This window comes from Aliivibrio salmonicida LFI1238, from assembly GCF_000196495.1.
In the GTDB taxonomy this organism is placed as follows: domain Bacteria; phylum Pseudomonadota; class Gammaproteobacteria; order Enterobacterales; family Vibrionaceae; genus Aliivibrio; species Aliivibrio salmonicida.
In genome coordinates this window covers 288,358-519,043 of record NC_011313.1, presented here as the reverse complement: position 1 = coordinate 519,043, position 230,686 = coordinate 288,358, and the positions used below count along the sequence as shown (strand labels likewise).

Sequence of the window (230,686 nt, the reverse complement as noted above, 5' to 3'; positions counted from 1 at the left end):
TAGCCCGTGCAAATGTTGAAGATCCTTTAGGTAATTACGTCTCTTTAAATTACCCATCGAAAGGGGCGTTAATACGACCGCCTTATACGTCTTATGCTCATTATTTAGAAATCCAAGACGCTTTTTCACATTGTGATTCTATTGAAATTTATATGCCTCAAGAGCCTATGCTTCGATCGGCAGCAATGTCTGTTTTTCTTGAACGCATTAAAAACAACAATATTGATTTACTGTACGTCACTCAAGACGATGCTTTTCCTATTGAGCAAAGCGGCGAGAAAGTAGATATTCATCTTGTGGGTTGGTGGCGAGATCGCTGGGCTTTTACCGAAGTCTCAGGGCTACATAAAGGGATTTGCCATCTTAATGGCGCAGAGAACAATGAACAATATTGGTTAAAGCGTGCTTCTGCCACTTCAGCCGCTGATTATCAGCAACGTTTTTATAATCAATTTACAAGTTTAGTGAATGAACCGAGACGAAAACTTCGTCCGGCTAGCCTACTTCCTTTATTAGATATCTTTAGAGCATGGCATAATCTGTGTCATCAAGATAAACTAGGTACAACACCAGCACAAAAGTTAGGGTTAATTTCAAAACCCATTACACTTGCTGAATTATTAAGTTAGGAATAACAATGAGCTCGTCACCTTCTCAAGATCACACTGAAAACACCGATATGTTGACAGAAATCGCCATCCTTTATTATCAAGAAGGAGCGACTCAAGAAGAGATCTCGAAAAAATTTGGCTTATCTCGCGCTAAAGTCGGACGCATGCTTAGAAAAGCACGAGAAGAAGGTATTGTCGAAATTACCGTAAAATTTCATCCCGTTTATAGCGCACAGCTAGAACAAAAGTTGGTTGAAAAATTCAACTTAAAACGCGCATTGATTTCATTAGATCAACCCAATACCAGTGAACAACGCAAGCAAGTTGCCGCTCTCGTTAGCTCTTATTTAAACAATAACTTGCAAGATGATATGGCGGTTGCCGTTGGTCAAGGTCAAAATGTTGCTGCTGTCGCTGATCACGCTGGGATTGTCTCCCATCGTAATGCTCGATTCGTATCCGCTATCGGTGGTACACACCGCAGTGGTGATATTATTAACGCTGACCATATTTGTCGACGTTTAGCAAAAAAATACGGCGGAAGCAGTGAAACGCTTTACGCACCTGCGTATGTGAATGACCCGAGCCTTCGTTCTGCTTTTATGGAGCACGCAACAATTAAGGAAACACTGAACCAAGCCAGAAAAGCAGAGTTTGCATTGGTTGGGATCGGTGATATGGATGAAAACAGCCACATGGTTAAACTTGGCTTTTTTACGCCTAAAGAATTTGTAGAAGCGCGTTTAAATGATGGCATAGTGGGTGATATTGGCGGATTTGATTTCTTTAAATTAGATGGCAGTGATGCGGATACGTTAATGCGAGGAAGAGTTATTGGCTTAGAAATGGAAGATCTTCGTCAAATTCCAAACGTAGTCGCAATGGCAAGTGAAAGTCGCAAAGCATTATCAATCATGGGTGCATTAAGAACAGGTGTTATTGATGTTCTTGCCACAAGCGTTAGTTGCGCGATGGCCCTGCTTAATCTCGCAGAAAATGAACGCTAACTTATACAATATTCTATATGACAAGAGCACCTTAACAACAGTTTATACTTGACTCGCATATCCTTAATATACTTCGTGACATCAATGTAACGAGAGCATTATATTGGTACTACCAATAAGTAAGGATATTTGTGATTAACTCTAAAGATAAGATAATTACACGGCTTACTGCATTAGAGTTGACCGTAGAAAATGAATCAGAAGCGGCAAAATCAGAAGCTGAACAATTACTAACACTTTGCGAAGACATCAACTTCAAGTACGGCATCGCCTATTCTAAACTCATAATTTCAAATACTTACTGGCATTTAGTCCTTTATTCACAAGGACTAAAAATTGCTAAAGAAGTCCTACAGCTTCATCAAGAATTAGAAGATGATGACCTATTGCCCTCAATATTACACACACTCGCTTTGCATTCTTGGGGAGAAGCCAAACTCTATACAGCTCAGAACTATTGGATTCAAGCGTTAGAGCAAGCCTCTTTATTAGGAAACTATCAAATTGAAATTGAGGCATTAATTGGTCTTGGCAACGTTTGGCGTATGACAAACAATTTAGCACAAGCAAACTCTACCCATTATATTGCTGCTCAACGGGCTAATTTTTATCGTATTCCTCATCTAGAGGCAAAAGCTTATATATTACAGGCATGGGATAACTACTTACTTCACCACCATAAAGAAATGCTGCCCATTCTTCTAAAAGCGGAAGAATTATTAAAAGACAATACGAATCTAACATGGAAAGCGGAAATCTATGACTTTAGAGGACTGGCATTTTTAGGCCTCAATGATCTAACCTCAGCTCAGCAATGCTGTCTCTATTCAAACCAACTGGCTAAGCAACATAATTTAATATGGATGAAGGCACATTCAGCAATCTGTTTAGCTCGGATAGAAACGGCAAAAGGTAACTTTACGACGGCGTATGAATTATTAACCAAAGCCGAAATATTATCAGAACAATTCGATAAAGGTGAGTTACGCTCGCAAATATGCCTTGAGCAGTCACGCGTTGCTGAGTTAACCAATGACGATGAGCAAGCACTCTATTCTTATAAACGCTATCGCCAATATGAAATAACACTTTTACAAGAACAATCCAATAATCTCGGACGTGATAAATCCAATACCTCTAAAAAACAGTTAGACATCCGAGCCATAAGATTAATCAATCGAATTAAAGACCAACTTGAATATAACAGTCTTTCTTCACTCACCTACCTAATTCCCGTAGATAAATGGCAGCAGAGGCTTCATGACATTAATTCATCACTAATGAGCACTCAATATCATGTTGTTGTGATTACTGATCCATCAAAAGAAAAAATAAGGAATATCACGTTATTAAGTCATCATTATTGTAAATATGGCGATGTTCTAACACGTTTAAATGACACCGAAATTGGGTTATTACTTGCTAGATCGTAACAATAACCGACACACTCTTACCGTTTAAAAACTCGCTCGGACTCAGAAAATTTAATGTCTTTCTAGGTCGAGAATTAATCAAAAACTCTGCCTGTTTAATCTCTTTTGCAGTAAGTTCTCCAATGGCCATTCCCTTTGGGAAAAAACGTCTTAGTAAACCATTGGTATTTTCATTCAAACCTCGTTGCCAAGAATGGTAAGGTTTAGCAAAATAAATGTCACAGTTCAGATGCTTAGCTATCTTAGCATGACCTGCGAACTCTCCGCCATTATCAAATGTGATTGTTTTGCAAAGCTCTTTAAAGGGCTTCATCATGCGATTTATCCCGCGAGTAACGGCCTTTTTGGATTTATTGCGTACTTTGCACGTAACTAATAGCTTAGACACTCGTTCTACCATCGTTACTAAATACCCGTCTTGACCATAAACAGTGTCACCTTCCCAGTGACCAACCTCAGATTTATCATCGACAATAGCAGGGCGTTGAGATATATCAATGCGGTTAGGAATGAGTCTTGCTCCTGCTTCTACACCTTTGCGTTGTTTGTATTTTTTGCCTTTTCGAGCAAGCATCCTTTGCCACTGCTCTCTTTTAATTGCGTTGTAAATAGTACTGCAACATATTGTATTTTCTATTTTTTCTCTACGCATTCGTCCAGATATTTGCTCTGGGCTCCAACCAAGCTGAAGATATAGGTGAATTATTTTTTTATTCTTTTGGCTGCATTTTGTGTGCTTAATCGAAAGTGTTCTTTTTTGGAAAGCGTGTTTATGCGCTTGCTCGGCAGAATAGCTTCCAGCAGGACAACGTCGTAGTTCCTTTGAAATGGAGCCATTGCTCCGTTTTAATTTTTGTCCTATTTCACGAGCAGAAATACTATGTGTATTCCACGCTTCAATCTGGTATCTTTCACCTAGTGTCAGTTGCTTATATTGGTATCCCATGGGGTTACCTTAGTTGATTGTGTGAGAGCTTGAAGCTTATAGGCAACTGACTCTCAAATCTATACCAAAGTGTGTCGGTTATTCTTGGAACCTAGGCTTCACGCAGAAACCAACGTGTGTTTAGAAATAATCCATTCTTTATCTATCAGTTTATCAACTTATCCATGGCATCGATATTCAAACAGTACTTCGGTCCCCGAAGTGAGCTATTTTAACATTATCGAATATTTATCAGAATCGATGGTACAAGAAGTATTATAATTAAGGGTTCGTATGGATACATTCTTAGATCGTATACAAGAGCAAGGAATTGATCTTTCTGTCCTCTCCCATTCTCAATCATTGGTTCTTTGGTATCACATACTAGAACACATGGCAGAGAGCAATGAAGAAAAAGCCTACGCATTATTTATGTGTTCAGAATATGAAGTAAAAGCGGATCTTACAGAAAAAAGTATCTGCCATTTACAACGAGCATTAACATTATTAGTTCTACCTACTCATATTGATCTTATTTTACAAATTTACTCTTCATTGAGCTATCGTCACATTGATTTTGGTAACTATCAAAACGCCTTATCGACTTTAGATAACCTCTCTAAAATTGCTGTTGAGCATGGGAAAAGCGAATTTTACATCCAATCAATTCTGGGTATTGGTAATCTTTGCTCCATTTACGGCGACCACTTAAAAGCGCTCCGTTACTACCAAAAACTAGAATCTCTCAGTCATATAATAGAAAGCCATAATTTGGCTTTGCGTTATCGCTTATACATGATTGCTTGTCTCCTTGATCTCAATAGACTCTCCAAAGCGAATAAACTGCTTAAAGAGTGCCTCGTCATACAATACCTCGTTGATGATCCTCAATTAGCCCCTCAAGTGGCTTTATATTCAGCAAAATTATTGCGCCTAAAAAATAAGCCTCAACTCGCTTTAGATCAACTAATCTCTTTTAAAAAAGAATGCAAGTACGCCAAAATCTCTTTTCCTTGGCTAAATAAATTGTTTGCTATCGAAGCCGCTAACTGCCTTATCCAGCTGCAACGAGGGGAAATGGCAGAAGTGATTATCAATCATCAAATTCGAAGAACATCAAAATATTCTAATGGTTATTACATTCGCCAATTGTTAGATATAAAAAGTAACGCCTTGGCTTCATACGGCAATTTTTCTGATGCACTCACGTGTGAAAAAAAAGCGCAAAAATTAGCCGTCGATATTATTCACTCTTTTCCGATCAATAAACTTGGTGGGCATGCTCTCAGACGTTTATTTCATTTAGAATTGCAGTTACGCCTTAGTATTTCAGAATCAGAAAACATTGAATTGAAAAAAGTGTCTGTTCAGCAAAAAAATAAGGTCAAAAAATTACAAAAAGACGTACAGCACGATAGCCTCACAAAGCTCTATAATCGTCGCTGGTTTGAATCTGCGTTTATAAAAAAAATCCTTCCGACGATCAAACATTATCAACTGCTTATTATTGATATTGATGACTTTAAATCCATCAATGATGAATACTCACACCTAACCGGGGATGTCGTATTAAAAAGACTTGGGCGGATTTTACAGAAAAACTTAGATAATTCACATTATGCTCTTCGATACGGTGGTGAAGAGTTTCTATTGATTATCCCATCAAACGACCTAGAGGTAGGGCGACGCATTGCAGAGCAGTGTAGAGAGCTTATCGCCAACGTTAGTTGGAAACATATTCTCAATGATAGAAGTATTACGGTAAGTATTGGCCTTGCTATAAATACAAATAGCGAACCTTGTAAATCTACGTTTCTGCGTGCAGATAAAGCATTGTACAAAGCAAAACGCTCAGGTAAAAACAAGGTATGTATTTACTAAAGTAACGATACTCTTTTGCAGATGTAAAAAAACCAGCTCATGGCTGGTTTTTTCTAATAGAGCATTTATTAAAAAGAAACTAACGGCGTAAACCCATGTCTCTCTGTAAATGCTCAGATAATTCTGATGTATAGTGCACGGATGTTACTTGGCCTTTACCAAATAATACATCAATACAATGAGCAATCAGTCCTTTGAAACTTACTGAATAGGCCTTCTTTTCCAAAGAAGAAGTAGCGATGTTATTAACGTTCATTGCTGCTTGTGCCATGATTGCCTCACTTAAAAATAAAAGTCATTTAAATTTTGATGCCGCAATAATAGAACTATATTCTTTACTCAAAAAATGACATTTTCTTCAAAGTAATATTAGTTTTACTAATGCAAACGTTACATCGATACCTATTCATAATAAATGCTTAAAATAAGAACTAAAATCAAATAAAGTGAATAAAAATCAAAATAAAAGCCAATTTAAGACTCCGTTTATTCAAAAATTAATTTACCAACATAGTTTGGTTTAAAAGAGTTAAATAAGTAAAATTAATGTTAATAAAAAGCCTTCTACAGAATAGAAGGCTTTTTTATTATTACTTACCAACCAGAAAATGGCACAAAGTAAACCAGTACTGACCACGCAACAACCCAACCGACTGCTAGTAATCTATCAGACCAATTACTATCCATAATATTCCTTTGCTTAAATCTATGAATTAATTCCATATTTATAAAAGCAAATTTTATGCCATTACATCATCGCTTTGTCATTTCTATGGTATTTATTTAAATATTCTTTTGGTTTAGTCAGACTTGAGTAATGCTGCAAATAATCAATAAAGCAATCAGCCATAGAATGTTCGGTAATATGCACACCCTTTTCTTTATTTAATAAAGGTTCATACCCCTCTTTACCCTTTATGGTGTAAGCGGTTGATGTGCCAAAATAAATTTGTTCATCCAATACTGGTTGCCATCCATTCACTTCATGATAAATACTCAATTCAGTAATACGCTTTCCACTGGGCTTACTTGCGTTATAACTGTACTTTAGCTGTGAAACGTAAGGATAACTCCCAGAGCCAGTACCAATAACCCCGTTATCCGTAGCATTATCAATTGCGCCCTCAATTGCCGCTTTCAAGTACTTTCCTTTCACACTGTAAATGGCAATGGGTATGGCAAAAGGCAATACATTTCCGGCGATATCCGCGTAAGTAATTGCCCCTTGGTTAAGACCGGCACGAACTCCACCTGCGTTATGCATTGCGAATTGAACGCGGTGATCCACTTGATGCGCTTTAGAGTAGAAAGATTCGACCACCCATGGTGCTATATCACTTTGACCTAGTTCATTAGGTACACGGCGGTGAGTTAAATCGTCTAGACACTGCCCTATCACTTGGCTAGAAAGACGCTCAACTTCTCCACGATATTTTTCAATTAACAGTGATTCAATATTTTCATCTTTTTGACAAAATTGTGCATGTGAGAAATCTGACAGTGATTGCTTTACATCAGTTAACGCTCTTAACGGTAAGGGGGTCTCGCACGCTTTATCTTGATAGGCGACATCATCTAATAACAGTAGATTATTACCATTGAAATGGATCAGCTCCCCACCGTTAGAATACTCAAGGTCACAATAGCCCAACGCTAACGCATGACACCCAGCTTGGACAATATACGTACCATTCACTTTCTCACCATACTGATCTCGAGTTTCGAGCCCAATACTTTCATAGTCACCTTGTAATACATGACTGTGTCCACCAATAATAAGATCAATGCCGGATATTATCTCCGCCAACGCTTTATCGGCTTCATATCCTAAATGACTCACAATCACCACGTTAGTTATGTTCTTACTTGCCAAATAATCAATCGTATTTTTAGCGACTTCCACAGCATTAACAAACGGAGTATCTGGATCTGGACTAGCAAGCAGAGACATACGATCTATCGTTAAACCAAAGATGGCAATTGACGTTAAACCGACATGTTTAATCATGTATTCTGCGATTTTTAATTCCGGATTATATTTTAATATACGCTCACAAAATTTTACGCCATGCCCTTTGGTCTCATCTTCTTGGCTAAGATCCCAATTCCCCATCAAAATAGGGAAATCAGTGTTCGCAATAAATTCACTGACGGGTTGGTTGCCAAGATCAAACTCGTGATTACCTAAAACCATTCCATCAAGCGGTAATTGATTTAATAAATCGGCATTGGCTACCCCTTTATATAAAGAGAAATATAAAGTGCCTTGGAAGCAATCACCAGCGTGAAAGAAAGCCGTAGCAGCGCCACATTCTGTTGCTTCTTTTATCAAATGCGATGCTTGATATGATATCCGAGAGAAACCACCACATTTAATATAATACTTCCCATGGTCGGCTGAATTTAATGCAATAACAGACTCATCAAAATAGGAGTGAGTATCATTAATATGCAGTATTCTGATTGTTTGATTATTTATTGCGCACATTAACTTGGTTCCCTAATAATAACGATGTGTTTCAAAAGCATGATACCCCTTAGGCTCTAAACAATTCAATAAGTGTGACTGTCATAGTGCTTTGTTTTTATTACTTGCTATATAGTTATTTATGACAACTCTCTTTAATGAGGAAGGTTATATGCTTTTAGAACGTATTGAAGTTTCAGGATTTCGTGGCATAAAACGCCTATCTCTTTCTTTTGAACAACTCACCACTCTGATAGGTGAAAATACATGGGGCAAATCATCATTACTTGATGCCCTATCTATCGCTCTGCCTATTTCAGGGGAGCTGCATCAATTTTCGTTAACTGACTTCCATCAAGACCATTCCATCTCTTACACTCAAGATCAGCACATTCAAATCATCATTACTTTTCAGACCACAGAAAAAAATGAATACAGAGCTGGCCGCTATAGAAAACTCGCTTCATTATGGCAACCAGATGAAAACAGCCACGCACAACGTATTTATTACCGTATTAGTGCAACAAATAATGACGGAAAAATAACGGCATCCCATTCTTTTTTAGATAATAAAGGCCGTATTCTTCGTTATCATAAAATTCATATGCTTGTGTATGAGCTTATTCGCTTACACCCTGTCATTCGTATACGCGACGCCAGACGGCTTCACCCAGATGGAGACACGGCGCCTTTACCTGATGATCGCATTGAGCGACGTATAAATAATACCTGCCGCCGTCTACTTACCTCTCCTGGTCAAGTTAGCAGTGGTGAAATAAAAAGTGCTCTCCATTCAATGCAAGCGTTAGTCGAGCACTACTTTGCATTTAAAAATCATAATCGACATACACAACATCGAATTCATGATGATCTCTTCTTTGGCCAAAAAACCGAAGGTATCTCATTAACCCAATTTATTAATCAAAACAAAAGCAAACAAACCAAACTATTATTGCTTGGTTTACTTAATACGTATTTAAGAGCAAAAGGACCGAATGTCCTCAAACCATCAGCTCGACCTCTAATGATTGTGGAAGATCCCGAGGGGCGATTACACCCAACCCAACTAATACAAGCATGGACATTGCTTAATCATATTCCCATGCAAAAAATATTAACAACAAACAGCAGCGAGCTACTGAGTACCGTTCCCCTTTGCTCTATACGTCGTTTGGTTCGAGAATCTGACTCTACCTCTTGCTATTCAGTCTCTCCGACCTGCCTTTCTAAAGACGATTTACGCCGAATTACTTTCCATGTCCGATTCCAACGATCAAATGCCTTATTCGCTCGTTGTTGGTTATTGGTTGAAGGGGAAACTGAGGTTTGGTTGTTTAATGAAATGGCACGAATTTTAGGTTATAACTTAGCAGCAGAAGGCATTCAAATCATCGAATTTGCACAATCAGGATTAAAGTCACTCATAAAAATCGCGAAAACCTTACACATTGAATGGCATGTAGTGACCGATGGTGATCCCGCAGGGAAAAAATACGCTTTTGCGGTAAAAAGTCAGTTAGATAATGAACACCAACGCCACCGTTTAACTGAGCTTCCACACAAAGATATTGAGCATTATTTATATCACCATGGTTTTGAGCCCTTATTTCGAGAGCTTTCAAATACATCAGTAGATCAACCTGTGCCGCCCAAAAAAATCATTATAAAAACACTAAAAAAATACGCTAAGCCTGATTTAGCCTTGGCGATAGTGCAATACTGTGAAGATAATGGACCCGAAAGTATTCCACTCCTTCTACGTTGGACACTAAAACGAACATTAACCATGGCAAAAGGCCAAGGCTAATGTTCGTTTTATAAGAAACAAAAAAAACGCCAACAACTTCTCAGTTATTGGCGTTTATTTATTGATAAGATGTCGTGTTATTTATTACGACGAGCAGTGACTGCATTCGCAAGTTGATGAAGTACTGTTTCCGTATCATCCCAACCAATACAAGCATCAGTAATAGATTGGCCGTAAGTTTCAACTTTGCCATTAACAAGATCTTGACGACCTTCCACTAGGTGACTTTCAATCATCACACCAAAAACAGCGTCTTCACCGCCAGAGATTTGGCCACAAACATCATCCGAAACAATCATCTGACGCTTAAAGTCTTTTGAGCTATTAGCATGACTGAAATCAATCATCACTTTCTCAGGTAAACCAGATGCCGCAAGTTGCTCTTTAACTGGTTTTACATGTGCAGCGCTGTAATTTGGCTCTTTACCACCACGTAAGATGATATGGCAATCAGGGTTACCCGCGGTTTCAATAATCGCAGAATGACCGTATTTAGTTACTGATAAGAAATGGTGAGAAGACCCAGCAGAGCGAATCGCATCTGTTGCTATCTTGATATTACCATCAGTACCATTTTTAAAACCAACAGGACAAGACAGGCCAGAAGACAATTCACGGTGAACTTGTGATTCTGTTGTACGAGCACCAATCGCACCCCAACTGATTAAATCAGCCATGTACTGTGGTGTGATCATATCAAGAAACTCACCCGCGGTTGGCAGTCCCATATCAGTAAGATCAAGCAAGAGCTTACGTCCCATACGAAGGCCATCATTCAGTTTAAATGAATCATCCATGTATGGGTCGTTAATTAGACCTTTCCAACCAACGGTTGTACGAGGTTTTTCAAAATAAACACGCATAACAATTTCAAGGCGATCGCCTAATTCATCACGCAATGTTTTTAACTTAGCGCCATATTCTAGTGCGGCTTCAGTATCATGAATTGAACACGGACCAATAATAACAAGTAGACGGTCATCGTCACCTTGTAGAATATTATGAATTGATTGACGAGATTCAAACACCGTCTTAGCAGCAGTATCTGTCGCAGGAAATTTTTCTAAAATCGCAACAGGGGGTAAAAGTTCTTTTACTTTGTTAATTCGTACATCATCAGTTTGATACATTATTATGCTTCCGTCTATTTATGCAGCATATACTCTGTATACTGCATGTTTATTCTCCATCCTGTTAACGTAACGTGTCTTCTTCTGTTGTGCAATGGTTAATTTAATATAAATAAGTCTCTCAGTTAAGATTTAACCTCAAGTGTACATAACACCCAATATTGTTTAAAATTCATCCACCAAAAAAGATTCACTTCTTTAGCCTTATGAATATGTTAGAGTAAGTTTAAGAACTAAGAAAAAGGATGTATTGTGAGCCGTCAAAATACACAGACTAACTCCGTGATTACTTTTAAACACGTAGAAAAGTATTATGATCAATTCCATGCTTTAAAAAACATTAACCTCTCTATCGCTCAAGGCGAAAAAGTGGTTATATGCGGCCCTTCTGGTTCTGGTAAATCCACTCTGATCCGCTGTATTAATACGCTAGAATCCATTGAATCTGGAGAGTTATCTGTTTTTGGTCAAACCGTGTCAACAAAGCAGCAGTCTAAAGGTCAAATTGGCATGGTGTTTCAACATTTCAATTTATTCCCACATTTAACGATATTAGAAAACCTGACACTAGCACCCATCAAAACCTTAAAACTCTCTAAAGCTGAAGCCAATAAACGTGCCTTGCATTATTTAGAGCGCGTTAACATTGCAGAGCAGGCGAATAAATTCCCCTCTCAGCTCTCGGGTGGTCAGCAGCAACGTGTCGCCATTGCTCGCTCATTGTGCATGGAACCGAAAATTCTGTTATTTGATGAACCAACTTCCGCGTTAGATCCTGAAATGATCAGTGAAGTCTTAGATGTTATGTCAAATCTGGCAAAAGACGGCATGACCATGGTCTGCGTTACTCATGAAATGGGATTTGCTAAAAAAGTGGCTGACCGTGTTGTTTTTATGGATGAAGGTGAGATTATTGAAATCGCCGAACCAAATGAATTTTTTGAACACCCAAAACATCATCGTACTCAAACGTTTTTAAACCAAATCTTGAGCTACTAATATGCGCAACTTTATCAACATATTGCAGCCCGTATTTTCCGCTTTACTCCAAATCGCCTTTATTACTCTTGGATTATTCTGGGTATTAAATAGCGGAGCTGAAGCCATGAATTATCAGTGGCAATGGGACCGAGTACCTGATTTCCTCTTTTTTTACGAAGACGGTGAATGGTTTCCAGCTGAATTAATCGAAGGCTTATTGGTTACGTTACAAATCTCAGGGTTAAGCGCAATAGCAACCTTCCTGATTGCCCTTATTACGGCCTTACTACGCTTATCTGATTCTGTCGTTGGCCGTTCATTGGCCAAAGGTTATATTGAGTTAATTCGAAATACGCCCTTATTGGTGCAAATCTATTTACTTTATTTTGTATTTGGCCCTTATTTAGGATTAGAACGATTCTCTACGGCTATCCTTGCTTTGGCTCTATTTCAAGGGGCTTATACCGCAGAGATTTTACGCTCTGGTTTGGTCAATTTACCTAAAGGGCAATTTGAAGCCTGCCGCTCACTTGGTTTATCTTCTTTTAATAGCTATCGATACATTATTCTTCCTCAAGTGATTCAAAAAACCTTACCTTCACTCACTAATGAATTAGTTTCTTTAGTAAAAAACTCTTCTATAGTCAGTGTGATGGCAATTTTTGATTTAACAACGGAAGGACGAAACATTGTCGCAGATACCGCAATGCCATTCGAAATTTGGTTCAGTGTCGCCGCTATCTATTTATTAGTTACACTCAGTCTCTCTGGGCTATCGGCCTGGTTAGAGCATAAAATGCATAATTCACATTAATGGAGAACACACAGCATGAAGCGAATATTATTATCTTTTGTTAGCCTATGCCTACTTTTTAGTAGCTCGGCCTTTTCAGAATCAATGACACCCAATGTAGATAAGATAAAAGAACGTGGCACACTTAAAGTAGGTCTCAGTACTTTTGTCCCTTGGGCTATGCGTGATACGCAGGGTAATTTGATCGGTTTTGAAGTTGATGTTGCGAAACGCCTTGCTAAAGACTCTGGCTTAGACATTGTTTTCATACCTACAGCATGGGATGGCATTATTCCTTCTCTGATCTCAGGAAAATTCGATGTGATCATTGGTGGATTAACCATTACTGATGAACGAGCAAAAAGTGTTTTATTTACGACCCCTTATTCACACTCTGGTGTACAAGTTGCTGCAAATAAAAAATTAACGGAAGGCTTTACTCGTGAGCAATTCAATTCTCGCCGTGTAAAAATTGCCGTTCGTCGTGGTGCCGTTACCGTTGCCGCCGTTAGAGAAAGCTTCCCTAAAGCAAAAGTCCTTCAATTTGATGATGATGCCCAAGCGTTTCAAGAAGTATTAAATGGCAATGCTCATGCGGTTGCTGCTTCAACACCAAAACCAGAGTTTGATGCTATCAAATATTCTGATGTGCTTTACCTTCCTTTCAAAGAGCGCCTTTCTGAAGGAAATGAAGCTTTTGCTGTACGTTTAGGCGAAGATGATAAAAAAGCATTTTTTGACCAATGGATTAAAGACCGAACTGAAGATGGTTGGTTAAAAGAACGCTACGATTATTGGTTTACTAGCCTAGATTGGCAGTCACAAATAGCGAACTAATGCCAATGCAGCAAAGTAAACATTTTTCACTAAATCGATTAGATTGGATACTACTGGCCATTGTTGCTGGTAGTGTCTCATGGTTATTTCTCAAAGACAGTGGATCATTGACCTACCATTGGCAATGGTCCAAAGCCATTTCTTTACTCTTTACCAGTAAATCTGATGGCTCTCTGCCTTATTTTTTTGATGGGATAATTTCCACATTACGTTTAACGTTTTTGGGAATGATCTTTGCTGTGTTGTTTGGTACTTTATTGGGATTGGGCCGTCGCTCTAACATCACATTTATTCGTGCCCTTTCGAACAGTTATATACAACTGATTCGAAATATTCCTCCCCTTGTTTTTATTTTCATCTTTTACTTTTTTATTGCTAATCAACTTGTGCCTTTATTTGGTTTAGAGCATCTATTACGAGAGCACAGTGGCAATATTAACCCACTTCAGTCCGTTCTATTCGGCCCTGCGTCTTTATGGGAAAATCTAATCTCAGGGGTACTTTGTATTGGAATGATCTCTGCTGCTTATATCGGCGAAGTGGTTCGTTCAGGATTAGACGCAATACCAAAAGGACAGCATGAGGCAGCAAGAAGTTTAGGCTTATCAACTTGGCATCGTTATCGCTATATTATTGCACCCCAAGTGTTTAAAGTGATCATCCCTCCTCTTGCAGGTCAGTGTATTTCGTTAGTGAAAGACTCTTCTATTATATCCCTAATATCGATACAAGAATTAACCTTTGTTGGTACTGAAATTGCGAACTCAAGCGGAATGATCTTTGAAATTTGGACCGTGGTTGCTCTCTGTTATTTCATTCTTTGTTTTAGCTTATCTCGCCTGTTCTCGTATTGGGAATCAACAACAGAAAAAGCTCAGGGCTAACCTGAGCTTTTATCTACACCATAATCAACATTTAATGTTATACCGTAAATTTATCCATGATTTTTTCTTGGTTGTTTACGAGTTCTACCTGTTCATTAATCGCTGTTCCTGCGTTTTTAGAAGCGTCATGCACAACAATCGAGAGATCTTTAATGTTCACCGTTTTACCATTCATCTCTTCTGCAACATGGCTTTGCTCTTCTGCTGCGGATGCGATGTGAATATTCATGTCATTGATCAGTTGTATTGTTTCTCTGATCTTTCCTAATGCATTTGCTGTCTGCTTCGCAGTTTCAACAGTTGACTCTGCACTATCTTGACTGCTCGACATCGCAGAAGACACTCTAGACGCCCCTGATTGTAATTGCTCAATCATTGTCGCTATTTCAGTGGTTGATTGCTGTGTGCGCTTTGCAAGCGTTCTGACTTCATCTGCCACAACCGCAAAACCACGTCCTGCCTCACCCGCTCGTGCTGATTCTATCGCCGCATTCAATGCTAATAAATTGGTTTGTTCCGCAATATCATTAATCACTCGTAAGATAGTACCAATGCTATCCGTTGCTTTCTCTAAGCTCTCAACCTCAACTACCGCTTGATTGATAGCCCATGAATGGCTTCAGTAGTTTGTCCAACGACACTCATGCCATGCTCTGTCGCGATATCAGCCTGTTTAGCAAATTCTGCAGCACTCTGTACATTATTGGCGACATCAACCGACGTTGCAGCCATTTCATTCATTGCCGTAGCCAGTTGTTCAAGCTCCATCATCTGTGTATTCATCGCATTAGACGACTCTTGCGCCCCTGCTGAAATTTGCTCTGTACTTTGCATTAACTGATGGCTTAATTGTTTTGTTTCTGTCACCTGAGTTTGTAAATTAATAACAAATTGATTAAACCCTTCCGCTAAAGGCGCAAATTCTGCATCTATCTTTGTATCAAGACGCTGAGTCAAATCCGCGTCGCCTGAACTGACATTTTGAATCGCTTTATTTAAATCCTGAATAGGACGAATCAATTTTGTTATAAATACAAGCATCAACAGAATAGATAAAATAATCGCAATCACAGAGTAAATCACCGAACTATTTCGTAATTCATTCACGTATTCAAATACTTTATTTTGGTTCAGAACAACACCAACAGACCAATTTTGCCCTTGAATCGGCGTAAAATCGATATTGTAAGGAATTCCCTCTATTTCTATTTTTTGTATTCCTTCACGAAGACTCACTTTTGGTAAGAACGATGACATGCCTTTGCCATTAAATTTACGGTTAGGATGCGCAATGACCGTTCCATCGTTATCAACGATAAATAAATAACCAGCATCAAACAACGCTACCTGATTAACTAACTCAGCTAACGAACCTAAACTTAAATCAAAAAATATTGCACCAGAAAAAACGCCATTTTCTTTTACTGGCGTTCCAACTGAAACCAATATTTGCCCCGTTGCCGCGTCTTCATAAGGAGCCGTGATAATGGTTTTTCCTTGCTGCTTTGCCGCTTTATACCAACTACGCGTTTTAGGATCATAATTCACAGGTTTCCACGATGGATCATTACTCATAAAGTCACGACCATCTTCAAATCCAATTCCTGCTAAAATAAACGCTTGTTTCATTTGCGGCTGATTTAATACCTTCTCAATACCTGTCTCACTCGAATCACTCTCTATCATTCGAGTGGCATACTCTGCTAGTAATGTCTTACCTGAAAGTTCAGAACTAACCGTATTGCGCACCCCATTTACAATTTCTAAAATACTGGATTCAACCTGACTCTCTACTTCTTGTTTCATATTGATGTATTGAACAGTACTTAAAACAGCGAGGGTTCCTGTCATTATCAGCGAAAATGCCGCGATTATTTTATGTCTAAACTTCATTAATATTTCCTATATACAGCAATTGAACAATAGGCGCCTACGGCGCAAATCAAAAGGACTCAACCTCTTCCATTGTTGCCAATAAATCGTTTATCCTATCGCCATGCACGCATATAAACCCCTGAAACAATTATTTAATAGTCAAAATAACTGGCTTAAATTTCTTCATAATAACAAAGCTAACCTAAGAGCGGTCGTGATTGAAAATGTCACAAAGATGCTGTCCTGTGGGACAGCGGCTTTTGGCTCTCGCGAATATCATTGTTGCAACCCTGACTGTACCCATATCAAATATATTCACCAAACCTGTAAATCTCGAGCGTGCAGTAGCTGTGGCATGAAAGCCACAGAGCGATGGATACAAAAGCAACAACATGTCTTCCCTGAATGCGAATATCAACACATCACCTTTACCCTTCCAAACACGCTATGGCCTATCTTTCGTCATAACCGTTGGCTGTTAAATAAATTATTCAAATGTGCTGCAAACATTCTGCTGGGATGGGCAAAAGATAAAGGAATAGATGTCGGTATCTTTTGTGCTCTTCATACTTACGGTCGAAAACTGAATTGGAATACGCACTTACATTTATCGGTCACTCGTGGGGGAATTTGTGAACGTACCGGTTTATGGAAACCCATTTACTTCCAAATGAAAACGACAGAGCCTTGTTGGAGAGCGGCTATCGTCAGTTTATTGGGTAAGGCTTATTATGAGCTTGATTTATCAAGCGAAGAATGCCCCTATATCCGTAATAAAACGGATTGGTCACGCTTTTTAAGCAGTCAATATAATCGTCGTTGGAAGCTTCATTTTGCTAAAAAGACAAATAATGTAAAACCGACGATGAACTATCTTGGTCGGTATTTAAAACGGCCCCCAATTTCAGCGTCACGTTTAAGTCATTACGCCAAAGGCGGAATGATAACGTTTAATTATTTAGACCATCGAACAGGAACAACAGACAGCCTAACATTATCACCAGAAGAGATGATAAGACGGATAGTAGAGCACTATCCTGATAAACATTTCAAGATGATCCGATACTACGGTTTTTTATCAATGCGTCGTCGTGGAGAAGCTCTGCCTAGAGTTTATGCAGCTTTAGGTATGACAATAGAAGCTGAGCCGAAAATGCCAGGGTATGCCGCAATGTTAAAAGGATATGTAAAAGTAGATCCGTACGAATGTATTTTATGTGAAAGTCGTCTGGTGTTTACGAATTTCCGAGTCGGAAATTCGGTCAATGATTTAGTCACCCATGCGATAGTTCAGTCAGAATTGAGGGCAGCATAATAAGGTTTGTAGGATAAGTGTATCTAAAACTCATGAAATAGGGCTAAAACAGTTATAAAATCCCCGATAATTATATTTTCGATACCTTTTAAAAAAACAGCGATGGTGAAATTGGCTTTTTTAGACGGGCCAATGCTAACTCAGCAACATTCAAATTCCTTACCTTAAATAGTAGGTATAAAAAATATCATCGCATTACCTTATTTATGCGGTCAAAGTTACATTAACAATTTTGCAACAGCTGTCTCACTATTTAAAACGCATAAAAAAACAGTCACTCGATTAAAGTGACTGTTTTAAATGGTTCTTTATTGACATTACTATTTATTATTCAATGGCTTGGATTTCATCGAGTTTCTTTGTATTAACAGTAAATACTCTAAAGATAAAAATAGTATTCATCATTGATAAGACGACTTCACATACAGAAAAAACGAAAGAGAGCGCTGTAGATTTCAAACCAATTAATGCAAAACCATATTCAACCGCCCACATTAAGCCTGTTGTAAAACCAAAGATAATCACTAACCCTTTAAACAGAATCCAATAGTTGTCTTTTGTCTCATGCCAACCGAGCTTAATCGAATCAATGGCCTTTTCTTTATATAATACACAATAAATTTCAGTGAATGAAAAACGTGCCATCAAATACAGTCCAGGCAAGATTAATGCGATAAAGCCCATTAACACTGCAGCACCTAAAATCATATTCATGAGAACAAAAGAGAACCATGTTTTTGCTGGTATCTGATACAACTGTGAGAACGGTACTCGACGACCATCAAACGAATACGCAATATAAGCCAATATTGCCCCTTTATAGAAAGGATAAATAGTCAGAATAAATAGCATATAAAGTAAAAATTTACCTGACCCATCGTCTTCAGTAAAACTTAAAGCGATGCCATTCGTCAGTAATGCAAAAGGCAAAACGAGAATACAAAAGGCAACAAAATGCGTTTTGAAGTAGTTAAAGCTATCCATCAATAAAACTGATAACGCTGGCATCTCTTTCTATCCCTAAATATATGTGTAAATAATAATGGTTTATTACATGAGGATAGCAAATAAAAAACAAACTAAGAAGTCGATTTTAGCTAATCACCGCTAACCTATCGGATTATAATTATTAATAGTTCGAATACACTCCCAATGAAGAATACGACTTACTGGATTTTGAGGTGTCCTCATCAGAAAAGTAAGAGGTAATATGAGATCTATACTTAAGTCATCGGCGATATCGTTTATTCATAACAAACAAAAGCAAACCATTGCTGCTATTACTTGTGGCTTTCTTGTTAGTCAACCAAAAGAGCAATAACAATTAAACGCCAATAAAATCAATAATAACGTAATGAGTACTTATTTCTTGTCGATAAAAGCCGAAGATGAACTTCGGCTTATTTCATTTATTTATCGCGATTTGATAAATAGAATTCTTGAAGAATATACATACGCTTAACATCGCAATATTCTCCATTAACAAAAATTTCTTTGATTAAATGGCCTTCTTCAAGAAAACCACATTTTTCATATAAATGAATCGCTTTCTCATTATTAACAGCAACATGCAAATACACTTTATGAAGATTTAGAATCGTAAATGCATAATTAAGCGCTTTATGAATCAAAGCTCTCGCATAACCACAACCTTGAAAATCCGGAGCGATAATAATTTGGAACTCAGCATTACGGTGTATTGAATTGATCTCAACCAGTTCTACAAGTCCAATCGATTGTTGATCTTTATTTTCAGCAATGAAGCGACGTTCGTTACTGTCATGAATATGCTTACGAAATAAATCTTCAAGTTCATAATAAGATTCATAAGGCTCTTCGAACCAATAGGACATAATCGACCTGTTGTTATTTAACTGATGAATAAATCGAAGATCAGTTTGTTCAAGAGCGCGCAGTCGGATTTCATTATCCATTTTATTTTCCATTCACTAATAAAAATAGTACTCGCAGTGGTGATAATGTTCAGCACCGCTATTTCCAAGAAAATACCACTATTAAGTAAAAACGAAAACATATAAATAAAAATCTATCGATAGAACCACATAAAAACCTAAATTTTATTAGGTCGCTTACATAATGCATAAAATTATATTTACGATTAATGAATTCAAAAAGGGCATTTATAAATAGGTTGTTCAAAAATCAAAGTTACAGGCATAAAAAAACCGAGCTACATGAGCTCGGTTTTTATTATTAAATCTTATTAATTAGTCTTCACGAGGTGTGCGTGGAGCACGGCTTGCGCCTGGAGCTCGTTCGCCACGGTGACTACCACGGTGATCGCCACCTTTGTTGCGGTCAAAACGACGTTCGCCACCACGAGCTGCACCAGCACCGCCTTCGCGATTGCCACGGTAACCACCACGGCCTGCACCAGCACCAGCGCTATCACCAGCGCCACCGCCAGTACGAGGACGACGATCAATTGTTAGGTCAACGCCTTCAACAACAACCGCTTTCACTTCGTTTTGACGAATACGTAATTGCTTAAGCTTGCTTGCAACGTCAGAAGACATTTTCTTAGGAAGCTGTACGTATGTGTGACCCGGAGCAAGTTTGATTGCACCGATAGCACCTTTAGTGAAACCAAGTTCGTTAGCTAGAGCACCTACGATGTCTTTAACTTGAACGCCTTGATCACGACCAACTTCTAATTGGTACGTATCGAAATCGTCATTGTTGTATTGACGACGTTCGCCACGGTCAGGACGGTCACCACGTTCAGGACGGTCACCACGTTCAGGACGGTCACCACGATCACCGCGCTCAGGACGACGATTTTTCGAACGTTCTACTGCTGCGATCATTGGATCTGGACCTTTATAGAATAAAGGACGCTTACCTTGTTGACGCTTAAGAAGCATTGCAGCAATTGTTGATGCATCAACTTCTAGAGTTTCCTGAAGCTTAGTGATTAAGTCAGAGAATGCTTCTAGTGCAACGAATTCTTTATCTGCTGCTAATTCAGCACCAAGAACCGCTAGACGAGCTTCTGCAACTTGATCGCGATGTGGAAGTTCGATTTCTACCATTGAAGATTTAGTTACACGTTCAATAGTACGAAGCATACGAATTTGGTTTGTGCGAACTAAAAGAATCGCTTTACCTTTACGTCCAGCACGACCAGTACGGCCGATACGGTGGATGTAAGACTCAACATCGAATGGGATGTCGTAGTTAAATACGTGTGTAATACGAGGAACATCAAGACCACGAGCAACAACATCTGTTGCAACTAGGATATCGATAACGCCGCGTTTGATATGGTCAACAGTACGCTCACGTAGAGACTGAGGAATATCACCGTGCAATGCAGCAGCTTTAAAGCCACGAGCAGATAACCAATCAGCTAGACGCTCTGTATCTTGACGAGTACGAACGAATACGATTGATGCATCAATTTCTTCAGTTTCAAGTAGACGAGACATTGCTTCGTCTTTTTCTACGCCTTTAACAATCCAGAAGTTTTGCGTTACTTGTTCAACAGTATTGTTAGTACCAGCAACATCAACACGAGCAGGATCACGTAGGTAACGGTCAACAATTGTCTTAACCATTGGTGGCATAGTTGCAGAGAACAGGATACGTTGAGCTGTTTCTGGCGCTTTTTCAAGAATCCAAGTCACATCATCAACAAAACCCATTTTTAGCATTTCATCGGCTTCATCAAGGATGAACGTATGAACTTCGCCAAGGTTTAGACGGTCACGGTTAAGTAAATCTTTAACACGACCAGGAGTACCAACAACAATGTGTGCGCCACGACTTAGGGCACGCATTTGATCAACGATAGAAGCACCACCGTAGATTTCTAAAACTTTAAGACCCTTGATGTTACGACCAAGATTCTTAACTTCAGCAGCAACCTGAATAGCAAGTTCACGCGTTGGAGCCATGATGATTGCTTGTGGGTTATGTTGCTTAAGGTTGATTTTGTTTAAAAGAGGCAAAGAGAAAGCAGCTGTTTTACCAGTACCTGTCTGTGCTTTACCAAGTGCATCACGACCAGCTAATAATAGAGGAATTGATTCTGCTTGAATTGGTGTTGGAGCAACAAAGCCCATTTCATCAAGAGCAGATAATAAAGTTTCTTCTAAAGCCAGTTGGCGAAATTCAGTAATAGTTTCTGACATTGGGATCCCAATAATTAATCATATAAAAACGGTCCCATTTGCTCAGCAAGTTCCATTACACACACAAGCACTCGGGACAGGACGGGTTAATCTCTTAATACAAAAGTGTATGTAAGATGATTAACTCAGGGCGCGGATAATGCCCTAATACTGCAAGAATTACCAGAAAAAATTGAGCAAGTTCACAAATTTAACTCTCTTTTCTTCGTTTAGGCAGTTTTTTGTACGCTAAACACTCTTTTTTATACATTTCAACCAAGTTTTCTAGTAATCAATTAAGTGCGATAGTAAAGTTAGCTCGTTATTTCTCTAACTATATTATGAAGGCTCATGTTTCAAGATAACCCATTACTTGCGCAATTGAAGCAGCAAATACAAGAAAAATTGCCTAAAAAAGAAGGCACAATTAAAGCAACCGACCGTGGTTTTGGCTTCTTAGAATCAGATGACAAGAAAAAAAGCGTCTTTATTCCACCAGCACAAATGAAAAAAGTGATGCATGGTGACAGAGTCATTGCTCTTATTCGTACTGAAAATGACAAAGACCAAGCAGAACCAGATCAACTTGTTGAACAATCAGTTACTCGATTTATTGGCCGCATTCAGATGTTTAAAAAACGTCTACAGGTAATGCCTGATCACCCTAGCCTAAAAAATGCAATAAAAGCAAAAACACGTAAAGGTGTAAATCCAGAAACCTTAAACGAAGGTGATTGGGTTGTTGCTGAGTTAACACAGCACCCATTAAAAGGAGATGACGGCTTTCTATGTGACATCACCCATAAGATCACTGACACCGATGACAAAATCGCGCCTTGGTGGGTAACTCTTGCTCAAAATGATTTACCAAATTCAGAACCTAAAGGCATTGAACATTGGGAAATTAAAGACGACGCTGATTTAGTTCGTGTCGATATGACCGAAACACCATTTGTAACCATTGATGGTTCATCAACCAAAGACATGGATGATGCCCTTTATATTAAGAAACAAGACAACGGTTCTTTTGAACTGACTATTGCGATTGCCGATCCTACCGCTTATATCACTCCAGATGATGAGATGGATAAAGTGGCACGTCAGCGTGGTTATACTATTTATCTTCCTGGTCGCAATATACCAATGCTACCAAGAGATCTAAGTGATGAGTTATGTTCATTAATCGAAAATGAACAACGCCCTGCGATTTGTTGTACCGTGATTGTTGATGCAGAAGGCACCATTCAAGAATACACCATTAACTTCTACGCCGCGACGATTAAATCTCACGCACGCTTGTCTTACGATAATGTGTCTGATTTCCTTGAAACAGGCCATTGTGAAACTTGGGCACCAAGTGAAATCATCGCTCAAGTAGTTACTGAACTGCATGAATTTGCACAAGCTCGTACTACATGGCGTCAAACGCATGCTGTTATCTTTCCTGATCGCCCAGATTATCGCTTTGAATTAAGTGAAGACAATGATGTTGTTGCGATTCATGCCGATACGCGTCGCTGCGCGAATAAGCTAGTAGAAGAAGCAATGGTTACTGCGAACATCTGTGCAGGTAAAACATTACGTAATACCTTTAACATGGGCGTATTTAACTCACATGCTGGTATTAAACTCGATAAGTTTAAAGACGTTGTTGAGATTGTAAACCAATTAGAAGGCGTTGAATTTACTGAAGAGCAAATAGCAACACTGGAAGGTTTCAGTGAACTACGCCGTCTTTTAGGTAGCCAACCGACGTCTTACCTTGATGCACGTATTCGTAAATACCAAACTTACAGCGAGACGGGTAACGAACCCCTTCCTCATTATGCAATGGGTCTTGATATCTACGCGACGTGGACATCACCAATTCGTAAATACAGCGATATGATTAACCATCGCATGCTTAAGGCTCATATCTTAGGAAAAGAACCCGTACAGCGCCCTGATGATATCGTCGGTGAAGAATTGGCCCTAAGCCGTCGTTACCATCGAATGGCTGAACGTAATGTGAGTGATTGGCTATATTGCCGAACATTGGCATGTGAAGTTGAAAAAGAGACGCAGTATACGGCTGAAATTTTTGATATTAATCGTGCAGGTATGCGTGTTCGTTTAATTGAAAATGGTGCCGCCGCTTTCATTCCCGGTTCGTTAATTGTTGATAACAAAGAACGCATTGAATGTAATGGCGATCAAGGAACGGTTTCAATCGATAAACATGAAACCTTTAAGCTTGGTGATCAACTTCAAGTTACCTTAGCTGAAGTAAAAGAAGAGACTCGTAATATAGTTGCAAAACCAGTGCAAGCCTTCCCTGCTCCTGTTGTTGAAGAAACAGAAATAGAAACAGAAAATCCTAGCGCTTAATTACCATTAAATAACAAAAGGCTCATACAATACAGTTCATGTAACTGTTTACCCATTGTATGAGCTTTTTTATTACTCTATTTTCAACGAACCAGAAAATGGAACTTCTTCATCTTCTAAATCAAAACGATCTTTTGCTGTATAAACCGCAATATTATCAATTTCATCCTGACGCTCTCGCCTATCCTCTGCTACCATCTTCTCTGCGTTTTCAACAGCAGCGATAACCATACAGTAATATTGTCCTAATTTTTTCTCAGGTGTGGCCGCTAACATATCTAAGCTATAACGAATATAAAGTGTAGGCAGTTGATTTAGCGCAATACATTTCATGTCTGTTATTTGATCAAGCGTATAAGAGTGGTAAAAATCGAGTTCAATGAAACGTTTTCCAACCAGTACTTCCATATAATTATGAATGTTTGATTCCATACGAATACCTTATTGTTATTAAATACGTAATGTTACGTAGTAAGCGTATTAATAAAGTCTTGTTATTGATAGAATAGGAAAATTGTCCTACCAATTCAGTGACATGCCTTTACTTTTTTAGATTTATTAGGAACAGATAAAAACAATGTCTTCTAGCCTTCTGAGTCACCCTTTGTTTAAGTTACTTTTACCTATAATTTTGGTCGTTTCTGCGATTACAGGAATGAGTGGTATCATTCAACTTTCAGCTGAAAACAAAGGCTTCTCATACATATTGCCATACATTGTATTATCAATTGTATTGCTTTTAAGCCAACCATTTAACCAAGGTCGAATTGGAATGATTGCCATCAGTATGGCGATGGCTTATTGGATCATCCAAGAAAGACTGCAAGTACCTTTATCTTTTGGTACGACTCGTATTGAATTTACGCTAACCGCCTTTCTTTTACCGATTACAATGATGGCGACGTTCATTTTTCCTGAGCGTAGAATTTTCTCAAAATATGGTGCAGGTTACCTATCTGTTCTTTTATTCATGTTCATTTGGTGTTGGATCATCGTGACGCATTTCTCAGAAAATGACATGACGGAGATTTGGGAAACCTACCTACTCAACATCCCTGAAATATCACCACTTCCTATTATCATCGTACTTTATAGCTTAGTGATGTGTGGCCTTTCTGCTATTTTTGTTTTGACTCGCAGTAACAATACCGATCTCGCGTCATACACTTGCTTACTTTACTCTTCGTTAACTTTTTCACTATTTAGCGTTGACTTTATTTCTAGCACGATGTTCTCTATCGCTGGTCTACTTCTTCTTTTATACATTATTTCAGCGAGCCACGAACTTGCCTTTATTGATCAACTTACCAGTATTCCTGGGCGTCGCGCCTTAGAATCTGAAATGAAGCATCTTGGTCGACGTTATACCATTGCTATGTTAGATATTGACCATTTTAAAAAATTCAATGACAACTACGGACATGACACAGGCGATGATGTACTTAAACTGGTTGCCAGTATTATGGCTCAAACAGGGGGTAATGCTAAAGTATATCGCTATGGTGGTGAAGAGTTTACCGTTCTATTTAAAGGTAAGACCGTAGAGGAGAGCCTTGAATACCTTGAAGAATTACGTGAAGATATTGCCGATTACGATTTAATTATTCGAGACACGTCAACTCGACCTAAAGATAAAAAAGAAGGTCAAGCGAAACGTGGGAAAGCCAATAAAACCAAAGTAGTCAACGTGACGATTAGTATTGGTGTTGCCGACAATACCGAATATAAAAAACCTCAAGAAGTCATAAAAGCATCAGATAAGGCTCTTTATCGTGCTAAAGATGGTGGCCGAAACTGCGTTAGTTTATAGAACTATTATCTACCCCCTCATCTGTATAAAACGTAACCGATAACTATTTAGTTATCGGTTTTTTTTGTTTCTATCTCTCTTTAATCTACTTAGTTTAGGATTCTACCTTGCGTATTTAATCAAGCAATGCGACACTCAAGTTGTTAAAAAGTAACTATTTTGTTACTCATTGGATTGTAAATAACGACAAGGATAAGTTTATGTTTTTAGATTATTTTGCCCTCGGCTTACTCGTATTTGTAGCGCTAGTTATCTTCTATGGAATTATTGTTATCCATGATATTCCTTATGAAATAGCACACAAGCGTGACCATCCTCATTCAGATGCTATCCATATTGCCGGATGGGTCAGTTTATTTACTCTTCACGTTTTATGGCCATTCCTTTGGATCTGGGCAACGCTATGGAGAGAAGATCGTGGTTGGGGGTTTCATAAGATTGAAAATAATCAGTTAGAACTGCAAACACGCGTTAATCATTTAAACGATCAAGTTGAGTTACTGACAGAGAAACTGTCTCAAATAGAAATCAACCAAGTGAATCAACCGCCTCAAACACCCTCTAAAGAGGAGCAAATATAATGGATTTATTGCTGATTCTTACGTATACCGCCTTATGTATCGCGGTTTTTAAAATATTTAATATCCCTTTAAATAAATGGACCGTACCAACGGCAGGTTTAGGTGGCGTGGTTCTTGTTGGTACACTTGTTCTTTTAATGAACTATAACCACCCATTCACTCAATTTGGTGGACAGTTTTATGTCACGACTCCAATAGTGCCAAGTGTGAAAGGCAAAGTTATTGAAGTTAATGTAGAGGCAAACCAAGCTCTAAAAGAAGGTGATGTTCTTTTCAAAATAGATCCAATCCCGTTTAAAGCAGAAGTTGTCCGTAAACAAGCCGCATTAAATGAAGCACAACAAGGGGCTTTACAACTAGAGTCCATTTATAAATCAGCTCAAGCGAATACAATCAAAGCAACTGCTGACAAAGATAAAGCCTATCGTGAATTTAAACGTTATGAAAAAGGTTATAAAAAAGGTGCATTTACAGCCCAACAACTGGATACTCGCAAGCAGAACTATAAAGCAGCGCAAGCAACCGTTGAGTCAGTTCAAGCACAAGAACAACAAGCAAAATTAGCGTTAGAGTCTCAAATTAATGGCGAAAATACGACAGTTGCTCGTATGCGAGCAGAACTAGAACAAGCGCAATTCAATCTTGATGAAACAATAGTAAAAGCGCCTACTGATGGTTACGTAACTCAAATGGCATTACGTCCAGGTATGATGGCCGTTCCCCTGCCTTTACGCCCGGTAATGACTTTTATTCATACTGAAGCTCAATACTATGTCGGTGCATTCCGTCAAAATTCTTTACAGCGCTTACAAGCGGGCTTTAAAGCTGAATTTTTATTCCGCGCAATACCCGGTCGAGTATTCCAAGGAGAAGTCGTCGAAGTCATTCCAGCCATTGGGGAAGGACAAATCCAAGCGTCTGGCTCATTACTTGGTACGAATGCAATTCAAACAAATGGACGTGCATTAGTTAAATTAAAATTAACGGAAGACGTGTCAGAATTCCATCTTCCTGTCGGTGCTAATGCTGAAATATCTGTTTATTCCGATAGTTTTGAACATGTGTCTATTATGCGTAAGGTATTAATCCGTATGAAGTCTTGGCAAAATTATTTGTACCTTGACCACTAAACAACCAGAAAAATGAATCAATTCACAGCACCTTAAGACACTGTTTTAAGGTGCTTTTTTGAATGTCAAATCCAATAAATAAATATATGTTTTTTTTCTCAACTCTGATATTATTCTTCGCGAAAAAAGCTGTTGCGCAAATGTTAACAGCGCTTAGGTAGCCTCCGATTGGAGCTATCATATATATTATGTGAGGACACATGAGTACTACGGATAAGTACAGTATTGACAGTACTGATTATGAAGTTGGGCAAGACAATATTCAAAAATGGGGTTTTGATATACATAACCAAGTTTTTGGTATTAGCGCTGGCGCAATTATTTTATTTCTTACTGTTCTTCTGGTTATGGACCCAACAGAAGCAAAATCCATTCTTGACGGCGTAAAATTAAGCATCATAAATAACTTTGATGGTCTATTTATGTGGTCTAGTAATATCTTCCTTGTTTTCAGTTTACTTCTAATTATCTCTCCTTTTGGTAAGATCCGTCTTGGTGGCGATAACGCAAAACCAGAACATTCCACTATTTCATGGATGGCAATGCTATTTGCTGCTGGCATGGGTATTGGGTTAATGTTTTATGGTGTTGCTGAACCTGTCGCTTACTTTACTGATTGGTATGGTACACCGCTAGCGGTTGAACCATTGACAGAAGAAGCAAGAAAATTAGCATTAGGTGCAACGATGTACCACTGGGGTATTCACCCTTGGGCTATTTACGGTATTGTTGCTCTTTCTTTAGCTTTCTTTACGTTTAACAAAGGCTTACCACTATCTATGCGTTCTGTTTTTTATCCTATTTTAGGTGACAGAACATGGGGTTGGTTTGGTCATATCATTGATATTTTGACCGTATTAGCGACGTTGTTTGGCCTGGCAACCTCTCTTGGTTTAGGTGCACAACAAGCCGCTGGTGGTATCAACCATGTATTTGGCACCAACGGTGGCGTCAATATGCAAATTGGTGTCATCATCTTTGTTACCATGCTTGCAATGATCTCGGTTATTCGTGGGATTGATGGCGGTGTAAAACTGCTTAGTAATGTAAATATGCTTGTTGCTCTTGCCTTACTTATTTTCATCATCATCATCGGATTTTCTGATGTAATGGCAGCAATACCATTAACGGTTATGGGCTACATTGAAAATATCATCCCTCTAAGTAATCCACACGGTCGCCCTGATGAAGGTTGGATGCACGGCTGGACCGTATTCTACTGGGCATGGTGGATTTCATGGTCTCCGTTTGTAGGTATGTTCATTGCACGTGTTTCTAAAGGTCGTACTGTTCGTCAATTCTTGATTTCAGTAATGCTAATTCCAACAGCCGCAACCGCATTATGGATGTCAGCTTTTGGTGGTATAGCAATGGAACAAGTCACAAATAAAGTCGGTGAGCTTGGTGAGAATGGTCTACAAGACATAACCATGGCATTATTTAATATGTATGATGCATTGCCAATGAGTACAGCTCTTTCTGTGATTTCAATCATCCTAATCATGGTGTTCTTTGTAACATCATCAGATTCAGGTTCATTGGTTATCGACAGTATTACCGCTGGTGGTAAAGTTGATGCGCCAGTACCACAACGCATTTTCTGGGCAATCGTTCAAGGTTCTATCGCTGCCGTATTATTATGGGTTGGTGGTACTGAAGCGATGCAAGCACTGCAAGCAGGTACTGTTTCTACGGCACTGCCATTCACCTTTATCTTACTTCTAATGTGTGTAAGTTTAGTGAAAGGGTTTAGTACTGAGAAATACGGTACGGTTCCAAAAACAAGTAAAGCTTAATATCTTTTAAGATAAAAAAAGCCCCGATACGCATTAGCTATCGGGGCTTTTTTATTCAAGTAATAGAAAGATTACGGGTTTGTAGAAAGCTCTTTATCGTCTTTTTCTTTAGCAAAATCAGCAATACGTTGAAAATCACTCGGTGTCCAATAAGGTTTACTTTGTAATGATTCAGGTAATGCTACGAACACATTGTCATTTTGATTCGGCATAAGCTTAAACGTTACAAGTCCTTCGTGTTCGGTTGCTAAGCTTTCTTCCATTCCATTTTTAAACCCATTAGGACGAAGATCCGTGCCTAAATGATATTCTCTATGAATAACTACCCACTTATTTGGCAGACGTTTATCGCTATCCCACCATACACCATCCATACTTTCAATTTCTGCTTTTGACTCTTCTTTCGACCCGACTTTCAATTCAATAAACTTATCATGAATCGCTTGTGTCATCGCTTTTGAAAAATCATTTTTATCTAGATTTGGATTATTAGAAATGACCGCACTCGCTAATCTTGCCCCAAGCATATTTGAATACAAATCTTCTGGCGAAAAAGCGGATGCGTATTCTTTAAAACCACCAACCGATTCCATACCAAACCATTGAGCAATTTCATGCCATTGCGCTAAACGATAAGCGGTTAATGCGGCGACTTCAATACTGATAGATTTTCGTTGTGCTTGCGAATACGATTCCGTTGAAGCGTTCATTTGTACTATTCGATCTTTTAATTCAGGAGAGAGAGCAATACTGTAGTTTTCACCTAAATGCGCACTGATTTCGGTATAGAGAAAATAGGCAAAATCGGCAGTATCACGAATATGAGCTGAATCTAAAAAACCGCCTTTTTCTGAATAAAAAATGCCGTTACTCTCGTCCCCGAATCCCATTAAGCTACTCGCAACACTTTGGCTTCCATCATTATAAATATGATCACCTAACTCGCTGATGTTCAGTACGTTTTCAACAGAAACAAAAGGAACGGGGATCCCTCCGACTTCGGTTTGTAAATTAGTACCAAACGCACAACAAGGCCTAACGCCGACAGGAGCTTCAGCAAAGACTGAAAATGAACTCCCCAAAAAAAGGAAACTCGCAATCATAGCGACTGTTTTACTATTCATAGGATTACTCTCTAAAATGCTTCATTAATTTGAAAATAAATGGCTTGGCTGTTTTTCCCTAGACCATAATCCAATCGGACATTAACTCGAGGTTTAAACGCAAATCGATACCCTACCCCATAAGTAGGTAACCATTTAGAATCAAACAACGCATTAAAAGAATCACCAACATTACCACCACCGATCCACGCAACCATTCCGTGTCTTTGTGTCAATTGATGACGAAACTCGATCTGTCCAGACAATTGCGTATTGTCGCGATATTGACCAGAATAATAACCACGCATACGCTTATCGCTGCCTAAGCTAGAAAGCGCAAACCAAGGTGCATCCCCTTCAACATCTTCACCAAAAACTTCCCAAGCAATAATAGTCGCATCTGATAACGCATAATATTGCCGATAGTTAATCGTTATTTTATCGAAATTAAAATCAGATCCAAACTCTTCTCGATACGCATTCCAATTGACACTAAATAGCATGCCTTTTTGAGCATTTAGTTCAAAATCTCGGCTGTCATATTCAAGACTGAGTGTTGAGGCGCTTAAAAAACGATCAGCAAGATCATCACTTGGCAATAAGTCTGTATCAGCCGATTGTTTACGATGACTGTCCATATCAAGGCCAATTAATACATAAGTATTCGGTAAAAATTGATACGCTACTTTCGGTGAAAACCCTAAAATCTGAGCTTCTACTAACGTTTTATTACTGTCTGTTTCTGCGGCAGTTCGACCAACACCCCAGTAGTACTCAGGGGTATGGCTTGCTTTCGCTTCCACAAGTAATCGCAAATCATCATTATCAAAATACGTACGATTATTCACACCAACACCATAAGAGCCAGAGCTAGACCCATAGCCGGTAATATTAATGGTTGATAATGGCGTCCCTTCTGTAGGTGCTGTCGGAGAATAAAGACCAACCGCTGCGATACCGATACCAAAGCCTTGCTCAGGATTTGCAAAAGGACCGGGTAATACAGCCCAATCAATCCCTTTACTGACATCGATGGTCTCAGATGATCCTAATTCTTCAAGAAAAGTATCGACCCAACCTTCAGGTTTTTGTTTTGCTGAGATCGAAAAAGTACATGCGCTAAAAATAACGACAGTGAGGAATCCTATCAATCTCATGATTTAAAATCGCATATCAACAGTTAAGAAAAGGCTTTTTCGTTTGCCTAAACCGGCTTCACCTAATAGGTATAATCCATCGTCCAATTTATATTGCATACCTAATAACGTATTCCATGGGGTCACTAAATGTTACTCAACATTAAAGCGGCCATTATCGACTTTACCCACAAGATTACCCAAACTGCCCGTTAATCCAATGTCAGTTAAGTTACCTGATAATGATTGTTCAACCTCTTGATACATCGCACCAACCCAAAAACGCAATGGCGTCCCCATGCGAGTAAAGTCATATCCGATACGAGGAGAAATAACGACAGAAGTGATAGAGCCATCAATAACGTTTAGTGCGGTTTCTGTATAACTCGCATCAACTAACGTAAAAATATCTTTATATCCACCAGCAAGAACAAAACCAGCACCATAAAGCGTGCCGTTCAAATCCAGACGAAATGGCATATTTCCTGATAATTTCTCAGACCCTAGCACTTTTACATGAATCGTCGTCTCAGAATAACCTTTAAGTTGTCCAACAATCGCGTATAAATTAAGAAAAGGGAAAAGCCAAACATCACCACGTAATGTTAATACTTCACTCTCCTGCTTGCCATTTCCTACGGCTTCTATATCAACCAAATTACTTAGCGCATGTGGCGGCTTCCACGGAAAAAGAGCCGGAATAGTCCCCTCAAAACCAACACTATCTACTGAGATGTCTTGAGTTTGTTTCATGTAACTAACGTTCAGCCCAAAAGCTTCAGGTAAAGTGTACCCACGAGCTTCCGCCTCCTCTTTCCAAATAGGTAAAGTAAAAGACTCAGCAAATAAATGAGAGGATATAAATAAAGATGATAAGCAAAGTGCTTTTGCAACTCTTTGCAGCATAACGACTCCAACAAAACTGAAGAAAAATGGTCCACAAATGGTTTCAGTTTTCGAGAAATCATACGCTCAGTTTTTTCTCAATCAATACAATTTTACACTGTTTTACATACAAAATTAATGTGCTTCATACTTAAGAATTAATGACTTATATTTGAACATAATCACACTATTAAAGATCAAGTAAAACAAATAAGATAAAAATAAACCACATATAATATTCAAATATAAAACAACCACATTACAAACAAAAAAATACCCAATATCATTTCATTCATGAATATTGGGTATTTGATTTATATATTATGTTTTCTTATTTCTTGAATTTACCGCGATTAGCATGAACGTTTGTTTTTGCTTTCATTTTTCTTTTATCTGAAGAACGACCACGACTTTGTCTCGGTTGATTCTCTTTTTTCGGTGCATTAGGATCTGGTTCGTAACCCTTTAACCATTCTTGAGGTAAACGCGTATCTAATAATGTTTCAATCGCTTTTAATAAGTAATCTTCATCTGCACTCATTAATGAAACGGCTTTACCAGTATGCCCAGCTCTGCCTGTACGACCAATTCGATGAACATAATCTTCTGCTTTAAATGGTAATTCGTAGTTAATTACGCATTCAAGTTGTTCAATATCCAAGCCTCGAGCAGCAACGTCAGTCGCAATTAATGCACGAATTTTACCCGTTTTAAACTCTTCTAATGCTCGAATACGAGCGCCTTGGCTTTTATCACCATTAATAGAAGCCGCTTTAATGCCATCCAACTTAAGCTCTTTTACTAAATCATCAGAACCTTGCTTGGTTTTTGTAAAGACTAAAACTTGCTTCCAGTTACGAGAGCCAATCAAATACGCAAGCAATTCGCTTTTACGATGCTTATCGACAGGATAAACCATTTGCTCAACAGTATCTGCAGTGCTATTTGAAGGGGTCACTTGAACCACTTTTGGATTATCAAGAATACGGTAAGCAATCTCTTTAATCTTATCGCCAAACGTAGCAGAGAAAAATAACGTCTGATGCTTGCTTGCCATTTTTCGTAAAATACGTTGAATGTCAGGCATAAAGCCCATATCAAGCATTCTATCTGCTTCATCTAAAACAAGGTATTCAGCTTGATTTAACGTTATATTGTTTAAGTGTAAGTGATCAAGTAATCGCCCTGGTGTAGCAACTAAGATGTCTGCACCACCAATAAGGTTTTCTGTTTGTATTTTGACACTTGTGCCGCCATACGCTACAACACACTTAAGATCGGTATTTTTAGTATACGTCACCAAACTATCGAACACTTGTTGAGCCAACTCTCTTGTTGGCGTCAAGATTAACGTACGAATAACTTTAGAATTAGCAATTCGTGGACTTGGGCTTTCAATCAACCGTTGAATTAATGGTAAACCAAAGGCCGCCGTTTTACCTGTACCCGTTTGTGCCCCTGCAAGTACATCATGTCCTTTTAATACGAGTGGGATAGCTTGCTGTTGTACAGGAGTTGCCTCTGTAAAACCCAATTCTGAAACAATGTTAACGAGCTCGGTAGTTAACCCTAATGAAGCAAATGACATGATGAACCTTTACATAGACAATAATTTGGGCTGATTGTAACAAAACTAATATCAATCATACTAATTAAATCATTAGCTATAGATACTTAGTAATATCGACAGTATCTAACTGCGCTTCTGGTAGGTATGTTTTCGCATACTCAATATAAAGACCACTTTCAATAAAGAGCTTAAATACATCTTCATCAATATATTCATCGACAACCATCTGATGCATGATCTCAATAGCGACACTCACTGGTTTTGCTTTTTTATAAGGCCTATCAGATGCGGTAAGGGCTTCAAAAATATCAGCTAATACTAATATTCGCTCTGGAACAGACACGTCTTTAGCACTTAATTTTCTTGGGTAACCCGTTCCTTTTAGGGTTTCATGATGAGTTGAAGCATATCTTGGAACTCGAGCTAGTTTAGGTGGGAATGGTAAGCTCTCTAGCATCTTGATTGTACTTATCATATGTTCATTAATTTTAAAGCGATCTTCTGGCGTTAACGTTCCACGCTCAATGCATAAATTATATATTTCCCCCAAATTATACTGTAATTCAGGGACCTCCATTTTTATTCCAAATTCTGGGTTTATTTCAAACGAACGGATACGGGTAATTTGATGATATGGTTTATCACTAAGTAATTGCTCTTTTATAGGCAGTGTTACCGTGCTTTTATCTATTGCTAGCTCTTCGGCTGGTGATAAGCCTAGGGTGTCATCAAAAAAACGTAACCATTCTTTTTTCGAAATTAGATGGATCTTATCTTGAGCCTCTTCACTCATGAATTCTTGACCAACATTACAAGTGGCAACAAATTCAAATTCTTTTCTTAATTCTTTCTGTGTTAACTCTTTTTGTTTTCTTAGTTCTAATTCATTATTTGGCGTTTCTTGAACCGCCTTATAATATTCAATTTCAGCATCACGCCATAACACTTCAAATCTCATGCGAATTTCATGAATTCGATTATAATTGGCTTCTAGTTTTGTTCCTTTATCAATAATATGTTCTGGTGTGGTTATCTTCCCACAATCATGAAGCCAAGCCGCAATTCTGAACTCTCTACGTTCATCCTCATTGAGAAATACAAAGTCTTTTAAGATGCCTCGTTTTGACGTTTCAGCCGCTTTTGCTAACATCATTCCTAATATTGGCACTCGATTACAATGCCCTGCCGTATATGGCGATTTATCATCTATCGCTTGGGCAATCAATTGAATAAAAGACTCTACGAACTCTTCTTGATTTTTTTCATGTTGGATAAGCTCTTTAACCATATCATCAACTGAGACGGATAAATCCCATACTTCTTTTATATAGCTATCCACTTTTAGTACCTGATCATAATTACCATTTTTTATTTGTATGGTTTCTTTTTGCAATAATCGAATCGGTTTAACAACTGGTCCACTTAAAAACCACGCAAAGGGAATAAATAGCACCATCACAATCATCGTTAGTAAAATTGAGGCATAAAGTTTTTCGTTCACTTCTGAATAAATAAGTTCATTAGGAATAACGACCCCAAAATATTCATTTTCATTAATGGCGCTGACATAGAAATATTTCATCACGCCATTGAGGTCTTTTTGTATCAACTGGCCTTGTAGCCCTTCACTGTTAGCTAACGTAACTAATTCTGGGTAAGGCACCAGAAGATCTCTTTCTTGATCTTTCACTGTCAAATGGTAACTGCCATTCCATTTGTCTTCTAACATTGAACGCTGAGCTAAAGAAATATTTTGGATAGCACGATTAATTAAATTTATAACCGCCTGATCTTCTTTCTTCATTGTAAAAAAGAATTTCAAGCTGCCATTCCAACCTAAAATACTCACATTCTGATGAAAAGTTAAATCACTGAATACATATTGTTCACTGGCGGCACCCAAGGTAAGCGTCGTACCAATAACAGCATCGGTTCGACCCGATACGACGGAGCTCAACGCCTCTTTAATCGTATCAAATATCACGATATCAACTCGCGGGTAACCTTGTTTTAATTTAGGGATCACTGACCAATCTTTAACAACCGCGAGTGCTTTATCATTTAACTGATCAAGTCTTTCTATTTTTATGTCCGTTTGCTTAGTCACAATACTAATCGGCAGTTGGTACATAGGTTCACTGTAACGTTCAAATTTTAAATTATTGTCTATTTTTAATATCGAATGTAATAGGTCTATTTCTCCCTTTTGATATTCTTCAACTAATTCATTCCAAGAAAAACCATTAATAAATTTGAATTTTAGCCCTGTCATTTCAGAAACAATTTCTAATAACTCGATGGCATAACCTTCAGGTTTACCTGCGACAGCATAGTCAATTGGAAGCCAATCCATTTGGTTTGATACTTTCAATTTACCGCGTTTTTGAACTAATGCTTTCTCTTCTTCCGTTAACTTTAGAGGAACCGACTCAATGTCTGCTTTTTTGAATGAATGATTCCAATTTGAAGCGATTACTTCACCCGAATCTTTATAGATAAACCCTTCTTGATTACTCTCAAGAGCACTACCAAGAGAAGATGACACTAAAGCATCCGACATCGATGAAAGAACAATATCAATGCCAATCACTTTGTCGGTGTTTTCCACCTTAATTGAATACGTTTGCCCAGTGATTTGAAGATATTGAAAGAAATAAGGGTTAGTTTTATAAGATACATTTTCTTGAGCTTGTAAAAACCAAGGTCTTTGTGAAGGGTAATAAGTAGTGGCTGCTGTTGTTTTGTCTCTTAATACAAAATCGTCAGAGTAATAAGAAAATGTTTTAATCCGTTGAGATCCGTCTCCTTTGGCCTGAACGAGCACCCATCGATCATTTTTATCCGCATTCAATTTTTCTCTAATAATTAATGACGCATCCAAATTAATCACTTGAAAAAAATCATCGTTATCAGAAGCAATATAAATACTATAAAAGATAGGATTATTTGATAATACTTCAGTAAATATTTTTTTAATGTCCTCTTCTCTTCTTTGATAATGAGGGGAGCTGCCAATCTTTGCTAGAATTTTACCTACGTTTGAAGCCCCGGTATCCAGAAAACGGATGTGCGTATTTACCATCGTAGACATTGATGAATACGTTGTTAATGCATTCTCTGTGGCGAGTTGCTTACTAAAATAATACTGAAACCCAATCGCTATTGATGCCGTAAATAAAGTAGCAAATACAAACAACCCCCCAAGTGCCAGTTTGATTGATATTTTTCTGTGTGTGAAACATCCTTTTCTCACCACCATTTCTAATCCTCTTTACCTACTGCACAAATAAAAACACTCACTTAATCTTAGTATAGTTAAAATAAAAAAATCCAACGTACTTTGAAATACGCTGGATCTAAGATTCTAGAGTAATAGTGTGTTAACAACCATTATAGGTAGTAACGAGCACCTAACATCCACTTGTTGTCTTCTGTCTCATTATAATCATTACCAAGATCTAATTGATAACCAGTAAAGCCTACAAATTTATCAGTAAAGTTGTATTCCGCTTGAATAGCCGTAGTGCTATATACTGTTTTACTTGCGTCATTATCAACGACTGATTCATAATTTAAGCTAAGGTTTAAACTGTTATCTAAAGCGTAAGCAACCAAAGCTTCGTATGCTGAACCATCTTCAATCAAGATACCATTAGCATCACTGTTCATATTCTCATTCATTGCATATACACCAGCAACATATAAGCCTGAACCATATTGACCATAAGTGGCACTCAATATATGAGACTCAGATGTTTCTGATTTCAAACCGTAATCTACATCGCCTGTGTTGTATGCATAGTTTGCAGAGAAACCAGCAACATTATAATTCAATGCGATTTGAGCACGGTTACCGTAATCGTTCTCAACAATTGAATTGTCAGGCGTATCTGTTTTACGTCCCTGCCAACCAGCAGCCAATGCTAATTTACCTGCATCACCCAATTCAAACGCTTTTCCATAGCTCAACATTTTATCTGCACGAGCCGTACCTAAGTTACCTTGGTCTTCATAAAGAAATTCGTTGGCAAATGCAATTGGTAAATCAGCAACACCACCAACACTGTAATAAGGTGACCATTGCGTACCCGCAACAGCTCGGCCAAATTCTTCATGCGTCAAACCGATGTAACCTAAACGAGTCGTGAATGCATTTTCACCACCATCTAAATAATTAAGAGCCCATTCACCTTTTGCATCAGCAACAAAACCATTACCAAGATCATGCGTTGCATTAAAATTAATACGTGGAGAGACAGAAGTTACATCAGTATTGCCTTCATCAGAACCTTCTAAAGCAACAGATACGTGACCACCAATATCAAATGTTGTGCCTTCTTCATTATAAAGTTCAACAGCCACTGCGTTAGATGATGCAGCGATAATAGCTAATGCCAATAATTTTTTATTCATTCTCAATTTCCATTTAATTATGCCCTTTGAAGACTCTCTTCATAGGGAACTGTATGACAAACAATTAAGTCACACGATAAATGCAAAGTTCAAACAATCAGAGTAAAACGTTAACAAAACACCAAAAAAATTAAAAATTTAGAACCGTTAATTGTTATTTATCAATAAGAAAAGCACAGCTAACAAATGTAGCAATATGTTTCATTTATGTTTTTTTAGTGTTTATTTTCATGACGAACAAAAATACCATGAAGGATAAATGTGCTAAATGTCTAAAAAAAACACGAACACTTCTTTATTTTAATTTAAGACTTTACAAGATTTACTCATCGCCGTATTATGCGCTCAACAACGGAGGGATGGCTGAGTGGTCGAAAGCACCGGTCTTGAAAACCGGCAACCGTTAATAGCGGTTCTAGGGTTCAAATCCCTATCCCTCCACCAATTTTCAAAATTCAGATAGAGTCTGGGTTTTAAAAAATTGGAGCGGTAGTTCAGTTGGTTAGAATACCGGCCTGTCACGCCGGGGGTCGCGGGTTCGAGTCCCGTCCGCTCCGCCAATACAACCAAGGCATTGTCGAAAGACGATGCCTTTTTTGTATCTGTCAAATCTACGTTCATAAACGGAAGTAACATAGACCTCCTCCCCTGTTATTTACCACATATAATACGTTTATTTTTCACTCATAAAACGCTAATATAAAAGTATTATTTAATGACCGAGATAATAAATGAAATCCATAGTTATCGATTCAACTTATGGCATTGTTATACATCGTAATTTTATTCCTTTGTTTGCTGATGAAAAATATGCACAGACATTTGGATTTGAATCGGTTAACGATGTAATGAATCTCAGTTCATTATTTGAAATTATTGATCCTAAGTTCCATGAACTCGCGCAACAGTCTTACAACGATGTCATGTCCGAAAAAGACCAACCAAAGGTTCGTTCATACGTCAACCAAGATACTAATGGTCGCATTTTCTCAGTTCTAACTGTTGATCATATTGTGGAGTGGGAAGGAGAGCCTGCACTACAAATTACGGTTATTGATATGTCAGCCATTGATGAAACCAATCATAAGATTTTAGAACAAGAACAAAAATACAAAGACTTAATATGGAATTCCTTACAGGGTATTGTTGTTCATCGCCACTTCAAGCCGCTTATGGTTAACCCCGCATTTGTCCGTATTATTGGTGCTAAATCTGTTGCCGAAGTCATGGCGATGGAGTCTTTTAAATTCATCATTCCTGAATATAATCAGGAACATGCATCTAATTTACACTATCAATTGATTTCTGGTGACATTGAAAATACAAACTCAGTTGTTGAAAACATACGACTTGATGGTGAGTCTCGATTTTTTCAGTTATTTGAAAGTGTTATTGATTGGGATGGAGAACTTGCCGTTCAGAGCTCTATTATCGACGTTACAGAAAAATACCATTTAGAACGTAAAATTGAATTTCAAGCCAAACACGATGACTTAACTGGATTATTAAATCGCAGAGCAATAACTGAATTTTTATTAAAAGAACAAGAAGAGCATTTACGCCCCTCTCAGACTTGTTTATTAATTGATATCGATAACTTTAAATTAATTAATGATCAATTTGGCCACAGTGCTGGTGACAGTGTTATCCAACAATTTGCAGAGCTGTGTTCAACGTTCGTCAAAGATAATGGTGTTATCGGCCGATGGGGAGGTGAAGAGTTTATTATTTTCTTCCCGCAACTCAATGTAGAGCAGGCAAATAATATTGCAGAAAAAATCAGATATGCCTGTGAAGAAGTGCATTTTATATTTAATGACATTCAACATTCAATTACGGTAAGTATTGGTATCAGCACCTGCCTTTCAACTTCATGCAGTATTGAAGCTTTAGTTCAAAACGCTGATAACAATATGTATCAAGCTAAACAACAGGGAAAAAACCAAATTGTCTTACCAAAACGGTTAAGCTAATAACGCTCAATCGCAATGCCGATTTCTTGAGAGAGGTGTTGCAGCTGTTGTTCATCATCTAATAATACGGACCATTTTAATCCACTTCCTACTGCGCTAATTACATTTGCCCCACCAATCAACGTAATGGCATCAACTTCTGCTTGTAACATTGTTTTAGATTTATTATTTAATCGCACAACCAACTCATGCTGGTTAGCAATAATGTCCCCTTCTGAAAATGACATTTTCATTTACTACAACTCATACGGAATTTATTTGTACCAAATTATAGCAAACTTGTTCCCTCCTTCTTACTTCTTTTATCTAACTCTCATTTGTTTAAATTAGTTACCTATTGCTAACGCTCTTATCTTGACTAAAATATCCACTCGAACTATTCTAGCGCACAACTGTACGCTTAAATGGAACTGTTATTATGAATAAAGGATCTAAACCACCAATTATTTGGTTGAATGTATTTATTTTTACATCAAGTCTGTTACTTGCTTTAGTTGCAACCCCTATTTATGCCTATTATAACGGCCTAGGTACTGAGCACTGGATATGGCTGCTGCTAACTTTTAGCTTTTGTAATCTTTCTATAACAGCTGGCTATCATCGTTTATGGTCTCATAAAGCTTATAATGCTCATCCTGCATTACGTTTCATTTTTGCTTTAGGGGGCGCCTTTGCCCTACAAAATAGTGCCTTACATTGGTCATCTGATCATAGAGTTCATCATCGTCATGTAGATGATAATGATAAAGACCCTTATTCAGCAAAGCGCGGATTTTGGTTTTCACATATAGGCTGGATGCTACGTCATTATAAACCAGCTAAATTTGATGATTATTCAAACTGCCGTGATTTACAAAAAGATAAAATAGTCATGTGGCAACATAATCATTATGTTCCCCTTGCTTTAGTCATGAATCTAGGTGTACCACTGCTTCTTGGTGTTATTTATGGCGACATCCTTGGCATGCTTTTAATGATAGGTGCAGTACGTTTAGTATTAAACCACCACACGACTTTTTTCATTAATTCACTCGCTCATATCTGGGGTAGCCAACCTTATACAGAGAAAAATACCGCTCGTGATAATGGTATTTTAGCGGTCCTGACTTTTGGGGAAGGTTATCATAACTACCACCACATATTCGAAAATGACTATAGAAATGGCATTTATTGGTGGCAATATGATCCAACTAAATGGTTAATTAAAAGCTGCTCTTGGTTAGGATTAACAAGCAAACTTCGCATTAGCCCTCAAGCTAAAGTAGAAAAAGCACAAGCGTTAATGTTACGAAAAAAAGCAGAAGATAAAATTGCAAAGCTTCATAATTATCATGCCGTAAAAGAGCATTTAGAGGCCGAGTACGAAGCCCTGATTGAACGCATGTCTGAATACTATGATTCAAAAAAGCAATTACTTGAACATAAGAAAAATGCATTATCAAAACAATATGAAATCGCGGTTCTAAACGTTCAACATAAGCAAATTAAAATGCAGTTTGAACAACAGAAAAAAGCATGGAACCGCCTAGTGCTTCAATATGTTTAATTGATAGAAACAAAAAAGGACATGACTTCATCGCCATGTCCTTTTTTATTGTCAAAAATACTGAGTCATGACGCTCTACTCTTTCGGTAGTATCCAAATAATGATAGCCCAAGCAATCCAAACAATGGAATTGAGCCACCAGAGCTACTGCTACTCGTTGTTGCTGTAATCGTTGATGTAACTTCGCCCCTTTGAGCTTTCAGGATCCAATCTTTATAATGACTGACATCGGTAAAAACAGACTGAGCAGGTAACGTACCCGTTGCTACGATCGTTTGACCACATACTGATGGACCAAAACTAACGATACCAATTTGAGTTCCATTCCAAACAAGTGGACCGCCAGAATCCCCTTGGCACGTTGCGGTCACTAAATCTGAAGAATCAAAAGAATACCCGGACGAGCACACTTGCTTATCTGACGTAGTGAAGTTAGCCCACACATTACAATCCGTTGGGTTAACATATTTCACCCGAGCTTCCATAAAATCAACGTTTGTATTTGCTTGAGTCGAAGATAGTCGCCCATAACCGATAATGGTAAAAATAGAACCTACGGCTCTGTAACCTTGACCTTCAAGGTATGATTCTCCTAATGTTGCGGCATGTCCCAATGTGTAATTAGGTAACGCTTCTGATAACTCTAAGACCTCCACATCGTTAATTAATGTAGAATCATTATAATCACTTGGGTAATAGATATTTTTTACAGCAACTCGCTGTGCAGCAAGCATGCCTTGCCCATTATTCGCTTCAATTGCCACTTTCATATTTGAAACTTGTGAAGATGCAGTATCATAAACACAGTGTGCTGCCGTTAAAATATGAGTACTGTCTAAAATTGAACCACCACAAAATGGATAAATTACGCCAGGTTGACTTGCATATTCAAACATTAATGAAGCCATAAAAGGGTAACCCGCGACATTCGCGTCATTACCACCCACAATATACGGAGTAACTGAAAACTCTTCGGTTGCCAATACCACTGGTGACAACAAAGATAGCGAGACAAGTGCTCCTACAACAACGTTCATTTTCACTCCTTGATAATGTTAAGCGTTAATTAAATTGCATTAACTTGTTATAATTTTAGTGTATTATTTTTATTTAGTCTTTATTTAAATGCTTTAGTTTTAATAAACATATTTCAATACATTTACATTATTCAGACATCGTCGAATGGATTTTACGTTACAAACTATACTAATAACGTTATTACTTGATAAACCAACACTAAAAAATAGGAAAGTACGATGGGAAGAGTCTTCTTTTTTGATTTACTAAGGTGTATTGCCGCTATTGCGGTAGTCGCTATTCATGTGCTTGCCCCTTATAGAAACGAGCTTAACGTCATTCCATTTGACCAATGGGCAACGGCGGTATCAGTAAACAGCTTAAGTCGCTGGGCTGTCCCTATTTTTATTATGATCACGGGTGCATTAATGCTCAGTGACAAACGAGAATTTAACGCCCCTTATTATGCAAAAAAACGCCTAGGTAAGGTGTTAGTTCCTTTTCTTTTTTGGTCTGTATTTTATGCCTTACTCTCAGGACTAACCGCACAAGGTTATGATTTTGAATCGGCGAAAAGCGTCCTTATCGATCTTCCTTTTGAGTACACCTATTACCATTTAGGTTTCTTTTATTACTTCATTCCACTCTATTTTGTGATCCCTTTCTTTCGAGTCATGGTGCAAAAACTGGATAACACCGCTCTATTTTCAATCATTGGGATCTGGTTACTAACCACTTGCTTCTTCCTCGCCAAATTTGAAGGGTTGTGGAGCACTGAAATCTGGCTATACAGCGGCTACTTATTACTGGGTTATGCGCTATATCAACGAGTCGAATTGACCAAACAGAATACCATAATCGCTCTCGTTATCGGACTCACCGCATTAGCGACAACCGTTTACATGGTAATAAGCCAAAGTGTGCTATTAGATGAATACACAGTCGGAAGATGGTTGTCGTATAAAACCATTAATACCGTTGCAGCGGCTGGAATGCTATTTTTTGTGTGTCGTTACTATGGCGAATCGTTGTCTAATAAATCACGAACCATCGTCAGTTTCATCAGTACCTACAGCTTAGGTATTTACTTACTCCACCCATTGTTCTTATGGCCGATGAAAAATTTCCAATGGTATGACGGCCATAATCCTATGTGGGTGATCCCTGTGTGGGTTGTGATCAGTGGTGCTGGCGCATTAGGGTTAAGTTGGTTACTTTCAAAATCCAAGAAAACGGCATGGCTTGTCCCTTAATGTAAGTCTATTCGCAAATAATATTGTTCTTACAAGCTAGACAACCGGAGTAAATTACACCGGTTGTCTTTCTTTCGAATCGAGTCGTTTTGCTAACTGTTTAGTTTTTGATACACGCTAATCACACCAAGAAGAATAAAACCACTCAGTAAACCGATAATCCCATTACCAATGGTTAAATAGGTTGCCGCAACATAAGGAAGACTAGGAAGTAAGCTAACAACGCTTTCTAGTGCATGGTGAACAAATGGAATACTGTGGACAACAATACCACCCCCCACTAAAAACATAGCGATGGTACCGACAACCGTTAAGAACTTCATTAACTTTGGTGCCATTGCAACAAGTCCATTCCCAATAGAGCCCCAAATGCCCTTTCCATCACTTTTACGCTGTAGATAAAAACCCAAATCATCCATTTTTACGATACCAGCCACAAGGCCATACACGCCAATGGTCATCAATACTGCGATTAAGCTCATTACCAATACTTGAGTAATAAACGGATGTCCTTGAACTGTTCCAAGCGCAATGACAATGATCTCAGCAGACAAAATAAAATCGGTACGAATCGCCCCTTTTATCTTCTTCTGCTCATGATCTTCAATGTCCTCTGGATTAGTTTGCGTTTCTTTTTCATGATCTTCTTTTACATCATGATGATGAAAGAATTTCTCATGAATTTTCTCAGCACCCTCAAAACAAAGAAACAAACCACCAATCAATAATAATGGCGTAATTAACCAAGGTGCAATCGAGCTAATCAACAAAGCTGCCGGAACCAAAATTAACTTATTCTTAAATGAGCCTTTAGCAACACCCCATACCACCGGGATCTCTCGTTCCGCTCTAACACCCGACACTTGTTGTGCGTTAAGCGCTAAATCATCGCCCAATACACCCGCCGTTTTCTTTGCTGCCACTTTCGACATCAGAGCAACATCATCAAGTACGGATGCAATATCATCTAATAGTGTTAATAAACTTAACCCTGCCATTTTGTTTCCTTATTTTCCATTTCATTACATTTATTATTAGATACTAATCCTAATTTATCGATTGTCATGGCTTATTTTTTAGATAGTGCAGAAAAACAAAAAAACCACTGACTCATGAAAGACAGTGGTTCTTTAATGTATAGCGAATTTAATCGTTGTCGTTATCTAGTTCAATTTCAGTTGCTTCTAATGCGCCATTTTTATTGATCAAATCAACATCAATTTTAGCACCTAACTCTAATAAGCTATTATCACTAACAACATCATGACCAAGTTCATTTTCTTTAATGAATCGAGTATTAGCAGTGATTGTTACTTCCGTTCTGCCATTTAATGTCATTAATGTTTTTTCAAGATTAAGAGCAGTAACACGACCTTCTACTTCAGCATTAGAAAAGTCAGATACATCTTCAACATCAACGTCAATGGCTGTGAATTTATTTGCACTATATGTGCCTTCTACTTCAACCCATACACCATTTCTTAATTCATTCAAATCATCATAATCTGTAGAATGAACAATTGTAGAATTCAGTTTAAAAGTATTTTTTGCTTGATTAAAATCCGACACTATTCCTTCATGTACATCATTAGGTAAAAAATCAGCATTATAGATTGCTGTAATTACCCATTCTTTTGAGTCGTTAAGGTAACCAAATAACATAGCTCTTTTATTTACGGTAATATTTGGATTAGTAGCTAAATCAGTATGCTTAAAAACTTGCCCATTAATTGTAATGTCAGTTGTACTTACTTGCGACACTTCACCAACAACAATCGGTTCTAGCTCTATCTCGTAAGCTACGCCATGATCATACTCAATATCGGCTTGCATACCTTTATCAAGATCAATCAAGTTGATTGGCATATCATTTAACTTTATCTCTGCATGAGTTGCATCTAATGACATAGAGCTAATTGACACAGAGTTATTACTTTGATCAACCGACTCAATAGCACCAATATATGAACTTGATGCACGCTGATCATTTGAATCACCTGAATCACCTGAATCATCAGAGCCACAACCTGTTAAAACAGCAGTACCTAATAGTAAAATAGCGATTTTCTTCATTTTTTAACCTAATTCTTATAATTAACCTGAATTCTGGATAAAACATGCTTTAAGCGAGGATTAGTTCAAATTCACATTCTGATAGCTTAATTCGTGGCTTTTGTTTTTTTAAACAATAAGCCACAACGCCTGAAATTACATTTAGCATGAAACCAGTCACGCTACGATGACGGCTATGTTCAATTTGAGAGATATTCTTCAATTGGTCATTTATCGTTTCGATAATGTATCTCTTTGATAACATAGCCTTATCAAAAGCACTTATCTCTTTTGCTTTCATGTTTTTTCGCGAGGTAGTCACTAAATCGACATCAGAGTTCTTTAAGCTCTCACTCAACTTTTTACCTATGTACCCTTTATCAGCGTACAATTTCCCCGAGAGTTCTTTGCATAAATCAGGTACAGGAGTCCTATCATTTACATTGCCAGCTGTGATTTTCAGCGAAATAATTTCTCCAAGATGGTTAATCAATAAATGAAGTTTGAAGCCGAAAAACCATCCCATGGTACCTTTTCCTCTTTTCGCAACACCATCAAAGACTTTATGGCGAGGAATTCGAATGTTATGGCATACTTTAAGACTCGTGGAGTCAACAAAAGCAATGCCAGTCGGCTTACCTTTGATAGATTGAAAATAGGCACACATTGGGGCGATTAGGCTAGGCATTTTGCTCACAAATCGAGTGTAGCTAAGTAAATTTGGAAAGTATCCTTTCCAATATTGATGAACTAACCCGATATAGAAGTTCTTGAAATCTCTATGATTTGATTGATGAAAAGCGATGACAATAGTCATACATTCACTAGTAGACATTACTGACTGACGTTTTCTTTTTCTCTCACTAGCCTCAACAAGGTATTTTTCCCATTGAGATAAGAATTGATAACAAAAATCATCGACATCACAAAATATATCAACTAATTTATTCATCTTGCCCACCTTTTAAAATACGTTCAAATAATTCTTGGTCGAAAGATCTGATCGTTAGGTGGGCAATTAGTTCAGCCTTATCCAGAATTCAGGTTAATTAATTCAATTTATAAGGGTACTATAGTGGTAAGAGTGTGAAGGATTCGTGAAGAGATAAATGAAAGTATTAATTGTTGAAGACAACCACCACGTAGCAGAAACCATTGCCGATTATTTAGAGCTTGTCGGTATTGATATCGATTGTGCTTATCATGGTGTTGCTGCGATTGAAATTCTAAAAAATCAAAGTTTTGATGCCATCGTTATGGATATAATGATGCCAAAATTAGACGGTATAAGTACCGTTCAAGCTTTGAGAAATGATTATGCTTGCAGTACTCCCATTATTTTTTTAACGGCAAAAGACACGTTAGAAGATAAAATCCATGCGTTTGAAGCCGGTGGCGACGATTACCTCGTCAAACCTTTCGCGATGGAAGAATTGCACATACGTTTATTGGCATTATCAAAACGTGGAAAACGCACAGATGTAGGAAAAATCACCTTTGAAGACATGGAAATGGATATCAAAGCAGGTACCTTATCTCGCCAACAACAATTAATAAAACTGGCCCCTATTCAATTAAAAATTATTGCATTATTAATGAAAAAAGCGCCTGATGTAGTCAGTAAAAATGAACTTACCGAGCATATTTGGGGTGATGAACTGCCCTCAAGTGATGCATTACGAAGCCATTTATACACAATAAGAAACGCCATTGATAAAGGCTTTGATACCCCAAGACTAGAGACGATTCATGGAAAAGGTTACCGACTTAAATAACACAATAAAGCACCCTAGCTTCTTCAAAAAAATACGTTGGACGTTTGGTATACTCACGTTTTTAATGTTCGCTTTATTTTGGTCTGTTATTTATATCGCAGAAGATCAATTGGAAGTAATTAGTCTTCATCATTGGCTTGATACCGAAGCCAATCAATACATCAAAAAATACCCTCAATTAGGCGAAGAGACTCCTTTGCCTAATGAAGAAGAGTTCTCTACTTATTGGAGCGAACAAGAACACCCTCTTTGGTTAAATACTTATAATAAACCCGGGCTATACGAGCAACAACTCGGTATTGAAGATAAGCATTTTATTGTTAAACCTCATCCATCAGGATCGGGGTTATTGTACGTCCTATTCCAAGATGATGCCGATGATTATCTAGATGCATATGAAGCAAATTTGCACATATTAACCTTAGCTCTTGGTGGTATATCTACTATTTTAATGATCTTATACGGCATTTATTTTGTTCGTAGTATTTCTTTACCGCTTCGCCACATTCAACATAAAGTGGCGCTCATGTCACCAGAGTATGATGACTTCACGGTTGATACTAAATACCAAGAAACACGAGATATTGAGCAGACTCTTTTAGAGAATAAACATCATATCGCACAGTTTTTTACTCGAGAAAAAGAGTTTAGCCGCTTTGCATCACATGAATTAAGAACCCCTATCATGGTAATCCAAGGTTCTGCCGATTTACTTGCAAAAGTACCTAATCAACCAAATATCGCTTTAAAAGCCATCAATCGCTTACATCAAGCCAGTGAAGAAATGACCCTCCTCACTGAAACTTTCTTATTGTTAGGTAAACAAGAAATTGAATTCCATCATTTTCATTACTATCAAATTGAAGAGATTTTAAAAGCACAGTTAGAACACCTAAAACCCTTATTTGCAAAACAGGAAATGGGCGCTCAGCTCTCTATTGTTACAGGCGAACCAAGCTTAGCACCTAGCAGTTTTATTACCGTTGTGATTAATAATTTAATTAAAAACTCTTTCAGCTATAGTGTGGGAGACATTCAAATATCATTAGAAAGTAATCTGCTCTGTATAACTAACTGCCACGATGGAAATGACACGTATAACGCAGGATATGGTTGTGGACTTGTTATTGTAGAACGAATCTGTGAGCGCATGAGTTGGCCGTTTACCATAGAAAAAACATCCACAGACTTTATTACGACGGTTTTATTTGAATCACAAATAAATAATTCTCCAGAATAATCCATGAATTCCTTAGATCCCATTATGTAAATTTTGGTAGAATAATTACATAAGAATGTAATTAAAATGGATGTTATTGTGAACCAAGTAAATACCAACTCAAATCTAACCCAAATAAATGTCTTCCCTGTAAAATCAGTTACAGGGGTTTCACTGCCCTCAGCTCAGGTCGAAAAACAAGGTTTACAATGTGATCGTCGTTTCATGGTCGCAACACTTGATGGGGCAATGATCACCGCTCGAACACATCCAAACATGGTTAAAGTTAAAGCAATCATAGAACCTGATGGGTTAATACTTTGCTACCCGGGTTTACTTGATTTACACCTAATTTTTGATAATTTTGAAATGAAAGACGTTAATACTACGGTCTGGAGTGATTCATTTTCTGCCTACAGTACCACTCAAGAGGCAAACCAGTGGTTCTCTGCAATTTTAGGCCTTAAAACACAACTGCTTTATTCTGGTAAGCAATCTAATCGTGTTCGTGAAAAAATAAGAACTAACGTCAGTTTTGCCGATGGTTATCCATTACTCGTGATCAGCGAAGCCTCTCTGGTTGAACTAAACAAACGCAGTACTGGCCACCAAACGATGGCACAATTTAGAACAAACCTTGTGGTATCAGGAACAGAAGCATTCATAGAAGATTCTTGGAAACGAATCCGTATTGGTGAGGTTGAATTTGAAACAGTGAAACCTTGTCAACGTTGTATTCTTACCACCATCAATCCAAATACGGCACAATATCATCCAAACAAAGAGCCATTAAAAACATTCTCGACTTTCCGCGCTGATGACTCTGGAAAGGTCTATTTTGGTCAAAACCTAATCGCAAAAAACGAAGGTACAATTAACGTCGGTGATGCGATTGAAGTATTAGAAACCAAAGAGAAAGAATATTATGCCGACTCAGGTACTATTACTACGAGCAAGCCCGCTGCATCTGGTACCGTGAAAACAGAAAACGAAGATAAACCAAAAGAGATCACCATTAGCTTAAACGGCAATTTATTCACCGGAAATACTGACGATCCTTTACTTCAACAAGTAGAAGCGGCCGGTCTAAGTATTAACAATAGCTGTCGTGCCGGTTTATGTGGAGCATGTCGAGTGACTTTAGAATCTGGCGACGTTGAGCAAGAAGATTCTCCGGCACTAAATCAACGCCTCAAGGATGCAGGGATGATCTTAGCGTGCTGTTCTATTCCAAAATCAGACATTGAAGTCGTTGACTAATTTATTAGAAACCCAAAGAGAGAAAGGCATAGGACGATGCTTTTTATGATAGCCTAAGCTACTGTTATTAAATGATAAAATAGCAACATCGACCCGAAAATGTCCACACGGAAGAAATACACTCAATTATAGCCCCTTTTCTTTAGGGGCTATTAATTAACACTTTATGCTTAATTAATACCAAGTAACTTAGAAATCATAACTAAAGAGAAAAAAGTAAAAATACTATAAAACCAAGCGGCATTTAACGCCATAATCACTTTAAACTTCGTCGATTTGGTTGTGACTCTATACAATAAAAATGGATACATTATGCTATATAAATGATGACGGTATCCAATTTCCATAGAAGTCATACCATGATCTTTCTTCGAATTTTTTGCTAACTGATTATCCATAAACAAAATATGTTTTGAGCTCCCATAAGAAGCTCTAAGACCAAAAAACATATAAGGAAAAATCCAGACAACAATATAAACACCTGATATTGTTCTTAATAACGTCAATATAGATATAAAAAAATCACTCATAAATCCAACCTTCTTCAATAAACTACAAAATATATTCGTAATTTAAATAAAAGAACTAAACTTTAAAAGTTACATACAAAAAAGACGGCTATGCCGTCTGTTTATTTTGCCTTAACTACGACGAAACTTTCATAATTAAAGTAACCTAATTATGCCTATGAAATTAAAAACTCATCGACTATAACGACTAAAATAGAAAATATTCCAACATTGGCACACATGATAGAAATCCAATAAATAAAATAAATTGAACCCATCTCTTTTTTTATACCTATTTTCCATTGAGAAACTTCACTTTTCTGAATCCCCCAAACAAAACGTAAAATAGGGTAAGAGAACCAAACATACCCGATAGCACTTCCCGCAACCCAAGGCATGAGATTATCCATCACTAAAAAAGCTTTTTCTCTAAATTTCTCAGGTGCATGGTTCGCAATATTATTTATCAACTCATATTTTTTTGACCTTAACTTAATGGTTAAATAAATATTCGTCATGATAAATATCAATGGACAGACCAATAACGATAATGCAACTATTTTGTAAATTATATCAATCAAATATTTTACCCTCAACCCAATCTCCGACGCTATTTGAGATATCGCCACCGTAAACACCCCAAACAAACGCCCCAACTCCAGTTAACACAATAGATAGTCCTCCAGTTACAGGAGCAAGTGCCAATCCATAACCAATGGCTGCTCCTCCTAAAACATTTACAGCTCCAGAGCTTATATTTTTTGTGCTAGATCTTCCGCACGCTTCACTAATAACACCATTCATATCACAGGTTTGATAAATACTTTGGGCATTACCATAAAGTCCTAAACCTGTAACTAACCAGCCCCCAGTTTTTAAGCCTTTACTAAAAGACATCGATTCTTTATATAAAGCAGTCATATTAATACCAGAAATAGTCTTAGAGAAGTCTTTCGCTTTATATAACTGACGCTTATCTACATTAAAATAACGGTTGATATTGTTTACTTGGATAGATTTAAAATAGCCAGGCTTACCGACCTCTGAAATAATATTTTTCATCTCAGATTTAAAGGTTCTAGCTGTACTTCGCCATTTTTTATAATCTTCATTTGAGTATAAAGCTTGCCCTGACAATCCTTCCGTTTTTGTAGCAACAAATTTAGAGTATTCTGCAAACGATGTCATTCTCTGACTAATTTTATTGCCTTGAACTTGAGCCCCCGCAATAACAGCGCCACTCCCAGCTAAAAGGTGGCTTAAGTTAATATTACTAAGATCTGAACTATCACTACTACCCTCATTAACATCTAAATTGGATGTTGCTACAATTAATAATGCGTTAGCTGTAGTTTCGTGATGTTGCGCGAACCATTTTTTCTCTTCACTCGATAATTTTAGAAACTCGGTCATCAGCTCATCTGCTTGAGCAATAGCATACGCTTCATCATCATGCGTTTTTTTCCAAGGAGAAACTACCAACGGCATGCCTTCGATAATTTGATGGAAACTGCGCTTTAAATGCGGATTAGTTTTAATAAAATGATCTATGATTTCAGGGTCAGTTGATAAATATGTTTCTTTAACAAAATTTTCAATAGTTATTTCCACATCAGAAAAAACTAAATACGTGTCATCAATATCTACTGCGTCATCTTTTTCGATCTTAGGTTTATCAAGCTTTGGCGTTTTAATATATAACTTATCGTGTAAGTCATACGTACTCGCCACTATCTGATTTGGTCTCAATACCACTGGGGGCTTTTCTCCACCTTTGTCGATAATCGCTTGTATTTTAGTTTTCGTGTCATCTAATAAAACTTTAATTTGGTCTACAAGCTGTTTCCTTACACGCTTTACAGTATCAATATGAACAAGTGTCACTTTTTCAACTTCTGTATACCCCGTTAATGATGCGTTATTTTTTACACACTCTAATCGCGATAAAAAACGCTCAAAAAAAGCATCCGCCACTTTGTTTATATGTTGTGCCGCACTACTCCAATCAATACTCTCCCACCCATTTTTTGGGTCTCCATTACCAAAATAACGCATATTTGCCCACAACTCAGTATAAGAGGTAGATTCATCTAACCAAATAAAGGAGTAAATAGCATCGGCATACAATGATGTAGAGATGTTTGGTGAAGTAATACAAAGAAGTTGTGACACAAGGTATCGAACATCTTTTTGCTCCATTGGATCTTTATCCATTACTTTTAATAACGCAATGGCAAACTCTTCTGCATCCCAATAGGTAAAATGTTGAGGTGAGAGATATTTCGCGTCTAATTCAATCATAGATTGAAGCGTATCGTTTGGGTATGTCTGGCAACTTAAAATACCCCACTGATATTGCTCAGCACGGCTATTAGGTTTTCTTTGCCAAAAAGGATATTGAGATCCCGCGGCTAGAGAGAAGAAAGCATCATCAAGCAGTTTTCCGTTCCGTAGATTAAAATCAACTGGACCAGGAGCCCAGCGATAAGGTTTCGAGCTTTCTTCATATTCAACTTCTAGACGCATATCTTCTGGCAATGGGGGAAGCGTACATTTACCGGTTCCATCCAACTCACCAGTGGCCACAACATTATCATCGCCATCTTTTACCTTAAACGGGGCATTAGACAAATTTTCACAATGTACAGTGACAGAGTACATTTCTGGTTCTGGTGTGCTGACTTGAAATGCAGGATTTTGAACACCGCTGCACGTAGTATTACCAGAGTTCATCGTCATTGCATCGGATTGTCTTGCAACGCCTTGTCCTTCGATCTTTACTGTTGGGGATGCTGAGGTAAATGCAGCCTCTCCTTGAATTGTGCCAGAAGATACCCCTTTTTTATCACCACCTTCATCTCCAGAGCTTTTCGAAAATGTAGATCCTTTAAGTGCGACGGAATTACCACTATCCATAGTTACCGTTGTAGAGCCATCAGCTAAATCAGACGATTTAGCTGAGTTTCCATAAGCAATGTTTACCGTTGAATTACCAACAGTCGTAGCACAAACATCAGGTGAATCTGCACTTGCTTCTCCACCTGAGCCTTGATGAACAACACTTAACCCATTTGCTCCTACTGTCGCAGCCAAAATATCACCATTATTATCTATAATTAAATTAGATCTATAATAGCTTGAGTTTCAATGGTCGATTCACAGTCAAAATAACTAATTAAACAGATAAATCACCCAAAAATATATTTATGGATTAAAGATCACATTAACAATTGATAAATTAATATGATTTATCAATATATGTATCTAATACGACAACTTATCGACCGTTGCCACGTAAGTCTCCTCTTCCATCTCAATACCAATGAATTTTCTATTCAGCTTTAAGCAAGATTGTCCTGTTGAGCCTGAACCCATAAACGCATCCAAAACTACCGCATTTTCTCTGCTGCTTGTTGAGATGATATGCTCAAGTAAATCGGCAGGTTTTTCACAAGGGTGCTTACCTTGATAATATTGAACGGGTGAAAATGTCCAAACATCGGTATAAGGTACTTCATCAGTCACATGAAATGGTCGTCGTAGTTCTTCGTACTCTTTTTTGAGTTCGCTATATTATTTTAATAATTCCCTATACTCATTATTCAACAAACTGTATTCATTAGATAACTCTGCATGGCTACAAGATAGCTCACCGCTTTTGTAAGAAAATAAGTCCTGGAGCTGTTGGTATTGTTTTTCTGTAGGCAGCTTCCACTGACTATACGAAAACCAATGCGAACACATTTGCGTTCCTGCGGCTTCATTAATTTCTTTGGCTGATACATTAAGAGTGTCCTTTGGGGCCATATCAAGGGGGAAATAAGCCGCGCTTAATGTCCTGCTTATTTATAAACTAATTAATTACACAAGCTAGCAATCTAGAAACCTTCAAGTGAGAAACCATTGTTTAATCTCTTAACTTTATTATCAAAATCTTCTAAAAAGTTCTGTATACCAACATAATTTGGAACGTAAAAATCAAAACCCAGCCCAACGTTTGATGTACCACCATTGGAAAGAGGGATTTCTTTATGACTCATATTTAAATCATTTACAAAATGATTTTCTTCTACACTAATAAGTTCAATGAAAGAATGCTTTTTGTTATGCAATATTTCCAGAACAACTGCTTCTGGCCTTTGTAACATAACTGTATATCGAGGTTTTTTTTGATGAGCATAGCTACTTCTACTTGATATAAAACCAGTGATATTATGTTTTTTTTCAAGGCCCTTAACTAAAGCTTCAAAATCTACACTTATAAAAAAATCTAGGGCTATCCCGGGATTAGTCGCCTTTTCTACGACCTCTTCCGAAACAAGTATGTTTGCAAACCCATCGAAGTATTTATAGAAAACACTAATCGTGCCAGACTGTGAGATAGTACCTATTGGTTCACAATTATTAACTATTACTTTAAGCAAACTACGAGTTAAAACATCATGAAAGAGAACTTGATTCTTGTCATAAAGAATATCGAGAACTAGTTTATATTTTTGGGAATTTTTACTTGTTGATAGAGCACGTACGGTATTACACTTTTCATCTTTATCATCAATATTTAAAATATAGCTCAAAAAGAAAAACTCTTGAATAGACTTGTGTTGCCATCTATAAGTTAACCCTTCGCGTCGGAATAAAGGTACTCGGGTAATTATATCGATCAGAAAGCCACGAATATCAAAATCGATTGTAGGGTGCGTTTCTTTGATTAGTTTTAAATCTGCTATAAGTTCATCTTCTTCATACTCTAACTTTTCAGCTTTTCTTCCTAAGAACGCTAGAAACGAAAGAATAGTTGCAAAATCGTCAATATCTAAGCCTGACAATTTTGGTCTAGTTAGATATCCGATTTTAGTCGCGTCATGATTCTCATATAAAGATCTATAAATCTGACTAAAGAAAGAACTCTTTTTTAAAGGGATTGTTTTTGAATGTTCATAAGCGATGTACAACAAACTTGTAAGGAGTGGGTTAGAAAGAAACTCTTTAACTGCTTCATTTTCTTTCTTTTCTATTTCTTCAATTAACAAGTCTGCTTGTGAGTTACCAAACTGATACTTTCTCAATAAAGAGTATGCTTGTTCAATCTCCAATGGTTCAATTTCAAATGAAATAAAATCGTTAAAGGCACTAAGAATTTTATCTTCATTGCGAGTAGCTACTACAAATTTACAATATTTCGCATTTTCTGTGAACATTTTAATTTCATCAAAAACCTCTGATTTCATTTCATCAGAAACTTCATCGGCGCCATCTAATAAAAACAAATATGCCTTGTTTACAAACTCATTATTAAGAAATTTAATAGAGATATCATCTGAAAAGTCAGGATTCGTATTTGTTATGTACTCTTGTATTGTTTGAACTTTCCCTTTTTTAATTAATGATTTTATATCTATATAAAAAGGAATGATCTCCGAAGACTCAACGGCATATCTGTAAAGCATTTTAAGTACGGTTGATTTCCCCATACCTGCATCATCATTAATGATGATTCTACTATGCGCATTAAACAAGGCTGAGGGGTATTTATCTACAACTGGTGATTGTTCTGAGGAGTGACTCGATAAGGTCAGTGGCTCATAAAGCTTGCTTACAACATAGTTTTTGTTTCTGAACAACTGAGATGTAGACTTATCAAGCTTTGCATAGCCTCGTGCGATATAAGGTATAAACTTATTTCTACAAAAATGATTAAAACTATCATTGACTTCTTCTGCTTTTAATAAGCCAATTGGAATCAGAGCTTTAGTCAAAGCCCCAATAACTACAGATTCTAACCCGGCCATTTTTTCTTCTCTTTTAGTTTTAGTTAGGGGAGATATTATAAGTTAATTTGTTTATTTCAAAGAGATTACTGTCTAATTCCCCCTAAAACACTGGTTAAGAGCTAACAAAAGACTTGTAGGCATAAAATATACAATGCTGGGACTTACTCATGCGTTGTAACTATGTCGAATTTACCTCCGTGATACATAACGAGAATTAACGAGAACAGCATCATAAGAATGGATGACTTTAGGTAGAGGAAACTCACATTAACAAGATATATATGAGTTCGTACTCTAATCAATAGAGGAGCAAAAATGAGTTACAAAATGTCTTTATCACGGTTCTTGATAAGAATTAAGTATTTATCGTTTCTTCATACTTAAATCACTAAAATTAAGGCAATTAATTACATTCAACCTAGAAGTCGATCTCAATTATCCTCCCAAACCCGTATTAATATTCCACAAATGAAGTTTTTAACCTTTATAGTTACTTCATACAGGTGATTGTCTTTAGACATCAAGCAAATCTCTTTGGAACCTTCGCTTGCGTTCCACGCCGAGGGGCTTAATCACTCCTCGGCACTTTAATTTTTCCTTCCTAATAACTCATACTCATATTGTCCAGATTCAAGCTTAAATCCGTGCCCTTCTCACTGCTTGCTTTATCTATTGATACTGGCTTATCTGATTTAATGGTAAGCGCACTTGAGCTTTGCTTTTCATCGTTTGGTTGGTTAGTGGTGTTGCTTTTGACATCGGGATGATGCTGTTTGAGAAGCCTTGTTTTTTCTGCTCGTGGTAGGAAGTGACTATGACTTGGTTTTTGCTTTCACTGGTTGTGATACCAAGTTTGGCGTTCTTATCTTTTAGTTTGTTTATTTTGGTGCTGAGTTTATCCACCTCTTTGCCTGCTGCTTCTGCAGAGCTTTTCCATCCATCAGGGATTAATGCATCGGGTAACATGTTTATCATTGATTTAATGCTCTCCCATAAGCACCAAATTCAAACCGCGTAGATCACCGCTACACGGTTTACGAAGTTCTAGGACGATTCTCTTCTCTCAGTTACAATAGCGCCAATTCGTAATTAAAGAGATCCTCATGTCAGATCAAGAAGAATTTGAAGTAGAAGCGATTGGTGTTGAAGTTAACATGCAACCAATTGAACTATACAAAGTATTAAAAATTGCCAATGTTGTAAATGGCGGCGGTGAAGCTAAACACATGATTGGTGAAGGCTATGTGGGTGTTAATGGCGAATTAGAACAACGTAAACGTCGTAAAATGTACGATGGTGATGTAATTGAATTCAATGAAGAATATTACGTTGTGATCTGTGATACGCCAGTTGGCGAGCTTCCAGAAATCATAGAAAAACCAGAACCAATGGTTATCCAACCAGCGCCTTCTGAGCCAAAACCTAAAAAAGAAAAAAAGAAAAAACAGAAGCCAGAGATCCCAACAACGATTGACCCAAACAGTGGTCGTAAATCGATAAACTTCTTCTAAATTTCGACATTTATGTCAACCAAACAATCAAAGCCCTCAAGTTTATACTTGGGGGCTTTTCTTTACTCACTTCTTCTCATTAATATTATTACCTATTTGTAAAAGTAATTTTTTATTTAAGCTATTATCATTAAAAATGAAATAGATATACTGCGATCATTATAAAGAATTGATTACTTAGGAATTTTAAAATGGGATGGCTTTTTCTTCTTCTCGCAGTAGCCTCTGAGGCTGTTTCACATGTCGCACTTAAAGCAACTGATGGGTTATCACACCTTATCCCTAATGTCATTGTAATTACCGGTCACCTTGGCGCTTTCTATTTTTTAAGCCAAGCAATGAAAACCCTACCTGTTGGTGTTGCTCATGCATCGTGGGCAGGTCTTGCAATTGTTGCTGTAACCCTTATTTCTAATGTGTTTTATCATCAACATTTAGACAGTAAAATATGGATAGGAATTGGCTTTATTAGTATCGGAATTGCGATCATAAATCTTTCATCAGTTCCCCATACCCATTAAGGGAATTTTATTGTTATGATAGCAATATGAGCACAGCTCACCGACATTAACTCTATAAAAAGGCAGAGGTTTATGACCAAACAACCTAAAAAAGTGCTGATCTTATTTGCACACCCTTCTCAACACCGTTCAGAAGTCAATGTACCACTGCTTAACACCGCAAAAAAAATAGAGAACGTCACCGTGGTCGATCTCTATCATGACTACCCAAAATTCAATATTGATATTGATAAAGAACAAAAACGGCTGCTCGAACATGACGTTATTATTTTCCAATTCCCACTTTACTGGTATTCCACCCCTGCCATTTTAAAAGAATGGCAAGATATGGTTTTAGAGTACGGCTTTGCCTATGGCACTGAAGGGCTTTCTTTGAAAAATAAAGTCTTTTTCTGTGCCATGACTGCCGGTGCAAAAGAAGATGCCTATAAAAATGAAGGATACAACCATTTCTCAATCAGAACATTAATGTCTCCGTTAGAGCAAATGGCGTCACTTTGTAGTATGCGATACATCGCCCCTTTTATTTTATTTGGTGCCCGAACCGCATTCGAAGATGATCAAATCAAGATACACACTGAACGCTGGAAAACGCTTCTAACCGCATTAGTGGATGATAGAGTAGACATCAAAGAAGCCAATTCAGTACCAAAATTAAATCACTATTTTGATCGTTTTATTAAGGATGAATCATAATGACCGGATATTTTCTACAAGCCTTCATTTATCTTGTTGCCGCCGTGATTGCCGTTCCAATAGCAAAGCGTTTAGGACTTGGTTCCGTTCTCGGTTACTTAATCGCGGGTGTCGTTATTGGCCCGATCATCGGTCTTGTAGGTGAAGAAACCACAACCATCCAACACTTTGCTGAATTTGGTGTGGTCATGATGCTATTTTTGGTGGGTCTTGAACTAGAGCCGAAAATGCTCTGGGCAATGCGCAACCGTTTAATGGGATTAGGGGGGCTTCAAGTTGGAGGAACCACCGCCATTGTGATGGCTATTGCGATGTTCTTTGGTCAATCTTGGACTATCGCCCTCACTATTGGTCTTATTTTTGCTCTTTCATCTACCGCTATCGTTCTGCAAACCTTTAATGAAAAAGGCTTAGCAAAAACAGAAGGCGGCAAAAATGCATTCTCTGTTCTGCTTTTCCAAGATATTGCCGTCATTCCAATGCTGGCTTTCATCCCACTCTTAGCCTTACCAGAATTGGTTGAGAAAGCACAGCTTGCCGCGGCAAATGCCGCAGAGCACCATGAAGAAATCAGCTTAGTCGTAGGGCTACCTGGCTGGGCTTACGGTATCGTAATTACGGCTTCTATTGCCATCGTTGTGGTTGGTGGACATTACTTAAGTCGTCCTCTTTTTCGCTTTGTGGCGAGTTCTGGGTTACGCGAAATATTTACTGCAACCGCACTAATGTTAGTCATCGGTATTGCCGCATTAATGAGTTTAGTGGGGCTATCTCCTGCGCTTGGTACATTCTTAGCCGGTGTCGTCTTAGCCAACTCAGAGTTCAGGCACGAATTAGAATCAAACATAGATCCCTTCAAAGGGCTTCTATTAGGCCTCTTCTTTATTACTGTTGGCGCAGGAATTGATTTTGGCATTTTGTTTGATGATTTTTTTACCATTATTGGTCTTACGATTGGCGTTATGGCATTAAAAGCACTTGTGTTGTTTGCCTTAGCGGTCATCTTTAAAATCAAAAACAGTGACCGTTGGTTATTTGCGTTAAGTCTCGCCCAAGCCGGTGAATTTGGCTTTGTACTGTTAAGCTTTACAGTACAAAATAACGTATTACCACCAGAAGTTGCTCAACCATTATCTTTAGTTGTTGCACTGTCTATGTTTTTAACGCCTGGTTTATTCATTTTATTTGATAAAGTGATCTTGCCTCGCTATGAGCAAAAATCAAATGATCGCGAAGCCGACCTCATTGAAGAAAAAGGCACTGTGATTATTGCCGGTGGCGGTCGCTTTGGTCAGGTTATTAACCGTTTCTTGGTCTCAAACCATGTTAAAACCGTCGTACTTGATCATCAAGCAAGCCAAGTAGATGCCCTACGTGAAGTAAACACAAAAAGCTACTATGGTGATGCTACTCGTCCTGAATTACTTCATACCGCAGGAATAGAACACGCCGCAATGCTTGTTGTTGCCATCGATAATCAAGAAAGTAGCGTAGAAATCGTTAAGTACGTAAAACACATGTACCCCAACGTAAAAATCTTAGCTCGAGCATTTGATAGAGGCCATTCCTACATGCTACGTTGCGCTGGTGCTGATTTTATTGAATCAGAAACCATGCGTTCAGCGTTAGAAATGGGCGCAGAGGCAATGCGTTCTCTTGGCCAACATCCTTTCCATGTTGAACAGCAAAAGATTGCCTATAAGAATGTTGAGAATCAAAGTTCTGACACCTTATATCAAGCCTGGGTCGATGATTCAGAAGGCGATCGTTACGATAATAACTACCGTAAACTCTTCATTGAATTAGAAGGCACAATCAAACAAGCGATGAGTAAAGACCGCTCTGATAAACACAATCAATCAGAACGCGCATGGACACCGCCACCAAAAGGCTATGCCGATAAAATAGAAGACTAACGTCTGTCGCTAAAAAGTGAATGCCCTACCTAGCTTAAATCTAGATTAGGGCATTTTTTATTCTTTACACTCTGAGTAACAACTTGGTTTTCTTGGGCACACTGCGCCACGAGAACAAATAACGCGAGCGTCAGTTTCAAGTCCTCTTTCTATCCAATTAATATTCAATATTTTAGCCACGCTAATCAATTCTCTTTTAATATTTTTAGATATAGGACTTTCACCGCCATTTTTAACGCATAACTTTTGCAAATCCCGAGCTAACGAAACCGCATCTTTACCTTGAGCTTCAATCGCAGGGTTCAAATCAATACCCGCACATAACACACGATCATTGCCAGCAGGATCGGTCATATTAACTGATTCACAACAATAAATTCTCGGTTCATTATCCACATTCAAGATTGATATTTGAGCAGAACTTCCCGCTTTCGATTCTGATAATCGACGGAACACCGCCCAATGATGACAAGGATCATTCACTTGAGTCATGTTTCCCCAAGGCAATGGAATTCCGTTGCCTCGGTACACGGCTTTTAATTTACCGGGGGCATACGCATCAAAGTAATGCCAATGAGGATAAGGAGAAACTACTGTCATTCTTCGCATCGCGACGGATGGAGAAACTCCGGCAATTTGATGCGCCTCAATCTCATAGCCGTGTCTATCTAACAATTGTCTAAATGGCACTCTTGGGCACAATAATGCCCCTGCAAAAAAACTGGATTCAAAATCACGCCACGCATGCAAAATATCCTGCGCATTCAATGCACTGTCAGTATGGTGGACCTCATTATCAAACACACGATGGCTTCCTACCGACAGCGAACTCTTTAACCCTTCTTTATTGTGTAATACACAGTGCCCAATATAAACAGCAAGATCATATTTCAATCGTGTTGGATACTGCTTCAATATCTCATTTAAGTAAACGGTGCAAGGTGGTTCAAAAAATGAAGTGAGTAACTCTTTTCCATTCACACCAAATTCGTCAACAACAGACGTCGGTGTTTCTTGAACCCATTTAAGCGTTAAACCATGAAAAACCGCCATCGCCATCATTTGTTCAACACTCAAAGGTAGCTGTTTTAGTCCAACCTCTTCGGCTGCTCGTTCTAAATCAGGAAAGTGATTTTGATTGTTCTCTTGATGAGCTCGGATCAGAAGATGAGCAAACTGTCGCCCAGTGACACCGGTTTGATTTAGCATTTCAGGGATCGCGATTTGAAGAATATCATTAGAGAATAAAAAACTTGGTTCTAACACCATGCCACTGATTCCCCCTTTCCTTCCCTTATCTGGCGTAATGGCTTGAGCTTCTGGCTCATTGTCTAAAAACCATGAAGACTCTTTTTGAAAAACAGTAGCAATAACTTCCAGCATATCTGCACTGGGAACACGCTTTCCTCTCTCTATCATTGAAAGATAAGACACTGATGGGGAGTTCTCAGGATCAACTCTTACACAACGAGTTGAAAGATCTTCCATCGTTAAATGATTGCGTTTTCTCAGATTACGAATTTTAGTTCCAAGAAAATGACTTTGTCGAATTAAGCTTTTTGACTGGCGCATCTTGTAAAATTCACAATGTAAAGTTTTTTGTTGTGAAATTGTAATCAAAAGTAAGCTAAGCTTCAATACAAGTAAGCAAACAACTCTGACCAGTGTGACTTACTTAAACTTTTAAAGGAATATATGAGGGAAAGACTATGGCTATCACAACAGTAAACACGACGAATAATGAACAAAAAGAAACTCCGTTTATGGCTGAAGCCGTCTTTGCCGTAGAGGAAATGAACTCAAACACAAATAAAGATAAGCAGCATGAAATAAAACAATTACTCGATACGTTGTTTCCATTAGCGAAAGGATCACACCAAGATGTGACAAATTACTTATTAGACTATCATCACCTTGTTGTGTTTTTTAAAGATGGGGGATGCAGCGGATTACTTAACCCAGGGAAATTTGTTGCATTTACCGGCCACCGCTCATCACCTGATAGAATTCTATTAAAAGACAACAGTGGCAGTCATGTAGAAATTGTTTTTGGTCATCATGAATCTGGGAAAAACAAACTGGTGACAATTGATGATATTGAAATGGAAACCTGCACTACGTTTAGTCAAGATTTCAGTTTAGCGGCGATGCGTTATTGGATCAGTTTATTAAAGCGAGACGACAAATCACAACCAAAAGCACGCCAAGAAGACAAAGATTATACGGCTAAAAATGGGGGCGATTACCAACTGACCAGTTGCTTCAGTTTATAATAAAAAGGCCGCTGTATATGAAATAGCGGCCTCTTTTAACGGTTTAATTTAAGCTACTTATGTTTGTTGTAATACATGCTTCTATCTGCTTGATGTAAAAGCTCATCTATTGATTTCATTTTAGAATTAAAACGAGCATAGCCAATACTGGTTGCTACATGAATCGTACAGTTTTCATATAAAAATGGCTTCCGGTTAATACTGTATAACACTTTGCTCATGATGAAATGAATATCTTGTTTTTAAAGGTTAGAGGCAATAATATTAAATACTCATCACCGCCCACTCTTGCCACAATATCGTTACTGCGTAGCACTGTTGCCACTCTTCTAGCCACTTCTTTTAAAACGAAATCACCCACAGAATGGCCATAAGTATCATTAATCGCTTTAAACTTCTCTAAATCCAAATTCAATAACGTAAATTTCTCACCTTTCTTATGGCCTTTTAAAAAAAGGGTTTTTAAAGTGAACATAAAATAACGGCGGTTTGGCAACTTGGTAAGTTCGTCTTCTAAAGATCGTCTTGTCGCTGTCACGTATAGTCGATAAATGACAATCAAGGAAAGCAAAGCAAGACCAAAGAATGAATAACCAATAATACGAAGTAAATTTATTCGGTACCACGGGAATATACTTTCTAATGATTGTCCTTTTATTGCGATTTGCCAGCTACCATAAGGTAATGTCACCGTTTCAATCGCCGTTGGCTCAACAAACGTATCTAAATACCCAAGAAAAACCTCACCTTCACTGCCTAAGCTGTGTCTTCCTCTTACGGCTACTTGATAAGATTCTTTCAGTTTATATAAACCTGTCCCATAAAAAAGAGCTTCGTTATCAATAACAAGACTGACCGAACCCCAATAAATACGATTAGTGGGAGGATCTAAGAAAGTAGGCATTCGAACAATAAAAGCATCTCCACCCTGCACTAAGGCAACGGGTCCGGCAATGAATATATTTTCTATTTCTCGTGCCATATTAATGCCAGGCCATCTCTCTGGCACACGTTTGAAATTTAATCCAATCGCTCTTTCATTCCCTTTTAAAGGAAATACATATTCAACAACATCATCAGGAGCAACGCCTAAACTACGGATATAGCTTGAATCTCGATAAAGCTCTTCAGCAATGGGACTCCATTCATTGAGCGTTGTTCTTGGGTTTACTGTAATTAATGTTGCTAAGCTATTCGCAATAAAGATATCCGAATGAATGGCGGCTTCCAGCTTTGCTCGTACAATCGCCAACTCTTCTTTTGCTTGTCTGCTTACTTGATTCTTTAAATAGATGTACTGCTTTGTATGAAGTTCTTCAACAACAAACACGATAAGTAGAACACTACTGATTAGTGCTGAAAATAACGTTACCTTTCTATTTAAAAATAACAGCAATTTCACTGATTTTTTCCTAATTTGAAAGTACATTTACAATGCCACGAAAACATAAAGCATTCCATATTGATAATTTACTATAGTAGCATTTAGCATGGTATTTATCTGTGTCTTTTTTAAGCACACTATAGTTTGGTGTTCAAATTCATTTTCTCAGCTTTCGTTAATTTTGAAGTGACTAAAAAGTAAGAATTATCAATCCAGTTCTCTAGCATTCCTCTCGATACTTCATCATCAAGAGTAACGGTTATCCAATGTTTTTTACTCATGTGATAGCCTCGCTGGATACAAGTGAATTCTTCGCTTAAAAAAGTAACATCACAAGGTTCTGCTTTCAGCGTAATACATACCCTTCTATCTTTGCTACCAACAAGAGCAAACATTTTATTGAACACTTTAAACACTAATGCATCGGGACCAAATGGGTAAGAACTCTCGCAGCAAGGTTTCGCTAATAAATAATTATTCAATTCGTTTTCTGTCACTTGTTTTCCCTCAATTACAGGTTCATTTATTGGTGATACACTCTTGGCTTAACTCTAGGAGCCTATTTATGTCATCAGAATTAAAACTGATCCCAATTGTATTCTTATGTGCTTTCTTGTCTATTATTGGGCATTTTATTTTAAGCAGTTTGTTTTCTGAAGAAAATTGGCTTGAATATATAGCAGCGGTAATACCAATATCGATGATTATCATTGGGTATTGTGCATTTAAATTTGCGGCAAAAAACGACAATCGATAGAGCTCATATCGAATGCTTTAGTTTATATTGTTCAGGAGTACAATCTGCATACCTTTTGAACATGGTAATAAACGGGCTTGCTTGATTATAACCAAGACTGAATGCCACTTCTTTGATCGACATATTCTTACGTAATAAATCTAACGAATATAAATAACGCATTCTCAAACGCCATTCAGTAAAACTCATTCCTAGTTCATTTTGACAATGTCGAGATAGCGTTCGCTCTGTTGTATGATTTCTACTTGCCCATTCAGAAAGTGATGTCTCATCTGCCGGATTTGCTTCTAATGCTTTCAATATTGGTTTTAATAATTTATGTTTTGAAGAAGGCACAAATCGTTCGCTAATTTTTGCTACTAATAATTGATCAAATAATACACCAATTAAACGTTCTTCTTCTTCCGTTGTCGCTTGCTGTATATCTCGTAGTCTCAACTCTGAAATAAGTACTTCAACAAGTGGAGAGACTTCTAATAAACAAGTATGTCGAGGCATCCGATCAGCCAAAGAAGGAATGATATTTACCGAGCAATAATCTATCGGCTTTCGGTTATAGCTTTGATGATTTACCCCAGCAGGTACCCAAATGGCAAAATGAGAAGGTGCTAAAAAACGCTGCCCTCCTGACTTCAACTCTAAAATACCACCACTAATTATCTGTAATTGCCCCCAGAGATGAGAATGTGCACGCGTTTCAGTATTCGATCGAAAAGCATCAAACAGTAGAAAGATATCCGATGGTAAGGCATCAAAACTGACCGATGCTTGTATATGCCGTGAGTTTTCCATCTTCATCATTTCCTATTCGTTCACGATTATTATCACAATATATCTCTTTTAGCCTGATAGGTGAATCTTAGATTCACAAATAAAATAATCATAAGGGAGTATACAAATGTAAAATTACGCTTACACATAAAGATTACTATTCACATTCTATTAAATTATAATAATGTTCTGTTTTTAACCATTTATTATCTCGCTTTAAACGCGAAATTAATTATAAATCGATTGCATTGATTCTATAATATCATTACTATCCACGCACAAAATTTAACCAATAAATACGATTTACACATCAGAAAATGTTAGTAATAATATATCTTAAAATAAAAGAAATATATTAACACGATTTATAAGCAGGATTTATGATGTGCACCTTCTAAAATATAAAAAACATCGATGTATATATGTTAATTCTAGCCTTTCGTGATGTCGTTTAACAATCACTAAAATAACAACACTATAATTTCATAGACTTCGATATATTATTACGATTTTTCATAGGCATATTATGTTAGATGAACAAACATCTATGGAAAGCATTTCTCGACGGATCGAGGCAAGAAAAACAGAACTTGGATTATCAAACACTCAAATTTCGACGGCATGTAACGTATCAACAAGAACCGTCATCAACTGGACAAGCGGTTTATCGAGTCCACACATTTCAAAACTGATCCCATTGAGCTTTGTGCTAAGAAAAGAACTGAGTTGGATAATATCAGGAAGTGAAAACATTCCAGATTGGCTTGGTGTTACGATACCTGAAGTGATCGATTTTCATAAAGAGTTAGCTAAATACTCAAAATCTGAGCGTACCATGTTATTTAAATCAATCAGTAGCCTAATAGAACAGTTTGGTTTTATTTTAAAATCAAAAGATAAAAAAGACTAATATCTAATTAACAATATTTAGCATTATTATTTTATAATGCTAAATATTATCGATATATTAGCTTAAATTATCACAATATATTTACACTCGTTAATTATAAATCGTATTACTTTATTTAAACATTGTACTCAATCACAAAAAATAAAAATTACGTTATATTTCCCTTATTTATGCTATCGATAAATACCTATCACTTTCATTTTTTATGATGTGTCGCAACAACACGTTCTGCATTTAGCTCCATACTTATTCAACATTTTTTAATTATGCAGAGGCTCCATGAAACAACTTGTTGAACGCTTTCTTTCTTATGTGAGTATCGATACTCAATCCAACCCTTCAGCACCACAATGTCCAAGTACAGAAAAACAGCTTAATCTTGCTAACCAATTAGTTATCGAACTAAAAGAATTAAAGCTTGCCGATGTCTCTGTTGATAAAAATGGCTATGTCATGGCTCGCTTGCCTTCAAACGTTGATTATGACGTGCCTGCTATCGGGTTTGTTGCCCACATGGATACGGCACCAGATGCATCAGGTGAAAATGTAAAACCACAAATTATTAAAGACTATCAAGGTGAAACAATCACATTAGGCACCAGCGGTGAAGAGTTAAATCCAACCCAATTTCCTGATTTAAAAAACCTTATCGGTCATGATTTAATTACCACCGACGGCACGACTCTATTAGGTGCAGATAATAAAGCGGGCATTGCAGAAATCTTAACTGCAATCGCCATCTTACAAGCAAACCCAGAGATCCCTCACGGTGATATCTGCATTGGCTTTACGCCAGATGAAGAAATTGGTCGTGGCGCAAATCTATTTGATGTTGAAAAATTCAATGCCAAGTGGGCCTATACCATTGATGGTGGCCCCGTTGGCGAATTGGAGTATGAAAACTTTAACGCCACTAGCGCTGATGTGATTTGTCACGGAGTTAACGTTCACCCGGGCACAGCTAAAGGCAAAATGATCAATTCAATGAACATTGCCGCACAATTCCAATTGATGATGCCGACCGATGAAACACCAGAAGGCACAGAAGGCTACGAAGGTTTCTATCATTTAAAATCAATGGAAAGTGGCGTGGCAAAAACCGAGTTAGGTTATATTGTGCGTGATTTTAGTCGTGAAGGCATGGCAGAGCGTAAAGCCTTTATGCAACAAAAAGTCGATGAACTGAACGAAAAACTAGAAAAAGGCCGTGTTGAGCTGATTTTAACCGACAGTTACTTCAACATGCGCGAAATGGTAGAGCCTCATCCACACGTCATTGAATTAGCAAAACAAGCAATGACGGCTTGTGATGTGCAACCTGATATCAAGCCTATTCGTGGTGGTACAGACGGTGCTCGTTTATCGTTTATGGGATTACCTTGCCCTAATATCTTTACTGGTGGTTACAATTTCCACGGTATTCATGAATTCATTACGATTAATGGCATGAAACAAGCGGTTGATGTGATTGTAAAAATTGCAGAGCTAAATGCACTGAACAATAAGTAATTTAACTCTGTTCAAAAAGATAAAAGTCACAAAAAAACGCCCGATGATTGTATAACCATCGGGCATTTTTTATTTTAACGTATAATGATTATTCACACATTTCTGGTACTACGATTTTCTCAACCTTCACTGCCGCGACTTTAAACTCAGGGATCTTCGCATGAGGATCTAACGCTGTTGTGGTTAATTTATTCGCAGCCGCTTCAACAAAGTGGAACGGAACAAACACCACCCCTTCTTGCATACGCTTAGTCACAAATGCAGGAGCCTCAATGGTGCCACGACGAGTCGAGACTCTAACCATTTCACTGTTTGAGATACCAAGACGCTCAGCATCTGCCACACTGATCATAGCTCGCGGCCCTGCAAGGTTGTTCAACCCTTTGGTTTTACGAGTCATAGTGCCGGTATGATATTGCTCTAATAAGCGACCCGTTGTAAGGACTAATGGATACTCTTCATCAGGCAGTTCTGCGGCGTATCGGAATGGCACAGCGGCCATCTGACCTTTTCCACGAATGAATTGATCGCTATGCATAATACGAGTCCCTTCTGGATTCGCATCATTACATGGCCATTGAAGTCCATTTTTACCAATAGCATCCCAATGCATGCCTTGATACTGCGGCGTAACCTGAGTGATCTCTTCGGTGATCTCCTCAACCGATTGATAGCTCCAATCTCCGCCCATCGCTTTCGCAATTTCTTGAATGATCCACCAGTCTTCTTTCGCTTCACCCGGAGGATTAACTGCCGGAGAAATACGCTGAACACGACGCTCTGTATTGGTAAAGTGACCGGCTTTTTCTGCAAACGAACACGAAGGCAAGATCACGTCTGCGTATGCGGCGGTTTCTGTCATGAAGATATCTTGTACCACTAAGAAATCTAACGTCTCTAAACCGTGAATAACGTGCGCTTGGTCAGGATCACTCAATACTGGATTTTCACCCATAATGAACAAACCTTTCACTTGCTTATGGCATGCTGCATCAATGATTTCTGTTAACGTTAAGCCTTTCTTATCTGGTAGGTTTGGCTTGTTCCATGCTTTAACAAACTTCTCGTATACCGCTGGATTTTCCACTTTTTGATAACCAGGAAAATCCGTTGGCAACGCGCCCATATCACATGCACCTTGCACGTTTGATTGGCCTCGAAGCGGGTTAATACCACCACCTTCAATACCAATGTTGCCACACAGCATTTGCAAGTTAGCAATAGAGCGAACATTATCATGCCCTGTCGTGTGCTGCGTAATACCCATTGAATAGTAAATGGCGGTACGCTCGGCGGTACCGATATAACGCGCCATTTCAATCACATCGTGCGCTTTCACGCCCGTAATTAATTCAATTTTCTCAGGCGAATACGTCTCTGACATGACTTCTGCTTTCAGCTCTTCAAAGCCTTCAACCCGTTCTGTTATGTACGCTTGATCATGCCAGTTATTCTTAATAATCTGCTGCATGATCCCGTTAAGTAACATCACATCCGTCCCCGGACGCTGCGCTACATACAGTTCAGCATGATCCGAGATATCCACTTGCTTAGGATCCGCCACAACCAAACGCGCACCGTGATGACGAATAGCTTGCTTGATATGCGAAGCAATGATCGGGTGAGCAGATGTAGTGTCTGACCCAATAATAAAGATAAGATCTGAATACTTAATACTTGGAATATCATTGGTCATTGCCCCACTGCCAATCGAGGCTTCAAGGCCAGTCACTGTCGTTGAGTGACAAAGACGCGCACAATGATCGAGGTTATTGGTTTCAAACTCACAACGAACCAATTTTTGGAAGGCGTAGTTATCTTCATTGGTGGTTTTTGCAGAAGAGAATCCCGCTAATGCATTTCCGCCATATTGCGTTTTAATTGCACTAAACTTGTCAGCAACAAGCGTTATTGCCTCTTCCCAACTTGCTGGTACTAATTCACCATGTTTACGAATTAATGGTGTTGTTAAACGTTGATCACTACCAACGAAATCAAAACCAAAACGTCCTTTCACACATAACATGCCTTCATTAACTGGAGAGCCTTTCGCACCTTGTATGTACTTAATTTTGTTTTTCGATTCATCCACTAACATTGTCAACTTACAGCCGACACCACAATACGTACAAATGGTATCGACCGGTTTTAATAACTCAATTCGACCTTGTGATTTATCACGTGCATCAACCAATGCACCAACAGGACACGCTTGAATACACGCACCACATTGCACACAATTGGAGTTACCCATGTCATAACCATGCTCGAAACCAGCACGACATTCAGGGCGAGAGGCATTGGTACCGTCTTCATTTTTCATGAAACTCAATACACCATGTACGCCTTTTTCGTTACACGCTTCTACGCATTGACCACAGCTGATACAACGGTTGGCATCAAACACAATGAACTCAGAGCTAGTATCAATCGCAAATTTCTGCTTACTTTCGTTACTTAAATCGGTTTCATCGGCTTTGTATTCCGTCGCGTAATCACGCAAGCCACAATCAGTATTCGCCTGACACGCACACTCTAAGCAACGCTCTGCTTCACGAATCGCATCCGCATTATCAAAGCCTGTTTCGACTTCTTCAAAACTTTGCTCACGCTGCTCTGCCGTTAATTCAGGCATGATAACGCGCATCGCTTTTTGGATGTGCTCAAAATATGTAGGATCAACCTGCTTGGTCTTCTTCTCTTTTTGAGAATTAAACAACTTAGTCGGAATCTTTTCCATATCGCCTTTAAAGAAACGATCAATCGCTTCTGCGGCAATACGACCATCAGCAACGGCTTCAATCGCTGTTGCAGGGCCACGACGAAAATCACCAATGCTAAAGATGTTTTTCACACCACTGTGCATGGTTAAGCTATTAGAGTCAGCCGTGTTCCAACGTGTTAACGGTAAATCAATATTATCGTTTTCTAAAAAGCTTAAATCTGGTTTTTGAGATACGGCTGAAATTACAGTATCAAAATCTTCAATGAAGAATTCACCTGTCGCTTTAGGGCTTCGTCGGCCTGATGCATCAGGTTCGCCCAATGCCATTTTCTCTAAGCGAACTTGGGTAACACGACCTTTTGAATCTGCAATGTTCTCAACAGGATTGGTTAAGAAATGGAATTTAACGCCTTCATGTTCAGCCTCAACCACTTCATAGTCTTCGGCTGGCATGTCTGCACGAGTACGACGATAAATAAGCGTGGTATCAGCACCATCACGCACGGCAGTACGAGCACAATCAATCGCGGTATTACCACCACCAATCACGGCCACTTTTTTACCCGTAATCAATTTGGATTCCATTACGTAATCTTTTAGGTAATCGACACCTAAATAACAACCACCAAGCTCACTGCCTTCATACTGCATTTCTACCGCTTTAGACGCACCAACAGCCAAACACACCGCATCATAATCATCGCTTAACTGTGATAATAAGAAATCTTCACCTAATTTAACCGAGGTTTTGATCTCCATGCCGTTGCGGCACATCAACTCAATTTCTTTGTCTAAAATCGATTTTGGTAAACGGTACTCAGGGATACCATAGCGTAACCAACCACCTGCTTTAGGCATCGAATCAAACACCGTGACGTTGTAACCCTCATTGGTTAGGTAATAACCACAGGTTAATCCACCCGGCCCACTACCAATAACAGCAATCGATTTACCCTTGTCTGCTTTTTTTGGTGGTACGTATGATTCTTGAGCGTGTAAATCGGCATCAGCCGCGTGACGTTTTAATTGACGGATAGCCAATGGTTCATCAACTAAACCACGACGACACTCTGTTTCACAGAAAGCAGGACACACACGACCAATCGATAATGGCATTGGTAATGTTCGTTTAATGACTTCAATGGCTTTTTGATGATCATTCTGTGAAATATAATACAGATATGACTGTATATCCACGCCAGCAGGACACGCAGTTTGGCACGGTGCTTCGCAATCTGCGTAATGATCAGAAAGTATTTTATTTAATGCACTTTGACGACGTTTTGCTAATACTTCAGACGAAGTGATCACTTGCATTCCATCAACGACTTGAGTTTCACAAGCACGCTGAACTCCTTGCCCTTCAATTTCTACTACACACAAATCACATGGCAATTTTTCACCATTGATGTTGTTTCCGCACAGTGAAGGGATTTCAATATTGCATTCCTTTGCAGCAGCTAACAGTGTTATCTCTTCATCGATAGTGAATGTTTGTTTATCTATAGTTATTTTCATCATTCAGTACCTAGATTTACTAATAATTAACTCGATTATATCATTACTTTTTGAGTGGATTTGAACCCCATCGCATCTTTGCAACATTGTCGCGACAAAAACGCTTTTTTTACCCATTAAGCATCTGGTAAACAGTCTGTTTTTGTGTTCGTTTATTTATTTGAATGTGACCTACCCATCAAAACGAAAGCAAAACGAATGCTCGAACGAACATAATTGAGCTAAATCAAAGAAAGTGTCGAACATAAATATCATCATGGTTTCATACATCAAAAGTGGTAAAAAAGAGACCAAATTATGGACAAAACTTCTCGATTAGAAACCTCTGTTATTATCATTGGAGGCGGCGCTACAGGCACAGGAATCATGCGTGATTGTGCATTGCGTGGGATCAATTGTATTTTGATTGAGAAAGACGATTTGGCCTCAGGAACCACTGGTCGAAATCATGGTTTACTGCACTCAGGCGCTCGCTATGCCGTCACCGACCCTGAATCAGCCAAAGAATGTATCCATGAGAATAAAATCCTTAAAAGCATCGCAAAACATTGCGTTGAAGATACCCAAGGCTTGTTTATTTCACTGCCTGACGACGATTTAAATTTCCAAGCGCAATTTATTGAATCATGTAAAACCGCAGGCATTGACGCCAAGCAACTAACCCCCAAAGAAGCCCTATTATTAGAACCTAATGTAAACCCTAATCTTATTGGTGCGGTTCAAGTGCCAGATGGAACGCTCGACCCTTTTCGTTTATGTGCCGCAAATGTGCTTGATGCGAAAGAAAATGGCGCGCGTTTGCTCACACACACACACGTAACTTCACTTATTCGCCATCAAGATACGGTACTTGGTGTGAATTGTATTGATGTTCGTACCAATCAAAAGATTGAGATTTTCGCTCAAGAAGTCATTAATGCGGCAGGGATCTGGGGACAAAATATTTGTGAATACGCTGATTTAAGCATCAAGATGTTCCCAGCCAAAGGTTCTCTGCTTATCTTAGATTATCGTATTAATAATTTGGTAATCAACCGTTGCCGTAAGCCATCAGATGCTGACATTTTAGTTCCCGGTGACACAATTTCACTGATAGGAACCACCTCTGAGCACATTGACTACGATAAAATTGATGACTTACATGTCACAGCTAAAGAAGTGGATATTTTACTGAGTGAAGGCGCTAAGTTAGCCCCAATAATGGCGAATACTCGTGTACTTCGTGCTTATGCAGGTGTTCGTCCGTTGGTCGCTGTTGATGATGATGGTTCAGGTCGAAATATCAGTCGTGGCATTGTGTTGCTTGATCACGCAGAAAAAGACGGGCTCAACGGCTTTACGACGATTACGGGAGGTAAATTAATGACCTCTCGACTCATGGCTGAAATGACCACCGACATGATCGCTAAAAAACTGGGAAACAACCAAGAGTGTACGACTCACTTACGATCGCTTCCTGGATCGAACGGTGCCTCTATTGCCGCCAAGAAAACAGCGAGCCTTGCAAAACCCGTTTATCAAAGTGCTATTTATCGTCATGGTGAACGAGCTGATCAATTCTTAACGGATGATGCAAAAGATCAAGCCGTGATCTGTGAGTGCGAAATGGTGACTCAAGGTGAAATCAATTACGCCATTAAACAATTAGACGTGCATAACTTAGTGGATTTACGCCGTAGAACACGGTTAGGAATGGGACCGTGCCAAGGTGAACTCTGCACCTACCGCGCGGCAGGATTATTTGAAGAATATGGTCAAGTCAGCGGTAATCAATCAAGCCAATTATTAAGTCACTTTTTAGAAGAGCGTTGGAAAGGCATTAAACCCGTATTTTGGGGCGATGCTCTGCGCGAGGCCGAATTCAGTTACTGGATTTATGAAGGATTATTCGGTGCCAGTGACATACCAACACTCTCTACAAAAACGGAACAAAGCACTTCGTCTCAACCAAAACAAGAACAACAAGAGGCCACATTATGAAATTTGATACTATCATCATCGGCGGCGGCATGGCCGGCTTAAGTTGTGCACTTCGTTGTCTTGAAGCCGGATTAAAAACAGCCGTAATCGCATCAGGACAAAGTGCTTTACATTTCTCTTCTGGCTCTGTGGATGTATTAGCAAAAACACCCGATGGAAAGCATGTTGTAGACCCAATGAGGACGATTGAGTACTTTAAAGATAATTACCCTACCCATCCTTATTCAGTTCTTGGAAAAGAGACCGTCAGTCGTGCTTTAGCTTGGTATCAAACCAAGCTGTCCGACATCGGGGTGCCATTACGCGCACAACAAGATGGTCATAATCATTATCGTTTAACACCATTAGGCACCATGAAATCGACTTGGTTATCACAACCTTTTGTTCATCAGTTCCCAATGACATTAGAAAATAGCAGCGTAAAGAAAATGGTGTTAATCACCATTGATGGCTTTCGTGATTTTCAACCAAAACTGGCACAAGACAATTTAAAATTGGTACCTCAATTATCTAATCTTGAGATCACAACCGCGTCTGTTTCCTTGTCTGCATTTAAAGACATCAAACGTAATCATTGTGAATTACGATCCATTGATCTTTCTCGAATTCTGTCAAAACGAGCTAACTTACAAGAGTTTGCCCACGCATTACAGCAACACGCAAATCCGGGTGATCTTGTTGTGATCCCCGCTATTTTTGGTAATGGCACTGGCCTAGCATTATTAAAAGAAATTGAAGCCCTAACGCAACTGACATTATGCGAAGTCCCTACCATGCCACCATCACTTTTAGGAATACGTTTAGAGGAATCGATGAAACACGCTTTCATTAATCAAGGGGGCACCTTATTTAATGGTGATCACGTAATTCAAGGTGAGTTTTCTTATGTAGAAAAAGAAGACCCGACCAATTCTTATTACCATTTAAATCGACTATTTACTAAGAATCATGGTGATTTTCCACTGCAAGCAAAGCACTTTGTTTTAGCCACGGGCAGTTTCTTCAGCCAAGGGTTAAAGGCAAGTGTGGATTCAATGCAAGAACCTATTTTTGGTTTAGATATCGACCAAACCGATTCTCGAACGGATTGGTACAATCCTGAATTTTTTAGTCCACTATCCCATCCATTTTTAAGTATGGGCGTTAAAACTAATGACCAATTTCAAGCCTTAAAGTCAGAGCATGTCATTAATAATCTTTTTTGTGCGGGTGCTATTCTTTCTGGTTACAACCCAATACTAGAAGGCTGTGGCAGTGGTGTGGCAATTAGCACTGGATTCTATGCGGCTGAAACCATTATTAAGCAGCAATCGGTAAAGACTCAACCAATACAACACGCTGAGGTCGCATTATGAGCAACCCACTATTTCGCTCTAATTTATTAAAAGACAGCTTCTCAAAAGAAAATCTGATTTTCAGAGCGCCAGCGAATACCAGTTTTGATCAGTGTTTAAAATGCACCGTATGTACTGTTTATTGCCCTGTGGCTAAAGAAAACCCTGATTACCCTGGCCCAAAACAATGTGGTCCAGATGGCGAACGTTTACGCTTTAAAAGCCCTGAATATTTTGATGAAACCTTAAAGTTATGCACCAACTGCAAACGTTGTGAAACCGCTTGTCCGTCTGGTGTGAAAATTGGCGATATGATCGCAGTCGCCCGTGGAAAATACGGAAAGCCCGCGTATAACATGAAAGGTATTCGTGACTTTGTATTAAGTCATACTGATTTATTTGGCTCAGTCGCAACGCCGGTAGCTCCTATTGTGAACGCGATGACGAGCGTACCATTAGTCAAAAAAGTGATGCATAAAACGATCGGGGTTCATGATCATAAATCGTTACCAAAATACTCTCACGGCACCTTTCGTAAATGGTATAAAAAAGAAGTCACTGATCAATCGATTTATCAACAACAAGTGCATTATTTTCATGGTTGTTTTGTTAATTATAATCACCCACAATTGGGCAAAGACTTTATTAAAGTCATGAATAACATGCACATTGGGGTTCAGTTATTAGACAAAGAGAAATGCTGTGGCGTACCTCTTATCGCAAATGGATACCATAAAAAAGCACAGAAAAATGCAGAATTTAATGTCGCTAATTTAGAAGCGGCAATTGAGCGTAGAGACGTGCCGATTTTATCGACCTCTTCAACGTGCTCCTTCACATTGCAACAAGAATACCCACACGTACTGGATGTAGATAACAGTAAAGTGGCGAAGAAAATAGAATACGTAACCCGTTTTTTATTAAAAGAGATCATGAATGGTCGTGGTCCAAAAATGAAACCACTGAATAAAAAAATTGTTTACCACACACCTTGTCACTTAGAACGCAGTGGCGGCAATATTTATACCATTGAATTGCTGAGGGCTATTCCCGGTTTAGAAGTGCAAGTTTTAGACAGCGAATGCTGTGGTTTAGCGGGCACTTATGGGTTCAAAACCGAAAACTACGATACCTCTATTGCGATTGGTAAAAACGTGTTTGATCAAATAAAAGCCGCTAAACCTGATTATGCCATTACCGATTGTGAAACCTGTAAATGGCAAATAGAAGAAAACACCAACATTACTACCATTCATCCAATTTCATTATTGTGTGAAGCACTGATGGCATAAGCAACATCTACGTAAGATACGTGCTGGTAAAGGAAGAAATGCGACGTCTTTCTTTGCCTTTCTTTTCATACGTAAATGATAATTATAACGTTAAGACAACTAAAGCTAGGCACTTTAAATCGAGTTACCTTGTACTATACTTTTCAGTAGAGTGTATATACACAAGGAATCAACCGTGCAATTTTTACCATTACGTTGGATTATTCCACTTATCATTATTAGCGTTTGTAGTATTTACTTATATTTCTCTTTTCAAGAGCCTATTTGGGATCTTGATACTCAACCTCAACCCCCCAAAAGTAATGAGTTTTTTTCTAACGCTATCACTGTTATCAATAAGGTTGAAATTAAAGAAAAAAGCAAAGCTAAATTAGGCTTAGAACTCTTTCTTGACCCAAGATTGTCCTCTAACGGGCAAGTGAGTTGCGAATCTTGCCACCACATATTTACGAATGGTGCTGAATCTATTCCCGCTTCTATTGGTGTTCATGGCGAAGGTACTCGTAATTCCCCCACCTTATTCAATATCAGTTTAAACACCCGTTTCTTTTGGGATGGACGCGCAGCGAGTCTAGAACAACAACTTGATGGCCCTATTCACAATCCATTAGAAATGGACAGCAATTGGACTGACATCATTCAATTTCTTACCTCTTCAGATCACTACTCCAATCGTTTCAAACAGGAATACAATGGAGACATCACAGAAGCCACAGTCAAAGACGCTTTAGTCACTTTTATGGCAACCCTTAATACACCAGATGCACCGTTTGATCACTATTTAAAGGGCGACAAAAGAGCCATATCCCAAATAGCCGTCAATGGCTGGGATAAATTCCAACAACTGGGGTGTGTATTTTGTCACCAAGGACAGAATGTAGGAGGAAACTTGTTTCAGAAGTTTGGTAATTTAGCCGCATTAGAAACACAATTTGGTGACTCTGCAAACAACGATCTTGGACGATTTGATATCACAGGAGACATCAATGACCGTCATGTTTTTCGTGTCCCTAGCTTGCGAAATGTTGCTATTACTGCACCTTATTTCCATCATGGAAAAACAGAAACCCTTGAAGAAGCCATTATCATTATGGCGAGGGTGCAATTAGGACAAGAGCTTACCCCCATGACCGTTGTCGAGATCAGTGCATTCTTAAACACCTTAACGGCACCAAGACCTGCTGCGTTAGAGGAGTTAATCCAATGATATTAATTAATACGAACAAACTCAGTCTTATATTGATCGCATTTATTACCTGTGCTGCTCTGTATTTGTCGTTGATTGTCACCAAAAGTCATTTGGTCGAACAATATCAACGTGCTTATTTATCATTGTCTGACAACATCATTCAATCTAGAGAAAGTCTCTATTATTTTAATCATCAAGACAATAAAGCCTATGACTCTTACTCATCTCAGCTGGTCAATGCCGATCTAAAAGCCTCTTTCCTTTCTGAACACTTAGACAATGACCAAAACCATTGGTTATCAAGTTTTCTCATTAGTAGTGATCAAGCCGTTATTTATGCAAAAAACACTCAAGTAAGCGTCTCGACCTTAGTTAACGATCTAGAAACACTATTGAGATTAAAAGTCTCATACGAGTATTCAACACTAACTGCCTTACTATTAGAAAAAAAACTATTAACTACCCTACCAAAACTAGAAGATAAACTGTATGTCTCACAATTTACATTAACGGGTTTAATGAGCTCTCCGCCCAGTAATGAATTAAAAAACCAAGTTGGGTTTAAAAGCTTATCTAATTACATCGCCTTTCGTGAACGTATTAAAGTCGAAAGTAAAAACAAAGAAAAAGACATTTTTACCAACAATGTAAAACAAATGCTGACACAGAAAAATAATTATTGGTTATCTCAATCCGAATCAATAAAGAATCATATGTTCATTACCGTTATACTATTTATCTGCGCGATTGCCGCCTACTTCTATCTTCAATTACGTGAACGGTTACAACAAACCTTAATTATAAAAAGAGAACTGGTAAACTCAGAAAAAGAAAAATCGAAGCTTGCCCTTGTTGCCGAGCATGCACACGATGCCATTCTTATTACCGACAACAATGGCATGTTAACATGGGCAAACCAAAGTTTTTCTACACTCTCAGGCTTCCAACTCAATGAAGTACTAGGAAAGAAACCAGGAGATCTCTTACAGGGAGAAAACACCTCAAAAGACGACATTGCACGCATCTCTGCCGCCATCAAAAAAGGGGCCGCGATTGAATCAGAATTAATCAATTATCATAAAGACGGCTCAGAGTACTGGATAGGTATGTCCATTACCCCCACCTTTAATTCTGATGGCTCAGTAGAGCAGTTCATTGCGGTAGAAAGAGACATCACCAAGCGTAAAGCCCTTGAAATTGATTTATTCAATGCAGCAGAACAAGCGGAAGTATCCAACAAAGCCAAATCAACTTTCTTAGCAACCATGAGTCATGAATTAAGAACGCCACTTAACGGTATTTTAGGCATGGCACAAATCATCGAAAGTAATATAAAAGATCCCGAACAACACAAACAGATTAACGTTCTACTCGAATCAGGAGATCACCTACTTTCTTTACTTAATGACATTCTTGATTTCTCTAAAATTGAACAAAATAAACTGGAATTAGATAACCTTCCTTTTGATTTTAAAGATGTGATTAGTCCTATTGCAAATACCTACATCCCGATCTGTGAAGATAAAGGATTAGAATTAATTATCCATGACCAGATTAATGCGGGTGCCGTATTTAATGGTGACAAACCTCGAATTCGACAAATCATCTTCAACTTAATCAGTAATGCCGTAAAGTTCACCCATAAAGGCAGTATCACATTAACCTTCAGTCACACCCTTACCGCAAAAAGTAAACAAGGTCTGCTTATCAAAATAGAAGACAGTGGTATTGGCATACGCGAAGAGCGGCTTGACTATATCTTTGATCCTTTCATTCAAGCAGAATCAGCAACAACACGACAATATGGTGGAACCGGGTTAGGCTTGGCGATAGTGAAACAACTCGTTGATGCTATGCAAGGTTATATTTCAGTAAAAAGCGTTGAAGGAGAAGGCACTGGCTTTACTATTATGCTGCCACTTGAAACCGTTATAAAAAAACAAATTCACAAAGAAAAAATTCCCGAAGCGCTTATCTCTAATGACAATGAAGAACTCGTCCATCAAAAATTATCGATTTTAGTCGCCGAAGACAATAAAGTGAATGCTCTGGTCGCCAAAATGTTTTGTGAGCGTTTGGGGCATCAAGTCGTCGTTGTCGAAAATGGACAGCTTGCAATAGAAGCCTTAAGGTTACAGGTATTTGATCTGATCATTATGGATAATCACATGCCGATCATGGACGGTATTAGCGCAACAAAGATCATCAGAAAAGAGCTTAAACTGCCCACCGTTATTTTTGCCTGTACCGCCGATGTATTCCAAGAAGCCCATGATAATTTCATTGAAGCGGGCGCAAACTACGTATTAACGAAGCCTCTTCAAGAACAAGGATTTATGGATGCAATAAAACAACATCAACAGTTAATTACTCGTAATAATACAGAAACCAAACCATTCGATAAATCGACTGAAAATGTCATCGAATTAAAACGTCATTCAAAAGAAAAAATAACGACATTAGCACTCACCGAAGCCGAGTTAAGCTTAGTATCATTAATTGCTATTTGTGGTGACGATAATGATATTTTAGATGAGTTCTTACTGTCATTTATTGATATCTCCGAAGAGAGCATTACTTCATTAATCACCGCTTATGACAATAAAGAAATTGCAAATATTCGCTTACATTCCCATTCAGTAAAAGGAATGGCAAGTAACTTTGATGCACTCCGCCTTGTTGAAAGCGCAACATCCATTGAAATGTTGACGAAAGTAGGTTTAATGCCTGAACTGAATGACATACAACAACTTATCAATTTGTTAGAAGTAAACATTCAACAAGCTGTCCGTTTATTACACAGAAATATCAATAAAAAAACAAATAATGTTCATGTTTATCCGTAATGCTTTACAAAGTAAAAATCATTACTGACAATAATGTTATTTCATTACTCATTCAAACTATAAATTTGGCATAGATCGCATTTTGTGTGATTATTCATATAAGTAACTTGTCATTAACCATGATAAATTAGCAAAAATTTCAATTGGGATATAATAAAAATAATGCTTGAGAATAAATACTTCATTTATCAGCCTAATTTCTTTGAAGGTTCTATTGTCTCTTATGAAGCACTACTAAGATTCAAAAATTCTGACGAATCGCCTTTGCACTTCATTTCTACGATTGAAGATAAAGAGAACTTTGATAAAGCCGTAATCTCTCAAGTACTTTCCGACAAATTAAGCTTAAAGAACCCAAAAAACATTAATCTATCCATTAACATTTTTGCCCAAAGCTTAGTCTCAGAATCATTTATTGAATATTGTGAATCCGTGTTCCAAAAACACAAAGGGTTTACCTTAGAGTTGAACTTCAATCATCAACAGTTTGACTTAGAAAAAATTCGCTTGAATATGCAGTGCTTAAAAAATCTAGGGGTTCTTTTTACCTTAGATGATTATGGTACAGAATGTGTTAATTCTGACCCCTTGTTAGACTTAAACTTTGACTATATAAAAATAGACCGTTCTCTTATTAGCACCATCAGTGATGATTATTTATCGTTTTGTTTTTTACGTTCTCTTTACCACAAATTGAATAAATTTTTAGGTAATACAGTCATAATAAAGGGCATAGAAAACGTTAATCAATTAAACTTGATTAACTCTTTTGACTCAGTGATAGCACAAGGTTGTCACCTTTCATACCCATTGCCGTTGTCTGCTCTTGACGATAACCTTGATACACAAGCAGAACAATCGTTAAACAAAGTGAATTCGGAAAACCCACCAATCGACCGTTTTATTTACAATATTAATATTGCAAAAAACGAAGCCGAATTAGCCGCCGCTTTAGAGCTCTTCAAGCCTCAAGACCCATTCAATTTATTAGGTATTGATTACAATAATTTTGATCTGGACGCACTCAATCGAAAGTACCAAGAATTATTAGATGGCATTAAAAGCCCCTCAATTCTATTCACTACCAATTTAATGAAGCATTGTAATTGCCTTTTTATCTTAAGAGACGAACAAGGTGTGGCCATTTATAACAGTAAAAAGCATGTCGATTATTTAGAATGTGATTTAGTTGGGATGTCTCCCGATGATGTACTCGCTCGATTCCCAGATTATCAAATGTGCTTACAGCTTGATCAGCAGTTATTAAATAATGACTCCGATATTTTAATGTCCAATGAAACGGTTGAAGTCGGTTCACAAACCACACACTTCCACACCTATCGCCAAAAGATAAAATATTTCGATAAGACATTTATTATGATTTTTGTATATGAAGATACGCAGGATACACAAACATCCATTGATCCTTTGACAGGCAGTTTTACAAAATCAAAATTAGAATGTCTTGATATTAATACCTATAAATCCTTGGTCTTTATTGATTTGGATGGATTTAAAAATATCAATGATAAGCTTGGTCATCAACTCGGGGATTTACAGCTAAAAGAAGCGGCTCGATTACTGAAACAGTACTTAAGAAAAGAAGACCTTCTAATTCGATTTGGAGGTGATGAATTTGTACTTTGCTTTAACTCGTATTCTGTTGAGGATATTCACGCGAAAATGTTAGTCATTCGATCGCATTTCGAGCGCTATTTTGAAGAAAAAGACATGTATCTCTCCTTTTCATTTGGCACCGCTTTAATTCATACCGATGTTAAAGAGGCTTTGGATCTTGCCGACCAACTGATGTATACAGAAAAAAGCCTCAAAATATGAGGCTTATTTTTATAATATGGGCGTGACATCTTCAACATGAAACTGCCCAGAATCTAATCGGCGCTTCTCTTCTGTTTTACCATTAAAGTTAATCTTATTTAAATCCACTTTTTTAATGGTGCTGTCTCTCATCGTTTTATAAAAAAACTGTCCATTTGTTTGATCAATCACTGAAGTCCATTGCGTCGCACTCGGTAGATCTGGAATGTGAGCTTTACTATTGAATTCACTCCCGATAGGAATATCAAAGTTATTTAATATATGAAACGTAAGCGTGCGGGGAACTACACCTAACAAATAAAATTCATTATGCGTATCTTACGATCTTTCATTTAACGAGAACGTAATTATGCAAAAAGATAAAAAGAGAACACCAGAGCAATGGCACGCTCTATTTGAATCTCAGCAATCTAGCAAGCTTAGTGCCGCTGAATTTTGTCGTAACCATAATATTCTGCCAAAGACATTTAGTGCACGTAAAGCACGATGGAAACAAAAGATTAACGCTTCTACTTTCTTGAAAGTAGAAGCGTTAACATCAACTATCATCGCCACTCCACAATTACCAGATATTCAACTTTCTATCGGAAAATTGCGATTAACATTGCCAGCTAATACTGAACCTCACTGGATAGGACTCTTATTAAAAGGGTATCAATCATGAATGTATTTACTGATATTTCCACCATTTATCTTCATCGTGATTTTGTCGATTTTCGCAAGGCCATTAATGGCCTTGTCGTGATTGTTGAGCAAGAAATGCAACTATCACCGTTTAGTGATGCTCTATTTATATTTTGCAATAAGCCTCGTGATAAACTCAAAATATTGTATTGGGATAAAACAGGATTCGCTTTATGGTACAAGCGATTAGATGAAGACCGCTTCAAATGGCCACGAAATATAAATAACGATACGTTAGCATTATCAGAGCAGCAACTGACACTGCTATTACAAGGTTTTGATATCTTAGGACATCAACCGGTACATTATCAAACAACCCTTTAAATAGTTGATTCTCAGTCAAGAATAGGAGGCAACCGATTGATTACCTGTATTATCGTTATATAGTCATCTACATGACTGATAAAATAAAACCACTTCCTGATACCATTGACGAGCTGAAAGCACTTGTGCTTCAGCTTGAAAATAAATATAACCGTCTTCTAGAGCAATTTCGACTGGCTCAACATCAGCGCTTTGGTAAAAGCAGTGAATCTGACTCGACTCAATTTGATTTATTCAATGAAACAGAAGAAGAAATCATCATTGAAAATGATGACACACAAACGATTACCTACACTCGTCAAAAGCCAAAACGCCAACGCTTACCTGAAGACTTACCGCGTACTGTTATTATCCACGACATAAAAGATAAAACTTGTAAGTGTTGCGGTCTAGAGATGCATGCGATGGGTAAAGACATCAGTGAAAAGTTGGAATTTGTACCAGCTAAAGTGGAAGTTATTCAACATGTTCGTCCTAAATATGCTTGCCGAAATTGTGAAAAAAACAATACTTCAGTAGACATTAAACAAGCCCCAATGCCAGCGTCACCAATCCCTAAAGGGATTGCGACCGCAAGTTTACTTGCTCAAATTATTACGGCTAAATTTCAATACAGTCTTCCACTTTATCGTCAAGAAACGTTATTTCAGCAATGGGGTATCATTATTGGACGGCGAACGATGGCGGATTGGTTAATAAAATGCTCGGTACTATTTACCCCTCTTAATAACGAGTTACATCGTATTTTGCTTGAACAACCCACTCTGCATTGTGATGAAACAACGGTAAATGTGTTGGATGTTGAAAAAGCAAAATGTTATATGTGGGTCTACTGCTCTGGCTATGATTCTCCAGGCTCTGGTGTTTTGCCTGGAATTGTACTTTATGATTATCAATCTAGCAGGCATGGCTACCATCCAGTTAACTTTTTAAAAGGTTATAACGGGTATTTACATACCGATGGTTACCAAGGTTATGAACAAACTGAAGCGATTTTAGTTGGCTGTTGGGCACACGCACGTCGACGATTTATTGAGGCTCAACGTGTTCAAGTAAAAGGGAAAACAGGGAGTGCAGATTGGGTATTGAGTAAAATCCAAAAGCTATACCGGATCGAATCGTTATTAAAAGAGGCTTCCCCTGAAGCCAAGTATGTTGCTAGGCAGACAGAAGCCCGCGATTTACTTAAAGAGCTCCGTGATTGGCTTGATAGCGCAGTTAGTCGAGTATCACCTAAAACAAAATTAGGTGAGGCGATTAGCTATACATTAAATCAATGGGATAAATTAGTTCGTTATATTGATGATGGATTGTTATCTATTGATAACAATCGAGCAGAGCGAGCGGTTAAACCGTTTGTTATCGGCCGGAAAAACTGGTTATTTTCGGGTTCAACGGCTGGTGCAGATTCAAGTGCAATGCTTTACAGCATTGTAGAAACAGCAAAGGCAAACGGATTAATCCCTTACGATTATATTAGGTATTGTCTAGATCGTTTATGTGTTGGATCGCCAGATATCGATTCACTTTTACCTTGGAATGTAAAAGACAAGGTGTAGTTCCCCGCACGTTTACTATGAAACGCTTGAGACACGGCCTCTTCTTCATCTTTCATCACTGGTGCCGAATTAACATAAAACGCGGCACGTATGAATCGAGATGGTGGCGTAATATCGCCTGGTAACCCTAAAAAGCTAGAACCCACACCAAAGGAAAACGCTTCTACATCGTTAATTTTTTGCCCTTTACTTACCCCCGGAGTCAAATGAATATAGTTATTAAGATTCGTGACTTGCCATTGATAATCAGGTGCATTGGTTAATACTTTTGCCGTATTTTTATGAATCTTAATTTTGCCGTTATTCATAATTTCAATAACGATATTATTGCCCGCTTTATCTGAAACACGCCAATGAGCAGTAGGGGATGGGATCCCTTTTACATCAAGATAAACAGGCACTATTTTTATCGTATCTAACGCATTTTCAACCTCAGCAACGGTGGTAAATTGTGACAACATCCAACGAATAAAGTCCATGTCGGTTATCGTTGTTTTTGTGTCTTTCGAATTGTATTTTTCTAGCGACCCATAGTTTTTAAAATAAAATAAACCGGCACTTAATCCCTCTTCATTTATCCCCTCAGCAATAAAACGATCATCACTGACAGAAATACCAACAAACCCGTATTTAGACGTCCAATCTAACCCTTGCTGTTGATTTGGCATTGTCGAGGAGTAGTGATAATTACGAGGTGATATTATCAACTTGCTCTCTAAATCATTCTGTCCCCACTCAATCGTTCGACCTTGAATATAATCATGATTGGTTGTTGAAAGAGAAATACCAGTACAAGCACTGGCTGAGTACGCTACGCAAGACGCAATAAGCATTGAGAGGAATTTAATTTTCATTTTACTATCTCATTTTAATGACATTCAAATAGTACTCTTATCGATAATAATGCCAAGAATAATCTTGGTTCATTCTTAATCCACAGAATAAAAAATGCACCTAATTAGAATTAGATGCATTTCATTTATTGAATTATCTGAGTACTTTTTATCTCTTATTTAACTCACTTGTTCTAATTTAACTTCAACCTTTGATGTTATTGAACTATTCATATAATCAGCTACTTTTACTTGTTCTTCTTTGCTTAAATACAGACCAAGTTTAGTTCTTCTCCACAATACATCTTCTGCTTTTTGTGAGAACTCATGGTGCATTAAATAATCAATTTCAGCTTGATAAACCCCTTCACCGAATACCTGTCCCATATTCGCTTCACAATCCATGTTTTCTAACAATGTCCAGACTAAGGTACCAAATTGATTCACGTATCGTGTTGCCGTTTTCTCTGCTAACCACGTATGTTTACTGCAAATGTTATTCACTAATTGCGTACGAGGGTAATCAAAATCACCACCAGGTAATGCGACGTCTCTTGTCCACGACGCACCTATTTTCATGAAATATGGGCTCAGCATTTTCATTGCCGTTTCAGCCAGTTTTCGGTATGTCGTTAGTTTTCCACCAAAAATAGAAAGCAATGGTGCTTGATCTAGTTCTTGCTCAAGTTCTAATGTGTAATCACGCGTAATCGCTTGTGGTGAATCAGATTCGTCATCACATAATGGACGTACACCACTGTAAGTCCACACTACATCATCACGTTGAATTTGCTCAACAAAATGTTGATTAACGACATCAATTAAGTAGTTTACTTCGTCTTCTGATATTTCGACTTTGCTTGGGTCGCCTTTGTATTCCACATCGGTTGTGCCAATGATAGAAAAGTCTTCCATATAAGGAATAACAAACACAATACGATTGTCTTTATTTTGCAGAATGTACGCTTGCTCTTCATTGTGAATTCTAGGAACCACAATATGAGAGCCTTTCACTAAACGAATATTACGAGGCGATTCTTCTTCTAAACTGTCATCGAAAAACTGCTTTACCCAAGGACCCGCCGCATTAACCAGTGCTTTGGTTTTACGCTCAAAGCGCGTGTTCGTTTGCTCGTCAAAAAGAGTAACATTCCATAACCCCCCCACACGAGTCGCTTTCTCAACGCGGCAATAGTTTTTCACTTCTGCGCCATTTTTCTCTGCGGCCATGGCATTTAAAATAACCAAACGCGCATCATCAACCCAACAATCTGAATATTCAAATCCTTTTTTCATCTCAGGTTTTAGTAAACCGGACGCCGCTAAATTAACCGAATGACTTGCTGGTAATGTGGTGCGTTTGCCTAAATTATCATAAAGGAACAGACCGGCACGGATCATCCATGCTGGACGTAAAAATGGGCGATGAGGCAAACGGAAACGCATTGGTTTGGCAATATGTGGTGCTTTGGCTAACAGAACTTCACGCTCAGCTAAAGATTCTGAAACTAAACGAAACTCATAATGTTCTAAATAACGTAAACCACCGTGAATCAACTTTGAGCTTGCTGATGACGTTGCAGAAGCAAAATCTGATGCTTCATACAAACCAACGGTTAAGCCTCGCCCAGCAGCATCAGCGGCAATTCCTGCACCATTAATACCACCACCCACTACGATTAAATCTAAAACAGCGCAGGTTGTGTGTGTTTGGTTTCCATTATTCATAGTAGTGACCTCAAAGACTCATAATGAGCGAACGAACATTAAATACGATGAATTTACGATAACTTAACTTTCGTTTTGAGTCACTTTATATTTTCGATTACGAACATTTAGTGTGATGGAGATACAAAAAATCCCTGATCTTAATCAAGATCAGGGATCGTTTATTCGTTAGAAGTGAGAGCTACTTTGAAATTACTTCATAAGGGATTTCATTTTCTTTCAAAATAGTCACTATTTCTTCAGGTGGCTCTTGGTCGGTAATGATCATGTGCAATTCAGTAATACTTCCTAAATTAACCATCGCATTACGACCAAACTTAGTATGATCAACCGCAAGGTACACACTGCGGCTGTTTTCAATGATCGCTTTTTTCACTCGAACTTCGTGGTAATCAAAATCCAACAGTGAACCATCATAATCAATACCACTGATCCCTAATATGCCAAAATCCAAACGGAACTGTTTAATGAAATCAAGGGTTGCTTCACCAACAATACCCCCATCACGATTACGAACTTCACCACCAGCCAGAATCACTTTAAAATCGGGATTCGCCATTAAGATCATCGCTACGTTAATGTTGTTGGTAACAACGCGTAAATCCTTATGGTTTTTGACTAAGGCTTTTGCTACCGATTCTGGTGTCGTACCAATATCGATAAACAACGTAGCGCCATCAGGAATATGCTTTGCAAGCGCTTCTGCAATCGTGTCTTTCTCATTCAACTGCATCACTTTACGTGTAGTGTAAGCCGTATTTACAGAGCTAAGAGGGATCGTTGCACCACCATGATGACGGCGTATTTTGTTCTCATCTGCTAATTCGTTTAAATCACGGCGAATTGTTTGTGGACTGACTTTGAATTGCTCCACTAAATCTTCAGTACTGACATAACCATGCTGTTGCACTAAATTCACAATTTCTTGATGTCTTGATATTTGCTTCACGAATTACTCCCCTAATTTCGAACAATCAATGACTTATTATTTTTATCTGAAATCAGTGTACAAAGAAGCCATAAAGATTGGAAATATTTGACATGAATATGCGTGATATATATCAAACAAAGTTCGAAAAAGAAAAAGGGAGCACAATATTTGTGCTCCCTTTGTTTAATTAACCATCAAATTAGGTTAATTACTCTTCATCGTGCAGCTCTGCCCATGATTGAGCACATTTTACTGCGCGTTTCCAACCACGGTAACGTTGATTACGTTTAATTTCATCATGATGAGGTTCAAATGAACGATCAATCACAGCTTTACCTGCCAATTCATCAAGGCCACCCCAGAATCCAACGGCTAAACCAGCAAGATAAGCAGCACCTAGCGCAGTCACTTCTGTCACTTGTGGACGATGAACCGCTACATCTAATACATCCGCTTGGAACTGCATTAAGAAGTTATTAGCAACCGCACCACCATCAACACGAAGTGCCGATAACTTGATACCTGAATCTGCTTGCATTGCATCAATCACATCACGTGTTTGATAAGCAATACTTTCTAACGTTGCACGAATAATATGATTTGAACCACAACCACGCGTTAAGCCAACAATGGTTCCACGTGCATACGCATCCCAATAAGGAGCACCTAACCCTGTAAAGGCTGGAACCACATAAACACCGTTTGATGAATCAACCTTCGTTGCAAAATACTCAGAATCTTTCGCATCCGCTAATAGCTTCATTTCATCGCGTAGCCATTGAATCGACGCTCCGCCCATAAATACCGCACCTTCCAGTGCGTAAGACGCTTCACCACGAGGACCACAAGCAAGTGTCGTTAATAGGCCATTGCGAGACGTTACTTTCTCTTTACCCGTGTTCATTAGTAAGAAACAGCCCGTACCGTAGGTGTTCTTAGCTTGGCCTTGCTCTACACACATTTGACCATAAAGCGCCGCTTGTTGATCCCCCGCAATACCTGCGATTGGAATACGCGTTCCGCCTTTACCACCAATGTTTGTTTCGCCGTACACTTCTGATGACGATTTCACTTCAGGCATCATTGAAAGTGGAATATCTAGCTCTTTCAGCAGTTTTTCATCCCACTGAAGCGTATTGATATTAAAGACCATGGTACGTGATGCATTGGTGTAATCAGTCACGTGAACGCGTCCTTGTGTCATCTTCCACACAAGCCAGGTATCAACCGTACCAAACAATAACTTACCCGCTTCAGCGTCTTCACGAGCGCCTTCAACGTTATCTAAAATCCACTTAATTTTTGTACCAGAGAAATATGGGTCAACAACCAAACCCGTATTTTCACGGATGTATTCTTCAAGACCTGCTTCTTTCAGTTTTTCACATGTATCTGCCGTACGACGACACTGCCAAACAATCGCGTTATAGACTGGTTTACCCGTTTCTTTATTCCAAACTATCGTCGTTTCACGTTGATTCGTAATACCAATCGCCGCAATTTGATCACTGCGAATACCTGCTTTCGCTAAGGTTTCAACTAACGTCGAACTTTGTGTTGCGTAGATTTCTAGTGGATCATGCTCAACCCATCCTGCTTGAGGATAAATCTGAGTAAATTCACGCTGAGAAACACTGACAATATTGGCATCGTGGTCAAGAATGACGGCACGAGAGCTAGTAGTTCCTTGGTCAAGTGCAACAATGTATTTTTGCTCAGTCATGATGGAATCCTTTTATGTATTAGTTTGTAATTTATTAGCTCGTAGGGAGATAATTGTTAGTATTATTTTTAAAGTCTTTATTACACTTCAGCAGTTTTAGTTTCGTCTTCTGGATCACACTGATTAGGAATAGTACAACCATGCCCAGCTTTTGGTAAATAAGCACCAATCAGTTTTGGGTAAGCCCAACCACCAAAACACGCACCAGCAATAGGAGCAAGAATTGGAACAATAAAGTAAGGAATCTCTCTCGCACCTGTTAATGCATAATCCCAACCCGCTAAGTAAGCAAAGAGTTTTGGACCAAAATCACGAGCAGGGTTCATTGCAAAGCCAGTTAGAGGCCCAAGAGACCCACCAATCACGGCAATTAATAAACCGATAAGTAGAGGATTCATTGCACCACGAGACGCGCCATTATGCTCGTCACCTAATGCTAAGATGCCAAACATAAGAACCGCAGTAATAACAAACTCAACAGCAAACGCGCCTAGTATCGATAAAGAGGGGTGTGGATAAGTAGAAAAGATACCAGCCGTTGATAATGCAGCTTCACTGCTTCTTAAAAAACCATTCGCAATTTCATAATCAGCAAATAAATTACTGTATAACGCGTAAACTAACGCAGCAGAGCAAAAAGCACCAAGTACTTGAGCAATGATATAAGGGATTACTTTTGCTTTATCAAATCCATGAAACGCAGCCAGTGCAATAGTTACAGCAGGATTAAGGTGAGCACCAGAAACACCCGCAGTACAATAGATGGCAATAGAAACACCTATCCCCCATATAATACTGACTTCCCATTGGCCAAACTCAGCCCCCGTTAACACTAAGGCAGCGACACAGCCGACACCAAAAAAAATCAATAAACCGGCACCGATAAATTCAGCGATGCATTGTCCAAGTAATGTATGTTGTTCATTATTCGCCATGATTCATTCCTTTGTTTCGTTATTAGCTCATTTCATCAAGTTTTGTATGTATACGCTCTCATACACCAGATAAACGGCTCAATTATTATTCAAGTAGGTATACAGCATTCACGTTAAGCAGCACGAAATGTACTCCTTTTATTAATATTTTAAATATCAACAAACCCAAAATGAGCGTTCGAGCACATAAAGTGCGTGTTAGAATATTAAAAAGAAGATCTAGAGCATAAAAGATCAAGATCATCAGGTACGACCAGATCGAGTTTACAGAGAAAATAGAACGAAGGAGAGAAACAAAACAATCAAAAACAACAATTAAACGCTAATCCATTGAATTAAAAGATATTAAGCTAACAAAGATAACACTAAAGTAGCAATGTAATATGAAAGGCAAAAGAATAAAAACAATGTTCGTTTATAACCAAAAATAGTCATAAACGAACATGGGTATATTAAATGGAAGTAAACTATATTACTTATTTATATCGCTAATATATTGAACTACAACCTCTTTTACATAAGATTGGCAATATTTCGCGGTATTAGGATTGTAATGACCACCATTAGTAATGTTGTTTGATAAAATACGAATCGCTAAGAATGGAACGTGATACGCTTCACTGATTTGAGCCGCAGACGCACTTTCCATTTCTTCAGTACTTGTACCAAAGTTATCATGGAACCAATTAATACGATCTAACTCACTGTTCCAAAAATTCGCAGAACCAATCGTCCCTTCAACCACTTTTCCTTCGGTGTATTTCACTTTATGAGCAGAAGCAATTAATTCACTGCTCCCTTCATAGTAACGAATTTTATTTGCATCATCACCACCAGCGGTACCAGCAGAAGCCATAATATCCATCGGGATCCAAGTGAGTGAATTAGAGCCTTCACCTTCTTTCGCTTTCGGTGTTTTTAAATTACCTATATTTACCGTTCTCTTACCTAGAACAATATCTGCAACATTTAAGTTTTTATCATGCCCACCAGAAGTCCCCTGATTAATAATAGCTATTGGTTTATAGCGCTCTATCGCTATCGCCGTTGCCGCCGCCGTGTTCTCTAAACCCTTCCCTGTTTGGCTTACAATGACAGGGTATCCATTTAGCGTGCCTTTATAAAAAACAAAAATCCCCGTTTTTTCGATCGTGACATCATCAAGTAATGCAGCAAAATGTTGAGCTTCAATAGGCATAGGCCCTTGAATAATAATGGGTTGCGGTGCTGCGTAAGAATTACCTTCAACAGTCACACTTTTCATCCCTGCCACAGCAGAAAGACTCAAAGGTAACGTAAGTAAAGTAATTAAAAAGCCTTTAATAAAGCGCATAATATCTCCAGTAGTATTAATTTTGTAAATAAGGGTTTCAGAAGGAGTATAAAATTATTTTTGGCGACAAAAGTCAGCGCAAAGCAAACGATTGCTATTTAAGTCCTATAATCAAGAAAACCAGCGCTCTACAATGAATAGGCACATAAAAATAAACAATATTCCAAGATGCTATCAATACAAAAGTCAATAAGGTCTAGCATCATTAGCTTATATCCCCCATATACTGAGCAAAAGCGTGAACATATTAATAGTAAGTAATTATTTTCTAATCAAAGATGTAGCGAATAAAGTACTGCGTGAGCTCAGTGATGTGCATGAAACAAAAACAATGAATGTGGCTAAGTTTCACAGCTTAACCACTAAAGACATGCATGACTCCCCCCTCCCCGATCTTGTTGTTTATGATCTCGATAGCGAAAAGTATTCAATTGAAGATAAAATGCAATTTTTAAATGACAATGCATATTATCCTTTTTCTGAAGCCAAAAACTTTATCCTAATGGGATCGTTTGAAAAATTACGCGAAATGAAGCAATACAATATTTCACATAAAGCCATTTTAGAGAAACCATTTTCAATAAAGACGCTTCAAAATACAGTGAAGAAAAAGATTACTCTTTATCACACATAATAATAACTAAAGGCCAATTAATGCTTTTAAAAAATAAATTCTTTGTCGCCCTTACCGGAACCATCACCGTTTATTCAATCCTCATATCTATCGCTTCGTATCAAATAATCTCAACTAACGAAAAAGAAATCACCTCTGTAGCAACCAGTGTCGAAAATAAATACATACACAAAAATGTCTCGCATTACGCAAATAATATTAGCCAATTTTTAAATCTAGAAATGAAAGAAATTGACAGTATTTCTCAAAGGTACGCAGAAATAATTAAAGGCGCGGGTGAGAATACCAATAATATATTAAAAATATCAAATGACGAATTAATAAAATATTCAACCTCTGTTTATCTAACAAAAGTTAAAGTAATACCATTAAATGAAAATGATAAGTTCACAATAAAACAATATTATGTAGATAATGGATTTTATTTAACATTCAAAATAAACATAACAAGATTAATATATAAATTGGCAAGAAAACAAAATGAGGATGGTTTTTTATCATTAATTATTGATCAAGATATGAATATGGTAACAAAGAACAATAATGCACAAAAATACTTGTCAGAATACAAAGTTAAATTAAACGACATAACAAAAATAAAAGAATTAACATTTAATGAAATGATAACAATGCGAAATATATCAACAAAAACAGCTTGGGATTCAGAAATACATTTAGGAAAAGAAAAATATATAGTCGCCATTCAACCAGTAAAAGATTATCCATGGAATGTTGCCGTTTTAATAAAGAAGAAAACAACCACAAGTTACAGCCAAGAACTAACGGAGAAAATACATAATAATTATAATGTATTCATAAAAAAAATAATTAACACCATAATAATGTTAACCATATTGACTTTATTATTATCAACCTTTATCACTAATTATATTAAAGGTCCATTAATTTTATTTAGTCAATGGATAAAAGAGATACAAGAAGGTAACTATGAATATAACAACCCTTTGTTATATAGAAAGGATGAGCTTGGTGCACTCGCAAGAAATGTGGCTTTAATGGCTCAACACATATCAACACTGGTTGATGATTTAGAAAGAAAAATAGATGATAGGACCAATAAACTAAAAAAATCTAAAGAAATTGCTGAATCAGCCAATATTAAAAAATCCAAGTTCATTGCAAACATATCACACGAACTTAGAACCCCTCTTAATGCAATTTTAGGGTTAAGCTTATATCTGATAGAAAAAGAAGAAGACCAAGAAAAAAAGAAAACATTAAACACGCTCTATAAAGCAGGCGAAGGATTACTGGAGATGGTTAATGATATTTTAGATCTAAGTAAAATAGAAGCAAATAAAACAATATCAAATAAAGAACCAAATTCAATCGATAATATTATAACTAACATCATTGATGTCATTAGTTTTCAGTCAAATTCAAAAAATATAAAAATAGATTATAAGAAAAATGAATTCTATAATTTAAACATAGACAAAAAACATTTAAATAAAATAGTTATGAATCTTTTAAGTAATTCAATAAAATTCACAGATAAAGGTGGTAAAATAAATATTAATGTCAAATATATAAACTCAACCAATTTATCCACTGATTTAGTATTAGAATTTACGGATAATGGTCGAGGAATAGAAAAAAAAGACATAGAGCGTATATTTAATCCGTTTGAACAAATACACGATCAAGATAAAGACCAAGGTACTGGTTTAGGGTTGTTTATAACAAAGAAAATTATTGAAGATATGAACGGAAATATTTCAATAGAAAGTGAAGTGGGTGAAGGAACCTCTATTTTCATTACATTAAAAGACATTGAAATAATAAAGAGTAAAATAATCAACAAATACCACCACATGAAAAGAGAAATTCATGAAATGAAATCAAAGAAAAGCATCGCTATCGTCGATGATATTGAATTCAATCGTGAAGTACTCAAAAGAAAATTAGAACCTTATGATTTCCATATTATTGAGGGTATCAATGGAAAAGATATTTTAGAAAAAATAAAAAACACATCCTCCTTACCTGATGTTATTTTTACTGATATTAAGATGCCAATAATGAATGGTATTGAACTATCACGAAGAATAAAAGATTCAAAAGACATGAAACATATTCCTGTTATCGCAATAACAGCACAAGGCATGCTTGATGAAGAAACAAAAATAAAGAAATATTGTGATGGATACTTAATAAAACCCATTGATAATAAAAGCTTAGATAGCATAATTTCAAGTTTATTTTAAAAAGAGAGTAACAGATGATACTCTCTTTTTATCGTTTACTTGGTAAGGTACTTACTGCCGCATAAGCGCCAAATAATCAACGTTACCGGACCACTAACGAGTCCATCGACAGCGTAATGCCAACCTAAAGTAAATGAGCCAACATAGATAACCAGTGCAAACAACCAAAAGAGAATTCCTAGCTTTCGATTAAGAGAACTTACCCCTAAGGCCATAAGCACAGCCATAGAAACATGCATACTCGGCATGGCTGAAATACCACTACCTAACATTTCTTTTCCCGTAGTATAAGAAGTCCACAAGTAATCTTGAGTATTTAAAGACCAAAGTAAAATCTTCGGGTTATATTGTTGTAGCCACATGTCTTGCTGATGTAACAATGTCATTAATGGCAGGTAATCTGTATTTATAGGAAATAGGCGTCCAACAAAAGTAGGTCCTACCGAAGAAAAAGCGAAAGCCAATATATTTCCAATAACAATCCAGCATAATAACCACGTTAAAATATATTGTCTTCTTCTATGTACTTTTTGAGTAAGAATAAATACACCCAAGATAGCGTAAACCAAAAAAAACCAAATATTATAAGACAGATCAAGTCCAAACGTTATCCAAGGTGAATCATATAAACCATGGATCAATTGCCATGGCTCTTTACCGAAAAATAGCCACAAATCTATATTATGAATCGCTTCATCAAATTCAAATGGGTGAAGCAGTGGTATCATGCCTTTAAACGTTGAACAATAAGATAAAAAAGCACTGATCCCAACAAATAATAGAAAAGACGCAATAATTCGATTTCTATGGTCATAGATAAAAACAACTTGTTGCCAGAAGCAATATAACGGTCGTCTCTCTCTTCGATAAACCAAAGTAATAAAATACCATAATGTTCCAATAATAAGCGATAACTTCAGCATCGTTGGTAACATTGATAAATAAGCAGTAAGTTGACCTTTACTTTCATAACCATAAATCTGAAGTATCGCAATCACTACAACACTAAAGCTAATCATTACTCCATAAAAAATTTTATCGGCTTTAATATACTGATAAATATCTAAAAAAGAACGCTTCCAAAACTCAAATCCAGTAAATCGACTTACCGCCCTCACACTCATCATTATAATTGTTGGATCTCAACCCGACGGTTTTTATCTCGTCCCGCAGAAGTTGCATTACTCTCTAACGGTTCTTTTTCACCTTTTGAACTTGGTGTCAATTTCTTAGGATTTGCTCCATGTGCAACAAGATATTTTAATACCGTATAAGAACGCTTTAATCCAAGATCATAATTATAGGCTTTACTCCCTTTCGCGTCAATGTGACCAATGACTTTTAGGTGCGTATTTTCCTCTTCAATCTTAGTGAAAACTTGGTCTAACACATATTCAGAACGCTTCGTTAATGCGGATTGATCAAAATTAAAGTAAACACGAGCAAGCATATCAGGGCTGTTTGTTTCTACTGTTGATGAATGACTTAACAAAAATTAAGAACAACTGACATCAACGTTCATTTTATCAAGCTGGCTGCGGATAAAAGAGGCTTCTGGTGTTACTGCATCTACTTGTTGAACTTGGTAAAACCCACCTTGGTTAAGAGACACTTTCACTCCATCTCCTACCTGAATTTCTTTTTGGTATTCACCGTCAGAAGTACCACAATAAAGTAAAAGTGATTGATTTAAATCCATATTATCTTCTGCACATGCATTAAATGACAAACTTACAGACAGCGTTATTATTGTTAAATACTTATTCATTACTTGATTCTCTACCTTACGCTCTAAGCGCTATTTATTTTAAATGACCAATTTCTTCACTGATTAATTCAAGAATTGTATTTAGAATATCATCAGAATTTTCTGCTTTATAAACATTCTCAGCCCCAACACAATCTTTTAGTGCTTGGTTTTCACTGGGTTCATAATCAAAACCAATCACCGCCATTTGTGCTCTAATTGGCCTATTATCTAGTGTTTTATCAGACTCTAACCCTTGTTGAATATCACGACACATGCCGGCATTAACTAAACTACTGGTCAAGTTATTATCCGTATCCATTCCATCAGAAAGTACAATTAATAATCGACGAGAATTTGTGCCATACGTAAGAAGTTGAGCACCCCGAATTAAAGCTTGATAGGAGGACGTTCCTCCTTCAGGCCAAAATCGACTGACGTCTTGATTAACAACATCAAAATTTGACGTTAAGGGGATATCATTAAATCGACCACTATTATAAGAATTATTACAGTGATCTTTTGATTTTTCATTCCAGAGTCCGTCAATCGTTTTTGAAATTGAAACACCTCCCCAGAAGCCGTCAGATTCGGCTTGGCTTAGATAACAATCATCACCCCACCAACCACCTGAAGAGCCCGAATACTGAGAATAGGTATATTCATTATAAGCGGTGATGCCCATGGTGTTATCATTATCGTTGTGCTCTAAATCATTAAATTTTTGTAACTCTTTAGAAATACTATCAATAATATCAATTAAATCTTCGTACTTTTTATTACCTCCAGTCCAACGATCTCCCATAGATCCAGAAAAGTCAGCAGCAAACATAACATCGACCGCCTCACTCTGATATTTACGCGCTAAAGAATGCCCACTTGTCGAGAAGCTATCTCCCATCCCAACAATCGCATCATTACCAGGAAACCACGATTTTTGACTCGTTGTCACACCAACTTCATGCTCAAAGTACCTTGGTTCACCTACCGCTAAACCCGCTTTGCACTCCGGTATCTCTTCACAGTTACGTTTGTATACCTTGATTTCATTTATCGAGTCCACATCACTAATATAAGCGTTGATGTAATCTGTCACTATTTGTTGATTTGCAGAACTAGGGGATCCACCGCCACCATAATCTTGGTTTGGATCGTTATGAGCAGAAACAGCCAGTGTGGCCACCTCTGCGGCATCTTCAATCCGTGCTTTCGTTTGAATCGCTCTTGCCCCATCACTTGCTAACGTAAAAATCCCAAATAAAGCAGGGATCATCATGGCAAATAGAATCGCAGCATGACCTTTTTGATGACGTCTTAATTTCACAACTATCTCCCGATCATAATGGATGACGAACTGACATTCGTGTAGCTTTCGTTAACAAGAGAACCAAACATATTGTCGGTGTTATAGCATAGCGTGACGCGATATAGCGTCGCTTGTCGAGTCCAAGTAGTGACAACGGAAAGATAGTCAAACTGATTAATAGTCTGTGCCAATGGGCAAGCATAGCCCCCAAAGTTATAGCGCCTTGGGGCGTTTGGATTCCCAATACCTCGAAAGGTAAGCTCCTCAACAACACCACCAAAGTTTTTATCCTTATAACTTTGTTGCATACGACGAAGTGAATTTTGTGCAATGGTAAATATGGTATTGGCTTCGTTTTGTGTGATGACATAATCTTCGTCATACAATTGAGTTCGTTCTTTTAATACATTCACCAAAGAATACGATAACCGATCGAGTTTGCCGCGAATTGACAGTTTAATGATGACATCAGCACTGAATACAAACATGAAACTAAGTGCTACTCCGACAACGGCAAATTCAACAGTAAAATTTCCTCGTTGTTTAAATCTCAAAGGCATCACGCTCGTACTCCTGAATAACAATAACTTCACGACTAAAAAGACTTTCCGTGTCGACAAAATACGTAAAAATAGAAGAAAAACGATAATCTATCCGATAAACCGCGATGGCTCTGTTTTCTGATTCACCACATTCAGCAGTGACTTCGGCATCAGGCACCACGCATGGATCAACTAAACCACCTAATTCATTGACACTTTCAAGATATTGAATCGACATCGTAAATTTAGTTGGATCAACAACGCTTCCCCATAACGATTGATTCTCAGTAATGGCTCGGTTAAAAGAATCCAAGTAGTCCGCTTCTTCTGTTTTTGATTCACGAGCGGATTCTGAAACAATTAAATCACTGATAGCTGAGATATAAGACATATAACTCATCTCAACCCATGCCATACAAATGAGCCAAAAAGCCATAAACCCCAAAACGAATTCAATACTGGCAGTCCCTTTCTGTTTATTGATTCTCATCGTTATTTTTGACTCCGGTCGGTGTGACTTTATTTCTTTGAAGCTCTGTCTTTCTTAACGCAATATAGCGATCCGATATTTGACGTTTTGTGTACTTAGGAGAAAGCACTTTTTCCATAAAATCCAAATCCCCAGATTTAGCCATCGCTAACATTAAATTCGATTGAACTAAAGCGTCATTTTTATCATTCAGATACAGATGCAATAAGCGATCATTCGCTTTGTCATACTTGCCCTCAAGAATATCGAGTACCGCTAAATTGTTCTTAATTTTTATATCACTGTATAAATGTTTTCTCGCCAAATTAAAATAATGCCTTGCTTGAGGGAGATCTCGCTTCGCTGCATAAATAACACCCAATAAGTTTTCTATCTCTGCATTATTGTCATCGAGCAAATACGTTTTATTTGCAGTCTCCAATGCGTCTTCTACCATGCCCGATTCTAGCTGTGCATTTGCTTCAATTAAAAAAGAGTGAATCGAGCGAGAATCGTTATTCAACGATGCAATGGTAAATAAAGCGGATTCGGGATCGCTTGAATCTAGATATACTTGAGCTAACTTCTCTCGAACCTGTTGGTTTTCTTTTTGTTTCAATTGATTCTTATAAAAAACAATTAATTCAGCGTGATTTTTCGTATTGACTAAGATCGTTTCTTTTGCAATTTCAGTATCAATGCTTGATTGAGTCACACAACCAGCAAGACTTAATAGCATAATTCCTGCCATTATATTTTTAATACACACCTGACATCATCCTCATTATTCCTGGCGCAGCAATTAGAATTACAACCGGTATCATAATAAACAAAATCAATGGTACCGACATTTTAGCGGCTAACTTACCTACTTTTTCTTCCAGTGAAAGAAGACGTACATTACGAATATCTTCTGCTAATGTGTTTAAAATTCCATAAATGGAGCTACCGTAATGCAAGCTTTGCTTTAAGGTCATAACAAAACTTCGCATTTCATTTGTTGGCACTTTGATGTAAAGCTCATCCAATGCCACGCTTAATCCCACAATTCGAGCACGATCATTTGTGCGGCTTACCATATGTGCGAGATCTTTATCAAAACCACGCATTTCTTTAGCAAGATAAGCCATTGATGACTCAATCGTCATACCAGTATGAACGCACATGGCCAAAAGATCGAGCAAATATGGCAACTGGCTAGATAATTTATCCCGTAACGTTTTAATACGAGAATTTAAGATCAGATCAGGTATCAAGATACAAATAACGAGCCATATACACATATAAGCAATGATTTCTTTTGGATCCGTATCGCTTCTACTCAACCAATAAATAGTCACTCCACCTATTGCAGCTGCTGCATATTTAGCAGGCATATATAAATGAGCCCATTTGAATTGATAAAAACCCGCAGAGTAAAATTTTCGCTCAACATCGTCTGCATTCGTCGACACTGAACTGGGTAAGAATTGCTCAACTTTATTAATCACGTTCTCATTACGAGTCAATATTTCATTACTCGCTAAAAATTTAAGTAAGGCTTTTCTTTGTAATACGATTTGATACAACAACCAAAATAATAAGACTAAACCAAAAGAAACTAAGACTGCATACAATACAACGGATGACGTTATCATGAGCGCACCCCTTTCATTAATAACCATATAGTTAATATCCCTATCGATTCACTAATTAATACGTAATATAAAATAGGTCGACCATCGGGATTAAACATTACATATTCATAGTTCTCTGGGCTTAGGTATTGCAACATAAACAAAAAGATAAAAGGAATTGAAGCTACAATTTTTGCTGACGTTCGAGCTTCCGACGTTAATGCATACTTCTTTTTTTCAATGGAACGCGCACCAAACATTAAGCGATTAAGACGCCTCATTATCTCTTTTAACTGCCCTCCTCGCTCCATACTTGTACGTAACGTAATGATAAAGAATTGAAAGGAAGGGTATGGAAAACGAGCACACGATTTTCTGAACACCGTATCGGGAGATTCACCTAATTGTAATTGCTCTCCCATACGTTTAAATTCTTTCCCTACTTTGCCATCGAGAGAGGCCCCTACGAATATAATCGCGTGCATGATCCCTTCACCTGAACTCACGGCACTTGAAAGCATGTTTAAAGCATCAGGAAAAGAATCTTCAAATCTATTTTTCTCTCGCTTACCTAGCCATAATATCGCACCAAACACGCCTACAACTTCAACAATCACTACTACAATAAAGAAATTACCGTGAATGAACGTTTGATTAATATAAATACCAAGTAACGCCATCAGAACGCAATAGAGCGAAATTTTCACATTGGCTAGAGAATCGATTTGTTGATACGTATTTTTAAAAAAACGCACTAGCCTTTTACTGATATCTGCATCAGACAAAGAAACGAGTTTAACCGCTTGGCGATCATTATCAGAGGGTGAAATTGAAGCATGATTAAGATGATCACGATGCCTACCACTATAAGTAGACATCAAATACAGCACTAATAACCCACCAAAAATTAAAGAGATCCCATAAATCATGCTGTCTCATCCACCTTATTAAACGCCGCATTTAATTGTTGCTCTAAACCAAAGAATCGCGCTTTCTCTACCAATACAGAACGCTGCATTAAACCCGCGGTTGAATACTGACCCAGTATCTTCCCATCACTCCCATGCTGTCCTGAAGAATGAAATTTATACAACTCTTCTAACACAACATTGTTTCCCTCAAGGCCAACAACTTCAGTGATACTCATGACTTTTCGGCTACCATCGTGCAGTCGACTGATTTGAATAACTAAATCAACTGCACTTACGATCGTACGGCGAATTGCTTCTAAGGGCAGATTATTGCTTGCCATCATCACCATCGCTTCAACACGCGCCATTGCATCTCGTGGCGTATTCGCATGCAATGTAGACATTGAACCATCATGACCCGTATTCATTGCCTGAAGCATCTCAAAGGCCTCACCACCACGACACTCACCGACAACAATACGATCTGGTCGCATACGTAACGCATTGATCACAAGATCACGCTGAGTGATTGCGCCAGTGCCTTCAATTCCTGAATTTCTAGTTTCTAATCGCACCACATGGGGTTGAAGTAATTTTAATTCCGCGGCATCTTCAATAGTAATAATGCGTTCTTTTTCCGATATAAATTGAGAAAGCGCATTCAGCATGGTGGTTTTACCTGAGCCTGTACCACCAGAAATTAAGATATTCAGACGACAGCGCGAGGCGATCATAAGGATCTGAGCCATTTCTGGACTAAGCGCCCCAAATTCAGTCAGTTTGTCCAATCCAATACTGTCTTTTTTAAACTTACTAATTGACATTGATGTGCCATCAATAGCAATTGGAGGTATCACTATATTAACTCTACTGCCATCTTGTAAGCGGGCGTCACACGTGGGTGAAGAATCATCAACACGACGACCCACTTGAGATGCAATGCGTTTAGCAATATGTATAAGTTGTTCTTCATCAATAAAACTGACTGGAGCAACTTCGACTAATCCATTACGCTCAATGAATATTTGATTATGACCATTAATCATAATGTCACTGATGGAATCATCTTCCATTAGCACCTGTAATGGTCCAAGCCCTTGCAGTTCATCCACAAGGCTAGTTACAAATTCGGCACGGATCATGGTACTCACTGACCACTCTCGACGTTCGATCAGCAAATCAATCGCCCCACTGAGTTGCTTACTTAACTGCTCTTTAGATAAAGAGTTAACCGCTTCAGCTTCTAATGCTTCAAAGATCTGATTACGAATTTCGATATAAATTAATTTATTCTGATTCATTATTTCATTCTCTGCGTTAAGCGTTTAAGTAAACTCGGTTTCTTAACCGTTTCACCGAGCAAAAGTACAGTAACATCATTAAAACTTTGACTTATAAGCATATTTTTTGAATGAATACTTTCGCCATGCAGTAACGCTGACCCTATTTTTGGCTCAAATGGACAAATAACATCAACGCTTCTATCAATGTGTTTTTTGATATCTTTTAAATCTACCGTGGAATATTTTTCTGGTTTCGTATTATTCACAACGATGATAAAACGCATTTCTAATTTTTTCTCTTTTACTACGCTTAATACTCTTGAAGCTTCTCGTAAACTCGACACCGTTTGGTCAATAACCAGAACCACAACATCAATGTCTTGTTCTTTGGTCAAAAAACCGATTTTCTCACTTGCTGAGCCAGAAAGATCTTCAATAATAAAGTTTGTTTCAGTCGCAAGCTGAGTCGATAATACATGGGTATATTCTTTAAGCTCTTCAACCGATAAATTATCTGACTCAATCGACAAAAAAGAGAGCATTTCATTTACTTTCGTTGTCATTCCCATCGCATATTGAGCATCCAAATTTGCAATAAGCATACCTTGAGGTAATTTTTTCCTAGTAAATTGTTTAACACCCAACATAATATCAAGATTGCCACCGCTAAAATTATGATCGATAACAATGCAGGAACTATTACGTTTTTCTGACAACTCTTTACTAAGCTCTGCCGTAAGCATCGAGGTACCAACGCCCCCTTTCGAGCCTAAAACAATAATTTTCTTTGCTTGGCGACTCTTACTTAACGTATTGTTTCTTGTGAGGTTATCATTAACGCCTCGGATAAAATCAATCAATTCCAGCTTAGTAATAGGCCAAAATAAATAGTAATACCCCATCGCCCTCAAGTCTCGAATTGTCGATATGGAATTTTCACTACCAATCACAATGACAGAGGCACTGTTCGGTAATTGGTGACTAATTTGCTCGATGTCTTGCGTTATATTATCGCTCTCATTAAGTTCAATCATAATAATATGATCGGTAAACTCTTGAGCGTTATCACGAATAGCCTCATCACTGTATTTAAATACAACAGGAGCAGTTACACCTTCAAAACGGAAAACTTCTTCCATTAATTCTCGGAACCTTTCCGTTTGGTAGAATAATATTAATGATAATTTTTTTTCTTCATTGATCTGTATTTTCATTGAATTCGCTAAATCAAACATCTTACTCATTCCCCTCAGCTACTGATTTTTTGGTGTCTAATAGCATTTTTTGAGGGTTCACCATGGATGCCCAACGCGCGTTTTCAACAAAACAGCCACTAGCTTGATTACCAATGCCGCCAATCTTTGCATACTCACAAGACGAGACTTCAACTTTAGGCTTTATCAACGTTAACTTAAGATCAAAATGAGACACTTTCTTCTCATTATGACTGACTGTAATTAAATCACGGTTAACACCACGAATAAGAAGATCGTTACGAATGTCATTAGCCCATTTTTTCCCAACAGTATTAAACCATCGAATCTCTAATCCATAGTTCAATATATCTTTCGAATGGTCAGCGAAAAACGCCGACAGTTTCTCATCTGAATTGTCTGATTTAGATAATGAGATAGAAAATGTGACCGGGAAGATTTCAATCTCAGGGCCATAACGCTCATTTACTTTCTCGACACAACCAATCATGAATACCAACGGTAAGAACAACGCATATTTCCAATTAATCATTTCTTAAATCCTCCTGTTGCTAATAACTCTTTTGCCCATTTATCACTGGCCGTAATATAAGAATCCTCTAGAGCAAAAAATCGGCTCAATGTAGTCGTTTTTTTCATCATTGGCAGTTGTATTTGAGAAGGATGGATTGGTTGAACTAAATTAACCGTCGCAACAATGATCAATTCAGTCTTATTTCGTTGTGTTACAGAATTACGAAATAACGCACCAAGAATTGGAATATCACCAATGAATGGGACTTTTTGTAAACTTTCTTTATCTTCAGAGTTAAGTAATCCACCTAAAACAAAGCTTTGTCCATCACCCAATTCAACGGTCGTACGCGCACGACGCGTTTTTAACGCGGGTAAATTATAAGAGTCATTTTCATATTGTGTGTCTAACGAACTCACTTCAGGAACCAAAGAAAGCGTTATTTTATCGTCTTTCTTTACCTTAGCCATGAGATCGAGGCGAACACCAAACTCTTTATAAACCACATTGGTACTGTTATTAACCGTCGTTACAACCGGTAACTCTCCCCCCACTAAAAAGCTCGCACTTTCCCCGGAGATAACAGACAAATTAGGCTCGGCTAATATTTGACCAACAGAGTCATTTCCGATTGCAGTAATAACAGACATGATATCCGAAGAGCTAAAACTGGTCAGCGGTTGCACAAACACACCCGGTACACTTGCACTCGTTCCATATTGAATACCGATTTGCTCAAGAAAAGATTGGGATACTTCAGCAATCGATATTTTTACATTCACTTGTTTCGTCGTCGCTACAACAATATTATTAACAACGCCTTCGTATTCATGACGCTCCATAAACTGTATTTCATAATCTTGATCTTCCATGTCTTGTTCAAACTGGAAATCTTTTCTGCTTTTCTCTAATAATTCACCAACAATACCGTTAATCTCATCTTTTTCTTGTTCCGTTGAGACTGTACCATTCAAAACGACTTGCTCACCGACATTGAATATATCAACCGCAGTATCTGGGTATTTCACTGAAATATATTGCTGAATAGTGGCCAAGCTTTTGTTAACCATTATTTTTTTATTTGAAAGTGTATTCCCTTTCTCACCAAAAATAAGCACAGAACTGCTGCCAATACTCTTTCCATAAATAACAATTTTTCGTTTATCAATCACTTGGTAATCGGCAATTTTAGGATCAGAGAGAAAAACAGAAGAAATATCTTGCTCTACTGATATTGTTTTTGCTCCTCCCTCCGACATGTTAATAATACCCACAGCATGGCTAGAAAAAGACATCATGAATAAACTTAATGTAATTATAGTTTGGTAGCTTTTATTCCACATTCCATTCATCCTATTTAATAACCACTTCATTCGCGCGATATTCAGTAATCGCATTAAAATCTTTTAATATATCCCCAGCATCTGCTTGTAAATCGCTAGAATCATACTTCCCTGTTGATTTATACACTTCTATATCTGCAATTTTTTTAGCGACAATCAGCTTGGTTGCTTGCTCACGGGTTAATTCAAGAATTAAGCTAATCACTTCGGTTTCAACATCATTGCGATTGCCTTTTATGACTGAATGCTTCACTTGCAGGACTTTTACCCCAGTAAATATGGGTGTAATTGAAACCGATTTTTTTACATTACGGGTAGAATTATTTATATTCTGAGGAGATGTCAAAGCAAGAATATCAACAATCGTTCCACTTCGAATCACTCCACCAGTAATAGATGAAGGGTCAACCGTAATTGGGAAAGGAATTCGTTCTGGAGCAATAACATAATCAATATAACCATCTTCTTCTGGCGTGATTAAATCGCTCATTGAAATATAAGTGCCTTTTTTAAGTTCACTTTTAAAGACGGTCCCTGGGATTAAATCTAACGTCACATCTTCAGAAAAACTCAGAGCATTCGCTTTTTGCTCTGGCATTAGCTCTAATGCCAACATATGACGATTAATCTCTTCACTCATGTTCACTTCTTTTTTTAGACGCCACACTTTGATTTTCACTTCTTTAGCGGACTGTATTTTCTGAGGAGTAAACAAAGACAAGCTTTCCCCTAAGCCATATAAACCAAATAAAATAGTCATTACAGCAAGTACAATTATTAATTTAACTTTCATCTTTTACCTTAAATTGATGCTGCAATACCAAATAAATAGCCTATACAAATAGGAACACCATAAGGAACACCATCTATTTTTTCATTAGTCTTACATTTTTTCCAAGCCAATTGACCCAATGCAATAATCCCTCCAAGCAGTAGAATAATAGTAATTACTAATAGTTGGTATTTTGGGTTAACTGCAATGGAAAAAGCAGCAGCGAGTTTAATGTCCCCTGCTGCAATTATATTGAATGAAAAAAGAACAAATCCAGTAATAAATATTATCGCTGGATAGAATATATTTTCATAATTATCAGTAACAACGCCAATCATTATGCAAATTATGAAAACAAGCATACATGCTCGATTCGATATTATTCGCTTCGTGACATCTTGATAGCATATAAAATAAGAAATGGCGGCTAATAAAAACCACCATATTATTAAAAAAATGTTCACTTAATAATTATTAACTTTTTACATTAGCAGAATCAATGTTACTTGAGATAGTACCCATAGCGCCTACTAAAGCATCTTTAAGTGTACCATTAAACATCAACAAAACGATTGCTGAAATAGAAACACCAATAATTGCATATTCAATCGCAGTCACACCACGTTGATCATTTTTGAAATTTTCGAAAGCCATTTGAGAACGAACAACAAGCTTAGTTAGCATTTGATAACCTTAATATTAAAATTTTCCACTTACAAAGAAATAAACATTTACTTTTTTGCTATGTATATTCATTGGCACTGATTAACTTTGGAATCAATGTATCAATAAAGTGAAAACATCATAATAATTTGGCATAAAAATGAATAAGGCATATTTTTTTAATATAAAGATAAAAGTGCCAACATGATGACTTTCATCTTATTTAACAAATAGATACGAGCAATGTCACACTTTACACCCAAAACAAAAACAACAAATATAACCATAAAGTATTACAACCATCACAATTCAGAGCTCATTCAAACGGTTTAGGTACAACTAAATTTATATAAATATTCATATGGATAGACATGAAATTTAGGATAAAATAGAAAATAAAATAAATAAAGGCGCATAAAAAAGCATGATAATAATCATGCTTTAGAATATGAATTCAAATAATAAAATTTTTATCCTTTAAAATACTTTCATACTCCTTATTTAAGGTGGTTTTTATCAAATCAAACGTCATCACTTGGTGATAATTCTCTAGTCTAATGCATATTTCATGCATCCTGTTTAATCCTGCATAACTTGATATACCTTTAATCGCATGAATAGTATCTTGAATTTTTTCATGCTCAGCAGAATTGAGTTCATTTTCAATGCTTTCTTTTATCATCGTTTTAAAAAATAAAGCGTCTGATGTTTGGTTTCTAGTGCATGTTCCATTTTCAAACTCTTTAACATTAAATTCCTGAAGTCTCTGATTCATAGTTCTTAATCCATTTATTGATATCTATCGGGTTCATTAATGGTGATAAATAATTACCCTGTTGATATTTTAATCCTTGCTCAATCAAACTATTTTTAATTTCACTATTATCGACATCATAAATAATAAGATCATTATCATTTATAGATAAACTGTTACGTATATGTAGTACATCAGAGTTAGGTACATTCTGTTCTATCGTTACGCCTGATAGGGACATTTTCTTAAATGTATCTGAAATATAATTTTTATCACATTGTTTACAAAAATTTATCGCGATTCCAATGCCAATATTTTTTAACTTATTCGTATTATCGATTAATTTAACGTCATCTTTGATCTTATCGTGACAATCAATAACAAAAACTATCCTATTAAAAGGAATTCGTTCTTTTTTACTGGAAATAGATTCGATAAATTCATCATCACAAATAATCTTCAATGGGATTTTTAAATTTACTTTAAAATGTTCACCCATATCATGAAAATAAGCATACACTTCATCAAAGAGCATCAACACGGATAACCTCATGAAATTTAATAGCTTTTTCATATCATCAATTTTAGGCATAAAGACATTCTTAGACACTGAACTGTCTTCTTTATTCTTCCATTGAATAAAGGCTTCGGCACCAATCATAACCTTATCTTTTGTATTGATTTGAGGTTGATAAAACAATTCAACTAAAGCAGTTTGTCTTCCTTCATTAAGATCATTATCTTCAGATTTTCGTTGATGGAAAATAAAGCTCTCAACTGATTTTATAATGTCTTCGGATGATATTGGCTTTTTGTATGAATTAATAATATTCACACCGCTTACTTCAGCCAGATTCATGATTTTTTCAAGTATGCTCATTTTCACAGACGATACGATCACAATGGGGATTCTATGATTATTCATAGAGAGTATGTTAATTAAATCAAATCCATTTCCATCAGGCATGATTATATCGGTAATAATTCCGTTAATTATTACGTTACTTTTAAGTATTTTCTCTACATCATGGCTATTATTTGCTTCTATAATATTTACGTCATCATTAAATTTCTTTCTTATTATGTAAGAAATTACTTTTCTTGAGAATTCAATATCATCGACTATTAAAATATTATTTTTCATATTCTTTTCTTCTAAAGCCCACAAGGAAATACAATGCTTCTCTTGAACTATTAATGTCAAATTTTGTTAACTCAGAAATCTTGTGGTTTTTTCCGTTATAAATTTCATTATATTTAACTTTAGATTTAAGTTTAACAAATAACTTATGTATATTTTTCTCAAATGATGCCATATATAATTTAGATTCAAGATTAGGCATATCTAAAAATTTATTCAACACATTCCCAATGATAAACTTTAATGTAGTAAGTGTTGAAGCATGAAATGAGATCACAAACGGATTGCTTCCAGAGTATGACTCTATCTTAGATAGATCAATACTGTTACTTACCAGATCTTTAATGAAATCAGGTTCAATATCAAGAGTAATAGAATGAGCAATTATTCTTTTTTTATACTTACAAATAATAATTTCCGCATTAAATTTTTCTATCATCATTTGGATAACATGTTCTTCTTTATCTAATTTAAATGAATCAAATAATCTACTGATATATACATCGCCATCTTTAATTAATTCAATTTCACCAATAAAATTGATTGCCTCATCAATGTTCGTACGATTGAGGCAATAAGAATAAAACTCATTAACTGAGTCCGTGTAATAGTCCGTAATGACATAATCTTCACCCTCTATTTGTGGTAAATCTATATCAAGTTCTATTATCTCATCAATTGGATCAACCCCAAGTAATCGATATATCTCAATTTGTTTCCTAAACGGCGGGATCGTGATCCCTCTCTCCCATCGACTAAAAGTCACATTGTCTAATTTTTTCAAATTGGATGAATTATTACTCAATAAATCGACCATAAACTCTTGAGTAATTCCGCTTTTCATTCTGTATTTTTTTAAAATTTGCTCAAATAAATTCTTCATAAAAATGAACTAATCCTCTACCTAGCTTAAGGGTAATATTTTATTTTTTTAACACCCATAGCATTTAAAATATGGATATAAATAAAAATGCCTAGACTAAAATGATTCTATAGAACTTTATGGGAAATTAAAATGACATTATTAATATAATTAACTGTTATATATAAGCATTTACTTAATAACGTTGCAATTTATTACTTACAATATAAATTCATTATATAAAAATATTTCTAAATTAGATTTAACTAAACGTTAAATAATTAAAATAAACCTTTAAATAAACTAAAAAATCAATAGGACAAATCCCAAAAAATATACACAAATCGTCTCCATTTTAAGAATTTAACTTATTATTTTAAGTTTTTTCTGTGTCACAAAAAAAATAGGCCATATTCGGTATTACTACCAAATACGGCCCATTTAAATCATAATATAGTGAATTCAATTACCGTAACGTACTAACCATTCTTTTTCTAACGCCACTTGCCAGCTTGGGTGTGGCTCAGCTAATGATTTAAATAACGTCGTATTTTTTGCTGACCCCATTAAATACTGAGATTCTAATACTGATGGATCTCCCCAAATACTTAAATCACCTTTACGAGATTGTGCTTTAGGGCTTAGTAAAAAGTTAATCGCCACTTGCGCTCCCTCTTTTGCGGATGCATTCCATGGTATTGCTAGGAAATGAATATTAGACAATGCCCCCGCTTCCATTGCATAAGCTTCTGTTGTTTCGACTAATTTACCATTAGCTTGAGCTGAAAAGACTTCATTTAGATTGAATGTGATCGCGAGATCTATCTGCCCATCATCAAGCAGTTGAATTGACTGTGCGCTGCCTGATGGAAATTGCTTTCCTTTACGCCATGCCGTTTGATGTAATTCATCAAGATATGCCCATAGCGGTTTTGTTACCTCGGCAAAATTAGCATTTTCCACTGGTTTCATTAATTGAGGATTATTATTGGTCAATTCAATTAGCAGTGCTTTTAAAAAGCTCGTGCCATGAAATTCAGGAGGTTTAGGATAAGTAATTCGATTAGGAAATGCCTTACTGTAACTTAATAATTCAGAAAAAGACTGTGGCGGGTTATTTAATGTCGCTTTATCGTGAATAAAAACTAATTGACCAACCCCCCATGGCGCTTCTAATCCTAATGTTGGCTCAGAAAAATCACTGTCTATTGGCAACGATTTATCTACGTATTTCCAACTTGGTAAACGATCAACAAATGGACCAAAAAGCAATTGACTGTTTTTCATAGATTTAAAGTTTTCACCATTAATCCATACCATATCAACACTGCCACCTTCATTTTTACCTACGGTTTTTTCGGCAATAAGACGAGACGTACTTTCTGCAATATCGGCAACTTTAACGTGTTTTAGTGTCACTCCGTAATCACGTTGCAACTCTTTATCTGCCCAACGAAGGTAGTTATTTATTTCTTGGCTTCCTCCCCAAGCATGAAAGTATACCGTTTGTCCTTTGGCTTTTTGTTCTACTTCTTTCCATGTATCTGTCGCATTCACACCAAAAGAAAAGATTAAGCTATTGAGCAATAACAACCACTTTTTCATCCGTTTTTCCTTTATCCATTAATTGTCTTTTTATTATGTTGGTCCCGATTATAGTGTATAAATGATGAACATTCAGACGTTTGTCGTTATATTTATTCCTCAGTATAAAAGAAAAATAGACGGCACTAAGGACGCATCATGCACAATAAAGATCTCAATTTACTTAAGCTGCTTATCATTCTAAATGAAGAAAGACAAACTATATTGGCGGCAAAGCGAATGAATTTAAGCCAACCAACCATCAGTATTATGCTCAAGAAATTACGGGACCAATTTGATGACCCCTTATTTATTCGTGATAAAAACAACCTAATACCCACGGTAAAATGCGCTCATATACTATCAACCCTACCTGATATTTTGACGCAGATTGATGTCTTATATCGTGATAATACAGAGTGGGATATCTCTCAGCTCGACGGCGAGTTGCACCTCTTACTCTCTCCACCACTCATATCAACATTAGGCACTCAATTAGTTAAGCAATTAACGTTATTGGCTCCTGATCTTACAGTTCAATGCTCTCATTGGAGTATAAATACCCCAAAAAAACTTGAGATCAACTCTCACCAGCACTTTGGTATTACTTATTTACCGATGGAGACCAACAAAACATTAATGGAGCAAGAAGTTGGCGGTGATACCTTTGCCTTTGTGGTTCGTCACGATCACCCAATGACAGAAGCTACCGTTGAAAACCTTATTCCTTATCCTATCTCGATTTGTATTATCCCGGGAGTGACAGGCCCCTCTAAAGCGGAGCAGTTGATTCGTCATTTTAAATTGAAGAAGAAAATTAATTTAAGAACCAGCGATGTTGCTTTAATGACCAACTTAATGAAAGAAAGTGAGTATGTCGGCATCATGCCACGATCTCTTCAAAACTCGATCGGTGATGATTTTCGTTTCTTAGCGATTCCTCACGAATTTGTGCCGGAAGATTATCAACGTAAAATTGCTTTTTTCTGTCACCAAAAAAATAGAAAACAACCCCTTACGGAATGGCTAATAAAAGAAACCAAGCGAATATTAAATACTCTTTAATCCATTTTTTTAGAAACATATCCCATCTCTATTAAAAATACCTATAGAGAGTATAGACACAATTTTCAACCAAAAAACGTAAGCTGCTTCTATCATTCGAAGGAGTCGTTTATGTTTAAAAAACAAATTACATCAACCATTGTTGCTACCGTTTTAATGAGTTCCCTGAGTATTCATGCTCAAGAATTAACATCCCCCCCACCGACTCCCTCAGTGCAAATCCAACACGATCAAGCAACCACATGGCTTGCTCAAGAAAGCTATTTATTGGCTACAAATGCGTATTTATGGGGCTCAACCCTCGTACGTATGGAACAAGTTTCCCGTCAATATACTGATATGTCTCAACCTCAAAATGACACCAGTTACCGAGCTCCTTTAAATCATTTTGGTCATGCTCGTCGCCTTCCAACCGATCAAGATACAGACATGCCAACAGCAAATCGCGACACCTTATATTCAAGTGCCATTGTTGACGTGTCAGATGAACCAATGATCTTATCAACTCCTACGGTAAAAGATCGCTACTTTGTCATCGACATGTTTGATATGTGGCACAACTTATTCAAAGGTAAGGAATTTGAATGTTGCTGAGTTAGCATTGGCCCGTCTAAAAAAGCCAATTTCACCATCGCTGTTTTTTTAAAAGGTATCGAAAATATAATTATCGGGGATTTTATAACTGTTTTAGCCCTATTTCATGAGTTTTAGATACACTTATCCTACAAACCTTATTATGCTGCCCTCAATTCTGACTGAACTATCGCATGGGTGACTAAATCATTGACCGAATTTCCGACTCGGAAATTCGTAAACACCAGACGACTTTCACATAAAATACATTCGTACGGATCTACTTTTACATATCCTTTTAACATTGCGGCATACCCTGGCATTTTCGGCTCAGCTTCTATTGTCATACCTAAAGCTGCATAAACTCTAGGCAGAGCTTCTCCACGACGACGCATTGATAAAAAACCGTAGTATCGGATCATCTTGAAATGTTTATCAGGATAGTGCTCTACTATCCGTCTTATCATCTCTTCTGGTGATAATGTTAGGCTGTCTGTTGTTCCTGTTCGATGGTCTAAATAATTAAACGTTATCATTCCGCCTTTGGCGTAATGACTTAAACGTGACGCTGAAATTGGGGGCCGTTTTAAATACCGACCAAGATAGTTCATCGTCGGTTTTACATTATTTGTCTTTTTAGCAAAATGAAGCTTCCAACGACGATTATATTGACTGCTTAAAAAGCGTGACCAATCCGTTTTATTACGGATATAGGGGCATTCTTCGCTTGATAAATCAAGCTCATAATAAGCCTTACCCAATAAACTGACGATAGCCGCTCTCCAACAAGGCTCTGTCGTTTTCATTTGGAAGTAAATGGGTTTCCATAAACCGGTACGTTCACAAATTCCCCCACGAGTGACCGATAAATGTAAGTGCGTATTCCAATTCAGTTTTCGACCGTAAGTATGAAGAGCACAAAAGATACCGACATCTATTCCTTTATCTTTTGCCCATCCCAGCAGAATGTTTGCAGCACATTTGAATAATTTATTTAACAGCCAACGGTTATGACGAAAGATAGGCCATAGCGTGTTTGGAAGGGTAAAGGTGATGTGTTGATATTCGCATTCAGGGAAGACATGTTGTTGCTTTTGTATCCATCGCTCTGTGGCTTTCATGCCACAGCTACTGCACGCTCGAGATTTACAGGTTTGGTGAATATATTTGATATGGGTACAGTCAGGGTTGCAACAATGATATTCGCGAGAGCCAAAAGCCGCTGTCCCACAGGACAGCATCTTTGTGACATTTTCAATCACGACCGCTCTTAGGTTAGCTTTGTTATTATGAAGAAATTTAAGCCAGTTATTTTGACTATTAAATAATTGTTTCAGGGGTTTATATGCGTGCATGGCGATAGGATAAACGATTTATTGGCAACAATGGAAGAGGTTGAGTCCTTTTGATTTGCGCCGTAGGCGCCTATTGTTCAATATGTGGGTACACGTGCAACGGGAGAATCGGCCAAAGAAGTCATGATAGTGCCACCCAATTGGCAAGGCGAAGCCCCTAAAGGCATGACGGTAGTAAAAGCGCCCACAACAAAAGTCTGGTTATGGGGCCGCACCCAAGTATTTGGTGAAAAAGACTATCCTGCTGTTCATGCAATACAAGACCAATATAGGTTGACACCACTAAGTAAATACTTATCGCATGATACAAGTACCTTCATTTGGCCTGCATTGTCTCCTAGAGTAGGAAAAGCCGACGACCCACTTCGTTTTTATGAAGAGCTTGGTGCTGGCTTAAAAGCCAATCCGCTCCCTGAACGTCAGCAAGCCTTATTAGGCCAATTCAAAAAAATTGGTTTAACTAACGATGGGTTTGACCGCTCAAGACTGACGCCGGCAATGAAAGTCCAACTTGAAAAAGCCGTTAAAGATGGCCAACAAATAGTCGCAGCTCAAAGCTCAAACCCCGTCACCCTAAAAATGAAAGATGGTTGGTATTACTCTTTTGTTCTTGACCAATTCGGCGACGATAATGCACTTCGTTCGTTAATATCACACCCGTATTTAGGTGGGCAAGGCGCGAAAGAAGCCATGTATCCAATTACCTACACAGATTCAAAAGGCAAATTGTTATCTGGTGAAAATCAATACACGATGTATTTTACCACTGCGCCTCCAGTAGATTCATTTTGGTCTGTCACCGTGTACGACGCAAAAACTAAAATGTTAATCGGTAACCAAATACATCGTTTTAATATTAATGATCAAACGCCGATTCAGAAAAACAAAGACGGCTCTTTTGACTTAATGTTGTCCCATAAAAAACCCAGTAACAGTAAAGACATTGCAAATTGGCTACCAACATCAAAAGGCAATTTCTATGCAATTACACGTTTATATATTCCATCACAAGACATTCTCGATATGACGTGGACAGTGCCACCTATCAATCCAATAAAATAGAGTTAACGACTATCGAGTTCATTACTTTTTGCCTTAACCGCTTTCTATTTACAGGTACTTTTACATGAAAACAAAAACCATCGCAAAAACAGCCCTAGCCCTCGCGATTACGTCCTTTGGCGCTCATGCGGCTCAAACCCAACCTAACATCATCACCATAATGGTAGATGATGTTAGCCCTATGGACATTTCAGCTTATCACCGTGGTTTAGGAGCCATTGAAACCCCTAATATTGACCGAATTGCCAAGCGTGGCATGATGGTCAGTGATTATTACGCACAAGGCAGTTCAACCGCCGGTCGAAGCGCGTTTATTACGGGGCAATACCCATTCAGAACGGGGTTAACGACGGTAGGTCAACCAGGCTCAAACATTGGCTTACAAAAAGAAGACCCTACGCTTGCAACAATGTTAAAAGCAAAAGGATATGACACTATTCATGTCGGAAAAAGTCACCTAGGTGATCGTAATAAATTCTTGCCTACGGTACATGGCTTTGATGAATTCTACGGGTTCTTGTATCACCTCAATGTAATGGAAATGCCAGAACAACCTAATTTCCCTAAAGATCCAAACTTTGTTGGTCGACCTCGTAATATGGTGCACAGCTTTGCAACCAATAAGTACGATAAAACAGTGCAACCTCGCTGGGGTGAAATCGGAAAGCAACGTATAGAAGATAAAGGATCTCTTGGATCTGAGCGTATGAAAACCATCGATGACGAATTCGTCAAATTCTCAACAGATTGGTTAGACAATCATGAAGCGAAAACACCAGATAAGCCGTTCTTTATGTGGTTCAACCCATCACGAATGCATCAACAAATACACGTAAAAGACGAGTATTTAGGGGCAAGTGGTCACACCGAATACTTCGATGCTTTAAAAGAGTTGGATGACCAAATTGGGGTCTTACTGAATAAGCTTGATGCCCTTGGAGAGACCGACAACACCATCATTATGTTTACTGCTGATAATGGTATTAACCTTGATCACTGGCCAATGGCGGGAAGTGCAGAGTTCCGTGGTCAAAAAGGAACAACATGGGATGGTGCGTTTAGAGTACCTATGTTGATTAGTTGGCCGGGACACATTCCTCAAGGCGAGTACACCAGCGGATTTATGACTTCTGAAGATTGGCTGCCAACCCTAATGGCGGCAGCAACGGGCGATACGACGGTAAAAAAAGACCTATTAGAAGGCGCTAAGATTGGTGATACCAATTATAAAGTACATTTAGACGGTTATAATCAAATGGACATGTTAACCAAAAAAGGACCGAGTAAACGCCACGAGTTTTTCTTCTATAACGAGCAAGATTTAAATGCCGTTCGTGTCGATGACTGGAAAGTTCATTTAAAAACGAAAACGGAATGGACTGAACCTGCAAAAGCATGGCCGCTTGGTATTATTCTTGACATTAAAGCCGACCCATTTGAACGAAGCATAGATACCAATGGCTGGTTCTTATGGATGAAAGAGCGCTCATGGATCGTTCCAACCATACAAAAGTCGATTGTTGAATATAAGCAATCTCTGAAAGCCTTCCCACCACGTCAAAAATCAGGTGGCATTGGAATGTCAGATAACTCAGTGAAATAAGCGTAGTACAACCCAAAGAGGAGCATAACCGCTCCTCTTTTCTTATCTGTCTTATTAAAACTAAGGATTCTAATGAAATACATCACTCTTTCTTTTTTTCTTATCTCACTCACCCCCTTCTACTCAAATGCAAAAGAGACCGTCCAAAATCACGATGACGTTGATATGTCTGATCCTATGTCAGTTTACACTGGTGGCGATATTAAAGCCGGAGATAAAGGGCTTGGAGGCTCACTGCAATTCTCTGTCGGTCAACATAATTGGGCAGCAATGGGAAAAATAGAAGGAACAAATAACTTTGAAACCTATCGCGCTCGTATTTTTGTTCCCAATAAAAAAACAGGCACTGGCATTTATATTGATTCAGGTAAAGACGACCATATTGATGGCCTTAGTTCAAATTATGCGACGGTTGGTTTACTGCAAGTTATCCCTATTAATAAGAAATTAAAACTCTATGCTGGAATAACCTATGGAAAATCATGGGAATCCAATCATCTATATAAAGACACCAACCTTATTAATACCCCAATATACGCAAAATATAATATTAACGACAAATTTTTCATTCTCGCCTCACCACAATATCAATATGGATTAAATGGAGAAGAGTTTAGAGATTTTTATGCTGAGCTTAATGTGGGGTATAAAATAGATAAAAGTAACGTTATTCTCTTTACTGGCAGTACTGATGAACAAACATGGGTCACCTATAAATTTAAGATCTAAACGTAAATATACGCGGCTAATTAATCAAATAGCCGCGTATATTTATATTTCGAGCAATTTATATCTTTACGGGAATTAAAGGGAAACTCACCGTAAATGATATTTCATTCGTTTCTGTTTTATATGTTGTTTCTAGAGAGAATGAATTTATTTCGCATAAATTTTTAACAATAGACAAACCTAACCCGTGTCGTTCGGTGTTAGTTCGAGAACGGTCCACCTGATAAAGAGGTTGTAATAAATGATCTATATTTTCTTGGGTTAATGCGATTCCTGAGTGATTAGAGAGGCATAATACAACATTATTTTGGCTATTATCTACGCACAAAAACACAGAAATTGAACTTCCTTTTGTACTGTAAAACAGTGCATTATCAAGTAAATTTTTAATGATCACTTCCATACAAAACTTATCGGCATGAACGGCCGGTAAATGAAACGGCGATGTTAATAACACCCGATCTTTAATTTCTGGATATTTAAAGGCCAATTCACTCATTACCATCTCAACAACGGGATAAGGCTGCACTGATTGCTGTGTTAACGAAAAACTCTTAGACCCACTTTGATTTAGCATCATTAACTGGTTCACAATATTTTTCATGTTATTCGAAATCGAAAGAACATCTTCCTTATAAGTAGCCGAAATCCGAATATCATCAGGAAAACGAATATTCATTTCGCTTAAGCTGATTAACTCCGCGATTGGGGTTTTTAATTCATGAGCAATGTCTGAAGACAAACGCTTTTCATTTGCAATGATTTTTGCATTTAAATCAAGATATCTATTCAACTCACGCCTTATCGGTGCAATTTCTTGGCTTTCTTTCGGATTATCTTTAATTTGAATTGCGTTAGCATCGAGCTCTGAAATTTCTTTATTCAAAAGGGACAGTGACTCTAACTCTCTATCAACAACGTTAATAATCACCATTCTCATCCCAAATATGGTGGTGAGAAAAACAAACAAAAGAGATAAATCCGCAAACAGAAGGATATTCGTTACTTTTTGATTTGATATCGCCAACGTGAGGTGCATGGTCCCAATGTACTTAATATCATTAGGATCCATCTCAGAGGACAACTGAGGTTGAAAACGCGCCGATATGGCTTTCCCCATACTTCCATCGGGCAACTTCAATTTAAAAATTCGACTCTCATGCGTGGGGACGTCTTTATATTTAAGATCGGCATCATTAAAAAAGGCCAAGGATTCTGATTTAGCAAACGTCTTATTATCTGACCAAATCTGAAAAAATTCGGCATCTTCTTTTCGTTCAAATTGAGGCATGAACCCTTTATGGTATTCAAATTCAATCTCATCACTTTCGACTTCGATAAGTGATTTAAAATAATTGGATTTTTCAATTAATGCTTCATCAAATTGCTTATCAACCCAAGCATCAAGAATGAAGTCCAATGATAAAAAAACCACTAATAAAATAGCACCGATGATCACGGTTAAGGCATTAACTAATCTGCTTTTTATTGAGTACATTCGTTTCTATCCAAGTAATAGCCAAAACCACGTTTATTTTTGATCGGCACTTCGCCACCAAGAAGCTTTACTTTTTTTCGTACTGACGATAAGTGAGACTCTATCGTATTTTTAGATAAAGAATCGAACGAGCCCACCACATAATTACTGATATTTTCAGTGGTCATGACTTGGTTCTTTGATAAAAACAAACACTCTATAATTTTGTATTCATTTTTCGTTAATTCAACCAAGGTTCCTTCAAATTCAAATTCTTTCTTAGCCAGATCGAGTCGGAATCCAGCAAGATTCACGTCATCATCACTATTTTTTACAATGCCTCTTCGCCCTACGGTTAAAATACGAGCATGAAGTTCATCAAAAGAAAAAGGTTTAACTAAATAATCATCCGCACCAGAAAGTAGCCCTTCGACTCGGTCTTCTGGTAACGATTTTGCCGATAGAATAATGACCTTTACGTCATTTCCCATCTTGCGGATGCTTTTTAACAAGGTAATGCCATCCACATTCGGTAGCATAAGATCAAGAATAATAAAGTCATAGTCATTAGTTATTGCCATTGATAATCCTTTTGAGCCATCTCCAGTCTCATCAATCGTAAAGCCTAAGTTACTTAACCCGACAACGAGACTACGACGTAAATGTTCAGAATCTTCAATAAGCAATATATTCATTATCTATAAACCTTACTTTATGTCGCTAAATTCAAAGAACGACATATAGAGAGTGCATTAAAATTATCAATATTTGTAATATTAACGGATTTTTCTCCAAGTACACCAAAATTTTCAATATTTGTATGAGTATACAAGCCAATACATTTTGCACCAGCTGCATCAGCTAAATGTAATGGACCAGTGTCACAGCATATAAAGCCACTTAAATTAGCAAGCACTAGGCCTAACTCTCTTAAATTAGAAGACTGGTAAACATCATATTCTTCTCTTAACGGTGATTCAATATCGGGAGATAATATTTCAACCCATTGGATTGTATTACTCATTGCATCATCAAATCGCTCTAAGATTCTACTCCAACATTCATTAGATAATTGTTTACTCCCTCTGGCCCCTCGGAAAAAAGCCATAGTAACGAATTGACTGTCATCTTTTATTAATTTTTGAGCAATCGCCATCGCTGACTTTTTTTCTTGCGCTGTATAAACTAAATGGTGACTGTTCGTAACAACATCAATCTTATGCCCCATCGTTTTTAAAAGAGATAATGGACCTAACGCCGCATGTTTATAACCGTCTTTGATTATTAAAGGGTGCGTAAAAATAAACTCTCTTTTAGAATCATATGCTGAAACCTTATTCGTTGCATTTACCAAAGCGGCATTTATGGTATCTCCCGATGACGAGTTTGGTAAAATAACTAAATCATAATGATTTTTTCTTACTTCAAACATCATCATTACCCACTTGAAAAAATCACCAAATGAGAAGTTACTATTATAAAAACGGTTAATCCCTATATTTTCAAAGACTTGCTCTTGCCATTATTGATTTATCATTAAGTCAACTTTAGCATTTGGATACTGAATAACCAATTCCTTAACAAAAGGGAGTAAAAACAAGACATTCCCTACTCGTTTATTATTTCTAATGATTAATATTTTTTTTACGTTATCTTTTTTCAACAAATTAGCATCGTTATCATGTCGAGAAGCAAATAATTTATACAGTGCAGACTCTATCGATCTCATCTTATTTCTTCGATATTTATCAAAATTCCGTAATCGATTATTTATATTCATTATTAACCCCACTTGTAGAATTAATAATATCCAATGCATTGTCTTTTGCTTTCGTGGTTACGCCATACAAACCAAGCAGAGTGTGGAATAAATTATCATGCGAATATTCTCCGGTTACGGCTTTCTCAATCACACTCGCTTTATCGATGCCTTTTTGAGTTGCATAATCGTCACTCATCCAAATATACCAAGGTACTTGAGTTTGTTCTTTTGGCGCAATCATATAAGGCGCGCCATGTAGATATAATCCATTCTCACCTAATGACTCGCCGTGGTCTGAGATATACAACAATACAACATTGTATTTATCTGAGTAGGTTTCTAGCTTTTTAATCGCTTTTGCAATGATGTAATCGGTATACACTAACGTATTATCGTACACATTCGTGATCTCTTCATCACTGCAGTTTTCTATGTCACTTCGATTACACGCAGGACTGAATACCGCCATATCTTCTGGGTATCTTTTACAGTACGTTGGACCGTGACTGCCTATCGTGTGAAGAGCAATGAGTTGGTCACCTTCTGTTGCCGCAATGCGCTCATCAAGACCTTTAAATAAAATCTCATCGTAGCAGCTTAACCCATCACATAACTTAGGATCAGAATGATCAGTGATCATCTTTTTCTCAATGTTCTTCGCGACGACTTTATCTCCCCCATCGTTATCAATCCAGACCGATGTTACGCCTGCATGACTTAAAATATCTAACGCATTATCTTGGCTGTTTGCACGCTCTCTGCTGTAACTTGTGCGGGGCATATTCGAAAACATACATGGAAGAGACAATGCGGTCGCGGTTCCACACGAAGATACATTTTGAAAGGCAATTAAACCAAGATCTTTTGTATAAGGATTCGTTTCTCTTTCATAGCCATTATATGTATTGTTTTGTGCACGAGCGGTCTCACCCACAATCAAAAACATTAACGTAGGCTTACCATTTTTAGCAGGAATAAGTGCCGCATCTTCACCTAATTTTTTATACTCCATCGGAGCGGTAAAATACGTATTATTTAAATATTTGACTGTATTAAAAGCATCGGCTGGATTAATCATTTTATTAAGGTAAGAGTTATTACGACCAATCGACGCATAATCTTTAAAATAAACAATTGAGATAGATAACAGACCAATAATCGCAAGACTGACGAGTAACGCACGGTGAAACAATTCTTTTGACCATGATGCATGACGTACCACTTTCACTTTAAGCAGCAATAAAGTTGGAACGACGCCAAAGAGAATAAAATAAAGAACAGAAGCGCTGCTCAAATACGACGTAGCCTCACCGACATTGGTTTCAAAAATATTCTCTACCATCGCATAATCAAACATCGTGTTGTATTGCAACGCGGCATAGAACGCCATCGCAGAAGTTAAAAGAAGAAGGGTAACTATGCCTTTAAATACATAAGGAAAAGCAAATACCGAAAAAATAATAATAAAGGCACACGTCAAAATCGCAGGTGTTAAGAAAAGAAAAATAGATTGCCCTTGAGACAAAAGATAAATCTTTTCATTAATTGGATAGTTAAAAACAACCGCAAAGTAAAGTGAGACGATGGTGATTAATGACACCATATTCATCGTAATAGAATTGTTTTTAATTTTTGAAATCAAAGTAGACAAAATGAACATACCTTCAGAACCTTTAAGAGTGACATGAGTGTTTCATATCAAACTTAAGATTCGCTGAAGATAAACTTATGATTCGCTGTTTTTCATTATTAATTTAAATGAATGATAGAGATTAGCTTATTTAAACGCCATATTCATCGTAATGCCGATAAACTGATTAGAATTATCGAATTGACCCATCATACCGCTGTTATTGATTTCAGGATCACCATAATCCACATAACTGTAATAGGTATTGAAGGACGTGTCTTTTGTCCACTGATAAGTCGCACCGATGCTGTATCTGTGTTGAGTATCTACTGGTAAATCAGCACCTTGAGATTTAGGATCATCTAACGGTGACGTTGCATAACCAATACCCGACTCCAAGCGTAATTTTAGTGTTAATTGATAACGAGCACCAACAGATCCTGTCCATACATCATCAAAATTACGTTCTATTTGTTGAATGTGGTTACCGTCATTAATAGAAACGGTGGTTGATTCATTATCACTCCATTGCTCAAAACCTAAGCTCCAGACGACACTGAGTGGCTGGCTCAATTGATGCAAACCTGATACCTCAAGTTGACGAGGATTAAGAACGTTTAATCCCGCTTGACCGGACATTGCTGGAATAGGAAGAGGGACTTTTGGGTGACTTGGTCTATGAACAATCATTGATTCAGTGCTCATTTCTCCCGTCAAATCATGGTTCATACGAGAACGATACGCGATACCCAAACGGTTATGGTTATCGATCTGATACATAACACCGAGGTTATATCCCAATGTCCAACTGTCGGTTTCAATATTACCCTGCCCATATAGCAAGGTTTCATCAAAGCTGGCATAGTCAATTTGCAATCCTCCACCTATCGACAATTTATCATTAACTTGATAAGACATACTTGGGTTCAATTGAATCACGGATAATCTAAGATCATTTAAACTCAGAGCCCCCGCATAAGAGGTTCCATAATCCAATGCGCTGCCTCCTTGTGCGGACACGCTCATTCCTAAATGGATATCATTGTTAAGCTGATGGACGTAATACAGAGAACCATAAGGTTGAAGACCACCCGCATTATCACTGCTGTTTTGCGGATCATTCGCATCATCATAATTAATACCAAGATCCATTACTCCCGCATTCACACTCAATGCATCACCTTCAATGTAACTCATACCGGCAGGATTTGAATAAGCTACCGAGGCATTCTCTGCCAATACCGCACTGCCTGCACCAGCTGTACTGACGGTCATTTTACTCATTTCTTGAATTAGTGTTCCTGCTGCATTCGCTTGAAAAGCCAATAACAAAGCCGAACTTAATAACGTTAATCGGTGCGTGGGTTTCATTCAGAACTCTCGTGTTAACAAATAAAAAAGCACACTGAACTCAATCAGTGCGCTCTTTTAAAAGACAAATAACTTACTGTTTTATTACTTGAGGGAGCGCGTATGTATTATTTAATACCGCTTGTGTTGGTTCATATAAACGCATGTGCAAATAGAAGTCATCCTTTGGTGCTGGTAACCAATTACAACTTGCGTCTGTCGGCTTATTGTTTTGAATACACACGGTTAATGAACCATCTTTGTTGTATGTCAGTTCATCTTTACGATTCGTTGATACTGAGTAGCGATCGATGCTATTTGGTATCATAAAAAGATTTTTCGCGTCATACATCGTTAATGACCAAAACGCTTTTGCAGGCGCATCTGCAGGCATTGTCATGCGGTAGTTATTTTGTCCCGATAACGGTTGATCTTTTGAGTCGGTATAACGATTCGGATACAACGCACGCTCTTTGGTGTTTAATCCTGCGGCTCGAAAATTAATGCTCGCTCGACTTAGGTAATCATTCCCATATTTACCTCCTTCAAACATCATTGCCCAACCGTTATTTTTAGTCCCCAAATCACGACTCGCATATTGAATAATTTGAGGCGCAGCATTTAATGCTCGAAGTAGACCTTTTTTCTGTTCAGCCGTTAAGTTATCCGGATTAAACGGTTTATCCCCTCCGATACCAATATATTTAAACTGATCGACGATCGCAGCATCTGTAGCAATTGGGTTGGTACGTAATTCATGATCGATTAACCTAAACCATGCTAATCCTTGAGGACGAGGAACCGGAGATATACCTGTTTTTGCGTGAGTTAATTTAACCGGTTGATGTGTTTGTCCAAGTTCAGAGAGTGGGTAATTAATAAAACCATCATGCACTTTTAATGCCGTATTTAAATCTTTACTACCAGAAACACCCGTCCGTTGAATGTACCAAACCAATGGCGTTCTTGATTCAAGAATGCCATCAATACCAGCAGGAATCCCCCCCTCAATACCTTTCCATCCTTTATTTACAAGAAGGTATTTACCTCCTTTCTTACCCACATTATTTTCAATTAGATTGCCAACCGCTTCAGAATAATCATCAAGCAATTGAACAATAAAATAACGGTTATTTGTCGGTGGAATTTCAATCACCAATGGGCCTGTGTCATTAAGATTAATATGAGATTGTGAATAAAGCGTATCGTTATTAACGGTGGGGACGACTCTGTCTTCAGGCCCTGCAAGTCTGAGGGTTTTTCCCATCATATTTAAAGGTGCAGCCCCATTATCCATTGGTGTTTTTACATTCGTAGAAGCCGCTCTTACTTGAGCAACCGTCAATGGCCCTGCACCATAAATAAAGGCTTGCAACCCTAAATTATACGCCAACTCCTCTTGAGGGTTAATTGGCGTTAACTCATCGGCAAACACGACTGTGCTGCTCAACAAAGTGTTTGCTATTACCGTTGCTATGATCGCTTTTTTCATCGTTGAACCTCAAATAATAAAGACCAATTTAGACTACAGACTCTTAATAAATAAAGACAATTGTAAGAATGAATAATCGCTAAGTAGTTAATGATAAGTTTTCGAGAATGAAGATTTCGCCTTTACCATATATCCATATATCCATATGGTATTAAAATGAGTATTTTAACGTCAGTGTCTATATCATAATGAAAGCAGTTAATCCTTTAACAGACAATGAAAAAATAACCCTAAAAGAAGCGATCGCTAATCATCCAAAAAATAGAGTAAGAATACGAGCACATGCGATTATTCTCAGTGATAAAGGCTACTCTATTTTAGCGTTAACTGATATTTTAGACGCTAAATTTGAGACCATATCGTCATGGATAGACCATTGGGAAGCCTGTGGAATGCTCGGATTGTATGACGCTGTTCGTATAGGTAGAAAACCTATTTACACAGAAGCAGAAGTATATCGTTTGAAGTCATTGGTTGATGAAGAGCCACATCAACTTAAACGAGCACAAGCAATACTTGAAGAAGAAACAGGTAAAAAATCCAGCTTAGACACTATTAAACGAAATATAAAAAAAGTGATTACAGTTACAAAAGAGCCCGACACTCATTAAAGTTAAAGCGTGACGATATGAAATTCAATAATTTCAGTAATATATTGAATTCATTGATTGAAATGGAACGTACGAATAAATGTGAACTCTTTTATTTTGATGAGTCAGGCTTTAGTCAGAAATCTAATCTTCCTTATTGTTGGGGACCTATCGGTGTTCAATCGCTAAGGCCTGCTCATTCACACAGCAAACGGCTCAATGTTCTTGGCTTCTTAAGTAGACAAGGTAAATTGAGTTTTCAAACAACGGAAGGAAGAGTAACTACCGATACAGTAATTGATGCATTTGAGCACTTTATCAACGCACGAAAAAACGATAAGCCATGCTTTATTATCTTAGATAATGCCTCTTTTCATAGGTCAGCAAAATTTAAACAAAAATTGCATGAGTGGTTGATGAATGATGTATTAGTTTGTTATCTACCACCGTACTCTCCAGAGCTCAATATCATTGAGATATTGTGGAAGAAAGTAAAATATGAATGGTTACCATGTGAAGCGTTCAAAACGTTTGAAGACCTCAGTATTAACATCAAAAACATATTAAATTATTACGGCGAAAAATTCACAATAACTTTTGCGTGACTACTTATTAATAAATGCAATTCGACTGTCATTATATAATTCATTAAATTAATAACGTCCACTTATAATACCTAAACAACGAGGTAATACACTTGATGTCTACATCGACTATCTCCGCCACAACGCCTTACAGTTTGTTCATCAAATCTGAAAGTGCAAAATGCAATTTAGATTGCCACTATTGCTATTACCTCAAAAATGAAGACAAAAAAAAACCAGGCATGGATAACGAGACTTTAGAGGGCATGATCGTAAATCATATGGCATCTCAACCTAAAGAAACTCCCGTGATTGATTTTATTTGGCACGGTGGTGAACCAATGATGAGAGGTTTGGATTTTTATCAATCAGCGCTTCAATTACAACAGCAACAACCATCAAATACGCCAATTCAAAATACAATTCAAACCAATGGCACCTTAATTAATGATCGTTGGGCCGCCTTTTTTCCGATCATCATTTTATGGTAGGGATCAGTATTGATGGCCCTCAACTTATTAATGATATTGCACGAATCGATAAATCAGGTAACTCTTCGTTTGAGCGAACCTTACGTGGTATGCGCCATTTAAAAGATCATAATGTAGAGTTCAATACTCTCACCGTGATTAACAACAAAAGTTATCAATATGGCAAAGCCATTTATCGATTTTTGAAAGATAATGGCAGCACCTACCTTCAATTCCAACCTTGTATTGATCATGAGATGGATCGCCGATTTGATTACGATTGGACCTTATCAGGTAAACAATGGGGACAGTTTCTGTGTGATGTCTTTGATGAGTGGGCAGCCAACGACATAGGTAAAACCTATGTTCAATTCTTTGAAAACTGCTTAATGATTTTAATGGGGCAACAAAGCCAGATGTGTCACCACGCCGATACTTGTGGCCAGCAATTGATGATGGAATCTAATGGGGAAGTGTTCAGTTGTGATCACTACGGATACGACGAATACAAAATTGGCAATATTCACCATGATAATGCGTCACTATCCAAAATGGTTAACTCACCACAGCAAATAAAATTTGGGCAAAATAAACACGATTCTTTGAGCCAAAAATGTCTACGTTGTGATTTTAAGCCATTATGTAACGGCGGCTGTCCAAAAAATCGAGTCAGTAAAACCAACAGCGGTGAAGATCATAACGTTTTATGTGAGGGCTATGAGGTTTTCTTTAAGCATGCATTACCTGTGATGCTAAAAATGGTAGACGCCATGAAGCAAGGGTATTCTCCTCTTCATTATCCAATGTTTTAACGGCTTATTATTTATCAAAAAACTCCCATCCGTCTTATTCTTCACCCATACTAGTAAATACAGGATTACTTATCGGTGGGTGTTGAATGGCAAAAAATCTAAAAATAAAGTTCACAATCTGTTTGTTATTACTACTGCCCATTTGTCTATGGCGCATTTCTTATCACATATCCGACATTTGGTGGATTGAAAATATAACGGGGATCCCAAGCGCTATTGCAACCGTTTACTACTCTGGTTTTATTCTTTTCCTCATTTTTCGATATTATTTATATTCATGTTGTTCTTTGCTTTTAGCCTTTCTGTGCTCCTATCAAAACCCAGCACAACTGTATTCAAACATTCCCTGTTCTGACCCTTTAAAGATCGTCCAATATAATCTTTTTTATACTAATCCTGATCTTAGTCCTTTTTTAACTTACCTCACGGAAAACGACATTGATTTAGTCATATTACAAGAAACATCACCTTGGCATGGGGATCGCTTTATGAAGATCACAGACAACTACCCTTATCAATTTGGCGGAACCCCAGGCTTAGGCTATCCAAGCGGACAAATGATCATAAGTAAGCAGCCTATTAACCTAAGGGCACAAAATACCCCAGCAGGACATTTTATGATAAGTGGAGTATGGCAAAGCAGTGAAAAACGTCCAATAAGCTTATATACCGCTCACCCTCCATCACCACGAACAAAGCAACTTTGGTATGAAAGAAACGCATTAATTGAAAGTTTAGAGCGATTGGCTGATTATTCCCCTTATTCAGATACACTCATTATTGGGGATTTTAATTTATCGGCAAACACCAAACGGTTTGTGCATACCTTTGAGGAGTATGATACTGCACCGGTGGCAAGCTGGCCGATGGAGATAAAAGGAATATCGATACCGGATACCTTTAGAATTGCGATTGATCATCTCTGGTTAAGAAATATAGACACAAATTCGCTCTCTATTTGTAAACGAGAAGTGCTTCCTCAGTTTTCTGGTTCAGACCACCTTGCCGTACTAACCTATTTATCTACAAAAAAAGAAAGCTTTTAATCAACGTAAACATAACCATTTAACGTTATAAAAAAGAAAGTACCACAGGACCCACATAAACATTTTTTACAATTTATTTTAAATAACTTTTCCATTTTCGTTCTTCTTATTCGAAATACAGCAGTCCGTTTATTACATGCTTGACACTTGTACTCAAAAACCATTTTCAAATCCACTATTCAACCAATATTCATCGTCTCATAGTAAATTTTTCATCGTAGCATTACGTTGTCATTTCAATATCCATTTAAAAATAGTCGCCTACTAAATGTCTCTCTCAGCCCACTTATACAGTCCGATCATAACAAGGGAAAGTACAAAACAGACAGTAAATAAAGGGGTAGACCCACCCCATTGAATCAAGATCCCTCCAACTAAAGAAGCAAAGGCAAAACCTAACCCACACTTAAAATAAAGCAGACCATCAACCAAAAAACATTTACGACCAAACTTATCTGAGAGCCAACCTGAATATAAACCAGAAAACGACCCAACGATTACTGAACCCGCTAAAATGGCCCCTACCGTCACCGCACTCACATGAAAATCTTGATAAAGAATAATAATATTGCCAAAATGTAAGTATCATCAAAATAAACTTGTATAAAAATACTAAAGATACGATATTTAAAGATAAAATATAAATTTATGGTGATAAATATGTTTTCTGAATGCATTAAAGAAATACGTAAAAAACAAAACTTAACCCAGTTAGAGTTCTCAACACATTTAAATTTGATAGATGCTGAATTCCACGCATTAGACGCCGTTACAGTCAGTCGTTGGGAACGAGGAATTACAAAGCCATCACTGAAGAAGTGCATCCGCATTTTAAGATTGTTTGATTATGTCCTTAAATACTTCTTATTGAATAATGATTATGCCTCTGATATGTCAGCCTTAGATACAATAATGGATAAACGATTTAATGATAGGCTCCTAAAGTTACATAATATCCAAAAATATTATTATAATAATGTCAATCATGTAGAGTTCAAAATAAAAACAATACCAAAAGATCAACGAATGATAATAAATTTATTATCAAATTTATATAATCATTTAGATATTGAAAAAGATTCATTATTTAATATCGATTTATACCTATACCAAACAAGAAACAAACTAATTGGATTAACGTTTCATAATAACGATGACGACCATATATTAGGTCACTCGATTAGCTTTTACTTTAATACTGATGAATTTTTATCACAAATAAAAAATAACAAATGTAAAATAGATTATACAAAAAGCATTGCATATAAAGAAGGGAAAGACATTACACTTTATAATTGTTCTAGATATTCATCTTCAGAAGAATTATTTAAATTTCAAATAATAAATGATGTTAGTTTATTGTGTGAAAATAGTAGCATCCAATATTACTCCATACGATTAGGATTAAAGATAATGTATGATTTTCTAATCAGTCTTGGCTTCGAACTATCCTCTTATCAAAATGAACATCCTAAAGGAGAAATATCGGTAGGAAGAAAAAAATATCGTGATGCAATTTTATCGGTAAAAGTTGAAAAACTATTATCAAACGTAGAATTGATAAATATATTAAAAGAGGAAAAAGCACAAGGCATCTCAGGTTAAACTTAAAAAAAGAATGCCTATGTGGTATTTATTTTTAAACATAGAATGAATATCTATATATAATTGAGGTATTTATGTTTTCCCTGTATTTAAAGCAGAAAAGAATAGAAAGAAACTTGACTCAAAGTAATCTCGCAGCACAACTTAACTTATACTCAGAAGGCTTCCAAAAACTCGACAGTGTTACGATCAGTCGCTGGGAAAGAGGAACCACGCGTCCACCTATCTATAAAGCCATTCAAGTTGCTCGCTTTTTTGAGCTTGATATTTTTGATTTATTACTTAATCTGAGTGTCGATTCAAAAGAAAAAAATATGAAGACTTACTTCTAAGCCAATTTAATTCATACAGCAGTAAAATTAAAACCGTAAGTTATGATTCAAACAATGAAAAAATAGATATTGAACTAATACAAAAACCATTAGATATTGATAATGGATATGAAAGGTTTGCGTCTGCTATTGAGCAATATTATCATAGCTTGGATTTTCAAGACGAGAAAGAAAACATAGAAAGCATAGATATTCCACTTTTACACAGTAGAAACAAGTGTGACATTTACCGATACAGTAACTTACATAACAATAAGAAATCAGGGCATAATCTGAATTTTTACTATCTTGTCGATGATATTAAAAATGAATTACGATCAAAAAAACAAACATATCCTTAACTAACACAACAAGTTATACAAAAACAAAAGAGGATATGGCTTTATATAATTACTCTAGTTTTTCTATTGATAAAGATACGTTTAATTATCTTAATTACAATATACTCGTGAATCTAGCAAGAAAAAGCAACATCACAATGTACTATGTTAAAACCTATGGAAAAGATATGTTTACTCATTTAATTTACTTAGGGTTTCAAATAGAATGTTACGGAGTGAAATCTGATACTGGCGAATTCAATGTGGGAAACATCTCTTATAGAGAGTGTATATTATCGATTAATACATCTTTACTTCTAGCCAATAAAGAAGTACTACGATTTATGCAAGAACAGCATAACAAGGCTTATTTTTCTGAGAAATAATCTTAATCAGCCACACCATAACGTAAATATTTTCTTAACGTAACATCAATAATAATTAAACTTACTAAACAATAAAAACATGATATCGTTAGTTTTCCTGTGCCTATGAATTATAAACATGACCTTTACTAAACAACATTTATTGCAATACTTCCCTTTTTATATTCCTGCTCTTTTAGCACTAACACCATGGGTAAACTCCCCAACGGCTCTTGTCATGGGATTTGCTTTAGCCAGCTTTGGCTTTGTCCCTACCAATTTATCTTTAGGTAAAATCACGAAAAAACTCTTAGCTTATTCTATTGTAGGTTTAGGCTTTGGCATTCAACTAAATGAAGCGATAGAAGCAACATCGAATGGTATTGGAATCATTCTATCTACGATTGTAGGTACGCTTATTTTTGGTTGGTTCCTCGCTAAAAAAATGAAACTAGATAAAGTTACTGGGCATTTAATTGCATCAGGGACAGCTATTTGTGGTGGCAGTGCCATAGCAGCTGTTGCTCCTGCAATTAATGCAGATGAAGAGTCGACAGGTTTAGCTTTAGCGACGGTATTTGTACTTAACTCTATTGCTCTTTTTATTTTCCCCGTTATTGGGCATGCATTAGAACTCAGTCAACATGCTTTTGGTACATGGGCTGCAATTGCTATTCACGATACTTCATCAGTTGTTGGTGCCGCTTCCGCTTATGGTGAAGAGGCTTTAAAAACAGCAACAACCCTAAAACTTGCCCGAGCACTGTGGATTGTCCCTGTGGCCTTAATCAGTGCCCTATTATTCAAAAATACGAGTAAAAAAATAACGATTCCTTATTTTATTTTATTTTATTGTTTAGCCATCTTAATCAATGATAACTTACCTCAATTTCATGTCGTTTATGATGGTATTTTTAACCTATCAAAAAAACTATTAGTACTTTGTCTGTTTTTTATTGGGTGCAGTATTTCAATTGAGAAGATCAAATCTGCAGGTGCAAAGCCACTGATCTTTGGAGTGACATTATGGGGGATCATCTCAACCACTTCATTATTTTGGATAATGAATAACATCCCATAGAAATTACAGTATTTCAAACTGCCGTTATGGAGCAGCGCTCCATATAAATAGACGCAGACTACACATCACTGCTTTCTTATAATGACAACTTAGTTAATAATAAAGAGATGGTGATGTTTTTCTCCTATTCAAAATCAGAAGAAATAAAAACAATTATTAACGACTTCTTCACATTTTTTTGATAGCCGTTACTTCTACACGCTTAGTTGTGCATTGGTCATTATCCTAGTTTTTTCTAGATTAGTAGGAATGACATATCTATGGGAAGTGCTGCTTGAAGGTAATTATATCCGTACTGTGAAAAATTTAGCGGAAGAAGGTGTCGAGTTGTTAGGCTATTCATTAATGACAAACTAAATTACACTAGTTAAGCATCTTAAATTAACTAGTGTAATTTCACATTACTAACGAATAGACTCAAATTTCATAACAAAATATTTAAGCATTTTAATTAGCTCATCATTTTTAAGCGCTTTCGTTTCAAAAGCTAAATCAAAATCCTTTTGCATTGTTTTAAGTAATAACTTCTGTTTTAAATCAAAATTTTTCATTATGGTTCCTTAATTTTCTTAACTCTAAAATTATAAAATATTAGATGCTAAAAAGCACTGGCATAATAAATTGATCTAATTGAAGATATGCCTAAACCATAACCCTACGATATAGGTTTATCTCTTTGATAACCTTTCTCTTTACCTATCTATTTATCGAGTTTCTTAATAGTGCTCAATTTATGAAGTTAACAACAACTTGTATTGTTCACTAATTTTGTTTTTTTTATCTACGCTTACTTCCATTCGTTGGTAATGTGCGATTGTTTTATCTAAATATTCTCGATGATCTACATCGGTTGAATTCCACATTTCTGACCCCGTTTTAGATAACGGTTTTAGTGCACGATTAGATACATGCATTACTTCATAAAAACGCTTATTCTCTTTTACTAAGGTTTCTGAATTTAATCCAAAACCCATTGTTATAAGCTCTTCTCTCACTCGATAATTGTGCAATACCGGACAAAGAATAAATTCCAACTCTGCATTTTTATTACGTTGTTGAATAGAACGAACAAGTTCAATCAGTAACTCGCCTCCTACCCCAGCAATAATGATAAGATTTTTTTGATCATTGATGATTGATAGTTGGCTTACATCCATGCAATGCACCTGCCATCTAGATTGAATCTCAGCGGCATGCTTATCAAGCTCTGCCTCTAGGTTAATCATCAATTCATCTACAACATCAACAAAATGAATCACACTGTGTGGCAGAGATGATAATAGTGCAACACCAAGCTGACCATGGTCACAACAACAATCCCAAATATGATCATAGTGAACGGTCACTTTATTCTTGATGATATCTAAACGAGTACTTAGTTTCATAGGTCTTAATCGGTAGTAAAAATCAGCCACAGTATATAGTATTTTTTTCACAAAAATCAGGTAAGCTACCTTCAGGTAATTTAAACCAATATGGTGAAAAAGAATGTACAAATTAATTGCTCTTGATATGGATGGCACACTGTTAAATTCAGACAAACAAATCTCACCTGAAAACAAAGCAGCCATCGCTGCCGCTCGAGAACAAGGTGTTGTCGTTGTGCTTGCATCAGGGCGCCCTCTGAATGGCATGAAATCTCAACTTAAAGAATTGGGCATGACGAGTGACGAAGATTACGTTCTTAGCTATAACGCCTCTCTTGTTCAAAGAGTAAAAAGCGAAGAAATCATTCGTAGCCAAATCATCACAGGCAAAGACGCTAAAGTATTGGCTAAATTAGCCAAAGAATTAGGCGTTCACATTCATGCATTCTCTCAAGAAAAGGGACTTATCACTCCAGAATCAAGTTATTACACAGAGCACGAATCAACAATCACTGGCATGCCAATCACTGTAATTAATTTCGAAGCACTCGCTGATGATGAACAAATTCTAAAAGCCATGATGATTGATGATGCAGAGCTACTGTCTGTCGCAATAAAGCAATTACCAGAAGCTCTGTATAAACAATTTACGATTGTGCAAAGTGCGCCTTTCTTTCTAGAATTTTTAAACCCTAACAGCAACAAAGGCGTTGGCGTTAAAGCATTGGCCGATCATCTTGGTATTACCGCTGATGAAGTCATCTGCATGGGTGATGCCGGAAATGATTGGCACATGATAAAATACGCGGGTCTAGGTGTTGCTATGGCAAATGCGACTGACGATGTGAAAGAAATTGCAAATCACATAACGGTAAGTAATAACGAACATGGCGTCGCTAAAGTCATTGAAGAATTTGTATTAAACGCATGATTTTTTTAATAGTCGAATAAAAAAAGCCCCAAAACATTTACTGCTTTGGGGCTTTTTGTTATCTCGCATTTACACCAACAAAAACTTAAGCTTCTGATTCAATCAACTTACCTTCATTTTTTTTCTTCATTGAGATAAGAATTAACGAACAAATCATTCCTAATATTGCCACGGTTAAACCAATACCAAATATCATCTGATACGCTTGAATCGCAGGGTAAGTATCAATAATCCAACCATTTAATGCATACGCCCAGAATACAGACGCATAAGCTGCAAATGAACCCACACTCATTGCAGAGCCACTGTAATCTTTTGGTACACCCGCTTCAGCAACTGGCGCTAAGATGATGCCTTTAGCAAGGAAAATACTAAATGAGAAACACATTAAAAGAATCATATTAATCATCAACATACCTTCTGTTTTAGGTAAAGCAATCGTCACACCTAAACAAATAGCCGTTAATGCCAATGCAAAGAACATCATTTTAATTGAAGACTTAAAAACAAAATCCGCGATAGAACCCGCAACTAAACCAGCAATAACCCCCATTGCACCAGTATTAATAATACCGAAGATAGCCGCTTGTGCTGTTGATAAACCGAAGACCGCTTGCAGATAAGGAACCGTGTAAATAAGCGTAATATAAATCCAATACACCGTTAGAGAAGTCACTGCAGCTAGCCATACAGTTGGCATTTTTAATACATGAAGTAGGCCTTTTAACGCCTCTTTATTTTTACTTTCACCTTGTTTAATTTCCATGTGATTATCAGGTACAAATTTCCAAACACAGAAAATCATCGGTAGAATCAATAATGTATAGAAGACAATCGCACCTTGGAATACAAGAATAGAACCGCCAACAAGTGCCATAATACCAACAATAACGGCGTTCATGCTCATTTCAGCAGCACGACGTACAGACTCTAATAAGCCAAATGCCATGCCCTTATTTTTGTCGCCAGACATTAATGTCACACCATTCACAACAGAAGGCCAGAATGCCGCATCAACCAAGCCCCAAATACCAGCGATCACAACTAAAACACTGAACCCAGGTTCTAAGAAGATGATTGTCATCATACTAATAAATCGTATTGCCAAACTGGTCATTAAAATGGATTTTACAGAAAAACGGTTATTGACCCAACCAGCTGGGATATAGAAAAACATGGCAGAACCGATCAACGTAAATAATATCCCCATTTGGGTATTATCGATCTGCAACACATCGAGTAATAAATTGTAAAATGTTCCTTTAAAGGCTTCAAACGCAGAGTAAATAATTTGCCCTGACATGACCACAGAGAAAAAACCAAACAGTTGATTCCGACTTGTAAATCCAATTTTCTCAAACACATTCATACTTGTAATCCTTTCACGTTATTGTTTTTATTTATTATTTTTATGCTTTATATTTTGATGGGAACTTATGAGCAATATCCGTACATATTCCATCAACACCCCAATTAAATAATTCATTGGCACGTGCTAAATCATTCACTGTCCAAACATTCACTTTAATGCCTGATGCTTTAAATTTATTAACCATTTCACGCGTCAGTCCTTTTTCTTCTGGGTGAATATAATCGGCTTGGCACCATTCAATAATTGAATTCCAGTCATCCCATAAATTATGGCTTTCAAATAAACAGGCAACCTTACTTTCAGGGCTTTTACGTTTAAATTCAGACAACACAAGATGGTTAAAACTTGAAATGATTAACTCGCGTTCAGGATTTAATTCTTTTAATGCTGAGATCAAATTATCAATTAACAAATGACTTAATTTTGCACTTTCAGAGCATGATTTAATTTCAATATTTAAATTGAGTTCTTTTTCGTTCACTAATGCAATCAATTCTTGGATGGTAGGCAAACGCTCACCAATATAGTCATCACTAAACCAACTTCCAGCATCAATTGAAGATAAATCAGCGCTACTGATATCGTATAATCGACCACTTTTATCAGTACAACGATCTAATGTGTCATCATGAGAAATGATAACGGTACCGTCTTGCAGAATATCCACATCGCATTCAAACCATTGAACACCATGCTCTTTACATAGTGAAAAAGCCGATAGAGTATTCTCAGGAGCCAGAGAAGACATGCCACGATGTGCAATTAATGTTTTCATTGTAAACCTATTTTACGTGTTAGAAGATGAAGAGGATAATAACGCCTAGCCCATTTCATAAATGTGACAGAAACACATAAAATGAGCATTCGAGCGCTCGAATAGGAACTTATTTTCTTTTTTGCCTATGGGTTAACAATATTACTATCATTAGTCTCATTTCCCCCGAATTAAACCGCTGAAAAATCAAGCAATCCAATACATCTTAAGCTCTTACTTTATATAACCGTCAATAAAAAATAAATCACCGTTAACGCATTTAAATTATATAGGTACTTAATTTATATAAGTACATAGATATTAGGCTCAAAATCAATTTACGTACGAGTAATGAGCGATAATTCGACCCGAAAACATAAATCAATGAAATTTTAATTGGCACGAAATGGTAAGTATTATTTTTAGTGAACAGCATAATAACGCCAAGAAAACACATCACTGATTACTTACTTTTGGAAATAGATCATGAAGAAAACATTCATTAAAACAGCAGCTATTATTATTTTAGCAACAACACTAACCGGTTGTATTGGCAGCAATGCAGTGACAGAAAAAGTAATGAAGTTTAATGTTGAAGTTGTGGATAATCGCTACGCTAGAGCAGGTGTTAACTTGCTTCTTGCGCCTGTTTACGGCATTACTACCGCAGCTGATTATGTTGTATTTAACTCATTAGAATTTTGGACAGGAAAAAACCCAATATCTGGTAGTCCACACATATTTGATTCAAAGACAGACACCCATTTTAAAGTAAATGATGAGCTAGACCCATCATTACGTAGTGCTCCCATTGATCCATTAGTAAACCAGAGAACAATCTCTACCGGCGAAATGCAAAAAATTGATGACAATACAATTCAAATGGACATCACTTACAACACAGGAGAAACGGCGATTTTACGCGGAGTGCGTAATGGCGAAAAGGTTAGTTACTATATAGATGATGTACTTATTACTCAAACAACGTAAGCGTGCGGGGAACTACACCTTGTCTTTTACATTCCAAGGTAAAAGTGAATCGATATCTGGCGATCCAACACATAAACGATCTAGACAATACCTAATATAATCGTAAGGGATTAATCCGTTTGCCTTTGCTGTTTCTACAATGCTGTAAAGCATTGCACTTGAATCTGCACCAGCCGTTGAACCCGAAAATAACCAGTTTTTCCGGCCGATAACAAACGGTTTAACCGCTCGCTCTGCTCGATTGTTATCAATAGATAACAATCCATCATCAATATAACGAACTAATTTATCCCATTGATTTAATGTATAGCTAATCGCCTCACCTAATTTTGTTTTAGGTGATACTCGACTAACTGCGCTATCAAGCCAATCACGGAGCTCTTTAAGTAAATCGCGGGCTTCTGTCTGCCTAGCAACATACTTGGCTTCAGGGGAAGCCTCTTTTAATAACGATTCGATCCGGTATAGCTTTTGGATTTTACTCAATACCCAATCTGCACTCCCTGTTTTCCCTTTTACTTGAACACGTTGAGCCTCAATAAATCGTCGACGTGCGTGTGCCCAACAGCCAACTAAAATCGCTTCAGTTTGTTCATAACCTTGGTAACCATCGGTATGTAAATACCCGTTATAACCTTTTAAAAAGTTAACTGGATGGTAGCCATGCCTGCTAGATTGATAATCATAAAGTACAATTCCAGGCAAAACACCAGAGCCTGGAGAATCATAGCCAGAGCAGTAGACCCACATATAACATTTTGCTTTTTCAACATCCAACACATTTACCGTTGTTTCATCACAATGCAGAGTGGGTTGTTCAAGCAAAATACGATGTAACTCGTTATTAAGAGGGGTAAATAGTACCGAGCATTTTATTAACCAATCCGCCATCGTTCGCCGTCCAATAATGATACCCCATTGCTGAAATAACGTTTCTTGACGATAAAGTGGAAGACTGTATTGAAATTTAGCCGTAATAATTTGAGCAAGTAAACTTGCGGTCGCAATCCCTTTAGGGATTGGTGACGCTGGCATTGAGGCTTGTTTAATGTCTACTGAAGTATTGTTTTTTTCACAATTTCGGCAAGCATATTTAGGACGAACATGTTGAATAACTTCCACTTTAGCTGGTACAAATTCCAACTTTTCACTGATGTCTTTACCCATCGCATGCATCTCTAGACCGCAACACTTACAAGTTTTATCTTTTATGTCGTGGATAATAACAGTACGCGGTAAGTCTTCAGGTAAGCGTTGGCGTTTTGGCTTTTGACGAGTGTAGGTAATCGTTTGTGTGTCATCATTTTCAATGATGATTTCTTCTTCTGTTTCATTGAATAAATCAAATTGAGTCGAGTCAGATTCACTGCTTTTACCAAAGCGCTGATGTTGAGCCAGCCGAAATTGCTCTAGAAGACGGTTATATTTATTTTCAAGCTGAAGCACAAGTGCTTTCAGCTCGTCAATGGTATCAGGAAGTGGTTTTATTTTATCAATCATGTAGATGACTATATAACGATAATACAGGTAATCAATCGGTTGCCTCCTATTCTTGACTGAGAATCAACTATTTAAAGGGTTGTTTGATAATGTACCGGTTGATGTCCTAAGATATCAAAACCTTGTAATAGCAGTGTCAGTTGCTGCTCTGATAATGCTAACGTATCGTTATTTATATTTCGTGGCCATTTGAAGCGGTCTTCATCTAATCGCTTGTACCATAAAGCGAATCCTGTTTTATCCCAATACAATATTTTGAGTTTATCACGAGGCTTATTGCAAAATATAAATAGAGCATCACTAAACGGTGATAGTTGCATTTCTTGCTCAACAATCACGACAAGGCCATTAATGGCCTTGCGAAAATCGACAAAATCACGATGAAGATAAATGGTGGAAACATCAGTAAATACATTCATGATTGATACCCTTTTAATAAGAGTCCTATCCAGTGAGGTTCAGTATTAGCTGGCAATGTTAATCGCAATTTTCCGATAGAAAGTTGAATATCTGGTAATTGTGGAGTGGCGATGATAGTTGATGTTAACGCTTCTACTTTCAAGAAAGTAGAAGCGTTAATCTTTTGTTTCCATCGTGCTTTACGTGCACTAAATGTCTTTGGCAGAATATTATGGTTACGACAAAATTCAGCGGCACTAAGCTTGCTAGATTGCTGAGATTCAAATAGAGCGTGCCATTGCTCTGGTGTTCTCTTTTTATCTTTTTGCATAATTACGTTCTCGTTAAATGAAAGATCGTAAGATACGCATAATGAATTTTATTTGTTAGGTGTAGTTCCCCGCACGCTTACTTTGGATCTTTCAAAGTCACATTAATTATTTGATCACCAACCACTTCATCTGCCGTAAAACTAATATCAATATCTATGTTGCCATTCTCATCAACAGGGGCTTGAACGGTTTTAATCACATTACCATTTTGGTCGGTCAGTTCGACAATAACAGTCGTTAACACCGTATTTAGGGTGAATTTCGTTGTGATATTACCAACATCATCCACTAAATAATTACTTAAGCGTGCGCTATGAGTAACCTCTTCTGCAGGTATCTCACTTTCATTTGAGGTAAATTGATAAACAGATTGAGAGGTCCCCCAACTGTCATTATTTGAGTTATTTCCAGCGTTATCTGACTCTTCGATTACTGGCGTATGTTCCACATCTCCGAAAATAACATCGTGGCCTTCACCACCAGAAATAACATCACTGCCCTCTCCACCAGCAACATGATCATTACCTGCTAATCCCTCAACCTGATCGCTACCGGATTGAGCATTCACATTATCATCTTCTGATGTACCGGTAATGATATCGTTATATTTGGTTCCTTCCATGTAGACCTCTCTAATTATTAATAACAATTACATTAATTAGTAATGAAAAATGAGCAACCATTTAAGTAATGGTGTAATAATAGAATAGGAATAAACAAGAGGATATCCAAAGATAAATAATAAAAAATCGTACTATTAAAAAGTAAATGAATACGATAAAGAAATTGCACCATCAATAAATCGGCCAGTGCCTTCCGATTTATCTGATGAATTCCAACGGTTACCGGAATAATTATTATACTGGAGAGTGATGGTTCCTGGGTGCCAATCAAAATAACCAAATCCATAGGTGTAATCTGGATTCCACGGTTGTTGTTGATTTTTATCTAAATAATAAAAAGCAGTGCCATTAATATACCAATTACCAAAAATAGAATATTTACACCCGAGCGAAACGGTCTTATGCCCATTTAAATATTCAGAGGTATCTAAATTGAAGTACTCATGAGTATAATTAAAATCGACTTGGCAACCGATGCTGCCCTCTTCAGTAAACGTAAACCAATCAACCACAGGTTCAACTATCGGGAATTTCCAGCCTAAAGACCACGTCCCCTGATTGAAATTAGTCATGGATTCTCCCTCATCGGGACTGAATCTATTCCCCCCATAATTCGCGTAAACCAAACTTAATGTGTATGGACGCCAATCACTGTAACCAAATACGTAGGTAAAATCGGGATTCCATATTTGTTGTTGGTCTTGGTCGATATAATAATACGCCGTACCAGACACAAACCAACTGCCTAAGATGCTGTACTTTAAAGAGAGTGTTAACGTTTGATTGGTGTTGCTTGGGCCGGATGTCGCATCAGCGGGAATATTTGCTTCTGGTGTCTCAAGTAACGGGTAGTTGTAACCAATATTTCCACTTAGCCCGTGAAAAAAACCTTGCTCATCATCCCATTGTTCAATAGGAAAATAAAAGGAGCTTTGTACCCCATTCCAAATATGCTCGCCTTCAGAAGGTTTGTCATCAAGATCTTCTGTATTTTTTGGAGAGGTGATATTAGGAGATGTGGGGGCACTTTTATGCTTGGCACTATTAGACAAATATTCATTTGCTATTGACCATGATGAAAAACATACACAGGTAAATAAACCAATGATTTTTATCGCCATTTGTTTTACTTTACTGTTCATAAAAGCATAAATCCGTCCATAGATAAGCCACTCAAATTCTGAGTATTCTTTTATCCATAAATAAAAGAATCAAAGGGATAAAATAAACCTCCAATTTAAAAGGAGGCTTATTTTTTGTCTATCTCTATTAACTTAGGATGGAATCATTACAAAAACAAACACCTAAGCCATCGCGTGTTCTTTTTTCGATTTTGATTTCGCTTTATCAAACCATTGCTGTAACGCTTTTGGCGACATGACTTTAGGATCACCTAATTGGCTATCTTCTACGTTCATCAGTTCTGGTGGTAAAACATCGATAATTAACTCTAGATCTTTATACGATTTAACTTCTTTATCAAAAATAGCCGCCATTTCATTACTGTGCGTTGCATTTCTTGCTCTAACGGCTTTCACTAACCCATCGAGAAGAGTATACCAAGTGGTCATTGGGCCTTGTGTTATAGACGCAGATTCCTCCGCAGAATCAATAAACGCAAAAGGCACCGTAGTGATCGGTTTATTCTGCTCCATTGCAGCCAAAATCCAATCAGTATCAAAGGAAAAATCATACACCGTTGGTGCCTTAAGAATATCAACTAATGCACTGTGGCTATACAATTTAAACGCCGCTTGTGTATCTTTAATTCCTTGGCTGAAAATTTGGTTGCCGATCATTCTTTGCATATGACGCAATGTTTTGATCCCAACTCCCCAGCGCTCTTCTTGTTTAACAAGAATCGAATCTTTATGCTTTCTATTTCCAAGAATAACCTGAATATTTTGTTCCATATAAGGGTTAAGCAATAAACCTAAATGAACTGAATTATCGGCATCCGTATAGACCACGCAATCCATCCCATCATCCAATGCTTTCTGGCATCCAAGAATAATTGCCCCGCCTTTTTTCGAATCATCAACATGATGCAAATTATTTAATGGACCCGTCGTCGTTGGGATCGCATCAAATAATCGCATGACATTAATCTGTTCTCTTGATTCATCATCCTGGGCAATTCTGTGTGCAATGCCAAAACTATTATGAGGACAACCATCATCTACTGGGTATAATTTCCACAACACATTAGTGCCTTGAGTAATCCAATTCAATTGCTCAACTTTAGTCACCAATGAATTTTCACCGTGAGGATTTATTTGCGACTTTTTATTTAATCGATTATGTTCTCCCCACATTGCAAATACAATACCAACAGTTAACTGGGTTGATATTTTCATAATTAACCGACGAGATTCAACTAATTTAACAGCCAGTTTAAACATCAATGGTGGCGACTCTGTTTCTATAAATTCTTTATATTCTGAAATTGATATCATTGAAAATGAAAGTAATTTATCAGCCAATAACAATAATTCTTTTTGATCATTTTCACAGGTTAAATCAAATGAATCATTTGAATGAGAAATAATATTTAAAATAGTTTTTCTGTCCATAACGTTACCCTTTCCTTCTTCCGAATTGAATTACTATCGTAAAAATAATAGGAAAGACATATTAGAAAACCAGTAAATAAACACAAAATAAAAAATAAAAAATATCCCCTTGAATCTAAAAATTTATATCCTAAGCTAGGTAAAAGTATTCAATTACATACTAGTTATTTCAGGTTTTTAGGAAAAGGATTTTCAATGGAATACATTTTAGTAGTAGACGATGACCCGGTTAGTCTTCTTTTCATGTCATCTCTATTAAAACGTTGCGGATTCAATATTATCTCTGCCAAAAATGGCTTAGAGGCTATGTCTATTTTGGCAGAAAATCCACACATTCAATTTGTGCTAAGTGATTGGATAATGCCTGAAATGGATGGCATTGAATTATGTACTAAATTAAAAGAGATCGAGTTTGATCGTTACATTTTCTTTGTCCTTCTTTCTGGTAAAAACGACCAAAGATCCATCATTGATGGTATCAATGCGGGCGCGGATGATTTCATTGTTAAAGGGGCTGATGTAAAAGAATTAGAAGCACGAGTTAAAGCGGGATTCAGAACCTTAGAATTACATAATAAAATCACAGATAAAAATCAAGAGCTCGACTCAGCTTACGCCACAATACGTAAAGATCTTGATGCAGCAGGCGATCTCGTTCGTCAATTATTACCCACTCAAACCAATTTCACTGGGGTTGAGCTTAACTATATATCCATTCCAAGCGCTCAAATTGGCGGTGATATGTTGGGCTATATGCAACTTGACCCTGACCACCTTGCTTTCTACTTATTTGATGTGGCAGGCCATGGCGTTTCATCCGCTCTCATGTCATTTTCTGTTCAGCAAAGTTTATCTGTTATCGATGGGCCGTCGTCTATCGTTAAAGACGTAAATAATAAAATTATCCCACCAGAAGAAGTCATCGATAAATTAAACAAGCTCTACATTAGTGACGATAAAATTCAACTTTATTTCACCATAGTTTATGCCGTTCTTAATGTCAAAACTGGGGAAGTAAATTATTGCTCAGCAGGGCATCCCCCACTGGTTTGGTTACACCAAAAAACCGAACAAGCCGAACTGGTTGGACACGATAACTTTGTAGTAGGGGCGTTTGATTTTGTTGAATATCAATCTGCCAGCATACAGTTAGATCCTGGCGATAAAATATGGCTTTATTCTGACGGGATTACCGAAGCCGAAAAAGACAACATACAATTTTCTGAAGATGGGCTTAGAAAAACCATTATGGATATTCGCTCCCATCCCACTCATTTACAAACCGAACTGCTCGTTAATAGAGTAAGGACATGGCATGAATCTGATACGTTTGAAGATGATGTGAGTGTGCTTGCTGTAGGGTGGAAAGGCTATTCTAAACAAGAGGATGACTCATGCAATACGAAATTAACAACCAAGGTAAATGCACAATTCTTCAGGTAAACGAAGAACGCTTTGATGCGAAACTGGCGCCTCAATTTCGTAAAGAGGCGGAGGATTTATTAAGCCAATTTGGTGACCATCTTATTCTTGATCTCAGCAGTGTGCGGTTTATGGATAGCAGTGGCCTTGGTGCCATCATGGGAGTCTATAAACTATGCAGAGGAAAAACCGTAAGCGTTATTAATCTACAAAAACCAGTCGAAGACTTATTAAAGCTCACTCGTATGGATAGATTAATCCCAAATTATCCAACGCTTAAGGATGCAATGCTAACCTCAGCATAATAAAGGAGTCTATATGAAAGGCATGATTTTAGCCGCGGGTAAAGGCACAAGAGTAAAACCAATTACCCACACAATACCAAAACCAATGATTCCCATCTTGGGTAAACCGGTAATGGAATCCATGATTGAACTTTTTGCTAAACATAACATAAATAAAATAGTCATCAATACCAGTCATTTATCGGAAGTTATTGAAGGCTACTTTAGAGATGGTCACCATTTTAACACTCAACTTTCCTATTCTTACGAAGGGGAGATTATTAATGGTGAATTCAAAAGTAAAACATTAGGTTCTGCTGGTGGTATGCAAAAAATCCAACAATTCTCTGGTTTTTTTGATGATACTTTTATTGTGGTTTGCGGTGATGCCTGGATTGATTTGGATCTCACTAAAGCGGTTAAACATCATAAAGAAAAAGGGGGGATTGCAACGATCGTGACTAAAGCCGTACTTAACGAAGATATTCATAAATACGGTATCGTCGTCTCTGATCAGCATGGATTAATTACTCATTTCCAAGAAAAACCCACAGTAGAAGCTGCTTTATCAAATCAAGCCAATACTGGGATTTATATTTTCGAACCCGCTATCTTCGATTTTATCCCAGCAGAGGGAGAATATGATATTGGTAGTGAGTTATTCCCACAATTAGTGGCACGAAACATCCCTTTTTATGCCGTAACAATGGATTTTCAATGGCTAGACGTCGGTAATATTACGGATATTTGGGACGTCACTAATGACATACTCAATGGGAAAGTAAATGGCTATCCCATTCCAGGAACACAAATAAAATCAGGCATTTGGGTTGGTATTAATACAGTGATTGATTTCAAACACTGTAATATTACGCCACCCGTAGTGATCTCCAGTGGTTGCCATATTAAGCCAGGTGCAACAATTGAGGGACCAACCGTTATTAGTCCCAACTGTACCGTCGACTCTGAAGCAATAGTCCGTAATTCATTAATCTATGATTATATTCACATAAAAGACTTCATGTTATTAGATCAAAAAACTGTCTTTAATAATTACTGTATTGATAGGGAAGGAAACAGCACCTCTTACTCCGAAATGAGTAAGAAATGCATTTCAACCGTCATGAATGACACCTTATCGGATATGTCTGCTTTTACTAACGGCACAACCGAAAAATAGAACAAGGAGGAGAGGAACTGTGGAATCCATTTTTTCAAACACCTATTCGAGTTCAATTGAGGCATCTCGAATGGTGTCTAATGATATTAGACAGTATTGGGAAGCCCTAAATATTGAGGAAGACACCATGAATCAAGCTGAGTTATGCTTGGTTGAAATGGTAAACAACGCTTATGAGCACGCTTATCTTAATCAAGATGGGCCAGTTATTGAGATTAAGTCATACTTACAAACACCACGTATGTTATTAATGGAAATATCGGACTACGGGCAATCTCTCCCTCAAGAAGTACTCGTTGAGTCGACAGAGAAAAGTTTTGTCGTACCAGAAGAAAATAAGCCCGAAACATGGCTTACCTCAGGTCGTGGATTTATTATTGTAGAACAACTAATGGACACCATTGCCTATGAAAATAAAGACGGTAAGAATACCTTCTATCTAGGTAAACGCTTAAATTAATTTAAGCGTTTACCTCTGAACGAGCCTATTTAGGCTCTTCATCATTAACTACAGGGATAAAGGTTCTACGCTGTAATACTTCTACTGTATTTTCATCAACATTGCCGATATTCGCTTTATGAATGGGATTATACGTCACCTCTTCAACTGGCAATTTATTATCTTTATTATCTTTCTCTACGGTTCGGTAATCAAATTCTTCATCTGGGGTAATCACGACAATATCCGAGTTTTTACCACTAGAACGACTCATCTCAGAAGACGTAGATAAATCTTCCACTTCTATTATTTTAGCATCATCAAGCACGCTTTCTTCCCCTTCACTGGCTACAGGAATGATACTTTGCCCCCGAGAAAAAGAACCACCGAGTCCCGTTAGCTTTTTCTTCCCATCAGACGTTTTTATTGTACGTGTAGAGTTGTAATTTGGTGTGGCTATAGCACCACCGCCACCGTTTGAATAATCACCAGAAGAGTTTGATTTCAATCCTAACTTAGGCCCTTTAAAGGCAAAAACTCCGAGTTTATCTTCCCATATTTGTAATATTGTCAGTTCTTGTTGCCATTCATTATCTAATGATATACCAATATCTGAAGACGTCAGTTGAGTTGATAATTGAGTATTTATATTCTCGTAACGACGGTGGAGGTACTTCTGCATCTGTGACCATTCAGTTCCTCCCGTTAATAAATAACGAGTGCTATTGGACCAATATTCATAGGCCTTAACATCATTACGCTTACTCGCAGCGATAGCGGCCAATGCCTCAGATAGACCCGCGTATTGCCACATTCTTTGTGCTCCGAGCTTAGATTCCGAAGCCATAATTTTATTCGATAATTGATGCCAGTAATCCGCCGATTGCCTTTCTCTTGAGCTATTCGCTAATATCGTTCCTTTGCCATAAATTGACAATTCAATATCAACGACCTTTGCTGAAACTAAAGGTGAACCAATAGAAAGAATTATCACCAAAGAAATCAATTTATATTGCATCATCGGAACGTCTCCACTAAACAATGTCCAGGATGAGAGAAACGAGATTTAAACTGTACATCTCGATATTCTTTGCTTTTCTCAGGTTGGTATAACTTCCCTCTCGCCTTATAAAGTAGTGCTTCTAGTACGCCAGCATTGGTCTGAAGGGAGATGCTTTTTTCATAACGACTGTTTAACTCATAACGTCCTTCATACCAGCCACGATCAGGATCATACAATTCTTGAACAAGAACCATTAATCTATCGGTATAATCTGTACGCCATAGTGCCCACATCTGGAAAGCAACACGAGTCGAAACAAGTGCTAATTCATCATACGAGCTTCCGTCTTCAGACAAGGTAATCCAAGGGGTTCCTAGAGCGTAAATCGCATCATAAACAAAATAAGGTTCACCAGATACAATGTGTTCTCCTCTTGCGGTGTAAATACGTTCATGATCCCAACGAGCTTCTTGAATTCGATACATTGAATCCGCCATTGCAGACATTACTTCATTACTATGAGTTGCGTCACTAGAATCCATATCGACAATATCATCCCAATTAAATTCTAATCCTAAACGCAAATAAGGTGTGCTATACACAGGGCGAAGAATATCAAAAAGGCGAGGATCGCGTCCATCAAATAAGAAATCAATACCGTACATGTTTGCTACATTATAAGGATCCAATCTCATCGCCTTTTCTGGCACAATTTGCCAATCTAAATAACCATAAGACGTATATTCTTCAACGCCTAAACGCCCTTCTTTATAACGAGTAACATTGCCGTTATTAACCGTTCCACCAAACAACTCCCCCTCTTCATTAACGAGCTCACAGAAATTCCATTTCAATACCGCTTTATCAATATATTCAATAAATTGAGGGTTATATTGCTTAACGATAGCAAGAACAATCAATAACCGACCTACATCAATTGAGGACCAACCGATGTCATTAGGTTGATTACCATAATCAACCATTTGACCTGTTTGGGTGCTGTATACTTTATTCGGAATTTGTCCGATGCTTAAAGGCATTTCATTAAGAAACGTTAACACAAGAGAAAGGCGTTCATCGTGTTCTTTACTAGTGATGAATTCAAATTCACGCGCGGCGGTCAATGCTAATAAATAATCGGCAATACCTGACATATTGGTGGTTGGATAATTATCAATACTATTAACAAGACCGGTTTTTAACTGAGTATTATTTTCAACATAAACCCAAGCAAGGCGAGCCCATTCAAGCTCACCTTCAGTTAAATCGCCATACCTACCTTGTCGTATTGCCTGTGACTGATTAAGAGAACTCACTCCATCTTGAACGCCTTTATACAAAACGCCACAGGATGACAAAAGAAGGCTAATTAAGATCAGTACTGCACTTTTTAGCAATTCATCTTCCTTTATCAATACTACAGACGAGAAGGCTTCATTGGTTTTCTTGGTAGACATTGCCCTTCATAGCCAAACGGGGTTTCTAATGCTTTTTCCCATAAACTCGGTGCAACATTATCTTTATAAGTTAAGAGTTTTCCTTGTTCTTTATAAAGTAAAATCTCAAGAGTTATACCGTTATTATTTGATGTAAACGTATTAATCCGACCTGTACCATTTTCAAAAATACCTTCATAAAATCCTTTTTCTCGATCATATAAATTAGCAATATGATCAAACAATAAATCTGTATATGGCGTATTCCATAACACCCACATCCCCATCGCACCTTTTACGGCAACGGCGGAATATTGTGGTAAAAATTCCCCATTTTCAGAAATAGTATTCCAAGCAAATCCATCGGTATAAATCGTGTCATACACAAAGTATGGAGCACCTGCTAACTGATGCTCAGTACGAGCAGTGATAATACCCATTTGGTTATAACGCTCCTCTTGAACACGATAAATATTCAGAGCAAACTCCGCCATCCATCCGTTTGAGTAGCTAGTATCATGAGGGCTGTGGTCCGTTGTTAAATCCCATCCTAATTCAATCGCATCAAGTACATAACTTTCAGTAACAACATAGCTGTGTGCTTTCAATTTACGAGGATCACGCGTGTCATAAGGTACATCATAGCCAAATAAATTAATCGTCCCATACGGTTCAGGCATAGAGGCTTGAGAGGTATCAAAACCCCAAAGTTGGAACCCTTTCGCTGCGTATTCTTCGTACCCTAAACGACCTTCTTGAAGATATTGAACGGGTTTTCCTTTTTCAAGTAAAGCCCCAAACATAGTGCCATTTTCATCAACTACGTTACAGAAGTTCCATCGTAATACGACAGAGTCAATACTGGTCGCAAACTCTGGATACCGGTTTTTTAAAATATGAAGCCAAATAAGTAAACGCCCTAGATCTAAAGCTGAGTAACCAATTTCCCCCGGTTGATTACCGTAATCCACTTTTGCCGCATTTTGTGTATTGTAAGCTTTATTTGGCAGTTCCCCACGGAACAGATCTAGCGTGTTTAATGTCGTTAAGAATTTAATTAAACGGCGATCAAATTCTTCTTTCGTGATAATTCCCAGTTCATACGCACTGGTCATTCCCGCTAAATAGGACGCGGCATCCCACCAGGTGACTGACGGATAATTATTTACCGCATTCACTAGACCGGTCGATTCTTGGTAATTATTTTCAAAATATTTCCAAGCAATATTGGCCATGTCCATTTCTTTCTCTGTCAACTTACTTTGACGAGCTTTAGGTACTGTCCAGTGATCTTTCTTTTCTATGATATCTTCTGAGAATTGATCATATTTATTACCACATCCAACGATGAGTAAACTCAGTAATCCGATTGAGATATAACGCATAAAGGTTCTCCTTATCCCAATTATCGTTACTTCGCGCCAACACTAAGTAATGAACCATTTTCAATGTAAGCAAGAGACTCTAAAACAATGCCATTCGTGTTTGCTGTAATGGCTTTATTTATCTCTCCGCTTACTTCGTAACGGCCAGAATACCAACCTTTATTTTCTGAAAATAAATCTTGTGCTTCATGAATTAATAAATCAGTATAATCGGTTTGATATAAGGCATACCAACCAAATGCAGCCTTGGTTGATAAGGATTTAAATTCAGAAGCATCTTCACCCGTATCGGTAATTGCGTTCCATTCTTTCCCATCAGAGAAAACGGTGTTGTAGACAAAGTAAGGCGCTTGATCGAGGTTATCTTCACTTACCGCAGTAACAATTCCCGTTTCGTTATAGCGAGATTCTTGAGCTTGATAAACTCGATGTGCAAATACTTTCGAAACACTGTCCGCACCAAATTCTAAACTATCAAGAATATAAGATTCACTCACCACATAGTTATGTGCATGGTATTTTGCAGGATCACGAAGATCCGTAGGAACTTCAACACCACTAATGGTTTTAAACTCCAAATAGTCTATATATTTCATCGCATTAAATACATCCCGCCCCATCAATGACATCGATTTGGCCGCATATTCTTCGTATCCTATTCGCCCTTCTTGCACTAATTCAAACCCATCAAAAGAGGTTGAAAGACGGGAACCATATAAATAACCATCCTTAATCATGTCACCCACATGCCATGCATTAAGCACATTATTTACATGCTTATTAAATTGCGGATATTGCCAAGCAATAATATTAAAAGGAACAAGAATTCGACCAATATCAATGGCAGACCAACCAATTCCTTTTGGTGTAGGTTGATTCGTATAATCTACCATTTCAAGTGTCACTGTATTATAAGCTTTGTTCGGCAAGCGATTATCAACAAGAGGTAAGCGAGCTAATGTATGTAATACCTTTTCCATACGGATGGTAAAAACATCATCAGTAATCACATTCAATTTTTCAGCTGAAATTAACCCCATAATATATGAGGCAGTGTCCCACATTGTAGTGGATTCATATCCATCAACCGAATTCACTAATCCTGTATTTTCTTGATAATTATTCTCAAAATACTGCCATGCAGTACTTGCCCATTGATATTCTTCTTGAGTTAAAATACGGCTCGTTTTTAGTGGAATAACCTCTGTACTTTCAAATGTAATATTACCAAGTACTTGTGGTGCTTCACGTGTTTCAATCGTAAACGAGATAAATAACGCAGTCGCTAGCCCCAAAATAAATACAATATGGTGACGAGCATTAACAACAGATTTCTTAAATTCCATATTCTACTTCCTCTTTTCCTTGTTCTGATTCTTGTTGTTCGTCATCATTTGATTCTGGATTCCAAAACGCCGAAGCGATCATGCCCCACATTGCCATCATGTTATTAATGATCCAAAACGTATTCAGCACTAACCCACCCAATGAGTAACTTCCGTATGATCCGGTTGAAAATCCGGTCCATGCATAGATCAAGCTAAATAGGCTTAAGCCAAATACGCCCATTTGAGGAATAACTAATTTTAAAAAAGTACCCGTTTGTCTTTCTTTTGGTGTCGTTGGGAAACTGATTTTTTTACCACGTAATACCGTCCACAGTGCTTTGAAGTTAACAGGGAAGAAGGAAAGGAAATTCGTTTTTCCTTTATAACCAGCCACCCCCCATGTTCCGACCATCATTGCTAGTTCAGCGGTTAAAACAAACGGTAAGAAATGCATGTAGAAAGTAACGTCATAAGCACTTACTGGTGCGATACTGGTAAGAAAATAAACAATTGGACACAATAAGAAAATAATATTCCATACTGCTGATAAGTTAGACCAAAAACTCGCCCCATACATGATCTTCTGCTTGAGATTCATTCCTTTTCTAAACAAAGGATTGTCATTCATAAAGATATCAATAGACCCGCCAGAATATTTAAAACGCTGCACTGTCCATGTTTGTAAATCTTGAGGGGAAAGCATTTTACTTTCAACTTCAGGGTGCATGACTGATCGCCAATTACGTTCTGAATCCGAGTGTAAAACCAGAGAGGTATACAAATCTTCTGATACGTGAAATTTATACGGCGTAAACTCGGTATCAATGAAAATTTCTTGTTTTAAATTATCTGAAATATCTTTATCAACCGACTTCTCTTTCGTCATTTTTCTGATTTGAGTTTCTATCTCAGATTGTTCTTTAATTATTTGCTCACTGTAACTACGAAGTGCCGCTTCCATCACCGCTTCACGACGGTGAATAGAACCTGCACCACAACAAAACGAGGCATTTGCCCAATTTCTGCGGCGCTGTATTACGTCATAGAACATTTGAGGATCATTAACGAAAGGATCTTCACCCAAAGTAACAGGGCCATAAAACTTCTCAATACCCCGGCCTATTCTTCCAGAAAAAGAACCAAATTTTCGAGTTAAAAAGGTGGGTAAACGCTCACCTTCTGGAATATCAAAGAACCATTGCGGAGTTTGAACCCAAGCAACATCAGGATCTCTAAAGTAACCTAACGTATGCTCTAATATAGTTGAGAATGGTCTTGTATCTGCATCACAAATAACAACAAAATCACCGTACGTTTGTTCCATTGCGTTACGTAAGTTACCCGCTTTAAATCCCGTATTTCCTTCTCTAGTGATATAACCAATATTCATTTCTTTAGCGAGTGCCTTCATGGTTTCACGTTTGCCATCATCAAGAATGAAAATATTAATATCAATGTCATGCGGATAAGTTACTTTCTGAGCATCTAAAATACTCAGTTTTACCAGATCAGGTTCTTCATCGTACGACGGAAAAAATACATCGACACTGATTGATCTATCTTCTTCTGTATCTAATACACACTCTTTAATTTTATGCGGCGGTTCTTTTTTTGGTTCATCTTTTGTTTTCCATAAATTGAAGGTAAACAATAGCGAACCAATAAATGCACAAGACTCCGCAAAAGCAAGAGGAAGAGAAAACCACAATGCATCATAGTTAAGAGCAAAACTCCAACGCCACCACAAATACCAAATACCAAGCGTAAGATTACACGTCGCTAAATACTGATACAGTAACTCCCTAGAGTGACTATGAGGTACGGGTTCTGGTGGTTTTCGATGTTCGAATTTATTGAAATAAAAATCCATTTAATCACTCCAAATCTGATCTACTGACATTAATGTGATGAGCTCTCTAATTCCTTTCCTTAAAGTAACTTAGGATAAAAACGGATAAAAACGTAATAATAATTTCCCTTTATTTTAATCACTAAAAATAGAGACGCACTTCATAGAGATAATAATTAAAAACGGATATCGGTTAAGCAATAGAAGACAACTTTTCTTTCTCCATTTGCTTTAATGACCAATGAATCATTGTCGTCAAATCTTGTGGCTTATGAATGAAGTATCCCTGAATATAATCACAACCCAACTCTCTCAATTCATTAAATAATGATTGGTCTTCCACCCCTTCCGCCACCACATTGCACCCTAAACTGTGGGCAAGGTATATCGTAGAGGCTACGATCGCGTAATCACTATTACCAATAGACATATTACGTATAAATGATTGGTCTATTTTTATCTGATTAAAGGTTAAAATCCTCAAAAGTGACAAAGAAGAGAACCCAGTACCAAAATCATCAATACTGATGTAAAAACCAAGTTCTGAAAATTTTGATAGCATCAGATAGGCCGCATCAATATCTGACATCAACGCGCTCTCTGTTACCTCCAAAACAACATCAGAAGGCTCGATGATTCTATTAATAAGCAAATCAGAAAGTTGGATATACAGGTCATTGTCATGAAGATCTAACGTGGATATATTGATATGAACTTGATGATGAATATTTTCCATTTTAAAACGTTGGATATCGCGGGCAACCTGCCTTACGACCCACTCAGTAATTCCTTTAATAAAATTATTGTTTTCAGCGACTAAAATGAATTGATCTGGAGGGATCATGGTACCGTCTTTCTGAGGCCAACGAATGAGGGCTTCATAACCATGAATAGTCTTATCAATACTATTTACAATAGGTTGATAGTAAAGTTCAAACTCAGAATTAGGGACGGCGTATACTAACTTATCCAAAATTCTTAACTCTTCATTTATCGATTTTGCGTATTGGTAACTATAAAAATCAAAAACTAACCCTAGTTTTTTTGCCTTATAGCAAGCAATATCGACTCGCTTTAGCATCTCCTCACTGCTCTTAATTTCATCAGTATACACAGCACACCCAATCACCGGTTGTAACAGAAAATTCCTATCTCCCATTAAAATCGGTGATATCAATTGCTTATGTATTTTATTCGCTACTTTCTCTATCAGTATTTTATCGGTTGAGTAGCTAATAATTACGATCTCATTATCTTCGTAATACAAATCAATGTGCTTATTTTTCAATTCTCTTTTAATCATAAGTACGGAATAAGACAATACCTTCTTAAATACCTTATAAGAAGATACATCTATCAATTTCCGATAATTTACTACTTTAATTTTAGTGATACTAAAGGGGATCTTTAATGCTATTTTCTTATCAATGAGTTTTTGATAGATATCTTTTTTATTATGTAAGCTTTTTCTATGTTCAATGTTAATCTTCTCAATAAGAGTAAACTGGTTAATAAATCGATACATAAACCATAAAACAAAAAATAACATTTGTATTGATACGGTTGAAAACACCAAAATTATATTATCTAAACTATCAGCAATTTCATGAGAAAAAACATATTCCTCAAGATAAACAAATGAAACAAAATAAGAACAGAAAACACCTGCAAAAACGGTTCTTATTAATCCATTTTTAATTACCTCAATTTTATAAATAAAATACGCCGAGCATAACAAAGCCATCACATTAATTATTGTGAATAGTATAAATAGAACATCAATATCCATACAACACTGTCCCAAGGTCGAATACCGTAATAACAAAGGTGTTAAATCATGACTTTAAATAGCTAATTTAAAGCAATTTCTAAATTTAACTTATTTTTTTTAAATATAGTATTAAGCTTAGTGAGTGTTTCTGTTTGTATCTGTCTAACTCTTTCTTTAGATAATTGAAGATCTTGGCCTAGTTCCTCTAAGGTTTTTACATCAGTACCAAACAAACCATAACGATTGATGATTATTTGCTTTTCTCTGCATTGAAGCAAATTTAACCATGATGATAGGTTACTTTCTAAATTAGACTTTGATAAGGATTGAGCCGGCTCTTGTTCATGATCATCGGCACACAATTCAATTAAATTCGATGACATATCATCACTAGAAGCAGAATGACAGGTTGATGAACTAGGAACTAAACCTAAGATTTTATTAACTTTTTTATAGTCTTTATTACAGTGGACGGATATTTCACTGATGGAAGGTTCTTTTTTAAGTGTTCTAGACAGATCTCTTGCCGCTCTTAAGTACACATTAAGTTCTTTTGTTATATGAACAGGTAGGCGAACCGTACGTGAATGATTAAATAAGGCGCTTTCAATGGATTCTTTTATCCACCATACCGCGTAAGTAGAAAATCGGTAGCCTAATTCAGGGTCAAATTTATTCACGGCTTTCATTAAACCAAGATTTCCCTCTTCAATAATATCTAAAGGGGCAAGTTCTCTTTGATTACGATGACGATATTTATTGGCAATTTTAACAACAAGCCTTAGATTAGACTCAATTAACACATTTCTTGATTTTAAATCTCCAGATAAATAGTTACGACTATGTTCCAATTCCTCACTTGCAGTTAGAAGCTTATATTTATTTATTTCTTTCAAATATAATGAGTAAGCATCAATGCTGTTTCTTGGTTCTTCCTTTTTTGAACATTCTATATTCAACATAACATATCCTTATACCTAGCAACTTGCATTTATAATCCGTTATATCTTTAACGGTATAAATAATAATGGCACAGGAAATGACAGCATGCAATATCGTAAGTAGTAATATACATAAACAGCAAAAAGAACGTGAACTTAGTCACAATATTAAACCCAATAAAATCACTAATGAGACGTCAATATATTGACAAATTAATACAACCTCTTTTTATATTTACACTTAACAAATCAAAAAATGAAATTAATAATTACAGTACTGATGCTTGAACTATTACTTCCTTCATACTTTGTAAATTGACCAGTATTTTGTTCTGAATTTTTAGTTAATTCCATTATTTGCCACTCAGCATTAATTGATACTTTTGTTGTTAGGTCATAACGTATCCCTGATGTCACACTGTAATTTTCTTTCCATCGATGACTTTCTGAATAAATAACATAAGGTGTAAATTTATTTAAGGTATAGGCTAAACTGGCATACCAATTTGTCTGCATGTCATTCGTTTGAATTTCAGCCATTGCATGCCACGCATTTAATGAATATTCAGCACCCAAACTGTACAAAACCATATTTTGATCTGCTTCTTTAGCGAGGCTTGTCTCTTTCATTTTGACGTTATAATCATAATTGGATGCCATTACATTCGAATGGATTCGATAGTTAAATCCAATTATATCCATATAAATCCCTTTCACGTCATTCGTCGTAAAATGATAAACACGATCACCTGAACTAATTTTATTGCTGTCATGAACACCATAATAAGGAGAAACAGCTAAAATGACGTCATCGGATACTTGATGGTTCCATGTCACACTCATACCATTAAATGAAGTCACCCCTAATACGCTGTTATACACTTCTTGTGGCGCTCTTGCCCACGTATACGCCTGAGCAACATAATAATATTCAGAAACAAGAAATAGAGGTAAGCGTAAACGTCCAATTTTTGTTTCAATATCAGAATACGTATAACTCGCATAAAGCCACTCTACTTCAGGATCTGACCACTCATCTTGTGGTCTTTTCACCACTTGTAATGACGTAGTAAAGTCATCCGTAACAACATAATCAAGCTGCAAACCAAAGGTAGTATCAGAATCAAAACAAACGTCATCCGTTATTTCTCGATGAATAAAAACAGGCGTTTCGCTGCTTCCTTTAGTCGCAGAGGTCGATCCAAACCCTCGTAATGTTACATCATCACTGAGCTCAATGGCTGCTTCTACATTCGTTAATAGCAATGTAAAAATGAAGCAACCATAAGCCAAAAACCTTTTAAACATAATCTAATTCCCTTTAGAGATAATGAATAGGACATGCGCACCTGAAGGCAATGAAGACAATGGCGCATAGCCAATACCCGTTGGATTTTCTTTAAGCCATTCAACAAGAACAGTGACGTCTTCAGCTTTAATTGGCTTTGGGGGCTTTGCTTTACCTGAAAAGGCCAAACTCGCCCAATAGCCGTTCATTTGAGACACCGTTTTACCCAGTAATACCTTGTAGAACGTTTCTTTCTCAGGAGAACTGTCTGGCCAATCTGACAACACTACTTTGGTATTGTTTATTTTCTTTATCTTGCCCGTATAAATCATACGCGCACGACTTTTACTTAATGGTTCAAATGACGACCCCATAGAGAAAATAACATAACTATCATGTCTAGCATTTGTTGACGCCGCTGAAGGAGAAATAAAAAAAGACAATAAAATCATAAAGAAAAATGAAGAGCAGCTTAAATAACATTGAGTATTTTTCACATCGACCACTACCCTTTCTTAATAAATATCCTATGATTTTTAATATAGGCCACTGAACTGGCTTTTCCAAACAAGGATGTTTTATGATGTTGATGAACCGTATCTCTGTGAAATCCAGAATGCTCACTCTAGTTTTTCTCCCATTGCTTGTGCTTTGTGTATTATCAGGGATAGAGATCAGATCACAGATGATGAAGTTGAATACATTAAATACACTGAATCATGCCCTCCAATTTAATCATACCTTAGCAGGATACATCACAACGATGCATCAGCAACGTTTGAACATACTTTATGGTCTCGATAATGGAACAGAATATGAAACATCAAAAAAAGCGTTAGCCCAACTTGTCGTACAATCAAAAAAACAAGGAACACAATCTCTTTCCGATACCTTATCGGAACTCCAACAAGCAAATACTGAGATTACCCAGTTTTCATCAAACACCATAGAAGAATGGTCAAGTTGGATCACAGATGTAGTACAACAAACGTATCAATTAAAAAATGCAAATACGCTCAATGCAGCATCAGATATCATTAACCAAAAAACGACTACCCTTACCCAACTTCAATGGGTTAATTATTGGGCAACTCAAGAGAATTGGTACATTCACCTGATGTTGATAACACCACAAACAAGCTATCAAGATGCTCTAAATTCACTTTCTCAGCGTCAGCAATTGTATATTGAACAGTTTTTAACAATGAACGCGAGTCAATCGGATATTACTCTTTTATTAACAACCTTTAGTAATATCAATTTCTCATCAAGCAACACTTTTAGAAATGCAGTCATTGAGAACAAATCCGAAAAATACACAGCGAAAGACATCAATACCGGGACACAAGCACTAAACCAACGACTCCAACTCATTCAAGCAGCTACAACGATTATCACGAATGAATTAAAGAACGATATTGAAACAAAAATACGAAGTATTAATAATATGATTGTTTTATTCATATCGATATTAATCACATCTTTAGTCTTCATTTCATACTTAGGTATTACTCTATCCGCTAGGATCCTAAGCTATTTAAAAATGACGATTTCCTCTATGGCGTTAATAGAAAAAAATCATGATTATTCCATCCAGATTAAGAGTGATGGCAATGATGAGTTCACCTTGTTTTCTAAAAATTTGAATGCTCTCATATCAGAAAGAGCCATGAATGAGGATAAAATCGTAGGAGCTAAAGAAGAAGCAGAACAAGCCAACTTAGCCAAAAGTACCTTTCTTGCCAATATGTCTCATGAAATAAGAACGCCTTTAAATGGTATTATTGGCATGTCCGGCATTCTTTCTGAAACCAAATTGACACCAATTCAACACGATTATTTAAATACGATTGAAACGTCTTCTCAAACGTTATTAATTTTGATTAATGACATCTTAGACATATCAAAAATTGAATCAGGTAATTTGTCGTTGCATCCTCATAGTACTGATTTACGTGAAATAATTTTCGATACCGTGTCTATCATCATTTCGAAAGCCAATGAAAAACACCTTAATTTGATCATTAATATACCACCCGATTTGCCGTCATCTTTATTACTTGATGACCACAGATTAAGACAAATACTAATGAATTTAGCGTCAAATGCGGTCAAATTCACCCCTAAAGGTCACGTTCAACTTGACGTCGAGTTTACCAAAAAAGAAAACAATACCGTCGAACTTACTATTTCAGTGTCTGATTCTGGTGTAGGTATTGAACAAAACAAGCTCAATTCAATTTTTGAACCCTTTGTACAAGAAGACAGCTCAATCACTCGACAATTTGGCGGTACAGGGCTGGGACTTGCCATCAGTAAGCAATTAGTTGATTTGATGGATGGCGAATTTACGGTTAAATCCACAAAAGGAGAAGGAAGTACATTTTCTTTCTCATTAATAACCGAAGTACTAGAACACAACGTTATCCAATACCCAGAATTAGAGGCCATTACTTTCCATGTTATCGCCAATAAAACCGCTTATGCACAAGATATTATTACAGAGCTTAGTTATTACAATATACACAACGTTGTTGTTTATGCTTCAGCGAAAGAGTTAGAGCTAACCGCAACCAGTGCTGACGTCATTATTTACTGCGCAGGCCACTGTAATGATTCTGATTGTAAGTGCAAGGGCCGCTTACGTTGCGTTCGTAAAAATCACCCTGACACTCCAATTGTATTAGCTCAACAACACAAAGACAGAGCCGCCAATTTCGAAGCTATCATAAATGGCCTAATTACCTACCCTTTACTTGGCTATCGATTAATGAAAACGTTAACCAATGCGTTAACCGATAGTTCAACGAACGATGACTTAACTAACACGGTACCTTTGAGCCAAGACAACGAAATTAACAACAATTCACCCAAGAAAAAAGGGGCTAACCATATTCTGATTGTTGAAGATAACTTAGTTAACCAAAAAGTCGCTTCTCTCTTTTTAAGTCGATCTGGTTATACGTTTGAAATTGCAAATAACGGCCAAGAAGCGATTGAAAAATTTACCGAAAGCGAAGCGTATAATGTTATTTTAATGGATTGCATGATGCCCGTAAAAGATGGTTTCTCAGCAACGAAAGAGATACGACTCTTAGAAAAAGCTCAGAATAGAAAGAAAATACCCATTATTGCGTTAACCGCCAGTGTATTAGATCAAGACATCACAAAATGCTACGAATCTGGTATGGATGCATACGTAGCAAAACCCTTCAAGAAAGAAGTACTACTCAATCAAATAATGAAAATGAAGTAGGAAGTGACCATGGACAGAATCACCTCAAAACAACAATATATACAAGGAAAAGATAAACTCTCGATATTGATAGTCGATAACTGTCAAGTTGCCTCTATGTTTTTAAAAAAACTGCTCTTTCAGTTGGGTTTTACTCGAGTTGAAAAAGCAAGTTCATATCAGGAAGCCATAAAGAAATGTGCTAAACGTAATTATTCATTGCTGTTTATCGATTATCACTTAGATCAAAGACTCAATGGATCTGAGCTTTATGACTTACTACGAGAGAAAGGATTTATTTCTCCATCAACTCGTGTGATTACCATATCAGGAGATCACTCCACACAAACGGTCTTGAGTACCCTATCAAAAGGTAATGGGGATTACTTATGTAAGCCAATCAGCAAATCAAATTTACATAATAAAATAAGCAATGCTTATCAAGAATATAATATATTTAAAAGGTTATATTCGTTACTTGATGAGCGTCGTTATGATGAGTTACTTACTCTCTCGATCCAGTTAATTTCAGAAAAAAACATTCATGAGTTGGACTTATTTTTAATCAATTTTTTAATGACTCATGATAAAGAAAAACTCTCATCACTCTGTGAACAACCTCAGTTTAAAAATAGGAAAAACTACATATTAGCTCAACTAAAACTTGAGGATGAAAGAAATACGACCTCTAAGAACGAGATTTTAAAAAGAGCGATTGCACTGTCTAAAAAACAGCCTTTATTCACTCAAGCACTCGATTTTTTATCTGACATACAATGCAACCATAAAAATTATGAAGAAGCGCTAAACGCCTCATTACAAGTATTAAGCCTTACCCCAAGCATCCCCCATCGTGCGCTTCAAACCTTAAATTTAGCGCTTATTTGCAACAACAAACCCGTATTTCTTAAAGCCAGTCATTCACTCGCGAACCACTTACCTATTGCCGACAGTAATTGGTGCAGTTATGCGGCGGAATGCTTTAATTATTTTAATAGTTATATTCATAATTCAATTTCTGAAACAGATAAAAATCAACTCATTCTAGAACAAAAAAACATCGCAAGACGCATTGAATACCGTCTAACGGACAGACAAAAAGTACAACTCAATATTTTATACAATTATTCTCTCTGTAAGAAATACATTCAGGATGGCGACATCGTCACAGCGAAGCTCAATACTCTAAAAGTCACCGCACCTTTTTATGATAATCTTCATGAACTAAACACCGTTATCTTAATTGAATTGTTGTATTTATTACTTTTCTTTGGGGATATTTGGCTAATAGAAAAAGTTGAGTATGTCTTAAAAACTAAGAAATATTTTAATGTTTATTGTTCTGAACTATTAGTGCTATTAAAGCAAGATCCACAACTTAAACAATCTATATCAAGGCTGTCTACTACGATTAATAACGCGAACACCCTAAAAGAAACGGATCCCAAAGAAGCCCTTACAAGTTATGAAACCGAACGTAATAACTACCCTTACTCTTCAGAGCTTTGTATTGGCTTGCTTGAGTCTTATGTGGCGTTAAGTTTAGATAATCCAAGTCTTCTTGGTACTGCAATTAATCTTGTTAAAGACATGCCTCTCTCTCATGATTTAATGCAGCGAAGAGACAATGTACTTAGCTTTCTTCATGCAAACCCAAACTTTATTTCAGAATTTGACAGCAACAACCTTGCTCATGTTATTTACCCCAATCAATCTCATTCGGTTTTAGATAAGCGATATCAGCTTTCTCTCTCAGTATAAAAAAGGCCACGTTATACAACGTGGCCTTTTTCTTATTAAGCATCTTCATTCTAACAAAATAGCCTTAACAAAAAGGGACACATTCTGCTAAGGCTGTAATGATTAATTCCATTCCCACTCAGAACCGGCAATGGTAAACTCTCTTTGAAGTGGCGAGCTTCCATCGTATAACCAAATTTCAGCAATACTGGTCGCCATGTTGTCTGCAATCGAAAATTCAATATCAGCCACCCCATTAACAACAGGGACATCAATGACCTTGCTGCCATGGTCGACTGAAAATCCACCTTCTGCATTTTCAGTAAACGAAGAGTAAACCGAAAGATGCGCTCTTGCAGGCAGCGAACCGCTTAAATTAACAACGAGTCGTTGACTTTCTACAGGGTTAAATGAAAATCCCTCCGGTGCAACCAAATCTTGTGTTTTTACCGTGACGGGTTGATCGATAGGTGAAGGAGAGGCATCACTGCCCGTCCCTCCAGCATCAGGCGTTGCTCCTCCAACACTTGCTCCACCAGAGCTTGAACTCCCACCGCTGTCACTACAAGCCATTAAGAACAGTGACGCCATAGTTATAATAATTACCTTTTTCATAATAACGCCCTCTCTTAATAACATTTATTGGCTGTTGCATTGCTGCTTTCATACCAGTCGGTATTCGTTGCTCCACCAGACGTTGTATAGTCAGCAAAGTCGGGGTATGACGTGGTTAAATCTACTCGTTCTCTCGGCCATTGCCATTCATCGTAAATAAGCAGCGCCCATGGCATATTGTTGCTTGTTTTAAAGTATCGATCAGTGCTTGCATCACTTGTATCTTGAGCCAATTGGTAAAACTCAGTATTAAATAACTCAGTTGGGGCCTGATCAGCTAGATGTACTTCGTAATCTCGTCCTGGCGCTTGTGCAAAGCTTGGTCCATGATAATACCCGGGGGTTGCAAACAAGAATGGGTCATATGGCATCGCTGGCATACTCGTCGTAACAACAGGGGTGATTAAACTAAATTGCAACTCAAATTCAAGCCCCATATCCTCTCTACACTCGTTACTCGTTCTAAAGTAAGAACAATCATAACTAGAGACATTAATCGCATCGTTAATTAGTATGAAACTGGCTTCATTCATACCCGACTCTTGCGAGGAACCACTTTGAAGTACAGAGTTGAAATATAAACGTGTTTTTTCAGAATCAATATTAGTGGCATCTATACCTAGCAACCTAACAGCAAAGCCACTGTGGTAACTTGCACCAACCGCTGCTAATTTACCGCTAACAATCACTTTAGCCACTTCTCCACCTTTTAGAACCTCAGTGATTCGGTATCTTAAAACTAAATCATTCATATCATAATCAGCGGTTTCAGGCCAATTATCTTCATAAGCTAACGTAACGTAGCCACTTTCTGATGGGAAATGACGTTGTGTTGTATTTGCATCAACAATCGTAATGACATGATCTTCCACCTCACCAGATGTTGAGCCACCATAGTAGGCTAGCCCAGTTTGTTGACTGAAACGAAATCTTGTCCATGTCGCGCCGACAGTGGCATCAAATGGAACAGGGATAATAAGATTATGATTTCCTGAAACTAATGCTTTATCTGTAATCGCTTGTTCACCTTCATCGGCAAAGTCACCATCACCGTTCCAATCGAACCATGCAGATAACAGCCCTGAAGTAGATGCTGTCACTGTAATCACAGAATCAAGTCCAGGTTCTAGCGCAGTCACAAACCCAACCCCATCTTCATCATCACTGGTAATTGTATCGTCCGAGTCAGGTGATTGAGCGGCATAATAATCGCCATCTACACTGCTACCTAACCAAGTGATACTATCCAAAGCATGACGTGCTCCATTAGACGCAAGCGTCGAACCATAACTGTCTGGTGCATCACCAAAATCAATCGTTGCTGGTTCATCAGTATCAATCAAAGGGGCATTAGCACATCGAGCTCCATCATTTTGGCTAGAAAAAGGACCATCAGCGAATTTAATCGCAGGAACTGTGCCAGAATCGATGATCGCTTGAGAAGATAAATCAACACGATACACTTGGCCATCTTGGTTGCGTGAAAGATACAGATAACCATCTACATCAAAATACATCGCACCAAACGTACCGGTTTCTCCTGTATCACCAATATACGTTGCCGCTCCAGTAGAAATATCAAACTCATACAAACCACCGCTGCCATTATCCACACCATATAAGTGATCATTGCTTGGGTGGAAAGCAAAATCCGTTAAGCTCACAGACGCTGTCGACGTAATTAAATCTGCAGTGAGTGTGGCATTAACATTACTATCTAAAGGAGACAGATCAATTTTATAGAAACCAGTGCCACTTCTATAAACGTAATAATGATGTTGATAAACATCCCCTACATAAAAGGTTTTATCAGAAGGAAGTCCACTAACATTCAAGGTTGTTGCTTGGAAATTTTGTCCTAAACGAACAATTGTATAATTGGTTGTGTCATACCCGTATATATATCGATCAGTTTCATTAAAACCGACCCCATTTATATTTGAAGGCAATCCAGTATCATTTTGTAATAAACTGTTTGTTCCAGTAACTAAATTAATACCATAAACTGAAACAGGTTTGCCTTGGAATAAATACGCCTTACTTGGGCATGAATCAAAAGCAACCGCAAAGACTTTTGGGCTCAATAATACTGTCGTTAAAAAAAGTAACCGGATAAATAGATACATAGCTTGTCCCTTCTAGTTATGATGTTCTAATTACTGATCATTCAAAAGCCGTGCCAAATTTAACTTGTTGTATATTAAGCTTAAAATTAATGATAACTTAATCATTACTATAATAAAAATCATTTTGCATCCAAATAAAAACCATTTTTATTCATTATTTACATCAAGTCATCACATTCAAAAATGAAATATTCCCTTTTTCATGCTTACTCAATTCTTCGTCTTATTCTTTCTCTTTTTATAATGATGCAAACTGCATTGCAAATTGAGAACAGACGTTAATAAACCGATTGTCAAATTGATAATTAAATATAAATAGTTGAAATATATAAATTATATTTATTGGCACGCTTACTGCTCTATTCAACCTATCAACACAACATAGATTTATTCTTAGGAGCTTATTATGGAACTACATCAATTTGAATCTAACACCAATACCTTAGTGCTATCAGTTCAAGGGGATATGGATGCAGTCGGTTGTCGAGATATTCAACCAACCATCGATGAAGTCATTGAGCAAGAGCACAGACAAGTACATATCGACCTCGCTCAAGTGGCGTTTTTAGACTCTTCTGGTATCGGTGCCATTGTGTATTTATACAAACGATTGGTCGAAAAAGAACGCACAATGCAAATTCAAAATGCGCATGGCCAACCCTTAGAGTTACTTAAATTGTTACGCATTGAAAATGCAATTCCAGTAAATAGCCCTACACACTAACTGCCATTTAGTTTGAATAATGGACAGTCAATCACATGGAGAGCCGTATCATGAACAGACAACAATTGCTCATTCTAAGCTTTGGATTTCTTGCTGTTTCAGGATGTACCTCATTCGCTGAACCGGGTGAAGGTGGCGAAGCAGAAAATTATCCTCAAGCCGCATTCTCTCCAGTGATGCCAGACCAACCATTAGGCCCAGAACATGGATTACGTTTTGATTGGGAGCTTGCTGCTCGTCATCTCGATATTCTTATCTTAGAAAAAGCGGAATGGTGTTTTCCGGCAACCGTTCATCAAGCAAAACAGAACGAAGCGCGTATTGCACGTGAGCTTGAAGGCGGATTACAACTGGATGCAGCCAATGACCTTATCATTCAACGAAATCTATTAGCTCGACTCGAACGCCAATTAGATTACGTAAAAAGACAAGAAACCTGTCAGCCACCTTCTGATTCAAATTCGGGTAATTCAGACATCGAGTTAGCACAAAAAATTTATGATCTTTTAAACAAAGACAATCAATTTGCTTTTAACTCGGCTGAACTAAACCCAAAATACGTGGTTAATTTATCTGAAGCTTCACAGTTATTAAAAAAACACGAAGATTTCAAATTACTGATCACCGGTCACGCTGACGCCATTGGCGAAGAAGATGGCAATCAAGAACTCGCCATTGAACGAGCGAAACAAGTAAAACGTTATTTAAGTATTTTTGGTCTTGCGTTAAATCGCATACATGTCGATGCCGTTGGATCCAATGATCCTTATTTTGAAGGAACAGAGCCTCACGTAAGACTAACCAACCGCCGAGTCACCATTGAGTTATTAGAACTCGACCAACCTTTAGAACTTGGACAATAAAAGAGGACAAGATCATGCGTATTCTTCATATTCTACTTATCACCATTTTGTTCTCTACTGTCTCAATGGTGCATTCAAAAACTGTCGATGATGCCGTTCGCGTCGGAGATGTAATTACCATCATGCTACCTGGTGAAGAATCGCTAAATAAAGCGTTCCAAGTAGATAAACAAGGACGCGTTATTTTACCTGAAATCGGTCCTCTATTTGTCGCAGGGAAAACCGAAGCTCAAATGGTATCAAGTGTAACTCTACGTTTAAAAACCATATTGCAAGACTTGCGTAACCTACAAGTATTCATCAGTAAACGTCAGTTAATCATTAATATTCAAGGTTATGTAAAACAACCGGGTGAATACACATTATCAGATGGTGATTCCGTTCAATTGGCCTTGTATGCCGCTGGGGGGCTACGCTCAGGTGCCCAACTTAACCGCTTACAACTTCGTCGTTCAAACAAAGTAACAACCTTTAATTACAAAGCATTTTTGGACTCAGGGGATCAAACGTTACTTCCTTCTCTTCAATCATTAGATACCCTGTTTATCCCAGCCTCTCCAATGGTGGGCAATATCGAACAAGAATTTGACCCATCTAAATTGTCTCAAGCGGGTGATGCTGCTGATGGTAAAAAAGCGATCAAAGTATTTGGCGAAGTAAATGCACCGGGGACTTTCTCTTACAAAGCAGGCACAAACCTTGTCGATGTATTAATGCGTGCTGGTGGCGTCACCCGTTATGCAGGTGTAGAACAAATTCGAGTTATTTCAAAAAACAAACCTGCTCTGTTCAATCTAAAACGCTATTTAGATACTGGAGATGACAGCTTATTGCCACCACTTGAAGTAGGTTCAACGATCTTTGTTCCTAAACAAGAAGAAGAAATTAAATCAGGCTCAAACATGGTCTATGTCATGGGTGAGGTAGCAAAACCGGGAGCGTTTGAGGGGAAAAAAGGCGCAACGTTTATGGATATCCTAGCAAATGCCGGTGGCCCAACTCGATTTGCAGAGTCTCGCCAAATTCGTGTTATCAAATCAAATGGCGTTGTGATCAATTTTGATTTATCAGGTTATACCGAAGGCACCAACTACCAAAGACCCCCGCCGATTTCAGCCGGAGATGCGATTTTTGTTCCTGAAAAAACAGACATGAATGAAAAATCATGGTTGAAAATAGCACCAAGTCGCGCAGTACGAGTATTAGGTGAAGTACAACACCCAGGACGTATCGAATGGTCTGATGAAATGTCATTTTTGGATTTATTGGCACACGTGGGTGGCCCTACTTTACGAGGCGACACCACTCGAATTGAAATCGTCACGCCCGACAGTGATGGTAACAACCAAGTGTATACGTTTAATTTAGATTCATTTATCTCAAAAGGAAAACCTGATTCTTCATTACCAACCATTCGAGCGGGAGCGACTATTCGAGTTCATGATTTACCACAAGATCCATCAGACAACAAATCACAATGGGTTCGTCAAAGTTCAGACAGCTCTATATACGTATTCGGTCAAGTAAATGCAGCCGGTCGTTATCGCTTCACTAATGAGATGCACTTTTTAGATATTCTATCCGCCGCAGATGGCCCAACGATGGATGCCGACATTCATAACATTCGTGTCACCCATCGTGATAAAACGTACGCAAAAGTGAGTAAACTAAACTTAGCATTGTATTTTGAAACCGGTGATGAATCCCTGCTTCCTATCGTAAAAACGGGCGACACCATCTACATTCCAGAGAAAAATAGAGCGTGGATAGATGAAAGTAAAGAAAGTACGATTCGAGTACTAGGAGCGATTAATAAACCCGGTCGTTACCGCTTTAATGACTCAATGACCTTATTAGATTTACTGGCCGAAGCGGGTGGCCCAAGCGATGTCGCTTATCTTGAAAAAATCAGTGTCGTGAATCACGCATTAGATAAAGGCCAAGCAAGAACCTTTGACCTTGTTGAATTTAGCCGAACGGCCAATTTTAGAAGTATTCCCGTCCTAAGAGCCGGAGACACCATTTATATCCCGAATAAAGACGAAAGCCTAATGGAACAAGTGCGCGTTGGGATTAAAGATGTTTTCCAAATCGTCGCTACGGTTGCCCTAATAGGAGCCTTGTAATGAAAATACCCCCATGCAGCATGGAGATTGAACAAGTCTTTTTGCAATTAGAACAACAAGAATGTCACTCACTGTGTATTACCTCAACCAACCCTGGAGAAGGGGTGACTTCATTAGCCCAAGCGTTAACAGAGCGACACTTACTGGCGGGTTATCGTACATTGTTGGTTGATCTTAATTTGCAAAACCCGAGCTTAACAGCCTTGTCTTTTTTACCAGAACAGAAGGATGAAAGCCCTCATGCTTCTCATTATCTTGCGCTTACCCAGCAAGATAATGTCGTGCTTTCAGGGCTTCCAACGCCAACAGATAAAGCAAATATAATGGAAATGCGTCAACCGAAGAATCTTAAAAAACACATAGCCCAATGGCTTACCGAGTTTGATAAAGTCATCATTGATTCGTCCGCATTATCTCAACTCAATGCTGACAGTATTCCTGCTCAAACGATCGCAGGATCGTGTGATGGAACCCTCATGGTTATCCTTTCTGGGCAAACATTACAAACCGAATTTAAAGCCGCTATAGAGACATTAGAGAGTAACAAAGCCAATATTATCGGCCATATTTTCAACGACAAATATCAACCCAGCTTTAAAAATGAATTATGTCGTGAAATCGAACGCTTACGTTTTTTACCTCATTGTTTATCTACTAAACTCATTTCTATGATTAAAAATAACCGATTCTTATCAACAGTGGTGTAACGATGACAGATTCTATTTTACTCTTTGAAAATATCCAACCGACTTCTCTTGAAGCCATAAGAGTATTACGCCTGTCACTCTCGAAAATTCTCGATCGCCTTGATGTGCAAAAAACGGTTAAGAATCCTTGCTTATTATGCTTCTCAGAGTGGAGCACCAACCTTGTTCTCCACCCAAAGAATCCAAGTAAAAGCATCACTATCGCATTAAGAAAAACCAAACATCATTGGCAACTTGATATCATCGATGATGGTGAAGCGTGGGATCCAACGGCACAACCTAGCAATACCGATATAGGCGATTTTTCATTAAAATGCGGTGGGCGTGGGATTGATATCATTCAAAGCCAAACCAATACCACCGCTTACCATTCTTTTGATACTCATAACCTTTTTTCCATGACATGGATCCGTGAAAACCATCAAAAACGCCCTCATATTTTAATCGTAGAAGACGACGTCATTCAGTGTAAATTATACAGTGCTTACTTAAATCAACAGTTTGATATTACTCTGACAAACAATGGCAAAGAGGCCTTAGATTTTTTAAAAAATAATACCGTCGATCTCATTGTTTCCGATATTCAAATGCCAAAAATGGGTGGATTAGAATTACGTCAGCATTTAGAGCAAGACAAAGACATTTCGATTCCGTTTATCTTCTTATCCCACTTACAAGACACCACAACGGTGAATAGTGCCGTTGATTTGGGCATCGATGATTACCTAGAAAAACCCATTAAAAAAGATCAACTTCTTTATACTATTCAACGTGTTTTAGCTCGTTTCAATCAAGTTTATCAATCGCTATCCAAACAAGTTAACCAAAAAATCACGCACACATTATTACCACAAATAGAGATTCATTCTCCGCATTGGAAACTCGCTATCCAGCAACGGAATACCGGACATGGTGGCGGTGATTTCGTGCTCTCAATGGATGATGACGACATCACTCAGATCTTATTGGCGGATGTCATGGGGCACGATGAAAGTGCGAAATTCTTTGCTTATGCTTATGCCGGTTATATTCGAGGGTTAATGCAAAACTCAGATCTAAAGCACCCAGCACAACTTTTATCTACCCTCTCAAACAATGCATTCAAAGACCAAATTTTGTCACAAACGATGCTGACAAGTTGTTGTGTGAGTCTTCTTAATTCAAACACGTTAGCAATCAGCAGCGCTGGACACCCACCGCCAATACACATCACAAATCGCGGCCTTAGTATCATCAATGTTGAAGGTACATTGCCGGGGTTATTACCAAACACAACGTACCAAGAAACTAAAATCACCTTACAACAAAAAGAACGTATTGCTTTTTTTACTGATGGATTGTTTGAATCCGGAGATTCTTTATCAGAACGAGAAACCCTTGAAAAAGCAGTGAAACAACAGTTAATTAATACCTTTGATTTACCTATCGAATCAGCAATGGAACAGATAATGCAGACCTTTGATTCATTAGCCGGAACACCACCAAATGACGATGCTTTATTACTGATAATAGAAAAACAATAACACACACATTCACACCATAAACGAGCAAGGAGTTCATCATGACATTTCGACTAAAAACCATTATTGGTATTTCGATTATTCAGAGCGTCATGCTACTTGTTCTTGTCCTTAGCTCAGTAAAATTCTTATCTGACTCTAATGAGCAACAATTGGTGACCCGCTCAAATGCAACATTAACTATGTTTTCAAATGCCATAAAAGAGTCGCTAAATAACGGTAATGACACCGAAACCACTAGCTTAATGCACGATCTCATTGCTCTTGGGGAAATATGTTACGTTAAAATTTATCGCCAAGATGGTACTCTTATTATTCAAGGCGGTCCAAAATTACATGAAATACCAAACCCCAACAGCCCAATTTTAAATAATGCCTCAGATGGTAGCTACGACATAGAATCCATCATTAGCAGTGACACCAAACCCATTGGACGAGTTGAAATAGGGTTTGGTACCCATGGCATAAATTCCTTTTTCGCTCGAGCTAAATCATGGATATTTGCCATTGCCTTTATTGAGCTTTTCATTGTCATCGGACTTTCCTATTTACTGGGTAATATGCTAACTAAAAACCTAAACAAACTAAAAAAAGCCGTGGATAATGTTGCAAAACAAGGCCCAGGAGAGCAATTAGAACTCACCTCAACAGGTGATTTAAATGACGTAGCAAAAGCATTCAACTCAATGTCATACAACCTTCAGAAAAACTATCATGACCTAAAAGAAGCCCGCATTGAAGCTGAATCCGCGAATGAAAGCAAAGGGCGATTCTTAGCATCAATGAGTCATGAGATACGAACGCCAATGAATGCAGTTCTTGGGTTACTAGCCATATTAAAAGACAGCCAATTGAAGCCAAAACAACGTGATTTGGTTGAAACCGCGACAGATTCAAGTGAACTATTATTATCAATCATCAACGATATTTTGGATTGCTCTCGCATGGAGGCAAATACCTTTGATCTCGATAATAAAACCTTCAATATGCATGCATGTTTACACCACGCTTTACATAGTTTCCAAGCTCAAGCAGATAAAAAAGAACTACAATTAACGTTATCTCTTTCGGATAACGTTCCTGAATACATATGCGGTGACGTTAATCGATTTAGACAAATTTTACTAAACCTGATTGGTAACAGTTTAAAATTCACAGATAATGGGTTTATTTTACTCTCTTTAGATATCCAACCGGTAGAGGATAGATTCGCCTTAACCTGTATCGTTAAGGACTCTGGCATTGGTATAAAAGCAGAGCAATTAGATTTACTCTTTGAAGAATTCACAATGGCAGATAATAGTTTTTCTCGCTCCCATGAAGGTTCAGGATTAGGGTTAGCCATCACCAAACGATTAATTAACATGATGGATGGTGCTATTTCAGTAAAAAGTCAGTATGGAAAAGGCAGCGAATTTATGTTTAACATTATGCTTGATAGCGCATCAGAAGAAGACATTGAATCACTAAAATCACCCAAAGATAAAAACTCAACCATCTCCCCATGTATTTATTCCTCTGCACGATTATTGGTCGTTGAAGATAATCTTGCCAACCAAATCGTTATAAAAAATACCTTAAGCTATGCTGGTTATACAATAGATATAGCCAATAATGGGAAAGAAGCAATCTCAATGGTGACAGATACCGACTATGACTTGATCTTCATGGATATTTCTATGCCCGAAATGGACGGTATGACGGCAACAAAAAAAATAAGAACCCTCTCGAAACATCACGAAAAAATGCCTATTATAGCTTTAACTGCTCACGCACTTTCAGGAGACAAAGAACGATTCATAGACGCAGGCATGACTGATTACCTTTCAAAGCCATTTAATCGAACGGCTTTGCTAGAATGCCTTGCGACTTATTTGTCGGTATCTTATGCTCAAGAAAACACAATAAAAGGAAGTACTGTGGATAAAACTCAACATGATATAAACAACAATTTGCCACAACTTTTAGATGAGAGCATCATTCAGCAAATTATCCGTGATACGGACGCAAGTGTCATGCCTGAATTAATTCAATTTTATATTATTGAGTCAAAAGAACGCGTCAATACCATCGTAAAAACAATCACAACAAAAGACCTTTACGCTCTCGAATTTGAAGCTCATACATTAGGAAGTAGTGCGCTAACTCTCGGAAACGTTGCCTTATCTACGATTTCACGTGAAATTGAACTACATTGTATACAACAACAGTTTGATGAAGCCATTAAGAAAGCCACCCAATTATCAGATATTGCAATGCAATCATTCATTGCATTAGAAGAACGAAATGCACAAGGCTTCACTAATTAAAATAAAATCATAAAAATAAAAATTGCTAGGTAAAACAGGATGTTGCTTATGCTACAAAAAGTATTATTAGTCGAAGACTCCACCTCTCTTGCCATCCTTTACAAACAATATGTAAAAGATGAGCCGTACGAGTTCTTCCACGTAACCACTGGAGAGCAAGCCAAGGCTTTCATGGAAAAGAACCCACCACACTTGGTGATTCTTGATTTAAAACTGCCTGATATGTCTGGTCAGGACGTATTGGCTTGGATGAAAGAAAAAAAACTCCCAACCGCCGTCATTGTTGCTACCGCTCACGGAACCATCAATATTGCCGTCAATTTACTTCAAAGTGGGGCCGATGATTTCATTGAAAAGCCCATTCAAGCCAATCGCCTAAAAACATCAATCAGTAACCACCTAAAGCGCAATAAGTTAGAAGGGCTAGTTGAAGACCTACAAAACACCTTTAATCGTAAAAAATACCAAGGGTTTATTGGCTCAAGCTTACCAATGCAAGCGGTATACAAAATTATTGATGCCGTTGCCCCTACCACCGCCAGTGTATTCATTTATGGTGAAAGTGGGACAGGTAAAGAAGTGTGTGCCGAAGCCATTCATTATCAAAGTAAACGTAATAACAAACCTTTTGTTGCCATTAACTGTGGTGCAATCCCTCGAGACTTAATGGAAAGTGAAATATTTGGTCACGTAAAAGGCGCGTTTACTGGTGCAACAACCGATCGAAAAGGCGCGGCCATGATGGCCAATGGCGGCACGCTATTTTTAGATGAGTTGTGTGAAATGGAATTAGAAATGCAGAAAAAATTGCTGCGTTTTCTACAAACGGGTCGATTCACGCCATTAGGTGGCAGTAAAGAACTGAGCACAGATTTACGTATTATTTGTGCGACCAACCGAGATCCTCTAACCGAAGTCAACGAAGGTCGATTCAGAGAAGATTTATATTATCGTGTTCATGTGGTTCCTATCGAAATGCCCCCACTTCGTGATCGCGGAACGGACATTATTGATATCGCGGTTTTCTTCTTAAAAAAATACGCCAAAGAAGACAAAAAGAAATTCATCGCAATGAAGCGAGACGTTGAACTGCGCTTATGTAATTACGCATGGCCAGGCAATGTCCGTCAATTACAAAATATTATCCGTAATGTTGTGGTCTTACATAACAGTACCCATGTTGTTCTTGACCAATTACCACCACCATTGAATCAAGCCACTCAACCAAAAGTAAAACCAGCGACTATTCAAAGTCATATCGTAACAAAAGAAATCAATAACGTGGCTCCAATAGCACCGATGTCAGTAGACCCTCTTCATACCGAAACGTCGGAACCAGATAATTCATCAATGCAAACCAATTCAGTAACGTGGGATCACAGCGCCATTCGTCCAATGGCCGACATTGAACGTGAAGTGATTCAAAATGCCATTGATCATTGTGACGGTAACGTCCTTAATGCCGCCGTTCTTCTCGAACTAAGCCCATCGACCCTATATCGAAAAAAACAAGCATGGGAAGCCGATGAAGAGACAGAGAAGTAATACTACATTCATTCCCCCCCATACCTCACCTTTTGAGGTATGGCTTTTGCTTGATAGCCGTGATTTTGGTGGCATTGAATCCCATGTGTTGCAACTTGCACAAGGGTTAGCCACCGTTAACTGCGTCGTTACTGTCGTTTTTTTATCCCGCTATAAAACGGAACATCCCTTACTAACGGCGCTGACTAACGCCAATATCTCTTATCATTTTCTTGATGGGAAATTCATGTCGTTATTGCATTACACTCAACAACATCCTCCCACCGTCATACACTCTCATGGATATAAAGCCGCCATCTATTCACGGTTATTACGTCTATCTTTGCTGCTATCCCCTCATAACGTACGTTTTATTAATACTTTCCACGCAGGAGAAATTGGCTCAGGAAAACTACGTTGGTATGACCGAATTGATCGATGGAGTGCGGTATTAAGTCATCATAATTTTGCGGTAAGTGAACAGATAAAACAACGCGTACACACCCCAATAACCGTATTAAATAACTTTATATCTACGGATCAATTATCCCTTTCTAACGGAAAAGAAATTGCCTTTGTCGGACGATTAAGCCATGAAAAAGCCCCCGACCGATTCCTTCAATTAGCACAACAACACCCTAAACACGATTTTCACATTTACGGTTCAGGACCAATGGAAAACGGCATCGTTCAACAAGCCCCTATCAATCTCATACTTCATGGACACCAATCCACAATGGAGCACATTTGGAAAGACATTGGATTACTCGTTATTTGTTCACGCTATGAAGGATTACCCATGGCGGCATTAGAAGCCATGGGGCGAGGTATTCCTATCATTTCTACCCCCGTAGGCAACATGATTAAATTGATTACTCAAGATAACAATGGATGGATCGTGGAACCCGATGACCTATCCGCACAACTCCAATATTGGTTTGACTTAGATGATTCAGATAAGGCGACCATTCAAGCATCCGCACAGCAAACCATTCAAACCGACTTTTCTACGCAAGCCATTATCCCTCAGCTATTTGCGATTTACGCCAATACGTAATGCTTCTCAAATTGAATATCGCGATTCTCAATTTGAGAAAAACACAAATAAAATAAAATATAACAATAAAAATCAATGAGATAAAAACACATTCGAGTTGGCACTCCCTTTGCTCTATTCCTTATATCAAGAATTTTCGATAAAAAGGAAGGTGATGAGATGTCAACCAAATCAAAAACAACATTATTGTTTGTGCATTATGGCGATGATTGGATCAGAGGCAGTGAAATCTGCTTGATTAATCTCATCAAAAGCATTAATCATCAAAAATTTGAGTGCATCCTTTGGTGTAACCAACAGCGCCTTGCCGATGAAGTAAACAAGCAAGTCAGCGCCGTTTATGTCACCCCCTTCACTTTATTATTAGGGTGGAAAGCACCTAAATTCTCATTATCTAATTGGTATCAGCTATACCAACAAGGTAAAGAGATTGTGGATACTCATCAGGTTGACTTAATTCACTGTAACAGTGCCGCACCATGTCAGTGGATGAACCCAGTGGCACGCCACACTCATACGCCTTTAATTACTCACTTACACACCCAATACCCACTTCGTGACCGCTTAACCTTAGGCATTCATTTTAGCCCTAGCCTTATTACGGTAAGTAACGCGATAGGTGAAGAATTGCTTCATGATGGATACAACCGAAAAAACCTAACCGTTATCCCTAATAGTATTGATACTACAAAATTAAATGCTCAACGCACGACCCCATTACGTCAACAACTGGGAATAGACAGTAGCGCCTTTGTTTTGGCAACATCAGGATCATTAATTCATAGAAAAGGCGTTGATCTAATTATTGATAGCTTGCATAAATTGGATGCTGTCATGCTTAACATTCATTTGATTGTTATCGGCGAAGGAGAAGAACGAGCACAATTAGAGCAACAAGCAAACCACCTTCAACTCCATAATAACATTCATTTTTTAGGCGAACGAGACAACGTTGTTGGTCTTCTAAAAAGTGGCATGAATGCTTATATTAGTGGCGCAAGAGACGAAGCATTTGGCCTTGCTCTTATTGAAGCCTCTTTAGCCAAGTTACCGGTCATTGCTCCAATGGTTGGAGGCATTCCAGAAGTGATTTCCCATTATGAAACCGGGTTTCTCACTCAACCAAACGACAGTGAATCATTTGCAAAAGCGATCATGGTTTTTATTCAAAACCCACGTTTAACAAAAGAGATGGGAGTCAAAGGAAAAGAAATTGTATATCGAAACTTCACTTTGCCTGAATACGCAAAACAATTTGAAAAACACTACGAACAACAACTAAACACCTCAAATGAAGAGACTTATTCTCGACCATTATGGGCCGCAATTACGCCTATTTTCAGTCGTCTTCGTTATATGTCCACGCTGTTTTTTCATCATCATATTGTCTCTAGCTTCGGTGTAAATGAAACCCTAAGTAAGGAGACTCATCATGAATAAATCCAATCATATTTTGGTTCTCGACCCGATTGCTTATGCGGGAGGCTCAAAAGTCGCCACTCGCGAAATGTTGGACTTACTCGATAGAAAAAGCAATCACATCACCATTCTTACCGCAAACCCGTGCTCTTGGCTATTAAGAAATGTCGAAATAGTGAAAATGTCCCACCCAAACTGGCTTCCTTTATCAGAACAGGGAAAAGGGTATTGGCTAAGACAATTCTATTTTTGTTTTTGGCTAATTTACACTCGAATTTTTTATGGAAAAATACACATTGCTGTAGGTGCTTCAGGGCCGGGGATTGATATGCCAATCTACTTAATGAAATGGCTATTTGGTTACCAAATTACTCAACTTATTCATGGACCTGTTGGGTTGTCACGATCCATTGGATTGTGCCTTTGCCATGCCGAGCATGTCTTCTATTTAAAAAGCGCTTTACCTTCATTAGTTGCGGCTATCAAACAAGTATGGCGAAAAGAATCAGAGCAAATTCAGCAACAAAAGCAAGAAGACTTACTTACCACTCATCACTTTGATTCTTTCGTAAATGGGATTGGTAAAAAAAATCTACCTTCACAATGCCAGTATCACTCACCATGCGTATTTTGGGCTGCTTCAACCTTAAAATGGAAAGGACTCGATTTATTACTTGAAGCGATAATAAGTACCCCAAAAGAACAACGAACACCAACAAAAATATGCTATTTAACACCAGAAAACAATGTATTACCTACCATATCAGCACCACAAGATATAGACGGTATCATCTGGTATCACCAACCATCAAACCTCAATGATCTACGAAAAAGAAGTAATATTTTTGTATCCACAAGTCATCAAGAACCTTTTGGTCTTTCTATTCTAGAAGCTCTAATGGCGGGTATGTGCGTCATTATTCCTTCCGATGGCGCATTTTGGGATCTTGTGTTAACGCATAACGAGAACTGCCTAAAATATCAAGCCAATGATATTCCAGCCCTTCAACATCGAATTGCTCAAGCCAGCACTCAACCGAATCTCTTAAAGAAATTAGGGGCATCAGGGGCTCACCTTACTCAAGGTTATCGTGCAGAACACTGCTATTTGGCGATTACACAAGCAATGGAAAAAAAATCACACCCAATTATCAAGTTAAATGAGGTGGAACAATGAACTTATTTCCTTTATCACCCGCACTAAAAAACATGACACTGTATGGCAGCAGTATTATTTTAATGAAAGGGGTTTCCTTATTCATGCTCCCTTATGTCGCTAATCATATTCCACAATCAGAATTAGGCCGTTTAGAGCTATTGTCAACGTTCGCGATGATATTAAGTGTCATATTAGGCTTATCACTTCACGAAGCGTTATATCGATTTGCAGGCGCAGAACAAGACCCACATCAAAAACGAAAAATAACCGCCGAGATCTTCACCTTAACCATGATTGTTGCTTGTATTTCTTTGCCCATCATTTGGTTAATCAGCCCTTTTATCAGTGAAATTAAGCCAGAATACGCCACAACTATTGAGCTTGAATTATTATTGATGGTATTGGCGTTTGAAGGGGTAGTTGCCGTCGTTCTTGCCTCCCTAAGAATGCGAGACAAAGCGGGTTTATTTTTTATCATCACAACAGGGCGCGCTTTTTTACAAGTGGTATTAACCGTCGCCGTGCTACAACAAGGTTATGGCGTTACCGCCATTTTATTGGTTGGTTTTATCGCTGCGAGTCTTCAAATTATCGCGTTAATTTATCTTCAAGTAAAAGAAAATAAGAAGGTTAACAATACCTCTCACATCTATAATCCAGAAAGGATATCACAGTGTTTACATTACGCTTTACCCCTAACCGCCAGTGGACTCATAGCCTTTGGTTTAAACGGATTTGAACGCTGGGTACTAGTTGATAACACCTCATTAAATGACGTTGCTCTTTATGCGGTGGCTCTAAAATTCTCACTCGCATTGACCTTGTTAATGCAGCCTTTCTGCATGTGGTGGATGCCAAAACGCTTTGATTATTTACAAGCTAAAGGAGAAGACATTACAGCAAAAATGACACAAACCAGTTTGGTATTGTTATGCACTTTAACCATCATCGTCAGCTATTTAGCACCGTTACTTATCGAAGCATTAATGCCAGTCAGCTACCTCCAAGCAAAATCCATCGTGATTGCCTTGATCATCGTTGCGGCAATTAAAGAAATGAATGAACTCATCAACATTGGCGCACTAGCAAAGAAAGAAACAAAAAAATTATTATGGATTAATAGCTTATCGACTGCTTTGGGGATGTTCTTAATCATTATGTTCACCCCTAATTATGGCATGACAGGCGTTCTAGGTTCATTAATCGTCGCACAGAGTATCAGAATGGTCGCTACCTATTTTCTTTCTCAACGCAGTCATTTATTACCTTATTCACTGAAAAAAATGACCCTATTATTTATATTTACGGGAGGTTCTGTACTACTTAGTTTGTCTGGATTATCAAGCATGATGCATCTGTTACTCGGCATTGCATGTACCGTAATCTGCGTATTTATCGCTTCTATACTAAAATTAATTATCTTGCCTGACAGCAAAGAAGATAAAGAGGTTTTATGATAAATAACAACACGCCACTTCAATCAAAACCATTGCAATGGTTTACAGCAATTACCTGCTCAATTTTAGCAGGTATATTGTGGCGTTTGTTTCCTCATCCTGCTTTAATTATCGTATTAGGCATACTGCCACTTGCTGTGCTTTATGTTCTTAATCGTCCATTTTTAATGGTACTGTTTTTTGTTATTTTCTCTTTTTTCCGCATTCATGAAGTTTTTCCTCAGATTTATAATCTAAAAATCCCATTATTACTCTCTCTCAGCTCTTTAGCTGCCTTAATTTGGCAGGTGGGCATTACAAAGCAAATAAAACTGTTTTGGTGTAAAGAATTTACATTACTAACCTGTTTTCTTATTTTGGTTATCATTGGTATCATTTTTTCTGGAAACCGTCCTATCGCTATTGAGTATTTCAAAAATATCTATTGGAAAATAATACTCATGACCTTTGCGATAGCGATACTTGTTCGTAGCCCCAATCAACTGGCTTTTACCTTAAAAGCCATCACCATTGCGGGGGTTCTAGTTGGATTAATTGCGATTCAAAATAAATTGGGCGGTATTGGGCTTGTAGAAGGAACCCGAGTCACTATTGGCCGAGAATTAGGCTCAATGCTTGGTGATCCGAATGACCTTGCCTTAGTGCTCATGTTTCCAACCTCATTTGCCGTTGGTTTATTAGTGACGCATCAATTACCTTGGCATCAACGACTCATTGGGTTTATCGCTATTCCTATTCTCTTTTGGGCTGTAATGGCTACGCAAAGTCGAGGCGGATTATTAGGAATGATCGCTGTATTCGGGATTTATGGATTACAACGTATAAAATCGAAGATACTGTTGCTTTCTATTGCCATTGCCGCAGGCAGTATCTTATTTTTTATTGCTGGTATTTCAGAACGGTCATCAGGTGGAGCGGCTGAAGCAGGTATAGATGCCTCCGCCATGGGACGTTTATACGCATGGGAAGCCGCGTTCAAAATGGCGGTCAGTAATCCATTAACCGGTGTTGGATTAGATAACTTCTACGCCAATTACTTTTATTACAGCCCTCACTGGGATGGTTTAAATCATGCAGTACACAGTACATGGTTTGGTGTATTGGCTGAAACCGGTTTTCTTGGTTTAGCGGTATTCATTAGCTTGGTCATTGTCTTAATCAGAAAAGCAAACCGAACCTTACAGGCCGTAAAATTGGTGCAAGATAATATCGACTCCGCAATTTATACCAGTGCACAAGCGGTATTTGCAGGCTTAATCGGTACTATTGTCTCTGGTACCTTCTTAACTCAAGGCTTTAACTGGCCGATTTACATTTTGGCAGCGTTAGTGGTCTCCGTAAGTAAAACCAGTGAGATCGCCTTAGCCGAATTAAATAAATCAACGTCATAATATTTCACCGTCAAATCGATTCTCAAAATGAGAATTTGATACCTCTTACAAAAAGATAAAAATATCCCATTGATAAACAAAGATAAAATAATTGGCACAATCCGTGAAGTACTCATTGTATGAGTTACTAAAAAAGGAATGTCACTATGAGCACATTATCTGTTTATCGATTCAAACAATGGTTAAAAGAAGGTGAAAGCCCACTTGCATCTCGCTTATTTAGAGTGGCCAAATCCATTCGTTACTTCGAACTGCCTACCCCTCGTCTCATTAACGTTCTTTTTTATGGCGTGCACAAAACCATCACAACTCAATGGCAGGCATTAACTCACCTCATTTTTTATGTGCCGGCGTTTAAAGGACGTTTACATAAACATGGGAAAAGAACTCTATTGTATGGCGGTCTTCCTTTTTTTAGTGGCCCTCTGACGATGACCATTGGTGATGATTGTCGGATTTCAGGACAAACCACGTTTAGCGGCCGCACTGACTCACCAAACCCCACTCTAACGGTAGGGAACAATGTCGATATATGCTGGCAAACCACAATTGCTGTCGGCAATAAAATAGTGATTGCCGATAATGTTCGTATCGCAGGGCAAGGCTTTCTGTGTGGTTACCCAGGCCACCCTATCGACCCAACAGAACGCGCTTTAGGGAAAGCGGATTTAGACAGCCAAGTGGGCGATATTATTTTAGAAAAAGACGTATGGTTGGGATCTCGCGTTAGTATCATTGGCAATGTCACTGTCGGTGAAGGCACCATTGTCGCCTCAGGCAGTGTCGTAACCAAAAGCTTACCGCCCTTTGTATTAGCCGGTGGAAACCCAGCCAAAGTCATCAAGCCGTTAGACATTACAAGCTCAAAAACAATCAAAGAGGACATTCGTTATGAAGCATGATCTGATTGTTTTCGGCGAAGATTGGGGTGGTTTACCTTCTAGCACCCAACATTTAATCAAACAGCTGTCTTATAATCGACAAATAATTTGGGTCAATTCGATTGGCTTACGTCAGCCTAAGTGCTCTATTCATGATATAAAACGTGTCTGGAAAAAGATCACTCAAGCAACAGTAGAAATCAATGGTGATACTGATATCGCTCCTTTTAAAACGGTGAATCTAAAAACGATCCCGGCACCAAAAGGATCTATTGCTCGTTGGATAGCAAAACGCTTAATAACCAAACAATTAAAACCAATCCTTAAAAAAGCGAATTTACATCAACCTATATTATGGACTTCATTACCTACCGTTGCCGATCTCTGCGGGTCATTAAATGAAACACAAGTGGTTTACTATTGTGGTGATGATTTCTCAGCCCTTGCCGGTGTTGATCATGACGTCGTACTTAAACACGAAAATAAATTGGTAAAAAAAGCCGATCTCATTTTAGTCGCAAGCGAGGCTTTATTTGCCAAATTCCCACAAGAAAAAACACAATATCTGCCTCATGGTGTCGATTACACTTTATTCCATCAAACAACACCACGAGCAAATGATCTATTTAATGATGGCAAACCAATCGCTGGTTTTTATGGCAGTTTATCGCACTGGTTAGATTATGATTTACTTAACCAAGTGATTGCAAAAAATCCAGATTGGCATTTTGTTTTCATTGGTCAAAATGAGTTAGGATTTAATCCTTTTGATGACCATAACAATCTGAGTTTATTAGGAACAAAGCCTCATCATCAATTATCTCGTTATAGCCAACACTGGCAAGTAAGTCTATTACCTTTTGTCGATAATGAACAAATTAGAGCCTGTAATCCTTTAAAATTACTTGAGTATTTAGCGACAGGAACGCCGATTATCAGCACCCCTTTTCCTGCGCTAGCCCCTTATAAATCGACAATTCACACTGTAAATTCAGTCAATGAATTCTCTCAGCAACTGCATACCATCAAGCTGCAATGGAAAGAAGAGAATAACAACATCACCTCTCTTGATGCTCGACGTAGAAAAGAGCAGCAAGCTGCATTAATAAAAAATCACACATGGCAAGCAAGAGCGATGCAACTAGATGCATGGTTGGAGGCATTATGATCACATTAAGTCAGCAATTTTTAATTCTTCTTGAGGGAGCATGGCGCCGACGCTACCTTATTGTTATCCCTATTATATTAGTTCCATTAATAGGGTTAACCATTGCGAAATTAGCCCCTAAATATTATGAATCTCATACCAGTATGTTGATTCAAGAAACGGCCAAAATGAACCCATTTCTAGAAGACTTAGCGGTTTCGACCATGTTAAAAGAACGATTAAGCGCCTTACAAACCTTACTTCACAGTCGACATATTTTAGGGTTAGTGGCACAAGAAAGAGGTTACGTACATGAGTCGATGTCACCTCAAGCCATGGATAATGCGGTGGCTCAGTTATCTAATAGCTTATCGGTCACCATGGCAGGTAAGGATTTGATTCGTATAGACTACAGTTCAAATAAACAAGAAGGCATGAAAGAGACACTTGAAGCCGTCAGTCGTCATTTCACCGAGCAATTACTTGCGCCAGAACGTTCATCAATGAAAGATTCAAGCCAATTTTTATCTGAAAATATCGATTTTCGCCGTCAAGAATTGGATATTTCAGAATCAAAACTCGCTGAATTTAAAAGCCGTGAGGACACCACTTTACCGGAAATGCAAATCACGAGTCTAGATAGATTAACCAAACTAAAACAACGCCTTTACGAGCGACAAGCCGAATTAGCAGGGGCAAAGAAACGCTTAGGCTCGATTGATTTACAACTATCAAAAACCAACCCTGTCATTGGTAAATTAGAAGAACAAATCATCCGTATTCGTGGGGAGCTAACCCTGCTTCAAGCGAAATACACCTCTCAACACAGTAAAGTACAAGGTAAATTAAGAAACCTTAATCGATTAGAAGAAGAGCGAACTCGTTTACTGTCTCAAACCCAACCAGGATTGAGTAGCGAACAATTATGGGATATCGCGAGCAGTAGCAGTGTTGATGATTTATCTAAAGCCCCTCCTATTTTGTTATCACAGCTAGAAGAACTGCAACAAGCCACCAGTAAAGTGGATGCATTAACCGAAGAGACCAACGTGTTAGATAGCATGATAAAAGAGCTTGAAAAACAAGCCTCTAATTTTGGCAGGAATGAACAAGAACTATATCAATTACAACGTGATTTGGCCTTAAAACGTCAATTGTATACAGATTTAGTCGAACGATTTGAGATGGCAAAATTAACCAGCTCACTGGGTATCTTTGAACAAGACAAACGAGTGAAAATTATTGATAGGCCTTACACTCCTAATAGCCCTTCTAATTTGCCCACGGTTCTGTTTATCATTGCTGGTATCTTTGGCGGTGTGGGAATAGGCAGTGGTTTGGCCGTTATTGCGGAACTGTGCGACACCACGATACGAAGAAAAGATGAATTAATGGCGTTACATTCAGCGCCTTTACTCAGCCGTATTCCGCCCCAATCAAGTACGTTATTTTCTCCCTTATCAGATAAAAAAACGACATCAGATCCTTATTGTTCTTCATCTCCATTTTCTAGTTAATCGTACTTTCAAATTCATTCTCATTTTGAGAAAAACAAAACATGGAATTATAACCACCTGAATAATAAGAATTTAATAACTGGCACAAACTCTGCAATATCTAGGTTAGACACAAAAGGAGTGCGCTATGAAAACTATCATTCATGTTGTTCAACATCTTTCCCCTGGCGGCCTAGAAACTATGGTGCTAGATATGTTGGCTTTTACCAATCCCGAGCATAAAATCGTATTAGTCAGTTTAGAAGGCACACTCACAGAGTCTATTCAACGTTGGCCACGACTGTCACACTATCAAGAACAGCTTATTTTTCTTGATAAACCCAGTGGTTTTCAAACAAGTACCATTAAGAAATTGATTTCAATATTCAAAGAGCATCAAGCAAATATCGTGCATTCACACCATATCGGCCCACTCTTATACGCTGGCTGTGCCGTAAAATGGTATGGCAAAGCCGAACATATTCATACTGAACATGATGCATGGCACCTTAATAATAAAAAGCATCGTTATTTACAACGTCTTGCTCTTTCTATTTCAGAACCAAAACTCGTTGCTGATGCACATTTTGTGAAAAAAACATTGTCCCTAATTTTTAATAAGTACCCTATTTACACCATTAAAAATGGCATCGATACGTCGAAGTTTCAATCAGGTCATCGACAAAATGCGCATCAAACCTTGCGTCTAAACTTACCAGAAGAAAGCATTATTATTGGTAATGCCGCACGGCTTGAAATGGTAAAAGGCCAAGACAAACTGATCGAAGCGTTTCGCTTTCTTGATTCAAAATATCATTTGTTATTGGCAGGGTCGGGGTCAGAAAAAGAATACCTGCAACGACTTGTTGCCGAATATCATCTTGAGAAACGAGTGCACTTTCTTGGGCATATCGACCATATGCCGACGTTTTATCAAGCACTTGATGTATTTTGCTTGCCATCAAACAACGAAGGCTTTCCACTTTCAACCTTAGAGGCTCAATCATGCGGTGTTCCTTGTATTGCCAATGATGTCGGTGGTGTGAGTGAAACCTTGTGCCCAACGTACAGTTTATTAGTCGCCAATAATGATGCCATTACCTTAGCGCAAGGAATACAGGCGCTCGCTTATCAAAAAGAAACCGGCTCTCCTCGTGATTTCATACTAAAAAACAATCATGCAGGCAGTATGGCAACAGCGTATGAAAACCTTTACTTTCAAGGAGTAACGATATGAATAATTTCATTATTGCAGTAACCTCTGTCAGTATTTTCATGGTCATTTACCACCATGCTTTGTATCCAATTATTTTAACTTTGTTTGCTAAATATCATCCTCAAAAAGCAACAAAAACAAACCATCGTCATTTTGTATCATCAAAAAAAGATCGATATTTACCAAGTATTACGATTATCTTGCCTGCTTATAATGAAGAATTATGGATAGCAGATAAGATTCGCAATTTGACGTGCTTAGATTACCCGTCAAATAAACTCACTATCATCATTGCTTGTGATGGGTGTACCGACGATACCGTAAATATTGCCTACAACACCTTACAAGAAGCCATTTGCTCCGACATTCACATTGAAGTCTTTGCCTTTAAAGAAAACAGAGGAAAGGTAATGCTACTTAATGATGTTATTCCACAATGCAAAAGCGATCTTGTGGCGTTGAGTGATGTTTCTGCGCTTATCTCATACGATGCACTGCTTATTGCCGCCGCCCACTTTGAAGATCATACCGTAGGGGTCGTTAATCCAACATACAAACTATTAGACCCAAGCTCAGAAGGTGAGAAAAAGTATTGGGAATATCAAACCAGCATCAAGCAAAAAGAAGCCACCTTTGGAGCAAGTTTAGGATCTCATGGTGCTTTTTATCTATTTAGAACCGACTTATTCACCCCATTAAGTGAAGATACGATCAACGATGATTTTATTTTACCGATGAAGATTGTAGAAAAAGGGTACAAAGCCATCTACGAACCAAAAATCTATGCTTTGGAACTTGAGCACGCGTTGCAAGAAGAGGATTTTTCTCGCCGCTTACGAATTTCAGCAGGTAATCTTCAACAGTTATTACGCTTATTCCCTCTCTTTAATCCTAAATACAAAGGCATTGCCTTTACTTTTATATCAGGAAAAGGGTTACGAATCACCATGCCATACTTCATGATAATGGCCTATATTGGCTCGGTATTTCTTATTCACAACCCCATTTTTATGGCTGCGTTTATTGCGCAGACACTGGGCTATAGTTTGGGTATCGTTAGCCTGTCTTTCCCTTCTTTATTCTCTCATAAATATTGCCAAACAGTGGCTTACCTTGTCGCTGGACACGCCGCCAATTTAATTGGTGGGCTGACTTATGTATTCAATAAACAACGTGGCCCTTGGTCTCGTGTGCATAAATAAATGAACGGGATATCAAGATGATAAATTCATATTACACAATTAACCAACCAACCATTAAAGCAAAACGGGCTTTTGACGTATGCCTATCTCTTATTGGTTTGCTCATTACTTTGCCTTTATTTCCATTGATTGCCATTGCCATTAAGGTTAACTCTAAAGGCCCTGTATTTTATCGCCAACTTCGCGTGGGAAAGGCAATGCCAGAACAAATTTACGTATTTGAAATGATAAAATTTAGAAGTATGGTAGAAGATGCGGAAGTGAGCACTGGCGCAACATTAGCCGTGAAAGGAGACACTCGCGTGACGCTCGTTGGACGATTTTTGCGAAAAACACGTCTTGATGAGTTACCTCAATTTTTTAATGTTTTAAATGGTGATATGTCTCTTGTTGGACCAAGACCTGAGCGACCAACCTTCTATAATAAACTAGAACATGAGATCCCTTATTTTAGTGAACGAACCTATGGCGTTCTACCTGGCATTACTGGTTTAGCGCAAGTAAACCAAGGTTATGACACCAGTATTGAAGACGTACGATCTAAGGTTGGGTTTGACCACAGTTACGCACTGTCACTCCGTTCTATCTCAAGCTGGATAAAATCAGACAGTTACATTCTTCTTATGACTATAAAAGTCATGTTATTTGCTAGAGGCCAATAACACCATATAACCTTACTATTAATAAGCTTATAATTTAAAAGCAGTTTAGTTCTTATTCTTAAAAATTAGACAAAATAAAAGCACCTGAGGCTGTTATTATATTTAAAATACTGCAATACACTAATTGATAATAAGGCCTCGGAGAACGACATGACAACATCACTTTCTGCTTCTATTGCGATCCCTGAACGTATGCAGAAAGAGTGGCAAAATATGTTGAATTTATTAGCAAATTTAGTTCATGTACCTGCTGCCCTTATTATGCAAACTCACGAAAATACCATCGAAGTATTTGCTGCCAGTGATAATACTGATAATCCTTATAAAGTCGGTCATCATGAAGCGCTTGGCCAAGGCCTGTATTGCGAAAAAATCATCAAAGAACGCCAACAGCTATTCATTGCAAATGCCTTAACTGATCCTAATTGGGATACAAATCCTGATATTGCTCTTAATATGATCGCTTACTGCGGCCTTCCTCTTTATTGGCCAGATAACACCCCTTTTGGCACCATTTGCATTCTAGACAATAAAGAAAATGATTACTCTCCAACGTATCAAGCATTACTAAAAACCTATCAACAATCCATTGAAGCGCAATTAAGTACACTCTTTCAACATGCCGAATTATTGATTAGTCATAATGCATTACAACAAGAGATCACCATCGCGACTCAGCACCTTAATGATCTCAATATTCAATTAGCCAATGAAGTTGATTGTCGAAGAGCCGCAGAACAAAAAGTGGAATATCATCAAAATCATGATTTAGGCACTGGGTTTTTAAATCAAATTGCACTTTATCAGCATATGGATAACCTACTGAAGCAAGAAAAGAATTTTGTTTTATTACACATTCATTTTGCCAATGGTTTATTGATCCAACAAACTCATGGGCATCAAGCTTTGGATCGACTACTCACAGAGTACCGTTCAAGAATAACAAAAATAACAGACACATCGATCACTGGTCGTCTCACTGCTACCGATATTCTATTAGTCATTCACGCTGATAAAAGTAAGCTACCTAAATTTTGTCAGCACTTGTCTGAAATTGGGCAATCGAATTACTACATCAATGATAAATCGATTCATTTACAGAGTTACGTTGGTGCTATTCATTCAAAAGACGGCGTGCCTCGTACCGATTTATTACAATATGCGCACGACACCATGGTTGAATGCCAAAGCATGGGAAAAACATTCACGATTTCAGATGTGTCTTTGCCAATAAAATCGAGCTTATCTGAACATCAAATCGAAAGTTACTTACTTGAAGCCGTACGCAATAACGATCTCTTTTTAAACTATCAGCCAAAAGTATGCCCAATAACTAAAAAATGGTTAGGATGCGAAGCCTTATTACGTTGGAACCACCCACGTTTAGGCGCTATATCAAACGATGTTTTAATTCAAATCGCTGAACGTAACGGCTTAATTTATGAATTAGGCAACTTTGCATTACGAAATGCGATTCAACAAACAAGTGAATGGGTTGCCCATTGTCCTGCGTTTATTACTGCGGTTAATGTCTCAGCCGTTCAATTAAAAGACCCTTATTTAGTCGAACACATTGAACAACTGCTGAATGTATACCAATTATCACCCCGTAATCTGGAATTAGAAGTCACCGAAAGCAGTTTAATTGCAGATGAAGATTTAGCTATCACGACCTTAAATCGATTGCATGATCTTGGCGTTTCCATTGCGCTCGATGATTTCGGTACCGGTTATGCGTCATTCCAATACTTAAAAAAATACCCATTTGATACCTTAAAGATTGATAAAAGCTTCATTACCAACATTACCTATAGTACTGAAGATCAAAACATCGTTTGTGCGATGATAAATATTGCTAAAAAACTGCACTTAAACGTTGTTGTTGAAGGTATAGAAACCCGAGAACAAGAACAATTTATCCTCAAAGAAGAAGCCGATTTAGTTCAAGGCTACCTCTACGCTAAACCAATGACCGCTGAGAAATTTGAAATGGGTTTATTCAATCAGTTATCCCTTGGAACCCCCTATTTCAAATTTATATAATAGTATTAATCGTCTTCGCAGACAAGAATGGTCAACAACGCCATGACCAAAAACAAGAATTAACTACCATGTCAGAGTTTGATGTATCTGTTGGTAGTTTCTAAACTCATCAATAATCTGTTATTCTTGCCGAAAATATTGCACAGTAAAAATGAAGTCAGCATGAATATTCAAAAAATAGAACAAGAAGTACAACAATGGTTAGAAGATGTCGTTATCGGCCTAAATCTTTGCCCTTTTGCCGCGAAACCAAATCGCAATAAACAAATCAAAATCTTTGTTTCTGAAGCGACAACGGAAGAAGTTTTGCTTGAAGACGTACTTCAAGAGTTAATGAATTTAAATTCTAAAACAGCAGAAGAGCTAGAGACCACCTTAGTTGCTATTCCAAACATGCTGCAAGATTTCATGGATTACAATTTCTTCTTAGATTGGGTTGATGCGCTACTCAAACAACAAGACTGGGAAGGCACTTATCAAATTGCGACTTTCCATCCTGATTATTGCTTTGGCGGTGCTGCACCAGAAGATGATGAGAATTTAACGAACCGTTCTCCTTATCCTGTCCTTCATCTTATTCGTGAAGAAAGCATGGAAAAAGTGTTAAAACACTATCCAAATCCTGAAGCTATCCCAGACACAAACATTGCTCGTGTTGAGGCTCTTAGCCCTGAAGAGCGTCGTAAGTTATTCCCTTACTTGTTTGTATAAGCTACGCTAATTCTATAACCAGATTTGATTGGAGAGATCCCGATGAAACGTATTGTTTTATATGTGGCAGACAAATGCCCACATTGTAAAGACGCACAACGCTACCTTGACTCTAAAAAAATTGCTTATCGATTAACCAATGCGAAAATGCAAAGAGGACGTAAGGAATTACAAGCCATGGGCGCTCGTTCTATCCCTGTTCTTAAAATTGGTGATCAAGTGATGGTTGGTTGGAATCAGAAGAATTTCGATAAGATGTATAACAGTTAATTTTATCCAAATATAAAGCACAGATTACAGCTCTAATCTGTGCTTATTTTTCATAAATACCGCTATCTTAATTTAAGTTTTCTTTTAAAAAATCCAGAAAAACTCTAATTTTAGGCGAAATAAGTTCCCGTCTTAAAAAAATCGCATAAACAGCGGTATCCTTTCCATATGGACAAAAATGATGGTCTCGCATGACTTGAACAAGATCCCCGTTTTCTAATTCATTTTTCACAGCCCAATGCGGAATTAAAGCTAGCCCTCCATGGTTTAAAACCAGTTGCTTTTGTCCGTTCACAGTATTAACTTCTATTGAATTTTCGATTTCAATTTTTTCTAATTTTTCGCCTTTTAAAAACCAATTACCCCAGCCTGCATAACCGTATTTAATACAAAGATAATTAACCAAGTCATCTATAGCTAAAGGGGTTCCATTTTCTTTTAAATACATAGGGCTTGCGCATAATATAAAGTCATTAGTAGCCAATTGAGTTGCGATCATTGAAGAATCCGTTAAATTTCCACTTCGAATTACGACATCTGTATTTTCTTCAATTAAATCAACTATTCTTTCTGTTATCTCAACTCTTAAATCGACATCAGGATACGCGGCTTTAAATTTAGGCAGTAAAGGGATAATCACCGCTTCACCAAACCCTACAGTGACACTAAGATTAAGCATACCACTTGGTACTTGTTGCAAATCATTAATCACACGCTTGGCTTCATCAAGATCTAAAATAATTTGCTTAGAGTAACTATAGAAGCGATGCCCAGCTTCTGTCAGAGCAATATTGCGGCTATTTCTATTTATAAGCCGGACCCCAAGATCATTCTCTAATACTGCAAGTTGTCGAGAAATAGAAGAAGGTTGTACATCAAATATACGACTTGTCTCTGACATATTTCCCGTTTCAACAATGGTATTAAAATACTGCAAACGTTTGATCATTTTTCACCTTACTTAATGCATTTTTCCATTAAAAGCGATAAGTGATCCGCTTAAATTTGTTTTCGATGGTTGAGTCAATTCAATCATTAGTTCTGCCATCTCACTCGGATCAACCCATGTAGAGTAATCTGCGTCAGGCATCGCGATTCGATTTACTTCTGTGTTAATAATAGTAGGAAGAATAGCATTTATTTTAATATTAGAAGCTACACCTTCTGCTGCCATACTTTCAACAAGGCCATTCAAAGCAAGTTTAGACGCCATGTAAGGACCGAAACCTGCAGGAATGTTACGGATGGTGTCACGAGCTGAAACGAACATAATAGATCCACCACCACTTTTCTCCATTGCATTGAAAATTTCACGACCAAATACAAAAGCGGTTGTAAAGTTAGCATTGAATAATAAATCCACTTCTTTAACATCAATGTCTTTCCAATGCCTCCAAGTATAAATACCTGTGCAATGATAATGAACTTCAATCTTTCCTAAAATACCGGTAGCTTCTGTAACAAGTTGCTTACTCTCTTCTTCATCTGACAAGTCACCAAGAAGAACAGTTATTTTATCACCATATTTCTCTTCCATTTCTTTCGCACGCTCTTCATCACCTTTACGTCCAAAGGCGACAATGCTAGTCCCTGATGCAATTAGGTTGTTAATTATAATTTTAGCTGTCACAGAAAAACATGAAGCAACTGTCGCTGTCTTAATCGTATTCATTCTTAACCTTTAATTTTGTATGTAATTTAGGGTTTAAAGAATAATCCTTGTCATAAAAGATTAAAATATAGCAAAGAACAAAGCATGATTGCTTAAAAGACAACGATCAGATAAAGGCTAAGCTTTATGTTAATTTAAATTAGAAGAATTTCGATAAGATGTATAACCGTTAATAATAAAAATGGAGCCTAATTGGCTCCATTTTTATGGCTCTCACGATAAGATAAGCACATCCATTAGCCGAATATTTTACTCCAAATACTCGGATTACGTTTTTTGTGATATTCAGATCGTAAGTCATCAACTTGATTTAATGTGTCTTTTGCTTGTTCTAGGTTTCCTGCGGCAAGTTCGGATTTGACACGATCAACAGAAACAGACAATTTGTTAAACCCTTCTTGATATAACTCTTGTTTTTCTGGTGAGAAGTTCTCTTGTTTCAAGTAATCAATTAACGCATCTAATCGCATTACTGATTGAGTCATTTCATCAATTGAACTCGCATCTTCACTTTGCTTAAATGCCAGCATCATGTCTTTCATCGCTGCTTTAGTATCAACAGGCGTGGTTATCAATGTTGGTTTGGCACCAATAATCTCTGTTGATTCAGTCGTAATATTTGCAGCAACACCAGCAGAAAAAGTCAGGGCTAGCGTTAAAAATAGAGTTCTCATAGTAATCCTTTAAATAAACGAGACACGCAGTGTAATGTATTGCTTCTCATACTCACAGGATTAATATGTTTCAATCAATATTGATTAATTTTTATCAGTCATGATGACATCATTGACATAAATAATGTAATTGTCTTCTTTATTGACTTCACCTTTAATTGTCACTTTATCACTTGGTTTTACTTGTAAACCTGACAATTTATCACTATCAATTTTTACATTTAATGAACCGGTATTGTCTTTAAACAAATACACTTCTTTTCCTAAAGGTTCAACTAAGTAGCCAGTTAATAGAATCGGAGTATCATCAATAACTGCATTCGCATTTAATACCGATTCAACCGTGTTGATTCCATATACAGGCTGTGAAAATTCATCCTGATAATTAGCATCGTGATCGTTAGCCAATGCAAGGGTAGACGTACACGCTAATATAAGTGAAAATAAAAGAGTTCTCTTTTTCATAATAATACCTTAAATGTTGTTATGTAAAAAATAGTGTAGACTACTATTAACATTTATAACTCCATTTTATTATTTCATTCCTAATGAGTCATAAATACAGAGCAGTCTTTATGATATATCTATTTTTTGAGATTACTCTTAGTTTAAAATGATATCAACTATTACTTTATCTTTAATTCACTGAATTTTAAACACGATAAATCCTCATTTAAATTAACGTAGTTAATAACAATACGGCTAAAAATTATGTTTATATACGTCTCAGAAAACATTCTTGCAACCTTACCCTCTTTAGATTTAACCATCTGATATACAAACGATCCATGTCCTAAACATCAACGATAATTTATATTTTAATTTTGAAATTTAAGGCGTAGAGTCATACGTAATATTTTTATCGAGGACAACATAATCACACCAAAAGATAAATGGCTATTGGATCATATGCTAGAACTAGAAGGCAAAGATCTAACTAAGCTCACCAAGCAAGAAAAAGAAGTATTTGATGCATTCGAAGCAAGATCTCATGAATTTGGATTAACGATTGAAATTGCCACTGAAGCGCCTATTGGTGATATTGAACAAGGTACATCACCTTATACCATTAACCAAATGAGACACCACTTTCCAAACCAAATAATTATTAAACGAGCTTTAGATTAAGAGTTAATATAATTTAATCGCTATCTCGTTGTTATTAATTTATATGGATTAATAACATCAGTGCAAATATACGATAAAGAAAGAAGATTATGTTATCTTGAAATCTTCTTCCTTCATCGTATGATTATCACTTCATTAATCGAGGATTACTTTAACGGCTTCAATAACTGCTTAATCACACTAGCCAAACTCATAAATACAATCATCATGGCGAGTAATGGCAGCACAATCCACATGCCTATGTGCAATGTTGGCTCCAGTTTAAAGCCCCACTTCACTAAGCTAAAGACAATCGCCTCAGCACCCATCACAGCAACAAAACCTGCGGCTAATGCCATTACGCCGTATTCACTCCATAACGTCTGACTAATGCGCTGACGGCTTGCCCCAAGCGTTCGATAAAGGGTGATTTCACGTTGGCGCTGATACAAACTCAAACGAAGCAAAGTGAATATCAATAACACGCCACTCACCACACCTAAACCGGCTAATACACTTAACGACCACGTAATTTGCGCGAGCATGGCTTGGATCTTTCCACCCATGGTTCTAAAATCCAATAAACTCACGGTTGGGTAATCACGAGCCAGTTGATTCAATAACGTATTTTCATTGTCATCTACTTTAAAGCTCACCAACCAAGTGGCTGGTAAATCGGCAATCACATCCGGCGTGAAGATAAAATAGAAGTTCGGTTTCATGCTCTGCCAATCCACCACTCGAATTGAATTAACCACCGCAGAGAAAGGCTGACTATTCACTGAGAAACTTAACGTATCTCCAATTTGAATATTCAAGTCATTGGCAACATCTTGCTCTACAGAAACCCCATTAGAACTCGTCCATTCTCCCGCTGTCACTTCATTATGAATGGGTAACGCATCACGCCACGTAAAGTTTATCTCACGTCGTAATGCTTCAGAGCCTTGCCCTTCCCCTTTCATTTTCTCTTTGGTACTTTCGCCGTTAATGTCAGTAAGACGACCACGAACAATTGGGTAGCCTTCTGAGCGATCTAACTTTTCATTATCTAATTTTTGCAAATACTCTTGTTGTTCATAAGGCGCAATGTTCATCGCAAATACGTTTGGCGCATCTGGCGGAAGCGTTTGTTGCCAGTCACCCAATAAATCGGTTCTTACTAACCAAATCACCGCAACTAGCATCAACGAGCCAGACAACGCAGCCAATTGCATCATGCTATTTTTTGGCGAACGCTTAATACGACTAAGCGCCAATGTCATGGCAGGGCCCCACTTAAAGCGACCAAATAAATACACTAAACCATAGCTAATGCCAGCAAGTAAGATAAACAACACCACTAAACCGACAGAGACCATCCAGACTAAACGGTTAGTGCCATACATCAATAAAAAGGCAACGATTGGAACAGCAACAAGCCATAAACCCTTTTTAGAACGATTGGTTGTTTGAGATTGAAGAACCGCAATCGCAGGGGTATCTAATAAACGTAATAAAGGGATACCCAATGCAGGTAAACCAATAAATAACGCGACCACAGAGCCAAATACAAATGGTTGCCAACCGTAGCTTGGTAGGTTCTCAGGTAAGATCCCCGTCAATGGAATACGTAATAATAATTCTAAGCCAAGACCAATTAATGAGCCAGCCACCACACCAGTAAAGAACATCAACCCCACTTGGCTTAGCAACCAACGTTTCAACCATTGTTTACTTGCGCCCATGCTTTTTAACATGGCAACGGTATTGGCACGACTGGTCGCGTAATGCTGACACGTTAACACCAAAGTGACCGATGCCATTAATATCACCATCAAGATAGTCAGCGATAAATACTGCTTGGCTTTTTGCATTAAATCGGCGGTTCGACCTTGAGTTTCTTCACTTATCCACCGTTCTCCTGCCTCTAATTCATAATCACTTTGCAATAAAGAAATCGCACTGTCGTCCCCTTTAAATAGCGTTCGATATTTCACACGACTCCCAAGTTGAATCGCGCCGGTTTTGTCTAAATCAGATTGATGAATAAACACACTTGGCATGGTTCTGAATGGGTTAAACGCTAACTCAGGTTCAGATTCAATCACGCCACTTATCGGCAATTCTGCATCCCCAACAGCAATCACGTCTCCAATTTTTAGATCCAACAATGACAACAGACGATCCGCTATCCATACCTCGCCGGGTTGTACCTTTGTGTGCGTTTGGTGATTGTCTCCCTTTAATAAAAGCTCACCGCGAAGTGGGTAATTACTTTCAACGGCCTTTACACTGACCAATTGCATTCCTGTATCACTGAATGCCATGGTTTGAAAGCGCACTTGAGAAGATAAAACTAAATGTTGGTCATGCGCTTGTTGCAAAATAAATTCGGGGGTTGGGTTAGCCGAGCTGAATACTAAATCAGCCGCCATCATAGAACGACCTTGTTCTGTCATGACTTTTTCGACACGAATAGCCAAGGCTGACAAGGCAACCACACACGCCACAATTAAGGTTAACACCGCCATCACCGGCCATAACTGACCTTGCCATATCTCACGCCAACTCCAGCGTAACACCATTTTATTGCCTGATTTTTTTCCTTGCTGCGACGCTTGATTTATTCCCATTACGACACTTCCTTAATGCAACCTGCATTAATCGTTAATGTTCGGTCACATCGTTCTGCAAGTTTAGAGTCATGCGTGATTAGGACTAATGTTGTACCGTGTTTCTGGTTCATATCAAACAACAACTCAATGACATTCTCAGCCGTTTGTTGATCTAGGTTTCCTGTTGGTTCATCAGCAAATAAAATACGAGGCTGAGTCATAAACGCACGAGCCAATGCTACACGTTGCTGCTCACCGCCAGACAGCTGAGAAGGCAAATGGGTTTCACGACCGGATAACCCGACAGATTCTAATAGCTGTTTTGCTTTAATAATATCTTCCCCTTCACCGCGTAAAATCGCAGGTAACGTGACATTTTCAAGGGCGGTTAACGAAGGGATAAGTAAAAAACTTTGAAAAACAAAACCAATGGATTCACTGCGAATTTTCGCACGTTCTTCATCGTCTAACGTTGATAGCTTTTGGCCTAATAATTCAATTTCACCAGAGCTTGGGACATCAAGCCCAGCCAATAAGGTCATTAATGTCGATTTTCCTGCCCCTGAGGTGCCCACGATGGCAATACTTTGGCCAGAAAGGACATCAAAGGAAATGTCATTTAAAATAGTCAGTTCGGTCTCATTCGAAATAACGGATTTACTCACGCCGTTAACAGTAATTGCTGATGTCATATTCATATCCTTTGAGTCTATTTTTATTATTTGAATGCTATGTTTGCATTGTATACCTAAGCACTCGACCGTGAGCAAACTCATTTACACTTCTTTAACCAAATGTTACTAAATTCTTTTTCTTTGCTTTACGCTTAAATAAAGGTTGCAAAGTGTCGCTAACTTTTTCATTGTTACCTCAATCCACCTTCATTATTTCAAGGATGACCATGCGCCGTTTTTTTACGTTCTCTTTCTTACTTATATCCAGCGTTTTGCTGCCTTTTAAAAACGCCTATAGCCAAACGTTATTGATTTTAGGCGACAGCTTGAGCGCCGGTTATAATATGCCGATTGAGCAAAGTTGGCCTTCATTATTACCAACACAATTAGCCACTTTAAATAAAGACACGACGGTAATTAATGGCAGTATCTCTGGCGATACGACGGGCAATGGATTAGATCGACTTCCCGCGTTATTAACGCAACATAGCCCTGATATCGTATTAATTGAATTAGGTGCAAACGATGGCTTACGTGGTTTTCCGCCACAAAAAATTAATTCAAATCTAGAGCAATTAATTAAACTGATTAACGCCTCAAATGCCCAACCGTTATTAATGCAAATCCAAGTACCGCCTAACTATGGTAAACGTTATAGCCAAGCGTTTGGTTCACTTTATCCTAAGATCAGTGAAAAACATGACATTCCTTTGGTTCCTTTTTTCTTAGAGCATGTCATCATTAAGCCAGAGTGGATAATGAAAGACGGCTTACACCCAACGCCAGAGGCTCAACCTTGGATTGCTGAATTCATGGCAAAAGAATTATCCCCTTACTTATAAGCAATAAAATAAAAAGTAACAGTTTTAGAATCTACGGAGAAAGTATTAATGGAACAGATCAATGTTAGCTTCATTGGCTTAGGCGTAATGGGCTACCCAATGGCTCGCCATCTAAAAAATGCAGGTTTCTCAACCACGGTTTATAACCGCACTGAAGCAAAAGCAAAACAGTGGGCAGAAGACTATCAAGGACAATCAGCAGCGACCCCACGAGAAGCCTCTCAAGGCTCAGACATCGTTTTTGTTTGTGTCGGTAATGATGGCGATGTTCGCAGTGTCATTTATGGCGAAGATGGCGTATTAGCAGGCTTAAAACTGGGCGCTATTTTAGTCGATAACACCACAACCTCTGCAACGCTAGCGGTTGAATTAGCCAAAGCCTGCGAAGCACAAGGCAATACGTTTATTGATGCTCCCGTTTCTGGTGGCCAAGCTGGCGCTGAAAACGGAGCATTAACGGTAATGTGTGGGGGAGATGAACATACCTTCGCTACCGCAAAACCTGTGATCCAAAGCTTTGCAAAATCAGTGACGTTACTGGGTAAAAATGGCCAAGGTCAACGTTGTAAGATGGCAAACCAAATCTGTATTGCTGGCGTATTGAAAGGGTTAAGTGAAGCCCTTATTCTTGCCGAAAAAGCCAATTTAGATATCGATTTAGTGGTTGATACTCTGAAACACGGCGCGGCAGGTTCATGGCAGATGGAAAATCGCGCAAGCACAATGGCACAAGATAAATTCGATTTTGGTTTTGCGATTGATTGGATGAGAAAAGATTTAGGCATTTGCTTAGATGAAGCAAAGACACACGGTATTTCACTCCCACTAACAGAAGAAGTAGATAAAGAATACCAAGGGTTACAAGAGCAAGGGTTAGGCCGAATGGATACCTCTGTATTAATCAAAGCGATTAAAGAAAGAGTATAACTTTACGTCCTATCTCTGATGTTCACTAAGAGACAAACAATAAAAAGGAGATCTCATGATCTAATGCCGTTCACTTAAGGGTGAATGGCATTCTTGTTTCTGGCATATCGTTGAGGTCTTGGTTTTACCATTCGAGGGAATGTTCTTTCCCTTCGCCTATCAAGTATTAAGCTTTCAGCCATCTGGTGGAAGCCTTTTAATTGTCGAGGGATCGCTCCTGGCGTTGAGTATGGTAAACCAACTAATAATGCAGATACATGAGCAAGTGTCCCATTAAAACTCAATTGATAAGGGAGATAATTTCCTTTTAAATTAAAGCAAAGCTCTACCATTTGGTAGCGAATTAAATTATAAGTCAACAAGATACCCCATAGTTCTTGTTTCACTAATTCAGGCAGACGGCTTCGTAGTGTTAAGCGATTTCCTAACATGTATTGTTTCTGCTCTCGGTAACCCAATTCTATTTCCCAACGATGCTCATAAAGACCGACTATATCTTTCAATGGGTAACGTAATGGGTCAATCATTGACGTCAGAACTTGATAATCTTTTCCTTTAATTTTTCGAGTCACGAGACGAGCAGTCATCGTTTCAGGTAAATTAGAAAACAGTTTTCTTGCTCTTGGGTTACTCCGAAGAATAACAAGTTTGTCATTACGACCTAGCGATCGAATTATTTCATATTGAGTATTTTTTTTAAGGGGAATAAGCCAGTGACGCTCTGAGCCTGTCATCTGCCATTTATGTAGTAATCCTAATGAATAGAACCCCTTATCGAACATAGTTACGCTATGGTCAGGTGTACTATCTATTAACTTCTCTGCCAATATCATTTCATTTGTATTGTAATTATCGAAAGCGCTCGCTGTAATAAGATGACTGCTTAGCTCCATTTGGCAAACCATTCTTACCTGTGGATATTGAGTTCCTTTTTGGCGAGAAAAAGCCTCTTCATTTTTCTGGTTATCAGGTGCTCTCCATACAACACCATCAACGCCTAAGAGAGTTAGTCCATTCCATTTAGGAAGATTAGCACTCTTAAGCCAGGAACTTGTCATTCGCTCAAAGACTGCTTTCATTGCTGCTTCACCTAGATTTTTTCGGCGCTGAGTAAGGGCACTAGGAGCGACAAAAGCTTTACCTGTACGGTCTACAATATCAAGCTGATTAACTAAATCCTTCATGGATTTATTGTTATAGATAGCCATACCAACAAGTAACCATACCATTGATTCAAGAGTAAGCTTTCGCTTCCTCATCGTCACCGTATCAGTGAGAGAATAAGCCTCATCAATCAGATGGATTGGAAGTAAATCAGCGAGAGTCTCTACGTTGCTAGGTTTCCAGTCATTGATTATGTTTAGAGCTTGAGAAACATCCATAAAAAAATCCAAGTGCATAAAATACACTTGGATTTTGACATCTAAAAAGGATCGGTCAACCGATCATATTTACCTTAAATGATCGGCATTAGATCTCATGATCTCCTTTTTTTATATCGAATAGTTAAAGCAAGTGTGTTACTTATACTTTAAAACGAGACAATGATTGTTGAAGTGTTGACGCCAATTGCGCTAATTCAACACTTGATTGCGCGGTTTGGTCAGCACCTAGTGCCACTTCACTTGCAGACAAACTCATGCTTTGAATGTTACGACCAAGCTCTTCGGTTACCGAATCTTGTTCACTACATGCACTTGCAATTTGAATACCCGTATCAGCAACTTTCATCATGGTTTCTTCAATCATTTGAATTGATTGACCCGTTTGAACACTTTGCTCTACACAGATACGAATTTTAGAACAGCTTTGATCCGTTGCGATCTTCGCGTGAGCAGCACTTGCTTGTAGCTTCTCAATGATATCGACAATTTCACTGGTTGATGCTTGAGTACGACCTGCAAGAGAACGAACTTCATCTGCAACAACAGCAAAACCACGCCCTTGTTCACCCGCACGCGCGGCTTCAATTGCGGCGTTTAATGCCAATAGGTTCGTTTGATCGGCAATTCCACGGATCACTTCAACCACAACACTGATGTTGTTTGATTCACGCTCTAACTCTTCAACCAATTCACCGGCTTGTTCAATATCACGAGATACAATTTGAATCTGCTCGATATTTGATTGAACGTCTTGGTTACCTTGTTTTGCTTCTTCCGATGCTTCTAATGCTGATGTAGACGCCGTTTCTGTGTTATTTGCCACTTCTGCAACCGTCGCTTTCATCTGCTCCATAGCAGCCGCTACCGTTGTAATATCAGATTGTTGTTGTTGCATGCCACGAGACGATTGCTCTGAAATCGCACTCATTTCTTCTACTGCTGCAGAAAGCTGAGTTACCGCAGAAATAGTGTCTTCAATAAGTATGCGTAACTGGTTTTGCATTTCAATATTCGTATCGGCTAATGCACCCAGTTCATCATTTCCAATTTCATCACGTTGAAGTTGGAATGTTAAATCACCAGAAGCAATTGCTTTTGATTGCTCTACAACAAGGTTCAATGGACGACAGATTTGACGAGCCAAGAAGAACGTAATAAAAATCATGAAGGCGATTAGTGCAGAGAAAGAGACTTTTGTAATTGTAGATACATTCGCAATACTTCCCATCATAGATACGCGGTTATCTGTAACAAACGTTAAGTTTAATTTCAATAATCCGTCCATTGCAACACCAACATCTTGAAACTCTTTGAATGAACCTAGTAAGCTCTTCTGTGCTTCCGCTCTGTTATCTGCACTGACTTGGGCAAGGAAAGGTTCAAGTGGAGCCATATAAGCTTTCCAGCTGTTGTTCACGCGGTCAAAAACTCTTTGTTCACCATCGCTAACAACCGTTGCGCCATACGCCGCAATTAATTTCTCAACATTTCTCTCTTGTTCTTTTAGAGAAGTAATCAGTCCCGGAAGTAGATTTTTAGGGTAGGTTAGTGCTGCGTATTGATTTCGACGTAGCGTGTTCATTTCAAAATTAATATCTTCAACCGAAAGTAAACTTGGTACCGTAGAGTCCGTAAAATTTACTACCGTATCTTCTACGTTTTACAATTCTTGTAACAAGAAAATAGCAAACGCTATCATCACTAAACCAATTGCTGAAAATACAACGGCAATTTTGGTTCTTACTGCTAAATTTTTGTAACTCATGATGTTTTACAACCTTAAATAATGTTAATAACTCATCCATGAGTGCGTACGCCGAATTAATGTTTCTTGTAATTATGTTTATCGGCAGGATCGCGATAAAATAAAAATGACCAAAAGTCATATATTTTAACACCACTTAAAATGTTAATAATTACGATAGAATGTGAGGTAAATGGCAGTACATTTCATTACTTACATTTAAAGCGTAAAAAAAGTGGCTATTGAATTACTTATTATCGCAATTCAATAGCCACTTAATTTATAACATTGTTAAATCAGTCTTTAACGGGTTCAATCGTCAAAATAATACCGTCAACAGACACGACACAAACCATGGTTCCCTTTGAAATATTTTCAAAACTTTTTGCCGACCATGTCGTATCGCCTAGCTTAATTCGACAATTCCCGGCAAGCACATCGTCATCTAAACGTGTTATTTGTCCCAATAATTGTTTGTCTTTTTGATTCAACTGCCGCGTAGAGTCCGATTTAATGTCTTTTTTATGTTGATAACGCCACCATAACCACGTTGAAAACAGTGAAAAAACAGAAAAACTAACCCATTGTAACTGCCAACTCATTGGAATAAATGAATATAAAATACCAACCGTTACCGCAGATAAACCAATCCAAAGAAAGTAACCCGCCGTTCCTAGCAACTCACCAGCAAGCAGTAATAACCCTAACGTTAACCAATGCCAATGATTCATTTGTTCAAAAAATTCCATCATGAACTCCTATTTAGGACCCTCTTTGTCCACTTTAAACATCTCAGCAATACCCGCAATTGAGCCCATTAAACCTGACGCCTCTAAAGGCAGCATAATGATCTTACTGTTCTCAGCTTGCCCTATTGATTTTAGCGCCTCGGTGTATCCTTGAGCAATGAAGTAATTCACAGCTTGCATATCACCTTGAGAAATTGCCTCTGATACCATTCTTGTTGCATTAGCTTCGGCTTCTGCTGCACGCTCACGCGCTTCGGCTTGTAGAATAGCGGCTTGTTTGTCACCTTCGGCTTTTAAGATCTCACCTTGCTTGTGTCCTTCTGCTTTTAAAATCTCGGCTTGACGTTTACCTTCAGCTTCTAGTACATCGGCACGCTTATGACGCTCGGCCTTCATTTGTGCATTCATTGCCGCCGTAAGATCCGCTGGTGGCTGAACATCTTTAATTTCGATACGAGTAACTTTGACACCCCAAGGGTTTGTTGCTGCATCAACAATGGCTAATAGTTTCACGTTAATCATGTCTCGTTGGCTTAGCATTTCATCTAATTCCATCGAACCTAGAACAGTACGCATATTGGTTAATGTTAGATTACGAATTGCGTGTTGCAAATCGCTCACTTCATAAGCCGCTTTTGCTGCATCGACGACTTGAACAAAACACACCGCATCAATAGTAACGTTTGCATTGTCTTTTGAGATCACTTCTTGAGCTGGAATATCAAGAACTTGCTCCATCATATTGATTCGTTGCCCAACGTTATCAATAAATGGGATGATTAAATTTAGGCCCGGTTGTAATGTTTGCGTGTATCGACCAAATCGCTCTACTGTCCAATTGTGGCCTTGAGGTACGGTTTTTACACCAAGTGCGATTAATACCAGAACTACAAAAACCAGTACACCAATGGTTATTAACGTGTCATATGCCATTATTTTCTTCCCTTTTTAATTGATAATTTTCTAAATATATCTATGTTTTATAAATAAAAATGGTTATTTTCAATCATACCTAATTATTAACATAAATGTATGGATGCACTAGGCAGTTATTAAATAAAAAATAAGACTACTTCACCGAAATAGTCTTATTGATATTTGTATAACGTTAATAACCGTTAAATATTAATATTTAACTTGGTAATTCAGCGTATAAGTACGTCCTCTGCCTTTATAATCATAAGCCGCTGCATCGTAGTGACTAGAATATAAAATTTGAGCACGTTGTCCCCATGCCGTTGTATAGTCATTATTTAGTAAGTTTTGAATACCAAATCCAAGACTACCCACGGGTAACTCATAACTGCCGACTAAATCTAATACCGTGTAGCCAGACAATTTATTGTCTTTTGCATCTTCATAATCAAACATCGTTTGGCTTTGTACTTTAAGAGCAAGATCTGATTCATACCAACCAATCCACGAATTGGCTTTTGATGTACTTGCCTCACCTGCGCTCAAATCATCCCACTTACCATCTGTTTGTAATTCAGAAATAACATAATGACCTGACGCACCCACTTGAAGATTATCCATTACCCAATAAGACACCAACGCTTCTGCCCCGTATACGCGTTTCTTATTATCGACATCTTCAATTAATAACGTATTTTTATTGTATTTAACCGACTTGTCCGATTGAGAATAATACGCGGCAGTTTGGAAACTCAACGCATCTTGCTCAGTTCTAAATCCAATTTCATAGCTGTTGGTTTTTATCCCTGACATCTTAGAATCAGATACGTTAATACTGTCTTGAAGCGCATAATGCCCATTCGCATCTGCGGCGCCATAACTGCCTTGACCGTAATACTTTGCCGGATCAGCAAGATCGAAGCCTTGAGAGAAATTCGCCCATACTTGTGAATCAGAAGTCAGTTTATAAATGGTACCAAGATTAAATAAACCCACAGAATAACTGGTTTCTCCACCCGGAACCGCATCAGCCGATGATCCTTTACCTGCTGCAATTTTCTTTTGAATTTTATAATCAACAAAATCATCGACTTTATTATTCATGTGTTGATAGCGGTAACCCCCCTCAATAGACCAATCGTCTGTGATATTGAAATCCGCTTGAATAAAACCAGCAACAGAACCAACCTCAACCCCGGGGTAACGACCAACTTCAGCGTACGTTTTATTCACTAAGTTACCCGAATTATTTGCGATTGTTGGATCAAATAAGGCCTGATTACTGTCAAACTTATCCATATAAGCATCTACACCATAAACCAAGTTCACTTTACCAAACGACTTGGCTAGAGCGGTTTTTAACGAGAATACGTCCGTCGTTTGTTGTGATGCACCTTGGTAATACGGGGTATAAGTTTGATCTTCTTTACGATACGACGCTTCTACCATTAGTTGCTGACCCAAAAACGCAGAATCATTATAAGCCGCACTTAACATGATCCGTTCTGTACCGTGCTGACGATCAGATTCAAACCCTTTTCTTACATCAACAAAATCACCATTCACAATATATAAACCATAAGGAGAGTCTTGTTGGCTGTCATAGTATTGCGCTAAGAAGTTAATGTTCTTGGTGTCTGATATCGTTACACCAACCGTACTTTGCAAATCGATAGTTTTGTTATATTGCAGAGAACCTTGGGATATATCAGGCGTAATAATGTCGCCATCTGCATCAAAATAACCTTGAGTTTCGGTATAAACAGCAGAAACACGAGCGGATACATTGTCACTTCCTCCAGAAACAGATTGTGCAACTTTATAATCAAAGTCATCGCCCCCATTCAATCCTGAAGAGCCACCAACGTAACTTTCAAATTGCAACTCATCACTGTCTGCTTTCTTGGTAATAATATTAATGACCCCTCCCGTCGCCCCAGCACCGTAAATAGATGTTGAACCAGAAAGAACCTCAATTCGTTCGATATTAAATGGGTCTATCGAATCCAATTGACGGCTAATAGGACGAGAGGATTGAAGCGATACCCCATCAATCATCACCAACATCGCACGGCCACGTAAATTTTGACCATAATTCGTTCTTGCGCCACTGCTCACATCCAAAGATGGAATGGTCGCAGATAAGATCTCGCCTAATGTTTTACCGCCACGGTATTCCTGTTCGATTTGCTCTGAATCCACAAACCAAACCGTTCCTGGAATTTCACTGATCGCCTTTGGTGTACGGCTCGACACCACCACCATGGTTTCTTCTGTTGAAGAATAGTCCTCAGCTTGAGCCGATAACGTAACAAACGTCGTTGCTGATGCCACTGCGATAGCAACCAATGTGAGCGGATAATTCCCTTTTTTAGCGTTCATTTCTGTTCTCTTTTTTATATTTACAGTGCACTTAAATAAATACGAATGATAAAAATCCGTATTCAACTATTTATTTTTGATAAAAAAACACTCGGTTTAATGACTCAGCTACACTTCAACAAGATCATTAATAGTCGATGCTGAAAGCCATTCAATCATTCCTTCACCCGATCGAATGTCGTATAACTCTTCTTCTGATAATCGATTAATAATACTGGCACTTCGCCACGCCATTAAACTGAGTTGAGGCTCTGCAATACCATGACTGTGCATACCGGCATTCACAGCAAATATTTTATTTGTGTTACTGCCTTTCCATTTCAATTCAAAATCAGGAGTCAATTGATAACGACCTTGATCATCTAACTCTAATAAAGGAAGAATTGAATTCAAACATGCAGGGTAAGGCGATTTAAACCCAGTCGCTAAAATCACAATATCGGCTTGATGAACTTCGGCTTGTTGGCTTAAGGCATTATGTATATTTAATGAAAATCCAGACGCGATTTGCTGTAATTCATTCATCGTACGGTGAGGCAATAAACGCACCCATTTGTCTTCTTTCATCACATCAAAACGATGGTACAACTCACGATAAATATCGAGTAACGCCAATTGCGTAATGCCATCGGATGTTAATTTTTGAGCCGTAATTTCAGAATGCTTCACTTGCGGGTTCAATTGCACAAAGGCGTTAACATAATCAGGCGTAAAGAACTCATTGGTGAATGACGCTTCATCTAATGGTTGAAAATTAGAACGACGTGATACCCAATCTAGTGACGATACTTTTCCCCATTTTTCACGTAACACATTTAAAAATATATCCGCACCACTTTGACCGCCGCCTACAATCATGACCCGCTTACCGGTAAAATCGCGATCTCTTAATCCCATTTCAGCGGCATGAAATACCTTAGGCCCAATATGAGGAATAGCACATTCAGGCACAAAAGGAACTTTGCCTGTGCCTATACACAAATTCTTAGCTTCATAGGCTCCGTTTGTGGTTTGTATCTCAAACGCATCCCCATTAAATTCAATATTTTCCACCGTCGTAGAAAACTGAACATTACTCAGTTGTTGTGCAACCCAAGATAAATAATCTGAAAATTCATGACGACTAATACAACCTAATTCTGCCGATAAAAAACGATAAAACTTTTTGTTTTTAACCAAGTAAGACAGAAAGGAATACGGACTTTCAGGATAAACCGCACTGACTAAGTCTTTTAGATACATCGTTTGCATATTGGTGTTATCCAGTAATAAACCCGGATGCCACGCAAACGACGATCGGCTTTCAAAAAACGTCGCTTTAATTTGTGTTTTTGGTTCTAAAAGCGACGCAACACTCAGGTTAAAAGGACCAACGCCTATACCTGCCAAATCCAATTTGACGTTCATATTATTATTCTCCATTTAATATTATTGTTATTGATTAATAGCCAGGTATAACGGGTTATCGACTTTATCGTCCATATCTGGAAGCATACGAGAAGCGCTAGAATCCGTACTGTGTTTAAACTTGGCTAAATTAAGGCCGATACGTAAGATCCTTGGTTTAAACAGATCTAACCGTTCAAATCGGTCTTGGTAAGTAGTCACGCAAAAGTTATTGTGAATTTTTCGCCGTAATAATTTAATATGTTTTTGATGTTAATACTGAGGTCTTCAAACGTTTTGAACGCTTCACATGGTAACCATTCATATTTTACTTTCTTCCACAATATCTCAATGATATTGAGCTCTGGAGAGTACGGTGGTAGATAACAAACTAATACATCATTCATCAACCACTCATGCAATTTTTGTTTAAATTTTGCTGACCTATGAAAAGAGGCATTATCTAAGATAATAAAGCATGGCTTATCGTTTTTTCGTGCGTTGATAAAGTGCTCAAATGCATCAATTACTGTATCGGTAGTTACTCTTCCTTCCGTTGTTTGAAAACTCAATTTACCTTGTCTACTTAAGAAGCCAAGAACATTGAGCCGTTTGCTGTGTGAATGAGCAGGCCTTAGCGATTGAACACCGATAGGTCCCCAACAATAAGGAAGATTAGATTTCTGACTAAAGCCTGACTCATCAAAATAAAAGAGTTCACATTTATTCGTACGTTCCATTTCAATCAATGAATTCAATATATTACTGAAATTATTGAATTTCATATCGTCACGCTTTAACTTTAATGAGTGTCGGGCTCTTTTGTAACTGTAATCACTTTTTTTATATTTCGTTTAATAGTGTCTAAGCTGGATTTTTTACCTGTTTCTTCTTCAAGTATTGCTTGTGCTCGTTTAAGTTGATGTGGCTCTTCATCAACCAATGACTTCAAACGATATACTTCTGCTTCTGTGTAAATAGGTTTTCTACCTATACGAACAGCGTCATACAATCCGAGCATTCCACAGGCTTCCCAATGGTCTATCCATGACGATATGGTCTCAAATTTAGCGTCTAAAATATCAGTTAACGCTAAAATAGAGTAGCCTTTATCACTGAGAATAATCGCATGTGCTCGTATTCTTACTCTATTTTTTGGATGATTAGCGATCGCTTCTTTTAGGGTTATTTTTTCATTGTCTGTTAAAGGATTAACTGCTTTCATTATGATATAGACACTGACGTTAAAATACTCATTTTAATACCATATGGATATATGGATATATGGTAAAGGCGAAATCTTCATTCTCGAAAACTTATCATTAACTACTTATTCAGGGTTCGTTTGCATATACGCTTTTATACGTAATGCGAGTAACTGATAAAAATCCATTTCAGGTAGCCCTAGCTTTTCAACCAACGGCGAAATAAAACGCAACACGGTAACAAAATGCCCTGTTTGTAAGTCATGAATAATCAACTCTTCAGGCAATTTAACGGTCACATTTTTAACCATTTCATTGAGCGTTTCTTGCTCTGCAATATCACGGTCAACTAAACGCATATCTCCTTGAAAATCCTTTAACAAAATACGTTTAGGGTGTGAATCTTCCATTACTAACGTCACATTTTGTCCGTGAGCAATTAGCGACACCCCATATTTACAAAGCAAATGATAAAAAGGGATGACTACGGCATCAAATAACTTATTAAGCCACGCTTCTGTCGAAAGCCTTGAGGCGGCGATGTATTCAGAAATAAGAGGAACACCATCAACATCCGATTCCATGAGCGCTGCCATTAATATCGCCGTTTCACTTGTCGCAAGTTTAGATTGTGCGGACTCTCGCCATATCACACCTAATAATTCATGATAGCGATAAGGGGCATTGATTAAGGATTTATAATCGGCTTGAGCGACAAATCCAGCCGCCGGCTCTTGCAGTATTTCGGCATTTTTCTCGACAAATAACGGGTCTGTTTTGAATACAGAATCAAGCCAATCTGAGGCAATCGGCCCTGCTAATATATAACGCCCAGGAATACCTCGATAACATGAGGTATTCATAATGGTTAAGGGCAATTTAATGTCATAACTGTTCGGTCTTGTCATGTTGCTGAGTGTACGAATAGACAACTGAGGCAAGAACTCATCGCCAAACTCACCTAAATAAATAAGGGTTTTCTCCGCCATTTCTCGAACAAAAAGAATCGACAACTTCTGATGCCACTGCCAAGGGTGAACAGGCACAAAAGTATAGTCACTGATATCAAGATTAAAAGACGATAATACCGCCTCCATATTATGCAATTCATTGTCACTTACCGCAGAAAGAACCAACTGCTTCCAATCCACGTCTTCACTTGTCGCTTTCTCTAAAATAGAATGATGCACTGCAACCCAATTAAGTTGAAATGATCGATCTGCTTCTGGCGCATACAAAGCAAGATCATCACTCCCCCAACCTCGGCGACCTTTATTAAACGCAAATTTTGGGTGCCCATCAAAGAAAAGCTGTTGTTGTTCGCAAGACAAAAACGCCAGCTCTTTGGCTGACCAATTTTCTTTACGTAAGGCCAATTTGCAATCACCCAATAAAGTCGCGTTCAAATCTTCAAAATGCTCAGCTAACGCATCGTCGCTCATGCCAATCAAGCTCTGAACGTCACGCATAAATTGCGTCGCTAAAATATCAGAATCCAACCCATTTTCATCTTTACGAATTAATGAACTCGGTTCTATCACCACTTGTCCCCAAATATTGCGTTTACCTGAAAAATGGTAATGAATATTTTCGATCAGTGTTAATGACAAATCAGTAGGATTCTCTTCAATCTTAAACGCCTGCTCGTAGGCTAATTCACTGATTAGTTTCGCCACCATTTTACGGTTTGCACTTGACCAATGAGAATGCAATGCTATTTGATCCATTACCATTGCTCCGTAAAAAAGGCGTCTCGTTCAAGCATCATTAATGCCGAACGTTTATGAGGGAAATTAAATTCAAAACACTTGCGGTAACCCACCTCTTGAATACGAGTAAATAAGCGTTGATTATCCGCTCTTGGCTCTAATACGATTCGTTGAGTTCTCGCATCATCAATAAACAGATAATGGCTGATCGCTCTCATCCAACAGTTAAAATAATGCGCACCTCGAAACTCCGGTTCGCCGACTAAAAGGTGAATACCACGATCGTACGGTTGCACATCAAAATACGGACTTAATCTGTCTTCACTGACCCAATACGCTTCGACATAACCAAAAGGTTTGCCGTTAAACTCACCGATTAATGGCATAATATGATCATCATTAAGACGTTCTTGAGCAAAATCCGTCAGTTTTTCTTTACTCCACGCTTGCTCCCAGAAATGAGCAACTCTAGGATCATTCATCCACGTTGTGAGACGATCCATGTCTTTTTCAATATCAAACACTCTAAAGCTAATCTCAACCTCCGCATCATGATCATAGCGTTGATATACTTTGCCTTTTGGCGTTTCAGGACGTAAAGGATGATGGCGATATTGCGGCAACGACTGTACTTCCATCAATGGAAATAACGTTGATGCCGTGTGTAAATGCCAAGGCTTTGTGTATTGATAAAATCCTTGGCGTGATAAATGACATTGATAGATAGCCGGTAAATACTGAGCTAACGCATCAGGAACATCAGAGGCAATATGGAGTACATCAATCATTTTATGATGACTGAATACATGATCAATTTCTTGAAGGCATTGAGTAATAACCGATTGCTCTTCAATATCTTGTGTCGACAAGGTAAAACTCATTGTCGGCTTAAGATCGAGATTCAGAATTAACGTCGTATAATTAAACATTCATAGCATCCTTTACATGAACTAATGGATTAGGTAAATCGAAGTAGATCACAGCAGGATCAAGAATTGAATTCTCATTCATGTTCTGTAAATAACAGTAGAAATTTCCTTTACAACACAAGGCATCGCTGTCTAAAACATAATCTAAACACTGGGGATCGTTAACCCCCTTATCTCTCAATATTTCTAATTGTTTACGAAGCTCCTTCATTAATGTTTTTTCGCTCACGTCACAATAAGCCGCGATGGATGCGATCACATTAAAGGTCGAGTTTATAACTAAATAATACGCAAAATAACGTCGAACTTTCTCATCATTCCAATAGTTTTCAATATCTTGCTTTGTTTGATTTAGGGCTTCAGGAAAGCGTTCAAATGCAAGATCCGTATACCCTGTTCCTTGGCAATCTCGATAATACATTCCAATAGGAAACCCTTTTTTTAACTGCATAACAATATTCTGCTGATGAGCCAAAAAGACAACGCCGTAATTCGCCTGAAGAGTAAACAAAGGCACCACTGCATATTGGCAATACGCACTGAACCATTCCTGAGCAACTAACGATAAGTTTAATTTACTCGACTCAGCGTATTGCTTTATTCTTTTTGCTAATAGGCTTTCACCACCATAAGGATTCTGCTGAGTTAACGTTGCCAGCACTACCGCTTCTTCTTCAGGCTTAGCACTTAATGGATTTTCACGAAACGCCACAAGACTCTCGTCTATCACTTGCCCTTCTTTAGTCATTAACCCTAAATAACTTGGCTCTTGCATCACTTGAAAGCCTTGCTTATTGCCTAATTCTTTACTTATGTCGGTGTCATTAAATAACTGATTTAACCGTGTTCCACGAACCACTTCTTTAAGAGATAAATTACGAATTGAATTTGTCAGCTTAACGCTGAGTGAAAACTTAAGCATATAAGGAAGTGACGGAGAATAAAGAGAACGCGTCGATGAGGTTGGATACCACGTCGAGCCAAAAGCGCCTAGCTCTCGAATTAAGCCTTCATTTAAATACGCCTGAATATCCCCTCTCTCTTGCAAAACCTTCCACTGCCATGGATGAACAGGAAAGACGGTTTCTTCTTTTTTCAGCGCACAACTAAGATCGATGAATAACGCGCGATCTTGAAAGACTAATTCATCTAATCGCTCTTGAGCGGTTTGTTCTCCAGATGAACCAGAGATAAGAATGGATTGATTTACCGCTAACCAACACAGTTGAAATTGTCCACCAAGCTCTGGTGAATAGATTTTTGCATCCTCATCCGTAAATTGCTCTCTGCTTTTAGGCGCAGGATGGAATGAATGGCCGATAAGTAAACCTTGCTCTGCTTGCTGAAAATTAAGTGATTGAGAAAATAACCTCTCCGCATAAGGGCTTCTGCTCACCCCAACGTACGTATTTGTATAACTCTCTGTCACCCGCTCTAAAAAGATCGCTTTCTGTTCTTTAGAAATAATACCAACCAATGCCGGTTGCTCTAAGACTCGTAACAATACTTGCTCAAAGCCTAACGTAATCGCTTCATCTCCATACAAAACAGCAGGAAAACAATATTCATGCAAACCAACTGAAGAGACATAATTGAGTGGTATTTGAATTTCATGCCCACCACTTAGGGGGATAAGAGTAAGCGTGCGGGGAACTACACCTAACAAATAAAATTCATTATGCGTATCTTACGATCTTTCATTTAACGAGAACGTAATTATGCAAAAAGATAAAAAGAGAACACCAGAGCAATGGCACGCTCTATTTGAATCTCAGCAATCTAGCAAGCTTAGTGCCGCTGAATTTTGTCGTAACCATAATATTCTGCCAAAGACATTTAGTGCACGTAAAGCACGATGGAAACAAAAGATTAACATTGCCAGCTAATACTGAACCTCACTGGATAGGACTCTTATTAAAAGGGTATCAATCATGAATGTATTTACTGATGTTTCCACCATTTATCTTCATCGTGATTTTGTCGATTTTCGCAAGGCCATTAATGGCCTTGTCGTGATTGTTGAGCAAGAAATGCAACTATCACCGTTTAGTGATGCTCTATTTATATTTTGCAATAAGCCTCGTGATAAACTCAAAATATTGTATTGGGATAAAACAGGATTCGCTTTATGGTACAAGCGATTAGATGAAGACCGCTTCAAATGGCCACGAAATATAAATAACGATACGTTAGCATTATCAGAGCAGCAACTGACACTGCTATTACAAGGTTTTGATATCTTAGGACATCAACCGGTACATTATCAAACAACCCTTTAAATAGTTGATTCTCAGTCAAGAATAGGAGGCAACCGATTGATTACCTGTATTATCGTTATATAGTCATCTACATGACTGATAAAATAAAACCACTTCCTGATACCATTGACGAGCTGAAAGCACTTGTGCTTCAGCTTGAAAATAAATATAACCGTCTTCTAGAGCAATTTCGACTGGCTCAACATCAGCGCTTTGGTAAAAGCAGTGAATCTGACTCGACTCAATTTGATTTATTCAATGAAACAGAAGAAGAAATCATCATTGAAAATGATGACACACAAACGATTACCTACACTCGTCAAAAGCCAAAACGCCAACGCTTACCTGAAGACTTACCGCGTACTGTTATTATCCACGACATAAAAGATAAAACTTGTAAGTGTTGCGGTCTAGAGATGCATGCGATGGGTAAAGACATCAGTGAAAAGTTGGAATTTGTACCAGCTAAAGTGGAAGTTATTCAACATGTTCGTCCTAAATATGCTTGCCGAAATTGTGAAAAAAACAATACTTCAGTAGACATTAAACAAGCCCCAATGCCAGCGTCACCAATCCCTAAAGGGATTGCGACCGCAAGTTTACTTGCTCAAATTATTACGGCTAAATTTCAATACAGTCTTCCACTTTATCGTCAAGAAACGTTATTTCAGCAATGGGGTATCATTATTGGACGGCGAACGATGGCGGATTGGTTAATAAAATGCTCGGTACTATTTACCCCTCTTAATAACGAGTTACATCGTATTTTGCTTGAACAACCCACTCTGCATTGTGATGAAACAACGGTAAATGTGTTGGATGTTGAAAAAGCAAAATGTTATATGTGGGTCTACTGCTCTGGCTATGATTCTCCAGGCTCTGGTGTTTTGCCTGGAATTGTACTTTATGATTATCAATCTAGCAGGCATGGCTACCATCCAGTTAACTTTTTAAAAGGTTATAACGGGTATTTACATACCGATGGTTACCAAGGTTATGAACAAACTGAAGCGATTTTAGTTGGCTGTTGGGCACACGCACGTCGACGATTTATTGAGGCTCAACGTGTTCAAGTAAAAGGGAAAACAGGGAGTGCAGATTGGGTATTGAGTAAAATCCAAAAGCTATACCGGATCGAATCGTTATTAAAAGAGGCTTCCCCTGAAGCCAAGTATGTTGCTAGGCAGACAGAAGCCCGCGATTTACTTAAAGAGCTCCGTGATTGGCTTGATAGCGCAGTTAGTCGAGTATCACCTAAAACAAAATTAGGTGAGGCGATTAGCTATACATTAAATCAATGGGATAAATTAGTTCGTTATATTGATGATGGATTGTTATCTATTGATAACAATCGAGCAGAGCGAGCGGTTAAACCGTTTGTTATCGGCCGGAAAAACTGGTTATTTTCGGGTTCAACGGCTGGTGCAGATTCAAGTGCAATGCTTTACAGCATTGTAGAAACAGCAAAGGCAAACGGATTAATCCCTTACGATTATATTAGGTATTGTCTAGATCGTTTATGTGTTGGATCGCCAGATATCGATTCACTTTTACCTTGGAATGTAAAAAACAAGGTGTAGTTCCCCGCACGCTTACTTTTTAGAAAGTACCCAATGCCATTCTAGTGACGAACAACAAAAACAAAAATGGCGTATCATTTTCATGATGCGCCATTTTTACGAGAACGTATTTAACCAATTAAGTAAGCAGTTACTTCGCTTCTAACGTTAATAATACACTGCTTGTGTCTTGTTCAATATCAAATCGACTGTCCAATAAAAACACACGAGACGCATCAATGTTAACGACATCAACTAAATATGCTTTCACCGCTTGTGCGCGTTGTTGAGCCAGTTGACCTAATTCGCCTTTCGCTACTTCTTGCTTATTAAGCGCCAAATTATACAACGCTATATGCCAGCGTTTCGCTAACTCTTCATCTGTTAACTCAACGCCTTTATTTTCCTGATCTTGTTCAATTTTATCTTCCACATCATCGGCATCTTTTCCTGATTCTTTTTCATACAATGCCTTTAATGCATCGGATAAAACGCCGGATGTTGGCATTGTACTTGCGCTTAAATTCGCTGGTAATTTAGCTTCTGTGATTTGAGCTGTCTCTGCCAGTTTTTCATTAAATTGTGCAAGAGCGAGCGCTTTACTGTCTTCAGGGGCATTCACTGCACCATCAACCGTCAATTTTAATTTAGGGCGAGTTTCTAATGCCGTACCGAGTGTTTGCAGCTTTTCTTGTTCTTCAGGCGTTAATGTATTCACACCAAAATCGAACGCAATCACATTCAATTCTTCATCCGATCCGGCTAAACCCGCAATAAACGTAAATGGCGCCGTTACTGCTTTTGTTATGATATTTGAAATCGTGCTCCAGATAACCGCACCTAAGCTAAACTCTGGATCATTCACATCACCAGATACCTCAACACCCAAATCAATCACACCATCATTATCTTGCAATAAAGCGATCGCCAGCTCTAATGGCAATGATGTTGCCGTATCACTGTCACTGGCTTGACCTAATTGAAGTTGATCAATAATGACATGATTAGAACCTTTTAATTGATTGTTTTCTAAGTGGTAATTAAGCGCTAACGTTAACTGGCCTTTATCAATGTAATGCCCCGCATACGTGCCAGAATATGGATTAACCGTGGTTAACTCCACACTTTTAAAGACCACATCCAAATTCAAATATGGTTCTTTTAGTAATGGGTTAATTTCCCCTTTCACTTTTACAGGGGCGTATTTTTCAATGTTCCCGCTGATATCAACCGTTGCTTTGGTTCCCGGAACACTCGATACATGACCAATGTTGCCTTTAAGCTGTTCGATGCCAGAGGAGAAATTAGGCGTTAATGAATTATCCGCAAAGAACGCCGAACCATTATTAAACGCAATCTTTCTTACGCTAAGTGCAAATGGTTTGTCTTTCTTTCCTTTTGACGATGATTTTGTTTTCGCTTTTTTAGATGTCGACGGTGTACGTATTAAATCACCGATGTTCGTACTTCGATCTTCATTAATCACAACACGAGCATAAGGTTGGCTTAAACTTAACGTATCGATAGCCAATTTTGATTTTTGTAAGTCAAACGTAAACGTATTAACCGCCAATGAACGCCACTTCAAAAAAGGTTTGCGACGGTGATTATCTCGGATAGACAATCGTTTTATTTGAATGCCTCCTTTTACGATCGCTTTGCCTGTCGCATCTGCATTCAGTTTAGCTTGAGTGTTTAGCTCACCGTTGGTTAACGTGGCATTGACTGCCGTTGCCAAATAAGGCTGAAATTGAGCTAAGTTTAATGCACTAACATCAATATCTGCCAACACAGATTGCAGTTTAGGATCTGCGGTTCCAGAGACATTAATCTCCCCTTTTCCATTCACAGAAGTAGATAAATCAAACCCTATCGGCTTAGATAAATCACTCACAATTTGGCTTGTGGTCAGGTTGATAGGTGACAACTGCCATTTCGTTGGCTTTCCTGTCACCACACTCTCTTCTGCGTTTAGTTGGTAATTTTTAATCTCAATACCATTGAGCGTCACCAACCAAGGCGTTGGTTTCTCTTTCGACTCCGCCGTTACACCGTCGTTGTCACTATTGACTACAGCACTCTCTTTAGGCGATTTAACCTCTGTTTTTTCTGGCGATTTAGTTGATTCTTGAGAGAATGATTTTGGTGTAAATAAGTGAATTAAATCGACGCCTTTCTTATTTACGTTTACGGCAACATTAAGATCGTTTGAAGTAATAGAGGCAATATCAATCGTCTGTTGGTTTACATCCGTTTTAATGTCATTGACTGAAAAGACGGGCAATGACAGAATCGATTTATCATCAGCATCAAAATTAAGATCATTAAGTGAGAACATCCCGCGGTCTGTCGTGATGGCCATTACATCGTCATTCTCTGTTTCACCGATGGTTTGAACTACATGATAATTTGACGCCAGACTCACCTTACCCGACGTCAATTTTGCCACCATGTCTTTAGCGATAAATCCCCATAAGCGTGGCAATTGAATCTGTTTAATATCAAGATTCCCCACCACTTCTAATGGTGTTAATTGAACTTGGCCTTGCACATCAACGGTTCCTGAATCAGCGTCCGTCATATGAAGTTGATAATGGTTTGTAGGCACAGCATCCGTTAGCAAGCCTTGCGTTGAAAAAGCCCCTACTTCCAGATTAATGTTTGGGTATTCTAACTTCGCACCAGAAACACCATCCAAAAATTGGACATTAGCCTGAGTAATACGAGTGTGTTTTATTAGAACAGGAAACAACAGCGCATGACGATCAATAACCTCATCGGTTGGCTCTTCAACGATAGGATCTGATGCCGTTTTTTTCGCGATAGTGGTTAGAATATCGCTGAAATTAAACACAAGCTCATCAGGGTTATTGAGTCGTTCAATATCCACAAATGGTTTATTAATGGTGATGTGCTCAACAAAGATCGCCGCATTGAAAATAGATTGCCAAAAATTAAGACGAACACTGGCGTGTTCTAGACTAATAAAAGGCGTTGTGTCTTCAAGAATCGCAAAGCCTTGAACATCCAGTTGTAGAGTAAAAGGGTTAAACGTAATGTCAGTGAGCGTGACTGGACGCTCTATTAATGCGGAAAGTTGTTCTGGGATTTGTTGCTTTGCAATATAAGGAACAAGCAAACCTAACATCGCGGCATAGAATAAATACGCAGTAAGAAAATAAGTGCTCCAACGGACAGCACCATGCAAAGAGCGAAATTTATCAACCGCTAATTTAAATTTGTTCGACATTATGACTAACTACTCCCACGTCTATTATCGAAAATAATCTGAATACGGATTATTTTTTACATAAGCGATCACTAACTAAATTCTGTAATTCTTGCTTTTGCCAAAAGTGACAAGAAACAAATTTTAAAAATTTTATCGTTAGTATTTTACGTTGTCCACCACTCTCACTGCATTCACTCTTAAAATCCAACTATATTTACTTTGGAACAAGAATCACAACGATTTATGTACAAATTATGCGCACTTCCTTCTCTCTAGAATCAAAAAGTAAACCGTGTCATAGTCATTCCATAATCAAAAACTAAAAACGTTGCTAGGATCATTCATGAATAAAACACACCTGATTAGCTCACTAATACTCGGGCTTTGCTCTGCCTCTGCTTTTGCAAGCGTCTCTCTACTCTCTTCATCACAGTGCCAAGCCATGACAAGTAACAATGTCATGGCACCAAAAGCCCCAGTACAATGTGATCGTTTACGCAATGTGACCTTCACTCATTATAATTTTGAAGGAAAAACAGCAACAGGAAAAGTGGTTGTGCTTGATGCCGTGGCCCCTTATGTTGATCGCATTTTTAACGAGTTATATAAGAAAGGCTTTCCTATTGCTCAAGCACAACCCATTGAACAATTTGGCGGTGATGATAATAAATCAATGGATGCAAACAACACATCCGCTTTTAACTATCGTCCTATTGCTGGCAAGTCTTCTCTTTCATTGCATGCTTATGGCGTTGCCGTTGACATCAACCCATTACAAAACCCATTTGTGGAATTTACCTCTTGGGGCACCGCAACATTCAAACCACTAAAAGGCCATGAATATGCGAATCGAATGCTGAATCGTTTGGGCAAAAAAGAACAACGTGGATTAGCAGAATCGGCCATTGCTACTTTCACCAATAATGGCTTTGTGTACTGGGGCGGATATTGGGATACTCCGATTGATTTTCAGCATTTTCAGACCAGTCGTGACATGGCTTATCTCATGACCGACATGCCAGAAAAAGACGCATCCACATTCTTCAAAAACTACGTAGGTTGGGTAAGTTCATGCCAACAAAATTATGGATCAGAACAGATGGACACTTTCTTAGATTACAGCGCGTATTTAAAAACTGAATTAAACACAACCAGTTCTTTAAATCGTCTCTATAAAGCGAATCCTAATGCCGTAATACAAGCGATAAATAAGACAGCAAAAGCCTCTCAAACTCGCTGCTTTGGTTAATGGTTAAGCCATAAAGAGAGATCAAAGATTACTTTTTATTTACTGCGTTAGATTTATATTCCTTTGGTGATACCCCAAACCATTGTTTGAAGTTACGCGAGAAAATAGACACTTCCGCGTAACCCAAACTCAACGCTAATTCAGTGATGGAGCAGCTTGGATCACACAGCTGCTCAATAGCGATTTCTTTTCGTATTGATTGCAATATTCCTCCGTAAGTTAATGATTCAGATTTGAGCTGATTTTGTAAACTTCTCGGATGAATATTTAATGCATTAGCGACTAATTCAAGCGAACATTCTGACGAAGACAGCAAGCTTTTGATCACCATACTCACTTGATATCTAAGATCTGATGGGTAGTGTTTTTTTAATTCTTGGATGTTTTTTTGAAGACATTCACGTATTTGATATTGTTCAAAATGAGGTGATTTATCTAGCCATTCAGAAGAAAAAGTGACCGCATCATGCACCGCAGAAAACTGAATGCCCTCCTTAAAATACCCTAGCATGCTCTCATGTTGAATCTCGGGTTTAATCTGCTTTAAAGATAAATAGAAATTTGATTCATGATTCCCCGTTAAATAACGTAAATTATTATAAATTAACCCCACACTTAATTGGGTAAGTTGATTATTCCCTCTTATTCCATCAAAAGAAAAATCAATAATAACCGTGGCTTTAAGACCGGATCTTATTGTATTTATATTAACTCCATCCGCATGAAGATAGATGTATTTTTTAATATGAACAATGGCATCAAAAATAGTTAATTGCTGAGTCGCTGTTAACCCAAGATCACCAATCGTTAAATTACTTTGCGCTTCAGATAACAACAAACCAAATAAAGGTTCATCACAATGTGACGCGGTGATTTCTAATAATTCTGACACTTTTGAATAAGAGAGATACATATTTGGATCTCGTAATAACGCAGTACTTAATCCCACTTCTGACATGATATGAATAGGGTTTCTACCGAGGCGCTGTACTAATTTTTCATAGCCATCTAAAGCACCACTTCGAACTAAAAACATACACCTTCCCTCGTTAGTTTCGTATTTCATCAAAAATGCTTCGTAAAAAGTCAAACTTACTTTGTTACATATCAATAACATTATTGAACGAAAAGTAAAGACCAACACCAAATAAGTGATAGCTAAATAAGAACGTATATAAACACTAAGGAAAAATACATGAATCATTTTTCGTCAGCATTTATAACCGGAGCAGGAGGCTTTATCGGTCGACATTTAGTTGAGCGATTGCTTAAAAATAACGTCACTATCACGGCCCTAATGATGGAAGGTGAAGCCATACCAAGCCTATGGAATAACAAGGTCAATATTGTTACTGGTGACGTAAGACACTTATTACGAATGAAAGACAACCTACAACCTTGTGATGTTATTTTCCATTTAGCCGCTGTTGTCGGTGATTGGGGAGCACAGCAAGATCACATTGACGTAACGGTAAATGGAACAGAACAAGCCATTGAATTAGCCTTATTATGGCAATCTCACTTTATCGTCACAACGAGCGTTTGTGCCTATGCTAGCCAATTAGCGAAAGGAAAACTCAATGAACAAAGTCTGCTTGGTACCCCAAGTTCTCCTTATGAATTCTGTAAGCAAGAACAAGAACGAGTGACTAAAAACGGGGTTAAAAAAGGATTAAAAGCCTCCATCATTCGTCCTGCCAATGTCTTTGGAGTGGGAAGCGGCCCTTGGGTAAATACGTTATTGGATATGATGCGTAACAACAAACCTTGCATGATAGGCTCTGGAGAATGGGATGCTGGGTTAGTTCATGTTAACAATCTCATTTCTATTCTTATTGCCGTCGCGAATTCAACATATACCAACGGTGATATTTATCTTGCGGCAGATGGCTTTGGAGTCACATGGAAAGAATACATGACTCGTCTTGCACTCGTTGCTGATGTGCCACCACCTAAAAATATTCCACTGCCCTTAGCTCGAATTCTTGCCCCTACCTTAGAATTTATCGGTCATATTACTCAACAGAAAACGCGCCCTTTAATAACTCGTCAATCTTTTCGTTTAATGGGAGGAGCCAATGAGTTTTCAATAAAAAAAGCACAAAAAGAACTCGATTACTCTCCATTCATTACTTTTGATCAGGCAATGAATGAATTAAAAAACCACTTTTCAAAACAGAAATAGATAGATAACACACATACGATTTATTTATCACTCATTTAATATTCGGTCATTTTAGTCATAATTAAATGTCATTTAGGAAATAGCATGAATTCTATTATAAAGAAAATAGGGAAATCAAAAGGAATCGTATTCCCACCTCAAATCTTAGATCAAATAGGTCTTGATTTGGATGACAAAATAGACATTGAAATTATTGATAACTATTTAGTGATAAAACCAATATACCCTCTTCGAGAATCAGAGCAAGATCGTAATAATTTAAACGAAATGTTTACAATGCAACGAGATTCTATTTTTAGAGAAGAACGTTTATATCAATTAGAGCAATACATACTCGCAAATAATAAAGAAGAATTTGTCTATAAGAATAAATACAGTGATTCCTATTTATACGCTTGGCAAGAAAGAGTGTACCCTTTTCTCCATGACATTGATGATGCCACTATTGAATTTCATCATCAATTTTATACTCCCTGTTTCTATGTATCCAAAGAACAAGTGGACTTTTTAATTCAATATTTTGATGAAGTCGATTTGAACGATCAACGAATCCCCTCACTGCACCACTTAGAGCATCAGTTTATTAAAATAGACAAACTTGGATGGACCAAAATGAAATTGGTTAAAGCTTGCCGATACCTTTATCTCAATGGCATGTTTGACGATCATTTTTGGGGACAACTTTTAATTGATTGCCCTCCATCAGAAGCAAGAAGCATCACAAAACAATTCAACCGCAATGAACGTTAATCATTAAGTAACCACCTCCCTGAAAATACGATACAAAGTATGAATTCGTTATTACGCATTCATCTGCGTATTTTTACAAATAAACGATTAGAAGGAATTTATCATGTCTACAGAAAATATTTCACCCGTTGTCACCGATAATCTTGAATGGCTGCCTCTGCTTTTACCGGGCAGTGATGGTATTTATGTCAAAGTTCTGCGAGTGGAAGAAAACATTGGACGCGTCGTTGCCAAAGTCAAGTTTTCCCAAAACAGCTCTGCCCCTCGTCATTATCATTTTTGCCAAGCCGTGGCTTATACCATTTCTGGATCTTGGGAATACGATGAAGGCAAATTTAATGTCGGTGATGTCGCCGTTGAACCTGTAGGCAATTTACATCAAGCCACATCGACAGAGGGCACTGAGATGCTATTGGTGTTTGATACGGATAGCATTCATGGTCACCTACTCGACAATTATTATCCTGATGGCTCGGTCATACGCATTGGAGTCTCTCTATTTAAGCAATTAGAAGGAAAAAGCATGGCTGATATTGCCACCTTTGATCCTACGCCTTATATCGAATTCTTTTCCTCATATTCAGCCGCAGAAGACTCGCATTAAATCCTCAATTTAAGGTAGGTAAACGTGAATAATAAACCTTGGATATGCATTACCGGAAGTGCCAGTGGTCTAGGTAGGTACCTCACTGGAAAATTATTGAATCAAGGGCATCAAATAATAGCGACCGACATTAATAAAGAAGCATTACAAACGGTCAGTAAAGAAGATAACTGGATAAGCCATAATCTTATTTTAGAAACATTAGACATAACGGTACTTGCAGAGTGGGAGCAACTGTTAGAAAGGCATGCACCTAACGAAAACAGACAAGGAAACAAAGTTTTCTCACACCTCTTAAATATTGCTGGCTTTATCCAACCGGGGGACGCATTTGAAAACACCGTAACGCAGTTTAAAAGGCACCTCGATATCAATGTCATGGGCATGATTAATGGTTGCAGCGTTTTTCTGCCTCATTTCACAAAGCGTCAACAAGGCCACATTATTAATATCGCCTCGTTTGCAGGGATATTACCGGTCCCCGGCGTCGTCGCTTATAGCACCTCAAAAGCCGCCGCTCGTAGCTTCAGTAATGGACTGGCTATGGATTTATATTTTACTAACTCCCCCATTAATGTGTCTTGCGTGTGCCCTGATTTAATCGCAACACCAATGATGGATAAGCAAGTAGGTTACGGTAAGCACTCTCGATTTGTATTCTCAGGAGACAAACCATTAACGGTTGAAGAGGTCGGTGATACTATTTTAACGACCGTCTGGCAGAAGAAACCAATTGAAGTCGCGTTACCACGTAAGAGAGAAATACAAGTTCGCTTACTTTCTCTTTTTCCAAACTTAATGCTACCTGTTTATAAATATTTAGCGAAAAAAGGAGAAAAGAAATTGGCTCGTTTGCAATAAAAAACATCAATAATGGCCACATAATGTGGCCATTATTGATTGATTATTTACATTGTATATTTTTCAAACGTCTCTTACTTTTTACTCTATTCATTCGCCGGATAGGGGTCATCAACTAACCGAATTTTATATTCATCACTGTCTTTATTTTTTGTTACGTAAACAAAAAACGTTTTAACCAAACCAGAGTCGCCTGGAATCCATCGATTATCTTCTAATATAAAATCCTTGCTTCCTAATACTCCTTTATCCCAAGACGATATTTGTACCGTTGCGGTTTCTCCTTCTGTATGTTTGTAATTAGAAAAATAAACCACATAAAGACCTGTTTGAATTATATTTGGATCACATGAAACGAGATAACGCTCAGGCCCATACCCTGTTGTATTATTTGTATCAAGATAACCAGATTCACCAATAGGGTATTCAAAATTAACAAGATCCCAAGGACCTAGAGGAAGCGGTTCTAGGATCGATAAATCCACATCCCCTAATCCACTCCATATTAACGTTGCTGTAAATAATCCAGTAGAAGCCTCCACTGACGGTGGCTCTAATGAATTCAATCCATCATCAATGTAATCCTTAACAGTCGTTGAAATCTGTAAATTTGGATTCATGTATATCTCTAACAATCCATGCCCTAAAAAGTCTTTTTCACCATTAAGCCCTGCGGGACGAAATAAATACGAGGGAATTAGCTCTGTAATATCGGGAACAGTACCAACAATGCGAAGACCATTGATCACTAAATCTAGATCGGCCAGCACATACTCCCCTCTCAAGGTAGGAGATGCAGGTGCGATATGAACAACCTTTACCGCTTCCTCTCGCGTATTTTGAGTTAAAGCATAGTCATACGCCACATTGACAAACAAATTACCTTGAGAGTGTGCGACAAAAAGCAGTTTTTTACCCTCGGTAATCCATGTGTCAATTCGCGTTTGTTGCTCTGAGTAATTTTCTAATGTAGGAGGGTTTTCCATAAATTTTGTTAGAATTTCAACAGCTGCCGCTTGAGCAAAATCAGTCAGTTCATCTCTAAGCTCAATCGCTGATGGAACGGCCGAAATAATGATACTCCACCAATCACCACCACCATGAAGTGACTCAAAAAATAATTCATATCGCTCAGCTAAAAGCCCTTCTTGCTCTCGTAATCTTTGCTCAAATGTTTCTACAAAATCTTCAAATCCATTGGAGTAATTATATACAAGTTCATATTTAATAGGCTCGCCATCTTCATTTTTATTACCGTGAATTTTTTTCAATTTATTGAGTGCATCTTTAGCTTGTATTTCTGTTGTTAAAACGCCATTAAAAAAACCAAATACAATACCTTGGACTTCACATTTTTTTTCATTAATACTACTAGCTTGAACAAAATTAAATGGATAAATAAAAAGCATACTAATAAGAATAAATCGATTGATTCTAGTCATGACAAGAACCATCTTGTAAACTAAATACCATTCCACTAGCAGCTTTACTTACAGATAAATAGGCAAGCAATCTCTTTTTGGTATTAGTCATCATTGATTCAATTTCACTCCATACAATTGATGTGTTCTTAGCATCAGGTCCACTAAATTGGTCATTAAGACAATTTAACGCCTCCCCAACAGCTACATCCATTTTTCTTATATCAGCTTTTACCTTATTTCTGTCTTTGTTTGTTACATCAATAACCATATTCATTTGTAGAGCCTTAGCCATTTGCATTGCTGCCGTACGTTGCTTCGGTTCTTGGTAAGTAATTTCAATGTACTTTTCTATGTCATCCCTAATGCCATTATTATTAATATCTGGCCCTGCAATGTCATCGCTTCGATCTAACGTTGGTAGTTCACCCGTCACTTCTAATCCTGCAATTTTATCTTTAGGAGAGAGTTCATCATCAGTAAGCGTGCGGGGAACTACACCTAACAAATAAAATTCATTATGCGTATCTTACGATCTTTCATTTAACGAGAACGTAATTAACCTGAATTCTGGATAAAACATGCTTTAAGCGAGGATTAGTTCAAATTCACATTCTGATAGCTTAATTCGTGGCTTTTGTTTTTTTAAACAATAAGCCACAACGCCTGAAATTACATTTAGCATGAAACCAGTCACGCTACGATGACGGCTATGTTCAATTTGAGAGATATTCTTCAATTGGTCATTTATCGTTTCGATAATGTATCTCTTTGATAACATAGCCTTATCAAAAGCACTTATCTCTTTTGCTTTCATGTTTTTTCGCGAGGTAGTCACTAAATCGACATCAGAGTTCTTTAAGCTCTCACTCAACTTTTTACCTATGTACCCTTTATCAGCGTACAATTTCCCCGAGAGTTCTTTGCATAAATCAGGTACAGGAGTCCTATCATTTACATTGCCAGCTGTGATTTTCAGCGAAATAATTTCTCCAAGATGGTTAATCAATAAATGAAGTTTGAAGCCGAAAAACCATCCCATGGTACCTTTTCCTCTTTTCGCAACACCATCAAAGACTTTATGGCGAGGAATTCGAATGTTATGGCATACTTTAAGACTCGTGGAGTCAACAAAAGCAATGCCAGTCGGCTTACCTTTGATAGATTGAAAATAGGCACACATTGGGGCGATTAGGCTAGGCATTTTGCTCACAAATCGAGTGTAGCTAAGTAAATTTGGAAAGTATCCTTTCCAATATTGATGAACTAACCCGATATAGAAGTTCTTGAAATCTCTATGATTTGATTGATGAAAAGCGATGACAATAGTCATACATTCACTAGTAGACATTACTGACTGACGTTTTCTTTTTCTCTCACTAGCCTCAACAAGGTATTTTTCCCATTGAGATAAGAATTGATAACAAAAATCATCGACATCACAAAATATATCAACTAATTTATTCATCTTGCCCACCTTTTAAAATACGTTCAAATAATTCTTGGTCGAAAGATCTGATCGTTAGGTGGGCAATTAGTTCAGCCTTATCCAGAATTCAGGTTAATTATGCAAAAAGATAAAAAGAGAACACCAGAGCAATGGCACGCTCTATTTGAATCTCAGCAATCTAGCAAGCTTAGTGCCGCTGAATTTTGTCGTAACCATAATATTCTGCCAAAGACATTTAGTGCACGTAAAGCACGATGGAAACAAAAGATTAACGCTTCTACTTTCTTGAAAGTAGAAG

198 protein-coding genes, 2 tRNA genes and 5 pseudogenes (2 of these 205 running past the window's edge) are annotated in these 230,686 nt (G+C 37.7%); 96 read left to right on the top strand and 109 right to left on the bottom strand.

All coding sequences use genetic code 11. From position 1 onward, the window contains the following. The 3 genes from VSAL_RS18475 to VSAL_RS18465 all read left to right on the top strand — a co-directional run. Nucleotides 1–629: the 3' end of a hypothetical protein gene (locus VSAL_RS18475; protein ID WP_012551794.1), read on the top strand. The gene continues 841 nt to the left of window position 1, outside the view; only the last 629 of its 1,470 coding nucleotides appear in the window; the start codon falls outside the window, past its left edge; the stop codon is at nucleotides 627–629. An 8-nt stretch (nucleotides 630–637) separates the two neighbouring features. After that, on the top strand, nucleotides 638–1,618 hold the full coding sequence (locus tag VSAL_RS18470; RefSeq protein ID WP_012551793.1) for a sugar-binding transcriptional regulator: 981 nt from the start codon (nucleotides 638–640) through the stop codon (nucleotides 1,616–1,618). 131 nt (nucleotides 1,619–1,749) lie between these two features. Then, nucleotides 1,750–3,051 (top strand): tetratricopeptide repeat protein, encoded by a 1,302-nt coding sequence (locus tag VSAL_RS18465; protein WP_044583644.1) that lies wholly within the window; start codon nucleotides 1,750–1,752, stop codon nucleotides 3,049–3,051. Here VSAL_RS18465 and VSAL_RS18460 read toward each other — a convergent pair. Then, the gene (locus VSAL_RS18460; RefSeq protein ID WP_012549047.1) at nucleotides 3,041–3,997 is read right to left on the bottom strand and encodes an IS30-like element ISVsa7 family transposase; all 957 of its coding nucleotides are present in this window, start codon (nucleotides 3,995–3,997) and stop codon (nucleotides 3,041–3,043) included. The genes VSAL_RS18465 and VSAL_RS18460 overlap by 11 nt on opposite strands. A 273-nt stretch (nucleotides 3,998–4,270) precedes the next feature. On the opposite strand from VSAL_RS18460, the gene VSAL_RS18455 reads away from it, so the two are divergent. Beyond that, nucleotides 4,271–5,857 (top strand): GGDEF domain-containing protein, encoded by a 1,587-nt coding sequence (locus VSAL_RS18455; RefSeq protein ID WP_012551792.1) that lies wholly within the window; start codon nucleotides 4,271–4,273, stop codon nucleotides 5,855–5,857. Nucleotides 5,858–5,936: 79 nt separating this feature from the next. Here VSAL_RS18455 and VSAL_RS18450 read toward each other — a convergent pair whose 3' ends face one another. Next, entirely contained in the window at nucleotides 5,937–6,128 is a 192-nt protein-coding gene (locus tag VSAL_RS18450; protein ID WP_012551791.1) for a hypothetical protein, read from the bottom strand. A gap of 477 nt (nucleotides 6,129–6,605) precedes the next feature. Next, the gene (locus tag VSAL_RS18445) at nucleotides 6,606–8,345 is read right to left on the bottom strand and encodes a bifunctional metallophosphatase/5'-nucleotidase (protein ID WP_012551790.1); all 1,740 of its coding nucleotides are present in this window, start codon (nucleotides 8,343–8,345) and stop codon (nucleotides 6,606–6,608) included. 151 nt (nucleotides 8,346–8,496) lie between these two features. Between VSAL_RS18445 and VSAL_RS18440 the strand changes: the two genes are divergently transcribed. Then, a complete protein-coding gene (locus tag VSAL_RS18440) occupies nucleotides 8,497–10,131 on the top strand; it encodes an ATP-dependent endonuclease (protein ID WP_026025325.1) in 1,635 nt (544 codons plus the stop codon). Nucleotides 10,132–10,208: 77 nt separating this feature from the next. Here the strand turns inward: VSAL_RS18440 and aroG are convergent, their stop codons facing one another. Next, nucleotides 10,209–11,261, bottom strand: a complete 1,053-nt coding sequence (gene aroG / locus VSAL_RS18435) for a 3-deoxy-7-phosphoheptulonate synthase AroG (RefSeq protein ID WP_012551788.1) — start codon at nucleotides 11,259–11,261, stop codon at nucleotides 10,209–10,211. A 252-nt stretch (nucleotides 11,262–11,513) separates the two neighbouring features. Between aroG and VSAL_RS18430 the strand changes: the two genes are divergently transcribed. From VSAL_RS18430 to VSAL_RS18415, 4 genes are all read left to right on the top strand, one after another. Then, complete coding sequence (locus tag VSAL_RS18430) at nucleotides 11,514–12,260, top strand: amino acid ABC transporter ATP-binding protein (protein WP_012551787.1); 747 nt, start codon at nucleotides 11,514–11,516, stop codon at nucleotides 12,258–12,260. A gap of 1 nt (nucleotide 12,261) precedes the next feature. Further along, complete coding sequence (locus tag VSAL_RS18425) at nucleotides 12,262–13,056, top strand: amino acid ABC transporter permease (protein ID WP_012551786.1); 795 nt, start codon at nucleotides 12,262–12,264, stop codon at nucleotides 13,054–13,056. Between the two features lie 84 nt (nucleotides 13,057–13,140). Beyond that, a complete protein-coding gene (locus VSAL_RS18420; RefSeq protein ID WP_231850981.1) occupies nucleotides 13,141–13,872 on the top strand; it encodes a transporter substrate-binding domain-containing protein in 732 nt (243 codons plus the stop codon). Then, complete coding sequence (locus tag VSAL_RS18415; RefSeq protein ID WP_012551784.1) at nucleotides 13,872–14,756, top strand: amino acid ABC transporter permease; 885 nt, start codon at nucleotides 13,872–13,874, stop codon at nucleotides 14,754–14,756. Before VSAL_RS18420 ends, VSAL_RS18415 begins: the two co-directional genes overlap by 1 nt. Before the next feature lie 37 nt (nucleotides 14,757–14,793). On the opposite strand, the pseudogene VSAL_RS18410 reads toward VSAL_RS18415, so the two are convergent. Further along, a pseudogene (locus VSAL_RS18410) lies at nucleotides 14,794–16,649 on the bottom strand (methyl-accepting chemotaxis protein). A gap of 103 nt (nucleotides 16,650–16,752) precedes the next feature. On the opposite strand from VSAL_RS18410, the gene VSAL_RS18405 reads away from it, so the two are divergent. Continuing rightward, nucleotides 16,753–17,946 carry an IS91-like element ISVsa9 family transposase gene (locus tag VSAL_RS18405; RefSeq protein ID WP_012548955.1) on the top strand — a complete coding sequence of 398 codons (1,194 nt, stop codon included), beginning with the start codon at nucleotides 16,753–16,755 and terminating at the stop codon, nucleotides 17,944–17,946. Between the two features lie 327 nt (nucleotides 17,947–18,273). Here the strand turns inward: VSAL_RS18405 and VSAL_RS18400 are convergent, their stop codons facing one another. From VSAL_RS18400 to VSAL_RS18390, 3 genes are all read right to left on the bottom strand, one after another. Beyond that, nucleotides 18,274–18,954 (bottom strand): hypothetical protein, encoded by a 681-nt coding sequence (locus tag VSAL_RS18400; RefSeq protein ID WP_012551783.1) that lies wholly within the window; start codon nucleotides 18,952–18,954, stop codon nucleotides 18,274–18,276. A 401-nt stretch (nucleotides 18,955–19,355) separates the two neighbouring features. After that, nucleotides 19,356–19,880 (bottom strand): spermidine N1-acetyltransferase, encoded by a 525-nt coding sequence (gene speG, locus VSAL_RS18395; protein WP_044583561.1) that lies wholly within the window; start codon nucleotides 19,878–19,880, stop codon nucleotides 19,356–19,358. A 294-nt stretch (nucleotides 19,881–20,174) separates the two neighbouring features. Continuing rightward, on the bottom strand, nucleotides 20,175–22,100 hold the full coding sequence (locus VSAL_RS18390) for a DEAD/DEAH box helicase (protein WP_012551781.1): 1,926 nt from the start codon (nucleotides 22,098–22,100) through the stop codon (nucleotides 20,175–20,177). 330 nt (nucleotides 22,101–22,430) lie between these two features. On the opposite strand from VSAL_RS18390, the gene VSAL_RS18385 reads away from it, so the two are divergent. Further along, nucleotides 22,431–24,446 carry an exoribonuclease II gene (locus tag VSAL_RS18385; RefSeq protein WP_012551780.1) on the top strand — a complete coding sequence of 672 codons (2,016 nt, stop codon included), beginning with the start codon at nucleotides 22,431–22,433 and terminating at the stop codon, nucleotides 24,444–24,446. Between the two features lie 72 nt (nucleotides 24,447–24,518). Here VSAL_RS18385 and VSAL_RS18380 read toward each other — a convergent pair whose 3' ends face one another. Further along, nucleotides 24,519–24,878: a late competence development ComFB family protein gene (locus VSAL_RS18380; protein ID WP_012551779.1), complete on the bottom strand. Its 360-nt coding sequence runs from the start codon at nucleotides 24,876–24,878 to the stop codon at nucleotides 24,519–24,521. 145 nt (nucleotides 24,879–25,023) lie between these two features. Here VSAL_RS18380 and VSAL_RS18375 point away from each other — a divergent pair, with 145 nt between their 5' ends. The 4 genes from VSAL_RS18375 (at nucleotide 25,024) to VSAL_RS18355 (ending at nucleotide 29,763) form a co-directional block, all read left to right on the top strand. Further along, on the top strand, nucleotides 25,024–26,256 hold the full coding sequence (locus tag VSAL_RS18375; RefSeq protein ID WP_012551778.1) for a GGDEF domain-containing protein: 1,233 nt from the start codon (nucleotides 25,024–25,026) through the stop codon (nucleotides 26,254–26,256). Between the two features lie 200 nt (nucleotides 26,257–26,456). Next, nucleotides 26,457–26,837 carry a DUF3302 domain-containing protein gene (locus tag VSAL_RS18370; RefSeq protein ID WP_012551777.1) on the top strand — a complete coding sequence of 127 codons (381 nt, stop codon included), beginning with the start codon at nucleotides 26,457–26,459 and terminating at the stop codon, nucleotides 26,835–26,837. Continuing rightward, nucleotides 26,837–27,967 carry an HlyD family secretion protein gene (locus VSAL_RS18365; RefSeq protein WP_012551776.1) on the top strand — a complete coding sequence of 377 codons (1,131 nt, stop codon included), beginning with the start codon at nucleotides 26,837–26,839 and terminating at the stop codon, nucleotides 27,965–27,967. Before VSAL_RS18370 ends, VSAL_RS18365 begins: the two co-directional genes overlap by 1 nt. A 200-nt stretch (nucleotides 27,968–28,167) precedes the next feature. Beyond that, on the top strand, nucleotides 28,168–29,763 hold the full coding sequence (locus VSAL_RS18355; protein WP_012551775.1) for a BCCT family transporter: 1,596 nt from the start codon (nucleotides 28,168–28,170) through the stop codon (nucleotides 29,761–29,763). 71 nt (nucleotides 29,764–29,834) lie between these two features. Here the strand turns inward: VSAL_RS18355 and VSAL_RS18350 are convergent, their stop codons facing one another. The 6 genes and pseudogenes from VSAL_RS18350 to VSAL_RS18325 form a co-directional block, all read right to left on the bottom strand. Next, nucleotides 29,835–30,887: a DUF4056 domain-containing protein gene (locus VSAL_RS18350; RefSeq protein ID WP_012551774.1), complete on the bottom strand. Its 1,053-nt coding sequence runs from the start codon at nucleotides 30,885–30,887 to the stop codon at nucleotides 29,835–29,837. Between the two features lie 11 nt (nucleotides 30,888–30,898). Next, nucleotides 30,899–32,023 carry a BamA/TamA family outer membrane protein gene (locus VSAL_RS18345; RefSeq protein ID WP_012551773.1) on the bottom strand — a complete coding sequence of 375 codons (1,125 nt, stop codon included), beginning with the start codon at nucleotides 32,021–32,023 and terminating at the stop codon, nucleotides 30,899–30,901. A gap of 3 nt (nucleotides 32,024–32,026) precedes the next feature. Beyond that, nucleotides 32,027–32,908: pseudogene (locus VSAL_RS18340) on the bottom strand (TonB-dependent receptor). 310 nt (nucleotides 32,909–33,218) lie between these two features. Further along, nucleotides 33,219–34,475 (bottom strand): DEAD/DEAH box helicase, encoded by a 1,257-nt coding sequence (locus VSAL_RS18335; RefSeq protein WP_012551772.1) that lies wholly within the window; start codon nucleotides 34,473–34,475, stop codon nucleotides 33,219–33,221. Between the two features lie 76 nt (nucleotides 34,476–34,551). Then, nucleotides 34,552–37,716: an HD domain-containing phosphohydrolase gene (locus VSAL_RS18330; RefSeq protein WP_012551771.1), complete on the bottom strand. Its 3,165-nt coding sequence runs from the start codon at nucleotides 37,714–37,716 to the stop codon at nucleotides 34,552–34,554. Between the two features lie 131 nt (nucleotides 37,717–37,847). Further along, entirely contained in the window at nucleotides 37,848–38,870 is a 1,023-nt protein-coding gene (locus VSAL_RS18325) for a porin (protein ID WP_012551770.1), read from the bottom strand. Between the two features lie 353 nt (nucleotides 38,871–39,223). On the opposite strand from VSAL_RS18325, the gene VSAL_RS18320 reads away from it, so the two are divergent. The 3 genes from VSAL_RS18320 (at nucleotide 39,224) to VSAL_RS18310 (ending at nucleotide 40,843) form a co-directional block, all read left to right on the top strand. After that, a tRNA-Ser gene (locus VSAL_RS18320) sits at nucleotides 39,224–39,314 on the top strand. A 39-nt stretch (nucleotides 39,315–39,353) separates the two neighbouring features. Beyond that, nucleotides 39,354–39,430, top strand: a tRNA-Asp gene (locus VSAL_RS18315). Nucleotides 39,431–39,601: 171 nt separating this feature from the next. Next, nucleotides 39,602–40,843 (top strand): sensor domain-containing diguanylate cyclase, encoded by a 1,242-nt coding sequence (locus VSAL_RS18310; RefSeq protein ID WP_012551769.1) that lies wholly within the window; start codon nucleotides 39,602–39,604, stop codon nucleotides 40,841–40,843. Here VSAL_RS18310 and VSAL_RS18305 read toward each other — a convergent pair. Then, on the bottom strand, nucleotides 40,840–41,076 hold the full coding sequence (locus VSAL_RS18305) for a DUF3389 domain-containing protein (protein ID WP_012551768.1): 237 nt from the start codon (nucleotides 41,074–41,076) through the stop codon (nucleotides 40,840–40,842). The genes VSAL_RS18310 and VSAL_RS18305 overlap by 4 nt on opposite strands. 185 nt (nucleotides 41,077–41,261) lie before the next feature. Between VSAL_RS18305 and VSAL_RS18300 the strand changes: the two genes are divergently transcribed. After that, nucleotides 41,262–42,389, top strand: a complete 1,128-nt coding sequence (locus VSAL_RS18300) for an acyl-CoA desaturase (protein ID WP_012551767.1) — start codon at nucleotides 41,262–41,264, stop codon at nucleotides 42,387–42,389. A gap of 65 nt (nucleotides 42,390–42,454) precedes the next feature. Here the strand turns inward: VSAL_RS18300 and VSAL_RS18295 are convergent, their stop codons facing one another. Further along, complete coding sequence (locus VSAL_RS18295) at nucleotides 42,455–43,426, bottom strand: S1 family peptidase (RefSeq protein ID WP_012551766.1); 972 nt, start codon at nucleotides 43,424–43,426, stop codon at nucleotides 42,455–42,457. 219 nt (nucleotides 43,427–43,645) lie between these two features. Here VSAL_RS18295 and VSAL_RS18290 point away from each other — a divergent pair, with 219 nt between their 5' ends. Continuing rightward, on the top strand, nucleotides 43,646–44,659 hold the full coding sequence (locus VSAL_RS18290) for an acyltransferase (RefSeq protein WP_012551765.1): 1,014 nt from the start codon (nucleotides 43,646–43,648) through the stop codon (nucleotides 44,657–44,659). Nucleotides 44,660–44,751: 92 nt separating this feature from the next. On the opposite strand, the gene VSAL_RS18285 is transcribed toward VSAL_RS18290, so the two are convergent. The 3 genes from VSAL_RS18285 to VSAL_RS18275 form a co-directional block, all read right to left on the bottom strand. After that, the gene (locus tag VSAL_RS18285) at nucleotides 44,752–45,657 is read right to left on the bottom strand and encodes a DUF808 domain-containing protein (protein WP_012551764.1); all 906 of its coding nucleotides are present in this window, start codon (nucleotides 45,655–45,657) and stop codon (nucleotides 44,752–44,754) included. A 148-nt stretch (nucleotides 45,658–45,805) separates the two neighbouring features. Beyond that, nucleotides 45,806–46,732 carry a DUF5666 domain-containing protein gene (locus VSAL_RS18280; RefSeq protein WP_012551763.1) on the bottom strand — a complete coding sequence of 309 codons (927 nt, stop codon included), beginning with the start codon at nucleotides 46,730–46,732 and terminating at the stop codon, nucleotides 45,806–45,808. Between the two features lie 49 nt (nucleotides 46,733–46,781). After that, complete coding sequence (locus tag VSAL_RS18275) at nucleotides 46,782–47,663, bottom strand: IS982-like element ISVsa6 family transposase (protein WP_012548944.1); 882 nt, start codon at nucleotides 47,661–47,663, stop codon at nucleotides 46,782–46,784. A 157-nt stretch (nucleotides 47,664–47,820) separates the two neighbouring features. On the opposite strand from VSAL_RS18275, the gene VSAL_RS18270 reads away from it, so the two are divergent. From VSAL_RS18270 to VSAL_RS18260, 3 genes are all read left to right on the top strand, one after another. After that, nucleotides 47,821–48,486, top strand: coding sequence for a response regulator transcription factor (locus VSAL_RS18270; RefSeq protein WP_012551762.1), 666 nt, complete (start codon nucleotides 47,821–47,823; stop codon nucleotides 48,484–48,486). Beyond that, a complete protein-coding gene (locus VSAL_RS18265) occupies nucleotides 48,461–49,726 on the top strand; it encodes a sensor histidine kinase (protein ID WP_044583559.1) in 1,266 nt (421 codons plus the stop codon). Before VSAL_RS18270 ends, VSAL_RS18265 begins: the two co-directional genes overlap by 26 nt. Nucleotides 49,727–49,792: 66 nt before the next feature. After that, nucleotides 49,793–50,965 carry a YcbX family protein gene (locus tag VSAL_RS18260; RefSeq protein WP_012551760.1) on the top strand — a complete coding sequence of 391 codons (1,173 nt, stop codon included), beginning with the start codon at nucleotides 49,793–49,795 and terminating at the stop codon, nucleotides 50,963–50,965. A gap of 170 nt (nucleotides 50,966–51,135) precedes the next feature. Here the strand turns inward: VSAL_RS18260 and VSAL_RS18255 are convergent, their stop codons facing one another. From VSAL_RS18255 to VSAL_RS18230, 6 genes and pseudogenes are all read right to left on the bottom strand, one after another. Next, the gene (locus tag VSAL_RS18255; RefSeq protein WP_049940454.1) at nucleotides 51,136–51,495 is read right to left on the bottom strand and encodes a hypothetical protein; all 360 of its coding nucleotides are present in this window, start codon (nucleotides 51,493–51,495) and stop codon (nucleotides 51,136–51,138) included. 155 nt (nucleotides 51,496–51,650) lie between these two features. Next, nucleotides 51,651–51,992 (bottom strand): hypothetical protein, encoded by a 342-nt coding sequence (locus VSAL_RS18250; protein WP_148234226.1) that lies wholly within the window; start codon nucleotides 51,990–51,992, stop codon nucleotides 51,651–51,653. 55 nt (nucleotides 51,993–52,047) lie between these two features. Continuing rightward, nucleotides 52,048–54,567: a DUF4150 domain-containing protein gene (locus VSAL_RS22495; RefSeq protein ID WP_012551757.1), complete on the bottom strand. Its 2,520-nt coding sequence runs from the start codon at nucleotides 54,565–54,567 to the stop codon at nucleotides 52,048–52,050. A 171-nt stretch (nucleotides 54,568–54,738) separates the two neighbouring features. Beyond that, a pseudogene (locus VSAL_RS24290) lies at nucleotides 54,739–55,263 on the bottom strand (site-specific DNA-methyltransferase); the annotation flags it as partial. An 89-nt stretch (nucleotides 55,264–55,352) separates the two neighbouring features. Then, nucleotides 55,353–57,266: an NACHT domain-containing protein gene (locus VSAL_RS18235; protein ID WP_012551756.1), complete on the bottom strand. Its 1,914-nt coding sequence runs from the start codon at nucleotides 57,264–57,266 to the stop codon at nucleotides 55,353–55,355. 651 nt (nucleotides 57,267–57,917) lie between these two features. Continuing rightward, the gene (locus VSAL_RS18230) at nucleotides 57,918–58,223 is read right to left on the bottom strand and encodes a hypothetical protein (RefSeq protein ID WP_231850974.1); all 306 of its coding nucleotides are present in this window, start codon (nucleotides 58,221–58,223) and stop codon (nucleotides 57,918–57,920) included. A 128-nt stretch (nucleotides 58,224–58,351) separates the two neighbouring features. On the opposite strand from VSAL_RS18230, the gene VSAL_RS18225 reads away from it, so the two are divergent. The 4 genes from VSAL_RS18225 to VSAL_RS18210 all read left to right on the top strand — a co-directional run bounded on the left by VSAL_RS18225 (nucleotide 58,352) and on the right by VSAL_RS18210 (nucleotide 61,892). Beyond that, the gene (locus VSAL_RS18225; protein WP_012551755.1) at nucleotides 58,352–58,759 is read left to right on the top strand and encodes an RNA-binding S4 domain-containing protein; all 408 of its coding nucleotides are present in this window, start codon (nucleotides 58,352–58,354) and stop codon (nucleotides 58,757–58,759) included. Between the two features lie 191 nt (nucleotides 58,760–58,950). After that, complete coding sequence (locus tag VSAL_RS18220; protein ID WP_012551754.1) at nucleotides 58,951–59,280, top strand: DMT family transporter; 330 nt, start codon at nucleotides 58,951–58,953, stop codon at nucleotides 59,278–59,280. 72 nt (nucleotides 59,281–59,352) lie between these two features. Further along, entirely contained in the window at nucleotides 59,353–59,976 is a 624-nt protein-coding gene (locus VSAL_RS18215; RefSeq protein ID WP_012551753.1) for an NAD(P)H-dependent oxidoreductase, read from the top strand. Further along, nucleotides 59,976–61,892 (top strand): monovalent cation:proton antiporter-2 (CPA2) family protein, encoded by a 1,917-nt coding sequence (locus VSAL_RS18210; RefSeq protein ID WP_012551752.1) that lies wholly within the window; start codon nucleotides 59,976–59,978, stop codon nucleotides 61,890–61,892. The genes VSAL_RS18215 and VSAL_RS18210 overlap by 1 nt, the downstream gene beginning before the upstream one ends. A gap of 57 nt (nucleotides 61,893–61,949) precedes the next feature. On the opposite strand, the gene VSAL_RS18205 is transcribed toward VSAL_RS18210, so the two are convergent. Beyond that, nucleotides 61,950–63,464, bottom strand: coding sequence for a DUF3612 domain-containing protein (locus VSAL_RS18205; RefSeq protein ID WP_012551751.1), 1,515 nt, complete (start codon nucleotides 63,462–63,464; stop codon nucleotides 61,950–61,952). 137 nt (nucleotides 63,465–63,601) lie between these two features. Between VSAL_RS18205 and VSAL_RS18200 the strand changes: the two genes are divergently transcribed. After that, complete coding sequence (locus tag VSAL_RS18200) at nucleotides 63,602–64,165, top strand: aldolase/citrate lyase/malate synthase family protein (RefSeq protein WP_012551750.1); 564 nt, start codon at nucleotides 63,602–63,604, stop codon at nucleotides 64,163–64,165. Nucleotides 64,166–64,382: 217 nt separating this feature from the next. Here the strand turns inward: VSAL_RS18200 and VSAL_RS18195 are convergent, their stop codons facing one another. Further along, the gene (locus tag VSAL_RS18195) at nucleotides 64,383–65,567 is read right to left on the bottom strand and encodes a diguanylate cyclase (RefSeq protein WP_231850973.1); all 1,185 of its coding nucleotides are present in this window, start codon (nucleotides 65,565–65,567) and stop codon (nucleotides 64,383–64,385) included. Nucleotides 65,568–65,686: 119 nt separating this feature from the next. Beyond that, nucleotides 65,687–66,046 (bottom strand): MmcQ/YjbR family DNA-binding protein, encoded by a 360-nt coding sequence (locus tag VSAL_RS18190; protein ID WP_012551748.1) that lies wholly within the window; start codon nucleotides 66,044–66,046, stop codon nucleotides 65,687–65,689. A 68-nt stretch (nucleotides 66,047–66,114) separates the two neighbouring features. Here VSAL_RS18190 and VSAL_RS18185 point away from each other — a divergent pair, with 68 nt between their 5' ends. Then, a complete protein-coding gene (locus VSAL_RS18185; RefSeq protein WP_044583557.1) occupies nucleotides 66,115–66,306 on the top strand; it encodes a hypothetical protein in 192 nt (63 codons plus the stop codon). Nucleotides 66,307–66,309: 3 nt separating this feature from the next. Here VSAL_RS18185 and VSAL_RS18180 read toward each other — a convergent pair whose 3' ends face one another. After that, nucleotides 66,310–67,098 carry an AraC family transcriptional regulator gene (locus VSAL_RS18180; protein WP_044583556.1) on the bottom strand — a complete coding sequence of 263 codons (789 nt, stop codon included), beginning with the start codon at nucleotides 67,096–67,098 and terminating at the stop codon, nucleotides 66,310–66,312. Between the two features lie 505 nt (nucleotides 67,099–67,603). Between VSAL_RS18180 and VSAL_RS18175 the strand changes: the two genes are divergently transcribed. Together VSAL_RS18175 and pepT are read left to right on the top strand one after the other, a co-directional pair. Then, nucleotides 67,604–67,987, top strand: a complete 384-nt coding sequence (locus tag VSAL_RS18175) for a helix-turn-helix domain-containing protein (protein WP_012551746.1) — start codon at nucleotides 67,604–67,606, stop codon at nucleotides 67,985–67,987. A gap of 279 nt (nucleotides 67,988–68,266) precedes the next feature. Next, nucleotides 68,267–69,496, top strand: coding sequence for a peptidase T (gene pepT / locus VSAL_RS18170; RefSeq protein ID WP_012551745.1), 1,230 nt, complete (start codon nucleotides 68,267–68,269; stop codon nucleotides 69,494–69,496). An 88-nt stretch (nucleotides 69,497–69,584) separates the two neighbouring features. Here pepT and fdhF read toward each other — a convergent pair whose 3' ends face one another. Then, on the bottom strand, nucleotides 69,585–73,742 hold the full coding sequence (gene fdhF / locus VSAL_RS18165; protein ID WP_012551744.1) for a formate dehydrogenase subunit alpha: 4,158 nt from the start codon (nucleotides 73,740–73,742) through the stop codon (nucleotides 69,585–69,587). A gap of 294 nt (nucleotides 73,743–74,036) precedes the next feature. Between fdhF and glpA the strand changes: the two genes are divergently transcribed. The 6 genes from glpA to VSAL_RS18135 all read left to right on the top strand — a co-directional run bounded on the left by glpA (nucleotide 74,037) and on the right by VSAL_RS18135 (nucleotide 84,219). Beyond that, nucleotides 74,037–75,719 carry an anaerobic glycerol-3-phosphate dehydrogenase subunit A gene (gene glpA / locus VSAL_RS18160; RefSeq protein ID WP_012551743.1) on the top strand — a complete coding sequence of 561 codons (1,683 nt, stop codon included), beginning with the start codon at nucleotides 74,037–74,039 and terminating at the stop codon, nucleotides 75,717–75,719. Beyond that, nucleotides 75,716–77,074: a glycerol-3-phosphate dehydrogenase subunit GlpB gene (glpB, locus tag VSAL_RS18155; protein WP_012551742.1), complete on the top strand. Its 1,359-nt coding sequence runs from the start codon at nucleotides 75,716–75,718 to the stop codon at nucleotides 77,072–77,074. Before glpA ends, glpB begins: the two co-directional genes overlap by 4 nt. Then, a complete protein-coding gene (gene glpC, locus VSAL_RS18150) occupies nucleotides 77,071–78,345 on the top strand; it encodes an anaerobic glycerol-3-phosphate dehydrogenase subunit GlpC (protein ID WP_012551741.1) in 1,275 nt (424 codons plus the stop codon). The genes glpB and glpC overlap by 4 nt, the downstream gene beginning before the upstream one ends. Before the next feature lie 175 nt (nucleotides 78,346–78,520). Next, nucleotides 78,521–79,552: a cytochrome-c peroxidase gene (locus VSAL_RS18145; RefSeq protein ID WP_231850972.1), complete on the top strand. Its 1,032-nt coding sequence runs from the start codon at nucleotides 78,521–78,523 to the stop codon at nucleotides 79,550–79,552. Further along, a complete protein-coding gene (locus VSAL_RS18140; RefSeq protein ID WP_012551739.1) occupies nucleotides 79,549–82,380 on the top strand; it encodes a PAS domain-containing hybrid sensor histidine kinase/response regulator in 2,832 nt (943 codons plus the stop codon). Before VSAL_RS18145 ends, VSAL_RS18140 begins: the two co-directional genes overlap by 4 nt. Before the next feature lie 162 nt (nucleotides 82,381–82,542). Continuing rightward, nucleotides 82,543–84,219, top strand: coding sequence for a GGDEF domain-containing protein (locus VSAL_RS18135; RefSeq protein ID WP_012551738.1), 1,677 nt, complete (start codon nucleotides 82,543–82,545; stop codon nucleotides 84,217–84,219). 9 nt (nucleotides 84,220–84,228) lie between these two features. On the opposite strand, the pseudogene VSAL_RS18130 reads toward VSAL_RS18135, so the two are convergent. Further along, nucleotides 84,229–84,486, bottom strand: a pseudogene (locus VSAL_RS18130) (linear amide C-N hydrolase); the annotation flags it as partial. 82 nt (nucleotides 84,487–84,568) lie between these two features. Here VSAL_RS18130 and tnpA (VSAL_RS18125) point away from each other — a divergent pair. From tnpA (VSAL_RS18125) to VSAL_RS18115, 3 genes are all read left to right on the top strand, one after another. After that, on the top strand, nucleotides 84,569–84,883 hold the full coding sequence (tnpA, locus tag VSAL_RS18125) for an IS66 family insertion sequence element accessory protein TnpA (RefSeq protein WP_012548925.1): 315 nt from the start codon (nucleotides 84,569–84,571) through the stop codon (nucleotides 84,881–84,883). Then, on the top strand, nucleotides 84,880–85,227 hold the full coding sequence (gene tnpB, locus VSAL_RS18120) for an IS66 family insertion sequence element accessory protein TnpB (RefSeq protein WP_012549126.1): 348 nt from the start codon (nucleotides 84,880–84,882) through the stop codon (nucleotides 85,225–85,227). Before tnpA (VSAL_RS18125) ends, tnpB (VSAL_RS18120) begins: the two co-directional genes overlap by 4 nt. A gap of 71 nt (nucleotides 85,228–85,298) precedes the next feature. Next, the gene (locus tag VSAL_RS18115) at nucleotides 85,299–86,786 is read left to right on the top strand and encodes an IS66-like element ISVsa2 family transposase (RefSeq protein WP_012549008.1); all 1,488 of its coding nucleotides are present in this window, start codon (nucleotides 85,299–85,301) and stop codon (nucleotides 86,784–86,786) included. On the opposite strand, the gene VSAL_RS18110 is transcribed toward VSAL_RS18115, so the two are convergent. The 6 genes from VSAL_RS18110 to VSAL_RS18085 form a co-directional block, all read right to left on the bottom strand. Beyond that, entirely contained in the window at nucleotides 86,699–87,640 is a 942-nt protein-coding gene (locus VSAL_RS18110) for a choloylglycine hydrolase family protein (protein ID WP_231850971.1), read from the bottom strand. The two genes, VSAL_RS18115 and VSAL_RS18110, sit on opposite strands and share 88 nt — an antisense overlap. Before the next feature lie 159 nt (nucleotides 87,641–87,799). Then, nucleotides 87,800–89,347, bottom strand: a complete 1,548-nt coding sequence (gene glpD, locus VSAL_RS18105) for a glycerol-3-phosphate dehydrogenase (RefSeq protein ID WP_012551737.1) — start codon at nucleotides 89,345–89,347, stop codon at nucleotides 87,800–87,802. A 181-nt stretch (nucleotides 89,348–89,528) separates the two neighbouring features. Continuing rightward, nucleotides 89,529–90,296, bottom strand: a complete 768-nt coding sequence (locus VSAL_RS18100) for a DeoR/GlpR family transcriptional regulator (protein ID WP_012551736.1) — start codon at nucleotides 90,294–90,296, stop codon at nucleotides 89,529–89,531. A gap of 190 nt (nucleotides 90,297–90,486) precedes the next feature. Further along, nucleotides 90,487–92,001: a glycerol kinase GlpK gene (gene glpK / locus VSAL_RS18095; RefSeq protein ID WP_012551735.1), complete on the bottom strand. Its 1,515-nt coding sequence runs from the start codon at nucleotides 91,999–92,001 to the stop codon at nucleotides 90,487–90,489. 80 nt (nucleotides 92,002–92,081) lie between these two features. Next, the gene (locus VSAL_RS18090; protein WP_012551734.1) at nucleotides 92,082–92,936 is read right to left on the bottom strand and encodes an MIP/aquaporin family protein; all 855 of its coding nucleotides are present in this window, start codon (nucleotides 92,934–92,936) and stop codon (nucleotides 92,082–92,084) included. Nucleotides 92,937–93,408: 472 nt separating this feature from the next. After that, nucleotides 93,409–94,269 (bottom strand): 5'-methylthioadenosine/S-adenosylhomocysteine nucleosidase, encoded by an 861-nt coding sequence (locus tag VSAL_RS18085; protein WP_012551733.1) that lies wholly within the window; start codon nucleotides 94,267–94,269, stop codon nucleotides 93,409–93,411. A 238-nt stretch (nucleotides 94,270–94,507) separates the two neighbouring features. Between VSAL_RS18085 and VSAL_RS18080 the strand changes: the two genes are divergently transcribed. Then, a complete protein-coding gene (locus VSAL_RS18080; protein WP_012551732.1) occupies nucleotides 94,508–94,903 on the top strand; it encodes a hypothetical protein in 396 nt (131 codons plus the stop codon). A 20-nt stretch (nucleotides 94,904–94,923) separates the two neighbouring features. Further along, the gene (locus tag VSAL_RS18075; RefSeq protein ID WP_012551731.1) at nucleotides 94,924–97,131 is read left to right on the top strand and encodes an ATP-binding protein; all 2,208 of its coding nucleotides are present in this window, start codon (nucleotides 94,924–94,926) and stop codon (nucleotides 97,129–97,131) included. A 35-nt stretch (nucleotides 97,132–97,166) separates the two neighbouring features. Here VSAL_RS18075 and VSAL_RS18070 read toward each other — a convergent pair whose 3' ends face one another. The 20 genes from VSAL_RS18070 to VSAL_RS17980 form a co-directional block, all read right to left on the bottom strand. Then, entirely contained in the window at nucleotides 97,167–98,258 is a 1,092-nt protein-coding gene (locus VSAL_RS18070; protein ID WP_012551730.1) for a phosphatase PAP2 family protein, read from the bottom strand. Continuing rightward, complete coding sequence (locus tag VSAL_RS23990; RefSeq protein ID WP_049940451.1) at nucleotides 98,258–98,623, bottom strand: OmpA family protein; 366 nt, start codon at nucleotides 98,621–98,623, stop codon at nucleotides 98,258–98,260. Before VSAL_RS23990 ends, VSAL_RS18070 begins: the two co-directional genes overlap by 1 nt. Before the next feature lie 3 nt (nucleotides 98,624–98,626). After that, a complete protein-coding gene (locus tag VSAL_RS23985) occupies nucleotides 98,627–98,899 on the bottom strand; it encodes a hypothetical protein (protein WP_049940449.1) in 273 nt (90 codons plus the stop codon). A 34-nt stretch (nucleotides 98,900–98,933) separates the two neighbouring features. Next, on the bottom strand, nucleotides 98,934–100,202 hold the full coding sequence (locus VSAL_RS18060) for a TadE/TadG family type IV pilus assembly protein (protein ID WP_012551729.1): 1,269 nt from the start codon (nucleotides 100,200–100,202) through the stop codon (nucleotides 98,934–98,936). 2 nt (nucleotides 100,203–100,204) lie between these two features. After that, nucleotides 100,205–100,744: a tight adherence pilus pseudopilin TadF gene (gene tadF, locus VSAL_RS18055; RefSeq protein ID WP_012551728.1), complete on the bottom strand. Its 540-nt coding sequence runs from the start codon at nucleotides 100,742–100,744 to the stop codon at nucleotides 100,205–100,207. After that, nucleotides 100,728–101,216, bottom strand: a complete 489-nt coding sequence (locus tag VSAL_RS18050) for a TadE family protein (RefSeq protein ID WP_012551727.1) — start codon at nucleotides 101,214–101,216, stop codon at nucleotides 100,728–100,730. Before VSAL_RS18050 ends, tadF begins: the two co-directional genes overlap by 17 nt. Beyond that, nucleotides 101,203–101,964: a tetratricopeptide repeat protein gene (locus tag VSAL_RS18045; protein WP_044583554.1), complete on the bottom strand. Its 762-nt coding sequence runs from the start codon at nucleotides 101,962–101,964 to the stop codon at nucleotides 101,203–101,205. Before VSAL_RS18045 ends, VSAL_RS18050 begins: the two co-directional genes overlap by 14 nt. Next, the gene (locus tag VSAL_RS18040; protein ID WP_012551725.1) at nucleotides 101,954–102,832 is read right to left on the bottom strand and encodes a type II secretion system F family protein; all 879 of its coding nucleotides are present in this window, start codon (nucleotides 102,830–102,832) and stop codon (nucleotides 101,954–101,956) included. Before VSAL_RS18040 ends, VSAL_RS18045 begins: the two co-directional genes overlap by 11 nt. Beyond that, nucleotides 102,829–103,740: a type II secretion system F family protein gene (locus tag VSAL_RS18035; RefSeq protein WP_012551724.1), complete on the bottom strand. Its 912-nt coding sequence runs from the start codon at nucleotides 103,738–103,740 to the stop codon at nucleotides 102,829–102,831. Before VSAL_RS18035 ends, VSAL_RS18040 begins: the two co-directional genes overlap by 4 nt. Beyond that, nucleotides 103,737–105,023: a CpaF family protein gene (locus VSAL_RS18030; protein WP_012551723.1), complete on the bottom strand. Its 1,287-nt coding sequence runs from the start codon at nucleotides 105,021–105,023 to the stop codon at nucleotides 103,737–103,739. Before VSAL_RS18030 ends, VSAL_RS18035 begins: the two co-directional genes overlap by 4 nt. Further along, complete coding sequence (locus VSAL_RS18025; protein ID WP_231850970.1) at nucleotides 105,023–106,249, bottom strand: AAA family ATPase; 1,227 nt, start codon at nucleotides 106,247–106,249, stop codon at nucleotides 105,023–105,025. The genes VSAL_RS18030 and VSAL_RS18025 overlap by 1 nt, the downstream gene beginning before the upstream one ends. Next, nucleotides 106,242–106,751, bottom strand: coding sequence for a hypothetical protein (locus tag VSAL_RS18020; RefSeq protein WP_012551721.1), 510 nt, complete (start codon nucleotides 106,749–106,751; stop codon nucleotides 106,242–106,244). Before VSAL_RS18020 ends, VSAL_RS18025 begins: the two co-directional genes overlap by 8 nt. Beyond that, nucleotides 106,748–108,085, bottom strand: a complete 1,338-nt coding sequence (locus VSAL_RS18015; protein WP_012551720.1) for a type II and III secretion system protein family protein — start codon at nucleotides 108,083–108,085, stop codon at nucleotides 106,748–106,750. Before VSAL_RS18015 ends, VSAL_RS18020 begins: the two co-directional genes overlap by 4 nt. A 1-nt stretch (nucleotide 108,086) precedes the next feature. Continuing rightward, nucleotides 108,087–108,869, bottom strand: coding sequence for a Flp pilus assembly protein CpaB (gene cpaB / locus VSAL_RS18010; protein WP_012551719.1), 783 nt, complete (start codon nucleotides 108,867–108,869; stop codon nucleotides 108,087–108,089). 8 nt (nucleotides 108,870–108,877) lie between these two features. Beyond that, nucleotides 108,878–109,312: an A24 family peptidase gene (locus VSAL_RS18005; protein WP_012551718.1), complete on the bottom strand. Its 435-nt coding sequence runs from the start codon at nucleotides 109,310–109,312 to the stop codon at nucleotides 108,878–108,880. A gap of 10 nt (nucleotides 109,313–109,322) precedes the next feature. Then, nucleotides 109,323–109,532: a Flp family type IVb pilin gene (locus VSAL_RS18000; protein WP_012551717.1), complete on the bottom strand. Its 210-nt coding sequence runs from the start codon at nucleotides 109,530–109,532 to the stop codon at nucleotides 109,323–109,325. Nucleotides 109,533–109,965: 433 nt separating this feature from the next. Further along, complete coding sequence (locus tag VSAL_RS17995; protein ID WP_044583552.1) at nucleotides 109,966–110,286, bottom strand: Hpt domain-containing protein; 321 nt, start codon at nucleotides 110,284–110,286, stop codon at nucleotides 109,966–109,968. After that, a complete protein-coding gene (locus tag VSAL_RS17990; protein WP_012551714.1) occupies nucleotides 110,261–111,409 on the bottom strand; it encodes an EAL domain-containing response regulator in 1,149 nt (382 codons plus the stop codon). Before VSAL_RS17990 ends, VSAL_RS17995 begins: the two co-directional genes overlap by 26 nt. Further along, the gene (locus VSAL_RS17985; protein ID WP_012551713.1) at nucleotides 111,399–112,289 is read right to left on the bottom strand and encodes a helix-turn-helix transcriptional regulator; all 891 of its coding nucleotides are present in this window, start codon (nucleotides 112,287–112,289) and stop codon (nucleotides 111,399–111,401) included. Before VSAL_RS17985 ends, VSAL_RS17990 begins: the two co-directional genes overlap by 11 nt. Before the next feature lie 441 nt (nucleotides 112,290–112,730). After that, complete coding sequence (locus tag VSAL_RS17980; RefSeq protein ID WP_012551712.1) at nucleotides 112,731–113,873, bottom strand: ABC transporter substrate-binding protein; 1,143 nt, start codon at nucleotides 113,871–113,873, stop codon at nucleotides 112,731–112,733. Between the two features lie 138 nt (nucleotides 113,874–114,011). Between VSAL_RS17980 and VSAL_RS17975 the strand changes: the two genes are divergently transcribed. Together VSAL_RS17975 and VSAL_RS17970 are read left to right on the top strand one after the other, a co-directional pair. Then, a complete protein-coding gene (locus VSAL_RS17975) occupies nucleotides 114,012–114,917 on the top strand; it encodes a LysR family transcriptional regulator (RefSeq protein WP_012551711.1) in 906 nt (301 codons plus the stop codon). Nucleotides 114,918–115,028: 111 nt separating this feature from the next. Further along, complete coding sequence (locus tag VSAL_RS17970) at nucleotides 115,029–115,511, top strand: DUF1254 domain-containing protein (RefSeq protein ID WP_044583551.1); 483 nt, start codon at nucleotides 115,029–115,031, stop codon at nucleotides 115,509–115,511. A gap of 140 nt (nucleotides 115,512–115,651) precedes the next feature. Here the strand turns inward: VSAL_RS17970 and VSAL_RS17965 are convergent, their stop codons facing one another. After that, a complete protein-coding gene (locus tag VSAL_RS17965; protein WP_012548955.1) occupies nucleotides 115,652–116,845 on the bottom strand; it encodes an IS91-like element ISVsa9 family transposase in 1,194 nt (397 codons plus the stop codon). Nucleotides 116,846–116,929: 84 nt separating this feature from the next. Here VSAL_RS17965 and VSAL_RS17960 point away from each other — a divergent pair, with 84 nt between their 5' ends. The 3 genes from VSAL_RS17960 to VSAL_RS17950 all read left to right on the top strand — a co-directional run bounded on the left by VSAL_RS17960 (nucleotide 116,930) and on the right by VSAL_RS17950 (nucleotide 120,239). After that, complete coding sequence (locus VSAL_RS17960) at nucleotides 116,930–117,907, top strand: DUF1254 domain-containing protein (protein ID WP_231850969.1); 978 nt, start codon at nucleotides 116,930–116,932, stop codon at nucleotides 117,905–117,907. Nucleotides 117,908–117,971: 64 nt separating this feature from the next. Beyond that, the gene (locus tag VSAL_RS17955; protein ID WP_012551710.1) at nucleotides 117,972–119,510 is read left to right on the top strand and encodes a sulfatase-like hydrolase/transferase; all 1,539 of its coding nucleotides are present in this window, start codon (nucleotides 117,972–117,974) and stop codon (nucleotides 119,508–119,510) included. Between the two features lie 72 nt (nucleotides 119,511–119,582). Then, nucleotides 119,583–120,239 carry a hypothetical protein gene (locus VSAL_RS17950; RefSeq protein WP_012551709.1) on the top strand — a complete coding sequence of 219 codons (657 nt, stop codon included), beginning with the start codon at nucleotides 119,583–119,585 and terminating at the stop codon, nucleotides 120,237–120,239. Between the two features lie 58 nt (nucleotides 120,240–120,297). On the opposite strand, the gene VSAL_RS17945 is transcribed toward VSAL_RS17950, so the two are convergent. The 6 genes from VSAL_RS17945 to VSAL_RS17920 all read right to left on the bottom strand — a co-directional run bounded on the left by VSAL_RS17945 (nucleotide 120,298) and on the right by VSAL_RS17920 (nucleotide 127,950). Then, nucleotides 120,298–121,698 (bottom strand): sensor histidine kinase, encoded by a 1,401-nt coding sequence (locus tag VSAL_RS17945; protein ID WP_231850968.1) that lies wholly within the window; start codon nucleotides 121,696–121,698, stop codon nucleotides 120,298–120,300. Nucleotides 121,699–121,724: 26 nt separating this feature from the next. Further along, a complete protein-coding gene (locus tag VSAL_RS17940) occupies nucleotides 121,725–122,411 on the bottom strand; it encodes a response regulator transcription factor (RefSeq protein WP_012551707.1) in 687 nt (228 codons plus the stop codon). A 17-nt stretch (nucleotides 122,412–122,428) separates the two neighbouring features. Further along, on the bottom strand, nucleotides 122,429–123,154 hold the full coding sequence (locus VSAL_RS17935) for a glycosyltransferase family 9 protein (RefSeq protein WP_012551706.1): 726 nt from the start codon (nucleotides 123,152–123,154) through the stop codon (nucleotides 122,429–122,431). A gap of 328 nt (nucleotides 123,155–123,482) precedes the next feature. Then, nucleotides 123,483–125,138 (bottom strand): phosphoethanolamine transferase, encoded by a 1,656-nt coding sequence (locus VSAL_RS17930; protein ID WP_012551705.1) that lies wholly within the window; start codon nucleotides 125,136–125,138, stop codon nucleotides 123,483–123,485. 117 nt (nucleotides 125,139–125,255) lie between these two features. Then, a complete protein-coding gene (locus tag VSAL_RS17925) occupies nucleotides 125,256–126,479 on the bottom strand; it encodes an OmpP1/FadL family transporter (RefSeq protein ID WP_012551704.1) in 1,224 nt (407 codons plus the stop codon). Nucleotides 126,480–126,552: 73 nt separating this feature from the next. Beyond that, a complete protein-coding gene (locus tag VSAL_RS17920) occupies nucleotides 126,553–127,950 on the bottom strand; it encodes a DUF1254 domain-containing protein (protein WP_012551703.1) in 1,398 nt (465 codons plus the stop codon). A gap of 188 nt (nucleotides 127,951–128,138) precedes the next feature. On the opposite strand from VSAL_RS17920, the gene VSAL_RS22970 reads away from it, so the two are divergent. From VSAL_RS22970 to VSAL_RS17900, 4 genes are all read left to right on the top strand, one after another. Beyond that, nucleotides 128,139–129,145 (top strand): IS630-like element ISVsa8 family transposase gene (locus VSAL_RS22970; RefSeq protein WP_085941784.1). Its coding sequence is split into 2 segments (ribosomal slippage): nucleotides 128,139–128,517 and nucleotides 128,517–129,145, totalling 1,008 coding nucleotides; the frame shifts between segments, so codons are not numbered across the junction. Between the two features lie 95 nt (nucleotides 129,146–129,240). Further along, nucleotides 129,241–129,615: a radical SAM protein gene (locus VSAL_RS23980; RefSeq protein ID WP_231850967.1), complete on the top strand. Its 375-nt coding sequence runs from the start codon at nucleotides 129,241–129,243 to the stop codon at nucleotides 129,613–129,615. Next, entirely contained in the window at nucleotides 129,609–130,406 is a 798-nt protein-coding gene (locus tag VSAL_RS17905; protein WP_231850966.1) for an SPASM domain-containing protein, read from the top strand. Before VSAL_RS23980 ends, VSAL_RS17905 begins: the two co-directional genes overlap by 7 nt. Nucleotides 130,407–130,492: 86 nt before the next feature. Continuing rightward, nucleotides 130,493–131,452: an endonuclease/exonuclease/phosphatase family protein gene (locus tag VSAL_RS17900; protein WP_012551702.1), complete on the top strand. Its 960-nt coding sequence runs from the start codon at nucleotides 130,493–130,495 to the stop codon at nucleotides 131,450–131,452. A gap of 414 nt (nucleotides 131,453–131,866) precedes the next feature. Here the strand turns inward: VSAL_RS17900 and VSAL_RS23975 are convergent. Then, a pseudogene (locus VSAL_RS23975) lies at nucleotides 131,867–132,019 on the bottom strand (MFS transporter); the annotation flags it as partial. Nucleotides 132,020–132,112: 93 nt separating this feature from the next. On the opposite strand from VSAL_RS23975, the gene VSAL_RS17890 reads away from it, so the two are divergent. The 4 genes from VSAL_RS17890 to VSAL_RS23970 all read left to right on the top strand — a co-directional run bounded on the left by VSAL_RS17890 (nucleotide 132,113) and on the right by VSAL_RS23970 (nucleotide 135,512). Further along, entirely contained in the window at nucleotides 132,113–133,057 is a 945-nt protein-coding gene (locus VSAL_RS17890; protein ID WP_129546094.1) for a helix-turn-helix domain-containing protein, read from the top strand. A 74-nt stretch (nucleotides 133,058–133,131) separates the two neighbouring features. Continuing rightward, complete coding sequence (locus VSAL_RS17885) at nucleotides 133,132–133,389, top strand: helix-turn-helix transcriptional regulator (protein ID WP_012551699.1); 258 nt, start codon at nucleotides 133,132–133,134, stop codon at nucleotides 133,387–133,389. 824 nt (nucleotides 133,390–134,213) lie between these two features. After that, nucleotides 134,214–135,155, top strand: a complete 942-nt coding sequence (locus VSAL_RS17875) for a YeiH family protein (RefSeq protein ID WP_012551697.1) — start codon at nucleotides 134,214–134,216, stop codon at nucleotides 135,153–135,155. Between the two features lie 249 nt (nucleotides 135,156–135,404). Further along, a complete protein-coding gene (locus VSAL_RS23970; protein ID WP_231850965.1) occupies nucleotides 135,405–135,512 on the top strand; it encodes a mannonate dehydratase in 108 nt (35 codons plus the stop codon). A gap of 47 nt (nucleotides 135,513–135,559) precedes the next feature. On the opposite strand, the gene VSAL_RS23565 is transcribed toward VSAL_RS23970, so the two are convergent. Together VSAL_RS23565 and VSAL_RS17865 are read right to left on the bottom strand one after the other, a co-directional pair. Beyond that, nucleotides 135,560–135,706, bottom strand: coding sequence for a hypothetical protein (locus VSAL_RS23565; protein ID WP_158306892.1), 147 nt, complete (start codon nucleotides 135,704–135,706; stop codon nucleotides 135,560–135,562). A 180-nt stretch (nucleotides 135,707–135,886) separates the two neighbouring features. Then, nucleotides 135,887–136,540: a tRNA (adenine(22)-N(1))-methyltransferase gene (locus VSAL_RS17865; protein ID WP_012551696.1), complete on the bottom strand. Its 654-nt coding sequence runs from the start codon at nucleotides 136,538–136,540 to the stop codon at nucleotides 135,887–135,889. A gap of 103 nt (nucleotides 136,541–136,643) precedes the next feature. Here VSAL_RS17865 and yidA point away from each other — a divergent pair, with 103 nt between their 5' ends. Next, nucleotides 136,644–137,453: a sugar-phosphatase gene (gene yidA / locus VSAL_RS17860; protein ID WP_012551695.1), complete on the top strand. Its 810-nt coding sequence runs from the start codon at nucleotides 136,644–136,646 to the stop codon at nucleotides 137,451–137,453. 85 nt (nucleotides 137,454–137,538) lie between these two features. Here the strand turns inward: yidA and VSAL_RS17855 are convergent, their stop codons facing one another. Next, nucleotides 137,539–138,822 carry an MFS transporter gene (locus tag VSAL_RS17855; protein ID WP_012551694.1) on the bottom strand — a complete coding sequence of 428 codons (1,284 nt, stop codon included), beginning with the start codon at nucleotides 138,820–138,822 and terminating at the stop codon, nucleotides 137,539–137,541. A gap of 40 nt (nucleotides 138,823–138,862) precedes the next feature. Next, nucleotides 138,863–139,600 (bottom strand): glycerophosphodiester phosphodiesterase family protein, encoded by a 738-nt coding sequence (locus VSAL_RS17850; protein ID WP_012551693.1) that lies wholly within the window; start codon nucleotides 139,598–139,600, stop codon nucleotides 138,863–138,865. A 465-nt stretch (nucleotides 139,601–140,065) separates the two neighbouring features. Between VSAL_RS17850 and VSAL_RS17845 the strand changes: the two genes are divergently transcribed. Further along, on the top strand, nucleotides 140,066–140,569 hold the full coding sequence (locus VSAL_RS17845; protein ID WP_044583550.1) for a DUF3332 domain-containing protein: 504 nt from the start codon (nucleotides 140,066–140,068) through the stop codon (nucleotides 140,567–140,569). Between the two features lie 12 nt (nucleotides 140,570–140,581). Here the strand turns inward: VSAL_RS17845 and VSAL_RS17840 are convergent, their stop codons facing one another. From VSAL_RS17840 to VSAL_RS17815, 6 genes are all read right to left on the bottom strand, one after another. Continuing rightward, nucleotides 140,582–142,069, bottom strand: a complete 1,488-nt coding sequence (locus tag VSAL_RS17840) for an IS66-like element ISVsa2 family transposase (RefSeq protein WP_012551692.1) — start codon at nucleotides 142,067–142,069, stop codon at nucleotides 140,582–140,584. 71 nt (nucleotides 142,070–142,140) lie between these two features. Further along, nucleotides 142,141–142,488 (bottom strand): IS66 family insertion sequence element accessory protein TnpB, encoded by a 348-nt coding sequence (gene tnpB, locus VSAL_RS17835; protein ID WP_012548924.1) that lies wholly within the window; start codon nucleotides 142,486–142,488, stop codon nucleotides 142,141–142,143. Next, nucleotides 142,485–142,799 (bottom strand): IS66 family insertion sequence element accessory protein TnpA, encoded by a 315-nt coding sequence (tnpA, locus tag VSAL_RS17830; RefSeq protein WP_012548925.1) that lies wholly within the window; start codon nucleotides 142,797–142,799, stop codon nucleotides 142,485–142,487. Before tnpA (VSAL_RS17830) ends, tnpB (VSAL_RS17835) begins: the two co-directional genes overlap by 4 nt. A 77-nt stretch (nucleotides 142,800–142,876) precedes the next feature. Then, the gene (locus tag VSAL_RS17825) at nucleotides 142,877–143,422 is read right to left on the bottom strand and encodes a hypothetical protein (RefSeq protein WP_044583549.1); all 546 of its coding nucleotides are present in this window, start codon (nucleotides 143,420–143,422) and stop codon (nucleotides 142,877–142,879) included. A gap of 135 nt (nucleotides 143,423–143,557) precedes the next feature. Then, complete coding sequence (locus VSAL_RS17820) at nucleotides 143,558–144,544, bottom strand: hypothetical protein (protein WP_231850964.1); 987 nt, start codon at nucleotides 144,542–144,544, stop codon at nucleotides 143,558–143,560. A gap of 183 nt (nucleotides 144,545–144,727) precedes the next feature. Next, nucleotides 144,728–145,996 carry a glycosyltransferase family protein gene (locus VSAL_RS17815; RefSeq protein ID WP_012551690.1) on the bottom strand — a complete coding sequence of 423 codons (1,269 nt, stop codon included), beginning with the start codon at nucleotides 145,994–145,996 and terminating at the stop codon, nucleotides 144,728–144,730. A gap of 195 nt (nucleotides 145,997–146,191) precedes the next feature. Here VSAL_RS17815 and VSAL_RS17810 point away from each other — a divergent pair, with 195 nt between their 5' ends. From VSAL_RS17810 to VSAL_RS17795, 4 genes are read left to right on the top strand one after another with little or no spacing between them, the layout of a single operon-like run. Next, nucleotides 146,192–147,439, top strand: coding sequence for a SpoIIE family protein phosphatase (locus VSAL_RS17810; protein WP_012551689.1), 1,248 nt, complete (start codon nucleotides 146,192–146,194; stop codon nucleotides 147,437–147,439). Continuing rightward, nucleotides 147,391–147,723 carry an STAS domain-containing protein gene (locus VSAL_RS17805; protein WP_044583548.1) on the top strand — a complete coding sequence of 111 codons (333 nt, stop codon included), beginning with the start codon at nucleotides 147,391–147,393 and terminating at the stop codon, nucleotides 147,721–147,723. The genes VSAL_RS17810 and VSAL_RS17805 overlap by 49 nt, the downstream gene beginning before the upstream one ends. 13 nt (nucleotides 147,724–147,736) lie before the next feature. After that, on the top strand, nucleotides 147,737–148,882 hold the full coding sequence (locus VSAL_RS17800; RefSeq protein WP_012551687.1) for a sugar phosphate nucleotidyltransferase: 1,146 nt from the start codon (nucleotides 147,737–147,739) through the stop codon (nucleotides 148,880–148,882). Between the two features lie 19 nt (nucleotides 148,883–148,901). After that, nucleotides 148,902–149,342 (top strand): ATP-binding protein, encoded by a 441-nt coding sequence (locus VSAL_RS17795; RefSeq protein ID WP_012551686.1) that lies wholly within the window; start codon nucleotides 148,902–148,904, stop codon nucleotides 149,340–149,342. 25 nt (nucleotides 149,343–149,367) lie between these two features. Here the strand turns inward: VSAL_RS17795 and VSAL_RS17790 are convergent, their stop codons facing one another. The 9 genes from VSAL_RS17790 to VSAL_RS17750 all read right to left on the bottom strand — a co-directional run bounded on the left by VSAL_RS17790 (nucleotide 149,368) and on the right by VSAL_RS17750 (nucleotide 160,819). Next, the gene (locus VSAL_RS17790; RefSeq protein ID WP_044583547.1) at nucleotides 149,368–150,342 is read right to left on the bottom strand and encodes a hypothetical protein; all 975 of its coding nucleotides are present in this window, start codon (nucleotides 150,340–150,342) and stop codon (nucleotides 149,368–149,370) included. Continuing rightward, nucleotides 150,339–151,781 (bottom strand): DUF3131 domain-containing protein, encoded by a 1,443-nt coding sequence (locus VSAL_RS17785; protein WP_231850963.1) that lies wholly within the window; start codon nucleotides 151,779–151,781, stop codon nucleotides 150,339–150,341. Before VSAL_RS17785 ends, VSAL_RS17790 begins: the two co-directional genes overlap by 4 nt. After that, nucleotides 151,742–153,145 (bottom strand): DUF3131 domain-containing protein, encoded by a 1,404-nt coding sequence (locus VSAL_RS17780; RefSeq protein WP_012551683.1) that lies wholly within the window; start codon nucleotides 153,143–153,145, stop codon nucleotides 151,742–151,744. Before VSAL_RS17780 ends, VSAL_RS17785 begins: the two co-directional genes overlap by 40 nt. 26 nt (nucleotides 153,146–153,171) lie before the next feature. Next, on the bottom strand, nucleotides 153,172–154,491 hold the full coding sequence (locus tag VSAL_RS17775) for a DUF3131 domain-containing protein (RefSeq protein WP_012551682.1): 1,320 nt from the start codon (nucleotides 154,489–154,491) through the stop codon (nucleotides 153,172–153,174). Continuing rightward, entirely contained in the window at nucleotides 154,481–156,343 is a 1,863-nt protein-coding gene (locus tag VSAL_RS17770) for a glycosyltransferase family 2 protein (protein ID WP_012551681.1), read from the bottom strand. Before VSAL_RS17770 ends, VSAL_RS17775 begins: the two co-directional genes overlap by 11 nt. Before the next feature lie 172 nt (nucleotides 156,344–156,515). Continuing rightward, complete coding sequence (locus tag VSAL_RS17765; RefSeq protein ID WP_012551680.1) at nucleotides 156,516–158,111, bottom strand: putative bifunctional diguanylate cyclase/phosphodiesterase; 1,596 nt, start codon at nucleotides 158,109–158,111, stop codon at nucleotides 156,516–156,518. A 62-nt stretch (nucleotides 158,112–158,173) separates the two neighbouring features. Next, nucleotides 158,174–159,055 (bottom strand): sigma-70 family RNA polymerase sigma factor, encoded by an 882-nt coding sequence (locus VSAL_RS17760; RefSeq protein ID WP_012551679.1) that lies wholly within the window; start codon nucleotides 159,053–159,055, stop codon nucleotides 158,174–158,176. A 228-nt stretch (nucleotides 159,056–159,283) separates the two neighbouring features. Then, entirely contained in the window at nucleotides 159,284–160,342 is a 1,059-nt protein-coding gene (locus tag VSAL_RS17755) for a hypothetical protein (protein ID WP_012551678.1), read from the bottom strand. Nucleotides 160,343–160,345: 3 nt separating this feature from the next. After that, complete coding sequence (locus tag VSAL_RS17750; protein ID WP_129546093.1) at nucleotides 160,346–160,819, bottom strand: hypothetical protein; 474 nt, start codon at nucleotides 160,817–160,819, stop codon at nucleotides 160,346–160,348. A 188-nt stretch (nucleotides 160,820–161,007) separates the two neighbouring features. On the opposite strand from VSAL_RS17750, the gene VSAL_RS17745 reads away from it, so the two are divergent. Then, on the top strand, nucleotides 161,008–163,578 hold the full coding sequence (locus VSAL_RS17745) for an ATP-binding protein (protein ID WP_231850962.1): 2,571 nt from the start codon (nucleotides 161,008–161,010) through the stop codon (nucleotides 163,576–163,578). Nucleotides 163,579–163,587: 9 nt separating this feature from the next. Continuing rightward, on the top strand, nucleotides 163,588–165,318 hold the full coding sequence (locus VSAL_RS17740; protein ID WP_012551675.1) for a response regulator: 1,731 nt from the start codon (nucleotides 163,588–163,590) through the stop codon (nucleotides 165,316–165,318). A gap of 102 nt (nucleotides 165,319–165,420) precedes the next feature. Here the strand turns inward: VSAL_RS17740 and VSAL_RS17735 are convergent, their stop codons facing one another. Both VSAL_RS17735 and VSAL_RS17730 read right to left on the bottom strand, forming a co-directional pair. After that, entirely contained in the window at nucleotides 165,421–165,912 is a 492-nt protein-coding gene (locus VSAL_RS17735; RefSeq protein WP_012551674.1) for a hypothetical protein, read from the bottom strand. A gap of 14 nt (nucleotides 165,913–165,926) precedes the next feature. Next, complete coding sequence (locus VSAL_RS17730; RefSeq protein ID WP_012551673.1) at nucleotides 165,927–168,038, bottom strand: LruC domain-containing protein; 2,112 nt, start codon at nucleotides 168,036–168,038, stop codon at nucleotides 165,927–165,929. Nucleotides 168,039–168,444: 406 nt separating this feature from the next. On the opposite strand from VSAL_RS17730, the gene VSAL_RS17725 reads away from it, so the two are divergent. From VSAL_RS17725 to VSAL_RS17625, 21 genes are all read left to right on the top strand, one after another. Then, a complete protein-coding gene (locus VSAL_RS17725; protein WP_012551672.1) occupies nucleotides 168,445–168,762 on the top strand; it encodes an STAS domain-containing protein in 318 nt (105 codons plus the stop codon). 35 nt (nucleotides 168,763–168,797) lie between these two features. Then, nucleotides 168,798–169,625, top strand: coding sequence for an OmpA family protein (locus VSAL_RS17720; RefSeq protein ID WP_012551671.1), 828 nt, complete (start codon nucleotides 168,798–168,800; stop codon nucleotides 169,623–169,625). A gap of 14 nt (nucleotides 169,626–169,639) precedes the next feature. Next, nucleotides 169,640–171,751, top strand: coding sequence for an SLBB domain-containing protein (locus VSAL_RS17715; protein WP_012551670.1), 2,112 nt, complete (start codon nucleotides 169,640–169,642; stop codon nucleotides 171,749–171,751). Further along, a complete protein-coding gene (locus VSAL_RS17710) occupies nucleotides 171,751–172,458 on the top strand; it encodes a CpsD/CapB family tyrosine-protein kinase (protein ID WP_012551669.1) in 708 nt (235 codons plus the stop codon). Before VSAL_RS17715 ends, VSAL_RS17710 begins: the two co-directional genes overlap by 1 nt. 2 nt (nucleotides 172,459–172,460) lie before the next feature. Then, nucleotides 172,461–173,981 carry a SpoIIE family protein phosphatase gene (locus tag VSAL_RS17705; protein WP_012551668.1) on the top strand — a complete coding sequence of 507 codons (1,521 nt, stop codon included), beginning with the start codon at nucleotides 172,461–172,463 and terminating at the stop codon, nucleotides 173,979–173,981. 38 nt (nucleotides 173,982–174,019) lie between these two features. Next, a complete protein-coding gene (locus VSAL_RS17700) occupies nucleotides 174,020–176,287 on the top strand; it encodes a HAMP domain-containing hybrid sensor histidine kinase/response regulator (protein ID WP_012551667.1) in 2,268 nt (755 codons plus the stop codon). 48 nt (nucleotides 176,288–176,335) lie between these two features. After that, a complete protein-coding gene (locus tag VSAL_RS17695) occupies nucleotides 176,336–177,832 on the top strand; it encodes a sigma-54-dependent transcriptional regulator (protein WP_044583634.1) in 1,497 nt (498 codons plus the stop codon). 46 nt (nucleotides 177,833–177,878) lie between these two features. Further along, complete coding sequence (locus tag VSAL_RS17690; RefSeq protein ID WP_012551665.1) at nucleotides 177,879–178,868, top strand: glycosyltransferase family 4 protein; 990 nt, start codon at nucleotides 177,879–177,881, stop codon at nucleotides 178,866–178,868. A gap of 159 nt (nucleotides 178,869–179,027) precedes the next feature. Beyond that, a complete protein-coding gene (locus VSAL_RS17685; protein WP_012551664.1) occupies nucleotides 179,028–180,308 on the top strand; it encodes a glycosyltransferase family 4 protein in 1,281 nt (426 codons plus the stop codon). Next, a complete protein-coding gene (locus VSAL_RS17680; RefSeq protein WP_012551663.1) occupies nucleotides 180,301–181,464 on the top strand; it encodes a glycosyltransferase family 4 protein in 1,164 nt (387 codons plus the stop codon). The genes VSAL_RS17685 and VSAL_RS17680 overlap by 8 nt, the downstream gene beginning before the upstream one ends. Next, nucleotides 181,461–182,903 (top strand): lipopolysaccharide biosynthesis protein, encoded by a 1,443-nt coding sequence (locus VSAL_RS17675; protein WP_012551662.1) that lies wholly within the window; start codon nucleotides 181,461–181,463, stop codon nucleotides 182,901–182,903. Before VSAL_RS17680 ends, VSAL_RS17675 begins: the two co-directional genes overlap by 4 nt. After that, nucleotides 182,900–184,294, top strand: a complete 1,395-nt coding sequence (locus tag VSAL_RS17670; RefSeq protein WP_012551661.1) for an O-antigen ligase family protein — start codon at nucleotides 182,900–182,902, stop codon at nucleotides 184,292–184,294. Before VSAL_RS17675 ends, VSAL_RS17670 begins: the two co-directional genes overlap by 4 nt. Before the next feature lie 146 nt (nucleotides 184,295–184,440). Further along, a complete protein-coding gene (locus VSAL_RS17665) occupies nucleotides 184,441–185,196 on the top strand; it encodes an acyltransferase (RefSeq protein ID WP_012551660.1) in 756 nt (251 codons plus the stop codon). Further along, entirely contained in the window at nucleotides 185,186–186,343 is a 1,158-nt protein-coding gene (locus tag VSAL_RS17660) for a glycosyltransferase family protein (RefSeq protein WP_012551659.1), read from the top strand. The genes VSAL_RS17665 and VSAL_RS17660 overlap by 11 nt, the downstream gene beginning before the upstream one ends. Next, a complete protein-coding gene (locus tag VSAL_RS17655) occupies nucleotides 186,340–187,839 on the top strand; it encodes a GumC family protein (RefSeq protein ID WP_012551658.1) in 1,500 nt (499 codons plus the stop codon). The genes VSAL_RS17660 and VSAL_RS17655 overlap by 4 nt, the downstream gene beginning before the upstream one ends. A gap of 127 nt (nucleotides 187,840–187,966) precedes the next feature. After that, nucleotides 187,967–189,055, top strand: coding sequence for a glycosyltransferase (locus VSAL_RS17650; protein WP_012551657.1), 1,089 nt, complete (start codon nucleotides 187,967–187,969; stop codon nucleotides 189,053–189,055). Then, nucleotides 189,052–190,236, top strand: a complete 1,185-nt coding sequence (locus VSAL_RS17645; RefSeq protein ID WP_012551656.1) for a glycosyltransferase family 2 protein — start codon at nucleotides 189,052–189,054, stop codon at nucleotides 190,234–190,236. Before VSAL_RS17650 ends, VSAL_RS17645 begins: the two co-directional genes overlap by 4 nt. Nucleotides 190,237–190,253: 17 nt before the next feature. Continuing rightward, nucleotides 190,254–190,898 (top strand): sugar transferase, encoded by a 645-nt coding sequence (locus tag VSAL_RS17640; RefSeq protein ID WP_012551655.1) that lies wholly within the window; start codon nucleotides 190,254–190,256, stop codon nucleotides 190,896–190,898. A 150-nt stretch (nucleotides 190,899–191,048) separates the two neighbouring features. After that, nucleotides 191,049–192,941 (top strand): sensor domain-containing phosphodiesterase, encoded by a 1,893-nt coding sequence (locus VSAL_RS17635; RefSeq protein WP_012551654.1) that lies wholly within the window; start codon nucleotides 191,049–191,051, stop codon nucleotides 192,939–192,941. Nucleotides 192,942–193,103: 162 nt separating this feature from the next. Then, the gene (locus VSAL_RS17630) at nucleotides 193,104–193,652 is read left to right on the top strand and encodes a DUF1415 domain-containing protein (protein WP_012551653.1); all 549 of its coding nucleotides are present in this window, start codon (nucleotides 193,104–193,106) and stop codon (nucleotides 193,650–193,652) included. A 42-nt stretch (nucleotides 193,653–193,694) separates the two neighbouring features. Beyond that, nucleotides 193,695–193,922 carry a glutaredoxin family protein gene (locus VSAL_RS17625; protein ID WP_012551652.1) on the top strand — a complete coding sequence of 76 codons (228 nt, stop codon included), beginning with the start codon at nucleotides 193,695–193,697 and terminating at the stop codon, nucleotides 193,920–193,922. Nucleotides 193,923–193,989: 67 nt separating this feature from the next. Here the strand turns inward: VSAL_RS17625 and VSAL_RS17620 are convergent, their stop codons facing one another. From VSAL_RS17620 to VSAL_RS17605, 4 genes are all read right to left on the bottom strand, one after another. Then, nucleotides 193,990–194,871, bottom strand: coding sequence for a LysR family transcriptional regulator (locus VSAL_RS17620; RefSeq protein ID WP_012551651.1), 882 nt, complete (start codon nucleotides 194,869–194,871; stop codon nucleotides 193,990–193,992). A gap of 12 nt (nucleotides 194,872–194,883) precedes the next feature. Further along, nucleotides 194,884–195,594 (bottom strand): SDR family oxidoreductase, encoded by a 711-nt coding sequence (locus tag VSAL_RS17615; RefSeq protein WP_012551650.1) that lies wholly within the window; start codon nucleotides 195,592–195,594, stop codon nucleotides 194,884–194,886. 236 nt (nucleotides 195,595–195,830) lie between these two features. Then, the gene (locus VSAL_RS17610; RefSeq protein WP_012551649.1) at nucleotides 195,831–196,268 is read right to left on the bottom strand and encodes a cytochrome b562; all 438 of its coding nucleotides are present in this window, start codon (nucleotides 196,266–196,268) and stop codon (nucleotides 195,831–195,833) included. Between the two features lie 84 nt (nucleotides 196,269–196,352). Next, nucleotides 196,353–196,733, bottom strand: a complete 381-nt coding sequence (locus VSAL_RS17605; RefSeq protein ID WP_012551648.1) for a YgiW/YdeI family stress tolerance OB fold protein — start codon at nucleotides 196,731–196,733, stop codon at nucleotides 196,353–196,355. Nucleotides 196,734–197,177: 444 nt separating this feature from the next. Between VSAL_RS17605 and VSAL_RS17600 the strand changes: the two genes are divergently transcribed. Next, a complete protein-coding gene (locus VSAL_RS17600) occupies nucleotides 197,178–197,396 on the top strand; it encodes a hypothetical protein (RefSeq protein WP_044583544.1) in 219 nt (72 codons plus the stop codon). Between the two features lie 146 nt (nucleotides 197,397–197,542). Here the strand turns inward: VSAL_RS17600 and VSAL_RS17595 are convergent, their stop codons facing one another. Both VSAL_RS17595 and VSAL_RS17590 read right to left on the bottom strand, forming a co-directional pair. Beyond that, nucleotides 197,543–199,990, bottom strand: a complete 2,448-nt coding sequence (locus VSAL_RS17595; RefSeq protein ID WP_012551647.1) for an ABC transporter permease — start codon at nucleotides 199,988–199,990, stop codon at nucleotides 197,543–197,545. Continuing rightward, entirely contained in the window at nucleotides 199,990–200,664 is a 675-nt protein-coding gene (locus tag VSAL_RS17590; protein ID WP_012551646.1) for an ABC transporter ATP-binding protein, read from the bottom strand. Before VSAL_RS17590 ends, VSAL_RS17595 begins: the two co-directional genes overlap by 1 nt. Before the next feature lie 209 nt (nucleotides 200,665–200,873). On the opposite strand from VSAL_RS17590, the gene tesA reads away from it, so the two are divergent. Together tesA and VSAL_RS17580 are read left to right on the top strand one after the other, a co-directional pair. Then, entirely contained in the window at nucleotides 200,874–201,488 is a 615-nt protein-coding gene (tesA, locus tag VSAL_RS17585; RefSeq protein WP_044583543.1) for a multifunctional acyl-CoA thioesterase I/protease I/lysophospholipase L1, read from the top strand. Between the two features lie 48 nt (nucleotides 201,489–201,536). Then, nucleotides 201,537–202,415 carry an NAD(P)-dependent oxidoreductase gene (locus tag VSAL_RS17580; RefSeq protein WP_012551644.1) on the top strand — a complete coding sequence of 293 codons (879 nt, stop codon included), beginning with the start codon at nucleotides 201,537–201,539 and terminating at the stop codon, nucleotides 202,413–202,415. A 74-nt stretch (nucleotides 202,416–202,489) separates the two neighbouring features. On the opposite strand, the gene VSAL_RS17575 is transcribed toward VSAL_RS17580, so the two are convergent. From VSAL_RS17575 to VSAL_RS17525, 11 genes are all read right to left on the bottom strand, one after another. Beyond that, entirely contained in the window at nucleotides 202,490–203,797 is a 1,308-nt protein-coding gene (locus VSAL_RS17575; RefSeq protein ID WP_012549425.1) for an IS4 family transposase, read from the bottom strand. 142 nt (nucleotides 203,798–203,939) lie between these two features. Further along, the gene (locus tag VSAL_RS17570) at nucleotides 203,940–205,382 is read right to left on the bottom strand and encodes a methyl-accepting chemotaxis protein (RefSeq protein ID WP_407921299.1); all 1,443 of its coding nucleotides are present in this window, start codon (nucleotides 205,380–205,382) and stop codon (nucleotides 203,940–203,942) included. A gap of 458 nt (nucleotides 205,383–205,840) precedes the next feature. After that, the gene (locus VSAL_RS17565; protein WP_012551643.1) at nucleotides 205,841–206,293 is read right to left on the bottom strand and encodes an NfeD family protein; all 453 of its coding nucleotides are present in this window, start codon (nucleotides 206,291–206,293) and stop codon (nucleotides 205,841–205,843) included. A 9-nt stretch (nucleotides 206,294–206,302) separates the two neighbouring features. Beyond that, nucleotides 206,303–207,226: an SPFH domain-containing protein gene (locus tag VSAL_RS17560; RefSeq protein ID WP_012551642.1), complete on the bottom strand. Its 924-nt coding sequence runs from the start codon at nucleotides 207,224–207,226 to the stop codon at nucleotides 206,303–206,305. A gap of 192 nt (nucleotides 207,227–207,418) precedes the next feature. Further along, entirely contained in the window at nucleotides 207,419–209,590 is a 2,172-nt protein-coding gene (locus VSAL_RS17555) for a TonB-dependent receptor (RefSeq protein ID WP_012551641.1), read from the bottom strand. A gap of 108 nt (nucleotides 209,591–209,698) precedes the next feature. Next, a complete protein-coding gene (locus VSAL_RS17550; RefSeq protein ID WP_012551640.1) occupies nucleotides 209,699–211,012 on the bottom strand; it encodes a lysine N(6)-hydroxylase/L-ornithine N(5)-oxygenase family protein in 1,314 nt (437 codons plus the stop codon). Between the two features lie 12 nt (nucleotides 211,013–211,024). Then, a complete protein-coding gene (locus VSAL_RS23965; protein WP_158306891.1) occupies nucleotides 211,025–211,198 on the bottom strand; it encodes a hypothetical protein in 174 nt (57 codons plus the stop codon). Next, nucleotides 211,195–212,201 (bottom strand): IS630-like element ISVsa8 family transposase gene (locus tag VSAL_RS22960; protein WP_085941784.1). Its coding sequence is split into 2 segments (ribosomal slippage): nucleotides 211,195–211,823 and nucleotides 211,823–212,201, totalling 1,008 coding nucleotides; the frame shifts between segments, so codons are not numbered across the junction. Before VSAL_RS22960 ends, VSAL_RS23965 begins: the two co-directional genes overlap by 4 nt. A gap of 105 nt (nucleotides 212,202–212,306) precedes the next feature. Beyond that, nucleotides 212,307–213,908, bottom strand: a complete 1,602-nt coding sequence (locus tag VSAL_RS17535; protein WP_044583633.1) for an IucA/IucC family protein — start codon at nucleotides 213,906–213,908, stop codon at nucleotides 212,307–212,309. Then, nucleotides 213,908–214,819, bottom strand: a complete 912-nt coding sequence (locus VSAL_RS17530; protein ID WP_012551639.1) for a GNAT family N-acetyltransferase — start codon at nucleotides 214,817–214,819, stop codon at nucleotides 213,908–213,910. Before VSAL_RS17530 ends, VSAL_RS17535 begins: the two co-directional genes overlap by 1 nt. After that, nucleotides 214,812–216,485 (bottom strand): IucA/IucC family protein, encoded by a 1,674-nt coding sequence (locus tag VSAL_RS17525; RefSeq protein WP_231850961.1) that lies wholly within the window; start codon nucleotides 216,483–216,485, stop codon nucleotides 214,812–214,814. The genes VSAL_RS17530 and VSAL_RS17525 overlap by 8 nt, the downstream gene beginning before the upstream one ends. Before the next feature lie 52 nt (nucleotides 216,486–216,537). On the opposite strand from VSAL_RS17525, the gene tnpA (VSAL_RS22955) reads away from it, so the two are divergent. From tnpA (VSAL_RS22955) to VSAL_RS17515, 3 genes are all read left to right on the top strand, one after another. Next, a complete protein-coding gene (tnpA, locus tag VSAL_RS22955) occupies nucleotides 216,538–216,705 on the top strand; it encodes an IS66 family insertion sequence element accessory protein TnpA (protein WP_231850883.1) in 168 nt (55 codons plus the stop codon). A 45-nt stretch (nucleotides 216,706–216,750) separates the two neighbouring features. Further along, nucleotides 216,751–217,098 carry an IS66 family insertion sequence element accessory protein TnpB gene (tnpB, locus tag VSAL_RS17520; protein ID WP_012548924.1) on the top strand — a complete coding sequence of 116 codons (348 nt, stop codon included), beginning with the start codon at nucleotides 216,751–216,753 and terminating at the stop codon, nucleotides 217,096–217,098. 71 nt (nucleotides 217,099–217,169) lie between these two features. Beyond that, nucleotides 217,170–218,657 carry an IS66-like element ISVsa2 family transposase gene (locus tag VSAL_RS17515; protein ID WP_012551638.1) on the top strand — a complete coding sequence of 496 codons (1,488 nt, stop codon included), beginning with the start codon at nucleotides 217,170–217,172 and terminating at the stop codon, nucleotides 218,655–218,657. Nucleotides 218,658–218,787: 130 nt separating this feature from the next. Here VSAL_RS17515 and VSAL_RS17510 read toward each other — a convergent pair whose 3' ends face one another. Further along, nucleotides 218,788–221,886, bottom strand: a complete 3,099-nt coding sequence (locus VSAL_RS17510; protein ID WP_012551637.1) for a DUF748 domain-containing protein — start codon at nucleotides 221,884–221,886, stop codon at nucleotides 218,788–218,790. A gap of 325 nt (nucleotides 221,887–222,211) precedes the next feature. Here VSAL_RS17510 and VSAL_RS17505 point away from each other — a divergent pair, with 325 nt between their 5' ends. Then, on the top strand, nucleotides 222,212–223,117 hold the full coding sequence (locus VSAL_RS17505; protein WP_012551636.1) for a M15 family metallopeptidase: 906 nt from the start codon (nucleotides 222,212–222,214) through the stop codon (nucleotides 223,115–223,117). A gap of 28 nt (nucleotides 223,118–223,145) precedes the next feature. Here VSAL_RS17505 and VSAL_RS17500 read toward each other — a convergent pair whose 3' ends face one another. After that, nucleotides 223,146–224,153, bottom strand: coding sequence for a helix-turn-helix transcriptional regulator (locus tag VSAL_RS17500; RefSeq protein ID WP_012551635.1), 1,008 nt, complete (start codon nucleotides 224,151–224,153; stop codon nucleotides 223,146–223,148). Nucleotides 224,154–224,312: 159 nt separating this feature from the next. Here VSAL_RS17500 and VSAL_RS17495 point away from each other — a divergent pair, with 159 nt between their 5' ends. The 4 genes from VSAL_RS17495 to VSAL_RS17480 all read left to right on the top strand — a co-directional run bounded on the left by VSAL_RS17495 (nucleotide 224,313) and on the right by VSAL_RS17480 (nucleotide 227,517). Continuing rightward, complete coding sequence (locus tag VSAL_RS17495) at nucleotides 224,313–225,302, top strand: NAD-dependent epimerase/dehydratase family protein (protein ID WP_012551634.1); 990 nt, start codon at nucleotides 224,313–224,315, stop codon at nucleotides 225,300–225,302. Between the two features lie 84 nt (nucleotides 225,303–225,386). Beyond that, on the top strand, nucleotides 225,387–226,052 hold the full coding sequence (locus VSAL_RS17490; RefSeq protein WP_012551633.1) for an AbrB/MazE/SpoVT family DNA-binding domain-containing protein: 666 nt from the start codon (nucleotides 225,387–225,389) through the stop codon (nucleotides 226,050–226,052). A gap of 103 nt (nucleotides 226,053–226,155) precedes the next feature. After that, a complete protein-coding gene (locus VSAL_RS17485) occupies nucleotides 226,156–226,656 on the top strand; it encodes a cupin domain-containing protein (protein ID WP_012551632.1) in 501 nt (166 codons plus the stop codon). A 24-nt stretch (nucleotides 226,657–226,680) separates the two neighbouring features. Further along, nucleotides 226,681–227,517 (top strand): SDR family NAD(P)-dependent oxidoreductase, encoded by an 837-nt coding sequence (locus VSAL_RS17480; protein WP_012551631.1) that lies wholly within the window; start codon nucleotides 226,681–226,683, stop codon nucleotides 227,515–227,517. Nucleotides 227,518–227,603: 86 nt separating this feature from the next. On the opposite strand, the gene VSAL_RS17475 is transcribed toward VSAL_RS17480, so the two are convergent. The 3 genes from VSAL_RS17475 to VSAL_RS17465 all read right to left on the bottom strand — a co-directional run bounded on the left by VSAL_RS17475 (nucleotide 227,604) and on the right by VSAL_RS17465 (nucleotide 230,406). Beyond that, nucleotides 227,604–228,959: a hypothetical protein gene (locus VSAL_RS17475; RefSeq protein ID WP_012551630.1), complete on the bottom strand. Its 1,356-nt coding sequence runs from the start codon at nucleotides 228,957–228,959 to the stop codon at nucleotides 227,604–227,606. Then, a complete protein-coding gene (locus VSAL_RS17470) occupies nucleotides 228,952–229,446 on the bottom strand; it encodes a hypothetical protein (RefSeq protein ID WP_231850960.1) in 495 nt (164 codons plus the stop codon). Before VSAL_RS17470 ends, VSAL_RS17475 begins: the two co-directional genes overlap by 8 nt. A 78-nt stretch (nucleotides 229,447–229,524) precedes the next feature. Continuing rightward, nucleotides 229,525–230,406, bottom strand: a complete 882-nt coding sequence (locus VSAL_RS17465; protein ID WP_012548944.1) for an IS982-like element ISVsa6 family transposase — start codon at nucleotides 230,404–230,406, stop codon at nucleotides 229,525–229,527. A 99-nt stretch (nucleotides 230,407–230,505) separates the two neighbouring features. On the opposite strand from VSAL_RS17465, the gene tnpA (VSAL_RS17460) reads away from it, so the two are divergent. Then, a protein-coding gene (tnpA, locus tag VSAL_RS17460) for an IS66 family insertion sequence element accessory protein TnpA (protein ID WP_012548925.1) crosses the window boundary here: on the top strand, nucleotides 230,506–230,686 show its 5' portion. 134 nt of this gene lie beyond the right edge of the window; only the first 181 of its 315 coding nucleotides appear in the window; the start codon lies at nucleotides 230,506–230,508; the stop codon falls past the right edge of the window.

What these genes read in the sequence shown, in the direction of transcription:
- VSAL_RS18470 (WP_012551793.1), top strand. Translation starts at nt 638, where the DNA reads ATGAGCTCGTCACCTTCTCAAGATCACACTGAAAACACCGATATGTTG.
- VSAL_RS18460 (WP_012549047.1), bottom strand. Translation starts at nt 3,997, where the DNA reads ATGGGATACCAATATAAGCAACTGACACTAGGTGAAAGATACCAGATT.
- VSAL_RS18455 (WP_012551792.1), top strand. Translation starts at nt 4,271, where the DNA reads ATGGATACATTCTTAGATCGTATACAAGAGCAAGGAATTGATCTTTCT.
- VSAL_RS18450 (WP_012551791.1), bottom strand. Translation starts at nt 6,128, where the DNA reads ATGGCACAAGCAGCAATGAACGTTAATAACATCGCTACTTCTTCTTTG.
- VSAL_RS18445 (WP_012551790.1), bottom strand. Translation starts at nt 8,345, where the DNA reads ATGTGCGCAATAAATAATCAAACAATCAGAATACTGCATATTAATGAT.
- VSAL_RS18440 (WP_026025325.1), top strand. Translation starts at nt 8,497, where the DNA reads ATGCTTTTAGAACGTATTGAAGTTTCAGGATTTCGTGGCATAAAACGC.
- aroG (WP_012551788.1), bottom strand. Translation starts at nt 11,261, where the DNA reads ATGTATCAAACTGATGATGTACGAATTAACAAAGTAAAAGAACTTTTA.
- VSAL_RS18425 (WP_012551786.1), top strand. Translation starts at nt 12,262, where the DNA reads ATGCGCAACTTTATCAACATATTGCAGCCCGTATTTTCCGCTTTACTC.
- VSAL_RS18420 (WP_231850981.1), top strand. Translation starts at nt 13,141, where the DNA reads ATGACACCCAATGTAGATAAGATAAAAGAACGTGGCACACTTAAAGTA.
- VSAL_RS18415 (WP_012551784.1), top strand. Translation starts at nt 13,872, where the DNA reads ATGCCAATGCAGCAAAGTAAACATTTTTCACTAAATCGATTAGATTGG.
- VSAL_RS18405 (WP_012548955.1), top strand. Translation starts at nt 16,753, where the DNA reads ATGCACGCATATAAACCCCTGAAACAATTATTTAATAGTCAAAATAAC.
- VSAL_RS18400 (WP_012551783.1), bottom strand. Translation starts at nt 18,954, where the DNA reads ATGCCAGCGTTATCAGTTTTATTGATGGATAGCTTTAACTACTTCAAA.
- speG (WP_044583561.1), bottom strand. Translation starts at nt 19,880, where the DNA reads ATGGATAATGAAATCCGACTGCGCGCTCTTGAACAAACTGATCTTCGA.
- VSAL_RS18390 (WP_012551781.1), bottom strand. Translation starts at nt 22,100, where the DNA reads ATGTCAGAAACTATTACTGAATTTCGCCAACTGGCTTTAGAAGAAACT.
- VSAL_RS18385 (WP_012551780.1), top strand. Translation starts at nt 22,431, where the DNA reads ATGTTTCAAGATAACCCATTACTTGCGCAATTGAAGCAGCAAATACAA.
- VSAL_RS18380 (WP_012551779.1), bottom strand. Translation starts at nt 24,878, where the DNA reads ATGGAATCAAACATTCATAATTATATGGAAGTACTGGTTGGAAAACGT.
- VSAL_RS18375 (WP_012551778.1), top strand. Translation starts at nt 25,024, where the DNA reads ATGTCTTCTAGCCTTCTGAGTCACCCTTTGTTTAAGTTACTTTTACCT.
- VSAL_RS18370 (WP_012551777.1), top strand. Translation starts at nt 26,457, where the DNA reads ATGTTTTTAGATTATTTTGCCCTCGGCTTACTCGTATTTGTAGCGCTA.
- VSAL_RS18365 (WP_012551776.1), top strand. Translation starts at nt 26,837, where the DNA reads ATGGATTTATTGCTGATTCTTACGTATACCGCCTTATGTATCGCGGTT.
- VSAL_RS18355 (WP_012551775.1), top strand. Translation starts at nt 28,168, where the DNA reads ATGAGTACTACGGATAAGTACAGTATTGACAGTACTGATTATGAAGTT.
- VSAL_RS18350 (WP_012551774.1), bottom strand. Translation starts at nt 30,887, where the DNA reads ATGAATAGTAAAACAGTCGCTATGATTGCGAGTTTCCTTTTTTTGGGG.
- VSAL_RS18345 (WP_012551773.1), bottom strand. Translation starts at nt 32,023, where the DNA reads ATGAGATTGATAGGATTCCTCACTGTCGTTATTTTTAGCGCATGTACT.
- VSAL_RS18335 (WP_012551772.1), bottom strand. Translation starts at nt 34,475, where the DNA reads ATGTCATTTGCTTCATTAGGGTTAACTACCGAGCTCGTTAACATTGTT.
- VSAL_RS18330 (WP_012551771.1), bottom strand. Translation starts at nt 37,716, where the DNA reads ATGGTGGTGAGAAAAGGATGTTTCACACACAGAAAAATATCAATCAAA.
- VSAL_RS18325 (WP_012551770.1), bottom strand. Translation starts at nt 38,870, where the DNA reads ATGAATAAAAAATTATTGGCATTAGCTATTATCGCTGCATCATCTAAC.
- VSAL_RS18310 (WP_012551769.1), top strand. Translation starts at nt 39,602, where the DNA reads ATGAAATCCATAGTTATCGATTCAACTTATGGCATTGTTATACATCGT.
- VSAL_RS18305 (WP_012551768.1), bottom strand. Translation starts at nt 41,076, where the DNA reads ATGAAAATGTCATTTTCAGAAGGGGACATTATTGCTAACCAGCATGAG.
- VSAL_RS18300 (WP_012551767.1), top strand. Translation starts at nt 41,262, where the DNA reads ATGAATAAAGGATCTAAACCACCAATTATTTGGTTGAATGTATTTATT.
- VSAL_RS18295 (WP_012551766.1), bottom strand. Translation starts at nt 43,426, where the DNA reads ATGAACGTTGTTGTAGGAGCACTTGTCTCGCTATCTTTGTTGTCACCA.
- VSAL_RS18290 (WP_012551765.1), top strand. Translation starts at nt 43,646, where the DNA reads ATGGGAAGAGTCTTCTTTTTTGATTTACTAAGGTGTATTGCCGCTATT.
- VSAL_RS18285 (WP_012551764.1), bottom strand. Translation starts at nt 45,657, where the DNA reads ATGGCAGGGTTAAGTTTATTAACACTATTAGATGATATTGCATCCGTA.
- VSAL_RS18280 (WP_012551763.1), bottom strand. Translation starts at nt 46,732, where the DNA reads ATGAAGAAAATCGCTATTTTACTATTAGGTACTGCTGTTTTAACAGGT.
- VSAL_RS18275 (WP_012548944.1), bottom strand. Translation starts at nt 47,663, where the DNA reads ATGAATAAATTAGTTGATATATTTTGTGATGTCGATGATTTTTGTTAT.
- VSAL_RS18270 (WP_012551762.1), top strand. Translation starts at nt 47,821, where the DNA reads ATGAAAGTATTAATTGTTGAAGACAACCACCACGTAGCAGAAACCATT.
- VSAL_RS18265 (WP_044583559.1), top strand. Translation starts at nt 48,461, where the DNA reads ATGGAAAAGGTTACCGACTTAAATAACACAATAAAGCACCCTAGCTTC.
- VSAL_RS18260 (WP_012551760.1), top strand. Translation starts at nt 49,793, where the DNA reads ATGGATGTTATTGTGAACCAAGTAAATACCAACTCAAATCTAACCCAA.
- VSAL_RS18255 (WP_049940454.1), bottom strand. Translation starts at nt 51,495, where the DNA reads ATGAGTGATTTTTTTATATCTATATTGACGTTATTAAGAACAATATCA.
- VSAL_RS18250 (WP_148234226.1), bottom strand. Translation starts at nt 51,992, where the DNA reads ATGACGAATATTTATTTAACCATTAAGTTAAGGTCAAAAAAATATGAG.
- VSAL_RS18235 (WP_012551756.1), bottom strand. Translation starts at nt 57,266, where the DNA reads ATGGCCGGGTTAGAATCTGTAGTTATTGGGGCTTTGACTAAAGCTCTG.
- VSAL_RS18230 (WP_231850974.1), bottom strand. Translation starts at nt 58,223, where the DNA reads ATGATAAACATGTTACCCGATGCATTAATCCCTGATGGATGGAAAAGC.
- VSAL_RS18225 (WP_012551755.1), top strand. Translation starts at nt 58,352, where the DNA reads ATGTCAGATCAAGAAGAATTTGAAGTAGAAGCGATTGGTGTTGAAGTT.
- VSAL_RS18220 (WP_012551754.1), top strand. Translation starts at nt 58,951, where the DNA reads ATGGGATGGCTTTTTCTTCTTCTCGCAGTAGCCTCTGAGGCTGTTTCA.
- VSAL_RS18215 (WP_012551753.1), top strand. Translation starts at nt 59,353, where the DNA reads ATGACCAAACAACCTAAAAAAGTGCTGATCTTATTTGCACACCCTTCT.
- VSAL_RS18210 (WP_012551752.1), top strand. Translation starts at nt 59,976, where the DNA reads ATGACCGGATATTTTCTACAAGCCTTCATTTATCTTGTTGCCGCCGTG.
- VSAL_RS18205 (WP_012551751.1), bottom strand. Translation starts at nt 63,464, where the DNA reads ATGCGCCAGTCAAAAAGCTTAATTCGACAAAGTCATTTTCTTGGAACT.
- VSAL_RS18200 (WP_012551750.1), top strand. Translation starts at nt 63,602, where the DNA reads ATGGCTATCACAACAGTAAACACGACGAATAATGAACAAAAAGAAACT.
- VSAL_RS18185 (WP_044583557.1), top strand. Translation starts at nt 66,115, where the DNA reads ATGTCATCAGAATTAAAACTGATCCCAATTGTATTCTTATGTGCTTTC.
- VSAL_RS18180 (WP_044583556.1), bottom strand. Translation starts at nt 67,098, where the DNA reads ATGGAAAACTCACGGCATATACAAGCATCGGTCAGTTTTGATGCCTTA.
- VSAL_RS18175 (WP_012551746.1), top strand. Translation starts at nt 67,604, where the DNA reads ATGTTAGATGAACAAACATCTATGGAAAGCATTTCTCGACGGATCGAG.
- pepT (WP_012551745.1), top strand. Translation starts at nt 68,267, where the DNA reads ATGAAACAACTTGTTGAACGCTTTCTTTCTTATGTGAGTATCGATACT.
- fdhF (WP_012551744.1), bottom strand. Translation starts at nt 73,742, where the DNA reads ATGATGAAAATAACTATAGATAAACAAACATTCACTATCGATGAAGAG.
- glpA (WP_012551743.1), top strand. Translation starts at nt 74,037, where the DNA reads ATGGACAAAACTTCTCGATTAGAAACCTCTGTTATTATCATTGGAGGC.
- glpB (WP_012551742.1), top strand. Translation starts at nt 75,716, where the DNA reads ATGAAATTTGATACTATCATCATCGGCGGCGGCATGGCCGGCTTAAGT.
- glpC (WP_012551741.1), top strand. Translation starts at nt 77,071, where the DNA reads ATGAGCAACCCACTATTTCGCTCTAATTTATTAAAAGACAGCTTCTCA.
- VSAL_RS18140 (WP_012551739.1), top strand. Translation starts at nt 79,549, where the DNA reads ATGATATTAATTAATACGAACAAACTCAGTCTTATATTGATCGCATTT.
- VSAL_RS18135 (WP_012551738.1), top strand. Translation starts at nt 82,543, where the DNA reads ATGCTTGAGAATAAATACTTCATTTATCAGCCTAATTTCTTTGAAGGT.
- tnpA (WP_012548925.1), top strand. Translation starts at nt 84,569, where the DNA reads ATGCAAAAAGATAAAAAGAGAACACCAGAGCAATGGCACGCTCTATTT.
- tnpB (WP_012549126.1), top strand. Translation starts at nt 84,880, where the DNA reads ATGAATGTATTTACTGATATTTCCACCATTTATCTTCATCGTGATTTT.
- VSAL_RS18115 (WP_012549008.1), top strand. Translation starts at nt 85,299, where the DNA reads ATGACTGATAAAATAAAACCACTTCCTGATACCATTGACGAGCTGAAA.
- VSAL_RS18110 (WP_231850971.1), bottom strand. Translation starts at nt 87,640, where the DNA reads ATGAAAATTAAATTCCTCTCAATGCTTATTGCGTCTTGCGTAGCGTAC.
- glpD (WP_012551737.1), bottom strand. Translation starts at nt 89,347, where the DNA reads ATGAATAATGGAAACCAAACACACACAACCTGCGCTGTTTTAGATTTA.
- glpK (WP_012551735.1), bottom strand. Translation starts at nt 92,001, where the DNA reads ATGACTGAGCAAAAATACATTGTTGCACTTGACCAAGGAACTACTAGC.
- VSAL_RS18090 (WP_012551734.1), bottom strand. Translation starts at nt 92,936, where the DNA reads ATGGCGAATAATGAACAACATACATTACTTGGACAATGCATCGCTGAA.
- VSAL_RS18085 (WP_012551733.1), bottom strand. Translation starts at nt 94,269, where the DNA reads ATGCGCTTTATTAAAGGCTTTTTAATTACTTTACTTACGTTACCTTTG.
- VSAL_RS18075 (WP_012551731.1), top strand. Translation starts at nt 94,924, where the DNA reads ATGCTTTTAAAAAATAAATTCTTTGTCGCCCTTACCGGAACCATCACC.
- VSAL_RS18070 (WP_012551730.1), bottom strand. Translation starts at nt 98,258, where the DNA reads ATGATGAGTGTGAGGGCGGTAAGTCGATTTACTGGATTTGAGTTTTGG.
- VSAL_RS23985 (WP_049940449.1), bottom strand. Translation starts at nt 98,899, where the DNA reads ATGAATAAGTATTTAACAATAATAACGCTGTCTGTAAGTTTGTCATTT.
- tadF (WP_012551728.1), bottom strand. Translation starts at nt 100,744, where the DNA reads ATGCCTTTGAGATTTAAACAACGAGGAAATTTTACTGTTGAATTTGCC.
- VSAL_RS18050 (WP_012551727.1), bottom strand. Translation starts at nt 101,216, where the DNA reads ATGAGAATCAATAAACAGAAAGGGACTGCCAGTATTGAATTCGTTTTG.
- VSAL_RS18040 (WP_012551725.1), bottom strand. Translation starts at nt 102,832, where the DNA reads ATGATAACGTCATCCGTTGTATTGTATGCAGTCTTAGTTTCTTTTGGT.
- VSAL_RS18035 (WP_012551724.1), bottom strand. Translation starts at nt 103,740, where the DNA reads ATGATTTATGGGATCTCTTTAATTTTTGGTGGGTTATTAGTGCTGTAT.
- VSAL_RS18030 (WP_012551723.1), bottom strand. Translation starts at nt 105,023, where the DNA reads ATGAATCAGAATAAATTAATTTATATCGAAATTCGTAATCAGATCTTT.
- VSAL_RS18025 (WP_231850970.1), bottom strand. Translation starts at nt 106,249, where the DNA reads ATGAGTAAGATGTTTGATTTAGCGAATTCAATGAAAATACAGATCAAT.
- VSAL_RS18020 (WP_012551721.1), bottom strand. Translation starts at nt 106,751, where the DNA reads ATGATTAATTGGAAATATGCGTTGTTCTTACCGTTGGTATTCATGATT.
- VSAL_RS18015 (WP_012551720.1), bottom strand. Translation starts at nt 108,085, where the DNA reads ATGAATGGAATGTGGAATAAAAGCTACCAAACTATAATTACATTAAGT.
- cpaB (WP_012551719.1), bottom strand. Translation starts at nt 108,869, where the DNA reads ATGAAAGTTAAATTAATAATTGTACTTGCTGTAATGACTATTTTATTT.
- VSAL_RS18000 (WP_012551717.1), bottom strand. Translation starts at nt 109,532, where the DNA reads ATGCTAACTAAGCTTGTTGTTCGTTCTCAAATGGCTTTCGAAAATTTC.
- VSAL_RS17995 (WP_044583552.1), bottom strand. Translation starts at nt 110,286, where the DNA reads ATGAATCAGAGACTTCAGGAATTTAATGTTAAAGAGTTTGAAAATGGA.
- VSAL_RS17990 (WP_012551714.1), bottom strand. Translation starts at nt 111,409, where the DNA reads ATGAAAAATAATATTTTAATAGTCGATGATATTGAATTCTCAAGAAAA.
- VSAL_RS17985 (WP_012551713.1), bottom strand. Translation starts at nt 112,289, where the DNA reads ATGAAGAATTTATTTGAGCAAATTTTAAAAAAATACAGAATGAAAAGC.
- VSAL_RS17980 (WP_012551712.1), bottom strand. Translation starts at nt 113,873, where the DNA reads ATGAAAAAGTGGTTGTTATTGCTCAATAGCTTAATCTTTTCTTTTGGT.
- VSAL_RS17975 (WP_012551711.1), top strand. Translation starts at nt 114,012, where the DNA reads ATGCACAATAAAGATCTCAATTTACTTAAGCTGCTTATCATTCTAAAT.
- VSAL_RS17970 (WP_044583551.1), top strand. Translation starts at nt 115,029, where the DNA reads ATGTTTAAAAAACAAATTACATCAACCATTGTTGCTACCGTTTTAATG.
- VSAL_RS17965 (WP_012548955.1), bottom strand. Translation starts at nt 116,845, where the DNA reads ATGCACGCATATAAACCCCTGAAACAATTATTTAATAGTCAAAATAAC.
- VSAL_RS17955 (WP_012551710.1), top strand. Translation starts at nt 117,972, where the DNA reads ATGAAAACAAAAACCATCGCAAAAACAGCCCTAGCCCTCGCGATTACG.
- VSAL_RS17950 (WP_012551709.1), top strand. Translation starts at nt 119,583, where the DNA reads ATGAAATACATCACTCTTTCTTTTTTTCTTATCTCACTCACCCCCTTC.
- VSAL_RS17940 (WP_012551707.1), bottom strand. Translation starts at nt 122,411, where the DNA reads ATGAATATATTGCTTATTGAAGATTCTGAACATTTACGTCGTAGTCTC.
- VSAL_RS17935 (WP_012551706.1), bottom strand. Translation starts at nt 123,154, where the DNA reads ATGATGATGTTTGAAGTAAGAAAAAATCATTATGATTTAGTTATTTTA.
- VSAL_RS17930 (WP_012551705.1), bottom strand. Translation starts at nt 125,138, where the DNA reads ATGTTCATTTTGTCTACTTTGATTTCAAAAATTAAAAACAATTCTATT.
- VSAL_RS17925 (WP_012551704.1), bottom strand. Translation starts at nt 126,479, where the DNA reads ATGAAACCCACGCACCGATTAACGTTATTAAGTTCGGCTTTGTTATTG.
- VSAL_RS17920 (WP_012551703.1), bottom strand. Translation starts at nt 127,950, where the DNA reads ATGAAAAAAGCGATCATAGCAACGGTAATAGCAAACACTTTGTTGAGC.
- VSAL_RS23980 (WP_231850967.1), top strand. Translation starts at nt 129,241, where the DNA reads ATGTCTACATCGACTATCTCCGCCACAACGCCTTACAGTTTGTTCATC.
- VSAL_RS17905 (WP_231850966.1), top strand. Translation starts at nt 129,609, where the DNA reads ATGGTAGGGATCAGTATTGATGGCCCTCAACTTATTAATGATATTGCA.
- VSAL_RS17900 (WP_012551702.1), top strand. Translation starts at nt 130,493, where the DNA reads ATGGCAAAAAATCTAAAAATAAAGTTCACAATCTGTTTGTTATTACTA.
- VSAL_RS17890 (WP_129546094.1), top strand. Translation starts at nt 132,113, where the DNA reads ATGTTTTCTGAATGCATTAAAGAAATACGTAAAAAACAAAACTTAACC.
- VSAL_RS17885 (WP_012551699.1), top strand. Translation starts at nt 133,132, where the DNA reads ATGTTTTCCCTGTATTTAAAGCAGAAAAGAATAGAAAGAAACTTGACT.
- VSAL_RS17875 (WP_012551697.1), top strand. Translation starts at nt 134,214, where the DNA reads ATGACCTTTACTAAACAACATTTATTGCAATACTTCCCTTTTTATATT.
- VSAL_RS23970 (WP_231850965.1), top strand. Translation starts at nt 135,405, where the DNA reads ATGACATATCTATGGGAAGTGCTGCTTGAAGGTAATTATATCCGTACT.
- VSAL_RS23565 (WP_158306892.1), bottom strand. Translation starts at nt 135,706, where the DNA reads ATGAAAAATTTTGATTTAAAACAGAAGTTATTACTTAAAACAATGCAA.
- VSAL_RS17865 (WP_012551696.1), bottom strand. Translation starts at nt 136,540, where the DNA reads ATGAAACTAAGTACTCGTTTAGATATCATCAAGAATAAAGTGACCGTT.
- yidA (WP_012551695.1), top strand. Translation starts at nt 136,644, where the DNA reads ATGTACAAATTAATTGCTCTTGATATGGATGGCACACTGTTAAATTCA.
- VSAL_RS17855 (WP_012551694.1), bottom strand. Translation starts at nt 138,822, where the DNA reads ATGAATGTGTTTGAGAAAATTGGATTTACAAGTCGGAATCAACTGTTT.
- VSAL_RS17850 (WP_012551693.1), bottom strand. Translation starts at nt 139,600, where the DNA reads ATGAAAACATTAATTGCACATCGTGGCATGTCTTCTCTGGCTCCTGAG.
- VSAL_RS17845 (WP_044583550.1), top strand. Translation starts at nt 140,066, where the DNA reads ATGAAGAAAACATTCATTAAAACAGCAGCTATTATTATTTTAGCAACA.
- VSAL_RS17840 (WP_012551692.1), bottom strand. Translation starts at nt 142,069, where the DNA reads ATGATTGATAAAATAAAACCACTTCCTGATACCATTGACGAGCTGAAA.
- tnpB (WP_012548924.1), bottom strand. Translation starts at nt 142,488, where the DNA reads ATGAATGTATTTACTGATGTTTCCACCATTTATCTTCATCGTGATTTT.
- tnpA (WP_012548925.1), bottom strand. Translation starts at nt 142,799, where the DNA reads ATGCAAAAAGATAAAAAGAGAACACCAGAGCAATGGCACGCTCTATTT.
- VSAL_RS17825 (WP_044583549.1), bottom strand. Translation starts at nt 143,422, where the DNA reads ATGGAAGGAACCAAATATAACGATATCATTACCGGTACATCAGAAGAT.
- VSAL_RS17820 (WP_231850964.1), bottom strand. Translation starts at nt 144,544, where the DNA reads ATGGCGATAAAAATCATTGGTTTATTTACCTGTGTATGTTTTTCATCA.
- VSAL_RS17815 (WP_012551690.1), bottom strand. Translation starts at nt 145,996, where the DNA reads ATGGACAGAAAAACTATTTTAAATATTATTTCTCATTCAAATGATTCA.
- VSAL_RS17810 (WP_012551689.1), top strand. Translation starts at nt 146,192, where the DNA reads ATGGAATACATTTTAGTAGTAGACGATGACCCGGTTAGTCTTCTTTTC.
- VSAL_RS17805 (WP_044583548.1), top strand. Translation starts at nt 147,391, where the DNA reads ATGCAATACGAAATTAACAACCAAGGTAAATGCACAATTCTTCAGGTA.
- VSAL_RS17800 (WP_012551687.1), top strand. Translation starts at nt 147,737, where the DNA reads ATGAAAGGCATGATTTTAGCCGCGGGTAAAGGCACAAGAGTAAAACCA.
- VSAL_RS17790 (WP_044583547.1), bottom strand. Translation starts at nt 150,342, where the DNA reads ATGATGCAATATAAATTGATTTCTTTGGTGATAATTCTTTCTATTGGT.
- VSAL_RS17785 (WP_231850963.1), bottom strand. Translation starts at nt 151,781, where the DNA reads ATGTCTACCAAGAAAACCAATGAAGCCTTCTCGTCTGTAGTATTGATA.
- VSAL_RS17780 (WP_012551683.1), bottom strand. Translation starts at nt 153,145, where the DNA reads ATGCGTTATATCTCAATCGGATTACTGAGTTTACTCATCGTTGGATGT.
- VSAL_RS17775 (WP_012551682.1), bottom strand. Translation starts at nt 154,491, where the DNA reads ATGGAATTTAAGAAATCTGTTGTTAATGCTCGTCACCATATTGTATTT.
- VSAL_RS17770 (WP_012551681.1), bottom strand. Translation starts at nt 156,343, where the DNA reads ATGGATTTTTATTTCAATAAATTCGAACATCGAAAACCACCAGAACCC.
- VSAL_RS17765 (WP_012551680.1), bottom strand. Translation starts at nt 158,111, where the DNA reads ATGGATATTGATGTTCTATTTATACTATTCACAATAATTAATGTGATG.
- VSAL_RS17760 (WP_012551679.1), bottom strand. Translation starts at nt 159,055, where the DNA reads ATGTTGAATATAGAATGTTCAAAAAAGGAAGAACCAAGAAACAGCATT.
- VSAL_RS17755 (WP_012551678.1), bottom strand. Translation starts at nt 160,342, where the DNA reads ATGTTTAAAAGGTTTTTGGCTTATGGTTGCTTCATTTTTACATTGCTA.
- VSAL_RS17745 (WP_231850962.1), top strand. Translation starts at nt 161,008, where the DNA reads ATGATGAAGTTGAATACATTAAATACACTGAATCATGCCCTCCAATTT.
- VSAL_RS17740 (WP_012551675.1), top strand. Translation starts at nt 163,588, where the DNA reads ATGGACAGAATCACCTCAAAACAACAATATATACAAGGAAAAGATAAA.
- VSAL_RS17735 (WP_012551674.1), bottom strand. Translation starts at nt 165,912, where the DNA reads ATGAAAAAGGTAATTATTATAACTATGGCGTCACTGTTCTTAATGGCT.
- VSAL_RS17730 (WP_012551673.1), bottom strand. Translation starts at nt 168,038, where the DNA reads ATGTATCTATTTATCCGGTTACTTTTTTTAACGACAGTATTATTGAGC.
- VSAL_RS17725 (WP_012551672.1), top strand. Translation starts at nt 168,445, where the DNA reads ATGGAACTACATCAATTTGAATCTAACACCAATACCTTAGTGCTATCA.
- VSAL_RS17720 (WP_012551671.1), top strand. Translation starts at nt 168,798, where the DNA reads ATGGAGAGCCGTATCATGAACAGACAACAATTGCTCATTCTAAGCTTT.
- VSAL_RS17715 (WP_012551670.1), top strand. Translation starts at nt 169,640, where the DNA reads ATGCGTATTCTTCATATTCTACTTATCACCATTTTGTTCTCTACTGTC.
- VSAL_RS17710 (WP_012551669.1), top strand. Translation starts at nt 171,751, where the DNA reads ATGAAAATACCCCCATGCAGCATGGAGATTGAACAAGTCTTTTTGCAA.
- VSAL_RS17705 (WP_012551668.1), top strand. Translation starts at nt 172,461, where the DNA reads ATGACAGATTCTATTTTACTCTTTGAAAATATCCAACCGACTTCTCTT.
- VSAL_RS17700 (WP_012551667.1), top strand. Translation starts at nt 174,020, where the DNA reads ATGACATTTCGACTAAAAACCATTATTGGTATTTCGATTATTCAGAGC.
- VSAL_RS17695 (WP_044583634.1), top strand. Translation starts at nt 176,336, where the DNA reads ATGCTACAAAAAGTATTATTAGTCGAAGACTCCACCTCTCTTGCCATC.
- VSAL_RS17685 (WP_012551664.1), top strand. Translation starts at nt 179,028, where the DNA reads ATGTCAACCAAATCAAAAACAACATTATTGTTTGTGCATTATGGCGAT.
- VSAL_RS17680 (WP_012551663.1), top strand. Translation starts at nt 180,301, where the DNA reads ATGAATAAATCCAATCATATTTTGGTTCTCGACCCGATTGCTTATGCG.
- VSAL_RS17675 (WP_012551662.1), top strand. Translation starts at nt 181,461, where the DNA reads ATGAACTTATTTCCTTTATCACCCGCACTAAAAAACATGACACTGTAT.
- VSAL_RS17670 (WP_012551661.1), top strand. Translation starts at nt 182,900, where the DNA reads ATGATAAATAACAACACGCCACTTCAATCAAAACCATTGCAATGGTTT.
- VSAL_RS17665 (WP_012551660.1), top strand. Translation starts at nt 184,441, where the DNA reads ATGAGCACATTATCTGTTTATCGATTCAAACAATGGTTAAAAGAAGGT.
- VSAL_RS17660 (WP_012551659.1), top strand. Translation starts at nt 185,186, where the DNA reads ATGAAGCATGATCTGATTGTTTTCGGCGAAGATTGGGGTGGTTTACCT.
- VSAL_RS17655 (WP_012551658.1), top strand. Translation starts at nt 186,340, where the DNA reads ATGATCACATTAAGTCAGCAATTTTTAATTCTTCTTGAGGGAGCATGG.
- VSAL_RS17650 (WP_012551657.1), top strand. Translation starts at nt 187,967, where the DNA reads ATGAAAACTATCATTCATGTTGTTCAACATCTTTCCCCTGGCGGCCTA.
- VSAL_RS17645 (WP_012551656.1), top strand. Translation starts at nt 189,052, where the DNA reads ATGAATAATTTCATTATTGCAGTAACCTCTGTCAGTATTTTCATGGTC.
- VSAL_RS17640 (WP_012551655.1), top strand. Translation starts at nt 190,254, where the DNA reads ATGATAAATTCATATTACACAATTAACCAACCAACCATTAAAGCAAAA.
- VSAL_RS17635 (WP_012551654.1), top strand. Translation starts at nt 191,049, where the DNA reads ATGACAACATCACTTTCTGCTTCTATTGCGATCCCTGAACGTATGCAG.
- VSAL_RS17630 (WP_012551653.1), top strand. Translation starts at nt 193,104, where the DNA reads ATGAATATTCAAAAAATAGAACAAGAAGTACAACAATGGTTAGAAGAT.
- VSAL_RS17625 (WP_012551652.1), top strand. Translation starts at nt 193,695, where the DNA reads ATGAAACGTATTGTTTTATATGTGGCAGACAAATGCCCACATTGTAAA.
- VSAL_RS17620 (WP_012551651.1), bottom strand. Translation starts at nt 194,871, where the DNA reads ATGATCAAACGTTTGCAGTATTTTAATACCATTGTTGAAACGGGAAAT.
- VSAL_RS17615 (WP_012551650.1), bottom strand. Translation starts at nt 195,594, where the DNA reads ATGAATACGATTAAGACAGCGACAGTTGCTTCATGTTTTTCTGTGACA.
- VSAL_RS17610 (WP_012551649.1), bottom strand. Translation starts at nt 196,268, where the DNA reads ATGAGAACTCTATTTTTAACGCTAGCCCTGACTTTTTCTGCTGGTGTT.
- VSAL_RS17605 (WP_012551648.1), bottom strand. Translation starts at nt 196,733, where the DNA reads ATGAAAAAGAGAACTCTTTTATTTTCACTTATATTAGCGTGTACGTCT.
- VSAL_RS17600 (WP_044583544.1), top strand. Translation starts at nt 197,178, where the DNA reads ATGCTAGAACTAGAAGGCAAAGATCTAACTAAGCTCACCAAGCAAGAA.
- VSAL_RS17595 (WP_012551647.1), bottom strand. Translation starts at nt 199,990, where the DNA reads ATGGGAATAAATCAAGCGTCGCAGCAAGGAAAAAAATCAGGCAATAAA.
- VSAL_RS17590 (WP_012551646.1), bottom strand. Translation starts at nt 200,664, where the DNA reads ATGACATCAGCAATTACTGTTAACGGCGTGAGTAAATCCGTTATTTCG.
- tesA (WP_044583543.1), top strand. Translation starts at nt 200,874, where the DNA reads ATGCGCCGTTTTTTTACGTTCTCTTTCTTACTTATATCCAGCGTTTTG.
- VSAL_RS17580 (WP_012551644.1), top strand. Translation starts at nt 201,537, where the DNA reads ATGGAACAGATCAATGTTAGCTTCATTGGCTTAGGCGTAATGGGCTAC.
- VSAL_RS17575 (WP_012549425.1), bottom strand. Translation starts at nt 203,797, where the DNA reads ATGGATGTTTCTCAAGCTCTAAACATAATCAATGACTGGAAACCTAGC.
- VSAL_RS17570 (WP_407921299.1), bottom strand. Translation starts at nt 205,382, where the DNA reads ATGAACACGCTACGTCGAAATCAATACGCAGCACTAACCTACCCTAAA.
- VSAL_RS17565 (WP_012551643.1), bottom strand. Translation starts at nt 206,293, where the DNA reads ATGGAATTTTTTGAACAAATGAATCATTGGCATTGGTTAACGTTAGGG.
- VSAL_RS17560 (WP_012551642.1), bottom strand. Translation starts at nt 207,226, where the DNA reads ATGGCATATGACACGTTAATAACCATTGGTGTACTGGTTTTTGTAGTT.
- VSAL_RS17555 (WP_012551641.1), bottom strand. Translation starts at nt 209,590, where the DNA reads ATGAACGCTAAAAAAGGGAATTATCCGCTCACATTGGTTGCTATCGCA.
- VSAL_RS17550 (WP_012551640.1), bottom strand. Translation starts at nt 211,012, where the DNA reads ATGGAGAATAATAATATGAACGTCAAATTGGATTTGGCAGGTATAGGC.
- VSAL_RS17535 (WP_044583633.1), bottom strand. Translation starts at nt 213,908, where the DNA reads ATGGATCAAATAGCATTGCATTCTCATTGGTCAAGTGCAAACCGTAAA.
- VSAL_RS17530 (WP_012551639.1), bottom strand. Translation starts at nt 214,819, where the DNA reads ATGTTTAATTATACGACGTTAATTCTGAATCTCGATCTTAAGCCGACA.
- tnpA (WP_231850883.1), top strand. Translation starts at nt 216,538, where the DNA reads ATGCAAAAAGATAAAAAGAGAACACCAGAGCAATGGCACGCTCTATTT.
- tnpB (WP_012548924.1), top strand. Translation starts at nt 216,751, where the DNA reads ATGAATGTATTTACTGATGTTTCCACCATTTATCTTCATCGTGATTTT.
- VSAL_RS17515 (WP_012551638.1), top strand. Translation starts at nt 217,170, where the DNA reads ATGACTGATAAAATAAAACCACTTCCTGATACCATTGACGAGCTGAAA.
- VSAL_RS17510 (WP_012551637.1), bottom strand. Translation starts at nt 221,886, where the DNA reads ATGTCGAACAAATTTAAATTAGCGGTTGATAAATTTCGCTCTTTGCAT.
- VSAL_RS17505 (WP_012551636.1), top strand. Translation starts at nt 222,212, where the DNA reads ATGAATAAAACACACCTGATTAGCTCACTAATACTCGGGCTTTGCTCT.
- VSAL_RS17500 (WP_012551635.1), bottom strand. Translation starts at nt 224,153, where the DNA reads ATGTTTTTAGTTCGAAGTGGTGCTTTAGATGGCTATGAAAAATTAGTA.
- VSAL_RS17495 (WP_012551634.1), top strand. Translation starts at nt 224,313, where the DNA reads ATGAATCATTTTTCGTCAGCATTTATAACCGGAGCAGGAGGCTTTATC.
- VSAL_RS17490 (WP_012551633.1), top strand. Translation starts at nt 225,387, where the DNA reads ATGAATTCTATTATAAAGAAAATAGGGAAATCAAAAGGAATCGTATTC.
- VSAL_RS17485 (WP_012551632.1), top strand. Translation starts at nt 226,156, where the DNA reads ATGTCTACAGAAAATATTTCACCCGTTGTCACCGATAATCTTGAATGG.
- VSAL_RS17475 (WP_012551630.1), bottom strand. Translation starts at nt 228,959, where the DNA reads ATGACTAGAATCAATCGATTTATTCTTATTAGTATGCTTTTTATTTAT.
- VSAL_RS17465 (WP_012548944.1), bottom strand. Translation starts at nt 230,406, where the DNA reads ATGAATAAATTAGTTGATATATTTTGTGATGTCGATGATTTTTGTTAT.